Genomic DNA, 184,144 nt, shown 5'->3' on the forward strand with positions numbered 1-184,144 from the left:
GACCTACCTCTTCGTCGCGGTGTTCCTGTCCGTGGGGGTGAAGTTTCTGGGCGGCGACGTGCCCAAGTTCGTGAAGTCGTTCACCGTCATCTTTTTCATCAGCGTGGCCTGCTATGCCGCGGGCCACTACGCCGTCATCGCCGCCACCCCCAACCAGGTGGCCAAGCTGGGCATTCCGTGGGCCATGGGCCTGACCGGCGAGGCGGGCTTCATCATCGCGCTGGTGCTGGGCATCGTCATCGGCAACTTCACGCCCGGCCTTGCGTCCGAGCTGAAGGAAGCCCTGCGCCCGGAAATGTACATCAAGATCGCCATCGTCATCCTGGGCGCGGAACTGGGCGTGAAGGCCGTGGACGCCCTTGGGCTGGCCTCTTCGGTCATCTTCCGAGGCCTGTGCGCCATCGTCGAAGCCTACCTGATCTACTGGGCGCTGGTGTACTACGTGTCGCGCAAGTACTTCAAATTCAGCCGTGAATGGGCCGCCCCGCTGGCCTCCGGCATTTCCATCTGCGGCGTGTCGGCGGCCATCGCCACCGGCGGCGCCACCCGCGCCCGCCCCGTGGTGCCCATCATGGTGTCGTCGCTGGTCGTGGTGTTCACCTGCATCGAAATGCTCATCCTGCCCTTCGTGGCGCAATGGGGCCTGTCGTCCGAACCCATGGTGGCCGGGGCCTGGATGGGCCTGGCCGTCAAGAGCGACGGCGGCGCCATCGCTTCCGGCGCCATCACCGACGCCCTGATCCGCGCCAAGCTGGTGGCCGATACCGGCATCCAGTACCAGGAAGGCTGGATCACCATGGCCGCCACCACCATCAAGATCTTCATCGACGTGTTCATCGGCGTGTGGGCGTTCATCCTGGCCATGGTCTGGAGCGCCTTCATCGAACGCAAGGAAGGCGAACGCATGAAGATCGGCGACGTGCTCGACCGCTTCCCGCGTTTCGTGCTGGGCTACGTGATCACCTTCCTGATCATGCTGGCCCTGTGCGCCAGCGGGCCGGAACTGCTGAAGTTCGGCAAGGCCACCATCGCGGGCACCAACACCTTCCGCGGCCTGTTCTTCCTGATGACCTTCTTCACCATCGGCCTCGTGTCCAACTTCAAGAAGCTGTGGGCAGAAGGCATCGGCCGCCTGGCCGCCGTGTACGTGGTGTGCCTGTTCGGGTTCATCATCTGGATCGGCCTGTTCATCTCGTGGCTGTTCTTCCATGGCGTCATGCCGCCCGTGGTGTCCTAGGGCTTTTCCAAATGGTCCTTTCGCCCGTTGGCTTCCGACCCGAAGGGCGCGAAGCGTGGCCGTTGGGCGAGCTTGCGAGCCCTACGGACATCATGCGCAACGCGGTCAAACTTCGCCGCCATGTCGGTCAAATACGAGAAGAGCGCGATGCGGTCGCCATCCGTAATGCTCGAAAACTCGCATAACGGCTGCCGCATATTCCCTCATGGCAGGCTGGTTTTCCTCGCCAACGAACGAAAATCCTCATTTAGAAGCAGCCCCTGACACTGCCTGAACGAACAATTCCGAACCGTTGGGCCGCGCCCGCGCGGCATACGCACAAGGAGCTTGACCATGCAGCTTGAAGAAAACAAGATCGCCGAGGAAATGCAGAAGATGGAGTACGAGCCGCTTCTGCCCGTGGAAAAGAAGCTTGTCGCCTGGAGCCTGGCCATCGGGGTGATTTCCCTGGTGGTGCTCTACTGGGTGAGCGCCGTCTTCTTCCCCGCCGCTCACGGCGCCGCCTAACCGCCATCCCCCCCTCCCGCCGCGTTCCGCGTCCGTCTGTCAGAGAGTCGGGCAGACGGACAGGAACGCGGCGGGAGCATCGGAATACCGCATGTCGCACCCTCTCCACGGCAAGATTCAGCACAAGTTCCTTCTGGGCCTTGCGTGCATCTTCCTGCTGCTGGGGGGGGTGTTCCTTTTTTCGCTCAACCTGCACCTGCGCGAGATGCTGCACATCGAGGCCGAGGCCAAGGCGGAACTGGTGTTCTCGCATGTTTCGTCCCTGCAGCAGTACGTGCGCGACACCCTGCGCCCCTCGGTGCGCGGGCACATCCCGGACGAGGACTTTCTGCTGGAGGCCATGAGCACCTCCTTTGTCACCCGCAAGGTGTTCGTGGACCTGAACGCAGAGCGCGACCAGTATCTGTACCGCCGGGTATCCGTGACGCCGCGCAATCCCGCCTCGCAGGCCAACGAGCTGGAACGGCAGCTCATCACCGGCTTCCGCAACGACGGCGACCTCAAGACCCTGCGCGGCTACCGGGTCATCGACGGGGTGGAGCACTACATCATGGCCCGGCCCGTGTATTTCGATGCCGACTGCATGTACTGCCACGGCGACCCCGTGAACGCCCCCCGCGTGCTCATTGAGCGGTATGGCGCCGTGCGCGGCTTTGGCCACAAGACCGGCGACCTTGCGGGCATGGATTTCGTGGGCATGCCCGTGGACAAGAGCGTGCAGCAGGTGCGCGAGGCCATCACCCTGTTCGGCAGTTCGTTCTACGCTGCCGCCGCCGGGGTGTTCCTGCTGATCATCATCTTTTTCAACCGGCTGGTGGTGGCCAACCTGCGCAGGCTGACCGCCATTTTCCGCCAGAACTTCCAGAGCCCCGGCGACCGCAACATCCTGAACCGGCTGGACGAGGGCGACGAGATCAACTCGCTCATGGAGGCCTTTGGCGCGTTTGCCGCGCACCTGCGCGAGGCCCGCGTGAAGCTGGAGGACTATGCCGCCAACCTGGAGGACAAGGTGCGCGAGCGCACCGAGGACCTCAGCCTGGAAGCCTCGGAACACCGCACCGACGTGGAGCTGTTCGTGGACCTGCTGGGCGACCTGAACAGCAGCCAGAGCCACGCCGAACTGCTGAAGGGCGCGCTGCCGCGCATCGCCGCCCGCTTCGGGGCCAGCCGGGCCACCTACCTGTGCGCGCCCATGGGCCGCGAGCAGTATGCCTGGCCCACCCCTCCCGGCCCCGACGACGCCACCCGCATGCCGGAGGACTGGTTGAGCGTGGTCAACGCCCGCCAGGTGCGGGTGGAGCCGGGCCGGGTGCTGGTGCCGGTGAGCACGTCCGACTTCAGCCGGGGGCTGATGGCCCTGTACTGGGAGGGCGGAGGCACGCCGGACCTGACGCCGGAAGTACTGCTGGCCCTTGGGCAGCAGCTCGGCATCGCCATCGAGAACCTGGACGCCATCGACGCGCTGCTGCGCCAGAACCGCCTGCTGGAACTCATCTTCGAGGGCATTTCCGACCCGGTGCTGCTGGTGGAGGAAGGCGGCACGGTGGTGCTGGCCAACACCTCGGCCCGGGCGCTGGCCGACGGGGTGCGCCCCGGCGCGCGCATCGGCACGTGGCTGGGCTCCATTTCGGAAAAAGCCCTGGCCGACGGCGACCTTGCGGCGGCCATTGCCGGGCGCGACCCCTCGAACCTGGAACTGGAACTGCCGGGGCCGCGCGTCATGGCCGTGAGCGTGTACCCCCTGCGCGACGGCGGCGACATGGGCCGGGCCGTGGTCTACCTGCGCGACACCACGCTGGAGCGGCGCGTGCGCGCCCAGATGCAGCAGAGCGAGAAGCTGGCCGCGCTGGGCCAGCTGGCGGCTGGCCTTGCCCACGAAATCAACAACCCCCTCGGGGTCATCAACTGCTATGCCCAGCTGCTGCAGAAGACCCAGCAGGACCCGCAGGCTCAGGAAGACCTGGAGGTCATCGTGCAGCACACCCAGAAGGCCCGTCTGGTGTTGCAGGACCTGCTGGGGCTGGCCCGCGCCAACCGCACCCTGACCGGGCCGTCTGACCTCAACGCCGTGCTGCGCGACATGGCCCAGATATTCCGGGTGCAACTGGAAAGCGCGGGTGCGGACATCGAACTGGACCTTGCGCACGGGCTGCCCCGCGTGGCGGCGGATGCCACATCGCTGGAGCAGATTCTGACCAACCTGCTGGTCAACGCCATCGACGCCATGCCCCAGGGCAAGGGGCACATCCGGGTGCGCACCGAACTGGTGCGAGCCACGGAAGCAGGGTCGGAGGGCGTGAGCGGGACAGGCGGAAGTGGCGGGACAGGCGGAACTGGCGGAAGTGGCGGAACTGGCGGAGCAGGGGGCTACGTGCGTCTGACCGTGACCGACAACGGCCCCGGCATCCCGCCGGAGAACATGACCCAGATTTTCGACCCGTTCTTCACCACCAAGGAGATCGGCAAGGGCACCGGCCTTGGCCTGACCGTGGTGCACGAACTGCTGCGCGATCTGGGCGGCATGGTGGAAGTGACGGGCGAGGGCGGGGCTACCTTCGTTATCACCCTGCCCGTGGCGCCCGAGGTGCCCGAGATGCCCGAGACACCAGAACCTCAGGGCGCGGACGGTGGAGACGACGCCAGGTGCGCCAATCGGACCACGCTTGAAGGAGACCGCGCATGAGCCCCGCATCAACCCCGTGCTGCGGCAGCGTGCTGGTGGTGGACGACGAGCGCGTGTTCGCCGTGGGCCTGGCGCGCCTGCTTTCCACCCAGTTTCCGGACTGGACCTTTGACGTGCGGTGCAGCGGCGAGGAAGCCCTTTCCGCGCTTGTCCACGGCGAGTATTCCGTGCTGGTGACCGACCTGCGCATGCCCGGCCTGTCCGGCCAGACCCTGATGCAAGAAGCCCTGGCCAAGGACCCCGCCCTGACGGTGATCATGCTCACCGCCTTCGGCTCGGTGGAAACGGCGGTGGCCGCGCTGAAGCAGGGTGCCTACGACTTTCTGACCAAGCCCATCGACCAGGAGCATCTGTTCCGGGTGGTGGGCAAGGCCATGGAACGCGGCGTGTTGCTGCGCGAAAACAGCCGCCTGCGCCAGAAGGCCGCCGACGGCGACCTTGGGCCCATGCTCATCGGCAAGAGCCCGGCCATGCAGCGGCTGCGCAAGTCCATCGCGGCGGTGGCCGCGTCGGACTACACGGTGCTCGTCCGGGGCGAATCGGGCACCGGCAAGGAACTGGTGGCCCGCGCCGTGCAGTCGCTCAGCCAGCGGGCCGACGGCCCGTTCATCATGGTCAACTGCCCGGCCATTCCCGACGCGCTGCTGGAAAGCGAGCTGTTCGGCCACGTGAAGGGGGCCTTCACCGGCGCGGACAGGAACCGCAAGGGCCTGTTCATGGCGGCGGACAAGGGCACCATCCTGCTGGACGAAATCGGGGACATTCCGGCCCTGGTGCAGAGCAAGCTCTTGCGGGTGATCCAGGAGGGCGAGGTGCGCCCCGTGGGCACCAACGAGGCCCAGCGGGTCAACGTGCGCATCGTTGCCTCCACCAATCGCAATCTGGAAGCCAAGATCGCGGACGGCAGCTTTCGTGAGGACCTGTACTTTCGCCTCAACGTGCTGACCATCACCGTGCCCCCGCTGCGCGACCGCATCGAGGACATTCCCCACATCGCCTCCCATTTCCTGTTCCGGGTGTGCAACGAGCTGGGCGTGCCGGAAAAGGAATTTTCCAACGAGGCGCTGTCCTACCTTTCGTGCCGTCAGTGGCCGGGCAACGTGCGCGAACTGCTGAACCTGGTGCGGCGCATGGCCGTGTTCTGCCCCGGCGAACGCATCGAGGGAGCCTTCGTGCACCGCATGGAGCACGGCGCGGACGCGGACCCGGAGTGCGGCGCGGGCTTTTCGCCCTACAAGGACGCCAAGCAGGTGGCCGTGGACGAATTTACCCGCAGCTACGTGCACCGGCTGCTGGAGCATACCCACGGCAACATTTCCGAGGCCGCGCGCCTCAGCGGGGTGGAACGGTTCACCCTGCAGAAGATCCTGAAACGCATGCACATCGACACGGCGGACTACCGCAGGGGGTAGCGCCATGGGAGAACACGACATGGAAACCGTAATCACCCCTCAAGCCACCGTGGCCAGCGGCGACATCGTTCCCAACCCGGAACTGGACCGCGTGCTGGACGGCCTGCTGGCCATGCTGCGCGAGGGCGAGCGCGACCGCCTGCGCGCCCGCATCGAGGCCGCCGTGGCCGCAGAGGCGCGCGGCGATGCCGGAGACGCGGCCCGCCAGCTGCGCTACGTGCAGGACCTGGACATTCTGGTGCACGTGCACGGCCCGCAGTTCATGTATTCGCGCGGCATCGCCGAAACCCTGCGCGTGGGCGAGGACATCGTGGAGTTGGCGTACGACCTTCAGAAGGCGCTGAAGTAACTCCGAATGGTCTTTTCGCCCGTTGGCGTCCGACCCGAAGGGCGCGAAGCGTGCCCGTTAGGTGAGCTTGCGAACCTTACGGGCATCGTGCGCAACGCGGTCAAACTTCGCCCGCCAAAGCGCTGCTGTCCCCATCCGTACGGCTCGCAAGCTCGCCAACGGCTGGGGCTCGGTCGAATACGATAAGAGTACGCGTTGCGGTCGCCATCCGTAAGGTTCGCTTCGCTCACCCAACGGCTGGGGCACTCCCTCATGGCGGGCTTGTTTTCCTCGCCAACGAACGAAAATCCTCATTCGGATCAATCGCTCGTGGCAACATTGCCCGTCGGGATGCTGCACCCGCGCGGCGCGTATCTGTCGGCCCTTGCCGGGATGCGCGCCGCGTTTTTGGCCGCACGTGATGGTTCCCGAAATGATACTATCTACCCTCACGGACAGTTCTTGCCTTTTCCCCACCAGCAGGCATCATGGCTCTTTCGCAACCCGCAACCGCCCGCCGGGCAGGAGCGCCATGAACATCATCGCCATCAACGGCAGCCCGCGCAAGAAATGGAACACCGCCACCCTGCTCCAGAACGCCCTTGAGGGCGCGGCGGAACACGCCGCGCAGGCGGGACGCACCCCCAGCACCGAGCTGGTGCACCTGTACGAGCACGACTACAAGGGCTGCATCAGCTGCTTCGCCTGCAAGAAGATCGGCGGCAAGAGCTACGGCCATTGCGCCGTGAAGGACGGCCTGACCCCCATCCTGGAGCGCGTGGCCAAGGCGGACGTGCTGCTGCTGGGTTCGCCCATCTACTTCTATGCGGAAACCGGCGAGATGCGCTCGTTCCTGGAGCGGCTGCTGTTCCCCTACCTGTCCTACACGCCGGGCTACCAGCCGCTGTTCCCGCGCCAGTTGCCCACGGGGTTGGTGTACACCATGAACATCCCCGAGGATAAGATGCCCGACTACCAGCAGGACCGGGCGGTAAAGGCCACCTGGGCGGTTACCCGCAGGATCTTCGGCAAGTGCGAACTGTTCCTGTGCACGGACACCTACCAGTTCGACGACTATTCCAAGTACGTTTCCACCAGCTGGGATCCGGTGGCCAAGGCCAGGCGGCGCGAAGAAGTCTTTCCGCAGGACTGTGCCCGCGCGCGTGATCTGGGCGCGTTGCTCATCGAGCAGGCGGAACAGGTGGAACAAGCCATGGCCGCCGGTGACAGCGGTGCTGCCGCCGGGGTGGACACCGACGCGGCCCGGTCGTAGGTACTGATTTCCACCCCGCATCGTTCCGTTGCGTCGCGTTCCGCCACGCGGAGACGCAACGCGATGTCGTCTGTCCCCGCATCGCCCGCCTTGCGCCGTGCGGGCACGGGCGGTGCGGGCCATCGTTTTTCCGCGAGGTATCGCAATGCAGTTCACGCCGGTACGGCTGGGAGATGCCGGTTCGCCGCGCATGGTGCTGGCCACCGTGTGCATCGCCCAGTTCATGGTGCCGTTCATGCTTACCGCCGTGGGGGTGGCCCTGCCCTCGCTGGGGCGCGACCTTGGCGCGTCTGCCGTGCAACTGGGCCTTGTGGAGCAACTCTACGCCCTGGCCCTGGCCATGAGCATGCTGGCCTGCGGCCGCCTTGGCGACATCGTGGGGCAACGCCGGGTGCTGCTGCCCGGCCTTGCCGTGTTCACCAGCCTCACCCTGTTGCTGGGCCTTGTGCCGTCCGTTGAACTGGTCATGGCCCTGCGCTTCGGCCAGGGGATCGGGGCGGCCATGATGCTGTCCGGCAGCCTGGCGCTGGTGGCGGTGGCCTACCCGCCGGAACTGCGGGGCAGGGTCATCGGCATCGTGTCCGCATTCACCTATGCCGGGCTGTCCATCGGCCCGGTGCTGGGCGGTTACACCACCGACCACTTCGGCTGGCGTAGCGTGTTCCTGATGGTGGTGCCCCCCGGCCTTGGGGCCACGGCCATGTGCCTGTGGCGCATGCGCCCGCAGCCCGGCGCGGACAAGGGCGCGCACATGGACTGGCCCGGAAGCCTCGTCTACGCGGTGTCGGTGTGCATGGTCATGACCGGGGCGGCCCGCGCCATGTCCGTGCCGCTGGGGCCGGTGCTGATGGTGGCGGGCCTGGCGGGCCTTGTGCTGTTCCTGCGGGTGGAGGCGCGCAGCAAAAGCCCCCTGCTGGACGTGAACCTGCTGCTGCACAACCGGTTCTTTTCGCTGAGCTGCCTTGCCGCCTTCGGCAACTACGCCGCGGTGTTCGGCGTCACCTTCCTGTTCAGCCTGTTCCTGCAATACGCCAAGGGCCTGCCCCCGCGCGAGGCCGGGCTGATCCTGCTCATCCAGCCGGTGATGCAGGTGCTTACCGCGCCGCTGTCCGGTCGTCTGTCGGACAGGATCGACCCCGGTCGCGTGGCCACGGTGGGCATGCTGTGCAGCGCCGCCGGGCTGCTGCTGGCCATGGCCACCATCTCGCCGGGCATGCCCGTGTGGCTGCTGGCCGCGGAACTGGTGTGCATCGGCATCGGGTTCGGCATCTTCGTTACCGCCAACTCCGTGGCCATCATGAGCAGCGTGGACAAGGCCCACTTCGGCGTGGCCTCGGGCATGGTGGGGGCCATGCGCACCCTGGGCATGGCGTGCAGCATGACCGCCGTCTCGCTCATTTTCGCCCTGCACCTGGGAGAGGCCGCCATCACCCCCGCCGTGTTGCCCGAATTCCTGTCCGCCACCCGCACCGGCCTTGCCGTGGCCGCCGTGTTCTCGTGCCTGGGCGTGCTGGTTTCCGTGGGGCGCGGGCGCAAGCGGGATTGAGAGGCTGGCTGACGGATTGGCGAGCTGACGGACTGGCGAGCCGCCGGGGCTTGCCAGAAAACTTATTTTTACTTATTAAAAACTCATGGTGCGCATCGAGTGGGCAGTGAGGGCGGTGAAGCAGTTGCGCAAGCTGCCGCAAGGGGATCAGGTGAAGGTGCATGCCGCCGTGGGCGGGCTTGCGCAATGGCCTGACGTGCGGAACGTCAAGGCACTGGTCAACAGGGTCGACTACCGCCTGCGCGTGGGCAGCTACCGCGTCCTGTTCCACGTGCTGCCCGACGGTTCGGTGACCGTCATCAACATCGACGAGGTGAGGAAGCGCGATGAACATACCTACTGAACATCAGGTCATCCGGCACAACGGGCAGCCCGTGGCCGTCGTGGTGCCCTATGCGGAGTATGTTCGCACCTTCGGCGGACAGGACGTGCCGGACCCCACGGTGCCGCACGACGTTGTGGGCCGGGTTGTCGGTGATGGGGCCTCCCCTTGCCGGGCCTGGCGCGAACACCTTGGGCTGACCCAGGCCGAGGTTGCCAGCCGCATGGGCATCACCCAGTCCGCCTATGCCCAGATGGAGGCACCGGATGCCCGGCTGCGACCGGCCACGCGCCGCAGGATAGCCGCCGCGCTGGGCATTGCGGTGGAGCAACTCGACCTGTAGGCAGTGGACTTTCTGCCATGTCGCCCGATGCGGCATGCGTCAGTTTTCGAAAACAAAAGGCGTCGCAACCTGCTGGTTGCGACGCCTTGCGTTTCGGTGCGTATCCGGAGCGCGCCTACAGCACGGGCAGGTAGCGTTGCAACTCGAACTCGGAGACGTGGGTGCGGTAGTCGTCCCACTCGATGAGCTTGTTGCCCACCAGGTTGGCGTGGGTGTGTTCGCCCAGCACGTCCTGCATCAGGGAGCTGCCCTTCAGTTCCATGGCCGCCTCGTACAGCGAACCGGGCAGGGACCCGATGCCGTGCTTGGTCAGGTCTTCCTCGCCCATGTGGAAGATGTTGGCTTCCACGGCCTTGGGCAGTTCGTAGCTCTTTTCGATGCCTTCCAGCCCGGCGGCCAGCATCACCGCAAAGGCCAGGTACGGGTTGCAGGCCGGGTCGGGGCTGCGCAGTTCGATGCGGGTGGCCGCTTCCTTGCCGGGCTTGTACATGGGCACGCGGATGAGGGCCGAACGGTTGCGCTGCGCCCAGGCCAGGTACACCGGGGCCTCGTAGCCGGGCACCAGGCGCTTGTACGAGTTGATCCACTGGTTGGTGACGCAGCAGAACTCGCGCGCGTGCTTCAGCAGGCCTGCGATGTACGAGCGGCATTCGCCCGAAAGGTGGTGCGGGTCGTTGGGGTCGAAGAAGGCGTTGCGACCGTTGCGGAACAGCGACTGGTGCACGTGCATGCCGCTGCCGTTCTGGCCGAAGATGGGCTTGGGCATGAAGGTGGCGTACACCCCGTGCTTGCGGGCCATCTCCTTCACCACGACCTTGTAGGTCATGACGATGTCGGCCATCTTCATGGCCTCGTTGTAGCGCAGGTCGATCTCGTGCTGCGAGGGGGCCACCTCGTGGTGCGAATACTCCACGGCAATGCCCATGCGCTGCAACGCGAAGATGATGTCGCGCCGCACGTCGTTGCCCAGGTCCAGCGGGGGCGCGTCGAAGTAGCCGCCCGCATCGATGGGCTGCGGGCACTGCGAACTGGCGAACAGGAAGAATTCCAGTTCCGGGCCCACATAGTAGGTGTACCCCTTCTGCGCGGCCTTTTCGGTCAGCTTGCGCAGGATGTAGCGGGGGTCGCCCTCGTAGGGGGTGCCGTCGGGGTTGCGCACGTCGCAGAACATGCGCGCCACTGGGCGCTCCATGGGCCGCCAGGCGCAGATCTGGAAGGTGGTGGCGTCGGGAAAGGCCACCATGTCGCTTTCCTCGATGCGGGTGAAGCCCAGGATGGACGAGCCGTCAAAGCCCATGCCTTCCTCGAAGGCGGCTTCCAGTTCGCTGGGGGTTACCTGAAAGCTTTTCAGGTTGCCCAGAATGTCCACGAACCAGAACTGGATGAAGCTGACGTTGTATTCCTTGACCGCCCTGATGACATCATCGCCGTTCTTGCAATTGAAAACGGGAAAGTCCATGTGCACCTCCTGCAATTGGTGCTTCGCGCCCGGGTCGCGGCCCGGCCGGCCCCGCAAGGCCGTGGAGTGTCTGTAAGTGCCGCGTCGGGTGGCGCGTGTGAAGCCGGACGAATATCCGGCAGGAAACAGGTCGGGGCAATGCTAGCCATAGCAGATACGCGGGGGGGGTCAATGAAAAGCCCCCGGCTTGACATCATTGTAAAACATCGTGGGGATGCAGGCGGGGCGGGGTGTTGCGGGGGGGGGGCGAGAAACGTGCGGGAGGGCAGAGCCCGATACGGGGCCACGCGGGTTGGGGGAAGCGGGGCGTGCGGGGTCGCACGTCAGGTCGCACGTCAGGGCGCACGTTGGGTCGCACGTTGGGGCGTAGTGGGCAGGTGTCGCATTAGATAGGTATAGCTACCTTCTTGGCACATGAAAAAATATGTATTACTATCTTTCAAAGTCAAAAAAGATAGGAATAGCTACTTATGAGCGTCAGGGATACGGTTCGTTCACAGCAGGTCCGGCTGGTGGATATGGCGGCTGGCAAGGTTTCCGGGGTGCTCGTGCCCAAGGGGGGCTGGATTGCGGCGGTACGCAAGGCGCTGGGCATGTCGGGGGCGCAACTGGCCCGACGGCTTGGGGTGACCAATGCCGCCGTGTACCAGCACGAACGCAATGAGCCGGAAGGCGCAATCACTCTGCGGCAGATGGAAAGGATGGCCAAGGCCCTGGGCTGCCGCTTCGTCTACGCCATCGTGCCGAATGCACAGGTGGAAGGCACGCAGGCGGAAAACGCACATGGGGGAAACGGGCGGGTCGAGGATGTCCTTCGGCGACAGGCCCGCGCAAAGGCCGAGGCGCTGGTGCTGCGGGCCAGCGGGCACATGGCGCTGGAACAGCAGGCGCTGCCGCCCGAGCGGGTGCAGGAGGAAATCGCGCGCATGACCGAAGACCTGCTCCGCAACCCGCCCCCGGACTTCTGGGAGGAACGCTGATGCTTCCCAACCCGCCAAACTCAGGTGATCCCGAAGGCGCGACGCCCCTCGATCCTGACGAGGCGCGCGGGTTGAAGCACAGGCACGTCGCCACGCGCAGCCAACTGGACGAACTGGAGCAGGCCAACATCCAGCAGGGCCTTGCGTGGTTGGCGCGCACGCGCAACCGCGACATCCTGACACGGAACGTTCTCTGCCTGCTGCACGACAAGTTGTTCGGCGACGTGTGGCGCTGGGCGGGCCGGTTCAGGTTGACCGAAAAGAACATCGGCGTGGCCCCGTCGCAGGTGGCCGTGCAGTTGCAGGCGCTGTGCGACGATGCCCGCTTCTGGGCGGAAAACGCCACCTGGTCCCCCAGGGAGGCCGCCGCCCGCTTTCACCACCGCCTGGTGCAGATTCACCCTTTTCCCAACGGCAATGGCCGCCACGCCCGCATCGCGGCGGACGAGTATCTGAAGCAATATTTCGCTGCGCCCCCCATCGACTGGGCCACCGGCGTGAACCTGCAAGCCGACTCGGCGCGGCGTACCGCCTATATCGCGGCACTGCGCGCCGCCGACGGCGGCGACTATGCGCCGTTGCTGGCGTTTGTGGGCGCGTAGGAGCAGCCTTCCGCCGGAAATCTTTACGCGTACCCCTAATATCCTGCCCGGTGCTGCCGAAGAGATGACCAGCGGGGTGTGCCACGCCCCCGGGAGCACCACATGAGCCTGAACCTGACCCTTGGCGTGTTGCGCGCGCAGAACGGCCTTTCTCCGTACGGAGAAGGGCTGGGCGCGCTGCTGGGCACGTCTGTCGGGTCGGGCACCAGCACGGGGTCGGGTACGCGGGCTTCGGGCCTTTCGCCCGACAAGACCGCCGACGTGTTCGGCGCGGACATCGTGCGTCGGGCATCGGTGGCGCCTGCCGCAACCGATACGACGGGCACGACCACGAATGCCGCGACGGACGCGGCTTCCACCGCGCCAACCGACGCCGAGCGCGATGCCCTTTCCGGCGCGCTGTCCGGCAGCGTGCGCTGGGTGGCCGACAAGTTCGGCGATGCGGCGGCCACCGCCGTCATGGGCATCGTGTACAAGAGCATCGGCGACGGCCCTGTCACCGAAGATTCGCTGGGCGAAGGTCTGCTGAACGCCTTGCGCTTCGTGGACCGCCAGTTCGGCACGACATCGGGCGATGCGTTCATGGCGCAGCTCAATGGCGGCGGCCTCAACGACGCGCTCAACGACTACTTCGACAACGGCCTTTCCGAGCGGTTCATGGTGGCGGGCGCGGGCAACCTGGCCGACGACGCGGTGCAGGGGGCCGAGGCGGCCAAGGCCACGCTGGTGCAGCAGGCGGCGGAAGAAGATGGCGACGGCGGCACCGACGCCATGCAGTCGCTGCTGGACACGTTGCGCAAGATGGGCGTGGAGGACGCCACGGAACCGGGTGGGGCTGCCGGTTCGAACGGTGCGAACGGTGCCGCTTCAGGCAGCCAGGCCGCCGGGACCAGCGCCGCCGATACCATGTCTGGGCTGCTGTCCGGCGCGTTGTCTTCCCTCTCCGGATTCTTGGGACAGGCCGGATTTTCAGGCCAGGCCGGCAGCCGCGCGGGCGGCCTGGCCGCCGGGTACGGGCCCACCGGCGCGGCGGCGCAGGCCCCGGATGCCCTTGCCCCCGGCCTGCTGCTGCAAGCCAGCGTCTAGCCGTTCATGCGCCTGCGGGCGCCTTGCGCGGCAATCCGCCGCACCTCCTCACCGGGCACCGCCTGGTGTTTTCGTTTCGGAAGCCCTGCCGCGCAAGGGCTCCCCTGCCTGCTTGCCATGGTCAGGCAGAGGCGTATACCGGACTCCCCGTCTGCTCAATGAAGCGGCGACGACCGGCTCCCCAACCCGGTTCGCGACCTTCCCCGACTGGCCTTTCCCCACGGCATGTCCTGCATGCCCGGCTTCTACACACTCCGCCACCTTCGGGTTCCTTCATGCCCACACCCAACTCCGCTTCGCCGTCCCAGGATAGCCCCGCGTCTTCACCGCCCGGCCCGACTGGCCCGACTGGCCCGTCTGAACCGACTGACTCGACAGGCCCCCAAGGCGGCAGTTCGTTGCGTGAGGTAACCCGCATCCCCTCGCTGCCGCGCTTCTGGATCAGCCAGTGCGGTTCGTACCTGGCCTACAACATGCTGGCCGTGGTCATCGGCTGGCAGATCTACGCCATGACCGGCAGCGCCCTGCACCTCGGCCTGGTGGGGCTGGCCCAGTTCACCCCGCAATTGCTGCTTACCCTGGTGGTGGGCGGCGTGGCCGACCGCTTCGACCGGCGGCGCATCGCCTTCTGCTGCCAGTTGGCCGAAGGGCTGATGGCCGTGGCCCTGGCCGTGGGCAGCGCCACGGGCACCCTGACCCCTGCCGGGGTATTCGCCGGGGCCTTTCTGACCGGCGCGGCCCGTGCCTTCGAGCAACCCGCCATGAGCGCCCTGCTGCCCGGCCTGGTGCCGGTGCAGGTGCTGCCCCGCGTGCTGGCCTTTGGCGCCGGGCTGCGTCAGGCGTCCATCATTGCAGGCCCGGCGCTGGGCGGCTTTCTGTGCGCCGCCGGTGCCCAGGTGGGCTACGGGGTGTGCGGCGCGGCGTTTCTGATCGCGTGCGTGGCCATCCTGCTGGTGCGCCGACCGGACACGGCGGCAAAACGCGAGCCCATGACCCTGCGTTCGCTGTTCGGGGGCATCGACTACGTGCGGCGCAACCCGGTCATCCTGGGGGCCATCTCGCTGGACCTCTTTTCGGTGCTGCTGGGCGGGGCCACGGCCCTGCTGCCCATCTACGCCAGCGACATCCTGCACACGGGGCCGTGGGGCCTCGGCCTGTTGCGCGCCTCCCCGGCCGTGGGCGCGCTGTGCATGTCGGTGTACCTGGCCCGCGTGCCCATGCGGCGGCGGGTGGGCAGGCGGCTGTTCGCCGGGGTGGTGGGCTTCGGCGTGGCCACCGTCACCTTCGGGCTGTCGCGCAGCTTCCCGCTGTCCATGGCCGCCCTGGCCATGCTGGGCTCGTGCGACATGATCAGCGTGGTGGTGCGCCAGACCCTGGTGCAGCTGGAAACGCCGGACGCCATGCGCGGCCGCGTGGGCGCGGTGAATTCGGTGTTCATCGGCACTTCCAACCAGCTTGGCGAATTCGAGTCCGGGGTTACCGCCGCGTGGTTCGGCGCCACCGGTTCGGTGGTGCTGGGGGGCGTGGGCACCATTCTCGTGGCCCTGCTGTGGATGCGCCTGTTCCCGGCCCTGCTGCACCGCGACCAACTGGTGAGCACGCCCGCCGCAGCCCCCGATACGGAGCCGGACGCGGAACCCGACGCGACGCAGGACGCGAAACCCGACCCGGAACCGGAATCGGCGCGGGCATCCGGTTAGTTCTTCTCTTTCCGCTCCGCACGCGCAAGGGCCGCACGGCGGGCGTTTGCTGCCCGGCCATGCGGCCTTTGCCGCGCCTGCCTCGTGGCGTTGGCAGGGGGTTTCCCGAAGGAAGTCCTATCGCCGCAACCTGTCCCGCACGGCCACGTAGACCGGGATGCGCGAACTGGCCACCACCTCTTCGGCCACGCTGCCCAGCAGCAGCCGGGCCAGCCCCCCCTTGCCGTGCGAGGCGATGAACAGGCATTCCGCGCCCAGCCGTCCGGCCGTGGCCAAGATGCGCTCCGCCGCCTCGCCCTGGGCCACGTGGCCGCGCGCCCGCACCCCTTCCTGCGCGGCCCGCGCCGCGATGGCCTCCACCACGGCCCGGCCGTGCTCCACCTCCATGTCCGCCGCCAGCTGCCCTTCCGCCGAGTCGGGAAAGGCCCAGTCGGTCAAGTCGGCCACGTACAGCACATGCAGGTCCGCATCATGCTCGCGCGCCAGTTGCAACGCGGTGACGGCGGCATAGGTGCAGTAGCGCGAACCGTCCGTGGCCAGCAGGATGGAGTCGAAGCCCAGCACCGCGCCCTGCGGCACCAGCAGCACGTCGCGCTCGCTGTGGCCGATGGTGCGCAGCGGCACGTTGCCGCGCACCAGCCGCCCCAGGGCGGACCGGTCGGCCACGCCCATGGCGATGAGGTCGGCCTTCAGCCTGCGGGCGGTGTCCACGATGACCTCGAAGGGCTCGCCTTCCTCGCACAGGCAGTCGATGTCCATGCCGCGCGCGTTGGCCATCTCCAGCGCGCGGGCCAGGGCCATCTCGCTGGGCTGGCGCAGCAGCCGCTTCAGGTCCGCCAGGGCGCTGGAACCAAGATCGCCGGTGTAGGGCGGCACCACGGAGAGTACCGCCACCCGGCACTTGCGGGTGGCGGCAAACTCCAGAATCTGGTCCAGCGCGTACAGGGAATGCTCATCGCCGGTGACGGGCACCAGCAGACGCTCAAGCCTGCCCATGCGCCTCCTCCCTCGCGGCCATGCGACCCTTCCACATGCTGCCGAGGATGATCACCGCGCCGGTCAGCAGGGCCAGACACATGGACCCGAAGCTGATCTTGCCCAGCACGTCGAGCACTTCGGGCGACATGTCCATAAAGCCCAGCTTCACCAGGTAGCGCGGCAGGGCAATGCCACGGCTCACGGCCACGATGAGCATGATCACGGCCATGACCATCTTGATCATGTGCTCGCGCACGTAGGTGGTGCCGATGGCCCCCAGCTGCACGCCCAGCAGCGAACCGCCAAGAATGATCAGCACCAGGCGGATGTCCACCATGCCGTGCATGGCCCAGTTGATGGACCCGCCAAGGCCCATGACGAAGGCGATGACCAGTTCGGTGGCCGAAGCCATCAGCCCGGGCACGCCCATGACGTAGATCATGCCGGGCACGCCGACGAACCCGCCCACGGCGATGGTGGCGGCCAGCATGCCGGTGGCGAAGCCCACGGGCAGGGTGAACCACAGCGAAATGCGGATGCCGGAGCGGCGGAAGGTGATCATGGGCGGCAGTTCGATGGCCTGCAGGCGCAGGGCCAGGGGCGCGGTGGTTTCCACGCCGCCGCAGCGGGCGCAGCGCAGCGCGTCACGCATGACGTAGCCGCCCACCAGCACCAGCACCGCCACGAAGGACAGGCTGACGTACAGGTCGGACCCGACCTGGCCCCACTTTTCCAGAATGATCTGCTGGATGCGGATGCCGATCTGCACGCCCACGGCGGCGGACGCCGCCATGACCAGGCCCAGCTTCACGTCCACCTGGCCGTAGCGGAAGCGCTTGATGGCCCCCACCAGCGCCTTGGGGAACTTGTGGCACATGTTGCTGGCCACGGCCACGGTGCCGGGCACGCCCAGGCTCATCATGCCGGGGGTGAGCACGAAGGCCCCGCCCGAGCCGATGAACCCGCTGACCAGCCCGCCGATGAAGCCGACGAGGAACAGGAAGCAGACGCCCGATGCGGTAAGGTCGATGAACTTTGTGGGGTCCAGTGCAAGGATATCCATGATGCGTCTCCTGAAGGGCGCCGCTAGGCGTTCAGCGTGGCGCGGCGCGCGGCCGGGCGGACGGTGGCGGGCTGGCCGACAGTGGCCGTGGTCGTTTCCGTCTTGCGGGCGGTCTTGCGGGTGGCTTCTATGCCCAGCACGCTCCACAGGCTGCCGGTGAACTCACCGTGCACGTACGAGAACAGGAATACCGTGGCGATGGGCCCGGCGGCCCAGTACGAACCCTGGGCGAAATGGGCGGCGATGGTGTCCGCGAAGGCGAACACCCCTGCGTACAGGGCGGCGGACAGGATGCCGAAGACGATCATCTTGCCCCAGGGCTTGCGTGCGGTTTGCGTTGCCATTGCTAACTCCCGTGTGGTGGCGCCGCCTGCGTGACGGCCCGTTGTCCCCGTAGGCGGGGGTTGTCGAGGGCGGTCGCCCTCATTCCACCGTGAACAGCGCAAGGCCGGTGCGGCCCCGCATCAGTTCGCTCTCTTCCGGTTCGCTCAGGATCAACTCGACGCGGCCATGAGCGCGCGCCGCTTCTTCCACTGCGTGGTCCGGCCTTCCGGCCGGGGAGAAGCGCACCTCGTGCAGGGCGGCCATGCCCCGCGCCCGCGCCGCTTCCACCCATTCAAGGGCCCCCGCCCGCGCCTGCCGTTCGAAGGCTGCGCGGCGGTAGGCGTCGTGGGACGCATCGCCCACGTGCAGGAACAGAAGGCCGCTGCCCATGCGTCCGGCCAGGCTCAGGGCGTAGCCCGCAAGGCGCGAGGACAGGCCGCAGCCGTGTCCCAGCACCAGGATGCGACGCACCTGGGCCTCGCCCCGGCGGATGACCGCCCCGGCAAGCAACTGCTCGCCCGCCTCGGCCAGGGCCAGGGCCTCTGCGTAGTCGGCCAGGCGTTCCTCCATCCGCACGGCGGCGGTGGAACGCATGCGGATGTCGCCCTGCCCGGCGTCACCGCCAAGGGCGGCATGGCGAAACCATCTACCGGGCATGGGCGACCTCCACGAAAAAGATGCGGGCGGATGAGTGGCAGACTGCGCGCAGGGAACGGGCCGCCCGTGAACGATGGAACAAAGGCATGCTACTCGGCTCTCAGCACCGGGCGCTGACGTTGCCCGGCGGTTGCGGTGCGGGACTGCGCACCCGTTGCGGGGGACGCGGGGGACGCGGAAGGCTGGGTCGCCTCCGTGTGGTGGGCTTGCCCGGTCTGGCGGACGGCATCGTCACCGCCCCGCAGCTGCCACACGGCCTCGTCCGGCCGGTTCCGTTCCGCAAAGGCCACAGCGACAAATGCCGACTCGATCGATTCGCGGATGGTTCCCATTTTGCTTCCTCACGGTTTGTGTGTGCTTACGCATAAACAAGTGTCGTGCCAGCGCATGTAGATTTTAGTAATTGTCTGTATTTCAAGACTATTTGTGTTATTTGCGGAGGGCGGGCCAAAAACGCAGGCCGTTGCAAAGTGCAACGCCAACTGCTACCAGTCCGCATAACAGGTCGGTTTTGCGCGGGTTCGTGAAAAAAGGCACAGCGTTGCAGAACGCAACGGTGCTTCACTCCGCAACAGTGCTGCCGACCGGGCCCAGAGAGAATGCGAGGAGGCACGCATGATCTTCTTTCGGCGGCAGGGCGGGGACACCCCGACAGAATCATCCGACGCGGCGGGCCAGGCAGGCCAGGCGGGCCAGGCAGGGCAGACGAGCGCCCAATCCGCGCCAGCAGACCCCACCGGCCTGCGGGCCAGATGCGCGGCGGCGGACCTGCCCGATGCGGTGCGCGAGGTGCTGGACGCGGAAATAGGCCGCATGGAAAAGACCGACGCGGCAGCGCCGGAAAACGCCATTGCCCTCAATTATGTGGAATGCCTGCTGGACCTGCCGTGGAACGGGTTGACCCGCGACAGTCTGGACCTTGCACGCGCGGCGGCGGTGTTCGACGCCAGCCACGCGGGCCTTGGCCAGGTGCGCGAACGGGTGCTGGAGCACCTGGCCGCGCGCGTGCTGTGCGCCACCCAGCCCGCCGCCGTGCTGGTGGTGGACGATGAAACCATCGCCCGCGACAACGTGGCCCACGTGCTGGCGCGCGAAGGGTACACGGTGGACACGGCGGCCAACGGCGAAGAGGCGTTGGCCCGTCTGGCGCAGCGCAGCTACGACTGCATCGTCACCGACCTGAAGATGGACCGCATGGACGGCATGCAGCTGATGGAGGCGGCGCGGCGGATGGCCCCGGACACGCGCATCGTGGTGGTGACCGGCTACGCCACGGTGGACACCGCCGTGCAGGCCCTGAAGACCGGCGCGGTGCAGTACCTGTCCAAGCCCATCGACATCGCGGAACTGCGGGCCACGGTGCGCGAAGCCCTGGCAGGCCGCGCGCAGGGGCTGTCGTCGCGCGCGCCGGTGCTGTGCTTCACCGGGCCACCCGGCGTGGGCAAGACCTCCGTGGGCCGGGCGCTGGCCGAGGCGTTGGGGCGGCGCTTCTACCGCATGTCGCTGGCCGACCTGCGCGACGAGGCGGAACTGCGCGGCCACCGGCGCACCTACGTGGGGGCCATGCCGGGTCGGATCATCCAGGCCCTGCGCGCCACGGGGGTGCGCAACCCGGTGTTCATGCTGGACGAGATCGACAAGGTGGGACAGGACGCCAAGGGCGACCCGGCCATGGCCTTGCTGGAAGTGCTGGACCCGGAGCAGAACGCCCGCTTCGTGGACCGCTATCTGGAAATCCCCTTCGACCTTTCGCAGGTGTTGTTCATCGCCACGGCCAACGGGGTGGAGCGGCTGCGCGGCCCCCTGCTGGACCGCATGGAGGTGGTGGAATTCCACGGCTACGCAGAGGCGGACAAGCTGGACATCGCCACCCGCTTCCTGCTGCCCCGCCAACTGCGCGAACACGGGCTGACCGCGCCCTATCCGCAGGTGACGCAGGGCGCCCTTGCGCGGGTCATCAACGACTACACCAGCGAGGCGGGCGTGCGCGGGCTGGAGCGCGAACTGGCCCGGCTGTGCCGCAAGCTGGCCCGGCTGCGGCTGGAGGCTGGCGGGCATGCGGGCGGGGCGGGCGCGCCATCAGGCGTCGCCCCCGGCACGCCTGCGCCGGGCGCTTTGTCGTCAGACGCCAGGCAGGAAGACGCCCCGCTTTCCAACACGCTGCTGGTGGACGATGCCGTTGCCGCCGCCCTGCTGGGGCCGCCGCGTTACCGGCACGACGCGGCCCACGGCGTACCCCGCGTGGGCACGGCCACCGGGCTGGTGTGGTCCGAGGCGGGCGGCGAGATCGTGTTCGTGGAGGCGGCCCGCATGGCCGGTTCCGGCCAGCTCATCCTTACCGGCTCGCTGGGCGAGGTGCTGAAGGAATCGGCGCGCATCGCGCTCAGCCACATCCGGGCAGAGGCGGAGCATCTGGGCGTGTCCGGTCTCTCCGGTCAGGCGGACGAGGGGCACTCAGGCCAGCCCGGCCAGGGCGACACCCCCGCGCAGGACATTCACATCCACATTCCCGCCGGGGGCATCGCCAAGGATGGCCCCTCTGCCGGGCTGACCATCTGCGTGGCCCTTGTCTCGCTGCTGTCGGGCCGTCCGGCGCGGGCCGACGTGGCTCTTTCGGGCGAACTTTCGCTGTCCGGGCGGGTCCTGCCGGTAAGCGGCGTGCGCGAAAAACTGCTGGCCGCAGCGCGGGCCGGGGCGCGCACCGTGGTGCTGCCCGCCGACAACGAACCGGAGGCGCGCAGCCTGCTGGCGGAATTTGCCGCGCGCGGGTCCGGCGGCCTGCCGCAGGTGGCCTTTGCCGCGCGGGTGCAGGACGCGCTGGCCGTGGCCCTGCTGCCTGCCAAACCCGGAGGCGGCGCCGAGGACGGTCCGGCTGGCAACGAGGGGGGCGCACCGTGCAGTTCCTGATTCGCCGACTGGCCTCGGGCAACATCCGGCAACTGGTGCTGTTCGGCATCTCGGTGTCCATTCTCGGCTTCTCGCTGCTGGGCGGGCTGTCGTACAACTACCTGTTGCAGATCGAGGACGCCCTGGCACTGGCCGAGGTGGTGGACGACCTGAGCAACGACATCCTGGAAATCCGCCGCTACGAGAAGAACTACCTGCTCTACGCCATGGAGGAGGACCACGCCGAGAACCTGGTGTTCATCGGTCGGGCGCTGGACGTTATCGAGCGCATCGAACCGGGCGGCGGCCAATCGGGCCAATCGGGTCAATCGGGCCAGACTGGCCAGCCGGGCCAGCCGGGCCAGCCGGGCCCATCCGGACTGTCGGGCACCGATCTGCGGGGCAGCGACGGGCTGCGTGCCCTGCGTCGCGACCTGCACGGCTACCGCGACACCTTCAGCCGACTGGGCGAGGTGCAACTGGCCGGGCAGATGCGCGAGCGCGAGCGGGGAGCCCTGCGCGAGGACCTGCGCGAGCAGGGCAAGGCGCTGGTGGCGCAGGCCCGTCAGATCGTCACTTACCAGCGCGAGCGCATCCTGGGCATCGTGGGGTCGCTGAAGCATCAGCTGCTGCTGTCCATCGGGGCCATGGTGGGGCTGGCGGCGTTCTTTTCGTGGCTTATCGGGCGGCGCATTCTGGGCGCACTGTCGGTCATCGAGCGATCGGCCCGGCAGATCGTGCAGGGCAGCCTGGAACGGTTGCCCCTGCCCGCCACCAGCGACGAGACGCGCGGCGTGGTGGAGGCCTTCAACCACATGCTGGTGGAGCTGGAACACCGCCAGAACCAGCTGGTGCAGGAAAAGAAGCTGGCCTCGCTGGGGGTGCTGACATCGGGCATCGCGCACCAGCTGAACAACCCGCTGAACAACATTTCCACCTCGTGCCAGATACTGCGCGAGGAGCTGCGGTACGCCGCTGGCGAGGCCGACGGATCGGGCGGGCAGGGCGGATCGGGTGGACAGGATGGACCGGGAGGACAGGCGGGACCGGGCGGACCGGGTGGATCGGGCGGATTGGGCGGTCCCGGTGGTGCAGGCGCCCTCGACCCGGTCTTTGCCGGGCGCATGCTGGAGAACATCCACCAGGAAGTGCGCCGCTCGCGCGACATCGTGAAGGGCCTGCTGGACTTCTCGCGCGAGACGGAGTTTTCGCTGAAACCCGTGGCCCTGCGCGACGTGGTGGGGCGCAGCGTGGCGCTTGTGGCCAGCGAGGTGCCCGCGTGCATCGCCATCGACGCCGATGTGCCCGACGACATCGTGCTGCCGCTGGACGTGCAGCGGTTTCAGGAAGTGCTGCTGAACCTGCTCATCAACGCCATCCAGGCGGTGCAGGCCATTCAGGCGGTGCAGGAGCGGGACTGCGACGCACCGGAAGGGGGAACGCCCAGCGCCGGGGCCATCACCGTCACCGCCACGCGCGACGTGGCGACGCGGCAGGTGGTGCTGCGCGTGACCGATACGGGCATCGGCATCGGGGCGGAACATCTGGGCCGCATCTTCGACCCGTTTTTCACCCTGAAGGAAGTGGGCAAGGGCACCGGCCTCGGGCTGTCCGTGGCCTTCGGCATCATTCGCAAGCACGGCGGCACCATAGGGGTGGAAAGCACCCCCGGCGCGGGCACATGCTTCACCATCCGGCTGCCGCTGGGCGCGCCGGAACCCACGGGAGACGCGGCATGAACGACGCACCCGGACGGACGACGACAGCCGTCCCGCCTTCCAGAACGCCCCAAGCCCCCCCATCGCCGCAGCCTTCGGCCACACCCGGCCCGGCCCGCATCCTGGTTGTGGATGACGAAGCCATCGCCCGCGACAATCTGGCGCTGGCGCTGGGAAGGCAGGGGCACGAGACGTTCACCGCCGCCAACGGGACAGAGGCGCTGGAACTGCTGGCCGGGGCGGACTTCGATCTGGTGCTCACCGACCTGATGATGCAGGGCATGGACGGGCTGGACCTGTTGCGCGCCGTGCGGCTGCGCCACCCCGACACCGAGGTGGTGGTGGTCACCGGCTACCCCACGGTGAAGACGGCGGTGGAGGCCATGCACGCCGGGGCCTACCACTACCTGCCCAAACCCTACGACCTGGACGAGGCGCGGGCGCTGGTGCAGAAGGCGCTGGAAAAGCGCCGCCTGAAGCAGGAGGTAGCCCGCCTGCGCGAACAACTGCGCGAACGCTCGCTGCCCGTGCCCCTGCTGGGTGCTGCCCCGTGCATGCAGGCGCTGAAGCGCACCATCGCCCAGGTGGCGCCGTCGGACGTCACCGTGCTGATCCTGGGCGAGACGGGCACCGGCAAGGAACTGGCCGCGCGCATGGTGCACCTGTTCAGCCGCCGGTCCGAATCGCGCTTTCTGGCCATCAACTGCGGGGCGTTCAACGAGGAACTGCTGGAAAGCGAGCTGTTCGGGCACGAGCAGGGGGCCTTTTCCGGCGCGGTACGCCAGCGCAAGGGGCTGTTCGAGGCGGCGGAAGGCGGCACGCTGTTCCTCGACGAGGTGGGCGAAATGTCGCTGCCCATGCAGGTCAAGCTGCTGCGCGCGGTGCAGGAACGCACCATCCGCCGGGTGGGCGGCACGGCGGACATTCCCGTGGACGTGCGCCTGCTGGCTGCCACCAACAAGGATCTGGCGGCAGAGGCGGCGGCCGGGCGCTTCCGGCACGACCTGTACTACCGCCTGAACGTGGTGGTGCTGCGCATGCCCCCGCTGGCCGAACGCATGGAAGACGTGCCCCTGCTGGCCCAGTATTTTGCGGAAAAGGCCGCGCGCGACACGGGCAGGCCCGCCCCGCACATCGCGCCGGAAACCCTGGGCGTGCTGGCACGCTATCCCTTTCCGGGCAACGTGCGCGAACTGCACAACATCATCGAGCGGGCCGCCGTGCTCTGTTCGGGCGATACCATCACCCCGGCGGATCTGCCGCGCGACCTGCGGGCATTGGCCGGGATCGGGGCAGGGCCCGGCGCGGGCGGCGGCGCGGCAGGACCGGCGCTGGTGCTGCGCGCCGACGAGGGGGCCCGCATGACCGGCGGGACGGGTGAAGGCATGACCCCCGATGGCCGCCCCATGACCCTGGACGAGAACGAGCGGGCGCACATCGAATGGGTGCTGGAGCTGGCAGGCGGCAACCGGACGCAGGCCGCAAAGGTGCTGAACATCGACCGTGCCTCGCTGTGGCGCAAGCTGAAACGCTACGGGTTGTAGCCGGGCGCGTGACCTGGGCGGCGAGAAAGGCTGCGGCCACGGGCGCGAACAGGCGCGAACGGGCGCGAACCGTCTGGACGCGCCACCCCGCCCCATGCCATTCTCGCGGCGGCCCGGCATGTGCCCGTCACGTCCTCCATTTCGAGACACAGGAGATTCGCCATAGCACCGCTTCTGGAACTGCGCGGCCTTGGCCGCCACTTCACCGTGCGCCGGGGCATGTTCGACCCCACGCCCGCCGTGTTGCGCGCCGTGGACGGCGTGTCGCTGACCCTGGACCGGGGCCGCACCCTGGGCCTGGTGGGCGAAAGCGGCTGCGGCAAGTCCACCCTGGCCCGCATGGTGGTGGGGCTGCTGCCCCCCAGCGCGGGGCAGGTGCTGCTGGATGGCCGCCTGTTCGCGGGGGCGGCCAGCGACGCTGCGAATGGCGGCGTGACCGGACATGCCGTCGGCCCGGCCATTGCGCGCGCCGAGGCCGCACAACTGGTGCAGATGGTCTTTCAGGACCCCTTCTCGTCGCTGAACCCGCGCCGTACAGTGGGGGCCTCCATCGGCGAGGCGCTGGCCGTGGCCGGGGCGCCCGGCGCGGAACGGCGAGCCAAAGTGGCGGACATGCTGCAACTGGTGGGCCTGCGACCGGAACACGCCGACCGCTACCCGCACGAATTTTCCGGCGGCCAGCGCCAGCGCGTGGCCGTGGCCCGCGCCCTGATCACCCACCCGGCGCTGGTGGTGTGCGACGAACCGGTGTCCTCGCTGGATGCATCCGTGCAGGCGCAGGTGCTGAACCTGCTGCGCGAGTTGCAGGAACAGATGGGCCTTGCCTACCTGTTCATTTCGCACGACCTTGGCGTGGTGGGCCACATGAGCGACCACGTGGCCGTGATGTACCTTGGCAAGGTGGTGGAGGAAGCCCCGCGCGACGTGCTGTTCGCCGCGCCCGCCCACCCGTACACCCGTGCCCTGCTGGCATCGGTGCCCGTGCGCGACCCGGCCCGGCGCGCCGAACACCCGGCGCTGTCCGGCGACCTGCCCAGCCCCATTGCCCCGCCGCCCGGCTGCCCCTTTCACCCGCGTTGTCCGCAGGTCATGGACGTATGCCGCCGCGTTGTGCCCGGCTGGCATGCCGTTGCCGAAGGGCAGCATGCGCGCTGCCACCTGCATGCCTAGGGGACTGCTTCTAACTTGTCTTTTCGCCCGTTGGCTGCGTCAAACTTCGCCCGCCATGGCTTTGCTGTCCTTATCCGTAAGACTCGCGCTACGCGCTCGCCTAACGGCTAAGGCTCGGTCGAATACGATAAGAGTATGCGCTGCGGTCGCCATCCGTAAGGCTCGCAGACTCGCCTGACGGCTGCCGCACTCCCTCATGGCAGGCTCGTTTTCCTTGCCAACGAGCGAAAATCCTACGTTAGGCGCGCTCGCTGAAAGCGTGTTTCGTTTTTGGGTGCTTCCATGTAGCTTGTGAAAAAACGTACTTGACGAGCGGCCTTGCCGTCACCATAGTGCGGGTGCCCCGCCGCGCGCCGCGTCACGACGCGATTCCGTACGGCAGGGGCCATCGAAGACCACGAACCTCCGGCCCCGGCAACTCCGGCGGCGGGGGTGAACACGCCAAGGAGTGTCCATGTCCGCGGAATTCGTCAACGCCATCCATGCCGTCAGCGAAGTGCTGATGTTCGAAAACTGGCTGCGCTTCTATTTCATCACCGAAGAAGGCGACAAGCTGTTCATCCGCGTGCCGGAAACGGCGGAGAAACGCATCCGCGAGGAGTATCCCCACCTGTTCGGCCTGCTGGAGCTGCTGAACAACAAGGAGATCACCTACGAAACCTCGCGCGACGCGGTGTGCAGCTTCGTGGCGTCCGACGTGGACGGTTCGCGCATGAAGGCGGGCAGTTCCGAGAAGGTCTTCGACAGCAGCCTGTTCCAGTTCGAGATGCAGCTGTTCAACATCTGGGTGCAGTCGCACGAGGAACAGCTGGACAAGGGCTTCATGGACCTGCGCAAGTGGCAGGAACTGTACGCGGAATGGAAGCGCTCGGACAAAGTCAAGGAATACATGGCCGAACTGAAGGACGCCTCCACCCGCACCGCGCCCGACTGCGATTCCGTGCAGTAGGTCGACAATCCCTTCCTCCGTGGCGGGGGGCTGGCATGCAATGAAGACGGGAATGATGACGGGGAGAATGCTGCAGGCATCCTCCCCGTTTCTTGTTGTACGCTGTCGTATCCTGCCGCGCGGCTACACGCCCAGCGTGTCCAGCGCCGCCTCGATTTCAGGCCGCGCGACCAGCGGGGCCAGCCAGCGTTCGGGCATCCAGCCAAGGCCGTGCCGCGCGCCGAACAGCATACCCAGGGCCAGGCCGCGCGCGCATGAATCGCCCCCGGCCATGACGTTGTCCACAAGTCCGGTTTCCGGGGCGGCCTCGTGCTTCAGGGCCGTGTGCACCACCCCCAGAAAGGCCCCCTGCATGCCGCACGACTGCCCGAAGCGGGCGATGGCGGCGGGGGTTTCCTCGGTCAGGGACATGTCGGCAAAGGCCAGCCAGTCTTCGGCGGGCAGGGCCGCGTAGCGGGCCGTGGCGGCATGGTCGAAGGCGGCGCGCATGTCCGTTCCGCGCAGCAGGGCGGCGGCGGCCCGCGCCATGAATTCCGCGCCGTCGGCAATGACCGGGCTGCCGTGGGTCATCAGGGTCTGGGCGCGCGCGGCGTTGACCAGCCCTTCCTCGTCTTTGGGGTCTGAGCCCAGAACGGCCAGCAGCGGGGCCATGCGGGCCGCTCCGGCAAAGTCGTTGGTGGCGGCGCCGGTCTGTTCCGGGGCGCGTCCGGCGGCGAAGTTGGCCAGGGCCTCGCGGCTGGCCTTGTCCATGTAGCCGGTGTAGCCGCCCTCCATCAGGCCGCGCCAGCGCGCGGCAAAATCGGCCAGGTCGAACGTACCCTTGCCCGCCACCGAGCGCAGCAGCAGCAGGGTCTGGTCGCCGTAGTGCGACTGGGCTCCCGCGCCCTTGCCGCTATGGTAGTCGTTGAGGGTGGGTGGCAGCAAATCGGTCACCCGGCCCAACTGGCGCGCGATGCGCCCCTGATCGTATTCCCAGTGCGCCCCCAGCGACAGTGCATCCGCCGCCAGCGACGCCAGAATGGCGCTGCGTATCCTGCTCATGTTCCACCTCGGGGGTTGCGGCCCGCGGCGGCGGACCGGTGAGCGACACCTCGCCCAACTATACGACACGATGCGCGCCGGGGCCAGAGGCGGCGGCAAACGAACGCGGCGGGAGCGCCGGGGCCTGCCGGGGCCTGCCGGGGAATGCCGGGGACAGGCGGGCAGATGCGGCTGCCGTGGCCGCGTGCGTGCGGGGGAGGATACGGCGAAAAACACGAAACGCACGGGGTGCACCGTGCGTTCATTGGTCTGCGTCTTGGAGGTGGATGCGTGTTTGTCAGAGGAGGGGCCGGGGAGGCCCTTTCGGGCCTCCCCGGTGCCGGAAACCGCTCGCCCGGTTTGCCGGCGGGGGCAGAGGAGGTCAGCTAGCTGAAGCTGACGGGGGGAGTGTCCAGGATGGACGGGGATGCCGGGGATATGCGCTGCGCTTCCCGCCAGAGGGCCGCCAGGGCCACGACGGCTTCCCTGTCTTCTTCGGGAAGGGCATCGATAAGGGCATCCAGGGGAGGAGGGGTTGCCACTGCGTTGCGGCAAGTTTCTGGAGTGTGCATGTCTGTTGCGGCTCCTTGTTCCGTTACGCCACAAGGTTAGCAGGGACCGTGCCAAACATGTTTTATTTGTATAATCAGTATATTATGAGGATACAGCCGCTACGGGCACGCTGGCGGATGTGCAAGCGGCGACACAGATGTGGTGCAGCGCGTTGCACATGTGCACAAGCTCGCGCCTGACTGCGTGGGTGTCCGGGCCGGGTGCTTGTCGTCGGGGGGGCGGGTGGCGTACCACGGTGCCGGAGGTACGCATGACCCGCTTCGGTTCCGATGATGCCGCCTGCCCCGGCCCGTGCATGGAGCTGTTCGGCTGTTCTGGCGGCGATGGACTGCCTGCCCTGCGCGACCTGTCGCAGCAGGCGGTGGCCCATGCGCTGGCGCGTGCGCTGACATACGTACCGACCCATGCCCCGGCCGATGCTCCGACAGGTACCGTGAAGGACGGGGCGTCGGGCGCGATGACAGGTGATGTCCCGTGGCCCGTGGCTGTGGACGGCACGGCGGGCAACGGTCATGACACGCTGTTTCTGGCCCGGCTGGTGGGCTCGCGCGGGCTTGTACACGCCTTCGACGTGCAGCCCAGGGCGCTGGCCCGCACGGCGGAACGCCTGGCGGAAGCGGGGTTGGAGGAGCGGGTGGTGCTGCATGGTCGGGGGCACGAGGAGCTGGCGGCGGCGCTGGCTGCGCCCCTGTCCGAATCCCTGTCCGAATCCCTGTCCGTGTCGACGGATGGGGCGGCATGGCCGCCCCGCATCATGGCGGCCATGTTCAACCTGGGCTTTCTGCCTGGCAGCGACCGCAGCGTGACCACCCGCTCGGAGACCACCCTGACGGCGCTGGAGGCCCTGTTGCCGCTGATGGTGCCGGGCGGGGTGATTTCTCTGCACGTCTACGCCGGGCACCCCGGCGGCGCGGACGAGGCCGCCGCGCTGGAAGAACGATTTGCCACGCTGGACTGGAACTGCTGGCGGGTGGCCCGCTACGAGTTCGCCAACAAGCCCCGCAACCCGGAGCGGCTGTTGTTGCTGTTGCGGCTGCCCGGCCCGGTGTAGTCCTTCGTCATTCCGAAACCTGCACCGCACGCCGTCCATGCCGACCGCATTCCAGGTCGCCGGGGCGCACGGTGCACAAACATACCCCGTGAGCAGGTTGCCATGACCACCGATGCTTCCGTGTTTCCCGATCCTTCCGACGACGACCTGTGGATGGCCGTGCGCGCCGACCTGGAAACCCGCTTTCCCGGTCGCTACGACGAGGCTGCCGTGCGCCGCGCCTTTGAGGCGGTGTGCGCGGGCGAGGACGACTACCTGCCCCTGCGCGCCCTGCTCAAGAAGGTGCGCATGGCCTGCATGTGGACCCGGCCCAGCCTGGATGGCCGGGCCGAAGGGGCGGAATAGCCCTGCAGGACCGCACCGTTCCGGGTGCTGACGCAGCGCGCATGCATGAGGGACGAACACTGCGGAAATACGGGCCTGTGCCAGCCTGCCCCATTCCCCCCTGCCTGTACTCAGGGCAGCAGAGGATGGCGGAACAGCGGGTGCGCGGCGTGGCGCTCCAGCAGCCCGGCCAGACGGTCCCGCTGGGCCGGAGACAGCCCGGCGTGAAATTCCACGAAGGCGTCGCGCGCATGGGCATAGGCCTGCTCGGCAAGCTGGCGCTTGTCCGCAAACAGCCGGTCCAGTGCATCCGGGGCCATGGTTTCGTCGCGGATGGCCGCGTGCAGGCGCTGGCGCAAGTCCGCGTTGTGGCGGCGCAACCCGTCCAGGTTGCGTTCGTGGGCGTCCAGACGCCGGGCCAACTGCCGCGCGTCGTCCGGCGACAGATCCAGTTCGCGGGCCACGGTGCGCGCCACGCGGCGCATGTCCACCCCGGCCAGGCGCGCCGCAATGCGCCGCCTGTTGTACCACAGCACGCAGAGCACGGTGGCCTTGACCGCCCCCACCCCCACGGCGAATTCCCAACTCATGCGGTGTCTCCGGATATGTTCGTGGCGGCATCGCACCGGACAAGGCCCGCCTCTCCGCTCAGGGGCCGGCCCAGCCGCCACCGGGTTTCGTGGTGCCAGATCGTGTCCGGTCATGTCCATCCGGCATGCACGAAAAAGGGGGAAGGGCCAAGGTCCCTCCCCCTTCCAGGTTGTTGACAAAGCCTTTTTTTGTACGCCTCCGGCGGCCAAGGGGCTGCCGCCCCTTGGAACCCCATGTTTTATGCTTTCCTAATGTCCAGGAAACACAAATGAAAGTTTTGGGGGGAGGGGGTGCGGGGGAGGAGACCCTTTTCCAAAAGGGTCCCTCCCCCGCAAGAGTTTGGGTTTGTCAGCAGTCTGAAAGGGGGAAGGGCCAAGGCCCCTCCCCCTTCGTCATTCTTCGCGTGATCCGTGCTCCCCTGCCCGCCCTATGGCCAATGAAGCCAACTAAACCAATTGGACCAACGGGCGAAAGGACAATTCAGAAACAGCCCCTAGCGGTGGGCTTCCAGATCCTTCAGGAACTCCGGACGCACCTCGAAGCCGCAGGCAGCGGCCTGATCGGCAAACTGCACGGCCTGGACGAATTCGCCCCGCTCGAAGTGGGCCAGCGCCAGGTTGTTGTAGGCCGGGCCAAAGCCGGGTTCGCGCTTGATGGCCTCGCGGCTGATCTGGATGGAGGACTCGTAGTCGCCCTGCATGTAGTAGGCGGCGCCCATGGTGGCCATGGCCTGGATGAAGTCCGGGTCCCACTTCAGGGCTTTTTTCAGGGCCTTGATGGCTTCTTCCGGTTCGCCACGCTGCAGGTGCACGAAGCCGATGTTGCTCCACGGCACCGGGAACTTGGCGCGGCACTGGGCCGCTTCCTCGTTGTAGCGCAGGCAGCCTTCCAGGTCGCCGCGCTGCAGGCAGATGCCGCCCAGCTGCACGTAGGCTTCGGCCAGGCGGGGCGAGTTGCGCACCGCGCTCAGGAACGACTCTTCCGCCGCCACGAAGTCGCGCTTGTGCAGCAGGGCCACGCCAAGGTTGTAGTGATGGTTGGCGCAGTTCTCGCTCTTTTCTATTTCGGCCCGCAGGTCGGCGATGTACTCGTCAATGTCATCGTACTTATCCTTCATCGACGTGACCCTCCTTGATCAGAATATTGTAGTACCACACGCAGAAATCGAACACGCCGCGGTACTTTTCGTCCTTGTTGACGATGCCGAGGGCGGTTTCAAGCGCGCCGCGGCCGTATTCGTTGGTGTAGTCCTTCTTGTTGGCGGTCTGCAGAAATTCGCGCACGAGTTGCTGGGTGGTGCGCTTGGTGATGTCCTGACGCGTGTCCAGCGGGTCGTTGGGCTTCTGGAAGGGGTCCCAGTTTTCGTAGCCGACGCGCTCCACGTACTTGCGCCGCCGGGGGGACATGGCGTCCCAGATGGCGCGCTTCTGGACTTCCTCGTCCGGTGTCAGTTCCCGCGTGGTGCTGTCGCGGAACATGGAGCCCGAGATGTTGACCATGCTCAGTCCTCCTTCTTCACCGGGCCGATGCCAAGATAGGCGTTGTCGTATCTGGTGATCAGCGCCATGGACACCGGCACGTAGACCTGATCCAACTCGCGGTAGCGCGACTGCACGGCCACCAGGATTTCGTGGCTGAGGGCCGCCAGCCGTTCGTGGATCTTGTCCAGGGCCACGGTGGGATAACGCCCGCCGGGGGCGAAGCCGGTGCGGCCACAGGTGTGGGCCACGCCGCCAATGGCGGTGGGGATGCCGTACAGACGGCAGGTGATGGGCCGGTGGGCGTACATGGCGCAGGTGTCGTCGTCGCCCAGCAGGGGGCAGCGGATGCGTTCGCGCGCCACTTCGGCCAGCAGTTCGGCAGAATCGCGGCCGGTCAGCGATTCCTTGTACAGGCGGCGCTTCAGGCGCACGGCCTGGCGGTCTGCCGCGTCGGCCCGCTCGAGAATGGCGGAACGTTCCGCCCCGAACCCGAACGCTTCGGCGAAGCGCTGGTTCAGGTACATGGCCTCCACCAGGCCGAGGTCGAACAGGGCGTGGCAGCAATCGCTGCAGCCAAGGCCGCAGGTCACGCAGTCGGCGTGCTGCGAACGCACGCGCTCGAACAGCGCATCGGCTTCTGCCACCAGTCGTTCATATTTGGCGAAGATTTCCGTCAGGTCCACGGTCATCCATTCTGCTCCTTGGGGGCCGCGCGTGCGCGACCGTCATGCGATGGCCCGACAGGTTGGCGTATCGGGCGCTGGGCGGACTCGGTCGTTCTGTGGCCGGAATGCACACCCCAAGGTTGCCGCCGTCGGTTGCCGTGCGGCACGGTCTGCTGGTCGGCGTGCGGACGGAGGTTCGCGCGGCTCCCGCGCGGGCGTGCGGATGTGCGGGAATACGCGGTGCGGGCGGGCGACACGCCACGGAAAGGCAACCCCCGTTTCCGTTGTGGCGTGGGGCGCGGGGCAGGGCATGGCCCCTGTCCCCTGACGGCCATGCGGGCCGCGTGCAACGCTGCCCCCCGATGGTTTCCGAAATCTGGCTCGAAGTCTGGCCCAGGCGTCTGTTGCCGACGTCAGGCCCCGGAATCAGGCCCCGAAATCAGGCCCTGACGTGTGCTTCTGATGCGGCAAATGCCGCCGGACGGCGCAAACGTCGTCCGGCGGCATGACGAGCAAATCCGGAAAGGCGGCGACTAGTTCTCTTCGACGGTGATCGCGCCGGCTTCGCAGACTTCCACGCAGGATTCACAGCCAAGGCATTCTTCTTCGTTCACGGGAACAGCCTTGCCGTCCTGCAGTTCGTAAACTTCGACGGGGCACACGTCCACGCATTCGCCGTCGCCGGTACACTTATCGGTGTCAACAGTAACAGTCCAACCCATGTCATCCTCCAGGCGTGTTTTTCGGCCGACGACGTAGTCGGCTTTTGGGGAACAATCTCCTGTCGTGATTGCATAAAAACCGCGTCACGACAGGGTTTGACGGCTTACCATCGAAATTGCAGATAGCTGGCGGCAACCGGGGTGTCAAGCTTTGACGCAAATTCTCATCATTGCGAGACGCGGGAATTTCGGCGCCGCAAAAATCGCGCCCCCTAGGGCTGTCCCACCTTTGGGATTTTTGCCCGGCGCCGGGGCTACCCCGTACCGCCGCGCACAACTCCCCGCGGCAGCGCCTACAACGCCAGCGATACGTAGTACCCCTTGCCGCCGCGCTGGATGAGCAGGGTCACCTTGCCCGCCAGCCGGTAGCGGGCAAAAGCCTGGGCAAAGTCGCGGGTGTTGCCCACGCGCACGCTGCCCACTTGGCGCACCACGTCGCCCGGGGCCAACCCCAGCCGCGCGGCCGGGCTGGAGGGCAGCACGGCGTTGATGCGTACGCCTCCGGTTCGTTGATCCTGCGCTTCCTGCACGCGCAGCCCCCAGCGCCGCTCGGACAGCCGTTCCGCCATGTCCTGCGTGAACACGGCCGGGGTCATGCGCAGGGTGGTCGTTCTGCCTTCGCGCAGCAGGCCCACCTCCAGCGTGTCGCGGTGGGTGTAGTTGCGCAGCAGCATGATGTAGGCGTCCTTGTCTTCCACGGGGTTGCCGTTGAGGGAGACCAGCACGTCGCCCGCGCGCAGCCCGGCCTTTGCCGCCGGGGTGTCCTGCTGCACTTCGGTCACCAGCATGCCCGAGGCGCGCTTCAGCCCCAGCCAGGCCGCCGTGCGCTGGTCGATGTCCTGCCCCAGCACGCCCAGCCACACCGGGTCCACCCGGCCCTGGCCCAGCAGTTCCTCGACCACGCGGCGGGCCTTGTCCACGGGAATGGCGAAGCCGATGCCCTCGCCCTTGGCGTAGACCGCCGTGTTGATGCCGATGAGCTCGCCCATGATGTTCAGCAGCGGCCCGCCGCTGTTACCGGGGTTGATGGCGGCGTCGGTCTGGATGAGGTCGGTGATCATGCCCTGTTCCACCTTGATGGACCGGCCAAGGGCCGAGACCACCCCGGTGGTCACCGTGTGCGCGAAGCCGAAGGGGTTGCCGATGGCGATGACCGTTTCGCCGGGCATCAGGTCGGACGAGGTGGCCATCTTCACGGCGGGCAGGTTCTGCGCGCCGGGCACGCGCAGCACGGCGATGTCGAAATCGGTGTCCGCCCCCAGCAGTTCCGCATCCAGCGAGCGGCCATCCAGCAGGTGCACGGCGATGCCCGTGGCCCCGGCGATGACGTGGGCGTTGGTCAGCACGATGCCGGTGTGCCCGCCGTCGGGGTTGATGATCACCCCGGAACCCAGACTGCGCCGGGTCTGGCGCTGGGTGGGCAGGCTGGGGAACATTTCGCGCGCGGCCTCGTCGTCCATCAGGCCGGGGAAGGGGTTGAAGTTGCGTTCCACCACCCGCGCGGTGGTGATGTTGACCACGGCGGGGGCCACGGCGCTGACCGCGCGCACCACCGGGGTGAGGCGCGGGCTGTTGTCCGGAATGCCGGGTGGCAGGGAGGGCGAACGCGGCGTGGGCACGGTGATGGCCGCGCGGCCCGGCTGCGAGGATACCGGCTGATCCGCCTGCAACGGCGCGGGCCGGGATTCCACCGCCAGCGCGGGCCGGGGCGAAAGCGGGAACGCGTGGGGCAGCGGGGCGAAGGCGATGGCTACCGCCAGGGCGGTCAGGGCCAGGGTCGCGCGTCCGGCGATCCGGGCGATCAGGACAAGGCAACCGGCGTGGGCGGCACGGCGGGGCGTTGCGGTACGGCGGGACAACAATCCATGCATGAACATCGTGGGTGCTCCCCTGAGGTTCTCGATTTTTGCACGCATCACTATGCGACCTGCGGCGGGCAACGGCAAGGGGCAGGGGCGCAGAAGCCCTGTGTCCCGGCCCGTTTCGTCCGGCTTGCCTTGCCCGGCCCGTGGCGCTACCGTGCGCCGGTTCCTGTTCCACACCGACACTCCGGGGGTTCCCATGCCGTCTCCGTCTCCGCAGCTTCTCGACCTCATCGCCGCCATCGACCCCGTGGACCACGGCCACGACCCGGCCGGGCAGGCCCATCTGGACAACCTGACCAAGCCGCGCGGCAGCCTGGGCCGTCTGGAAGACCTGGCCCTGCAACTGCACCACATTCAGGGCGGCGCGCGCCCCCTGGCTGCCGATCCTGCGCGCATTTTCACCATTGCGGGCGACCACGGCGTGGCCGCGGAGGGCGTCTCGTTGTTTCCGCAGGAAGTGACCCGCCAGATGGTGCTCAATTTCCTGAACGGCGGCGCGGGCATCAACGTGCTGTGCGCCACGGCGGGCATCGACCTGCGCGTGGTGGACGCCGGGTGCCTGGGCGACGACTTTGACCCGCACCCGCAGCTGATTCGCCGCAAGGTGGCCCCCGGCACCGCCAACATGACCCATGGCCCGGCCATGACCCGCGAACAGTGCGAGGCTGCCCTGCTGCTGGGCGCCGAACTTGCCGCGCAGGCCGCCGCCGACGGCTGCCGCTGCGTGGGCACCGGCGACATGGGCATAGCCAACACCACGCCGTCCACCGCCCTGTACTGCGCGTACCTTGGCCTTGAACCCGAAGCCGTCACCGGCCCCGGCACCGGTCTGGATGCCCACGGCGTGGCGCACAAGGCCCAGGTCATCCGCGCCGCCCTGGCCGCCAACCGCCGCACCGTCGAATCCGGCGACCCCGTGGATATTCTGGCCGCCGTGGGGGGCCTCGAAATCGCCGCGTTGGCCGGACTCATCCTTGGCGCGGCCCGCCACCGCATGGTGGCCGTCATCGACGGGTTCATTTCCACCGCCGCCTACACCGCCGCGTGGAAAATCGCCCCCGCCGTGGCCGGGTACTGCGTGTTCAGCCACGCCTCCGCCGAGCAGGGCCACAAGGCCATCCTGCACAAGCTGGACATCCGCCCCCTGCTCGACCTTGGCCTGCGCCTCGGCGAAGGCACCGGCGGCGCGCTGTCCATCTTCCTGCTGCGCAGCGCCGCCGATATCTTCGAAAAGATGGCCACCTTCGGCGATGCCGGGGTGGATGCCGGGAAGTAGAAGAAGGCTTGATAAAGGCGAACCGGGGGAAGGGAACTTTTGAAAAAGTTCCCTTCCCCCGGACCCCCATCCCTCAAAACTTTCTGTATGGGGTGGCGCGGTGGGCATTTCCGTGGCCCTTTCCCTTTCGCCAAGTGGGCAGGGCCACGCCCAGAGATAAGAATTTTCATACCCCATAGGCATTGCACCTCGGAAGTTGTGCCGCAATCGCTCACCGGACCAATTAAAAAGTTTGGGAGGATGGGGGGCTCGGGGGGAAGGAACCTTTTTTAAAAGGTTCCTTCCCCCCGATTCATTTCATGGATTGTCTTCGCCTATTCCTGCGCCAGCACTTGGTGGGCGTGGCTGACCACATGCTGGGTCAGGGCATCGAGCAGGCGGGTGCGCAGTCCCCAGCAGTGCCAGTAGAGGCGGATGGGCACGGCGTGGCCGGGGGCGAGGTCGACCAGACGACCTTCGGCAAGGTGCTGGCGGGCCTGGGGCAGGGGGATCATGCCGTAGGCAAGGCCCTGGGCCACCACATCCACGAAGCGTTCGGACGAGGGGATGTAGTGCAGGGGCAGGCTGCGGGCGATGCGGTCGAAGGACGCGGTGCTGGGCAGCAGGCCGCGCAGGAACTGGTGGTGTACTTCATCGGCGCGGTTGAAGATCACGGCGGGCGCGCGGCACAGGGCGGCTTCGGTCAGCCCGGCGGGGAACCACTGCGCGGCGAAGTCGGGCGCGGCCAGGCACAGGTAGTCCACCCGGCCCAGCGGAAGGCAGCGGCAACCCTGAACTGCGGCGGCGCGGGTAGACACGGCGGCGGCCACGTGGCCGTCGCGCAGCAGCAGATGGGTGCGCTCCTGATCGTCCACGGAAAGGTCCAGCAGGGCGCGCTCGGCCCGCAGAAACGGGGCCACGGCATCGGGAAACCATGTGGCCAGACTGTCCGCATTCACGGCCACGGGCAGGGTGGTCCATGGAACATGCGGGATGTCGGGGATGTCCGCGTCCGGCGAATCGGAACCGCCCTCGGGCCGCAGCGCGGCGGCAAGGTCGGTTTCCAGCAGCCCCACCTTGTCGCAATGGGCCAGCAGGCGGCGGCCCTCGCCGGTGGCGCGGGCCGGGGTGGCGCGCACCACCAGCACGGTGCCAAGCTGGTCCTCCAGCGCCTTGACCCGCTGCGACACGGCGGACTGCGTCAGGTGCAGCACCCGCGCGGCCCGTTCGAAGCCCCCTTCACGGATGACGGCGGCCACGGCTTCCACAAGTCGATAGTCGAGCATGGCCGATCATTACGTTTGCTTATGTAACAGCACAACAAGTAATTTCACGCATGACGCGGAACGGGGTAGAGCAGGGGCGTCACGGCGGATCGCCGCCCGTACGGTACGAATCCCGGAGATATCCGCTCAGGAGTCTCCCCTTTGGACGACGTGTGCCGACGGACGACGGGCGGCGTCTGCCGGGCATTCATTTCTGCTTCCGGAGTTGTGCCATGCAGCTTGCCCCGTATCTTCAGGGCCTCGGCATCGGGGCCAGCCTGATCATCGCCATTGGCGCGCAGAACGCCTTCGTGCTGACCCAGAGCCTGCGCCGCAACCACCACATGACCGTGGCCGCGCTGTGCGCGCTCATCGACGTGGTATTGATCACCGCCGGGGTGGCCGGGGTGGGCACGGCGGTTGCTGCAAGCCCGCTGCTGCGGCAGGGCGCCGCCGTGGGCGGGGCGGTGTTTCTGGCGTGGTTCGGGTTCGGGGCGCTGCGCGCGGCCCTGCGGCCCGGCATTCTGGAAGCCGACCGGGCGGTGGGGGACGGCGGGCGTACCAGCCTGCGCCGGGTGCTGGGGGCCACGCTGGCCGTGTCCCTGCTGAACCCGCACGTGTACCTCGATACCGTGGTCATGCTGGGCGGCATCAGCGGGCACTACCCGGCCCCGGAGCGCCTTTCGTTCGGCGCGGGCGCGGCCACGGCCTCGTGCCTGTGGTTTTTTGCCCTTGGCGGCTGCGGCAGGGTGCTGGCCCCGCTGTTCCGCAAGCCCGTGGCCTGGCGCGTGCTGGATGGCAGCGTGTGCCTGGTGGTGTGGGGCGTGGCCGTGTCGCTGGCCCGGCAGGCCTGGGCGGGGTAGGGAAACATTTGAGAACAGACTGCTGCCCCCCCAAAGGGATCCAAGGGGCGGCAGTCGCTCTGCAATCGCCATCCGTAAGGCTCGCAACCTCGCCTAACGGCTGCCGTCCTTGGCCGCCGGAGGCGTACAAAAACAGACGCTGCCAACAAAACAGAAGGGAGGACACGTTACCGTGCCCTCCCTTTTCATTGTCCTTGCGGCTGCGCCACCTATTCCCGGTCGCGCGGGGTCGCGGGCTCCACCCCAAGGCGGAAGCCCCGGATCTGGTTGCCGTTCATCACAGAGATGACTTCCTGCGCGTACTCGGCGGGCACTTCCACGAACGACACGCGGTCGCGGATGTCGATGGCCCCGATCATGCGACCGGGAATGCCCGTCTCGCCCGCGATGGCCCCCACGATGTCACGCGCGGTGACGCGCATCTTGCGGCCCACGTTCAGGAACAGGCGCACCATGCCGGGTTCTGCGCCGGTGCCTGCCGGGGTCTTTTCACCACCGGGCACGGCGTCGCCCAGTTCGCGGCGCATCAGCAGCTTGAGCAGCGCGGCGGCCATGTCCACGGTGGTCACGTCCTCGTCAAGGAACGATTCGATGATGTCGGTGAACTTTTCCAGTTCACCCGCCTCGATGTGGCGGCGCACTTCGGCCAGCAACTGGTTGGTCTTCACCGTGGCCACGTCGCTGGACGTGGGCACCTGGTGCTGCACGATGTGCGCCTTGGTGAACTTCTTGATGTCGCGCAGCTTGTAGAAGTCGCGCCCGGAAACAAAGGTGAACGCGCGGCCCGAACGCCCGGCGCGGCCCGTGCGGCCGATGCGGTGCACGTAGTGTTCGACGGCGTTGGGGATGTCGTAGTTGACCACGGCTTCCACGTCGTCCACGTCGATGCCGCGCGCGGCCACGTCGGTGGCGACCAGGATTTCGATGCCGTTGCTGCGGAAGCGCGCCATCACCCGGTCGCGCTGCGACTGGTTGAGGTTGCCGTGCAGGCCGTCGGCCTGGTAGCCGCGCCCCTGCAGGTGCTGGGTCAGTTCATCCACGCCGCGCTTGGTCGAGCAGAACACGATGGCGCGCTTGGGGTTGTACAGGTCCAGCACCCGGCACAGCGCCTCCAGCTTCTGGAAGGGACGCACCTCGTAGTAGATCTGTTCGATGCTGGGCACGGTGACCTGCTTCTGGGTCACCTTGAGGAATTCGGGCGTCTTCAGGAAGCGCTGGGCCATTTCGAGAATGGCCGGGGGCATGGTGGCGGAGAAGAAGACGGTCTGCGCTTCCTTGGGCACCTGGCCCAGGATGTGTTCGATGTCGTCGCGAAAGCCCATGTCGAGCATTTCGTCCGCTTCATCCAGCACGGCCATGCGCACCGTGGAAAGGTTGATGGTGCCGCGTTCCATGTGATCCATGACGCGGCCCGGGGTGCCCACCACCACCTGCGCGCCGCGGCGCAGGGCCTTGAACTGGCGGTCGATGGGCTGCCCGCCGTACACGGGCAGCACGTACAGCCCGCGCTTGCGCGAGGCAAGCTGGGTAAGTTCTTCCGCCACCTGGATGGCCAGTTCGCGCGTGGGGCACAGGATGATGCCCTGGATGTCCTTTTCGCGCGGGTCGATGCGTTCCAGCAGGGGGATGCCGAAGGCGGCCGTCTTGCCGGTGCCGGTCTGGGCCTGGCCGATGACGTCGCGGCCTTCGAGGATGTGCGGGATGGCCAGCGCCTGGATGGGCGAGGCTTCTTCGAAGCCCATCTCTTCGATGGCCTTCAGGATTTCCTTTGAAAGGGTCAGTTCTTCAAAGCGTAAGGTTTCCATTCTCATTCCTTCGTGCGCGGGGCGCTCGGCGGCGCCGCGACGGGAAGTGCGTTGGCGTAACGTGCCAGTGCTTCCTGCTTCCTGTCGGGGGGCAGCCGTTTGACGTGATGCTCGGCCTTCTGTGCGGTGCTGCGGTCAGGGAACGGGGCGGTGGCGACCAGCGTGACCGGGCGGCGCGAACGCGTGTAGCGTGCGCCCCTGCCCCGGTTGTGCTCGCCAAGGCGCCGTTCCATGTCCGTTGTGACGCCGCAGTACAGCGTCCCGTCGGCACAGCGCACCAGATAGACAACCCATTTGTATGTTACCGCCGCGTGTTCCATGGAGGTACCGAACCGAGGCACACACCCCGTTCGCTCCGGACCTCCCGCGCACGATGCCAGCCGCACGCGAAACCGGAGGCGATGCCTTGCGTCCGTGGGCCGGAATCCGCATTCCGGCGCGTTGCGCGCAAGGCGTGTTGCAGTGTTGATGATGCGGGTCCGTTGCCGCGAGCGCGCGGCTGGTGCCCGGTTCTTTCCAAAATACCCGTAGTGAGCGTTGGCGCGCGAGTATTACTTGCGCACTGGCGGGGCAGCCCGCCAGCGGCAAAAAAGACCGCGTGCGATCAACAGTACGCGCAGCCCCGGCCGTCCTCGCCCATGTCCAGGGTGATGGCGTCGCCGGGCTTCATGTCGAACAGCCGACAGTCCGGGGCATGGTTGCGCAACTGCTCGCGAAAGCGCTCGGTGTTCTGTTCCAGCACCGGAAAGGTGCCCCAGTGCATGGGCACCACCGAGCGGGTGCGCAGCATGGCGCTGGCCATGGCCGCCTGCCGCGCGTCCATGGTGAAGGTGCCGCCGATGGGCAGCATGGCCAGGTCGATGGAATGCAGCCGTCCCCACAGTTCCATCGACGAGAAGATGCCCGTGTCACCGGCATGGTAGAAGGTGAATCCGCCCGGCATGGTCACGATGTACCCCACGGGCGCGCCCGATTCGGACGAGTGAAAGGCCTGGGTCATGGTGACGCTGATGTCCTTGTGGGTCACCGTGCCGCCGATGTTGAAGCCGATGGAATTCAGCAGCAGGCCGGGGCGCAGCCCCTCTTCCAGCAGGCGCTGGGCCGTGCCCACGATGCAGCCCAGCAGGGCGCCGGTGGTGTTGCAGATCTGCACTGCCTGGCCCACGTGGTCTCCGTGGTCGTGGGTGACCAGCACGAGGTCCGGCGGGGCGATGTCGCTCCACGGGGTGGACGCCGAGGGGTTGCCCTCGAAAAACGGGTCCACGAGCACGTTGGCCCCGTCGCAGGAAATCTGGAAATTGGCGTGGCCGTGCCATGTGAGGCTGTACTGCATGGTCTGATCCTGCCTTTCCGCAAAAAAGGTTTCCGCTTCGCCGTGGCCTGTCCCCGTGCAATCCGCGCACGGGGGGACCGGTTGGCGATGCGGCGGGGGGAGCGTTGTTCCGGCTTCTTCCGGTATCGACGCAATACCGGGGGAACCGGCGTTCCCGTTCTGTGCCGCGCGGCGGCCGCATGCCGCGGATGTCCGGTGTGCAATCCGGGCGCGACCCTGCGCCCGACCCTGGCCGGTCATCCATCGCAAGCGCCGTGGCGCGGCTATTCCGTGTCGGCGGCCTCGCCCCAGCGGGCGGCAAGGGCGTTGGGCACGCCGATCTGGTCCAGAATGCGCCCGGCAAGGTGGTCCAGGATGTCCTGTACACTGGCAGGCCGGGTGTAGAAGCCGGGGCAGGGCGGCATGATCACCGCGCCCGCCTCTGCGGCGGCCAGCATGTTGCGCAGGTGCACCCGGCTTACGGGCGTTTCGCGTACCACCAGCACTAGCGGGCGGCGTTCCTTCAGGGTGACGTCGGCGGCGCGGTGCAGCAGGTTGCTGCCGGTGCCGTGGGCGATGGCGGCCAGCGTGCTCATGGAGCAGGGGCAGACCACCATGCCGTCGTGCTGCCACGACCCGCTGGACGGCGGCGCGCCAAAGTCGCGCGCATCGTGGACCACGTCGGCCAGGGCCAGCAGGTCTTCCGCGCGCAGGTCCGATTCCAGCGCCAGCACCTGCCGGGCCGCCTCGGACACCACAAGGTGCACCTGGATACCACCGGGCAGGGCGCGTGCGGCATCGCGCAGCCCGCGCAGCAGGGTGACGGCCAGGGGCATGCCGCTGGCGCCGGATATGCCGACCACGAAGCGTTTCATGAAATCTCCGGATTCATGCCCGTTTCCATGGCGCTGCGCGGCGCTGCCGCGTTGTGCGCAGGCAACCTGCGCACAATCTGCGCGAAGCCGGTGCGCGCCTGTGTCCGCGGGTCGTGGGCATCCTGCGGTGCGGACCGGGCCGATGCCGTGTCAGCCGGAGTGGAAAAACGGACGGACAGCGGTCGGGCGGGAGGGGCGACGCAATGGAGGTGGGGTGGGGATGTTTTTATCGAAAATGTGCACGACGCGCCATGCCTGCAAGGCCGTCCGACACGATTTTTTTCAAGACCGTCACACATTGGCGGCCATTTGCGCGTGCACGGAGCGCGTGGCGGCGAAAATCCGGAGCCAGAAAGTCATGTTTGCGTCTGGCAGTGGGGCGCGCCCTGGGCGGTTGGCGTCTGGTGCGCGCCGGAATCACATATGTCTTGACAGTGCCGGTGGGCAAGCGATAGTTGTCCCGTTTCGCGGGCAATTAGCTCAGATGGATAGAGCGTTGGCCTCCGGAGCCAAAGGCCACAGGTTCGAATCCTGTATTGCCCACCACGCGACCCTTGGGGGCGTCTTCGCACACGGCGAAGACGCCCCTTTTGCGTGCCCCCCGTTCTTGACGGCACTCGCCGTCGTCGTCCCGCCGCGTAATTTTGCGCCGCCACTCCCTTTGCGGCCCGGTTTTGCAAAAAAATAATGCCTCGTGCCAAAAAAATTTATCCGATTTTTCGGACGCCAATGACTTGGCACGTCTCTGTCCGGGGGTGACGCATCGTTATGAAATAGCGAGCAGGCACGTCATGTATTGCCGTGTGGGGTGTGCCCGGGCGCGGCATCATGTCCGCAAGTCGCCACGGCGCAAGGCAAACGGAGGGAGGGGGTTTTGCCGCACGGCGCAGCCGCGTCGTTCGCTCGTTCGCTGTGAGCGCCGACATGTTCGGAGCACGCAGCACGCCCGTTTTTGCAGTCTGGAAAAGGTGTGCTGGGGGTGGGTATGGATGCGGACAACGTCATGCCAATAAGAAATTACGTCTTGAAAAGCATATCATGGCAGGTATTATGCATTAGTACGGCATGCAAGATATTGCCAAGAGTTTAATAATCAATTTAGATATGGTTGTATGAAAACATATCAATTGTCATGAGTGTGCATAGCATCATTGTGTTATGATATTGTCTGCACTGAATGAGTTTGTTTTTGATGATATTTAGTGTCTATGAAAACTAATAAAGATATTGTTTGTATGAACAATTTGGATTTTTGTGTGTACTGAAAAAGATTGAGCATGATTTTTTACCTAAATCATACGTCAAGTCTGAAAAAAAAGATTCTTCTCCCTTCTTGAAGTCGTGTTTTCCATGCGCTAATGCGACCATCAAGAGCAAGCCCATGGGCTGGGGCCGGTGCAGGCCCTCATCATAAATCCGTAAGGGAGGAGTTTCATGAACTGGGTGCAGAACTACGATCCGCTCTCGAACATCCTTTTGTCGGCACTGGTCGCAGCCGTGCCGTTGTACGTTCTTTTCTACATGCTGGCCGTGCGCCGCGCGAAGGGGCACTTCGCCGCCGCCCTCGGCACCACTGCGGCCGTGCTGCTCGCCATCCTGGTGTGGGGCATGCCCGTCGGCCTGGCCGTCAATGCAACCCTGTACGGTGCAGCGTACGGGTTGTTCCCCATCGTCTGGATCGTCATCACGGCGGTGTGGATCTACAACATGACCGTTGAGTCCGGCGAATTCGAAATCATCAAGGATTCGCTGGCACGCCTTACCGACGACCGCCGCTTGCAGGCCATCTTCATCGCCTTCGCGTTCGGTTCGTTCATCGAAGGCACCGCCGGTTTCGGCACGCCCGTGGCCATCACCGCCGCCATGCTGGTGGGCCTGGGCTTCAACCCGCTGTATGCCGCGGGTATCTGCCTTATCGCCAACACCGCCCCGGTGGCCTTCGGCGCCATCGGCATTCCGGTCATCGTCGCCGGTCAGGTGTCCGGCCTCGATACCATGCACATCAGCCAGATCGTGGGCCGTCAGCTGCCCTTCCTGTCGATCCTGGTGCCCCTGTGGCTGTGCGTGACCATGTGCGGCTTCAAGCGTTCGCTCGAAGTGCTGCCCGCCGTTCTCGTGGCCGGTGTGTGCTTCGCCGGTTCGCAGTACGCCTTCTCGAACTTCCACGGCCCGACCCTGCCCGACATCATGTCGGCCATCATCACCATCATCGGCCTCGTGCTGCTGCTGCGCGTGTGGAAGCCCGCCACCACCTGGCACTTCCCCGACGAAACCCCCTCGACCGTCACCGGACCCTCGCCCTACTCCTTCGGCGAAATCATTCGCGCCTGGATGCCCTACATCATCCTGGCCGTCATGGTGTTCTTCTGGGGCCTGCCGGAAATCAAGCCCTTCCTCGACGGCGCCCTGGGCGCTGGCTACACCCCGCTGGCCGCCAAGGGCTTTGCCTGGCCGGGCCTGCACAACGCCATCGAAAAGACCACGCCCATCGTGGCCGCCAACGCTCCGTACGGCGCCATGTTCAAGCTGAACATCATCTCCGCCGCCGGTACCGCCATCCTGTTCACCGGCCTTGCCGCGGTGCCCATGATGCCCAAGTACGGCTACGGCCAGGCCATTCCCTGCCTGTTCCGCACCATGCATCAGCTGCGCTTCCCCATCGTGACCATCGCCATGATCCTCGGCCTTGCCCAGATCATGAACTACTCCGGCATGAGCTCGACCATGGGCCTCGCCTTCACCAAGACCGGCTGGCTGTTCCCGTTCTTCTCGCCGCTGCTGGGCTGGCTGGGCGTGTTCCTGACCGGTTCGGACACCTCGTCCAACGCGCTGTTCAGCGGCCTGCAGCGCACCACCGCCACCAGCGTGGGCATGGACCCGCACCTGGCCGTTGCCGCCAACTCTTCGGGCGGCGTCACCGGCAAGATGATCTCGCCCCAGTCCATCTCGGTCGCCACCGCGGCCACCAAGATGGTCGGCCAGGAAGGCCAGCTGTTCCGCTTCACCCTGTGGCACTCCTTGGCCATGACCGGGTTCATCTGCCTGCTCACCATGCTGCAGGCCTACCCGCTGAAGTGGATGCTGCCTTAGCGTGACAGGACTTTCGTCCGAAAGCGCGGGGCGGGCATGCATGCTCCCGCCCGCCCCGCGCCCCGCGTGCACCCGCCGGGCGAAAACAAGCACCCCCTGGACCTGGTCCGGGGGGTGTCCCTTTTTTTGGGGGGCGGGCACAGCAAGGGCCCCCTGCGAAAGCATGCCGCCGTCACCAGCGGCACGGCGGGACCAACGCGGAACAGAACAGCCCGGCAGTGGTGCCCGCAGCCGTCGACGATACAGAGCAGAACGCAAACGGGCCGGTCCATGTGGACCGGCCCGCCGTCGCAGTTTCGGGTCTTGCCGGGGCGGGTTACTTGCCGCCCTTGAGCTCACGGATGATGCCCCCGATCAGGGCCATCTGTTCCGACAGCTCGCGCACCGCATCGGAGGTGCGGGCCACGCCGTGGGCGGTGTCTGCCGTGATGCGGTTGATTTCGTCGATGGACCGGTTGATCTCGTCGCTGGTGGCCGACTGCTGTTCGGCGGCGGTGGCGATGCCCCGGATCTGGTCGGCGGATGTTTCCACCTCGCGCACGATCTCGTCCAGCACCTGGCCGGAGGTGCCTGTCAGTTCCACCACCTGCGCCATGTCCTGCACCGCGCCTTCCACGGCCTGCATGTTCTGGCGCGCCTCGGCCTGGATGGCCCGGATGGAATCGCCCACCTGCTTGGTGGCCCCCATGGTCTTTTCGGCCAGCTTGCGTACCTCGTCGGCCACCACGGCAAAGCCGCGCCCGGCGTCGCCTGCGCGCGCCGCCTCGATGGCGGCGTTCAGCGCCAGCAGGTTGGTCTGGTCCGCGATGTCCTCGATGACGGTCATGATGGTGCCGATGGACTCTGCCTGGCGGCCCAGGTTGTCCATGTTGGCCTTCAGCCCCATGGTACGGTCGCGGGTGCCCCGCATGGCTTCGATGGAGCGCTGCACGGTGCGTTCACCGTCCACGGCCTTGTCCCTGGCGGCGGAACTTTCCGTGGCGGCCTTGCCCGCGTTGCGGGCCACTTCCAGCACGGTGGCGTTCATTTCTTCCATGGCGGTGGCCGTTTCGGCAATGCGCTGGCCCTGCACCACGGCACCATGGCGGATTTCCTCGGTCTGACGGGCGATTTCTGCAGAAGCGGCGGTAACGTGGGCCACCACGTCCTCCAGCCGCAGCGCGGCGGCCTGCATGCCCTCGCGCTGAGCCACCTCGGCCATGGCGCAGGCGGCCTCTGCCCGGCCAGACGCCTCCTGGGCGTCTCGGGCCCGGAGTTCGGCCTCTTTGGTCTTACGGGTGATTTCGGCGATGTTGCCTTCCAGCGTGGCGGCCATGTCGTCCAACGCGGTGTAGATCTGGCCGATCTCGTCGCGCCGGGCAAGGCCGATGCGCGCCGCGTAGTTGCCCTGCGAGATGCCCCGCAGGAACGCGGTGACCCGCAGCAGCCCGCGCACCACCAGGCGGTCCATGAACAGCCCCAGCGCCGCCAGGATCACCGCCACGGACACGGCCATGATCACGCCGATCTGCAGCAGCAGGTCGTTGGCCCCCGCCAGCACCTCGGCCCTGTCGATGATGCCGATGAACCTCCAGCCCAGTTTGGGCGAGGTGAACACCTCGGCCAGGCACGGGGTGCCGCCGATGGTCACCTGCGTCGAGCCGGAGCCGTGATCGAACAGGGTCTTGAAGGCCGGGTCGCCCGCGTCGGCGATGTTCTTGAAATTCATGGTCTTGTCGCGCGGGTTGGCGATGACGGTGCCGTCGCCCTGCACCAGCATCACGTAGCCGCTCTTGCCCAGACGGATGGTGGCCATGGCGTCGGAAAGCTCGTTCAGGGTCAGGTCGATGGCGGCCACGGCCACGGCCTCGCCGCTGCGCACGTAGGCCTTGGCCACGCTGATCATGGCATCACCGGTGGTGCCCTTGTAGGCGGCGGTGACCTGCGGCTGCGAGGTGTCCTTCAGCGCCACCTGCCACCACACCCGGGAGCGTGGGTCGTAGCTCTTGCGGGTGCCCTGCACGTTGCTGAGCACGTTGCCGCCCCAGCGGGTGCCTATGTACACGCTGTCGTAGCTGGGGTGGGTGGTCTTGATCCACTGCAACAGCGGGCTCATCTGCTGGCCGTAGGCATCGTCGTCGGCGGGGGTGCGGGGCTTTTCCTCGGGGCCGAGGTAGCTGGTCACCCGTTCGTCGATCAGTCCGTTCAGGGGGCTGGCGGCGATCATGGCCGCGTTGCGCCGGGCGTCGTCCAGCAGAAAGCCCATGGCCCGGTCCACCTGGGTGATCTCGTTGCGGGTGGCCGTGGAGAAGGCCGCCACGGCCTGGTCGCTGACCCGCGAATGGATGATGGAATAGATGGCTACGAAGGGCACGATGACGGCAAGGCAAAGGCCCACGAGCAGGGTGAGCTTGATGGAGCGCATGGGGGTCTCCTGTGTGCGGGGCAACGGTATGCCCGAACGGGTGCGCGGGGCGACACTGCCGCCCGGGACGCGGACGGCAATCAGTGCGGGCAGTGTATGGGGACGCCGGGTGTGCGGAAAGTATACCCCGCGACAACCCGGAGATGCGTGACGGATTTCCGACCGCCGACAGACGGTCGGGTGAATGCGCCTGGAGTTGGTGGCAAGGGGAGGGCTGCCGGGAGCGGGAGCGTGAGGACAACGGTGCGCGAAGCGCCCCATTCCACGAACTGGGCGCACAGTCAAGTGGAGAGGAGGGGGGTGGAAGCGCCGTGGCTGACGGGGTGTCTGGCTGGGAGAAGCGCGGCGAAAGGCGGGCGCCCGTACTGCCCTACCAGATGCCCAGGCCGCGCCTGGTGTCGATCCTGCGCAGTTCGGCGTATTCCGGGCTGGCGGTCTGCTTCAGGATTTCGCAGGCAAAGCGGATGTAGCGCCCCGCGTGCAGGGCCTTTTCGCGCTCGCCCAGTTTGTCCAGCACGTAGAAGCGCTGGTAGTGCGAACGCACGGAGGGCTCATGGCGCAGCAGGTTGTCGGCCTCGGCCAGGGCCATGTCCTTGCGGCGCAAGGACAGCCAGGCCAGCATGGTCAGCCAGCCCGCGCTCCAGCAGTAGCCGTGGGTGTTGCGGTACAGTACGGCGTGCAGCAGGGCCGCGCGGGGCCGCCCGCGGGCCAGGTGGTCCTGCACCGTGGCATACAACTGGGCCTCGTCGGCGCAGGCGGCGTTTACGTCCAGATGCGCATCGTCACGGTAGGGCTGACCGGTATCCACGGCCTGGCGCAATCGCAGCGAACGCTGGTGCGACAGGGGCCGCCACGCCGCCGTGGGGCGGGTGGCCTGGCGCCAGAACCCCTCCAGCTTGCGCAGGTCGCCGAGTTCGTGGTTGTCGGCCCGGCCCCGGCGCATCTTGGCCTCGTAATCCTGCTGCGATTTGAACAGGTAGTGGTTCAGCTGCACGATGTCCGCCGTGAAGGGGGCAAAGGCGCTGGTCACCGGGCTGCCGTGCTCGTCCACGCAACCGTGGCCGGGAGTGAAGAGGAACTGGTGCGGGTCGCGCGCTCTCTCGGTACGGGCGGGCTGCACGATGCTCTTCACGTGCAGGTTGTCGGGCAGATTGTCGGTGAAGAATTCCGTGTAATTGTCCAGCACGAGTCCGCCAGGCCTGCCCAGATGCCCGGCAGAACCGTGGGTGACCCAGTGCACGGCCAGACCCGCGTGGGCCTCATACTCGAACAGCAGCAGGCGCACGTCGGCATGGCGCTTGAGGATCAGGAATTCGTCCGCGTCGATGAAGGCGATCCAGCGCGCCTTGTGGCGGTAATCCTGGATGCACTGGGTGTAGCAGGGCATCTGCATGCTTTTGCCCACCACCCGGTACACATCGGCAATGCCGCGCGCCACGTATTCCTTCAGGGTTTCGCGCACGGGGATGGCGCTTTCGTTGTCGTAGAAGATGAACTTCTCGAAGCCGATGGCGTGGTGGTAGGCAACGAACTCCGGCAGGGCGAGGTGTTCGTCCTTCACGATGGCGCAGAGGGCGGCGTAGTACGGGCATCCCATGCTGTCGACTCCGATGGCAGGGGGTGGGGCACCGGCGCGATATCCGGGGGTGTGCTTCCGATGTGCAGGATGCGGGCGCGGGGCGTCAAGCGGTGGGGGCAAAATAGCTCAACTTCACCTGCTGCATTCCGGTGCTGCACCCCGTTTGTCCTGTCTGGCCCTCGTTTCACCCTGTCACGGCCGAAATCGCTCCGGTTCGATGCGTCCCGATGTCGCCTGATGTGTTCTGGTGCGCGACAGCTCAGATGTTCCCTGCCATGCCGGTGTGCAACGGTGCGTCACGATTGCCATCCTCGCTCCTCTTATCCCGGCATCAGGTGCGTCTACGCCCTGCCGCCCAGATATTCGCAGGCAAACCCCACCATTGAACTGGCCGCGCCAAAGCCGCATACCCCGGCCCAGCCGAAGTGCGCGTATGCCTGTGCGCCAATGGCGGTGCCCAGTGCGCCGCCGATGAACATCATGGTCATGTACACGGTGTTCAGGCGGCTGCGCGCCCCGGCGTCCAGCGCATAGACCCGCGCCTGATTGGCGACCATGGACGCCTGCAACCCCGCGTCCATCAGGATGATGCCCGCCACCAGCGCGGCCATGGACGCACGCCCCGCCCAGAACAGCGCGAACGAGGCGGCCACGGCGGCAGCCCCCAGCACGATGATGCGCCGGTTGCCGTCCTGCCCGCGCCACTTGTCGGCCAGCCGTCCTGCCAGCGGCGCGATCATGACCCCGACGATGCCGATGACACCCAGCGCCCCGGCCACGGCGCTGCCCATGCGGAACGGGGGCTGCTCCAGAAAGAAGGCCAGGCTGGCCCAGAACGACACGAAGCCCGCGAACAGCAGCCCCTGCACCAGGCCGGAACGGCGCAGCAGGCCGTGCGTGCGAAACAGTTGCAGCAGCGAGAGCAGCAGCCGGGGGTAGCTGATGGTGGTGGCGGGCCGGACAATGGGCAGGCGTGCGGCCAGTACCGCCGCCAGCACCGCGCATACCCCACCCGCCGCCCAGAAGAGCAGACGCCAGCTGGCGTATTCCGAAACCAGCCCGCTGACCGTACGCGACAGCAGGATGCCGGACAGCAGCCCCGCCATGACCAGACCCACCACGCGGCCCTTCTGGTTGTCCGGGGCCAGTTGCGCGGCCATGGGGATGATCTGCTGGGCCACGGTGGCCAGTGCGCCCACGGCCAGGCTGGCGGCGGCCAGCGTCCACAACCCCTGCGTGAAGCCGGACAGCACCAGCGCCGCGGCCAGGGCGGACACGCTCCAGACGATGAGCCCGCGCCGTTCCAGCCGGTCGCCCAGGGGCGTGAGCAGCAGCAGCCCGGCGGCATAGCCCGCCTGCGTCAGGATGGGGACGAGCGAGATTTCGTCCTGCCCGGCATGAAAGGCGCGGGCCAGAATGCCCAGCATGGGCTGGTTGTAGTAGATGCTTGCTACGCACAGGCCCGCGGCGGCGGCCATGAGCAGCACCAGCGCGCCGCTCAGCTCGCGGCCTTGTCCGTGCCCGGACATCCTGTCCGGTTGGGCATCCGGTTCGGTGGTGGCGGCGCGGGGTGCAGTGGCGGCCTGGGAATAATCCGGCGAGGCAGGGGAAGGCATGGAGGAAACGATGGGGGACATGCTGCGGGCTCCTTTTAATAGAAACGATACGGACCGTATTTAAAATTAGAATGAGGCGGCGTCAAGTGGCGAAGTGTGAGGAACGCAAAAAAACTCCGGCGCGGCATGCGGCGGAGGTTCTGGCATGGAAACGAGGGGGCAGGGGGGGCAGGCATGGCCGTGGGGCCAAGCCGAATCAGTCGGGGCCAGTCAGGACCAGTCGGGGGGCAGTCAGGACCAGCCATGATCGGGTCAGGATCGGGCCATGATCGGCCATGATCGGGTCAGGATCGGCCATGATCGGTCGGAGGCTGAGGGGCTTACCGGGGCAGCACCACGGAGGCGAACGCCGTGGCGGCGACGGCGCGGATGAACGCATCGTCCAGCGGCCCGTGCTGCAACAGCAGGCGGTGGAAAATGGGCGCGTACAGCGCGTCCACCAGCAGATCGAGATCGATGTCCGGGCGCAGTTCGCCCTGGGCGATGCCGCGCCGCAACGTGTCCTTGGCCGCCGCGCGGCGCGGCAGCAGGTAGCTTTCCACGAAGGCGGCCAGGGTTTGCGGATCGCCCTGGCCAAGTCCGATGAGTTCGCGCACCAGCCGTCCGGTAACGCCGCGATAGGCGGCGGCCAGCAGATGCATCTGGGCGGTCACGTCGGCCACGGCGGAGTCGGTGTGGGGAAAGTCGATGCGCGGGTTGGTGGCGTCCATGAACGCCTCCATGGCCACGGCCCCCTTGCCCGGCCACCAACGGTACAGGGTGGCCTTGCTGACCCCGGCGCGCGCGGCAATGCCCTCCATGGTCAGGCGGGCGTAGCCGACTTCCTCGAGCAGGGCGTTGGTGGCCTCCAGGATCTGCGTGCGCGAGGCGTCGCAGCGGGGGCGGCCACGGGGGCGTTTCTTGGGGGCGGGTGTGTCCATGGTGCTCGGGAATGCCGTGCGGGTGGCGTTGCGTGTTGACTCGGAATCGTCAGAACCCGGTATGCCGGGTGTGCAGGATGCGCCGCCCCGCGTCAAGTTGGGCACTGCGGGGGATACGCAGCGCTGTCCTAGGAGTTGTTTCTGATTGAGGAGTTTCGTTCGTTGGCAAGGAAAACGAGTTTGCCATGAGGGAGTGCCCTAGCCGTTAGGTGAGCGAAGCGAACCTTACGGATAGGGACCGCAACGCGCGGCAGCCGTTATGCGAGTCTTCGAGCGTTACGGATGGCGACCGCAACGCGCGGATAAGGACAGCAAAGCCATGGCGGACGAGGTTTGACCTCTCTGCGCTCGATGCCCGTAAAGCTCGCAAGCTCGCTTAACGGACACACTCCGTGCCCTTCGGGTCGATCAGCCAACGGACGAAAGGACCATTTAGAAGCAACTCCTACCGTCTGCTGACCGCCAGCATCCCCGCCGCGCCGAACAGGATGGCCGCCGTGGTCTTGTGCTGGAGGTGCTCCAGCGACCGGCGCCGCAGCCAGCGGAACACCCGCGCCCCGAACAGGGCGTACGACACCGCGCTGCTGCCCTGAATGACAAAGAAGCTGCCCGCAAGAATGCAGAAGTGCGCGGTGTAGTGGGCGGGCTCGATGAACTGCGGAAACAGCACGGTGAACACCAGAATGGACTTGGGGTTGGACATGCCTGTGGCAAAGCCCAGGCAGAACTGCCTGCGCGGGGCCGGAGCGGGCCGGGCGTCCTCTTCGTCACTGGCCATGGGCACGGCGCGCCAGTTCTTCACGGCCAGCGCCACCAGGTAGGCCACGCCCACCCACTTGATGCAGTTGAACACCACCACCGAGCCCTGCACGATGGCCCCCAGGCCGAAATACACCACCACCATCTGCACGCAGTAGGCGCACGAGCCGCCCAGAATGGCGGGCACGGTGCGCGCGAAGCCGTTGCGCACGCTGGTGGACATGGAGAACATGGTCATGGGCCCCGGCGTGTACGCAATGGCCGTCATGAGCAGAAAATAGGTGAACCATGTGCCGAATGCCATGCTGCCCTCCCCGGTGTGGCGTGTGGGACGCAAAAAGGCGCAGGGGTTACCCTTTCGGATAACCCCTGCGAAATTCTGGTGGAGCTGAGGAGAATTGAACTCCTGACCTCTTGAATGCCATTCAAGCGCTCTCCCAACTGAGCTACAGCCCCAAGCGGAAGTAAGTTCTTGCCCGAAACCCTGCGGGTTGTCAACAGTCTTGTGTGTGATTCGTGCGGATTGGCCGGATTCGTGGAATTCATGGGGTGCGCCGGGGCGTACGGTAAGGGCGGGGGAGTGCGAACGCGTGACGGCTGCCGATCGGGTGGGAACTGCCGGCGTGCTCCTTCCGCCAGGCGTTGTGGCGGTTTTCTGCCCGTGTGATGGCGGTTCCGCTTCCCCGCACGCCCGGCATTGACGGAAGCGGACACTGGTCGTACCACAGCGTCGGGTGTTTGCCCCCCGTGCGCGGCCTGCGCCGTCCGCTTTGCCAGGCGTCGCCGCCCCACCCCTTTCCGCAACCCAAGCATCACCGGGAGTCCCGATGCTCGCATATCCCCGCATAGATCCCGTGGCCGTTTCCATCGGCCCGTTGCAGTTCCGCTGGTACGGGCTGATGTACCTGTTCGGTTTCGTCTCCGGCTGGTGGCTGGGCCGACGCCGCGCCGCGCAGCCCGGCAGCGACTGGCACCCGCAGCAGGTGGACGACATGGTCACCTGGGCCATCTTCGGCGTGGTGCTGGGGGGGCGGCTGGGCTACATCCTGTTCTACGACCTGGCCTATTACGTCAGCCAGCCCGCCGCCATCTTTCAGATATGGAACGGGGGCATGTCCTTCCACGGCGGATTGCTGGGGGTGCTGTTCGCGGTGTGGCTGTACGCCCGGCGTGCAGGGCGCGAGTTCCTGTCCGTAGTGGACTTCGTGGCGCCGCTGATTCCGCCGGGGCTGTTCTTTGGCCGCATCGGCAACTTCATCAACGGCGAGTTGTGGGGCGCGCCCACCACGCTGCCGTGGGCCATGGTGTTTCCCGATGGCGGCCCCTTCCCCCGCCACCCTTCGCAATTGTACGAGGCCACGCTGGAAGGCGTGGTGCTGTTTGCCGCCGTATGGTGGTTTTCCGGCCGCAAGCGCCCGGTGGGTGCAGTGTCCGGCCTGTTCGGCCTGCTGTACGCGGTCTTCCGCTTTGCCGTGGAATTCGTGCGCGAGCCCGATCCGCAGCTGGGCTATCTGGCCTTCGGCTGGCTGACCATGGGGCAGGTGCTGTGCCTGCCGCTGTTTGGCGTGGGGCTGTGGCTGCTGCTGCGCAGCCGTAGGACGGCGCAAGGGCCTGCCGCGCGATAGAAGGCGGGTCACCCCGCCATGGTCGGCCTCCGATAGCCGTTGCCCGTTCATGCCCTGCCCGTTCATGCCCTGCCGTTCCACGCGCAATGGGCCGCCGGAGCACAGTGGAAACACAGCATCCGGTTCCGCAGTCCGAAACGGGGCGCGAACCCTTGTGCGGCGCGGTTTTGTTGACAAAACCGGCGTTATGTGAAATGGCGATGCAGTTGTTTTGCCCCGCCCGCACGGGGTGCGAGAGAACGAGACGGAGGAACCATGGCAAAGGAAGATGCCATCGAGGTTGACGGCGTTGTGCAGGAAGCCCTGCCCAACGCGATGTTTCGTGTGGAACTCGAGAACGGCCACGAAGTGCTGGCCCACATCTCCGGCAAGATGCGCAAGTTCTACATCCGCATCCTGCCCGGCGACCGTGTGAAGGTAGAGCTTTCGCCGTACGACCTGACGCGTGGCCGCATCACCTACCGCATGAAATAGCCTCCGTCCCACGCCGCGTTTCGCGGCCTCGGTTCTTCCCCTCGCCTCGGCGTGTGTCGCATGCCGGGCGGAAGTGCGTCCCCCTTCGGCCTTCGGGGCCAGTCATCTTGCCCGCCGTCTTCGCGCCCGCGCGAACGTGGCGGGCTTGTTGCGTCCGGCGTCCGGTGCGCCTGCGATGGTGCGGCGCAATGCCGCGCCGGTGGGCACGGGCTGCGCCATCCTGCCCCTGTTTCCGCCCCGGCCCCGCGTTTCCGCGCCCGGCTCGCAAAACGCCCCACGCGCCACAACGTACGAGGGACGCCGTGCGGCGTCCCCCCCCCCCCATGGTCCGGCCATAATCCGGCCATACTCCGGCCATGGCCCGGCCATGCCGGGATACCATCCGTTGTCATTCAAGGAGAGGGCACCGCAGACTGAAAGAGCCGCAGCGCGCGCGAATCCGCCACGCCTCTCTTCTGTTGCCATCGCCCGCGCGTTGTCTTCGCACTTTCCTGCGGCGAAGTCCGGTGAAGGCGGCCAAAGGCCATCAGCGGAACGGTGCGGACTGAATCCGGGGAATGGTGCGGGCCGAATCCGGCGATCACGCCCGGGGTGACGGGTCGGGCGGGCCGCCTGCCCCGTCATTTTCCGGCGTATTCGAATCGTCGGCCGCGGCGTCCATTTCCGTGGCCGCAGCGGCATGCAGCATTGCCGAGGTGTCCGGGGTGTCCGGGGTAATCGGGGTAGCCGGGGCGCTGTCCATTCCGCCACCGTCCATTCCGTCATCATCCGGCCCGTTTTCGTCCAGCCCTTCGTCCTCGGGCCGGGGGGCGAACAGCATCACGAAGAACGCGGCCCCGGTGCGGGTGACGGCATCCAGCGGGCTTTCCACCCAGATGTCCCCGCCGTGGCTCATGACGATGCGGCGGCAGATGGCCAGGCCCAGGCCCGCGCTGCCGTTCTTGGCGCCGTCGCCGTCGCGGTCCAGGCGGTAGAAACGTTCGAAGATGCGGTCGCGGCTCTTTTCCGGAATGCCCGGTCCCTGGTCGCTCACGCACAGGGTCACCCTGCCGTCGGCGGCGGTGGCGGACACGGCCACCCGCGTCTGCGGGGGGCTGTACTTGATGGCGTTGTCCAGCAGGTTGCGGAACACCTCCACCAGTCCGTCGCGGTCGGCCAGCACCGCCAGGGGGCCCGCCCCCACGCCGTTTTCCAGCGTGATGTCCTTGCGCGTGGCCACCGGCTCCAGTTCGCGCACGGTCTGGCGCAGCACCTCCGCGGCGTCCACGCCGGTCAGGGCCACCTTGTCGCCCTTGTGCTCCGAACGGGCCAGCACCAGCAGGCTGTTGACCATCTTGGTCATATGGTTGGCATTCTTGAGGATGGTGCGCAAAAAGGCGGACATCTGGTCGCGCGAGGCGGGCGGCCCTTCCAGCAGCGTTTCGGCATAGCCCTTGATGCTGGTAAGCGGGGTCTTGAGCTCGTGCGAAACGTTGGCCACGAAGTCGCGGCGGATGTGCTCCAGCTTTTCGCGCTCGCTGATGTCGTGGAACACCAGCACCATGCGCTGGCCCGAGGCATCGCGGAAGGGCACCAGCGAAATCTCGAAGGCGCGTCCCTCGCCCAGGTCGGCCTGCATGCTGGTGCCGCGCGCGTTGGGCGAAACCAGCATTTCATCCACCATGCGCTGCAGTTCCGGTTTCATGGTGGCTTCCAGCGGGGTGGCCCCCAGCTTGTTGCCGATGCCCGTGAACATGGCGGTAAGCGCGCGGTTCATGGACTCGATGCGCCCGGCGGCGTCCAGCACCATGACCCCCTCGTGCATGCCGTTGAACACGGCCTCCAGCCGCCCCTTCTGTTCGTTCAACTGGTGCAGGTGCTGCTCGATGTTGTGGGCCATGCCGTTGATGGCGTGGGCCAGGGGCCTCAGCTCGCGGCCCGGTATGTCGCGGATGCGGCGTCCGTATTCGCCCTGGCCGATGGCCTGGGCCGCCATGGCCATGGTTTCCATGCCGCGCAGCAGGGGCCGCGTGACCAGAAGGCCCAGCGCGCCGCTGGCCATGAGCGAGAACAGGAAGGCCCACACCAGCCCCTTTTCCATGCGGTCCAGCCGGTCGTGCACCACCGACAGGGGCAGGGCCAGGCGCAGGGTGCCGGGGTCCAGCCCGGCGATGCCGTCCACCTTGCGGGCGGCGTAGATCAGATCCTTGCCCAGGGTGGCGCTGAAGCGCACGTCGGTGCCCAGCGCGCCGGTGCGGGCCGCCACCACCTCGGGCCGGGTGGCGTGGTCCTCCAGCGTGGACAGGCGCTCGTACGGCACGTCGGAATCGGCCATGACGTGGCCGTCCACGATGTAGGTGATGCGGGTGCCGGTGCGGCGGGAGAATTCCGTGACCCAGGCGTTGAGATGCCGGTACGAGGGAAAGCGCGGGTGCTCGCGCAGCAGCCAGTAGGTGGTGTCCACGTCCTCGGCGGCGCGGGCCTTGGCCTCCAGCAGCACGTCGCGGCGCAGGGTCTTGTCGAAATAGAGATAGGGCGGCAGCAGCGCCACGATCAGCAGCAGCCAGGTGCCCACGACGAGCCGTTTGCGCAGGGAGTACTGTTTCATCATCCTTGTCTCGCGCGGGTCCGTGTCGCGCCCGTCACATGGATGTTACAATTCGTCGAACGTGTGTCGGCCCGCGTGTCGATCAGGGTGCCGGGGGCGTGCCGTTGCGCGTCGCCGCCCGTGGGGAACATGCCTGATTCCGTCCGCTCTTCCGGGGGGGAAATCCGTCACGCGGACTCGCTGTCGTGGAACACGACGCAGCATTTCCCGGCGCGCTTGGCCGCGTACAGGGCGGTGTCCGCAAGGCGCAGCACCTCGTGGACGTCTTCCGCGTCCAGGGGCCATACCGCCGCGCCCACCGAGCAGCCAGCGTGCACCAGTTCCCCGGCGATGGCGAACGGCCTGCCCAGGGCCTGGACGACACGGTCGGCCACCAGCAGGGCGCCGTCGCGGGGGTGGTCTTCCGCACTGGGCAGTACCATGACGAACTCGTCGCCGCCAAGCCGGGCCACCACGTCGCCTTCGCGCAGGCAGTCGCGCAGCCGCTCGGCCACCTGCCGCAGCAGTGCGTCGCCCACCTGATGCCCCAGGGTGTCGTTGACCGCCTTGAATCCGTCAAGATCCATGAACAGCAGGGTCAGCGCCCTACCGCCCCGGCGCGACTGGCCCACGGCGCGGGCAAGGTGTTGTTCCAGGGCGCGGCGGTTGGGCAGCCCGGTAAGCTTGTCGTTAAGGGCCATGGCTTCCATGTGGTCCAGGGCGTGCTGCTTGTGGGTCAGGGCGTCCACCATGCCCCGCAGCGAGGCGGACAGCACTTCGATTTCGGGCACGCCGCGCAGTTCGGGAATTTCCTGGTGCCCGCCGTTGCGCAACCGGTCGGCGGCCCGGGTCAGAAGGCGCAGGGGCCGGGCCACGGACCCGGCCACGAACCAGCCGATGACGGCGAACAGCAGGCCCATGAGCAGGCCCGCGACCAGCACGTCGTGTTCCAGCGCCCGCACGGGCGCGTGGGCGCTGGCCAGGGGCTGGCGGGCCAGCACCGTCCAGCCGAGGCCCCTGTAATCCTCGAAGCCCGCGCCCGTGGCGTAGCCGGTCAGATAGTCCTGGCCGTCGGGCCAGCGTTCCACGCTCCACCCCACGGCGCCCGTGCGGGCGCTGGCCACGACATCGAGCGGCAGCGGGGTGCCCGGCGCGGGCGAGGTGCCCAGCAGTACGGTGTCGTCGGCGGCCACCACGAACACCTCGATGCTCTGGTCTATCCGCTGTGAACGAAAAATGGTGCGCTCGATCTGGTGTGCCCATTCCCAGCTCAGGTGGGCGGCCAGCACCCCGGCCAGACTGCCGTCGGGCGCGGCCACGGGCACGCTGATGTCCACGAACTTCATGGGTTCGCCCGAGGGATTGGGCAGCAGTCTGGCCAGCAGCACGGCATCGTGCACGTCGCCCACGAAGGGGGCTTTCGAACCTTTGGCGAACACCGGCCGCGCGGAAATGTCCACGCCTTCCAGAACGCCCCCGGTGGCCGCCAGCACGCGGCCCGAGGCATCGGTGAAGCCCACCCACGAAAAGATGGGCAGGGCGTGTTGCAACTGGTCGAGCAGGGCGCGCACCGACCGGGTATCGTCGGGTTTGCGCAGGGCGTCCAGTGTCGCCAGCATGTTGATTTCGCCGCTCCGCGCCCACATGGAGCGGTCGAGCTTGTCGGCCATCTGGTAGGCCGTTTCGGACAGCATGCTGCCGATCCGGGCGCGGACCAGCTGGCCGGACCGGTGCCCCACCAACAGGCCGAGGCAGACGGACAGGACAAGGATGAGCCCCGCGAAGGTCAGGGCGAAGCGTGCCCGCAGGCTGAGAGAAGGGAGTTTCATGGGCTTTTGTCGTGCGGGCATGGCCGCGTGGCGTATTGCGTGGAAGGCGCCTTGCGGGCCTGGGCATGATGCGGCGGGCGCCCGCGCGCCCGCCAGGTCCATGCGCGATATCCCGTTGCGATGCAAGACGTGAAGGCGTGCTTACCGGAATACGCCGGAGCAGGCGGCGCAGTTCGCGCCGCCTGGGCGTGTTGCCGACATGGGGGCGGCGGCAGGCCCTAGCCCTGCACCGCGCGCAGGAAGCCGTAGATTTCGGTGGGGTGGCTTTCCACGCCGTTGGCCACGTAGCGGCGCACCACGGCCACCTGGTTGCCGCGCGGGGTAACCGATTCGTCCACCAGCAGCACCACGTCGTACGGGGTTTCGGCCTGCGGCTGCTCCAGGGTCAGCCACCAACCGCCGTCCTCGGCGGGTTCGCTGCGCAGGACGTAATTGTCCGGCGGCTGGAAGGCGAAGGCCAGCATGGCCTTCAGGTCGTTGATGCAGAAGCGGCCACGGGCCCGCCCGGCCACGCCCAGGAATTCGCCCTGGGGCGACTGCACCACCAGCGGCAGGGCCAGCAGGTGGCGCGGTGGATCCTGCGGCGCGGGAAAGGCGGCGTCCAGAGAGGTGGGGCCGTTGGGGACGTCGGACGCCGGGACGGCCATGCCGCCGGGGAAGGGCACCACCCGGCCGCCGGAAAGGGCAGAGGGGGCGGAGGACGCGAGAGCGGCGTCGGCCTCGGCGTCGGTTGCTTCGCCGCCAGGTGTCGCGGGGGCGGGGTTCTCCGGCGTTGCGGGGGCGGAGGACGGGGCGCGGGGCGCAGCCACGGATGCGGGGTGCCCCGCGTCAGCGCCCTCGGGACCGGCCACGGCGCCCAGCAGGGCCTCGAACCGCGCGGCCAGCGCCTGCGCCTCGTCCAGCCAGGCGGGGCGGCCCTGCAAGCCGGTCGCGCCCGGTGTGCCAGTTTCGCCAGTCGCGCCCGGTACGCTTCCATCACCGGACACGGGGGCCAGCGCGGTGATCAGGGTCTCGATGTGCTGCACCCGCTTGAGGATGGCGTTCTGCTGCTGGGTCAGCCCCACCATGCTCTTGGCCAGGTTGCTCACGGCCAGGGTGAAGTCCTGCGGCAGTTCCACCCGCGCGGGCTGGGCCGAGGTGGCAGGTGCGGCGGGTTCGGCGGATTCCGCATCGTCCCGGTCGTCACTGGCAGGGGCTTCCGGCGTTATCCACACGAACTCGGCGGCCAGGCGGGCGCGCACCTCTTCCACCGACATGCCCATCTCGAACAGGTCGCGGATGCGCAGGGACACCGCCGCCGCCTCCGCCGTGAAGCGGATGGGCTTGCCCTGGCTGGCCACGGGGATGCAGTCCGGGAACTTGCGGCGGTAGCTTTTGACCGTGGTTTCGGAAACGCCCAGCAGGCGGGCGAGGTCGCGGTGGGTCAGGTTGCCTTCGGTCATGGAAATCCTTTTGGTGTGTCGCGGCAGGTGCGATGCGTGGTGCGCCGTGCGGGCAGGGTGGGCGGTGGGGCGGGCCCCGCTGTGGGGGCCCTTGTGCGCTGCCGCGTTCCGTGTCCGCTGAGCCCGCCGCACCCGCCGTACCCGCCGTACGGGCGCGGGTGCGCGTTGCGGCGTTGTGTGCTAGGCTGCGCCCATTGCAATGTCCGGCGTGACTGACCAGGCAGGCAGTGGTCAGGCAGACAGTGGTCAGGCAGACAGTGGCCGGGCCGGGTGGCCGGACGGCCAGCGGGGCGCGACGGGGGTTGAACCCTGCCGTGCGAGCGGCTATGGTGCGCGCCCCCGCAGGTCTGGCAGCGGCCTGGAGACAGCCCGACGACCATCTGTGTGTGGGGCCCGCCGAGGAGCGCCTTTCCCGCAGGGTGAATATCGCATGCTTATCATACGGCTATCGGTATTTCAACCTGTGACGGCATGGTATTCCCGCTGCGGCATCGTGCGCTTTCCGCAGGGTTTCCGATGCGGGGCCGCGGTTTTTCCGCCGTGCCCCCGCCGCCGATTTTTCCCTTCCGCCACCTTCTGAGGACTGCCATGCATCGTTTCCTTCGCACGCTCCGTTTCCTCCATGCCCTTCGTCCGCAAATGACTGCCCTGTCCTGCTGCCGCCGGGGACGCCCCCTTGCCGCGTCCCTTGGGCTGGCCCTGGCCTGCCTGGCGGCCATCCTGCCTGGCTGGCCCCGCCCCGCCTGCGCCGCGCCCACGGAACTGACCCTGGCCGTGGTGACCACCCCCGGTTCGGCCCAGCACGTCTGCGCCGAACGGTTCCGGCAGTTGCTCGAAGAACGCTCGCACGGGGCCTACCGGGTGGTGGTGCACCATTCCGGCACCTTGGGCACCGAGACGGAAATCCTGCAGCAGTTGCAATTGGGCGGCGTGCAGCTGGCCATCATCACCCTGGGCGTGCTGGACCCGTTCGTGCCCGAGGTGAAGGTGCTGGACTACCCCTTCCTGTTCCGCGATGCGGCAGAAGCGGACCGCGTGCTGGACGGGCCGGTGGGAAGGTCGCTGCTTGATGCGCTGGAGCGGGTGGGCCTGAAGGGGCTGCACTTTTCCGAGAACGGCTTTCGGCATCTGACCAACAACGTGCGCCCGGTGCGCAACGCGGACGACGTGCGCGGCCTGAAGATCCGCGTGCTGGAATCCACCCTGCACCGCGAACTGTGGCGTACCCTTGGCGCCAATCCCACGCCCATGGGCTGGCCCATCTATGCGGAATTGCAGCAGGGCACCATCGACGGGCAGGAAAACCCCCTGTGGGTCATCGCGGAATACCGCATGCCCGAGGTGCAGAAATACCTTTCGCTGACCGGGCACGTGTATTCCGCCCACGCGGACCTGGCCAACCTGGCCTGGTTCAACGGGCTGCCCGAGGCGGACCGGGCGCTGGTCATGCAGTGCATGGCCGACGCCGCCGTGTACCAGCGGGACTACAACCGCCGGAAGGACGCCGATTATCTGCGCCAACTGCGCGAAGCAGGCATGCAGGTGGTGGATGCGCCGGACCTGGATTCGTTCCAGACCCGTGCCGACGCGTTGCGCCAGAGCCCCATGTTCACCCAGCCGGGCACCCGCGACATGCTGGCCCGCGTGCTGGCGGCGGTGGGGCGTCAGGGGGCGGAATGACGGCGGGAGGCACTGCCGCATCGCCCGCGCCGGGCACCCTTGAAGCCGCGTCCCCGCGCAGTGGGACCGGGAGCGACGTGTCCGGGAGCGACGTGTCCGGGAACGACGTTTTCGGGGACAACGTGACCGGAACCAACGGGGCAGGGGGCAATGGCGGGGGCCGTGGCCCCGGCCCTGCCGCCACCCGGGCGCTGCTGTCCGTGTCCGCGCGCTGCGACGCCGTGGCCCGCGTCTGGCTGATCGGCGCAACACTGGTCATGGCCGGGCTGCTCATCGCGCAGGTGGTGTTTCGCTACGCCTTCAACAATTCGCTGTTCTGGTCGGAGGAACTGGGCCGCGCCCTGCTGGTGCAACTGACCTTCATCGGCGCTTCGGTGGCCTGGCGGGGGCGGGCGCACATCGGCATGGACGCGCTGGTGGCGCGTTTTTCGCCGGAGTGGGCATGGCGGGCGCGGCTGCTGGTGTTGTGCCTGTGCGTGGCCTTTTTCGCCGCCGTGGCCTGGCATGGCGCACGGTTTACCCTGTTTCTGCTGCCGCAGCAGACGGCGGCGCTTGGCGTGTCGCGGGCCGTGGTCTTTGTGGCCGTGCCTGTGGGCGGGGCGTTGCTGACCCTGCACGGACTGGCGGACCTGCTGGCCCACCTGTGGCCCTTTGCTGCCGGTGGTGCAGGTCGTGCCGGTGGTGCCGGGCAGGGCATGGGCGACGCCTCGCTGCCGTGCGGCATGACGGGCCCTGATATGGATCGTGACGCGGATCGTGATGTGGACCGTGACGCGGGACGAGACGCTGCCGCCCCGCCGTCTTCCGCAACCATGAAGGCCCCTGCCCCGGAGGGCCGCTGACATGGTGGCCCTGATCCTGTTCGGCGGCATGGTGCTGCTGTTCGCGCTGAACGCCCCGGTGGCCGTGGCCCTGGGCGGTGCGGCCTTTGCCGCCGTGCTGGCCAAGGGGCTGACCATGCCCGGCGGGCTGGAACCCATGCTGGCCGTGCAGCGGCTGTATGCCGGAGCCGATTCCTTTCCCCTGCTGGCCGTGCCGCTGTTCATGCTGGCGGGCGAACTGATGTCCGCCGGGGGCATTTCGCGGCGCATCGTGGCCCTGGCCGATGCGCTGGTGGGCCATCTGCCGGGCGGTCTGGCGGCTGTTTCGGTGGTGTCGGCCATGTTCTTTGCCGGGGTGTCCGGCTCTGCCGCCGCCGATACGGCTGCCGTGGGGTCCATCCTTATTCCGGCCATGATCCGGCGCGGCTACCCGGCCCCGCTGGCGGGCGCGGTGCAGGCCGCGGGGGGATGCATCGGGGTGATCATTCCACCCAGCATCCCCATGATCGTGTTCGGTGCGCTGACCGGGGCCTCCATCGGGCGGCTGTTTGCGGGCGGGCTGTTGCCGGGGCTGCTCATGGGCATGTCGCTGGTGGTCCTGTGCGTGGTGGAGGCGCGGCGCACGGGCCGGGTGCCGGAACGGCGCTTCGACGCGCGCGCCCTGTGGCCCGCCGTCCGCTCCGGGGCATGGGCGCTGGGTGCGCCCGCCATCATCCTGGGGACCATCATCGGCGGGGTGGCTACCGCCACCGAATCGGCGGCCATGGCCGTGGCCTACGCCCTGCTGGTGGGGCTGTACGTCCACCGCGAACTGCGCTGGCGCGATCTGCCGCGTCTGGCCCTGTGCGCCGGGGTGACGTCCGCCGTGGTCATGCTGATCATCGCCGCCGCATCACTGTTCGGATGGGTGATGGCGCTGGAACGGCTGCCGCAGGCCATTGCGGGTGGCCTGCTGTCCCTGACCGGAGACCGGGTGGCGCTGTTGCTGCTGGTGAACCTGCTGCTGCTGGTGGTGGGCGCGTTTCTGGAAACCACCGCCGCCATACTGCTGTTCGTGCCGGTGCTGGTGCCGCTGCTGCCCGCATTGGGCATCGACCTGGTGCACCTGGGGGTCATCGTGGTGGTGAACCTGGCCATCGGCATGCTGACCCCGCCGCTGGGGGTGTGCCTGGTGGTGTCGTGTTCCATCGCCCGTACGCCGCTGTCGGCCATCAGCCGGGCCATAATGCCCCTGCTGGCGGTGCTGCTGGCCGACCTTTTGCTGGTGACCTTCTGGCCGCCGCTGGTGCTCTGGCTGGGCGGATAGGTCGCACCATCCGCAGGGAGGCGGGGCGGATTCGCGCGCCACTGCGGCTCTTTCAGTCTGCGGCACCATCCCCTTCCGTGTCTTCTCGGTCCGTACCATTCGAATGCCCCGTGAACGGCGGTACGGTGTCATCGTCTGCTGATTCGCCGGCGTTGTCTTGCCCGCTGAATTTTCCCACCACGTCCAGAAAGCCGCGCAGCAGGGCGTCGTCGCGTCCGGCGCGCCATACCAGATCCAGACGGATATCGGGCAGGCCGGGCCGGATGTCCGGCAGACCGGGTGCATCGCCCGTACCCCCATTGCCTGCGGCCACGTCGCGGTACACCACGCCCTCGCGCGGTTCGCTGCGGGCGGATGCGGGCACGATGGCCGCGCCCACCCCCGCCGCCACCAGCGCGCGCTGGGTATTAAGCCCCACTGCTTCCTGCGGCACCCGGGGCGAAAAGCCCGCCGCCCTGCATGCGGCGATGATGGCGTCGTACGCCGCCGGAAACACCCGGCGCGGGTAGAGGATCAGCGGCACCCCGGCCAGTGCGGCCAGCGGCACCACCTGAAGCCCGGCCAGGGGATGCTGCGCGGGCAGGGCCACCACCTGCGGCTCGTGCAGGAACGGCGCGTGGTCGAAGCCCTCCGGCAGGCCGTCCAGATTGCGCAGCAGGCCCACGTCCAGATCCCCGGATTCGATGCGCCGCAGTTGCAGCAGGGTGCCCATTTCGCGCAGTTCCAGCCGCACGTCTGGGCAGCGTTCCCGATAGGCGGCAACCGCCTGCGGAAAGCGCGTGGCTGCCGCGCTGACCACGAATCCCAGTCGCAGCCGCCCCCGCTCGCCCCGCGCCGTGCCGCGCGCCCGCTCCACCGCCGCGTCCAGTCCGGCCAGCAGGTCGCGCACGTCGTCGCGCAGGGCCTCGCCCGCCGGGGTGGCCCGCACCGTGCGGCTGGTGCGGTCGAACAGGCGTACCCCCAGTTCCTCTTCCAGCGCCTGAATCTGCTGGCTGAGCGGCGGCTGCGAAACATGCATGCGCCGGGCGGCCCGCCCGAAGTGCAGTTCTTCGGCCACGGCCAGAAAGTAGCGCAATTGGCGCAGCTCCATTATCAATATCTCCTGCATATCAATTTATAAGAAAATTCGAATTGGACATATCATTCGGCGCGCCGTAGCGTCCAGACCATGCACTCGGCCCCTGTGGCCGGTTGGTGCGTACGGACAGGTGGAGCACGACAGGCGGTTCGGGAAGGTCCCGACCGCCCGCTCCATCCCTCCGCAACCTTACGGAGCATGTCATGTTTGCCCTTGCCCTTATTCAGCCCCGCCCAGACCGACGCCCGCCCGTGCTGGTGCGTCTGGCCCTGGCCGTGCTGATGGGTGCGGTGCTGGGCGTGGCCATGGGCCTTGGCCCCTCGCTGGTACCGTAACGTTCACCCCATTCGACCGCCACGCGCCTACGGGTCCGCCTGAAGCCCGGACGCGCGAAACAGGACGCCCCCTACCTGCCGGAGGGGGCGTCTTTTGTTGCGTGCGATGAGCAGCGGCGCAGAATGCGTGGGGGAATCCGCAGTATCAGATGGGGGCGTGTGGCGGCGGTCATTACACGCACCAAAAAGTGCCTGCTTGACCATGATGCCCGGCGCGGTATGTAGGGAATAGTGACCAAACCGCGCCCGACATCCGGCAGCCTGTTTCTGCGGGCGGGCGCACAGCTTAGCGAGGTTGCCATGAACGTGCTGATCATCAATGGGCACGAGCCCTATCCCCATTCGCCCGGCGGGCTGAACCGCCACCTGATGGAACTGGCACGCACCACGCTGGAAGGGCTGGGCCACGCCGTGCAGGTGACCGAAACCGCGAAACCCTATGATGTGGCGGCGGAAATCGACCGCCACCTGTGGGCGGACAGGATCATCGTGCAGTCGCCGGTGAACTGGATGGGCTTTGCGTGGAGCTGCAAGAAGTACATGGACCTGGTCTATTCCACGGGCACCGATGGCAGGCTGTGCAAGGGGGATGGCCGCAGCCGCTCCGCGCCGGAGTTGCAGTACGGTTCGGGCGGGTCGCTGCACGGCAAGCAGTATATGCTTTCGCTGACCTTCAACGCGCCCGCCGAGGCCTTCGGCGATGCCGGTCAGTACCTGTTCGGCGGCAAGACCGTGGATGACCTGTTCTTTCCCGCGCACATGAATTTCCGGTTTTTCGGCATGACGCCGCTGCAAACCTTCTGCTGCCACGACGTGATCAAGAATCCGCGCATCGAGGAAGATTGCGAACGGTACAGGGCGCATCTGGCGCGGCTGTTCGGGTAAGTACGGATGCAGCATGAGGGCGGAAGGTCGTATACCTTCCGCCCTCATTGTCTAATGGCGGGCTAGGGCTTCTTCAATGCAGGCAGGACTGCCAAATCGGAGATTTCGTTCGTTGGCGAGGAAAACGCCGCCTGCCATGAGGGAGTATACTCTTATCGTATTCGACCGAAATGGGAGGCGGCGTTTGACGACGCCAACGGGCGGAAGCTCCGATTTGGCTACAGCAGCGGAATGTCCCAGTTGAAAGGACTGGTCCGCCGAGGTTCGGGCACGGTCAGGGGCGGGTGCTCGTCGATGCGCACGAACAGGGTGTACCCGGCGGCTTCCAGTTGGCCTCGGCGGTCCTCGATATCCAGCGGCCAGCCGGGGTATATCCAGGTGTTCTGGCCGTAGCGGCGCGCCCAGAACACCTCGTTCTTGGGGCTGTTGAACGGTTCGCCCGGCTTCAGCCCCTCCAGATGGTGGCGGGTGACGCCCATGGGCCAGTAGCCGGACAGCACCACGCCCAGCGGCAGACAGCTTTGGCGCGGCAGGGCCAGGATGTCTTCACCGGGCAGTTCGGGGCTGACGATGGCGGCGGCAAAGCCCAGCTTGCGCAGCACGGCCAGCGCCGCCGGGTTCGACGTGTTGCAGAACGGACCGGCGGTCAGCACCAGGTCGCGCCGGGCGTGCGCATCCCCGAACAGGCCGACCTGCCACGGGGCGTTCAGCACGAAGTGGCGTGCGCCGTCGCGGGTGGCTTCGCGGACCATGCGCAGCCACTGGGCTTCCTCGTCCGGCCAGATCACCGGCGGCAGCCACCACGAGATGCGCGGGTACAGCGTGCGCGATACCTCGCGCAGGGCTTTCGGCGACAGCCACAGGCCCATCACCGTGCCGGGACGTACCCCGGCCTTGCCCTCGCGGCCATGCGGCAGCGAACCGCGCAGGATCACGTCCAGCGGGCGGGCAGGCTTGCCGGGGGCGGGGTAGCTGGGCGTGAAGTCCACCGCGCCGCCTTCGCCGCCGCCCCTGCGGTGGCGTTCCAGCTTGGCCTGCCAACTGCGCACTTCGCGCGTCAGTTCCGGCTCGCGGCGGTCGATGAGGAACACCGGCGTGCCCAACTTGGGCGTCTTGTGGCGCGGCAGGCGCAGGTTGAAGGTGCCCGCCTTGGGGATGTGGCGGGCCACCGGCAGGGTGGTGTGCCACGATTCGTCCTCGTACCCGATGCGCAGCAGGTCCTGCGGCAGCAGTTCGAAGCGCGGCTTGAAGAAGATGCCCCCTTCCGGCGTCTGGCCCACCTTGCCCGCCAGCAGGCCGGAACTGGTCTGCTCGCCGGGGGCAGTGGGGTCGTCGCCGCGCTGGGGGAGAAAGCGCGAATGGGTGCCGGGGCGGCCCAGCGCCATTTCAAGGATGTCCTCGGCCTGCTTGCGGGCCTTGGGGTCGTCCGGGTTGTCGCGCAGCAGGCGGTAGGCCGACACCGCGTAGTACACGTAGTGCGGCCCCTTCTTGCGGCCCTCGATCTTCCACGAGGCCATGTGCGGTATGGACAGCAGCGTTTTTGCCAGCACGTCCAGCGAAAGATCCAGACACGAGAAGAAACGGCCCTCGCGGCCCTTCTGGCGGTACACCCGGCGGCACGGCTGCACGCAGCGGCCCCGCAGGCCGCTTTTGCCGCCCATGTAGCTGGACCAGTAGCAGCGGCCCGACACGCAGTAGCACAGCGCCCCGTGCACGAAGAATTCCAGGTCCAGATCGTCCGGGCAGGCGTTTCCGCAGGCGCGGATTTCGTCGATGTTCAGTTCGCGCGGCAGGATCACCCGGCTGGCGCCCAGGTCGCGCGCCACGGTGAGCGCGGCGGGGTGGGTGATGTTGGCCAGCGTGGACAGGTGCAGTTCACCCGTAAACCCGGCCTGCCGGGCGATGTCCAGCATGCCGAGGTCCTGCACGATGAGCGCGTCGGGCCGCACGTCACGGGCAAGGCGCGCCACCAGGCGGCCTGCCGCGCCGGGATCGCCGGGCTTCAGCATGGAGTTCATGGCCACGTAGATGCGGCGGCCCTCGGAATGGGCCAGGTCCGTCAGCGCGGCCAACTCGCCGGTGGAGAAGTTTTCTGCCTGCATGCGGGCCGAAAAGTGCTTCAGGCCCAGGTACACGGCGTCGGCCCCGGCGGCGAATGCGGCCAGCGCGGCCTGCATGTCGCCCGCAGGGGCAAGGATTTCGGGCGTGCGCAGGCTGGCCGCCGGAGCGGGCGCGGCGCTGCCGGATGCGTCAGCCCCGGCGGTGACGCTGGGGGGCAGCAGTTCCGCCAGTTCCGCATCGCTCAGGCGGGTGCGGTGATGTTCGCGTTCCGGGGCGCGGTTGTCCACGAATTCGTCGGCCTTGCCTGCCGATTGAGCCGGACGGGTCGGATGTGCGGGGCGGGCAGAGCGATCAGGGCGGGCACCGGAGCGGTCGTCTTTCCGGTCTTCACGGCGGCTGTCATGACGGTCGCCGCCACGAGGATCAGTGGTCCAGTCGTCGTTGTCCCGCTTGCCCGTGCGTTTGTCGGGCTTTCGGCCAGACGGCTTGCCCTGCTGCCCGCCCTGAGGCGCAGCGGGGCGCTTGCCGCCGCGCGGGCCGGTGGGCTTGGGGGCGTCCTGTCCGTCTTCCCGGCGCGGGCGGCGGGGGCGGTCTTCGCGTTCGGTCTGTGCGTCGTTGCCCTTACGGGCCGGGCGGGCCGGGCGGTCGTCACGCCCGCGCGAACGGGGGGCGTCGCCCGTATCGGGCTTGCCGGATTTTTTCTGACCTGCCGGGCGCTTGCCCGTGGCGGCACCACCCTTGGGGCCGGATGCAGGGCGTGAAGGCTTGCTGGGCATGTATGATTCTCCGCAAGGGGGATGAAATATGCGTGGGGGTTGCCCGCCGGGCGCAAAGGCCGGGTATGGCCGCGAAAGGGGCTGGCCAGCTGATGCAGATGATCCGGCTGACCGGGGGCAACATGGCGGCGGGGACGGATGGCGTCGCGGTGGCCGCACGGGGAGCAGTGCATCTAACCATAGAACGCCCGCATGGCAACTGCAATGGCCTGTGCGGTTTTCCGGCGATGGGCGCAGGGCGCGCTGACGGCAGCGCGGAGCCCGCTCCCCCCCCTCGCCCCGAAATTGCGCATCCGCGCCACCTGCGCGGCCCCGCACCACTTCGCACCGCTTGACCCCGCCCGCGCCGCCGACTACACCCGTATGCACGGGGGGCACGCGCGGTTCCCGTCCGGCCCGTCTGGGGGGTGCGCCCGTACCCCGGCTGCCTACGACGCGGCCACATTTTTTTCGAGGACACCATCATCGCCATGAACACACCCGCCTGCACCGACCTCAAGGTGCTCGACCTCGTTCCCTTCGGCCAGACCGGAGGCGAGGCCCGCTTTTTCGCCCTGCGTCTGGAACGCCCCGAGTGGGCCGACTGGAAGCCCGGCCAGTTCGTCATGCTGCGCCCCGCCGGATGGGCGCTGGACATGCTGTGGGCACGTCCCTTCTCCATCTGCCGCATCAGCGCGCGCGACCTGGTCATCTTCTTCCAGGTGGTGGGGCGCGGCACTGCCCGTCTTGCCCAACTGCGCTCCGGCGACATGGTGCACGTGTGGGGGCCGCTGGGCAACGCCTTTGCCATGGAGCCGGACACCCCCACCCTGATGCTGGCCGGGGGCATCGGCATTGCGCCGTTCATCGGCTATGCCCACACCCACCCCAAGCCGTGGAACCTGTGGATGGACTTCGGCCACCGCATGCCGCTGGGGTGCTACCCCTTCGAGAGCATCAACGAAAAGATCATGGCCGACAGCCACCACGAGGAAGGCCCCGAGGACCTTTCGCGGTTCATCGAGACCATGGGCCGCCGGATGCGCGAATTCCGCGACCAGAACGGGCTGGTGCTGGCCTGCGGGCCCACCCCCTTCCTGCGCACGGTGCGCTCGTTCGCGCTGGAATACGGCGTGCGCACCCAGCTTTCGCTGGAAACGCGCATGGCCTGCGGCGTGGGCGCGTGCCTGGGCTGCGTGTGCCGCACCACCGAGCAGTGGCCCGACCCGGCCAAGGCGGGCGGCAACGTGCAGACCTGCACCCAGGGCCCGGTGTTCTGGGCGGAGCAGATCACCTTCGACGACGAAACCGCCGCCCCGCCCACGGCTGCCGATGCGCCCGTGCAGGCGTGTGAGCGCTAACGAACATCCTGATTTGGAATCCGTCCCCGGGATCCGGGACATAGGATCAGAAAAGTCATGATCGACATGCACGTTACCCTTCCCGGCGGGCTGCACCCGCTGACCCTGAACAACCCGGTCATGACCGCCTCGGGCACCTTCGGGTACGGGGTGGAGTTCACCCCCTACGGCGACCTGACCAAGCTTGGCGGCATCGTGGTCAAGGGGCTGTCGCTGGCCCCGCGCCGGGGCAACCCCATGCCCCGCGTGGCCGAAACGCCCTGCGGCATGCTGAACGCCGTGGGCCTGCAGAATGACGGCGCCGAATACTTCGTGCGCACCACCCTGCCCAAGCTCCCGTGGCGCGAGGTGCCCATCGTGGCCAACCTGTACGCCTGCGACCCCGGCGAATTCGGCGAACTGGCCAGCGTGCTGGCCGCCGAAGAAGGCGTGGCCGCGCTGGAAGTGAACATCTCGTGCCCCAACGTGAAGGAAGGCGGCGTGATCTTCGGCCAGGACCCGCGTCAGGCCGCCAAGGTGACCGAAGCGGTGAAGATGCACGCGGGCAGCAAGCCGGTCATCGTCAAGCTGTCACCCAACGTCACCGACATCGCCCACATGGCCCGCGCCGTGGAAGACGCCGGGGCCGACGTGCTGTCCTGCATCAACACCCTGACCGGCATGGGCGTGGACATCAACACCCGCAAGCCCCTGCTGGCCAACGTGGTGGGCGGCCTGTCCGGTCCGGCCATCAAGCCCGTGGCCCTGCGCTGCGTGTGGCAGGTGGCGAAAGCCGTGTCCATTCCGGTCATCGGCATCGGCGGCATCACCAGCGCAGAGGACGTGCTGGAATTCATGCTCGTCGGCGCGCACGCCGTGCAGGTGGGCACCGCCAACTTCATCCGCCCCGACTTCGTGTTCCGGCTGGTGGACGAACTGGCCGCCCTGTGCGAGCGCATGGGCATCGAGCAGTGGGATGATTTTCGGGGCACGCTGAAGGTGTAGCGCGGCGCGCTGCGTTCTTTCGCCCTCCGGCTGCGTCAGATTCGTTTTTTACTCCGGTCACGTACGACAAAAGTACGCTCCCTTCGTAAAAAACGAATCTTCCTTGCCGGAGAACGAAATTTCCGCAGCGCGAGCTGGTGTGAATCCCTGTTCAAAAGAAACGGCACGGCTGTAATACGCCGTGCCGTTCTATTGTGGGTTCTCCGGGCGGAAGGTGTGGGGAATGTTCCCCTCTCTCGGTTCCTCACGCAATGGACTGAAATTAAACGGGCCGCGCACCATGCAGTGCGCGGCCCTTGTTGTTTGGTTCGTCCTGATTCGTTGGCGTATCCGTCCGGTGTCGGGTCTACCCGATCCAGTCGTCGTCTTCCTCGATGGGGGCAAAGCCCCGGCGCATGGTGTTTTCGGTCACGCAGCGCGGGTCCATGAACTGCAGCAGGTAGTCGGGGCCGCCGGTCTTGGAGCCTACGCCGGACATCTTGAACCCGCCGAAGGGCTGGCGTTCCACCATGGCCCCGGTGGAGCCGCGGTTCAGGTACAGGTTGCCCACGCGGAAGTCGCGGCGGGCCTTGGCCAGGTTTTCGGGGCTGCGCGAGAACACGCCGCCGGTCAGGGCAAAGCGGGTGCCGTTGGCGATGGTCAGCGCCTCGTCAAAGCTGCCCGCGCGCATCACGGCCAGCACCGGGCCGAAGATTTCCTCCTGCGCAATGCGGTGATGCGGCTTGATGCCTTCCACGATGGTCAGCGGCACGTAGCAGCCCTCTGCGGGGATGTCGGTGCGCTTCACCAGCACCTTGCCTTCCTGCTCGGCCACCTTCACGTATTCCAGTATGTTTTTTTGCAGGGACGCATCGGCCACCGGGCCCATGTAGTTGGCCGGGTCTTCCGACGGGCCGATCTTGATGGCCTGCGCCGCCTTGACGAGGCGCTCCACGAAGCGGTCGTAGATGGGGTCCAGCACGATGACCCGCGAGCAGGCCGAGCACTTCTGCCCCTGAAAGCCGAACGCGGAATACAGCACCTGCAGCACGGCCTCGTCGAGGTCGGCGTCGTCGTCGATGATGATGGCGTTCTTGCCGCCCATTTCCGCGATGACCCGCTTGCACTGCATCTGTCCGGGCTGCACCTTTGCCGCCTTTTCCTGAATGCGCAGGCCCACTTCCATGGATCCGGTGAAGCAGATCATGCTCACCTGCGGGTGTTCCACCAGGTAGTCGCCCATGACCGAGCTGCGGCCCGGCACGTAGTTGAACACGCCCTCTGGCAGGCCCGCCTCGCGGAAGATTTCCGCAAGGTTGTACCCGATGCGCGAGGCGATGGACGACGGCTTGAAGATCACCGGGTTGCCGGTGACGATGGCGGCAGAGGCCATGCCGATGGCGATGGCGAAGGGGAAGTTCCACGGCGCGATGACTGCGGCAATGCCCTTCGGCTGGTAGAACAGGTGGTTCAGCTCGCCGGGGGCGCGGCCCATGCGGCGCGGCGCGCCAAGGCGCAGCATTTCGTGGGCGTAGTAGTCCAGAAAGTCGATGCCTTCGCCCACGTCATGGAAGGCCTGGTCCCACTGCTTGCCCACTTCCAGCACCTGCCAGGCGGACAGTTCGAACATGCGGCGGCGGGCGATGTCCGCCGCGCGATGCAGGAACATGGCCCGGTCTGCCGGGGATGTGTCGCGCCAGGCCGGGAAGGCCTTTTCGGCGGCCTCGATGGCGGCGTCCACCTCCGGCTTGCCGCCCTGGCAGACCCTGGCGATGACTTCCGCCGGGTTGGCCGGGTTGGTGGAGGCGATGGTGTCTTCCGTGGTTACGTCCTTGCCGCCGATGAACAGCGGAATCACCCCGCCCGCCTTGCCGCGCACGTCCGCAATGGCGTTCACGAAGCCCGCGCGGTTGGCCGGTATGGTCAGGTCCAGCATGCTTTCGTTGACGAACGGGGGCAGGCCGTCGGGGCCGGGCTGGGCCAATGGGGCGGGGCGCGGCGGCGGGGCGGCGGCCAGTTCGCGCTCCAGCGTGGCCTGCGGGTTTTCCAGCAACCGTTCCAGTTCCGCGCCGTCCACGAAGCTCTGGCGCAGGAAGGATTCGTTGGCGGTGTTTTCCAGCAGGCGGCGCACCAGGTAGGCCATGCCGGGGATCAGTTCGCCGTAGGGGCAGTACAGGCGCACGCGCCCGGCCACGTTCTTCAGCCCCTTCCGCACCGGCTCGGCCATGCCGTACAGCACCTGGAACTCGTAGCGGTGGGCGGGCACGTTGAGCGCGCGGGCCGTTTCCATCACCGTGGCGATGGTGCGCACGTTGTGCGAGGCGCAGGCGAAGTAGACGAGGTCGTTGTTTTCAAGGATGCGGCGGGCCAGCTTTTCGTAGCAGATGTCCGATTCCGGCTTGCGGGTCCACACGGGAATCTCCCAGCCGTTCTGCTTGGCCATCACCGTTTCGTAGTCCCAGTACGCGCCCTTCACCAGGCGGATGCCGAAGGTCAGCTTTTCGGCGCGGCCCCATGCCAGCAGGTCGTCCAGGTCGTGTTCCGTGCAGCGCAGGTAGGCCTGCAGCACGATGGACAGGTGCGGGTAGCTGCGGAATTCCGGCATGGTGCGCAGCCGCTTGAACAGTTCCAGCGTCATTTCGCGGTACTTCAGCTGCTCCATGTCGATGCACAGGAAGCCGCCCATCTCCACGATCTTGCGGTAGATGGGCACCAGGCGCGACAGGATGCCCTGCACCGACCCTTCAACGTCGCCGGGCTTGGCCTGCGAGTAGAGGGCGGAAGGCTTGATGGACACATTGACCTTGGGGGTGTGGCCCCAGTCTTGCGAGGCATCGGGGCCGCCAGAGCCCCCCGCGGTCGTGCCGCTGGAATTGGTCGAATCGGCCAGCGGCGCCCACCTGGCGTGTTCCTTGGCAATGGCGTCCAGCACTTCCAGGTAGCCGTCGCGGTAGGCGTCGGCTTCTTCCTCGCTCACCGTGGCCTCGCCCAGCAGGTCCACGGTGAAGGCAAAGCCTTCCTTGCGCAGCTTGGCCAGGCCCTTGATGGCTTCCTTGGTGTTTTCGCCGATGATGAAGGTGCGGGCCATGCCTTCGATGTTGGACCGGATGAACTTGCCCATGAGCATGCCGGTGAAGGCCCCGCCGAAACCGGCTGCGCCCGCGCCCCACTTGAGCACGGGGGGCACGTCCGCGCCATCGGCGGAAAAGTATTCGCGGATGTGGCGGGTGAGCGCCTCGGAGGTGTTCAGGTAGGGCAGGACGTCCACGAAGCGGAACAGCTGGACCTTGAAGCCCTCGTTCTGCATGGCCCAGTCCATGACCTTGCCTGTCCAGAAGCCCTTGTTGAAAATGGACGGGGCTTCGCCGCTGATGCTCTTGAAAAATTCCTTGCCGCGCTCGACGATGCGGGCATCAAGATGCTGTTCCATGCGGTTCCTCCTGGGCGTCGCGCGGGGGTGGTCCCGGCGGGTGCGGTGTGGGTGCGAGTCTTGCGGTGTGGTGAAAAGGCTCCTGCTGTGTCGCGCGGCGGCGGGGCGGGCGGTCCGCTTTCCGTACCGTCGTGAGGCATGATTTTTCGATATTCGGAATGGTTGTAGGCGCTGGAATGCCAGAAATCAAGCCCGCGCCGGGTCGGAGTGGAGCGGTCGCTCTTGCGTCCAGACGGGCCGGGGCCTGGCGGGCTATGGGCTGTTTTCGGGGACGGATGCCGGGCCGGGAGAACTGCGGCAGGTAATAGGAACAACGCGGTCAAACCGGACAAACCGACCAGACCAGAGAAGTCAGACAGGCCAGAAAAGCCGCATGAGCCGGGCTGGCGAACAGAACGGAAAAGGGCCGTCCGTGTCGTGCGACGCGGGCGGCCCTCTGCTTCAGTCATGCGGGGCGCGGAGGCGGGAAGGCGGGAAGTCCTCTGTGAAGGGTGAAGGCTGATCAATGCGCCCCGAAGGTTTCGTCCTTGTCCGGGCTACTGGTTGGCCTGGGGCATCACGCCGTCATGCATGGGGCCGTGGCCCATGCCCTGGCCGCCCATCATGCCACCCTGGCCGCCCATTCCGCCCATTCCGCCATGACCCATGCCGTGGCCACCCATCATGCCGCCGCCCATGCCCATGTGGCCCATGCGGCCGTAACCGGGGTTGACGCCCACTTCCTTTTCCAGGCGGGTGTCGAGAGCGGTGTATTCGTTGCGGATCTGGGTGCGCAGGTCGGACAGTTCGCCCGTCAGCTTGGTGATGGCTTCAGGCTTGGTGTTGGGGTTGCCGGACAGGGCGTTCAGTTCGGTGCGCTTGGCCCAGGCCTTGTCCTTCAGCGGCTGGATGCGGGCGTCCGCTTCCTTGTAGATGGCGTCGTACTTGGCCTGCTTTTCCGGGGTCAGGGCGTTGTACACCGCGCCGGTGGCGCAACGACCGCCCATGCCCATGCCGCCCATGCGGGCAAAGGCGCTGTCGGTGATGCCGGTGAAGGCGAGCAGGCCCGCAAGGGCGACGGTGCCGAGGACGAGATGCTTGGTCTTCATGATGTGTGCTCCTGTACGGTTGGTTGATTCGTTGCCGCATTCCAAATGATCTTTTCGCCCGTTGGCTGCGTCAAACTTCACCAGCCACTTCGGTCAAATACGATTAGAGTATGCTCCCTCGTGGCAGGCTCGTTTTCCTTGCCAACGAACGAAAATCCTCATTTGGAAACAGCCCCTGATGTCTTCGCTGCATGCACCATGTACTGTGGTGCGGGGCTGGTGCGCTTGTTGCTTGACCCGGTAAAAGCAACCGGCGTGCCAAGGTACATGAATCGTATACAATATGCTGTAATTGCAGGTGAAATTTGTTTTTGTTCCATCCCGAAATGCCGGCAGCAGTCTGCACGAAAACCATGCACATGTATAAAAACTATACGCAGCCGCGCGGGTAGCGTATGAAAATCGAACAGGCGTCGCGGTATCGTACAGCCTAGCCCCTGGGCGGACACCGCACACCGCAAGGAACTCCCATGCGTATCAACAAGGCGGCCAACGCGCCGCTGCCTTCGCCGTGGCTGATCATCGGGGCAACGGCGGCCCTGGCCCTGGTGCTGGCCGTGCTGACCGTGCTGAACCACGATGGCGAGCAGGAATCCATGCGGCGCATCCTTTCCGAAAAGGGTGCTTCGCTGATCCGGGCCTTCGAGGCCGGTGCGCGCACCGGGCTGCGCGGGCGCGCCGGAGGCGAGCTGCGTTTGCAGATATTGCTGGAGGAAATGGCCGACCAGCCGGACATCCAGTTCATCGCCGTCACCGACAGGCAGGGCGTGGTGCTGGCCCACAGCGATCCGCAGTGGATCGGCCGTCCCCTGGTCGACCCGGCCACCATGGCGGCCTTGGCGGTGCCCCCGCCGCCCGCTCCTTTGGGGCGTGACGGGAATCAGCAGCCGCGCGACGAGGTCGGCTGGCGGCTGATGGAGGCGGGCGGCCAGCGCGCCTTTCTGGTGTACCGTACCTTCATTCCCTTGCAGCGCACAGCCCGGCACATGGATCTGGGGAGCATGGGCGGCCACATGATGGGGCACGGCATGCGTGACCGCGGGCATGGCGGTCAGCCGGGGGGCCAAATTGGCGGCATGTCGGGCGGCATGATGATGGGGGGCATGCCCGGCTGGCTGCGCCGCGAGATGGAGGCGGACTCCCAGGCTGACCGCGATGCCCCGCCCCCGGTGATCATCGTGGCGCTGGACACGGCCCCCTTCGACGCGGCCCAGGCGTCCGACCGCCAGCATACCCTGATCATGCTGTCCATCCTGGCCCTGCTGGGCGGGGCCGGTGCGCTTTCGCTGTTGTGGTCGCGCCATGCCCGCGCCTCGCGGCGGCTGGTGCGGCAGGCCCAGTCCTTTGCCCTGCACGTGGTCACCAGCCTGCCCGACGGGCTGGTGGTGCTGGACGGCGCGGGCCGCGTGGCCACCTGCAACGCGGCGGCGCGCGACCTGCTGCGTCTGGGCGATGGCGTGACCGCCGGGGCCGCGCCGGAAGCGGTGCTGCCCCCCCCGCTGGCGGAACTGGCCGGGCGGTTGACCCGCGGAACGCCTGGCGATGGAGATGCCGATGCCGCTCCGTCCTTCGGAACGGAAGTGACCCTGGATTGCCCCGTGGCGGGCGGCCCGCCCGTGCCCATGAGCGTGCGCGGGGTGCGCATTGCCGCCGGAGACGCCGCCGACGCCGGGGCCATCCTGATCCTGCGCGACCTGCGCGAGGTGCGCCGCCTGCAGGACGAGGTGCGCCGCCGCGAAAAGCTGGCCGCCATCGGCAGCCTGGCCGCCGGGGTGGCCCACGAACTGCGCAACCCGCTCAGCTCCATCAAGGGCTATGCCACCTATTTCGGCAGCCGCTTCGCCGAGGGCAGCGAAGACCGCGAGGCCGCACGGGTGATGGTGCAGGAGGTGGAGCGGCTGAACCGGGTCATCTCCGATCTCATCGGCTTGTCCCGACCTTCGGACATTGCTCCCCGTCCGGTGGACGCCGGATTTCTGGTGCACCACGTGCTGCGGCTGGTGCGGCAGGACGCCGCCCATCGGGGCGTGGCCGTGCGGGTGGAGACGCCGGCCGGCATGCCAGACGGGATGCCAGACGGGCTGCGCGCTGGAGCGGAAGGCGGTGTGCCCGGCGCCCTGCCCCGGGTCATGCTGGACCCGGACCGTTTTTCGCAGGCGCTGCTCAACGTGTTCCTGAACGCGCTGGAAGCCATGCCCCACGGCGGCGAACTGGCCGTGCGCTTGGCCGCCGCGCCGGGCAACCGCATTGCGGTTTCGGTGCGCGACACGGGCACCGGCATTGCGCCGGAGCACCTGGCCACCATCTTCGACCCCTATTTCACCACCAAGAGCCAGGGCACTGGCCTGGGCCTTGCCATCGTGCACAAGATCGTGGAGGCCCACGGCGGCGAGATGTCGCTGCGCTCAACCCTTGGCCAGGGCACGGAGATCACCTTCCTGCTGCCCGCCGAACCGGTGCAGGGGCAGGAGCACGCGCGGGACGCGGCTGGCTCCGGCGCTGACGAGGTCGCTCCGGTTGCCGCTTCCGCCACGGCCCCGGCTGCAGGTCCGGCGGTATTCACCGCCGTTTCCTCCTCACGATTCGAATCTGCCGAATCTGGCGCGTCTGGCGAATCTGGCACATCTGCCGAATCTGGCGCAGCCGTCATATCCGGACGATCCGGCACTACCACAAAGGACGACACGCCATGAGCACCGCCACCATCCTCATCGTGGACGACGATATGGCGCACCGCTCCATGCTGCGCACCATGCTGCGCGGTTGGGGCTACGCCACGGAAGAAGCCGACGACGGCGAAACCGCCGTGGAAAAGGTACGCCAGCGCGCCTGGGACGCCGTGCTCATGGACGTGCGCATGGCCCGCATGGACGGCATTGCGGCGTTGCATCACATCCTGGACTGGAACCCGGCCACGCCGGTGCTGATCATGACGGCCTTCTCGTCGGTGGATACCGCCGTGGAGGCCCTGCGCACCGGGGCCTACGATTATCTGACCAAGCCGCTGGACTTCGACGTGCTGCGCCACACCCTGGAACGGGCGCTGGACCACACCCGCCTGGCCAGCGAAAACCGCGAACTGCGCGAGCGACTGTCGTCACAGGGGGGGCAGGGGGCAGCGGGAGCGCCGTACGGCATCATCGGACGCAGCGCGCCCATGCACGAACTGGTGGAGATGATCGCCACCGTGGCCCCCTCCGAGGCCACCGTGCTGATTACCGGCGAATCGGGCACCGGCAAGGAACTGGTGGCCCGGGCCCTGCACTCCGCCAGTCATCGGGCCACGAAGCCGCTGGTCACCGTGAACTGCGCCGCACTGACCGAAACCCTGCTGGAATCGGAACTGTTCGGCCACGAGCGCGGGGCCTTTACCGGGGCCGACCGGCGGCGAGAGGGGCGTTTCGTGCAGGCCGACGGCGGCACCCTGTTCCTGGACGAGATAGGCGAGATGCCCCTGACGTTGCAGGCAAAACTGCTGCGCGCCCTGCAACAGGGCGAGGTGCAGCGGGTGGGCAGCGACACCCCGCTCACCGTGGATGTGCGGGTCATTGCCGCCACCAACCGCGACCTGCGCGAAGAGGCGGCGGCGGGGCGGTTCAGGGAAGACCTGTACTACCGGCTCAACGTCATCGCCGTGCACGTGCCCGCCCTGCGCGAGCGCGCGGGTGACGTGCCCCTGCTGGCCGCGTTCTTTCTGGACCGCTATACCGAAAAGAACCGCAAGCACCTCAAGGGGTTCACCCCGCAGGCCATGGACCTGCTGTTGCGCCACGACTGGCCGGGCAACGTGCGCGAACTGGAGAACGCCATCGAGCGCGCCGTGATCCTGGCCACCGGCGACTACGTGACCGGGCGCGAACTGCCGCTGCATTTCGGAAACGGGAGCGGCGGGACAGCCGGGGACGGCGGCAACGGTGGCAGCGGCGGCAGCGGCGATGCAGGCGCGGGGAATGGCACCGCCGACGGCGACGGACTGGCCCCCTACGCCGGGCTGTCGCTGGAAGATCTGGAACGCCGGGCCATCATCGCCACCCTGCGCGAAACCGGCGACAACAAGAGCGAGGCCGCGCGTCGCCTGGGCATCACCCGCGCCACCCTGCACAACAAGCTGAAGAAGTACGATCTGGAGTAGGCAGAGAAAAGCTGGAAACAGTACGCGGGGGAAGGAACCTTTCGCTCTGCGGTCGCCATCCGCGCGTTGCGGTCCCTATCCGTATGGCGCGCAAGCTCGCCTAACGGCTAGGGCAAGACTCGCGCGTCATGCACCATATCCGTGGGTTCGCGAGGTGACCGAACGGTCACGCATTGTGTCTTTCGAGTCGGCCTTCGCGCTCGCCTGACGGCTGCCGCAAAAGGTTCCTTCCCCCGCACCCCCAGCGCTGCTGTCGCCATCCGTAATGTTCGCGCTATGCGCTCACATAACGGCTGCCGCTCCTCCCAAACTTTTCATTTGGTCCGTTGTGTAGGGAAGGTGGACGTGTGACGGTGGGATTCCTTGCCGAAACGAAAGGTGCAAAGGAAGAAGGAAGATTGCCCGCTACAGCCCCACGCGGGAGAAAATCTCCCCCGCCCGTGCCGCGCCCATGCGGGCCACGAACAGTTCGCGCAGGGTGCGGATGTCGGCGGCACGGGGAATGATTCCCCGCGTGAACGGCACCGCCCACGGCTCGCCGCGCAGCAGAGCCCGCGCCCAGGCCCGTACCTCGGACTCGAAGAAGGCCGGGTTGTCGCGCACGATGCGCGCCTTGGCCCTGCCGTCGTCGGCGCGGGCCGCGTGCGAGTAGTTGGCGTCGTGGAAGACGTAGTGCAGCAGCGGCCGGGCCACGCGCACCACGCCGAAACCCGCCATGGCTGCCTGCACCCAGAAGTCCCAGTCCTCGTAGGCCGTTGCGGCGCGAAAGCCCCGGCTGGCCAGCCATACCTCGCGCCGCATCAGCGAGGTGGTGTGGATGAGGTTCTGGGTGCGCAGCAGATCCGGATGAAAGTCCGGCACCTGCACCACCCGCGCTCCCGTGGGCGATTCCTCGAAGTAGTCGGTGCAGGCGATGTGGGCGCGGATGGCACCGTGCGGTGGCATGCCGCCGGGCTGGCTTTCGACCCTGTTTCCAGGGAGGTCGCCGGGCGCAAGGCCGCCTTCGACACCGGCAGCTTGCAGGGCCGCGCGGGCAAGATCGCGCAGGGCACGCGTGCCGGGGGCGGTGCCGGTGATGCCGGGCGCTTCACCCGATGTGCGCGCTCCGTCCGCCGGAGCGGCGAGGCCGGGTTTGCCAGGCGCGCCCGTGTCGACATATCCGCCTGCGGACTCCGTTTTGCCTGACACCCCCCGTTCGCCCAACCGTTCCTGTCCGGACTGCCCGCTGGGCATCGTCAGGGCCGCGTGGGTGCGGTGCAGAAAGTCCGGGGCCAGGTAGTCGTCCGGGTCGCAGAACAGCAGGAAGGGACCGCGCGCCGCCTGTGCCCCGGCGTTGCGCACCGGACCGGGCCTGCCCACGCGCGGCAGGGCCAGCACGCGGAACGCCGTCCATGGGCCATCGGCCTGCCAGCGGCGGGCGCGCTCGCGCGAATCGTCGCTGCTGGCGTCATCCACGAAGACCACTTCCACCGCGTCGGGCGGAAAGGTCTGCGCGGCCAGCGCGCCGAAGAAGCGGTCGAGAAAGCGCCCGTAGTTGTGGTTGGCCACCACCACGGATATGCGCGGCGCGTGCATGACGCTGCCCCCCGGGTTCTCCGGCGTTCTCCCGGTTTCCCCCTGTATCCCTTGCCGCCTGTCATCGCCGTGTGAAGGGCGTGGCGCGCAAGGCGTCCGCTGGTCTTTTCGGTGTGACGGCGCAAAGGTTTAGCGCCCCCGGCGGAAAAACCGGGGGCGCTGAAGCGGCGGGCACGCCGCCGGGGCAGGAATCGAGTCGGGAACGCGACTGTAGGGCCGAGGCGTGCCGCAGGCGAATGCGGCAGGAATGCCGTGCGCCGGGTGGCGCATGCAGGCCGGGTCAGCGGGTGGCGATGGCCGCGCCCGTGCCCACCATCACCGCGCCCGCGCCGCGATGCAGCAGCCGGGTGGCGCGCGGGGTGGACAGCATGCGCCGGGCGCGCGCGGCCATCACCGCGTAGCCGCCCAGCACGCAGCCCACCACGCCCACCGTGGTGGCGGCCACCAGCGCGGCACCGGTGGCGTCCAGGGTGCGCAGGTCCACGAAGGTGGGCAGAAAGCCCACATAGAACACGATGACCTTGGGGTTGCCAAGGGTCAGGGCCAGGCCGCCGCAGAGGGTGCGCAGCAGGCGCAGTGGGGCCGCCCAGGGCTGCGGCGCGGTGCCGGTTTGGTCCTTCCCGCCTCCGCACGCCGAATTTCCTGACGCAGCGCCTTCGGACGCCGTTAACGGCTTGGCGGTGGCCGCGCCGCGCCACAGGCCGATGCCCAGCCAGATCAGGTAAGCCGCGCCGCCAAGGCGCACCATCAGGAACAGTTCACCCATGCTTTCCGCCAGCACGGTCAGCCCGGCCATGGCCAGCAGCAGAAAGATCAGGTCGCCGCAGATGATGCCCGCCGTGAGGGCCAGCGCGGTGGGCAGGCCGCGCCCCAGGGCGGCGGACAGCACGGCGAACACGCCGGGGCCGGGGGTGATGGCCAGGATGAACAGGGCAACGGCTAAGGCGGCAAGGGAATGGGCGGTCATGGAATCCTCCGGGCAGGCCCCCGCCCCCGAGGGCAAGAGGCGGCGTGGCGCGATCCGTGGCGGGGCAGGCGCAGGGGGGGCGAATCCGCCAGACGCGCATTCCCGCCCGCCGCGTCTGTCCGCCGTATTCGGCGGACGCGTTTATACATTTATGGATGCGGCAGGGTGGAGTGACGCCGCGCGAGCACACCTTCCGCCAACTGCCCGTCCTGCATAGCCCCGCGTGGTGCGGCAGGCAAGTGGTGCGCGGTGCGGCACCCCCCGCCGAGGCTCCGTTGCCCCTCGACAAGGTGGGGGTCCTGCCGCTACGGTGCGCCTTGCCGCCCGGCATTTTCACGCTTTCGTGAACCGGCCCGATTCGCGCATGCCTGCATGCGCTCGTGCCTGTCCCGACCACCGTCGCTCCGTCCACGCAGTTGCGCGCACCCCGCGCGGAGACGCCATGTCAGCTACGCCGCCCGCCTCCCCTTCCGCCGGTTTGCCTGTTCCAGGTGACGACATGGAACACGTCCGCCGGTTCATCGCCGAGCGCGACATGTTCGCCAGGCATCTGGGCATCGAAATCACCGAGGCCGCGCGCGGCTACGCCCGCGCCGTCATGCCCCTGGACGCGCACCACCGCAACGGCGTGGGCATGGCCCACGGCGGGGCCATCTTTGCCGTGGCCGACCTGGCCTTTGCCGTGGCCTGCAACACGCGCGGCAGGGTCAGCGTGAACCTGAACACCTCCATTTCGTTCCTGGCGCCCGGCAAGCGCGGGCCGCTGACGGCGGAGGCGCGCGAGATCAGCGCCGCCCGGCGGGTGGCCACCTACGATATCCGCATCACCGACGGCGAGGGCACGCTCATCGCCATCTGCCAGGCCACCGCCTACAGCAAGGACCAGCCGGTGCCCGGCATGGACTCCGCCGGGAAACCCCGGAGCGCGGACTAGCCGCAGCATCCATAACAGGGAAGCCGCCACGCCCACCCGTACCGGAAGACGCACGCATGAAACTACGAATGGAATGCATCTTTCGCGACAGGGTGGGCATCGTGTCCGACCTTTCCTCGCTGCTGGCCGGACAGGCGCTGTCCATCGTCTCCATGGAAGTGGAGCGCCGTCCCGGTGGTGCTGCGGCCCCGCTCGCCAGCGGTTCGACCCCCGACCCCGCTCCCGCCCCTGCGTCCGCCTCCATCCCCGGCATGGACCGCGCCTTTGTGTATCTGGAGGCCGACAGCCCCAGCGACGTGGACCGCGCCGCCCTGTTCGAGACGCTGGGCCGCATCCCCGACCTGCTGGAATTCCGCATCGTGGACACCCTGCCCGCGGAGGAGCGCGCCAACCGCTTTCTGGTGCTGCTGGACAACCTGCGCGACGGGGTGCTGTCCATCGACGCGCAGGGGCGGGTGACCTCCATCAACAAGGTGGCCCGCGAGGCCTACGGGTGTACGGGCGGGGCTGTCGAATCTGGCACGTCGGGCGTGACAGGCAAGCCGGGCACGCCGGGGAGCGCACCCGCCGCAGACCTGTCCGGCCTGCCCCTGGACGCGCTGGGTCTGCCCGACCGGGGCATCCTGGACTGCCTGTCCGGGCGCGAACTGGTGGACGCCAAGCGCGAGGTGGCGACCCCAAGCGGCGGGCGGCTGCAATTCTTCGTCACCCGCAGGCCCATCCGCGACGGTGAGGGGCGCATCATCGGCGCGGTGGAAGTGGCCCGCGACATGCGCGAAATCCGCAAGCTGGCCCGCTCCATCACCGAGCCCGTGCAGGTGACCTTCGGCGACATCGTGGGCCAGCACCCGGCCATCGGCTTTGCCATTTCCTTTGCCCGGCGCGTGGCCGCCACCGATTCCATCATCGCCATCCGGGGAGAGAGCGGCACCGGCAAGGAACTGTTCGCGCGGGCCATCCACACCGCCAGCGGGCGGCAGGGGCCGTTCGTGCCGGTGAACTGCGCGGCCCTGCCGGAACAGCTGCTGGAAAGCGAACTGTTCGGCTACGAGGCCGGGGCATTCACCGGCGGGCGGCGCGAGGGCAAGCCCGGCCTGTTCGAGACGGCGCGCGGCGGCACGGTGCTGCTGGACGAGATAGGCGACATGCCGCTGGCCTCGCAGGCCAAGATGCTGCGGGTGATGCAGGAGGGCAGCGTGCGCCGGGTGGGCGGCACGGCGGAGGTGCCCGTGGACGTGCGCATCATCACCGCCACCAACCGCACCCTGGAACGGCTGGTGGAGGAGGGGCGCTTCCGGCAGGACCTGTACTACCGCATCAACGTGCTGCCCATTCACATTCCGCCCTTGAAGGAACGGCCAGAGGACATCGCCGTGCTGGCCGAGCATTTTCTGCTGGGGCTGGCCGCCCGGCTGGGCGGGCCGGTGCGCAGCCTGTCGCCGGGGGCGCTGGCGCGCCTGGCCGGTCACCACTGGCCGGGCAACGTGCGCGAACTGAAGAACGTGGTGGAGCGCGCGGCCATCCTGTGCCCGGACGAGGTAGTGGGGGCGCGGTTCATCCTCTTTGCGCACGAGCTGGAAGGCGGGCTGTTCGGCGAGTCGGCCCGGCTGGCTGACGGCGTGGCCGATACCGTGGCCGACGCGGCGGCCCTGGCCTCTGGCCACGAGCATCATGGTGACGGTGAAGGACGGCTCAAGGACATGATTGCCGTTTTTGAAAAACGGATCATCGCCGATGCCGTGGCTGCCGCAGGAAGTGTGCGCAAGGCTGCACGAAAGCTGGGAATTTCCCATACGGCCTTGCTCGACAAGCTGCGGCGGCACGGGCTGAGGGCGGTCTGAAAACTTTCCAGCGGTCTGAAAACATTCCATTCCCGCTGCGGCATTATTTCGGGTTTTCTGCACTGTTTAACTGAACAGTGGTCTGATTTATTTCCACTTTGGGTGTGGCGCCCTGCCGTGGCGCTTCCATTCCCCGCTGGTCCCCTTTCCTGCTCCCCTTCTTTTTGCGTTCGCAACTCACTGGTCCGATTTGCGTTTTTGTGACTCTTCCGGAAATTGCGGCGTTTCGCCCGATTTTCCGGCAAGTTGGCAAGGTGTTTGCTGTAGGCATGTCGCGCCCGCGCGGGCGCGCCCTGTCCGGGGTTTTCGCAGCGCACCGAAACGCATCGCAACACGCCGCACCACCGGCGTATCTGGAGGCTCAGATGATCGTTGGCATCCTGAAGGAGATCAAGAAGGAAGAAAACCGCGTCGCCATGACCCCCGCCGGGGTCGAGGTGATGGTGCATGCCGGGCACACCCTGCTGGTGGAAAAGAACGCCGGCGCGGGCAGCGGCTTTGCCGACGAAGCCTACGTGGAAGCGGGCGCGACCATCGCGGCCACCCCGGCCGAAATTTACGCCAAGTCCGACATGGTCATGCACGTCAAGGAGCCGCAGGCGTCCGAATACGGCATGATCCGTCCCGGCCAGATCGTGTTCACCTACCTGCACCTGGCCGCCGACGAACCGCAGACCCAGGCCCTGATCAAGAGCGGCGCGGTGTGCATCGCCTACGAAACCATCCAGAAGGCCGACGGCAGCCTGCCCCTGCTCACCCCCATGAGCGAAGTGGCCGGCCGCATGGCCATCCAGCAGGGCGCCAAGTATCTGGAAATGGCGCAGGGCGGTAACGGCGTGCTGCTGGGCGGCGTGCCCGGCGTCGATCCCGGCACCGTGGTGGTCATCGGCGGCGGCGTGGTGGGCACCCATGCGGCCCGCATGGCCTGCGGCCTGGGCGCCAAGGTGTACATCCTGGACATGAGCCTGGACCGCCTGCGCCACCTCAGCGAAGTGATGCCCTCCAACTGCTTCCCGCTCATGTCGTCCCCGGCCACCGTGCGCAAGCTGGTGCGCGAGGCCGACGTGGTGGTGGGCGCGGTGCTGGTTACCGGTGCCAAGGCCCCCAAGCTGGTCACCCGCGACATGCTGAAGACCATGAAAAAGGGCGCGGTGATGGTGGACGTGGCCATCGACCAGGGCGGCTGCTTCGAAACCTCGAAGGCCACCACCCACACCGACCCCACCTTCGTGGTGGACGGCGTGGTCCACTACTGCGTGGCCAACATGCCCGGCGCAGTGGCCAAGACCTCTACCCTGGCCCTGACCAACGCCACCCTGCCCTACGCGCTGACCATCGCCAACAAGGGCTGGAAGCGCGCCATGCAGGACAACTGCGAAATCGCCAAGGGCGCCAACGTCATCGACGGCAAGATCACCTTCAAGGGCGTGGCCGAGGCCTTTGGCCTGGACTACGTTGCCGTGGATACCTTCCTGAATTAGTCCCCCCTTCTGGGCGGATTGCATCCTGCACCTCCGCGCGGGGTCGGGCGGACCGCCCGCCGCCCGGCCCGCGCACCTGCATTTTCCCGATCCCCGCCTTTGCATTCCCGGCCCCCGCGCATGTTCGTCGCATTCGCGGTAAAGGTCCGCCCTACGGGGGGCGGGCCTTTTTTCATTGGACCGGACCGGGAATTCTCATTGCGTTATATAGCACCTACGATAGTGCTGGGTTTGCGGACGTTGTCCGCCATTCCGCCATTCGGCGGCAATGTCCACAGCCCGCCCTCTGCGGTTCCGTATGGAGGCTCCATGCCCGGCGCATACGCCCATCTCAACATGGTGATGTACAACACGGATGCGGACAACCTGGCCGCCAGCGGTCTGCCGGACGCGGCGGCGGGCCTTGTGCTGCAACACCCCGCCTATGCCGAACTGGGGGCCATTTCGCCCGACATGCCGTATCTGGCCCATTTCGGGCTGAGCAACGCCGCCAATCGCTGGGCGGATCGGATGCATCATGCCCGCACCGGGGCGCGGCTGCGAGCTGGCGCCGACGCGGTGCATCGGCTGGGGGCCAGCCCGGCCCAGGCAAAGGCCTTCGCCTGGCTGCTGGGGTTTGCCTCGCACGTGGTCTTCGACGTGACCATGCATCCGGTGGTCAACGCGCGGGTGGGCGGGGCCTATGGCCCAGACACCAGGGCGGAACACCAGAAGTGCGAGATGCATCAGGATGCGTACATCATCCAGGAGTTCCATGGGTTGGATGATCCCGTCAGCGCCCACATCGTCAGCACGGGGCTAAAAAAGCTGTTTCGCCCCGGCGACCCGGACAGGCTCGACCCGGCCATTGCCACCGTATGGCGGAAGATGCTGGAAGACACTGGAGATATTACGGACATGGGCGACGATCCGGACATCGACGACTGGTTCGACGGCTTCACCGACGTCATGCACAGGATCGAGACGGAACGGCTGCTGCTGGCGCTGGGGCGGCACGTAGCGCCCGGAAAGGTCTATCCGAAGGCGCAGGACGTGGACGCATCGTACCTTGCGCAGCTTGCAACTCCGGCTGGCCCCATGGCGTACCGCGACATCTACGAGAAAGCGGCGGCCAGCGTGCGGGAAATGTGGGGAAGTGTGCACCGCGCAGCTCTGCTGGGTGAAGCTGTGGCACTTGCCCATGTGGGCGCATGGAATCTCGATACGGGGCTGAACGATGACGGCTCCGGCAAGCACGTGTTCTGGGGGTGATGCATGCATGTATGGAATATGAAGAAATGGCGTGTTGCGCGGCGGTTTGGCAGTGCGGCGTTGGTGGCCGTGCTGGGTGTGGGCATGCTGCTTTCGGCTTGCGCCAGGTGCAACGGCAACATGGATCAGGCGAACATGGGGCCGTTGTCCACGGTGGTGTCGCGCCTGGCCAAACAGGCCCAGGGCATGCTGCTGTCGGGCGAGGCGGACCCCGCCCGGCCCGAGGTGCTGCCTGCCCAGGTGTTGGCGGGGGACGATGAGGCCCGCGAGATGTTCGCTAACTACCAACTGCGGGCCGCCATCCTGCATGACAAGAGCGGAAGGCCTCGCCCGGTGTTGCTGTTGTGCACCAAGGATGGAGTCCATGCGCTCATCGAGCAGATGGACTGTCTGAACAGCGTGCGCAAGGGCCAGCATTGGCAGACCGAGGCGTTGCCCCCGTGCCGTGTCACCTTCCGCGATCCGACCGTGGCCTGCGCCCCCAACTGAGCAAGCCGGGCGCTCTGTCCATCCCGTCGCAAGGCACGCCCGTGCACCACGCAAAACCGCCCGGACCTTGCGGTCCGGGCGGTGTCGTTTGCGTCAGGCTGGCGGATCAGGTCCGCCGCCGGGTGGCTTTCCGGCTGGGTGGCGCTAGGCCACCGGGTTGCCGGTGCGGATGCGCAGCCCCTTGGCCACGTCCATCACGAAGACCACGCCGTCGCCTTCCTTGCCGGTGCGGGCGCCTTCGGTGACCGCTTCCAGGGCGGCTGCTTCCAGCTCATCCTTCACGCCGATCTCGATGCGCACTTTCTTCAGCAGGTTCACTTCACTGACCACGCCGCGGTAGGTTTCGGTGTAGCCCTTCTGACGGCCGGCACCCAGGATGTTGGTGACCGACATGCTGTAGATCTGCCGGGCGTACAGGGCCTGTTTCACGGCGGTCAGGCGTTCCGGCCGGACGTATGCGATGATGAGTTTCATTGTGATATCCCCCTGCCCTTACTCGTTGGAGAAGATCTGGAAGCCGCTGTAGGCTTCGGAACCGTGCTCGGTGACGTCGAGGCCCTTCAGTTCCTCTTCGGCGGGCACACGCACACCCACGATCATCTTGAGCACGCTGAACAGGATGAACCCGGTGCCGAAGGCCCATGCGAAGGCCGCGCCCACGCCGATGGCCTGGGTGACCAGCTGACCGGCGCCGCCGCCGTAGAACAGGCCGGTGATGGTGCCGTAGCCGGGAGCGGCGAACAGGCCCACCATCAGCGTGCCGTACGCGCCGCACACGCCGTGGACCGAAATGGCGCCCACGGGATCGTCGATCTTCAGCACCTGGTCGATGAACAGGACGGACAGCACCACCAGCACGCCAGCGCCGAAGCCGATGATCAGCGAGCCGATGGGCGACACTTCGAAACAACCGGCGGTGATGGCCACCAGGCCCGCGAGGCAGCCGTTCATGCTCATGGAGACGTCGGGCTTGCCGTACTTCAGCCAGATGGTGATCATGGCGCCCAGCATGCCGGTGCAGGCCGCGAGGCAGGTGTTGGCCGCGATGTAGCCGATGGTGCCGTTGGCGGCGGTGGTGGAACCGGGGTTGAACCCGAACCAGCCGAACCACAGGATGAACACGCCAAGGGCGGCCAGGGGCAGGCTGTGGCCCTGGATGGAGCGGGCCTTGCCGTCGGAAGAGTACTTGCCAAGGCGCGGACCGACCACGATGGCGCCCGCAAGGGCCACCCAGCCGCCCACCGAGTGGACCACGGTGGACCCGGCGAAGTCGGTAAAGCCCATGGCAGCCAGCCAGCCGCCTTCGTTGCCGAACAGGTTGCCCCAGGCCCAGTGCCCGGTGACCGGGTAGATCAGGCCCGTCACCACCATGCTCATGATGATGTACGCGCCGAACTTGGTGCGCTCGGCGATGGCGCCGGACACGATGGTGGCGGCGGTGGCGGCGAACACGGCCTGGAAGAACCAGAAGGTCAGCGCCCACATGCCTTCAGGCGTGGTGGAGTCGAACGACAGCAGCGCGAAGTCCGAGCTGCCGATGAAGCCGCTGACGGACTTGCCGAACATCAGCCCGAAGCCGACCAGGAAGAAGATCGGGGCTCCGGCGGCGAAGTCCAGAAAGTTCTTCATGATGATGTTGCCCGCGTTCTTGGCGCGGGTCAGGCCCGCTTCGACAAACGCGAAGCCAGCCTGCATGAACATGACCAGGATGGCGGCGATCAGCGTCCAGAGCGTGTTGGCGTCGGACTGCGACAGGAACTGCGGCGCGTCCTCGGCATGGGCGGGCAGCGGTGCGAGCGCGGCCAGACCCAGCACGGTGCACCCGATGGCCAGAGACAGCAGGGAGCGTTTGCCCGTGGGCGATACGGTGATCATTGGTTCCTCCTTCGACCCCTTTGATCGAAAACCCCTTTCGAAGGGTGCGGTGATGATGTGGAACCGTATGAGCAATCTCTGGTCCAAGCGTGAAAAGTGTTGAAATTATCGAGGTTAGCGAAAGCATGTCTGAAAAGAGCGACGGTATTTTTCTGTATTTTTACAAAAACTGAGCAAAAAACACAGAATTAAACTCCATAATTGTAAAAATCGAATAAAGCGTAGTGGCTTGGCGCAGGAGCAGGGGGGGGAGTCGGGCGCTGCGCGCGCGGAGGCAGGCCGTTGCGGGGGCAGGCTTCACTGCGCATCGCACATAGCTGGGAACGGGTTTTTGAAGGAGCGGAGAGATACGGGTGACGCAGAGTATGGCGCAGGGCGCGTCATTCAATGAAATGGGGGTGGGAGGGCGCGTCGGCTGGTTTGCGGAGGGCTGACCCGGTGACAAAAAAGAGGGAACAGACACAATTGTAGCGTTGATTCCGCTGTGGGCGGGGAAGATGGGGTTCTTTTATACAAAAACCGCAATTCTGCCCATGGTGCTACTGGATGCGATGCCGGAACAGCCACCCTGCGGCGACCATGCATACCGCCCCGATGAGCGCCAGCGGCCACAACTGCGGGGCCAGCAGGTTCAGGTCCGCCCCTTCCAGAAATACGCCGCGCACAACGATGAGCACGTAGCGCATGGGGTTCACCAGGGTCAGCCACTGCACCGGTTCGGCCATGTTGGCGATGGGCGTTGCAAACCCGGACAGGATGGCGGCGGGCATGGTGAACAGGAACATGCCCAGCAGACCCTGCTGCATGGTCACGGACAGGGACGAGATCATCAGGCCGATGCCCACCACCGAAAACAGGAACAGCACCAGCCCTGCGTACAGGGTCAGCAGGCTGCCGCGCAGCGGTACGCCGAACCAGAACACCGCCATGGCCACGATGAGCGAGGCCTCGAACAGTCCCACCAGAAAGCCGGGGGCGGCCTTGCCGATCAGCAGTTCCGTGGGGCGGTAGGGGGTGACCAGCATCTGGTCGAAGGTGCCCTGCTCTCGCTCGCGGGCCACGGACAGGGCGGTGATGATCAGCGTGACCACCATGGTCACCATGACCACGATGCCCGGCACGAAAAACCACCGGCTGAGCAGGTTGGGGTTGTGCCACGCCCGCGTCAGCAGCACGGAGGGGCGGGACTGCCCCCCGTGGGCGGCCACGTACCGCGCGCCGAAGTCGTCCACGATGGAGGCCATGTAATTGAGGGCAAGCCCGGCGGTATTGGAATTGCGCCCGTCGGCGATGGCCTGGATGACGGCCTGCGAGGGCGCGGGGGATACGCTGGGGGCATTGCGGCCGTCCGTATCCGCAGTGGTCGGTTGCCCCACTCCGCCGCGCAGGGTCAGGGCGCGCTCGAAGCCTTGTCCGATGCGCAGCACCAGCCGTACTTTTCCGGCGTCGAGCAGCCGGGCCATGTCGGCATCGCGGTGCAGGTATTCCACCACCCGGAAGGTGGGCGACCCGGACACCCGTGCGGCAAGTTCGTGCGAGGCGGCGCTGTGGTCCTCGTCGTAGATGGCGCAGGGCACGTCCACCAGATCGAAGGTGGCGGCGTACCCGAAGATGATGGTCTGGAGCAGTGGCGGCAGGATGACCACCGTGCGGCTCTTGGGGTCCTTCAGCAGGGTCAGGAATTCCTTGGCGACGAGCGCCAGCAGGCGATGCAGCAGGGCCAGCGGGCCCCTGAGAGGAGAGGGCGCAGGTGCGGATACTCGGGAGAAAGGAGATGCGTCTGTGCGGTCGTGCATAGCGTGCCCCTAGTCCAGCCGTTTGCGACACCGCAGCCTGGCCACGGTAAGAAAGAAGAAGGCCAGCGCGGCCAGGGCCAGCGCGTTGGGCACGATGACCTCCCACACCTCTCCCGCCAGAAAGATGGTTTTCAGCAGGGTGGCGAAGTAGCGCGCGGCGATGATGTACGACACGGCCTGCACGAATGCGGGGGTGCTTTCCAGGTCGAAAATGAACCCGGACAGGAACAGCGCGGGCAGAAAGGTGGCCAGCAGCGCGGCCTGCCCGGCGATGAACTGGTTGCGGGCCAGCACCGAGATGAACAACCCCATGCCCAGCGCCGCCGTGAGGAACAGTGACGAGGCCCCGGCCAGCACCGCCAGCGAGCCGCGCAGGGGCACCCCGAACAGGTACAGGGCCATGATCACGGTCAGCACCATGCCCCCCATGCCCAGCACGAAATAGGGCAGCAGCTTGCCGGTCAGCAGTTCGCCCATGCGCACCGGGGTTACCAGCAGGGCCTCCATGGTGCCGCGCTCCCACTCGCGGGCCATGACCATGGCGGTCAGCAGGGCGCCGGTCAGGGTCATGATCAGCACCATCAGCCCCGGCACCAGAAAGTGGCGGCTGTCCGACGTGGGGTTGAACCACATGCGCGTGGCCAGGCGTACCGCCGGAACCTGCCCTGCGGCGGCCACCCGCCCGGACAGCCAGCCTTGCCACACGCTGGTGACATAGCCGGACACGGTGCGGGCATTGTTGGGGTCCACCCCGTTGACGATGAGTTGCACCGGCACGGTGCCTGCGTCCCCTGCCGGGGGACCGCCGTCCGGGCGTGCCGTGCCGCCCGCGCCCCCGCCAGTCGCATCCGACAGGCGGCGGGCGAAGTCCGATTGCAGATGCACGATGGCGTCCACCCGCCCGGCGCGCAGATCCTGTTCTGCCCGGCGCATGTCGGTGACCACGCGCGGGCGGAAGGTATCGGCCAGCAGCAGCCGCGCGGCGAATTCCATGGCCTCCGGCCCCAGGTCGTCGGCCACGATGGCCACGGGCACGTCGCGGGCGTCCAGACTGATGCCGTAGCCGAACAGGAACAGCAGCACCACCGGCATGACCAGCGCGATGGCGATGGCGCTGGGGTCGCGCACCACTTGCAGCCACTCCTTGCGCAGCAGGCCGCGCATGCGCAGCAGCAACCCGCGCAGGGCGGTGGGGCGGATGTCCTGCGCTTGTCCGGCGGGCAGGGGGGAGCCGGAGTCCGGGGCGCCGGAGAGGGGACGCGTGCCGGGGGCGGAGGACGGGCCAGTATCGCCAGTCTGATCGGTCGTGCCAGTCTGATCGGTCGTGCCAGTCAGATCGGTCGTGCCCGGCGTCGTCGGTGCGTTGGCCCTGTGCCGTTCCGCCAGCGCGATGAAGGCCCGCTCTATGGTGGCAGGGGCGGAGGCGTGAACCGGCGCACCCTGCGGGCCGTCGCCTGTCTGGACCTCTTCGCGCGGCCCGCCCTTTTCTTCGTCCGCCGCTGGCGCCATGGCCCGGATTTCCGCCGGGGTGCCCAGGGCCAGCACCTCGCCGCCCACCAGAATGGCCATGCGGTCGCAGTATTCCGCCTCGTCCAGGAAATGGGTGGTGACGATGACCGTGACGCCGGATTCCGCCAGCGCGGTGATGCGCCGCCAGAATTCGCGCCGGGCCAGCGGGTCCACGCCCGAGGTCGCCTCGTCCAGGAACAGGATGTCCGGCTCGTGCATCAGGGCGCAGGCCATGGCCAGCCGCTGGCGGTACCCCAGCGAAAGGTCTCCGCTCTGGGCATCGGCCACGTCGGTCAGGTCGAGGTCGCGCAGGGCCCAGGCCATGCGGGCATCGCGCGCCGCGCCGGACAGGCCGTAGGCGCTGGCGAAGAAGCGCAGGTTTTCTAGCACCGAAAGCTGGCTGTACAGCGAGAATTTCTGGGCCACGTAGCCCACCCGGCGGCGGGCGGCGGCGGGTGCGCGGCGCAGATCCACCCCGGCCACGCGCAGGTTGCCGCCCGTGGGCGGCAGCAGGCCGCAGAGCATGCGGAAGATGGTGGACTTGCCCGCGCCGTTGGGCCCCAGCAGGCCGAAGATTTCGCCGCGCCGCACGTCGAAGCTGGCCCCCTTCACGGCCATGAACGTGCCGAAGCGGCGTTCCAGGCCGCGTACCTCGATCACGGGCGGAGCGTCCGGAACGTCGGGGGCGTCGGGCGGGGCGTGCGAAATATCGGGCGCGTCGGGCGCAGTGGACGCGGGTGCGGGGGCCGGATGGGGCATGCCCTGATGGGTTTCGGGCGGGGGCGTGGCCAAGGCATTGGCTGGCGCTGCGGCGGGCGCGGCATGTTCCTCGTCCGCCGCGCCATCTTGTGGGCCTGGTTCGTGCGGCAGGGTGGCGAACAGGGCCAGAAAGCCGTCCTCGAAGGCGGGGGTGCGGGGGTGCAGGACGCCGATGGCGCGGATCGTACCGGGCACGCGTTGCGCGGAGCCTGTCGGCCCGCCGCTTTGCATCAGGTCGGCACCCGTCATGGATGCCCGTTCCGTCAGCAGTCCGCTCTCCACCAGCGCCTGTGCCGCCTGCGGGGTGTCCGTCAGCAAACGCACCCCGCCCGCGTGCAGCACGGCATCGGTCACGCCGGGGGCCGCGGACAGCAGGGTCTGGGCCGCGCGGGCGCGCATGACGGGGGTGACGAACCACGTCCGGCCCACGAGTGGCCGGGTGAAGTCGCCGGGGGCGCCGTCGCCCACCAGCCGCCCGTGGTGCATGATGGCCACCCGGTCGCAGTGTTCCGCCTCGTCCAGATACGCGGTGCTGACCAGCACGGTGATGCCGTGTTCGCGCACCAGCGAGAACACGATATTCCACAGTTCGCGTCGGGACAGCGGGTCCACGCCCACGGTGGGCTCGTCCAGCAGCAGCAGCCGGGGCGAGCGTACCAGGGTGCAGGCCAGCCCCAGCTTCTGCTTCATGCCGCCGGAAAGCCGCCCGGCCAGCCGGTCGAGGAACGGCGCAAGGCCGGTCATGCGCATCAGCGCGGGCCAGCGCTCGGCCTTTTGCGCGGCGGATACCCCGTGCAGGTCGGCGTACAGGGACAGGTTTTCGGCCACGGAAAGGTCTTCGTACAGGCCGAAGCGCTGGGGCATGTACCCGATGGCCGACTGCACGGCCTGCGCCTGGGTCACGGTGTCGTGGCCAAGCACGGTCAGGCTGCCCGCGTCGGGCAGCAGCAGTCCGGCGGCCAGGCGCAGCAGGGTGGTCTTGCCCGCGCCGTCCGGCCCCAGCAGGCCGTTGATGGTGCCGGGAGCGAGGTCCAGGGTCACCCCGTCCACGGCCCGGACGACCGAAGCCTTGTTGCCCGGGGCGGGAAAGGTCCGGCACAGCCCGCGTGCGGCAAACACGGGCGAGGGGGCTGTCATTGCGCGGCTCCGGCCCGGTCAGCTGGGGCGGCGGGTGCGGTCCCGTTCACGGTGTTTCCCCGTTGCGCCCGGGGCGGGGCATCCGTCCGGGCGTCTCCCTGACCGGCGGTCTGCACGGGCACCACATGGCCCTCGCGCAGGGTGACCGTGGCGGGCATGCCCAGGCGCAGCACATCGCCGGGATCGTGCACGAACACGCGGGCCTCGTACACCAGCGAGGTGCGCAACTCCGGCGTTTCCACGTTGCGGGGGGTGAATTCCGCCGTGGGTGAGATGAACCCCAGCCAACCCTCCAGCGGATGTCCGGGGCGGGCATCGATGGTCACCTCGGCGGGCATGCCTTCGCGCACCCGGCCAAGCTGGGTTTCCGTCAGGTAGGCGCGCACCCACTTGGGGTCGGTGATGGCCACGGTGCACACCGGGCGCTGGGCAGATGCCATGTCGCCGGGTTCCAGCAGGCGCGCGCGCACCACGCCGGATGACGGGGCACGCAGTTCACTGTCGGAGCGGCGCTGCTCCAGCACGGCCAGGTCGGCCCGCTGGGCGGCCAGCGCGGCGCGGGCTTCTTCGATGTCCTCGCGCCGGGGGCCTTCCTCCACCAGGGCCAGTTGGGCCTGGGCCACGCGCAGGCGGGCGGCGGCCCTGTCGTGTGCGGCCCGGGCGTCGTCCACGTCCTGTTCGCGCGCGGCCCCGGTGCCCGAAAGGGCGCGCAGCCGGTCATAGGTGCGCCGGGCGTTGTCCAGTTCCACGGCGGCGGCGTCGGCATCGGCGCGGGCGCGGCGCTTTTCCTGCGGGCGCGAACCGTTCTCCAGCCGGGCCAGGGCGGCGGCCTGCGCGGCCACGCGGGCCCTGGCGCGGGTGATTTCGCGGTCCAGGCGGTCCGTTTCCAGCACGGCCACCAGCGCGCCGGGGGCCAGCCGGTCGCCTTCGCGGGCCAGCACGCGGGCCACCCGTTCGGCGTCCTTGAAGGCCAGGGAAACCTGGCGCAGGTCCACGTTGCCATACAGCACCACCGGGCCTGGGTCGGGCACGGGGCGCAGGGCCCGCCAGGCCAGCACGCCGCCGACCATGCACAGCGCCAGCATGGCGAGGACGAGTATGCGTTTCTTCATGCGCTGCTCCGTGGAAACGTGGAGGGGGCACGCGTGGTTCGCGTGGTGCAGGTTCCGTGTGATGGAACCAGCCTAGTGGGGCAATCGGGAAAAGTCAAATTCAAATTTAAATTTTGAATTTGACACCAGCCCCATGCCCATCCTATAGCATGTGCATGAAGAAGTCGCCCGATCAGAACGCCAGCCGGAACGCCGACCAGACCGGCAGCCGCGAGCAGGGCCGCGAATCCACCCGCCAGCGCCTGCTGGAGGCGGCAGGCATGGTCTTTGCCGAGCACGGCTACGACCGGGCCACCGGCAAGGAAATCTGCGAGCGGGCCGGGGCCAACCCCGCGGCCATCAACTACCATTTCGGCGGCAAGGACAAGCTGTATGCCGCCGCCCTGCACGAGGCGCACCGCCGCTTTCTCACCGCCGAGGACATTCGGGTCGCGCTGCCGCCGGGCACGCCCCCGGCGGAGCGGGTGGGCATCATCATCCGCGACCTGTTGTCCAATCTGCTCACGACGGACCCATCCGCCTGGCAGCTCAAGCTGATGACCCAGGAAATGATGCGTCCCACTCCCTTTCTGGACGAACTGGTGCGCGCCGAGATAGCGCCCAAGTCCATGTTCCTGCGCGGCGCGGTGGCCGAACTGCTGGGCCGCCCGGACAGCCATCCGTCCGTCCAGCTTTCGTGCATGAACATCATTTCCTTGTGCCTCAGCCAGTACCTGAACCGCGAAATTTTCCGCCGGGTGTTCCCCGACCTCGTCCTTTCGGCGGACGGGCTGGAATTGCTCACCGCGCACACCCTGTCCTTCGTCACCGGCGGGCTGCGGCAGGTGGCCGCCACATTGCCGGGGGCGCCATTGCCGCAGGAGAAGCCATGAACACGCACCACGTACCGGCGCGACGCCCCCGTCATTTTCGGAAGATGATTCCGACGCCGGCGCAGCCCCTCCCTTTCGCCGCCCTGCCTGGCGTGCTCGCGCGGCCCGTGCTGCCCGTGCTGCCCGTGTTGCTGATCCTGGCTCTGGCGGGCTGCGCCGTGGGGCCGGACTACGACCGCCCCGCTCCGCCCGCCGCGCCCACGGAATGGAGCGCGGCCACGACCCGCCTTGAAATTGCCCTCAAGGTTTCCGGGAGCGCAGACAAGAACGGCACCGCGCCCAAAGATTCGGATGCACCCCGCGCCGCCGTAAGCGCCGCCACCCCGGACGGGCAGTGGTGGGAGCGCATGGGTGATCCGCTGCTGTCGGAACTGGTGGCCATGGCCGTGGGGCACAACAACGACGCCCTCATCGCCGCCGCCAACCTGCGCGAGGCCCGCGCCGTGGTGGGCGTGGCCCGTGGCGCGCTGCTGCCCGAGGCGGCGGCGGGCGGCAGCTTCGAGCGCAGCCGGGTGAGCACCAACACCCTTACCGGGCAATCGCTGGAAATGGCCCACATGCCGGTGGAAAGCGACCTGTATCAGGCCGGGTTCGACGCGCGCTGGGAAATCGACATCTTCGGCGGCGCCCGGCGCGGCGTGGAAGCGGCCCGCGCCCGGCAACAGGCGGCGGAGGCCGGTTTGTCCGACGTGCTGCTTTCGGTGGCGGCGGAAACGGCCCGCGCCTACGTGGAACTGCGCGGCGCGCAGGCCCGGCTGGACGTGGCCGAACGCAACGCCGAAGCCCAGCGCCATACCCTGGAACTGGTGCGGCTGCGCCGCGACGTGGGCGTGGCCAGCGACATGAACGTGCTGCAGGCCGAGGCCCAGTTGCAGCGCACCGAGGCCCTGGTGCCCCCCGCTGCGCGCGGCCATGGACGGCTCCATCAACCGGCTGGGCGTGCTGTGCGGACAGGCTCCGGCGGCCCTGCGCGACCGGCTGGCCCCGCGCGCGCCATTGCCCGCCGTGCCCGACCTTGTGCCCGTGGGCCTGCCCTCGGACCTGTTGCTGCGCCGCCCGGACATCCGCCGGGTGGAGCATGAACTGCACGCGGCCACGGCGGACATCGGCCAGCGCGAGGCGGATCTGTTCCCCAAGTTTTCGCTCACCGGCTCGTACGGGCTGAACAGCATCCATTTTTCCGACCTGTTCCGCGACGATAGTCGCGCCTGGAGCATCATGCCCGGCGTGCGCTGGGCCATCTTCGAGGGGGGGCGCACCCGCGCCGCCGTTGCCGCGCTGGAAGCCCGGCGCGAGGCCACTCTGGAGCGCTGGCGCAAGACCGTGCTGGTTGCCTTCGAAGAGGTGGAAACCTCGCTGTCCCGCTATGCCGAATCCTTTGTGGAGCGCGAACGGCTGACCCGTTCGCTGCAAGCGCAGGCCGAGGCAACCCGGCTGGCCAAGGTGCGCTACGCGGAAGGCGTGGACGACCTGCTGACCGTGCTGGATGCGGAACGCCGCCAGCTGGAAGTGGAAGAGGCCCTGGCGCGCAGCCGTTCCGGCGTGCTGCTGTATCTGGTGGCGCTGTACAAATCCCTGGGAGGCGGCTGGACTGAAGGTGCCGGGGGGGCGGGAGGCGCCGGACCCGGGTCGGCTGCGGTTTCGGCCACGCCAGCCGTGGCGCAGGCAGCGGGACAGGCGGGGGAAGCATCCGCCGAGCCAGCGGGCAAATAATCTGGAGATTGTCCCGGCGGTGACATCGGCCCGGCGGAAGGGCAAATCGCCCGGACGTCGAGGTTGGCCCGGCAGACCTTCGTCGCTGTGCACACCATACCATGCGGGCGCACCGCCCGACGTCAGGCACCTGAACGCAGGTTTGCCGACCGCGCCCGGATTGCATCCGGACCGCACCCGCAGAGCCTGGAACAGAGGGTTCCAAAGGAGGCCCCATGTCGGTCATCCCCATGATCCTGACCGTGCTTGGCGCGTGGCTGTGGTACCAGGCGTTCGTGGCGTGGAGACGCCACAAGGCCGGTGATCCCAAGGCCAGGGCCGTGGCCATCGTCTGCGTGGTGGGTGCGACCGTCGCCATGGTCGGCGGCGTGCTGGGCGGACTGCCCAGATAAGGGGATCTCGGGCCGCGCCGGAGCTTTACGGCATGTGGAGGGGCGGCGGACCAGGCCCCGTTGCCCGCAAGCGTGCATGACGAACAGGACGGCCCGGCATTTCCCATGGGAAATGCCGGGCCGTCCTGTTCGTCATTGTCTGTGCAGGAGAGGTGCGGGCTGGCGTGCCCCGCGTATTCTCTGCTCCGTTACGCCGTCACGGCTGTGTTGGTGTGCTCGTGAGCGTGCATGTCTGTCTTCACGCCATGTCTTTCCTGAAAAATTTGCGGTGCAGCAGTGTCTTTGCCGCGACAAGCGTGCAGCTTGTGGCCAGGCAGAGTATGAATGTCACTGGCGTGGTAAAGAAAATGCTTCCGAGAAGTCCTTTCATGTTGACCATGGGGAAGGCCAGAAACGAAAATGGTTTCAGAAAGAAATCTATATGCAGGAGGTATATGTTGAATGTATGTTTTGAGAGAAATGATATGATGGTATTATACGATGTGATGTGCGATTTGAAGATTAAAAATACCAATGATGTATTTATGAATATGAGCATGGAATTCGCAGTAAGGAATTTTGCGGTATAGGTTGTGTCGCCATGCGATGATAACGTGGCGAAGGCATATGTTATGACGGACATGGCGGCCAGAATCTTGAGGAGCAATTTGGGGTCGAATTGCTTCTTCATTACAGCAAGATGGTTCCCAGCAATGAAATAAAATCCGTAGACCGTAAACAAGACATTTGTGACAGGAAAACGAATTTCGAAGGCACTGGAAAGCAGAGGCACGATGAACGTGTAGATGAATCCGACATAGAAAAACACGGTGCGTGCGCCATCATCCTTTGCAATGGCGGCAAGTGCAGGCATGACGAGCATATATCCTATGTATACCCACATGAACCACAGGTGAAACCCTGGGTTTCGTTCAATGCTGTAAAACACACCTTCAAAAAATGTCGTATGGCCGAGCAGAACTACACCAAGGATTTTGTAAAAAACAAGGCATGCAATTGTTGGGAGAATATACCTGATAAGAACTTTTTTGTAGTGCTCACGAAGGACGATAGTGCGTTGCGGTATCACGGCGCCTGCAAGCATGAAGAACATCGGTACGGCAAGGTGTGTGAATATTGCATCCAGCATCGCGATGAACCAGAGGGGGGTGCCGAGGAAATTCGTAACCCACGGCGATGTGCAATGCAGGTTTATGACGGCTATGCACGCGACAACTTTTAAAAAATCAATGTAGGGAAGGCGTTCGCCCATGACAACGTCTCCAGGAACTGTACGCGATATCCACGCAACGGCTTGCGAATCAAGGCGTTGCCTTCATGAGAACCGTCTGTCGGTGGCTGGGCATTAGCATTCGCACACGCATCCTGTACAGCAAGGGAATGGCCCGGTTTCTACCATGGAAAACCGGGCCATTGCAGTTTCGGGAGATAGTCGTGCCCCTTACCGGGAGCCTTTGGTCAGTCTGTGGTGTCGGGGCGACAGGGTTCGCATTCCGCTTCGCCCCCATTCAGGGCATTCAGCTTGTCCAGCAGACGCAGCATTACTGCGTGGGCGATGGTCAGATGCTCCTCGGGGATGTCGTGCAGCAACTCGTCCCGCAGGGCAAAGCCGATGTCCAGCATGGCGTCGTAGACTGGCCGGGCCTGGTCGGTCAGGGCCACCAGTTTCACCCGGCGGTCCGTATCCGACGGCTGGCGGCGCACCCAGCCTTCCTTTTCCATGCGGTCCAGCAGGCGCACCAGGGTGGGGCCTTCCACGCCCAGCAGTTCGGCCACGCGGCCCTGCGGCAGCGTGCCGTGTTCGGACAGCAGCCAGATGACAACCCAGCTGGTGTCGGAGAGGCCCATGGGGCGAAAGCGCCGGTCGAACTCGGCCCGCCAGGCGCGGGCCAGTTCCTTTACGGTGTGACCGAAGCCGTGCGCGCCATGGCGCTCGGCACGGTCGACACGGCAACGACGGCAGTCGCTCATTGCGCGGCCGCCACCGGCTTTTCGGCCTGAGCCGTGGCGTTGGGAGCTTCTTCAGACTGCCGGGCAATGCCACCCCAGCCGCCGCCCAGGGCACGGTACACGTCCACCACCGCCGTCAGCTGGTCGCGCCGGGCGGATGCCAGCGAAACCTCGGCCTGGAACAGGCTGCGTTCGGCGTCCAGCACCTCGAGATAGCTGGAATAGCCGTTGTCGTAGCGCAGTTTGGCCAGGCGTAGCGAGCGGCGCAGCGCTTCCACCTGCGTGGTCTGCGCGTCCACCACCTCGCGGGCCTTGCGGTTGGCCACAAGGGCGTTCTGCGCCTCGCGGAAGGCATCCTGCACGGCCTTTTCGTATCCGGCCAGCGCGGCGCGCTGGCGCGCTTCCGCCGCTTCCACCCCGGCCTTGATCCGGCCAAAGTCGAAGATGGGCATGGTCACGCTGCCCGCATACCGCCACGTACCCGACGGGCCGGTAAACAGCTGGGTCAGGTCGCTGCTTTCATAGCCCAGCAGGCCGGTAAGCGAGATGGACGGGAAGTAGGCTGCCTTGGCCACGCCGATGCGCGCGCTGGCGGCGGCCAGTTGTTGTTCCGCCTGCACCAGGTCCGGGCGGCGTTCCAGCAGGGCCGAAGGCAGCCCGGCGGGCACGCTGGGGGGCACGGGTGCGGCGTCCACGGCCAGGCCGCGTTGCACGGTTCCGTCCACGATGTCGCGCGGGCTTCTGCCGGTCAGCACGGCCAGCGCCGTTTCCGTGGCGGATACGCTGTTTTCCAGCGAATGCACGCTGGACCGGGCGGACGCGGCCTCCGCCTCGGCCTGGCGGTAGTCCAGTTCGCTGGTCAGGCCCAGTTCGTGGCGCACCTTGCGCAGTTCCTGCGTGGATTCGCGCGAGGCCAGCGTGTTGCGGGCGATCTGGAGCTGCTGGTCGTAGGCGCGCAGGTCGAAGTAGGTGCGCGCCACCTCGGAGACCAGGGACAGGCGCACGGTGTCGCGCGCGGCCACGGTGGACAGCAGGTCGGCCCGTGCCGCCTCGCTGGCGCGCCGGTAGCGGCCCCACAGGTCCACTTCGTACGACAGGGTGCCGCCCGCGTTGTGCAGATCCTGCACGCGGGTGGATTCATCGAACGAGTTGAAGCTGTTCAGCGAATAGCGCTCGCGTTGCGATGCGCCCTGCGCGTCCAGCCGGGGCATCTGGTTGGCCCGGGCAAGGCCCAGCTGGGCGCGGGCCTCGTCCACGTTGGCGATGGCTTTGGCCAGGTCGCGGTTGTGGTCCAGCGCGGCGGTGACCAGGGCATCCAGTGCCGGGTCGTCGAAGCCCTTCCACCAGCCGTCCTGCACGGTGCCCGCGTCGGCCGTGCCCGCGCGCCAGGCGTCGGGCATATCCATGGCGGGCCGGGCGTGGTCGGGGCCGAAGGAGCATCCGGCCAGCGTGGTAGCCAGCAGAACCGCCGCCAGCGTCCTCGCCAGCGTTTTCACCAGCAGCGGGGGCGTGGTCCGCCGCGTCCGGGTATATGCGAAGACCTGAAGGCTAGTCATGGCGCTTCTCCTTGTTGCAGGCGTCGTCACCCGCTCCTGCCTCGCCGTCCGGCGGCAGGTTTTCGAAGGCCGAGTGGCGTTCTTCCTCGCAGTACTTGCCCACGGCCATGGTGCGCATGGCCTCGGTGCCGCGCATGCGTTCGCTCACGCCCATGATCAGCCGGTAGAACATGGGGATGAAGAAGGTGGCGATGAAGGTCGCCGCCAGCATCCCGCCGATGACGCCGGTGCCGATGGAGTGACGGCTGGCCGCGCCGGCGCCGGTGCTGATGGCCAGCGGCACGCAGCCCAGCACGAAGGCCAGCGAGGTCATGATGATGGGCCGGAAGCGCAGGCGGGCGGCCTCGATGGCCGATTCCACCAGCGAAAGCCCCTCGTGCCGCTTGATCACCGCGAATTCCACGATGAGGATGGCGTTCTTGGCCGCAAGGCCGATGAGCGTGACCAGCGAGATCTGCAGGTACACGTCGTTGGCAAGGTCGCGCAGCCACACCGCGGTGATGGCGCCGAACAGGGCGAACGGCACGGCCATGATGACCGCCAGCGGCAGCGACCACTTTTCGTACTGCGCCGCCAGGATCAGGAAGACCATGACCAGACCCAGCACGAACACCAGCGAAGAGGAGCCGCCGGTCTGCTTTTCCTGATAGGCGGAACCGGACCAGGCCAGGGTGTATTCCGGGGTCATGACCTCCGCCGCCACCTGTTCGACGGCCGCGATGGCCTGGCCAGAGCTGTACCCGGCGGCGGGGCCGCCCACCACCTTGGCGGCAGGGAACACGTTGAAGCGTTCCACCACTTCGGGGCCGGTCACTTCCTGCACGTCCACCAGCGAGGTGAGGGGAATCATCTCGCCGGAGTTCGCGCGCACGAACACGTTGGCCACGTCCGACGGGCGGGCGCGGAAGTCGGCCTCCGACTGCAACTGCACCTTGAAGGTGCGTCCGAACTTGTTGAAGTCGTTGATGTAGCTGGCGCCGAATGTGGCCTGCATGGTGTCGAAGATGGTGTTCACCGGCACGCCCAGGGCTTTCGCCTTGTTGCGGTCCAGGTTGATGAACAGTTGCGGCGCGTTGGCGCTGAAGGTGGTCTGCACGCCCGCCAGTTCCGGCCGCTTGGCGGCGGCGGCGATGAGCTTGCCGACCATGGCGGCCAGGGCCTTGCTGTCGCCTTCGCCGCGGTTCTGCACGTACAGTTCGAAGCCGCCGGTGTTGCTCATGCCCGAGATGGGCGGCGGGTTGAAGGCCAGCACGATGCCTTCGGGCACGCCCATGCCCACGCCGAACACCTTGCGGGCGTAGTCGAACGACGACTGTCCCGCGCCCTTGCGCTCGTCCCACGGCTTCAGCGGCACGAACGAGGTGACGAAGTTGGGCTTGGGCACCCCGGACAGCAGGTCGTAGCCGGTCAGGGTGATCAGGTTGGCCACGCGGGGGTCTTCCATGTGGCTCTTGTCGATCAGGTCGGCCACCACGCGGGTGCGTTGCAGGCTGGCGCCGTCGGGCAGGATGGACAGGCCGATGATGTAGCCCTGGTCTTCGTCCGGGGCAAGGCCGCCGGGCACCACCTGGAAGAGATGCCAGGTGGCGCCGCCCAGGCAGGCGAACAGCACCAGGGCAAGGCCCGCGCGGCGGATGAGGAAGGCCACCCCGCCGGTGTAGCGGTGGGTGACGCGTTCGAACCAGGTGTTGAACCAGCGGAAGAACGCGGGCGGCTCATGATGGCCGGGCTTCAGCATCAGCGCGCACAGGGCGGGCGTCAGCGTCAGGGCCACCAGGCCGGAGATGACCACCGACACCGCGATGGTGATGGCGAACTGCTTGTACATCTGCCCGGCAAGGCCGCCCATGAAGGCCACGGGAACGAACACCGAGCACAGCACCAGCACGATGGCGATGACCGGCCCGGTCACTTCCTCCATGGCCTTGATGGTGGCCTTGCGCGGCGTCAGCCGCTCGGAGGACATGATGCGTTCCACGTTTTCCAGCACCACGATGGCGTCGTCCACCACGATGCCGATGGCCAGCACCAGGCCGAACAGGGTCAGCGTGTTGATGGAGAAGCCCAGCGCGTACATGCCCGCGAAGGTGCCCACGATGGACACCGGCACCGCAAGGCAGGGAATGAGCGTGGCCCGCCAGTTCTGCAGGAACAGGAACACCACCAGGAACACCAGCACCATGGCTTCCACCAGGGTGTGCACCACCTCGTTGATGGAAATGCGCACGAACTTGGTGGTGTCGTAGGGGATGGAGAAGCTGATGCCGTCGGGGAAGCGCTGCGACAGCTCCTGCATCTTGGCGGCCACGCGGTCTGCCGTTTCCAGCGCGTTGGCGCCGGGCGTCAGGAATACGCCGACAGCCACGGTGGGCTTGCCGTTGAGCTGGGTGCGGACGTCGTAGTCCTTGGCGCCCAGTTCCACGCGGGCCACGTGCTTGAGCAGCAGGGTGGAGCCGTCCGACTCCGCCCGCAGGATGATGTTTTCGAATTCCTCGGGGGTGGTCAGGCGGCCCTTGGTGGTGACCAGGTAGTTCAGTTCCAGCGGGCTGCTGGACGGTTCCTGCCCGATGCGCCCCGCCGCGAACTGGGCGTTCTGCTCGCGGATGGCCTGCGCCACGTCGCCGGGGGTCAGCTTGAGCTGGGCCAGCTTGTCCGGGTGCAGCCAGATGCGCATGGAATAGTCCTTGGCGCCGAAGATGGAGGCGTCGCCCACGCCCGGAAGGCGCTTGAGTTCGTCCACCACGTTCACCAGGACGTAGTTGCTGATGTAGACCGAATCGTAGCGCCCGTCGGGCGAGAAGGTGTTCACCACCTGCAGGATCGAGGGTGACCGCTTGGTCACGGTGACGCCCTGGCGGCGCACTTCTTCCGGCAGCGAGGCGGTGGCGGCCTGCACGCGGTTGTTGACGTTGATGGTGGCCTGGTCGGGGTCGGTGCCCACGGCGAAGGACACGGAAATGGTCATCTGGCCGTTACCGGCGCTGACCGAGTTCATGTACAGCATGCCGTCAACGCCGTTGATCTGCTGTTCCAGCGGCGAGGCCACCGTGGCCGCGATGACCTCGGGGCTGGCGCCGGGATACGTGGCGGAGACGATGACCTGCGGCGGAACGATTTCCGGATACTGCGCGATGGGCAGCGCACGCATGGCCATGAACCCCGCCAGCATGATCACGATGGAGATCACGCACGCGAAGATGGGGCGGTGGATGAAGAAACGCGATATCATGGCAAATCCTGCTGAGGGCGCGGGCTAGGAACCCTGGTTTGCGGCCTTGGTCGCGTTTCCGGCGGGGGCCTGCCCATTCTGACCGGGCTGGGCTTCTCGCGGCTGGCCGATGGTCACCGGCTGGCCGGGGCGCACCTTCAGCAGGCCTTCGACCACGATGCGTTCACCGGGGGTCAGACCCTTTTCCACGATGTACTGGTTGTCGATGGGCAGGCTGATTTCCACGGGGCGCGGCTGGGCGACGTCGCCTTCGCCGATCACCCAGACCATGGGGCCCTGCTGGGTTTGCAGCACGGCGCGCTGGGGAATGGCCAGGGCGTTGTTGTAGATGGCGCCGCTCATCACCACGCGCACGAACTGCCCGGGCAGCACTTCCGCCTCGGGGTTGGGGAATTCGGCGCGCACGCGGATGGTGCCGGTCAGCGGGTCCACCAGCGGGTCGATGAAGTTCACCGTGCCGGTGCGCTTGTAGGTGGAACCGTCGATGAGCCGCACGACCACGTCGTACCCCTTCTTGGGCAGGGTGATCCTGCCTTCCTCGCGCATGCGGCGCAGCCGGAACAGGTCCACGCTGGGGGTGGAGAAGTTCACGTACACCGGGTCCACCTTGGAGATGGTGGTCAGCAGGCTGCCCTCGGCGGTGGTGGTGACCAGGCTGCCCTCGGAGCGGGTTTCCTTGCTGGTCATGCCCGAGATGGGGGCCTCGACGCGGGTGTAGCCAAGGTTGATGCGCGCGGTCTTCACGCGGGCGCGCGCTTCTTCCAGCGCGGCCCTGGCCGAATCGAACTCGGCCACGGCGTCGTCGCGGTCCTTCTGGCTGACGGCGTTCTCGCGGTACAGGGGCAGCACGCGGTCGCGGTTGCTCTGGGCGCTTTGCAGGCGCGCCTCGGCCTGGGCCTGCTGGCCCAGCGCCTGATCCAGGTCCGCCTTGAACGGCTCGGGATCGATCTCGAACATCAGCTCGCCCTTCTTCACCGGGCGGCCTTCCGCGTAGGCGCGGCGCAGCAGGATGCCGCCCACGCGGGCACGCACCTCGACCTCGCGCGAGCCGGCGGTCTGGCCCACGTATTCGTAGGTCAGGGGCAGGTCGCGCGGCTGCACCTGTTGCACCACCACCAGCGGGGCGGGCGCGGCATTGGGCGCGGCGGATTCGTCCTTGCACCCGGTCAGTACGGCCGAAAGGGCCAGAACCAGGGCGAGCAGCCCCATGTGCAGGGCGGGCAGGGGGCGCGCCATGGCGGTTGCACCGGCGCGGGCGCGGGGAGACGGAGTGGGAAAGCGGTGTTGCATGGGGTGGTTCCTCCTCGGCGTGGCGCGGGATGCGACCGGTGCGCCGACATGCGGAGCGGTTTGGGTGTGTCTGTCGGTATTTCGGCTGGTCGTGCCCGCCTGCGTCGCGACGGTGCGGGCGGGGAACGGCGGAAACCCGGTAGTGTGCTATTAGGTAGCGAGCTATCGAAGTGTCGCGTTCTACATGGGGGCAAGATGGTCGTCAACCCCGTGGCGCGTCACTGGCCGGGGCGGGCGCCGTCCCGCGGGGTGATGCGCCGGGGCCGCCGCGGGCCCGCGGGCGGCATGGCGTCCTTCGGGAAAGCCCCTTGCCCGTGTCAGGCCGTGGGCGGCCCGGTTGCATGGCAGGCGGCGGTGCCGGACATGGCCATGATGCCCCCCAGGGTGAAGCGGGTCACCCCCTGGGCGATGCGGTGCAGCGCCTCCGGGGTCAGTTCCTCGTGCCCGTAGAAATGGGCGATGGCGGCGCGGCCGCTGTAGTGGAACGAAATATGCCCGAAAATGGCCAGCAGGCAGGTGCGCAGCACGTCCGGGTCGTCTGCCGCCGGGCCCAGCAGCCCGCGCAGGATGTCGGCCAGCAGATCGTTGACCGGGGCGATGTGCTCGCGCAGCAGTTCACCGCAGGCCGGTGTGGGGTCGATGAGTTCCAGCGACACCAGCTTGCCGTGCGCTTCGCTGACCGGGTCGTCGCCGCCGCCCAGGATGCGCTGCACCAGCCCGCGCACGAAGGCGTGCAGGCGTTCCCTGGGCGGAGAGCCGGGGGTCACCCCCACGTCCAGCGGAAAGGTGGCCTGGCAGGTGCGCATGTAGTGGTCCAGCATGGCGGCGTACAGCTTGTCCTTGCCGCCGAAATGGTAGTTGACGGCGGCCACGTTGGCCTCGGCCCGGCGACAGATTTCGCGCACCGTGGCGGACTTGTAGCCGTGCTCGGCAAACACCTCTGCCGCGGCGGCCAGCAGCCGTTCGCGCGTGCCCTGGTCCTGCCTGCCGGGCTGCTCCGGTTCGCCGGGCAGGGGGGTGCACTGGCGGTGGTCCTGCCGTCCGTTCATGCGACCATGATCGCGCATTGCCCGCCCCCTTGTCGTTTCACAGCTTGCCAACATAGTTTCAAATTCAAAATTCAAGCATTGTTTGAAGCGTGAATATGCCTCCGGGACATCCCTGTCAATCCCCGCTCCTGCGCCTTTTCGCGGGGATGCGGCTGGCTCTGCCTTGGCCATGCGGGCGGATGGGCATGACCGGCAGGGGGCGGGAAGGGGAACGCCATGGTGTCCTGAGGTCATGGTGCCATGTCGCGGACAGGGGTGAATGATTTTCCGGGGTGCAGGACCGGCGGCGCACGGCAAGGGATCCGTTTCCGTCCGTGCGCCACCCTGAAGACAACGGATCAGTCCGCCGTACCCTCTCCCCAGGCCCGCATGCTCCTGGCCGCCTTCTTGCGCACGCCCTGCCAGGTATGGCGGGTGAGCGCGGAATGCTCCATGGCGTCCAGCATCTTGCGGTACATGGGCAGGGGGGCGGCAAAACTCATTTCGTCGGTCTTCATGAACTTGCGGGCCGAAAGGTCGAACCCGCCCAGCACGGCGCGCTCCTCGCCGCGCTGCTGGCAGGCCAGCGGCCAGCCGATGAGGGCGCCGCACCCTGCGCTGAAGGGCGAGACCACGGCATTGTGGTTGCCCGTGGCGTAGCAGGCCAGCGAGAACAGGCCGTTGAGCGCTTCCGGTCGGACGAAAAAGGCCACCACCAGCGGCTCTTCGCCGCCGTCGAACTGGCCCAGCGGCTTCAGCACACAGTATTTGGCCGGGGCTTCCGGGGGCATGGTGTCGTCCATGAAGGCGCGCATGGACGGATGGTCGGGCAGGTAGTGCTCGCCTTCCATGGGCGTGCCGGGAATGCCCGTGGTCACGTAGCAGATGTTGGTTTCCAGGTACGGGCGGTACAGGCCGGAGTAGAAACCGCCGCCCATGCAGCCGCACGCCTCGTGGCTGATCCACGCCGCCCGCTTCTTCTTGCGGGCCAGCCAGACATTGCCGAGCAGGCAGGAAAAGTCGTTGGCGAAGGCCTTGTGCCAGTCGATCTGCCCGGCGGCCTCGCGGTCGCGGGTAAAGATTTCGCCGGGCTTGGGGCCAAAGCCGTCCACGGGCTTTTCGTCGGTGTAGTGCACGCCGAAGGGTTCTTCGTCGTGGCCCAGCAGTTCCAGCAGGCGTTGGGTGCGTTCGATGATGGTCTGCATGGTGTTCCTCCCGTGTTGGTGGGGAATGGCAGGGCCGCGCGGCGGCCCGGTTTTCCATGTGGCGGACGCTCTGGCGGGTGTGCCCCGCTCCGGCCAGGCGGTTTGGCCAGGCGGTCTGGCCCGACGGTCTGGCCCGACGGTCTGGTTCGACTGTCCGGCTCAGCGGTCTGGCTCAGGGGGCCAGGTCGCGCAGGGTATCCTTTACCGTGGCCAGCACCCGCATGCAGGTGGCGTGGTCCTGCGGGCTGACGTCCCGCAGCAGCAGGACCAGGGCTTCTTCGGCCACGGCGCGGCTGCGCTCCTTCAGGGCGTCGCCCGCCCGCGTGGCGGTGACGACCCTGCGCCGGGCATCGTCCGGGTCGGGGCTGCGGGTGACCAGCCCCTTGTCTTCCATGGTGGCCAGCAGGCGGCTCATGCCTGTCTTGTCCATGCACAGGGCGTGGGTCAGTTCGTCCTGCCCGATGGTCCCCCGGTTCCAGACGAAGACCATGACGCCCCACTGCTCGCCGGTCAGGTCGATGCCAACCTGGGCCATGCGGCGGCGCAGGAAGGACGACATGAGGCGGTTGGTGGTGAAGGTCATGAAGCCGAGGGAAGATTCCGGGTCGAAAAAAAAGTTGTTCATGTCAACCATCGTAGACCAATGGTTGATGGTGTCAACTATTCGGGCGCGGCAAACGCGCGGGGCGGGGCAGCCTGATGGACCTGACGGAGAGGCCTGACGGAGAGGCGTGGCGGAGATGGCTGGCGGGCGTGCGGGATGGGCCGCGCGCGGCAAGCATGCATGACAAGGCGCGCGCGGCACACTCCGCGATGGCGGATGGACGGAACGGGACGACGGGCGGCGGCCCGGCGGGGCTTAGTGCGCCCCGGCGTGCGCCGTGGCAGCCACGGGACGGCCCGTCTGGGTTTCCTGTTCCATCTGGCAATGCACGCACAACCGGGTGGTGGGGCGGGCCAGCAGGCGGGGCAGGGGAATGTCGTCGCCGCAGGCGTCGCACACGCCGTAGTCGTGGCGGTCCATGGCGCGCAGCACCCCTTCGATTTCGCGGATGCGCCGTCCGGCGCGGTCCAGAAGGGTCATGCTGAGGGCAAGCTCGCTGACGCGCGAGGCGAATTCGTTTTCGTCGGCGCAGGCTTCCACGCCGCCCTCCACCAGCAACTGGCGGCGCAGGTGGGTCAGTTCGGCTTCGAGGCGGCGGCGGATTTCGGCATGGTGACGGTCGGTCATGGCGCGTTCCTTCCGTGGCGCGGCTCCGGGCATGCGGTCCGCGCGGGCTGCGGGGCATCCAGTGGGCCAGCCGACCAGTCAGCCAGTCAGCCAGTCGGCCAGTCGGCCAGTCAGCCAGTCACGTGGACGTCCCCGGTTTCCGGACACTGCCCCTTCTGCACCACGGGCGGGATCGCTGGGCGACGGCGCGGCGACGGGCCGCAGACAATCGGGTGACGCCCGCGCCGCACACCCCCCGCCCTGCTCCCCTTCACGCAATGTTCACCGACCGGTCATGGCTTCTCCACGTGGCGCGTCTATCCATGCATGCGACAGGACTCCATTTCGCGGAACAGGCACGCAGCCGCCACCGGACGGAAACCGCCCCCGCCGTCTGCTGCCGCCGGGCTCGGTGAGCGCGCGCGAAGCGCTCCGGTGCCCTCCGCGCCACCAGTCTCCGGCCAGTTGGCCGCCCAGGAGGACGCATGGACATGCTCCGCCCCCGCACCCCCGCCGATGCCGCCCCTCTTCATCATATAATGGATACGCCGTCGGCCACGAGGCCGCTGCCGGTTTCCACGCCAGTCGCCGTCCCGTCCCGCGCGGATGCGGTCACGCCGCATTCCGTGCATTCCCGCTCGCTGGTGCCCGCCGCGGCCCGGCGCATCCCCGCGCCGCTGCGCATCCCGCTGCTGCACCTGCTGGGCGTGGGCCGCATCGACGCGCTGTACCGGGGCATGCCGCAGGGCGGAACGCCGCTGGACTTCGCCCGTCTGGCCCTGGACGTGCTGGGCGTGTCCGTGCGGGCAGAGGCCGAGGGTTTCGGGGGGGTGCCCGCCACCGGTCCCCTGATCATGGTGGCCAATCATCCCTTCGGTGCGCTGGAGGGACTGGTGCTGGCGCAAGCCCTGCTGCCGGTGCGGCCCGACCTGCGCTTTCTGGCCAACTACATGCTGGCGGCGGTGCCGGAACTGCGCGAGCTGATCTTTTCCGTGGATCCCTTCGGCGGTGACGGCGCGCAGCGTCGCAACATGGCGGGCCTGCGCCAGGCCATCCGCCACGTGGCCGAGGGCGGCGCGCTGGTGGTGTTTCCCTCGGGCACGGTGTCGCACCTGCAACCCTCGCGGCGCGAGATCACCGACCCCACGTGGCAGTCCACGGTGGGCCGGCTGGTGCGCCGCACCGGGGCCGACGCCCTGCCCCTGTACTTTCACGGGCGCAATTCCATGCTTTTCAACCTGATGGGGCTGCTGCACCCCGCGGCGCGCACGGCCCTGCTGCCCAAGGAACTGCTGCGCAAGCGCAACACCACGGTCACCCTCAGCGTGGGGCGGCCCGTGGCCGCCGCCACCCTGAACGAACTGCCCGACGACGAGGCGCGCACCGCCTACCTGCGCATGCGCTGCTATGCCCTGAAGCCCAAGCCGCGGCGGGTGCTGTCCCTGCCGTTGCCGATGCTGAAGAAGGGGGGAGGCGTGCCTGGCGCCACGGAGGCCGCCACCGCGTCCGATGGCCCCGTCGCTGCGGTCGGCCAGTCGGCGCGGCGCATGCGGCCCATCGCCGCCGCCCGTCCGCTGGAACTGCTGGAGGCGGAACTGGCCGCCATACCGCCCACCGACGTGCTGCTGCGCGAGGGACCGTGGACCATCGTGGAGACTGCGGCGGACCGCTCGCCTGAATTGATCCGCGAGATCGGCCGCCTGCGCGAGGTGACCTTTCGCGCGGTGGGCGAGGGCAGCGGCGCGCCGCTGGATCTCGACGCCTTTGACGCCACCTATCGGCATCTGATCCTGTGGCACGAGGGCGACCGCGCCCTGGCCGGGGCCTACCGCCTGGGCGAGGTGGACGCACTGCTCACCGCCCAGGGGCAGCGCGGGCTGTATTCCTCGTCGCTGTTCCGGTTCCGCCCGGAATTTTTCGGCGGCGCGCCCGCGCTGGAACTGGGCCGAGCCTTCGTGTCGGCGGACTATCAGCGCGACTATGCCCCCCTGCTGCTGTTGTGGAAGGGCATCGGCCAGTTCATCCTCAAGCGCCCCGGCGTGCGCCGCCTGTTCGGCCCGGTAAGCGTGAGCCTGGACTATACCCCGTATTCGCTGAACGCCATCATGGACTACCTGACCCGCCACCACGGCTGCCCCGCCACGGCCCGTCTGGTGCGGGGCCGCGCCGCGCCCTCGCTGCGCCAGCCCGGCTGCCTGCGGCGCATCGAGCCGGAAGGCCTGGACTGGAACGCGCTGTGCGCCCTGGTGCGCGACATGGAAGGCGGGCGCACCATCCCCATCCTGTTCAAGCACTACCTGAAGCTGGGCGGGCGCATCGCCACCTTTCACGTGGACCGCGCCTTCGGCTCGCTGGATGCCTTTCTGATCATCGACCTGCTGGAATCGCCGCCCCGCATGCTGCAACGGTTCATGGGCGCGGAAGGGCTGGAATGCTACTACGCCCAGACCCCGCGCGATGCCGGAGAGGGCGGGGCCGGGGATGCGTTGGCGGATGCCGCCGTGGCGGGCAGGGGGTAACCCGCGCGGGCGCAAATCGACCTGCCCGGATGATGTTTTTCGCGTGCCCGGTAGTCAGGCCGCCGGGGAGGTGCTATGCCGGTATCGACCCCGGCTGGCGTGTTCACGGGAACGTGCCGGTCGCCATGCATTCCGGCATGGGACACCGTTGTCCGCCCGACCTTCCGCGCACAAGGAGCATCAGGTGAACGAGCAGCAGTTCGACCGCATCCGAAACGGCAAGGGATTCATCGCGGCCCTGGACCAGAGTGGGGGCAGCACCCCCAAGGCCCTGCGCCTGTATGGCATCGGCGAGGATCGCTATGCCTCGGACGCCGAGATGCTGGCCCTCGTGCACGCCATGCGCACGCGCATCATGCGCAGCCCGTCCTTCGGCGCGCAGTGGATACTGGGGGCCATCCTGTTCGAGGATACCCTGTACCGAGCCGTGGATGGTTCGCCCACTGCCGACTACCTGTGGGAAAAGAAGGGAGTGGCGCCGTTCCTCAAGGTGGACAAGGGACTGGCGGAGCCGCGCGACGGCGTGCAGTTGATGCGGCCCATCGGCAACCTGGAGGCTCTGCTGCGCGAGGCCGCGGCCCGCAACGTGTTCGGCACCAAGATGCGCTCGGTGATCAAGGAAGCCGACGAGCGCGGCATCGCCGACGTGGTGGAGCAGCAGTTCGACGTGGCCGGAACGATCATGGCGCACGGGCTGGTGCCGATCATCGAGCCCGAGGTGGACATTCACAGCCCGGTGCAGCATGAATGCGAAGTGATCCTGCTGCGCGAGGTGCGGCGGCAACTGGCAAGGCTGCCTTCCGAGGCCAGGGTGATGTTCAAGTTTTCCCTGCCCGCCCGGGACGACTTTTACCGGGAACTCATGGACGACCCGCACGTGGTGCGCATCGTGGCCCTGTCGGGCGGGTACAGCCGGGACGAGGCCAACGCCCGGCTGGCGCGCAACCACGGCCTCATCGCCAGTTTTTCGCGGGCGCTGACCGAAGGGCTGGACGACCGGCAGAGCGATGCGGAATTCGACGCGGCGCTGGCACATGCCGTACGGTCCATCCACGAGGCGTCCCTTACGTAAGCCATCCGGTGCGACGGATACATCGGGGGCGCCGGATACATTCGGGGCGGCCGCACCCGCCGTGCGGTTGCCGGAAACGGAGATGCCCATGATCTATGTGGTCAGCGCCTGTCTTGCGGGCGTTGCCTGCCGCTTCGACGGAGAGGCCAACCCCCGCGAAGGGGTCATCGAACTGGTGCGGCAGGGGCTGGCCCTGCCGGTCTGTCCCGAACAGCTGGGCGGTTTGTCCACGCCGCGTCCGCCGTGCGAACTGCGCGACGGCAGGGTGCTGTGCCGCGAGGCCGACGGCGCCCTGTCCGATGCCACGGACGCCTTTGTCAAAGGAGCCGAGGAAGGCGTGCGCCTGGCCCTGCTGGCGGGCTGCACCGAGGCCATCCTGAAGGCGCGCTCGCCCTCGTGCGGGTGCGGGCGCATCTATGACGGCACCTTTTCCCGTACGCTGATGGCGGGTGACGGCCTGTTCGCCGCTGCCCTGCGCAAGGCGGGCATTACGGTACGCTGCGACGAATAGTCCGCTAGGGGCTGTTTCTAAATTGTCCTTTCGCCCGTTGGCATCGTCAAACTTCACCCGCCATAGCTTTGCTGTCCTTATCCGTAAGGTTCGCTTCACTCACCTAACGGCTAAGGCTCGGTCAAATACGATAAGAGTACGCTCTGCGGTCGCCATCCGTAATGCTCGAAGACTCGCATAACGGCTGCCGCACTCCCTCATGGCGGGCTTGTTTTTCTTGCCAACGAACGAAAAACCTAATTTAGAAACAGCCCCTGGTCCGCCCTGCGCATGGCGCCGGAACGGGCAACGCGCGGCCTGCCAAGCCAGTCAGGTCGGCCAGGCGAGACGGGTCAGTCAGGAGACACGGGTCAGCCAAGTCAGTCAATCCAGACGGGTTCGGCGCGACAAGGTCTGGAATTTCCGAGGCCGGAAGGGGAGCGGTTCCCTTTCCGGCTTCGTGCGTTCCGGCGGGGAGGCGGAGGGGGGACCGCCGGGGGGATGGCATGTGCGGATACCGCATGCCCGATGCGTGGGGAAGACATGAGCCCATGCATGCCTTCGTGCCAGTGGCGTATGCAAGTGGCGCGTGCCGAAAGGGCGATGCACTCGATCGCATCCGGTGTGCTGCCCTGCTTGCTGCGGGTATGGCGGGTGTCTTGCTTTTGCACACGTGCAGCCCTTTTGTGCAAAACTGATGTGCATCGTGTTGCACAAATGGAGTCTGCACATTTCCTCGAAAAATATTAACATGCTGAAAATAAACATTTTCAATGTTTGGCACGCCCTGTGCTAATTCTCTGTCAGCGCATGACAACGCTGCCCTTCGCAGAGTGCAAGAGCCTGATCCCCCTGCTTCCCTGACCGCCGCGACCCGCCGGTCGCGGCGGCCCCCCCTCCCCGGCACCACGGTGGAAGGGCGGAACAGGAACCGGAAAGGGACGAGGCGCCCGAAGGCAACCCACGTGCGGCCCGGCACGTTCCGGGCGGCAGGGGAACTCCGCGAGACCTTCGCGGATACGGTGGACGTGTGGCGTCCCGTTCCCCCACCGCTCCTGGCCTCTCTCCGGTTCCCCCTTGCGGAGAAAGGCACGGGCAATGAATTCGCGGCAACGGCAGCCGGGCCAAGGCGACGGCCCGGACGACCGAAGCGATACGGGAGCACCGGCAGACAGCCGCACTGCACCCGCACTGTGCCGGACCGACCTCCTCCTGTCCGCACGGTATCTCCAGCCGGGGGCTCGGAGCCCCCGGAAGCGACCAGCGGCCGCCACGGCGACCGACGACATAGTGCCCAAAGCACACGAGACAGCGACCAGCCCAAACTCCTCCTTCGTTGATGCAGTGACCGCAGGGGCGGCGGGACAGCCCACCCGCCGCCCCCCCCTGGAAACCCTCCTTGCTCCCCCTTGCACTCTTGGACATCCGACCCCCTTGCGGAACCCCGGCCACCCTGGCCGGGGTTCTGTTTTGGCGCGACGGGCACGGAACACCGCAGGGAAAAGAGGCGGCGGTCGGCAATCAATCCATTACCCGATCACGCGCATCGCCCCCTCCGCGCTCCGTACGTTGACACCGTTCGCCCCGCGCGACTACCATCACGCGGAGTTCCGGGGCGTTCGCGCGCTGCCGGAGTTCCCCCACCCTTGCAATCCCCCAGCCCCAGAAGGACAGGCATGGACAGCTACATCGTTCGCGGCATCCTCATCGGCGGTTCCCTCGGCGTGTTCGCTGCGCTGCTGGGCCTTAGCGACAGCATTCCCCGCGCCTTCGGCGTGGGCATGATCGGCGGGTTTCTGGCGGGCATCACCCTGGAACGCCGCCGTCGCCGGAAGTAGCCGCACCCCGCCGCTCCCTTCCGTTTTCAGCGCAACGCCATTTTCCGCCTGCACCGCATGGTGCACGCGCCAATGCAAACGGGCCGCCCCGGCAATGCCGGAGCGGCCCGTGTCGCGTCGTGCGCGGTGCGGCCTGCTACTTCTTGGCTTTTGCCGCCGCCTCCAGCGCCATGTCCACGGCGTCGGAGAACAGGTCCAGCGGCAGCGAACCGCGAATGACCAGGTCGTTGACCAGAAAATACGGGGTGCCCTGCACGTTCAGCGCGCGGGCCTCGGCCATGTCTTCCTCTATGGATTCCTTGACCTTCTTGCCCTTGATGTCCTGGGCCAGGCGCTTCATGTCCAGCCCCGCCTCGGCAGCGGCCTTCTTGAGGAAGGGTTCGCCCTCGGCCACCAGCTTTTCGCGGTCGCGGAACACGGTTTCGTAGAACGCCCATGCTTTTTTGCCGTCCTGCATGCCCGCGGCCACGTGGTACTCGGCGGCGAGACGCGCGTTGTCGTGGCTGTCCAGCGGCATGTGCTTGAAGACGTAGCGCACCTTGTCCTTGTAGTTGGCCAGCAGCAGTTCCATGGTGCCGGCGGCCTGCTGGCAGTAGGGACAGGTGAAGTCGGAGTAGGCCACGATGGTGACCGGCGCGTTGGCCGGGCCGCGCATGGGGCGGCCTTCCAGGTTGGCCTTCTTGGGCTGGGTCTGGTCCACCTGCCACTGGGCGAGCAGCGCCTTCTTGCGGCGCACGTTGGAGCCCTGCTGGGCGATTTCCAGCACGGTTTCGCTGTTGTCGCGCAACACCTGCATGATCAGTTCGGGGTTTTCCTTCAGCAGGTCGCGCAGGGCGGCCTTCAGTTCCTCGTTGGAGGCGGCCTGCGCGGGCGCGGGAACCACAGCGGTGGCGGCAAGGGCAAGCGCCAGCAGCAGGGCAATGGACAGGGTGCGAAGCATGCGTCTTCTCCCGGAAAAGGGGGGATGGAGGGCGGGGCAGGCGCCGCCGGAAGGCATGTCCGGAGTGGGCGAAAGCCGGGCGGACGGGACGGCGGGCGGCGTGCGACGGTACCCGCCCCTTCTACACGCCCGCGATTGCGGGGGCAAGTTCGCGAGTGTCCGCCAACGCTGGCGGGCGCGGTGTGCAAGGGTGTGCGGGCGGGGGCGAAGGGTGCGGGATGGCGGGATGGGAATGAAGTCGGGCGGCGGCGACGACGCGGCAAGGAGGTGTCCGCATCGCCGCCGCACGCCCGGTCTACCGTCGGAGTGTGGGCGGGTCAGGGAGAGATGCTGTTGACGGCGGGGCTTGGGCAGCCCTAGGCCATGCCGAAAAACCGGGCGCACGCCACGGCGGCCATGCCCACGGCAATGGTGCCGAAGAAGCTGCCCGTGCGCCACGCCAGCAGCGTGGCGGGCACGGCGGCCAGCAGGTACAGGTTGTCGGCGGCCACGTGCACCGCGCCCTGCTTCATGATCAGGTCCGGGGCCAGCAGGGCGGCCAGCACCGCAGGCGGCACAAAGGACAGCCAGCGGGTGATGACGGGGTTCAGCTCGCGCTGCGACAGCAGTTGCAGGGGCACGGCGCGGGGGATGTAGGTGACGGCAAGCATGCCGCACAGCATCAGGAAGAAGGTGGTGGTCATGTCCGGTCTCATTGCGGTGCGCGGCTACAGGGTGGGGGCGCGGCCCGGCTCGCCGAGGCCCGCAAGATCATCCATGGCATCGGGGGCGACGACAGTGCCCCGCTCACCAGTCGCGCCAGTCGCGCCAGTCGCGCCAGTCGCGCTGGCGGCGTGCTGCGCGGCGTGCTGCGCGGCACCTGCCCGCGCGGGCAGCAGGGTGCACAGGGTGGCCGAGCATACCGTGGCGATGATCACGTTCCACTGCCCGGCCCCGGCCAGCGCCAGCAGCACGGACAGCACCCCGGCCAGCACGGCGGCCAGCGCAAAGCGCCGGGCCTTGCGGCAGTATGGCAGCAGCAGGGCGATGAACATGGCGGGCAGGGCGTAGTCCAGCCCCAGCGGGCGCACGTCTGCCACCAGTTCGCTGCCGAACACGCCGATGATGGTGCCGATGACCCACGCGGACTGCGCGGTCATGTTCAGGGCCAGGGTTTCGGCGCGGGGCGGTTCGGGGCGCGCATCGCCGGGGGCCGAGGGCAGGCGGCTGACGTGCAGGGCAAAGGTTTCGTCCGTAAGCTGGAAGGCGAACAAGGCTTGCAGCGCGCGCGGCCAGCGGCGCAGGGCCGGGGCCAGCGCGGCGGACATGAGCAGGTGGCGCAGGTTGACCACGAAGGTGGTCAGCACCACCGTGGCCGGGGATGCCCCGCCCGCCAGCAGGCTGACCGAAATGAGCTGGGCGGACCCGGCGAATACCATCAGCGACATGCACACTGCGCCGGATGCGGGGATGCCGGTCTTGCGGGCCAGCACGCCAAAGGCGAAGGCCACCGGCACGTAGCCAAGCACGATGGGCAGGGCCTGGCGCATGCCGGACAGCACGGCGGCCATGCGGGGCGCGGGGGTGATGCCCCCGACAGGGGGTGATGACGGCGAGTGTCCCTTGCCGGGCGACGAAGCGGTATCCATGGTGCAACCTCCGGGTTGCACATGACCATGAAATCTGTCACCTGAACAGATACAGTCAAACAGAAAAACAAGCATAACAGATGGCGTGGTTGCTGGATTCCGGCTGAACAGCCGCGCCGCTTCGCGTATTCCCCTAGCGCATCCCCTGCCCACCGCACCCGCACGGAGGCCCCATGCCCCCCCGCCCCTTAGCCGCGTCAGCCCACGGTATCGATCTGGTCCCCCTTGTCGCTGAGGACGCCGGTTTCGATGCATCCGCCGCCGACTCCGCCGCCTTCCACTACCACCGCGTTGAGCGGCATGTGGCGGACATGATCCAGTCCGGCAGGTTCCGCCCCGGCGACCGGCTGCCCTCGCTGCGCGGGCTGGCCACCTCCATGGGGCTGTCCATCGCCACCGTGGGCCACGCCTATCTGGAACTGGAGCGCAAGGGCATCATCGAGGCGCGGCCCCGGTCCGGCTATTTCGTGCGCCAGGGCATGCGCGGCCTGCCCGTGCCGCAGGCCCGCCCGGCCCCGCCCACCGGCCCGCGCGAGGTGAACCGCGCCCGGCTCATCTCCACCGTGCTTGAAGCCGTGGGCAACCGCGATCTGGTGCCCTTTGGCGTGCTGTGCCCGGACGAAACGCTGCTGCCGGGCCGGGCGCTGGGGCGCATATTGTCCGAGGTGATGCGTTCGCGCGCGGGCGAGGCCGCCGCCTACGCCACCATTCCCGGCGACCTGGAACTGCGCCGCCAGATTGCCTGGCGGCACCGCGAATGCGGCGTGGGCGCGGGGCCGGACGACATCCTGATTACCAACGGCGCGGTGGAGGCGCTGTACATCGCCCTGCGCTGTCTGACCCGGCCCGGCGACATCGTGATGATCCAGTCGCCCACCTACTACTGTTTCCTGCAACTCATCGAATCGCTGGGGCTGCGGGCCATCGAGGTGCCCAGCACGCCGGAGGCGGGCGTGGACCCGCGCGACGTGCGGCACATTCTGGACCGGCACCGGGTGGCGGCGTGCGCCTTTTCGCCCAACTTCAACAATCCGGACGGCAGCCTGACCCCGGACGACGCCAAGCGCGAGATACTGGCCATGCTGGCCGAGCGGGGCATCCATCTCATAGAAGATGACGTGTCCACGGACCTGCACTACGGCCCCTCGCGCCCGTCCACCTTTCTGCAATGGGACGTGCACGGACTGGTCACGCTGTGCTCGTCGTTCTCCAAGACCGTGGCGCCGGGCTTTCGCATGGGCTGGATGGTCACCGGGCGCATCGGCGAGCGCGCGCGGGAGATAAAGGCCACCACCAACGTCTGCGGGGCCACCCTGACCCAGTTCGCCATGGCCGAATACCTGCGCCAGGGGCTGTTCGAACGGCAACTGCGCCGTCTGCGCACGGCCTTTTCGCGCCAGATGCAGGCCATGCGCATGCACTTGGCCGACTGCTTTCCGCCCGGCACCGGGGTGACCCGGCCCGAAGGCGGTGGGGTGCTGTGGGTGGAACTGCCGCCCGGCACCGACGGTGTGGAGCTGTTCTTTCGCGCGCGGCAGGCGGGCATATCCGTTGCGCCGGGGGCCGTGTTCAGCACGCAGGAAAAGTTCGCCAACTACCTGCGCCTTGGCTGCAACGGCCTGTGGAACGAGCGCATGGCCGAAGGGCTGCGTACCCTGGGGCGGCTGGCCGGGGAGTGCCGGACGGGAACGGGGGCGGAGTAGGAAGGGGGCAGGGTGAAGGCCGGGCGGGATTGGACTGGACTGGGGCAGGCAGCTACCGCAAAGGATATGGCAGGCATGACACGGGCCGGAGGAGTGATCCTCCGGCCCGTTGTGTTTTTATTGAGAATGGGGACCGGGGGGCTGATGAGGGGCAGGGTGGAGTAAAGAGCGGAATGGGGGGCCGGGCGGCATTGTCGTGTTCCCGGAGGTTCTCCGGTTTTTTGCGTCATGGCGGGGCACCCTTGGGACCGCTCCGCAACCCCCTTCCGATCCCCCTGTGGCCGGATGTGCCCGCAAGGCATGGGATACGCTGGCTCCGCGCCATTGGGGCGTGCATTTCCTCTGGCGGCGGGGCGCCTGCAACCCGCCCCGCCGCTTTGCCTGCGCCATATCGGCATGCCGCATGGCGTCCGAAGCTTCACACCCATCTATACATGGAGGCGCGTATGACCTACGGCTTGTTCACGTCCGGACTGAAGAACGCCGATGACCCTCGCCGCCGCAAGTTGGCGGGTTCGCTGGAAGGCGTTGTGGGCCGCGCCCGTTCGGCGCGCACCATGCAGGATTGGTATGGAGAACTGGTGCAGGGCATCCGCACCATCGACGCCTTTGGCCACGACGGGCAGGGCATGTTGCCCGATGACGAGGACAAGGACTGGCGGCAGCGCTTCCAGCGCAGCATGTTCGACGACACTGGCGTTCACGAACTGCAAGATTATGCCGGGTTCCGGCAACCCCGCGACCGGGGGTACGACGTGTTGCAGGAAGAACGCATGCGCGACATTTTCGAACGCAGGAACGTCCCGCAGTTGGCACGGCAGATTCCGGAGACCGAAAAGGAGAGACGGTTTCCCAGGCTCCGCGAGGTGACAGGTGAAGAGCGCACCTTGCCAGGCGCTGCCGAAACCAGGGGCGAGTTGGTTCCGCTTTCGCACAACGCCGGAAGCGACTCCGTCCCCGAACGTAACAACGCGCCGGGCACGCGTTGGTGGGAACGCGCCATGGAGGCGGCCTTTCCGCAGGACGTGCACCCCTGGCAGCGGCGTACGCCTTCCGCCGGGCGGGAGCGTTCACCCCGCGTTGACGCAATGTTGCGGCAATGGCCCGGCGCACCGGATGCGACGAGCGACGACGATCTGGCGCTGCGCGGCGGCACGGTCCCGACGCGGGAAACGCAGGATGATCCCTTTGCGGGCACCCTGATGGCGGCCAACCGCAACGGCAGCGCCCGGCAGAACCGCAGCGCCATGGATGCGGGGGGCGGCGCAGGACGCGGATCAGCAGGCGGCAAGGCCACGCCGGGCCGCCGTACCCCGCCATTGGAGGATTTCGCCGACCCTTCGAAGAACATCCTGCGGCCGGACAAGATACTGGACTACTACCGCAAGCCCGGCGACATCACCGCCTTGCACGAAACCACGGCCAAGGGATTGGAAACCGTATCCCAATCGGGGTCGTGCGGGCCGTACCAGTTGACCGGGGGGACGCTGGGAGATTTCATGAAAAGCCGTGAAGCGGCGAACCTGCCGGAAGAATACCGAGCACTGAAGGACGACCCCAAGGCCATTGCCGCCGCATGGCCGGAAATGGCCCGCAAGCATCCTGACGCGTTGGCCGCCGCCAACGAGGCGTTTATTCAGAGGACGCATTACCAACCGACACTGAAAGCCTTTGAAAAAGCAGGGCTTGATACTGGATCGGAGGTCATTCAAAATGCGGCGTACTCCATGGGGGTACTCAGAGGGCCGAACGCATTTTCGAAAAACGTGGTGAAGCATCTTCCGGATAGCGACACACTGAGGAAGATGGGTGTGGAAGAGCAGTTGGATGTATTGGGTAAGGCGTTCAAGACGGGGTATAAGGGGGATACTGAAGTTGAGAAAAGAGTTGACTACGAGTTTAATGGGAATTTGAAAAATCTCCAGCAAGCATTGGAACCCAAAGCGGAGGCTTCAGGTGGTGAGGAGTAGGATTGCACATTTTGCAATGCTTGTTTTTTTTCTCTTCTATGCACAAGGCGATGCATCATGTGAGGAAGGACATGTTTCCCGCACAGGAATAGTGGGCAGGGGATCGATATATTACTCTGGGACAAGCTCCGGGCTGGGGATTGACCCACGAGTTACGCGTAGTATCCATGCAGTCTGCGCATTCGGTGATCTGTGCCGTATAGTGGGTGTAGAAAAAAAAATAGAGCGCCTTGGCAACGAGTTTGTCCTTGTCAGTTCGGTGCGGCGTCTTGTGGCAGCAACACCTGGGGATTTCGACGTAACAGGCGTTCTTGGCAGGCAGACGGATGGCTATCTGTTTTTGAGCTCCCCGCAGGTCACGGAGGACAATCTGGTAATTCCCGAAGGTTTTCCTCTGGAAAGCAAGGTGCGGGCCGTGTGTGCGGAAGGTGACGTATGCCGGGTCCGAGGCAAAGGCACGCGAGACCCCTCATGGTGGCAGATGGTCATGCCCTCGGAATTGCACGAGGTGGAACTGGTGCGGCGCGCCCGTCTGGTGACAGTGGAAATGACGGGTGTCTATTCCGGCGGCAGCATGGGCAATTTCGATATCGTCGGGGACGAGGAGGACCAGTTTCTCGACGGGTTGGAGCGGTTCGCGCATACCCCCGTGGGGCGCACCATGCCTTCCTGCGAGCGGTACCGGGTGGTCGCGCTGGTACGGGATACCGATCCCCACCGCGTGGTGGACCTGCTGGCCGTGGGCTGTGCCCGTCCGGACAAGGATGCCATTCCGGCGGCGGTGGAGGGTGGGCTGCAATAAGCCAGGTGTGCCAGGCGCGGGTGGACGGATGCGCGAAAGGGTGCCGCCAGACGTCCGGCACGGGTCGCGGGCGGCTGTGGGGTGGGCTTAACATAAGTATATTGTTGGCCATTCTAGGAGCCCGTGGACACTGGGGCTTTCATGAAAAGCCCCGAAGCGGCGAACCTGCCGGAAGAATACCGCGCACTGAAGGACGACCCCAAGGCCATTGCCGCCGCATGGCCGGAAATGGCTCGCAAGCACCCTGACGCGTTGGCCGCCGCCAACGAGGCATATATCCAGAGGACGCATTACCAGCCGACACTGGACGCCTTTGAAAGGGCTGGCCTTGATACGGGGTCGGAAGCCATTAAAAGCGCGGCGTTTTCCATGGGGGTGCATACAGGAGGTGGGGGATTTGCAAAGCACTTTGAAAATTTGATGCCAAGCAAGGGAGAGTTGGAGAAGATGGATGTCAAAGGTCAACTGGATGCTCTTTCAAATGCTGTGCATCAACGATTTGGCGAGGAAAGCGAAATTGGAAGGCGCGTTTCTTCAGAGTACGTAAATTTAAAGAACTTGCATGATGCACTGGTTTCTCAGGGAGAGCAAAATGGCGAGGAATAAGTGGCCGTTAATCATTTTAATGCTGGTCTTTGTTGCTTGGGCAATGCTTGGCACGGCGCAAGCCGAGGTAGTCGAAGGCATTGTGGGTTCCTCTTATATTCGCACCAGTCAGGGAGACGTTGCGTACCGCGACGAGGGTGACCCATTTCCCGCAAGGATACACGAGGTGTGCGCGTTCGGCGACTTGTGCCGCATAACCGGAACAGTGGGACCCACGTTGCGCATCGGACCCGCGTTCATGCGCATCGAAGGCGTACGGCGGTTGTCCGCAGCGCCACGCGTGCCCTTCGACGTCACGGGCAGGGTACGCAAGACGAGCAAGGGATACTGGACCGTTTGGGCATCGGGGGGCACTCCGGCACTTTATTTCATGGGGACGTCGCAGGCTGCCCGGCGGATTGCGGCGACATGCGCCGACGGGGATATCTGCCGGGTGCGCGGCTTGGGGACCTCGGACGAGGAAGACAGGCGCAGGGTCATGCCCGCCGTGGTGCAGGGCGTTGAGCTGGTTCGGCGCGCACGGCTGTTGACCGTGGAGATTGTCGGCACAAGGGGGTGCGGCAGCCTGCCCGTATGCTATGTGATGGGTGATGGGGACGAATACCTGGAAGGGCTTGAGAATTTCTGGGGTACGCCCGTGGACAGGAAAGCCCCCACATGCGAGCGGAACCGGGTTATTGCTCTGGTACACGATACCGACCCGGAGCTGGCCGTTGACCTGCTGGCCGTGGGCTGCGCCCGTCCGTACCCGGATGACATTCCGGCGGCGGTGGAGGGTGGGCCGCAGTGAGTCGGGTGTGCCAGGCGCGGGTGGACGGACGCGGGAAATGATGCCGCCGGGCAACCGGCACAGGTCGCGTGCGGCTGGGGGGAGGGACTGAAAACAGAGGGCAAAACCACGCAACCGGGCCGAAGGAGTGATCCTTCGGCCCGTGGTATTTGCGGGAGATGGGGTGACGTGGACGCGCAGGCCGGGGCGCGGGCTACCGCGCCAGCGGGTCTGTGTCGCTTTCCGGCGCGAAGAAGAAGGCGGTGTCGAAGGGGCCGAAGCTGCCGGTGTCGGCCATGATGGTGAAGAATTCCACCCGGCCGTAGCGGCGCAGGCGCTCTTCGGTCACGCCGTTGCGGGCGTAGTAGTCTGCGCGGGGCTGCGGGTTGCGGGTTTCCGTCAGGTCGTACACGGCCTCGTCGGTTTCGCCCCAGGCGTGCAGCACCCATTTGCCGTGCAGGTGCAGCCAGGCGTGCACCACGCGGCAGTCCTCGCATTCGCTGGCCACTTCCAGCGCGGCGTCGAAGCAGGACGGGCGGTGCGCCCCGGCGGCGCACTGGCAGTCGTGGTCATGGTCGTGGCCGCAGCCGCAGGCGTCGGCTTTGGGGGGCTGGAAAGGATCGTGGCTGTGCATGGGGTATCCTTGCGCGCCGCGTTGCGGCGGTGGTGCGTGGCGATGGTTGCGCGGGTGTCGGCAGGGTGCGCTGCGCGCGGTGGCGCGGATGTCTGCAACGCACAGGTCCGCCGCCCGAACCCGCCCGGACCTGGTCTGGCCCGGCCCGGTGACGGTGCGCTGAAAGGGCGGTGCGCGTCAAGATGCCGGGATGGGCTGCTTTCGTACCGCAGTCACTCCCCGGCGGCATCCCCTTCGCCCAGCGCCAGCAGGGCCGCGCCCAGGGCGTTGCCCACGTCGTAGCGGGCCGGAAAGGTTACCGTGGTGGACAGCGCCCGCGCGACGGCGGGCAGCAGGTGGCGCGACGCCGCGCCAATGCCCACCATGGGCACCCCCAGCGCCACGTTGACCCGCAGCAGTGCATGGCGGTGCCGTTGGGCCAGGTACGCTGCGAAGTTGCCGCCCACCTCGCGCCGGGCCACGTGCTGGACCACGGCATCCTCGATGCGCTGGCTGGCGGCGGCCAGCACGGCGCGGGCCGCGTCCTGCGGGGTATTGGGTGGGGTATTGGGCGGGGTGTCGGGCGAGGTGGCGGGCACATCGGAAACGGTATCTGCCCCGGCGACAACCCCGGCCCCGGTATTCTCCCGTGCCCCTTCGTCCTTTGCAACGGGCGGCAGCAGTGCGGCCAGCGCCCGCGCACCGGCCAGCGCGGCGGCGGTGTTGCCCGTTCCGGGCGGCAGATCAGGCACATCGGAAAGATCCAGCAGGCCCAGCACATGCAGGGCATCGGTGGGGGTGAATCCGGCCACCTGCACCACGCGCTGGCGCACCAGCCTGTCGATGGCCCGCTCCAGCGTGCTTTCCGGCAGGCGCAGCGCGCGCAGCAGGTCGCCTGCCGGGGTGGGGCCATGGGCGTTCAGGTGGTCCAATACCGCGCGCTCGGCGGCGTCAGCGGATTGGGGGGATGGGCCGGATGGGCCAGACAGGGCGGACAGGCCGGACGGGGCAGGCCCCGCCTTTTCATCGCATGCATCCTCACGGCGCACGGGACAGATGCACCGCGCCTGGCCCCCGGCGCGCAGCCACTCTGCCGGGTCCGGCAGGGGACCGGCCATGCACAGCGGCACCACCCGCAGCGGCCCCACGGACAGCGTGCCGTCCGCATCCGGCCGGACAAGGCTGTCGCCGCCCACGCCCACGGTGAACATTTCCACGGCTTCCACGTGGGTTTCCCAGTCGCCTACCACCATGCCGTCGGCCTGGATGACCGGGCGGCCCCGGCGCAGCAGGGTGACGTCGGTGGTGGTGCCGCCCACGTCCACGATCAGGGCGTCCGGCGGAGGCGGGGCGGCGCTGCCTGCTGTTGCGGATGGCGACGCATCCGGCGCTGTGCCCGCAGCCTTGGCATGCGCTGCCATATCGCCCGCGTTCCCGGCGTCTTCATTTTCACTGGGCAGCCTGCCAGCTGCATGCGCCGCACCGTACCCGGCCATGGCGGCAGGGCCGCTGGCCACGGTGGCCGATGCGTTGCGCAGGGCCGCATCCATGGGCATGGCCGTGGCGTCGCCACGCACCACCACCACGGGGGCGGCAATGCCCAGACCCGCGAGCGCGGTGCGCACCCCGTCCAGAAAGCGCCGCATTACCGGCAGCAGGCGGGCGTTGAGCACCGCCGTGGCCGCGCGCTCCTTCATGCCCGCGCGCGAACTGGCCAGGTGCGAGCAGAACACCGGCTTGGGGTCCACCATGCCGATGGCCCGTTCCGCCACCAGTTCGTGGGCCGGATTCACGAAGCTCATCATGCCGCACACGGCGTAGGCGTCCACCCGGTTCTGCATCAGGCGGATGGCGTCCACCAGCCGGTTCAGGGCCAGCGGCTCCTCTTCCGACCCGTCCAGCTTGTGGCCGCCGGGGATGGCATCCATGGAGGCGCAGGGCACGGTGATGCGCCCGGCGTAGCCGATGATGAACAGCCCCACCTCGGCCCCCTGCCCTTCCACCACGGCGTTGGTGGCGAGGGTGGTGGACACGGAGACGAGATCAACGGCGCTGGCGGGCAGGCCGGACGCGGCCAGCGCGGCGGCCATGGCCCCGGCCATGCCCCGGCCAAGGTCGTGGTGGGTGGTGGGCCGCTTGGCCGATGCCACCACCCGGCGGGTGGCGGCGTCCACCAGAACGGCGTCGGTGCAGGTGCCGCCGGTGTCCACGCCCATGACGTAGCGGATGGGGCGCGTGGGCTGGGCGGATTGGTCAGGCTGGTCGGCTGCGTTGCTGGCGGCGAAGGTGTCGGCTTGGCTGGTCATGGAAAAACCTTGGAATGCATGGGGATGATGTCGAAAATCCGTTGGGCGCAAGGGCAACCGGAAAGTCCGGTCCGGGACAGCTTCAGGCCAGTTTCAGGCCATTCTCGACAGGTCGCTCCGGCACGGCCAGCACCACGCTGCCGTCTGCCTGCGCAAAGCCGGTGACCAGAAATTCCGAGCGGAACGGCCCGATCTGCCGGGGCGGAAAGTTCACCACGCCGATGATCTGGCGGCCCAGCAGGTCGTCCGCCGTGTACAGGTGGGTGATGCGCGCGCTGGACTTCAGCACGCCGATGCCCGGCCCGAAGTCGGCCCACACCTTCCACGCAGGGCTGCGGGCCTCGGGAAACGGCTCCACCTGCACGATGGTGCCGGTGCGCAGTTCCACCTTCTCGAAATCGTCCCAGGTGATGGCGGGCAGGCCGGAAGCGGCGGCGGGGGTGGTCATGTGCGTTTCTCCCGTTATGCATAGTGATGCGTGGCGTCTGCGGCATGCTGTCGCATGCGGCCAGCTGTTGCCCGTGGACTGGCCATGAACGGGCCATGTACTCACCCGGACGCGCAGGTTGCGGCGCACGGCAGTGCGGACCGGATCATTCGCCTCTGGTGGCGGCGAACAGCATCCCTTCGGTGACGGACGAGCTGCGGTAGCCGGTGCGGCCCAGGCAGGCCGCATCGTGAAATCCCGCCTCGCGGAGCATGGCCAGGAACTCCGTTCCCGGTACGGCGCCGCCTTGTCAGCGAAACCAGCTGGACACCACGTCCGCGCCCTGCGGGGCGGGGCCGTCCAGCATCTGGTCGGCCAGGCGCAGGCGGCCACCGGGCCGCAACACCCTGTGGATTTCGCGCAATGCGGCGGGCTTGTCCACTATCAGGCTGAACACCCCGTTGGAAATGACCACGTCGAAGCTGCCGGAGGCAAAGGGCAGGCTCTCCGCACCGGTCTCCACGAAGCGAATCCGGGCGGACTGGCGGTCTGGCCCGAACGGGTCCGGTCCAGACACGTCCGGTTTCGACACATCCGGTCCAGACACGTCCGGTCCAGGCGGGTCTGGGACGCGCTCCATCGAGGACGCGGCTGTATTCGTTACGGTACCCATGGCGGCCAGATTGGCGCGGGCGCGGTCCAGCATGTGCGGGCTGGCGTCGGCCCCGGTCACCGCGCCGTCCGGCCCGGCCAGCAGGGCGGCGCACAGGGTGTCCACCCCGGCACCGCAGCCCACGTCCAGCACGGCATCGCCGGGGCGCACCGGGCAGGCGGCCAGTTCCGGCGGCAGGCAGCGGTCGCGGGGGGCGGCGGGGCCGTCGCCTGTCTCGTCGCCAAAGCGCACCGGGGCATCCAGTTCCGCGTCCGGCATGTCGCAAAAGATGTCGCCGGGCACGCCGCTGCCCGAAGCGGACGGATACCCGGCAGGCGGCGACGGCGGCAGCAGGCACACCGGCGGCCACACGCAGGCGTCCACCGTGGCGAAGGGGTTGCCCACTCCGCAGAAATGGGCGCGCACCGCGGCGGGCAGGCGACCTGTGAGCGCAGCGTCATAGCCAAGGCCAGCCAGCCCGGCATCGCCCACCGGGTAGCGGAACTTGCCCTCCGGCCCCTGAGACACGGAAATGAAACGGTCGCGCACGGCGCGGGCCACCAGCGCCCGTTCCGCCGGGCCGAGCGCGGCAGGGCCTTTCGCGCCGGGTGTGCATCCGGACTGCGACAGGGTCGGTGGCAGGAGCGGTGACAGCGAGGCGGGAGCGAAAGCGGCGGCCCCACCCGGGGCCTGCGGCGGCGCTCAGGCCCCGGTGGCGCAGGAATCGCCCGCAAGGGGCGGCGTGCGGCGGTGCATGGGTTCCTCGTGGTGGAGGTTGCGATGGGGGCGCGGGCCGGTTTGCCCATTGTGTGCGGTCCGCCCGGTGCACCCGGTGTGGGGTGGGCCGCGTGGTATGCGGCCTGCCTGTGGCCGTCATAGGGGGCGGCGCGGCGTGCCGTCAATCAGGGCGGGGAGAGCGGCGAGCGCGGCAGGTCAGATGCGCCGGTGCGCGTGGCACGAAAACGGGGCGCAGGTGTCCCCGCACAACATCACACAAAAGAGGGGCGCGGGGCTTTGTTTCCCCGCGCCCCATGGCGTTATGCATCCTGCCGTGGCGTTTGGCTATTCCCCGGCGGCCTCGGCCAACTGGCGGCCCAGGGCGCGGCAGCGTTCCAGCCCTTCATCGTCGGGGTTCCAGGCCTCGCGGGCGGGGTCGCCCACCTGCGAGAAGCCGCACCTGGCCAGCCGTTCGGCCAGCACCTTGGGCGATTCGCCGCTCCAGCCATACGAGCCGAAGGCGGCGGCCTTCTTGCCCCGGAACTTCAGCCCCTCCACCTCTTCCAGCAGGCCCGCAACAGAGGTCAGCACGCCCCGGTTCACCGTGGGCGAACCCACGGCCAGCACCTTGGACCGGAAGATCTGGGTGATGATGTCGTTCTTGTCCACCAGCCCGGAATTGAACAGCTTCACCGTCAGCGTGGGGTCGGCCTGCACGGCCCCGGCGGCGATGGCCTCGGCCATGCGCCGGGTGGAATTCCACATGGTGTCGTACACCACGGTCAGCTGGTGCTCGGCGTAGTTGGCCGCCCATTGCTGGTAGCGCTGCACGATCTGCAGCGGATCCTTGCGCCAGATCACCCCATGGCTGGGGCAGATCATGTCCACGGCCAGGCCCAGGGCCAGCACCTCGTCGATCTTTTTCGTCACCAGCGGGCTGAACGGGGTAAGGATGTTGGCGTAGTACTTGATGGCTTCCGCCCACAGTTCGCACTCGTCCACCAGGTCGGCGAACATCAGCTCCGAGGCGTAGTGCTGGCCGAAGGCGTCATTGCTGAACAGCACGTTCTCGCCGGTCAGGTAGCACATCATGGAATCGGGCCAGTGGAGCATGGGCATTTCCACGAACACCAGCTCGCAGCTGCCCAGCGACAGTGTGTCGCCGGTGCGCATCACCCGGAAGTCCCAGTCCACGTGGTACTGGCCCTTCAGCGATTTTACCCCGTTGGCCGAGCAGTACACCGGCGTCCTGGGGATGTGGCGCATCAGTTCCGGCAGGGCGCCGCTGTGGTCCGGCTCGCCGTGGTTGGCCACCACGTAGTCGATGGACGCAAGGTCCACCACCCGCGCCAGATTCTCCACGAATTCGCGCGCGTATGGCCCCCACACCGTTTCGATGAGCGCGGTGCGTCCACCGGGGTCGCGCACCAGGTAGGCGTTGTAGCTGGAGCCCTTGTGGGTGGAATATTCCTGCCCGTGAAAGGTGCGCAGTTCCCAGTCGATCTTGCCCACCCAGTGGACGCGGTCGGTCAGTTGCATGTCCTGCCCTCCGTGCGGCGCGTGTGGCACACCCGTCGGGTCGCGCCGCGTGACCCGATGGATGGAAGGGACGGGTGAAAAAAGAGGAATGCCTATGCTTGCAGGCTGGCAGGTTGCGCGTCCGGTGTCAACAGACCGGAATGCGGGCCGGGCCGGGGTTTCCCGGTGGGCAAGGGATGGGAGGGGCGGACGGACGAGGGGGACAGGCGACTGCGGGCACGGAAAACGGCGGAGGGGAAAACCCTCCGCCGTTGGTGTGGTGAATGCCCCCGATGCCCCGGCGGGAACCCATGGAAGGGATTCCGTGAATCCGGGGCGGTTCGGGTTGCGGACCGCCGGGTGCCAGTGCGCCCGGCGGATGGTGCGCGACATGCGCGCGTGCGGTGCGGTTGCCAACGGGCGCGGTCCGGGCCAGCCCTGCCCGTTCGTCCGCCTGCCTGTTCTCCGCCTGCCGGGCATGGCCAGCCCTGTCTGGCTTGCCAGTCCGGCTTGCGAGACCCGGGTCTGCCTGTGCAGGCGTGGACCTGTTCGGGCTCAGGCGTGGCATCCGGCGCGCGGTTCTTCACCGGGCACCCACACGCATTCTTCGGACGAGGCGCGGGGGATGCTGACGGTCAGCACCCCGTCGTTGACCGAGGCGGAAAGGCCCTCGGCCACCGCGTCGTCCGGCAGCACCAGGATGCGCCGGAAGCTGCCGGGTTGCCGTTCCATGCGGTGCCATCCCAGCCCCTTGTCGCGCGAGGAGGACCGCGTGCGGCCCGTGATGGACAGCCGGTTGCCCTCGGTCTTCACGTGCAGGTCGGCGGCGTTGCCGTCGCCCATGCCGTTGTCCTCTACGCGCGAGAGGCCGGGCACGTCGGCCACGACCACGTAGGTGTCGTTTTCCACCGCGATGTCCACGTCCAGGCGGCGGGTGTCGTCAAAGCCGCATTCGGGCGCCTGGCTGGGCAGAACCTCGTACATCAGCTCCTCTGCACCGGCCAGTTGCATCAGTCTGCGCAGCTTTTCCTCCTCGCTGGCGCATTCCACGTCGAAGGGAATGGGCGCCACGAGGCTGCCGTCGTCACGCCGGTCGGAACCGGCGTCGTCGCGTTCGGCACCCTTGCGGAACCAGTTCCGGGGGTGCAGTGCGTCCAGTTTCATGGCGTTCCTCCGTTGTCTTCACCGGCGGGCATGCGTTCTCCCGCCGGAAGTCCCCATGCCGGTTGCCGGGCGCAAGGCCCTGCCGGGGCCAACTGCCGACACTTTCGGCCAGTGGCGGCAAGTTCCGCCAGTACGGATTCGTTCTTGCCAGCCTTGAAAGGTCGGGCGCATACGGCCGCGGCAAGTGGGGCAAGTGGGGTGGGCCAGGCGGCGTGCGCCGGGCCATACTTGAAAATAATTATCATCAGCAAAAAGGCAACGGCATGCACCGTGATTTTGCCTTTGCAGACGCTCCGGTGCGGAACCCGGCGGAAGCGGGGGGGCGTTGCAATGGGCGGCCTGGCCGGGTATGTCCTGAAAATGGGGACCGAGCCCGCGTTGCCGCGCGCGGCTCCTCATCCGGGCAGCAGATATGGCGGGTCATGCCCCGTTTTGCCTGCCTTCAGCGGTTCACTTCGCGTATCGCCGTTTCCGGCCCGTATCGTCCGCCAACATACAGGAGCACAACATGACGCAGCGCGTTCAGGTGGGTGGCTTGCAGATCGCAGCGCCGCTGTATGACGTCATAGTCCGCGACATCGCGCCGGGCACCGGCGTGGACCCCGACAGGTTCTGGACGGCCCTCGAGAACATGGTGGAAACCATGGCCGACAAGAATCGCGCCCTGCTGGCAAAGCGGGCGGAATTGCAGGATGCCATCGACGCCTGGCACCGCGAGCGGCGGGGCACGCCGCACGATGGGGCCGCCTACGAGGCCTTTCTGCGTTCCATCGGCTATCTGGTGGCCGAAGGGCCGGACTTTGCCATCACCACCGAAGGGGTGGACCCGGAAATCGCCCTGGTGGCCGGGCCGCAGCTGGTGGTGCCCATCACCAACGCCCGCTATGCCCTGAACGCCGCCAATGCCCGCTGGGGCAGCCTGTATGACGCCCTGTACGGCACCGACGTGATTTCCGAAGACCCGGCGCAGGGCGGCGCGCCGCGCGGCAACGCCTACAATCCCGCACGCGGGGCGCTGGTGGTGGCGCGGGCCGCCGCCTTCCTGGACGAGGCCTTTCCGCTGGCCAGCGGGAGCCATGCCGACGCAACCCGCTACGACGTGCGCGACGGCAAGCTGGTGGTCACCCTGAAGAACGGCGCGGCAACGGGCCTTGCCGACCCCGCCCGTTTCGCCGGGCATGCGGGCGCGCCTGCCGAGGGCAACGGCGCGGTGCTGCTGCGCAACCACGGCCTGCACGCGGAAATCCGCATCGACCGCGAACACGCCATCGGCCGCGAGCACGCCGCCGGGGTGCGCGACGTGGTGATGGAAGCGGCCATGACCACCATCCTTGACTGCGAGGATTCGGTGGCCGTGGTGGACGGCGCGGACAAGGCCCTGGCTTACCGCAACATGCTGGGCCTGTTCCGGGGTGACCTTTCGGCGGAATTTCCCAAGGGCGGGCGCAGCGTGCTGCGCATCCTGAACCCCGACCGCGAGTACACCGGGCCGGACGGCGCCGCGTTCACGCTGCCGGGCCGCAGCCTGATGCTGGTGCGCACCGTGGGCCACCTGATGACCACCGACGCGGTGCTTACCCGGTCCGGCGAAGAAATTCCCGAAGGCATGCTGGACACCATGGCCACGGCCTACATCGCCCTGCACGACCTGCGCGGCACGTCCAGCTTCCGCAACAGCCGCACTGGCGGGGTGTACATCGTCAAGCCCAAGCAGCACGGGCCGGAAGAGGTGGCCTTTACCGCAGAGCTGTTCCGCATGGCGGAAGACGCCCTGGGCATGCCGCGCAACACGATGAAGATCGGCATCATGGACGAGGAACGCCGTACCACGGTGAACCTGAAGGAATGCATCCGCGCGGCGGCGGAGCGGGTCATCTTCATCAATACCGGCTTTCTGGACCGCACCGGCGACGAAATCCACACCTGCATGGAGGCGGGGCCGGTGGTGCGCAAGAACGCCATGCGCGGCGAACGCTGGATCATCGCCTACGAGGACTGGAACGTGGACACGGGCCTGGCCTGCGGCCTTGCCGGGCGTGCCCAGGTGGGCAAGGGCATGTGGGCCAAGCCCGACATGATGCGCGAAATGGTGGAAACCAAGATCGGCCACCCCAGGGCGGGCGCCAACTGCGCGTGGGTGCCCTCGCCCACTGCCGCCACCCTGCACGCCATGCACTACCATGCCGTGGACGTGGCAGCCGTGCAGAAGACCCTGGCGGGCAAGCGCCGCGCCACCCTGGCCGACCTGCTGACCCTGCCCCTGATGTCTCCCGCGTCCCGCCCCACCCAGCAAGAGGTGGACGAGGAACTGGCCAACAACGCCCAGTCCATTCTGGGCTATGTGGTACGCTGGGTGGATCAGGGCATCGGGTGTTCCAAGGTGCCGGACATCACCGACGTGGGGCTGATGGAAGACCGCGCCACCCTGCGTATTTCCAGCCAGCACATCGCCAACTGGCTGCACCACGGCGTCTGCACCCGCGAGCAGGTGGTGGCGGTGCTCAAGCGCATGGCCGCCGTGGTGGACCGCCAGAACGAAGGGGATCCGGCCTACCGGCCCATGAGCGCCGACTTTGACGCCAGCGTGGCCTTTCAGGCCGCGTGCGACCTGGTGCTGCTGGGGCGCGAGCAACCTTCGGGCTATACGGAACCCATCCTGCATGCCCGCAGGCAGGAGGCCAAGGCCAGGTTCGGTCTGGCGTAAGCGGGATGGCGCACACAGCGCCCGATGCCTGTACTCGATGAACGACGCCCCCGCCGGAAGACAACTTCCGGCGGGGGTTTTGCGTTGGCTGGCGGAAGAGGCTGGCTGCGGGGCCATGTGGCGGCGGGCCATGCGGCTGCGGACGGGCCGGGCCGATGGCCTTGCGCCAGCGGAAAATAATGGCGTGGAGCCGGTGCTGCGGTATGGCGCGAACAGGGGAAGACACCACGCGAACGGGGGAAGGCGTATGGGAGCCGGGCCGCGCCCGGCGGGAGGGACCGCCATGTCCGATGACAACATTTGCGGCAAGGATACCAAGATCCTGCAACAGTTCCGCACCACCCTGTCGGCCCAGGCCGGGCTGCTGGCCCGGGGGCCGTTCAAGGGAACGGACGTGCACGCCGCCGTGACGGCCCGTCTGGAAAAGCCCGATTTCTCGTGGGACGACGCCTACTTCGTGGAGCAGAGCCTTGCCCCGTTCCATACCGACGAACGCGTGCTCATCGAGATAGAGCGGCTGTTGTCGCAGGCCCGCAGCATCATGGACCCGGACACGGCGGGCTTTTATGCCGAGGTGGACCCCAAGGCCATGTCATCCCAGTGCCGCCGGGAACTGTTCGCGCGCATCCTTGTGGACCTGCAACTGGAGTCGCAGAAGCGCGAGCGGCGCAAGTGGCTGTTGGAACGCACCTGCAAGTATCTCGTGTGGCTCATGCTGGGGGCCTTCGCGGTGATGTTGTTCCATGCCGAACTGTCCGCCATGGCTGCCGCCGTGTTCTGGCTGGTGGCCGGGTGGCTGGTCAGTTGGATGCCGGGCGGCATGGGGCCTGCCGGGGTGCCGTGGCGTGGGCCGGGCATCGGCCAGGTGATGCTGCTGGCGCTGGCGGGCGGCTGCGCGGGGGCACTGGTGACCGTGGCCCTGCGCATGAACAACTATTTCAAGAGTTCGCGGTTGCGCGAGGTGGAGGCGTACGCGTCGGTCTGGTACATCGGCAACCGCATGCTCATCGGGGCGGTTGGGGCGCTGGCGGGGTGCTACCTGGTCAACGCCAAGATCATCTCGCTGTTCAACATCAACGAACTGTTCCTGCCGTTGGACAGGGCGGGCGGCATGCAGGGCGGGGTCACCGCGTACAGCATCGACGTGCTGAAGACCGTGGTGGTGAGCATCGCCTTCGGTTGTTCGGAATATTTCATTCCCGCCACGTTCGGAAAGCTGCCCGGCCCGAAGACCGAGGCGGGCGGGACCACGGGGGCAGCCGCCGGGGCAAGCGTTTCGCAGGCGGGGGTGGGCACTGCGCCGTATCCGTATTTTGCGCAGGCCCCCCGTTCCGGCAAGGCCGCCGGAGCGGACCGGAATGCCGCATTTGTGGAACAGCCGTCAGCGCCCCCGCCAGAGCCGCCAGACCCTCTGGACTTGCTGGACCGGCTGAATCTGGACGAACGGCTGGAAGCGGAAGGTGCGCAGGGGGCGGACACGCCGGATATGTTGGACACGTCGGATGCGTTGGACACTGCCCGCCCGGTTCCTCACCCCGCCCTCAGCCCTGACAAGGGACCGGCAGGCTCCGGCGGCAGTGCCGGAAGCGGAGCCTGACGCCGGGACGAGATACTCATCGGATTGGCAGGCGGGCACCGCTTCGCCCGTGCATGACGCCGTCGCCACATCACGTGGTGGCGGCGTTCGCATGTCCGGTCATTGGCAGCACGTGGGCAGCATGGGGGCAGCACACGGACAGCTCGGGGCCTGGACCCGGACAGCACGTGGGCAGCACATCTTGCTCCCCCGACGGCCTGCCGCCCGTCTTTCCCCTTGCTCCCTCCCCCGGCGTTCACTATGTTGGGATAATGGACGATCCGCCCCGCCGTTTCTGGATGTCAGTCTGGCGGCGCGCTGCACGTCCCGGAATTTTCCGCATTGGCCACGGCTGGCCGCATGCCGCCGTCAGATAGGGAGGTTGCCATGAAGGTGTTGATGATCGTCACGTCCAACGACAGGCTGGGCGATACCGGCCACAAGACCGGGCTGTGGCTGGAAGAACTGGCCGCGCCCTATTACGTGTTCACGGATGCCGGGGCGCGGGTCACCCTGGCCTCGCCCAAGGGCGGCGCCGCGCCCGTGGACCCCCGCAGCGAGACGGAAGAGGCCCAGAACAAGACTACCCGCCGCTTCACCGCAGACCCGGCGGCCATGGCCGCCCTGCAGGACACCGTGCCTCTGGCCGAAGTGCGACCAGAGGACTACGACGTACTGTTCTACCCCGGCGGGCACGGCCCCCTGTGGGACCTGGTGGACGACGCGCGCTCGCTGGCCATCATCGAGAACATGCACCGCGCGGGCAAGCCCGTGGCGGCGGTGTGCCACGGCCCCGCCGTGCTGGTGCGGGCCACCACGCCCGACGGCAAGCCGTTGGTGGCTCGGCGCAACATGACCGGGTTCTCCAACGCCGAAGAGGACGTGGTGGGGCTTTCGCAGGTGGTGCCCTTCCTGTTGCAGGACGAGCTGACCCGCCTTGGCGCCAAGTACGAGCGCGGCCCGCTGTGGGAACCGCATGTGGTGGCGGACGGGCTGCTGGTCACCGGGCAGAACCCTGCCTCGTCCGAGCGCACCGCCAAGGCGGTGCTGGAAGTGCTGGCCCGCTCATGCGGCTGCGCGCCGTATCCGGGCGAACCCATCAGGGAACCCGGTGAGCCGGGGAAACAAGGGGCGTAGCCAGAAGACGATGAGCGGCGGGTGTCCCCGTGACGGGCGGCAGGCACGTCGAGCCGATACCATGAAACGAGCAAGGGCGGGTGGTCGATGCGACCGCCTGCCCTTTGTCGTGTCATGGCGTGCGGGTGGGGGAGAAGAACAGGAGGCGGCGGGAGGATGCCGGATACGGGGGCTGGTGCCCCGGATTCGGGTGGACTGCCTGTTGCTGCCGCTCCGTTACTTGTTGTCCCCGCCGTTGCCGCCATTGCCGTTCGTCGTGGGCCGCAGCAGGCAGGCGATGGCGTGGAACACGGTCTGCACGTAGCGGCCAGACAGCACTTCCGGCAGGGGGAAGCAGGGGGGATCCTCGGACGGTTCGCATCCGGCCAGCGCGGTGAAGGTGCGGCGCGACAGTTCTTCCAGCGGCTGTTCCAGCATTTCAATCCACAAGCGCTCGCCCTCGCTGGGGCCATTCTCGGAAAGGTTGGTGCCGGGCAGCGTATGGGTGGGGGAAGGAATGTCCGACAGGCGGCAACGCAACGGGCGGCGGGCAAAGAGCATGCAGCGCCCGGCGGGTTCCGGTTCGCCGGATTCACTGAATGTACCCGGTGCATCAGGCGCGCCCGCATCCGCGCCCGGTGTCGTCCGGACCAGCAGCGGGCAAGAGGTGCCGCGCACGGTGTTGTGGTCCTGTGCCCCACGGTCGGCCCCGCTGCGGTGCGCCCGGCAGGCCTCCTGCACGGCCCCGCGCTGGGCGGCGGTCAGCAGGGTGTCGGCACTGCGGGCCAGGGCCGCGGCCTCCACCAGCGTCACCACCGGGGGCACGCGGCAGCAGCGGGCGTGGTCGCGCCCGCACTGCGGGGCATCGGCCATATGGGGCATGGCGCGCAGGGCCGCGTCCAGCCGGGCGGCCAGGGCCTCGTATTCGGCCAGCACGGGCAAAAGGTCATCGTGGCGGGCAGGTTCGGGCGCGGGCTCGCGCAGGGTCAGGGCGCGGTTGCGGCGTCCGTAGCGGCGCAGGGCGCTCCACTGGCGGTAATTGGCGGGCTTGGAACGCAGGCGGCGCATCAGCCGTTCCGTCCGGCGCTGGCCCAGCCCCCGGCGCAGCAGGTAGGCGTTCAGCACCGTGCCGGTGCGGCCTATGCCGTAGCGGCAGTGGATGTACACCCGGCGGCCCAGGTACACGGCCTCGTCCAGCCAGTCCAGGGCCTGTTCCAGTGCGGCCTCGTCCGGGGCGTGTTCGTCCTCTATGGGCAGGTAGAACACGTCGAAGCCCTGTTCCTGCTCCAGGTCGGCCAGCACGCACAGCTCTTCGCACAGGTTCAGGATGGCCTGGATGCCCTGTTCGCGCAGGGCGTCCAGATGTTCGCGCGTTACCGGCGCGGGACCGGCGGCGATGTGCGGGGTGACCCAGGTGACCGGAAACGTGGGATGGCCGGACGGGGCCTGGGTGGTCAGGGCGTTGCGCAGGAAGGCCGCCACCCCCTGCGCGGCGCGTTGCAGCAGCCCCCCCTTGCGGGACGAGCCGCCGTCCTGTCCTTCGGGTGTCGGGGCCAGCGACGGCTCGCGCGCGGGGCCGCCCGGCGGCGGGGCATCCGACGGAGGCGTACCCGGCGGCGATGCGGCTGGCGGGGCGGACGGGGGCTGCGCGGGCGCGGTCATGGCGCGTTACCGCCCGCCGTGTCCAGCCGGGCCAGGAAGTCGTCGGCCATGGCCTCGGCCTCGTCGGCATCGCCCAGGCGTACGTCCAGCAGGCGCGTTTCCGCCAGCAGCATGCCCAGCATGGCCAGCCGCTTCTGGATCACCGCCTCGGCGTCCGGGCCGTGCCGGGCATCCAGCAGGTCGCCGCGCGTCTTCACGGCAAAGCCCTGCCGGGCCAGCACCCGTTCCAGCACGCGGATGCGCAGTTCGCGCCCTTCCGCCGCCGCGCCGCCGCCCTTGAAGCGGAACTGGATGTAGTTGGTGCGGTCTTCTGGCGAGCACAGGGTGTCCACCAGCGCGAAATGGTAGCCGAAGCGCATCATCAGGTGCGCGTAGTGGGCGGAGATCACCGCGTAGCTGGCCAGTTGGGGCGCATCGCGCCGGAATATGCCCGCGCTGATGCGGTCCAGCTCGTTCCAGTCCGCCGCCGGGGGCATGTTGGCCCACAGCTCGCGCGCGGCGGACAGGCCGAACCACAGCGCCCACATGGGCGTGGAGCGGAAGTCGTCGGGGCCGATTTCTTCCTTGCCCGCCGCCGTGGGGAACAGCCCGTCCTCGATGTTCAGCACGTACATGATCATGGGGACGTCGGTGCGCAGCTTCTTGGCGCCGCCAAGGCCGCGCCCGCCGCGCCCCACCAGCGAGAACATCTCGGCCACGCCGCGTTCGTGGGCAAAGCGCACCAGGTCGTGCATGGACCGGCAGTTTTCGGGCGCGAAGTCGCTGGAGGCCGGGTCCGTCAGGTTGAGCCTGGCGATGTGCTGCATGGCCCGGGCCAGACGGCGCATGCCGCCGTGCCGCTCGCGGACCGCCGCCGCAGCCTTGCGCCGGGCGCGGAGCTGCGTGCCATTCCCCTTGTCCCGGGGGGGCCTGCCCGCGTGCACCCGGCCCGTGGCCCCGTCCACGGTGACCATGGTTCCATCGGGAATGGCCGAGAACGGATCGGCGATGCCGGTAACCACCGGCAGCCCGAATTCGCGCGCCACCGAGGCGAAATGGCAGGCCCGGCTGCCGGTCTGGGCCACCACGGCCTCCAGCCGGTCGATGATCCGGGTCAACGAAGGACCGAGGGTGGTGGTGACCAGCACTGTCCCCTGGGGCATGTCGCCGATTTCGCAGCAGATGGCCGCGTGGCGGGCCGTGCCGCTGCCCACCCCGGCGGAAACAGGTTCGCTGCCTTCGGCCAGCAGGGGCAGGGTGTCATGCGAAGCGGGGGATGCGAGGGATGCGACAGACGCAGGGGCGGCGCCGTCCGCTTCATTCCGGCCATCCTGACCGTCACGGGCCCCGGCGGCCTGCTCCGGAACGATGCCGTGTTCCGTGCCGCCGGGCACCGGGCGCGACTGCACGATGAAGATGCGCCCCGTCGTATCCAGCACCCACTCCACGTCCTGCGGCTCGCCGAACAGGTTTTCCAGTTCGCGGCCATAGCGGGCCAGCCGCTTGAGGTCCTCGGTGGTCAGCAGGGGCGTTGTCGGCACCGGATGCGCAAGGGTGGTCCCCCCGGCTTCCGGCCGCTCCAGAATGCGGCTGCGCGGGCGGCGCGACAGCCACGCGGATTGCGCGGGCGTGTCGCCGCTGACCAGCACGTCGCCAGTGCCCGCCACGGCGTGCACGGCGGTGACGCCCTCGGCCAGTTCCTCCGCGGGCAGGCGGCGCGGCGGGTCCGGGTCGCGGGTGTAGATGACCCCGGCGCAGGCCGCGTCCAGCATGGGCATGAGCAGCGCGGCCATGGGGGTTTCCGCGTCGGCAAGGCCATGCAGGATGCGGTAGGACAGGGCGCGCGGCTGGTATTTGGAGGCCACCACCCGTTTCCAGGCCATGCCCGCGAGGCCCGGCTCCACCCCCAGCACGCTGGCATACTGCCCGGCGAAGGACACCGGGCCGTCTTCCGCCACGGCGCTGCTGCGCACCGCCAGCGGGGCGCGCTGGGGGCTCATGGCGTAGGCGGCGGTAAGGATGTCCTCTTCCAGTCGGGGCGGCAATTCCGCCTCCAGGATCATGGCCCGCAGTTCCTCGGAAATGGCGGCCAGTTCGTCCGGGCGCGACAGGCGCAGGCGGCGCAGGCGCGCGTCGATGGGTTCGCGCAGTTCGTTGTGCTCGATGAAATAGTGGTAGGCGGCGGCGGTGACCACCGTGGCGTCGGGCACGGGCAGCATGGACTGGTCGCGCACGGCGGCCAGGCGCGCGGCCTTGCCGCCCGCGCGGTCCGGGCGCTGGTGCGCCTCGGCCAGGGGAATGACGTAGGGCGGCGCCAGGTCCGGCTCGGGCACGCTGACCGCCATGCGCATGTAGAAGGCGATCTTGTTGCAGTAGTCGGCCAGGCCCATGTACCGGGCGGGGTTCATCTCCATCAGCTGGCCCAGCATGGCGCGCACGGCGTCGTCCAGCTGGTCGGCCAGCTCGACCACGCGCGACCAGTCCACCTTCTCGTTGCCGTAGTGGATGTCCTCCAGTTCTGCGATGAACTCGAGGCTGCGCGAATCGTACCGCAGCAGTTCGCGGAACGCATTGTACTTGCGCCGCAGCAGGGTGCCGGGCGCGAAGACCTGGTAGGTCCAGTGACGGAACAGTTCGCCGATGGCCATTGCGCTCCCTTGGGAAAGTCGTGATGGCGGAGATGGGGTGTCAGACCCGGCAGGGCTGCGTTGGCGCGCCCGTCCCCTGCCGACCGCCGTTTCCGTGACCGCACGGGTGTTACCCGCCCCTATCGCCCGGGCGTTACCCGCCCAGCACCTCTGCCACCTTGCTTTCCAGTTCGTCCTTGTCGATGGGCTTCACGCAGTACTCGTTGGCGCCCAGGCGCAGCGATTCGCGCGCCGTTTCCAGGGTGGGGTAGCCGGTCAGCATGATCACCCGGATGTCCGGGCGCAGCTTTTTCAGCTCTTCCAGCACCTCCACTCCGGTCATGCGCCGCAGCTTCATGTCCAGGATGGCCAGGTCCGCGCCCTTGCCGCGCACGTGGGCAATGGCCTCTTCCTCGTCCGTGAACACCGAGACCGCGTGGCCCTTGCGCTCCAGGATGCGCTTGATCAGCACCCCCGCGTCGATGACGTCGTCCAGCACGATGATATCCGCCATGGGCTTCCTTCCTTATGATTTCTGCTTGCAGCAGGGCGGAGGCGTTTTTTTACGCCTCCGGCGGGCAGGGGGCCCCTGCCCCCTGCACCCCCGAGTTGGGGACAGATTGTGAGCGCAGGGTTCAGGTTATATTTTTGATGACACGTACCCTCTCCGTTCCCTTTAACGGGGGATCTCCCCCCAAATAAAAAGTTTAGGGGGGAGGGGGCCGGGGAGGGAGACCCTTTTCAAAGGGTCCCCTCCCCGGTTTGGTCATTTTGGGGATATTCCTGCGGTTCCTCTTCCTGCACCTTGGCCCGGGGGTCGGTATCGGGCAGGTCGGCTGCGCCCTGGGGTTCCAGAGGCAGGACCACGCGGAACACGGTGCCGGGGCCGCGCGTTGCGCCCTGGGGCATGTCTTCGTCGATGAATCCCTGCGGCAGGGGGCTGTGCGCTTCGATGAAACCTTCGTGGTCTTCGATGATGCCGAAGGACACGGACAGGCCGAGGCCGGTGCCCTTGCCCACCGGCTTGGTGGAAAAGAACGGGTCGAAGATCTTTTGCAGATTGGCTTCGGGAATGCCGATGCCGGTATCGGCGAACCACACGGTGACGGTCATGTTCATGATGTCCAGCCGGGTGCGCACCTTGATCAGCCCGCCGTCGGGCATGGCGCCGGAGGCGTTGTGCAGAAGGTTCATCCACACCTGCTTCAGCTTTTCGGGCGCGCCGTAGATGACCGGCAGCCGGTCGTCCAGATCGGCGAGGATGGTCACGTTTTCCAGCGAGAAGGTGTGACGCACCAGCGAGACCACTTCCATGATGGAGTTGTTGAAGCACATCTCCTTTTTCTGGCTCTGGGTCTGGCGCGAAAAGCCCAGCAGGTCGGAGACGATCTTGCGGCAGAACTTGGCCTGCTTCTCGATGATCTGCAGGTCCTGGTGCATCTGGGCGTCCGGGGGCACGTCCTCTTGCAGCAGTTGCGCGTAGCCCAGGATGATGCCGAGGGGAGTGTTGATTTCGTGCGCCACGCCCCCGGCCAGCTTGCCGACCGATTCCATCTTCTGCGACTGGATGAGCTGGTCCTGATAGCTGCGGATGGCGGTGATGTCGCGCGCGGTGGACAGCACGCCGATGATGCGGCCGGTCTCGTCGGACACGGGCACCTTGACCAGGTGGAACCATTCGTCGCGGCCATGGCCGAAGTCGGAGGCGGGATCGTTGCCCCCTGCTGCCGAACCGGCGTCGCGGCGGTCCTGCGCCTCTCGGTACACGGGCAGGCCGCCGGTGAGGATGGCGCGGTTCTCGGCCACGCGCAGTTCGGCCTTGTCGCGCGGAAAGATGTCGAAGTCGCTCTTGCCGATGATTTCCGACGGGGGCAGGCCCAGCGAATCGGCAAAGGCCTTGTTTACGGAAAGGTAGCGCAGATGTTCGTCCAGCAGGGCCAGCCGGTCTGGGGTCACTTCCAGGATGGTGCGCATGATGCCCTGCTGGCGCGTCAGGTCGCGCTCGGTCTCGCGCAGTTCGGCAATGTGGGCGCGCAGGGCGTGGGCCATGACGTCGAAGGTGTCGGCCAGTTCTTCTATCTCGTCACCGGCAAAGGTTTCGTACACCTCGCACTGGCGGCACTGGGCGAGTTTTGCGGGGTAGGCCCTGCCGTCGCAGCCCGCGCAGGCGGTGCCCTTGACGTACCAGCAGCGGCGTTCGGTGTCGCCGTAGGCGGGGCAGTCGGTACGGCCGCACAGCCGCTGTTCCCAGCAGTTGCGCCGGGCGGAGGTGGTGGCGGGCAATTGCAGGTTGCCGCGCACGATTTCCTCGGCGTGTACCTTCAGCGCGCCGATGCGGGCGGTGATGCGCTTGGCGAAGTGGGCGCTGATGACCACGGCCACCAGCAGCGCCACGACGGAAAGCCCGCTGATGGCGAAGATCATGCCGTTGACCACGTCCAGCACCTTGGTGCGCGAAAGCCCGATGCGGATGGCGCCGAACTCGCGCCCGCCCACCATCACCGGCGCGGCAAAGTCGTAGATGCGTTCGCGCCCGGTATCCAGCAGGTGCACGGCAAGGTGGCCGTCCACGGCCTTGTTGGCTTCCAGCAGATCCAGCGGAAAGGTGCGGCCAAAGGTGTGGGCCAGCACCTGGTCGCGGTCGTCCACGATGAAGGCGTAGACGATGTCGCTGTCCACGTTCAGCAGTTCGTCCACCAGGTTGCGCAGGCGCAGGAAGTCGGTGGACAGCATGGGGTCGGCCGCGCGCAGGGCCAGGTTGGTGGCCAGCACGGCGCCGCGCCGCTTGCTTTCCTCTATGAGTGCGTTGGCCGCGATGCGGGTGACGAACACGGCCAGCAGCGCGGCCACGAACAGCACGATGAGCGTGATGCCGAGGTTGAGCTTGCGGCGAAAGTTCAGGCGGCGCAGCGGGTTCATTCCAGCCCCACCTTGGAAGGGTCGAGCCGCAGCTTGGAGAACAGTTCGCGGCAGGGGTCGTAGTCGCGGTCGGTGGTGGGGATGATGCCGCGCATGCCCGCGGCGGCCAGGATGCGCTCGTGCTCGGGATCGTTTTCCGAAAGCGCGAACAGGGCGCTGGCGATGCGCTGCACGATGTCCGGGTCCAGCCCCTTGCGCGCGGCATAGACCCAGCTGGGGTATTCGCGGGTGTTGGCCACCACCTTCAGGGCGGAAAGGTCCACCTTGCCTTCCAGGATGCCCAGGGTGCCTTCGCGGATGGAGGCGATGTCGTAGCGGCCCGCGTACACGCCCAGCACGGCCTTTTCCTGCTTGCCGCCGGGGCCGGGGGCAAAGGCGATTTCGGCGAAGTCGCTTTCCGACAGGCCCTTGTCGCGAAAATGCCCCAGCACGAACAGATAGCCCCCGGCGGAATAGGGGTCCACGGCGATCCAGCGCTTGCCCTGGCAGTCCTGTTCGTTCTGGATGGCGGTGTTGTCGGCGCGGGCGATGATCTGCCCCCGGAAGGTGGCCCGGCCCGAGGGCTCGACGATGCCCGCGAAGGCCCGCGCGCCGCTTTGCGCCAGCAGCACGTAGGTCATGGGGTTGGAGAAGGAGATGTCGATTTCGCCGCGCTCCACCATGCGGCGGTGCGCCTCGAAGGTGTCGGGAAACACCTGGCGGATGGCGAGGCCCGTGGCCTTTTGCAGGTATTCCACCAGGGCGCGGTGGCGCAGGTACGAGGTGGAGTGCGAATACTGCGGCAGATAGGCGTAGGTGATGGCGGGCACCGCTTCCGGGGCCTTCACCTCGGCCCGGCGGGTCATGTCCACCGGGGTCACGGGCTCGTTGTCCCACCACAACTGGACGGCGGCGGCAAAGACCATGACGAGGGCGGCTATGGCGAGAAAGCGTGTGCGCACCGTGCGGCTCCGGGAGGAAAAGGGGGCCTAGCCGCCCCGACCGTTCTGGGTGGCCCCGCTGGCCTGGCAGGCGGAATCATCGGCAGCGCCAGAAGGGGCAGGGCCGGAAGAGGCGGGGGCTTCGGAGGCCGCGTCGGGGATGGTGCCGGGTGGCGGCGTGGCGGCCCAGGCCTGCAGGCGGGTGAACCACCCTGTTCGGGACATGACGTTGGCATAGGTGATGCGCAACGGAATGTACAGAAGCAGGAACCAGAACACGATGGAGGGCTGCTGCCCGATGAGCGGGGCGTCCCACGGCAGTTCCGGCGTGGCCCCGGCAAAGCGCATGTCCATCCAGGCCAGGGCGAAGGGCAGGGGAATGATGGACACGCAGAACATGGCCCCGCCCAGCGAGAAATAGTGGCCGAAGGCATCGTGGGCCTGGCTGTTGACGGCCTTGTAGCTTTCCTTGTCACCGGCGCGCAGGGCCGCTTCCGATAATTTGTGATGATGCTCCATGCCGTGGCGCAACTCGGCCAGGCGGCGGCGGTTGATGCGCGTGGCGCACAGCGACAGCGCGCTGCCGAGGGCGATGCACCACAGGGCCAGCACGGCGGTGCCCAGCACGAAGCCGACCACGGCGTTGCCGGGCAGCCGGTAGGGCGCGATGAACAGGGGATCCAGCCAGGCGAGGGCGGCGTGCAGGGTATCCATGATGCGTCAGGTTGCCTTCGTTTTCGGGAAAAGGAAAGGGGGGCGGGACCGTGGCCCCGCCCCCCGGCGAATGGCGGTGCAGTTTCGGCTAGCCGAAGATGCGGTAGTTGAAGAAGCCGCGCAGCACGTAGTCGATGCCGACGTACAGGGCCAGCACGATGAACAGGCGCTTCAGCCACATGTCGGAGAAGTACTTGGAGGTGCGGGGGCCGATGATGGAGCCCAGGAAGATGCCCACCAGTTCGGTGCCGATCATGGTCCAGTCGAGCGGGGTGCCCTTGCTGACCAGGGTGGCGATGGAGGTGACCATGGACACCAGCACGGCGAGGGCCGAGGTGCCGGCGGCCAGGTACATGGGCAGCTGCGAGATGCTGGTCAGGAAGGGCACCAGCAGGAAGCCGCCGCCAACGCCCAGGAACGCGGCGATGGCGGAGATGATCACGCCGCCCACCACGGGCAGGATGGGGTTGAACGAAAATTCCACGCCCGAGAAGGTGAACACGCACTTGGTCAGGCTGGTGGAGATGACGTGCACGCCGATGGCCTTTTCATCGACCTGTTCGCCGCTCTTGATCTTTTTCACGGCTTCTTCGAAAGCCTTGGCGGCTTCCTTGGCCTTCTTCTTGGAGGCCTGGCCGGCGGGAGAGGTTTCCCAGAACAGGTACAGGCCCAGCACCAGCACGAACAGGCCGAAGTAGCCCTGGTACTGCGAGAAGGAAACCTTGCCCGCGAAGATGGAGGCCGAACCCCAGGCGCCCAGCAGCGAACCCGCGCCAAGGGCCAGGGCCAGCGGCAGCACGAGGCGGCCCATCTTGTAGTAGTTGAACGAGGAGATGAGGGCCGAAAAGCCCACCAGCCACTGGTTCGAGGCGCGGATGGAGTCGGTGGCCACCTTGTTCAGGGGCAGGTCCTTGCCCAGCGACTTCACGTAGCCGCCAAGGCCGAACACCGACATGTGGCCCACACCGGCCATGACGCCGCCGAACGCGCCCACGGTGGAGAAGATCCAGCCCACCCACACGGCCCAGGCAAAGGACAGGATGGGGCTGACATGGGGGGCGCCGGGAATGCCGAGGAAGCCGGCGGGGGCGTCGGCCTTGACCTTGCCGGCCTGCACGGCGCCGTCAATGGCGTCGGACAGCTTGTCGGCCCAGGCGGGCTCGAACCACAGAAGGCTTACGGCAACGACGGCCGCGAGCAGCAGCAGGTGTTTGGTGTGCTTGGACACGGTCTCTCTCCTTGGGATGGTGTTTCGGTGCGCTTCCAAAATGGGAACGGGGGCCGCCGCATACGGGGGGCGACAGGGCGGCGGCCCCCGTCGTGCCTACTTTTCTTTCTTGAAGATGATCAGCGGACAGTTCTTGCAGATGTCCGCACCGGGGAAATTGTCGCCGGGGCGGGTGATGGCGCCGCTGCCCAGGTTGCGCTTGCGTTCCAGCAGGCGTTCCACGGTAAGGCCCATGTGTTCGCCGGGGATCACGAAGTTGATTTCGCCGCGCTCGGTCTTGCCCGCGTTGTAGCTGCCGGAGCAGGCGGGCAGCATGTTGGCGGTCTTTTCCTGGTACGAGTACACCGTGCCGCCGCAGGCGGACGAGTTCATGGTCACGTTGGTCTTCAGCGGGTGCTGGTCGGTGGCGGCCATGTAGTCCACGGCCAGGTGGTAGGCCTGCATGTTGTCACAGTAGAAGTGAACCACCGAAGGATCGACCACGGCGTCGCCCAGCGGACCCACGGCAATGGCCTTCAGGCCTTCGGGCAGGCGCGGCTTGGAGCGCACGAAGCGTTCGGCCTGGGCCAGGTCGCGCACGTACTTGGCGTGGCTCTTGATTTCGTTGTCGTCGATTTCCTTCCAGCCGAAGGACACCAGGGCGTTGGAGCAGCCCAGGCCCTCGGGGCCGGACAGCACGGTCTGGCCCTTCATGCGGGCGGCGATTTCCCACTGGCAGAAGGTCATGGGCTTCACGGGCAGGTAGAATTCGGCCTTGTCCTTGAAGGTTTCCAGCTCCGCTTCGTCGAAGAAGAACTTGACGGCGATGGGGTAGTGGTACAGGCGCAGTTCGTCCATCAGGACCTGCTGCATTTCCTTGTAGCTCAGCGACATGTGCGATCTCCTCGGGCGCGCGGCCCGTGTTGCGTGTCGTGCCTGCCTGGGCGCGGCGTGGCCGCGCGGCCTGGGGCGGGTAGCGCCGCCGTCCTTTTCTCCCCCCGGTCGTTCCCCGGTCGTTCACTGACCGTTTCGGGGCCATCACCGGTCATCCCGTGGTCCTCCCCCGCAGTCCGCACAGGCGGAGGGTGATGCCGGGTTGCCTTCGGCGAAGGGGATGCCGCCTTCGCGGCGCGCCTGTGGTGCGCATCCGGCGGTTCTGCCTGGGCCTGCCAGCCGGGGCAGCCGGATACGGAACGGCGGCGTGTCGGTAGGCCGCCCCTACCAGCGGTGAAAAAACCGGGCAATGGAAAACGGGAATGCGAAAAAATGTACTTTTCGCACAAGCACAAGGCTGTTGCTTGGTGTATTTTTGAGAGGTTTATGTGAAATAAATAATGAAAATATATTTTAGATTATTACATGTGAAATGGTGCAGGTGTTCAGGCGGGGAGGGGTGGAGGCGCGAGGGATTTCGTTGTCTTCATACCATGCCCGGTGTGGAATGAACATATGAAACAGATGTAAAATCAATACGCCCCCGGCGCTCTCTTCGGAGGGGAACAAGGTGCTGGCCGGACAGGCCGCAAGGGGTGCGGCGGAGCCGGATGCAACCCGGTTGCATTTGCGTGCGGCGCAAGGTATGCGGGCGTTGCGGCCACGGATACCGGCGCCGTTCCGTCGCATCGGCCATTCCGGCCATTGGCCGCCGCCATTGCTCCCCGCGCACCAGCCTTTCCTTCCCCCTCACATCATCCCCGGCACATCATTTCATGGACGCACGCCTCATCCATCTCGCCCAGACCGCCCTTGCCGTGTTTCTCGAAGCCCTGCCCTTCCTGGTGCTGGGATCGCTGGTGTCCGCCTGCATGGAGGTCTTCGTGCCCCGGGCCTGGGTGGAGCGGCGGGTGCCCAAATCGCTGCCGGGGGCGCTGGCCTTTGGCGTGGCGCTGGGCACGGTGCTGCCCACCTGCGAATGCGGGGTGGTGCCCGTGGTGCGGCGCATGATGGGCAAGGGGGTGCCCGTACCCGCGGCGGTGGCCTACATGCTGGCCGCGCCCGTGGTGAACCCGGTGGTCATGGTGTCCACCTGGGTGGCCTTTCGCGGCGACGCGCTGATGACCGGGCTGCGCGCGGCGGTGGTGGCCGCAACGGCGGTGGCGGTGGGCATTTCGGTGCGCCGCATGGCCGTGGACGAGGCCTTGCGGTCCAATGTGGCCGGAACGCAGGATTCCTGCGGGTGCGGCTGCGGGCATGATCACGACGCGTGCGGGCATGACCATGTCCATGCCGACCCCGTCAGCACACAGGCCCCGCTGCTGCCGCAGTTCCGCACGGTGCAGGGGGCCATGGCGACGACGCCTGCCATGGCCTCTGCGGCGAACGGCGCGGCGTCCCCCGCCGTTGCCCCGCCTGCCGCCGCCGTATCCCGCGTGGCGCAACTGCACGGGGTGGCCCGGCACATGACCGCCGACCTGCTGGACGCCTGCGCCTGGCTGCTGCCGGGCGCGCTGGCCGCCGCCGCGTTCCGCACCTTTGCCCCGCCCGAGGCGCTGTTCCTGTTCATGGATACCCCGGCCCTGGCCATTCCGGCCCTGATGGGGCTGGCCGTGCTGCTCAGCGTGTGCTCCGAGGCCGACGCCTTCGTGGCCGCCTCGTTCGTGGGCTTTCCCGCCTCGGCCCGGCTGGCCTTCGTGGCGCTGGGCCCCATGCTGGACCTGAAGCTGATGGCCATGTACGGCGCGGCCTTTCGGCGCGGACTGGTGCTGCGGCTGGTGGTGCTGCCTACCCTTTGCGTGTGGGCGGCGTGCATGCTGCTTGCCGGGTTGGGGGTGCTGGAATGAGCGCCGTCCGTCGTTCATTGCGCCTGCCCCCCGCCGTCGTCCTTGTCGACGTGGCCCTGCTGTGGGGCACGGCGCTGGTCATCGCCTGGCTGGGCTGGTCGGGCGCTTATTCCATGCTTTTGAACCCGCGTTTCCTGTGGCTGACCCTGCTCACCGGAGCGGCGCTGGCCGTGCTGGGCGGGGCGCTGCTGCTGCGCGGCATGACGGGCGCGGCATCCATAACGACCTCGGGGGCAGGGGCCGTCGCACGCCCCGTGCCGTTGCGCCGGGCCTTGTTGCTGGGGTTGCTGCTGGGGGTGAGCCTGACGGCCACGGTGGACTGGTGGAGCGCGGGCGCGCCGTCGAGCGCTCCGGGCGGCGTGGTAACGGGGCGGCTTGGCAGCGGGCCGACGGATGCACCGGTATCCGCGAATCCAGCCAGCCAGGCTGTTCCGGCCCGGTCCGTGCCTCTCGGCACCGCCGTGGGGCCGGACATGCAGTCCGGTGCGCGGCCCGATGCGAAGTATGACGATCCGGATGCCTTTGCCGGGCCGTCAGATGGTTGGGAGACACCCGGAAAGCCCGGTTCCCGTCCCGGTCCGTTCCCCGGTCCATTCGATGACGCGCCGGTTTCTGATGGGGGCGACGACGAGTTGGGTCCGCGCGCCACGTACGCGGACAAGGAGTACGTGCGTATCAACCTGGCGGAACTGTTCCTGCTGGAGCAGCGCGACAGGCCGGAGGAACTGGCCGGACGCTACGTGTTTCGTGGCGCGGTGACCCGGCATCCCACCCTGGATGCCCAGGGCGCGGTGGCCGTGTTCCGGGTGAACCTGTACTGCTGCCTGGCCGATGCCACGGCGGGGGGCTTTGCGGTTCGATCCGGCGTGCAGGGTGATGACCGCGCGCCCCAGCCCGCCCCTGCCCCTGTCACCTCACCGCCCGCACCCGGCGCAGCCCCCGCGCTGCCGTTGCCGGCATCGCGCGGCGTGCTGGCCGGGCTGCGCGACGGCCAGTGGGTGGAAGTGTACGGCCACCTGACCCGCGAAAAACTGCCCGCCAGGCTGGCCCGCCTTGCCCCGCGCGACGTGTTTTCCGGGTCGCTGAACCCCGGCTGGGTGTTCACGGCGGACGCGGTCCGGCTCATTCCGCCGCCGGGCGATCCGTTCATCTTCCAGTGGCGCGAGGCCGAACCTTATTTGTGGTAAGGGCGCGCCGTCGGCGCATCATCAATCCCGCCCCATTCGCCTTCACCTTTTCGCAACGCGTACATGACAAGACCGGGAGCGGCCCTGCGGCCACTCCCGGTTGTTTTGTTCATGCGTCGGCAGATGCGGAACGCTTCGCACCCGTCAGGCGAATGCCAACGGGCGAAAAGACAATGTGAAGCCCCTACGCCGTCTTCGGCGTGGTCACCTCATCCACCAGATACAGGATGTTGCGGTACGGAATCTTGCCGTGCAGCGACAGGCCGATTTCGCAGGTGCGGCTGGTGGAGTAGCCTTCCTCGCAGATTTCCACCTGCCGCCGCAGTTCCTTCAGCGCGCCCGTGTTCAGTTCCGGGAAGCTGAAGCCACGGTCGCCCGCAAAGCCGCAGCAGAACACGTCTTCCGGCACGATGACCTGCTCGGCGCACAGATCGGCCAGTTGCTTGAACTTGCCGGGCAGGCCCAGCTTCACCGCCGTGCAGGTGGAGTGGATGGCGATGGTGCGTTCCGCCTTGCGGAAGTCCAGCGCCTTTGTCAGGTGCTCCAGTGCGAATTCGATGGGTTCGTACAGCTTCAGGCGCTTATCCAGCGTTTCCTTCATGCGGTACAGGCAGGGGCTGGTGTCGCACAGCACGGGAATGGCGCCGTTGTCGCTGACCTTCAGCAGGGCCTCGGACAGTTCCTTGGCCTTCATGTCGGCCTGGGCCTTGAAGCCCTTGCTCTCGAAGGGCTGGCCGCAGCACAGGTCGCCCAGCTTTTCCGGGAACAGCACGTGATAGCCCGCCTTCAGCAGCAGGCCGATGGTCTTGGCGGGCAGCGGGTCGCGCTGTTCGTCGTCGCGGGCCGGACCCATGGAGCGGGCGATGCAGCTGGGGAAGTAGACCACCTTGCGGTCGGACACCGGGCCGCGCGGGGCATGGGCTGGGGCGGATGCGCCGGTGGGCATGGCGCGCGTCCACAGCGGGGCCTTTTTCAGCGAGACCACACGCAGGAACTGCGCGCCCTTGTCCATGACGTCGGTGCCCAGCACCCGGTGCAGCAGGTCCGCCCCGGTCAGTGCCACGGACACGGTGCGGCACACCCCGCCGTAGTGGCGGGCCACCCAGTCCGCCGCCTTTTGCGCGCGGGGGCTCACCTTGTCGGCGCGCAGTTCCTTGATGAACGCGCCGGTGTTGATGCCCACCGGGCAGCGCGTGGCGCACAGGCCGTCGGTGGCGCAGGTGTTGTCGCCCAGATAGTCGTAGCCCGAGAACAATTGTTTGAGCAGGCTGCTTTTCTCGTCCCCCGCCTTCATGCGCGAGATTTCGCGCCAGCCCACGATGCGCTGGCGCGGGGTGAAGGTCACGTCCTTGGACGGGCAGATGGGTTCGCAGAAGCCGCATTCGATACACTTGTCGATGATGGTGTGCGCGGCGGGCAGCGGCTTCAGATTGCGGATGTGGGCTTCCGCGTCCGGGTTGATGATCACGCCGGGGTTCAGCAGCCCGTGCGGGTCGAACAGGTTCTTCAGTTCGCGCATCAGCAGGAAGGCGTCGCGCCCCCATTCCAGTTCCACGAACGGGGCCATGTTGCGCCCGGTGCCGTGCTCCGCCTTGAGCGAGCCGGAGTAGGTGCCGACAACCATGGTCGTCACGTCGTCCATGAAGGCGCGGTAGCGGTCCACTTCCGACTGGGTGTTGAAGTCCTGCGTGAACACGAAGTGCAGGTTACCTTCCAGGGCGTGGCCGAAAATGATGGCTTCGCTGTAGCCGTGCCTGGCGAACAGGGTTTGCAGTTCCAGCGTGGCGTCGGCCAGCGAGGCGATGGGGAAGGCCACGTCCTCGATGATGACCGTGGTGCCCACCTTGCGCACCGCGCCCACGGCGGGGAACAGGCCCTTGCGCACGTTCCACAGCACGCCGAATTCGGCGGGCACGTCGGTGAAGGCCACCGGGCGGATCTTCGGGATGGCTTCGATGGACGCGGTGATGCGGGAAATCTGGTCGTCCAGGGTGGTCTTGTCGCCCGCGCGGGTTTCCACCAGCAGGGCGGCGGCGTCAGCAGGAAGGCCCTGCAATCCGTCGGGCATGCCGGGCTTGTCCTCGACGGAGCGCAGGGAGGCGCGGTCCATCATTTCCACGGCGGACACGGGCTGCTGGCGCAGGATGATGGTGGCCTCGCACGCGTCGCGGATGGTGGGGAAGATGACCAGCGCCGAGGCCTTGTGGGCGTGCTCTGTCACCGTGTGGTAGGTCACCTCGCTGATGAAGCCGAGGGTGCCTTCCGAACCCACCATGAGGTGCTGGATGATGTCGAACGGGTCGGCAAAGTCCACCAGCGCGTTCAGGCTGTAGCCGGTGGTGTTCTTGATCTTGAACTTGCGGGTGATCAGTTCGGCCAGGTCGGGCTTGTCCATGATCTGCGCCCGCAGGGCGGCCACGCCGTTGACTATTTCCGGGTGGGTGCGCTGGAAGGCGGCGCGGCTCTTGGTGTCGGACGTGTCCAGCACGGTGCCGTCGTGGAACACCACGCGCATGTGGCTGAGCGTCTTGTAGCTGTTCTCGGCCACGCCGCAGCACATGCCGCTGGCGTTGTTGGCCACGATGCCGCCGATCTTGCACGTGTCGATGGAGGCCGGATCCGGCCCGATCTTTTTCCCGAACTCGGCCAGCAGGCGGTTGGCGTGGCTGCCGATGATGCCGGGTTGCAGGCGGATTTTGGTGGCGTTGTCGAAGATGGCGTACTTGCGCCAGCCGTCGCCCAGGCGCACCAGAATGGAATCGGTCACGGCCTGGCCGGAAAGGCTGGTGCCCGCCGCGCGAAAGGTCATGGGCAGGCGGTGCCGGTTGGCCAGCTTGATGACACCCACCACCTCGTCCTCGTTGTGGGTATCCACGACGATCTTGGGGATGAGCCGGTAGAAGCTGGCGTCGGTGCCGTAGGCCAGGGTGCGCAAGGGGTCGGTGAACACGTTGCGCCGGGGGATGAATTCCAGAAGTTCCTTCAGAAATGCCTGGTACGCAGCGGGGAGCATGCATGCCTCCTGTTGGGCGGTTGGCGGGCAGCCTTTGGGGCGGAAGTGTGTCTGTTTATGTGGGCGGCCGTGCACATGTCATGGCGACAGGAACAACGCGCGGACAAGTATAACTTGCCGCATTGCCGTGCCCTTTTGGTCTGTCCGGATTGGTCTGGTCCGGACGGGAGCCGGATCGCGGTATACAGGGCATCGGGAATTATCACCCTAGCACGCGGGCACGGACGTGGGAAGGGGTACGGCGTCAAAGGGGTGGGCGCTCACGCGGCGGCGCGTGCCCGGCCACGCCGTGCGGCACTGACAGCTACCCGCGAAACTGGTATATTGCGGCAGCCATAGGAGCCTGCCATGCCGGAACGTTTTGTCCCGAATCTCGACATCCTGCCGGAAGGTCAAAAGACCCTGTGGTACGAACTTGACGCCACGCCGCGCGATTTCGTGATGTATGGGGGCACTGCGTTGGCCTTGCGGCTGGGGCATCGGACCTCGGTGGATTTCGATTTCTTTTCCAACCTGTCGTTCGACCCGGAGGTGCTGTACGCGGCAATTCCGTATCTGCGCGGTGCCGTGGTGCAGCAGATGGCGCCCAATACGTTGACGTGCAGCGTGGACAGGGGCGGGCCGGTGCAGGTGTCGTTTTTCGGCGGGCTTGCCCTGAACCGGGTGGCCGACCCCGACGAAGCCGATGGCGCGGGGATTGCCGTGGCCTCGCTGCTGGATGTGGGCGCGGCCAAGGCCAGGGTGGTTGTGGCGCGCCCGTCATGGAAGGACTACGTGGACATGGACGCCATCCTGAAGGCGGGCGAACCGCTGGCGCGGGTGCTGTGCGCGGCCATTGCCCTGTACGGGCCGCCGTACAGCCCGTTGCTGACGTTGAAGGCGCTGACGTTCTATGACGATTTGGGCGACGAGGTTCGCGAGGATGTGCGAGCGCGGCTGCGCGCCGCCGTGGCGGGGGTGCGGCCTGAAGAACTCCGTGCGCTGCCCGTGGCCGCCGGAGTGAAGGGGGCCGCCGCATGACCCTGTTGCAGGATTCGTGGAGCGCCGAAGAGCGCGCGGCACTGCTGGCCGTGGCCGCGCGGGTGGTGTGGTTTCAGCCGCCGGAAACCACGCTGGCCGACCCTGTGCTGTTCCTGTGCCACGTCATGACCTATGGCACGCTGGAAGACGTGGTGGCGGTGCGTCGCAGCTTCGACGAGGCGGCCTTTCGCCATGCCCTGGGGCGCGCCCCGGCGGGGGTGTTCGACCCGCGCTCGTGGACCTACTGGCACGTGGTGCTGGGCTATGCGGACATTCCGCCGCTGCCGGAACGCTTCGCGGCGTAAGAGGGCGTCGGGGCGGCATACCGCCCCCGTCCGTATGCGCCCGTCAACGGCAATGGGGACCAACCGCTGGCTATCGTGCCGCCAGCCTAATATCCCGCCTCGCGCTGGTGCTTCAGGGCCAGAATATGCACGTCGTTGCCGAGCACCGCGTACACGAAGACGTACCCCGCCCCTCCGAAGGGAATCAGGACTTCCCGATATTCCGGGTCGAAGTCGTCCGCGGGGCGGCCCGCGTCGGGAAACTGCTCCAGTAGCAGCGCCTTTTCCCGGATGGCCTTGATGGCGGCCACGGCGGCTTCTTCGCTGTGGCCGGAGAGAAAGCTGTACGCGCGCTCCAGATCTGCGAGTGCGTTGGCCGTCCAGCGTACTAGATATGGCATTTGGGCAGGGGGGGCTTGTCGCCCTGAATGATCTTGTCCATCCATTCGACGACTTCGGCGTTGGTCAGGTGCAGACCCGTTTGCACGTAGTGCTCGTGGGCAAGCCGCGCCTCCTGACGCAGGGCCTCGCGCTTTTCCTCGCGGTCGAGGTAGCTCTCTATGGCCTGAAGCATCAGGGAATGAGGGGTGCGCCTGCGCGCCTGGGCGAGGGCTTGTATCCTGTCTCGCAGGTTCGGGGGCATTTTCACGCTGGCATTGACATGTGGCTGCATGGGGGCACCTCTGGTCGTAAGTTTTACGACAATGAGGTTTTTCGTCAACCATGGAGGCATACCCGGGCCTGGCCGTGGTGTTTGGCGCATGCCTCAGGCTACCACGCCACCGGCACCCGCACGGCCTGCCCGGCCTTGTTGGTGAACAGCAGATAGCCTTTTTCGCGGCCATGCAGGAACAGGGCGCGGGTGATTTCCACGTCCTTGCGGCAGTATGCGGTGATGAGGTCGAGGCGCTGCTCCTTCCACCACTGCAATGCTTGCAGGCCGTCCGCCGATTTGGGCGTGCCGAAGGTGGCCTGGGCCAGGTTGTCCAGCGAGATGCGGTAGGACAGGCGGTCCTTGACCTTGGTCAGCATGTCCAGGGTGGGCAGGGTGTGCAGGTCGTAGGGGGCGAAGGGCGAAAGCACCGCGTAGTCGAAGCGCGAGATGTTGAAGCCCACCACCAGGTCCGCCGCGCGCAGGCGGTCGAGCATTTCGGGCACGGCGTCCTGCTCGTAGGGGGTGTAGGAATCGTCGGCGGCGTCGTACAGCACGGCCACGCTTACGCCCATGCGGTCGGCCCGGTGCCAGCCGCCCACGTCCGCCGCGGCGCGGCGGGTTTCCACGTCCAGCACCATGTAGCGGCCCACGGGGGCGATGATTCTGCCGTCCGTCTCTGCCGTCGGTGACGCGAAAAGCGGTCCGGCGTTGCGGATGTCCGAGGTATTGTCCGGGGTCATGCCATGCTCCTTGGGGGCGTGTGCCGTGGCGTGGCGTTGGTCTGAATTCAGTCCATTGTCGGCAACGGTTCCGGTGCGTTCCGCGGGCATCGCACGGCGCGGTACTGCCCCTTCTTCCATATACTGGTAGTCGTGGCGCGTTGTCTCGTCCGGGTGATGAGGCCCGCTTCGGGCGTCATTGCCCGGACGCAGAAAGGGGGTTCGGGGGACGGATAGTCCTCCGGCGGGGTCCGGGGCAGCGCCCCGGCTCTTTCCTTCCTCCCCCTCTCTTCCGATAAAAATCCCCCTATCCGGCTTCCCCCCCTGCTCCAGCCCGGGCTGCACCGGGTCGGATTCGGGCGTGCCGCTGGCCATGCGGTCCAGCAGAAACAGCGCGCCCGCCTTGTCGATGGGCCGGTTGCCAGAGCCGCACTTGGGCGAATGCACGCACGAGGGGCAACCGGTTTCGCACGGGCATTCGGCAATGGCGGCGCGGGTGGCGCGGAACAGCGCATCGGCGTCGGCAAAGGCGGCGCGGGTCAGCCCGGCCCCGCCCGGCAGGCCGTCGTAGATGAACACGGCGGGGCGGCCCACCTGCGCGTGCATGGGGGTGGAGATGCCGCCCAGGTCGTTGCGGTCGGTCATGACCAGCAGCGGCAGGATGCCGATGGCGGCGTGCTCCAGCGCGTGGATGGCGCCCATGAAATGCAGCAGCTCGTTTTCGGTGGCGATGCGCGCGGCGTCTGGAATCTCGAACCACAACCCCTCGGTTTCGAAGACGAAGGGCGGCGCGTCCAGCGGCACCACGGACAGCAACCGCTGCCCGGACACGCTGCGCTTCTCGTAGCCGGTGATGGTTTCGGTCACCCGCAGCTTGCCCAGAAACACGCGGGTGCCACAGGCCACGCACTGGTCGTGGATGTCCAGAATTTCCGTGGTCTTGTTGGCGCGCACGCGGGTGAACCACGATACGCGGGCCTGTTCCGCCACCACCTTCTGCGCGCCGGGGTCCAGCCGGGTGATGACCCAACTGCGGCCCCGGTGCAGGTACACCGCGCCGGGGTGGGTTTCGCGGTAGGCGCGGTGGCCGTCCACGCTGCCGATGACGTTGCCGTCGCCGTCCTCGATGGTGAAGGTGTTGCCGCTGCCGCGCAGGTCCACGTGGCGATGGGGCCGCTTGCGCGCGGCCAGCAGGGTTCCGCCGTCGGCGCTGCGCAGCACCAGTCCTTCGGCCTCCAGTTCCGCCAGCGCCGTTGCCGCTCCCGGCGCGGCCAGCCACGGCTCGTCCGCAGGAAGGGGTAGTTCGGCGGCGGCGCATTCGATGTGCCGCTTGGCAATGACCGGGTTGTCCGGGTTGACCACGGCGTGCTCGGCGGGACGGTCGAAGAATTCGTTGGGGTGGCGCACGAAGTACTGGTCCAGCGCGTCTTCCCCGGCCACCAGTATCACCGCGGATTCCTGTTGCGCGCGGCCCACCCGGCCCCCGCGTTGCAGGGTGGACATGACCGTGCCGGGGTAGCCCACCAGTATGCACAGGTCCAGCCCGCCAATGTCGATGCCCAGTTCCAGCGCGCTGGTGGAAATGACCGCCAGCAAATCGCCCCCGGACATGCGCGCCTCGATGTTGCGCCGTTCCTCCGGAAGGAACCCGGCGCGGTAGGCGCTGATGCGGTCGCGGTACGGCCCGGCCTTTTCCGCCGCCCACATGCTGATCAGCTCCGTCATGCGCCGCGACTGGCAGTACACGATGGTGCGCAAGCCCCGCGCCAGGGCCGCGCGCAACAACTGGATGGCCGCCGTGGACGGGCTGTCGTCCGGGTTCACGAACACGAAGTGTCGCAAGCCCTGTGGCGCGCCGCTCTCGGTGATGACGTTGATATCGCAGGGGGCGCTGCCCCCTGCACCCCCGTAAGGGGGCCGCGCTCCCTTGACCCTTTTTACGGAGCCGCTGCGTGCTTCGCCCGCCCCGGCTCCGAGGCTTGCCGATTCGTTCCCCCCTATTGAAAAGTTTGGGGGGATGGGGGTGTGGGGGAAGGAGACCCTTTCCCAAAGGGTCCCTTCCCCCACAAGATTTTTGCTTTCAAAATCTCCGCCCAGCCCCGTGAGATTGGCGGCCAGTTCGCCGGGGTTGCCCACGGTGGCGGAGCAGAACACGAAGGTGGGGTGCGCGCCGTAGCGGGCGCACACACGCAGCAGGCGGCGGAACACCTGGGCCATGTGCGCGCCCAGCACGCCGCGGTAGGTGTGCACCTCGTCCACCACGATAAAGGCCAGCGAGGCCAGCAGGCTGGTCCACTGCTGGTGGTGCGGCAGAATGGCCAGGTGCAGCATTTCCGGGTTGGTCAGCAGCACGGTGGGCGGGTTCTGGCGAATCTTGCGGCGGAAGTGGTCGGTGGTGTCGCCGTCGTAGATGGCGGCGCGGGGCCGCGCGTCGGCGGGCCAGGCGTCGGTAAGGCCGTTGAAGGTGGAAAGCTGGTCCTGCGCCAGCGCCTTCAACGGGAACAGGTACAGGGCGCGGGCGTCCGGGTCGGACAGAAAGCGTTCCAGTACCGGCAGGTTGTATACGTAGGTCTTGCCACTGGCCGTGGGCGTGGCGACGACGACGTGGCGTCCGGCGCGGATGCAATCGGTGGCGTGGGCCTGATGGGTGTAGAGATCGTCGATGCCGTTGCGGGCAAGGATGTCGCGGACGGCCTTGGGCCAGGGGCGGCGGTTGGGGGCGTGGGCGGCTTCGCGCGCGGGCAGGGCGCGGTGATGGGTGACCTGCCGCCCGAAGGGCGAGGCCAGCAGCGCGGTGATGTAGTCGCGCACGGGATTGTCCGCGTCGAAGTGAAAGGAGGCGGGCTGCGCGGCAGAGGGGGCTGGGCGCGAGGACGCTGCGGAAGGCGCGGCGGGGGCGGATTCCTGCTTCGGCGTGTCCGTGAAGTTGGGGCGATCGGGGGGATCGGGCGTACCGGACGTGCCGGGCTGGCTGGAATCTTCAGGGGCGTGGGGCATGGGCTGGGGGTGCGCCCGGCGGGCCGGGAGCGGGTTGCGAACGGAAGCGGAATGCGTGGTCGGCACGGGAGGCCTAGCCCCGACGTAGGGCAGGGTGGCGGGGTTGTCAACGAGGCCAAGCAGGACAGGACGGGATGTGGCGATCAGAACGGGCAGGCCGGTGCGGGCGGAGCAACTGGCCCGCCATCCCCACCCCGTTCCCTGGCAGCGCACTATCACCGCAATATCGTCCTATGCGCGCGCGGTGCGCATGGGGCATGCAGCAGGCAGGATGCCGACATGCCCGCCGGACGGGTGCCATATCTGCACCGGACGTGGCGGCCCTGCGCGACCGCGCTGGGCATGCCGGACATCGGGCATCCAGTCCGCATCGGCCTGTACCGGGAGTTTCGTCATGAGCCTGCTTTCATTGCTGTTGTATTGCGTGGTGGTTACCTTCACGCCGGGGCCCACCAACATCGTCATCCTGTCCATTGCCCAGGGCGAGGGCACACGCCGGGCGCTGATGTTTTCCGCCGGGGCCGCGGTTGCCTTTGCCCTGATGCTGGCGGCATCCGCCGCGCTGAACAGCCTGCTGGCCGAACTGCTGCCGTCCGCCCAGCCAGTGCTGCAACTGGTGGGCGGCGCGTACATGCTGTACCTTGCGTGGAAGGTGTACGGCATGAACGTTGGGCCGAACGTGGGACCAGACGTGGGGGATGCCCCGGCTGGCGGCACGGACGGCGGCACGGTCTCCGACGGCGGACCCGTCCCGCGTTCCGACCGGGCGCTGTTCGTCACCGGGTTCCTGATGCAGTTCGTGAACCCCAAGGTGGTCATGTTCACCCTGACGGTGATGCCCAGCTTCGTAACGCTGGCGCAGGGTTCGCGGGGGGGCGTGGCCGCCGGGGTGGCGGCGGTGTCGGTGATCGGCTGGGCGGCCTTTGCCGCGTGGGTGGGGTTTGGCGCCCTGCTGCGCCGGTTTCTGTCGGCGTACCGGCGGGTGGTCAACGTATTGATGGCCCTGTTTCTGGTGTACTGCGCGGTGGCCATGTCCGGCGTGCAGCAGGTGCTGGCGCGGTAGCGGCGCGAGATTTCGGCGACTGGTGCGGTGAGCGGATGGGACGCGTGAGAACGGAAGGCAACGATCACCCCGGCGATGACGGCAGAGGCCGCCCCGCCCTTTCCGGCGAGCGGTTCGTGTACCGCCGCGCGGCGGGGGTGACGGTGCTGTCCGCCACCATGACCCGCTTTGCCTACAAGCGGCATGCCCACGAGGAATACGCGCTGGGCGTGACGCAGCGGGGCATCCAGCAGTACCGGCTGAACGGCGCGCAACTGGCCTCGCACCGCAGCGGGGTGATGCTGTTTTCTCCGGAGCAGGCCCACGACGGCAACGCGGGCGACAGCAGCGGCATCGACTACGTGATGGTCTACGTGCCGCCCGCCCTGTTTGCCGAGGCCACCGGACGGCCGGAGGTGGTGCGCTTCGATGCGCCCATCGTGTACGACGCGCGGCTGGCGGCGGTGGTGCTGCGGCTGGCGCACGGCGCGCTGCTGGGCCGCGACGAGGCCCTGACCTCGGAACGGCTGCTGCTGGCGGCGGGGCTGGCCACCAGCATGGCCGGGGGGCACGGGACGAAACGGCAGCCGCCCCCGGTGCCGCGGCACGGCGGAGCGGTGCGGCGGGCCATGGAAATGATCCGCGAGGGCATGGGCGCAACGCTGCGGCTGGAGGACCTGTGCCGCGAGGCGGGGCTGTCCAAGTTCCATTTCATCCGGCTGTTCCGCGACGAAACGGGCATGACGCCCTACCAGTACTTCCTGAACTGCAAGGTGGAACACGCCCGTCACCTGCTGGAGGCCGGGGCGGACACCTACGACGCCATGCTGGAATGCGGGTTCTACGACCTGTCGCACCTGAACCGGCACTTCAAGGCCATGTTCGGCACCACGGCCACGGAATACCGGCGGTTGTGGCTGCGCGCGGGCGGCGAGGCGGCCATACCCGGCGGACAGGAGGCGGGGCGCGCCTTCGTCCCCGAGCCGTGACGGCAGCATGAAAAAGGGCAGGCCCCAGTCCTGCCCCAGTCCTGCCCCTGTCCTGTCTTGTCCGTTCGGACAGACGGGGAACTACTCTTTGGTTCCCTTGTCCTTCTTGTCGCTCTTCCCGGACTTGTCCTTTCCGTCCTTCTCGGACTTGTCGGACTTGGACTTCTTCTCCGGCTTGGCGTCCTTGCCGGGCTTGTCCTTCCTTTTGTCCCCGTCGCGCTTCTCGTCCTTGTGGTCCTTGGCCTTGGCGGGGGCCTTTGCGGGCTTCTCAGCCTTCTTCAGGGCCATGTCGAGGTCGATGTCGCCCACTTCTTCCACGTCGGCGCAGCCAAGGGGAGCCAGGTGGTCGCGACCGGGCAGGTTGGCCACTTCTTCGCAGGCGGCCACGGTTTCATCGTCGGGGATGCGCCAGGAAATTTCGATCATGAACTTGCCGCGTCCGTCGCGGACCTTGGCTTCCACGTCCACGTCCACGGCTTCGGGCGGGCTGAGCACCAGCGTCTCGTCGCCCTTCTGGACCTTCAGACAGCGTTCCTTCAGCCCCTCGGCCAGCGCCTCTACGACGCCCGCCGCGTCCGCGCAGAGCAGCCGGGTACTCAGGGATATCTTCTGCTTTTCCATGGGGCACCTCCGTGGTGCGGTTTGTCGTGCGTATCGACTATGCGGCGGGCATGACCACCCGTCAAGGTAGGGAAAACGTGGGAGCGGGGGCGTGTTGCGGGAAGCTTGGGGCGGTGGGGCCGACGGGTTCCAGTGGCGTGGGCTTCACCCACAATTGAAAAGTTTTGGGGGGAGCCTCAGCCGTTATGTGAGTCTTCGAGCATTACGGATGAGGACAGCAACGCGGGGTCCGGGGAGGGAGACCTTTTCACGCTTTGCGGACGCCATCCGTAAGGTTCGCGCTACGCGCTCACCTAACGGCTGCCGCAAAGGGTCCCCTCCCCGGAAGTCTCTCTCAAAAATCCTTAGTGCCCCGTGATATTGTATTTCTTCAGCTTGTACTGCAGCAGGCTCTTGGAGATGGCGAGCAATTCTGCGGCTTTCACCTGCACGAAGTCGGCGCGGACCAGGGCGCGGCGGATGAGGGCGGCTTCGATGCGTTCCAGGGTGTCGGCCAGGTCCAGTTGCACGGGCAGCAGGTCCACGGCGCTTTTCAGCTGGGATTCCTCGTCGCGCAGTTCAGGGGGCAGGTCATCCACGCGGATGGTATCGCCGGAGACGAGCACGAGGCAGCGTTCCACCACGTTCTGGAGCTGGCGGATGTTGCCGGGCCATTCGTAGCCGGTCATGTAGTCCAGGGCTTCGGGCGTGAACGTCTTGGGGGTGACGCCGTTCTCGCGGGCCAGCTTGTCCACGAAGTGGGCCACCAGCAGGGGAATGTCCTCTCGGCGTTCGCGCAGGGGCGGCAGGGCGATATGCACCACGTTCAGGCGGTAGAACAGGTCTTCGCGGAAGTTGCCCTTTTCCACCTCTTCCTGAAGGTTCTTGTTGGTGGCCGCCACGATGCGGATGTCCACCTCTACCTCTTCGGTGCCGCCCACGCGTTCGAAGCGGCGTTCCTGCAGCACGCGCAGCAGCTTTACCTGCAATTCCGGGGTCAGCTCGCCGATTTCATCCAGAAACAGGGTGCCCCCGCCCGCCTGCTCGAAGCGGCCACGGCGCATGGCCACGGCCCCGGTGAACGAGCCCTTTTCGTGGCCGAACAGTTCGCTTTCCAGCACGCCGGGGTTCAGCGCCATGCAGTTGACGGAGACGAACGGCCCCTTGTTGCGGGGCGACGAAAAGTGGATGGCCCGCGCCACCAGTTCCTTGCCGGTGCCCGATTCGCCGGAGATCAGCACCGTGGAGCGGCTGGGCGCGGCGCGGTCGACCATGCCCAGTGTTTCGCGGATGGCCCTGCTTTTGCCGATGATCTGGTGCATGCCGTAGCGTTCTTCCAGATTTTCGCGCAGCACGCGGTACTGGCGGTGCATGCGCGAAAGTTCCGCCGCGTTGTGCACGGACAGCAGCAGTTCGTCGTTGGAGAAGGGCTTGGTGATGTAGTCGAAGGCCCCGTACTTCATGACCTCGACCGCGCTTTCGATGGAGCCGAAGGCGGTCATGATCAGCACGGGGATGTGCGGCCAGTTCTTCTTGACCTGTTCCAGCACCTCGCGCCCGGTGATCTTCGGCATCTTCATGTCGGTGACGATGACGTCGACCTCCGACTCCTCGAGAAAGGCCAGGCCGGTCTCCGGGTCGTTGAGCGCGGTGACGGTGTAGCCCGCGTCGGTCAGCAGGGCCTCGAGCACGAGCAGGTAGTTCTTCTCGTCGTCGAGCACGAGCAGATGCGTCTTTTCGTTCATGATGGATCCGGTTGCGGTGTGCTGGCGCCGGGCGTGCGGGCACGGCGGAGCCAGTGAGGTTCAAGGGACAGAAATAGGGCCGGAAGGCCGCGCGCGCAACCCGTGCGCGGGGCTTTGGCGCGCGTGAACCGGGCGGGACGTGCAAAAAAGACCGGGCGAAGGCCTGCAATGCGCTGATGGGGCGGATGTCCGCGCATTGTCACCCGTTGCCGCGCATTGCTGCCCCTGTCATCCGTCGTCGTCGGTCGTCGCCAGTTGAGGTTGCCGCCGGTTGCGGCGGTCGCCGCGCCGGGCGGCCTGCCGCAAGGCCGGGACTATCCGGCGCGCAAGGGCAGGCGCACGTACACCACGGCCCCGCCTTCCGGCGCGTTGTCGATGCGCAGGCTGCCGCCATGGCTGGTGATGATGGAGTTCACGATGGGCAGCCCAAGGCCGGTGCCGTCATCCTTGGTAGTGAAGAACGGGTCCAGCAGCCGTTCGCGGTTGGCCGGGTCGAAGCCGGGGCCGCTGTCGCGGAAGGCCAGTTCCACGGTGTCGCCGTCGCGGCGGCTGGTGACGGTGACCGTACCGGGGCCGTCCATGGCTTGCAAGGCGTTGACCATGATGTTGTAGAAGGCGCGGTACAGAAGGTCGCCGTCGCCGGAAACGGCGATGCCCGGCTCCGTCTCGCGGGCCACGGCGACCTCGCGGCGGGCCAGTTCGCCTTCCAGAAAGCCCAGCACGCGGTCAAGCACGGCATCGGCCTCCACCGGGTCCTGCCGGGGCTGGCGGGGCCGGGCGTAGTCCAGAAAGTCGTTGACCGTCTGGCTGAGCCGCTTGGCCTCGTCGTAGATGGCTTCAAGGATGCGCGCGGTGACCGGGTCCGAACTGCTGGGGCGCTTCAGCAGCAGTTCCGCGCTGGAGCGGATGATGCCGAGCGGGTTGCGGATTTCGTGGGCGATGCTGGCCACCACGCGGCCCATGCCCGCCAGCTTTTCGTGCTGGTGCAGTTCGCGCTCAAGTCGCTGCTTTTCCTGCATGCGTTCGGCCATTACCCGTTCGGCGCGGCGGATGAACACCAGCAGCATGCCGAACAGCACCAGCGACGAGAGGCTGGCCGTGCCGATGATCAACCACTGGAAGGCGATGATGGACCGGGTGTCGTTGGTGATGTCCTGGGTCATCTCCAGCACGCCCATGATGGGACCGTCGTCGTCATCGTCGATGCGGCCCAGGCGGTTTTCCACGCGCAGGGGATAGGTGGTGCGCAGGATGAAGCTGCCCGGCTCCAGCCGGGGGGTGAACAGGGCCCGCCAGAACGAGACGCCCGCGTCAACGGTGTAGCTGGGGTCTTCGTCGCGCAGGGCCACGGCGACCTCCGGCCCGGCCAGGTCGGTGCGGCCAAGGTCCGCCCGGTCGGTGGAATACGACACGATCTTGCCGTGGTCGTAGATGCGCACCCGCGAAACCTGCAACCCGTGCACCACCGACTGCACCAGTTGATCCAGCCGTTCGTACTGCACCGGCTGACGCAGGGCGATGCGCCCGAAGCCCACCAGGGTGGGCAGGGTGAAGCGCCGGTAGATCTGGTGGTTCAGGTTTTCGGCCAGCAGCGAGGCGAATTCCTGCTGCTTGCGGAACATGGTGTTGCGCGCCGAATCGGTGATGACCACCGACATCACGATGCTGGTGGCCAGAATGAGCACCAGCGACACCCACGACAGGAAGCGGGCGAAGCCGAAGGGCAGCCCCCCCGGCAGTTCGAAACGGCGCGGCACCGGCTAGAACTCCTGCGACTGTTCGGCCCGGCCAAGGAAGGCGGCAAGGTCCGCCTCTTCCGCCGGGTAGCCGGGCGCGCCCAGGCGGGCGTTGGCAAGGCGCTTGCCAAGCTCCACGGCGGGTTGGTCCAGCGGATTGATGTTCATGAGCCAGCCAGTGAACAGGGTGGTCAGCTCCAGCAGGCCCATCAGTCGACCCGCCGCGGCTTCCCCCGTGTCGCCCATGCGCAGTTCCACAAGGGGCGTGCCCTGCTTGGCAAGGGCCATGCGGGTGCCCAAACCCTCGGCGTCCAGCAGTTCGCCAAAGCGGCGGCCCTTCAGGAAGGCCCACTTGTCCGGCAGGTCCGCCGGGAAGGGGCGGCCCTGCGGCAGACCCGGGCAGGTCAGGAACAGGCAGCCCTTGTCGCGCGGGCCGTCCAGAAACATCTGCTGCAGCGAGTGCTGGTCGGTCACGCCCACGGCGGGCAGAGGCATGGTGCCTTTGCCTTCCTTGCCCAGGCTTTCGGCCCACAACTGGGCGAACCACGGGCCGAAGGGAGCCCACAGCGGCACGTAGCAGAAGAAGATGAGTTGCGAATAGTCGGCTTCGGCCAGGGCCATGTTCCACTGGGCCAGCCGCCACGCGGGGTGGCCGGACAGGGCGGCGGCGGGGTCCGCCACAAGGGCGGCTCCGGCCGCCTGCGCGCCGTCCAGCAGGGCGCGCCAGTTCAGGCCCATGAACGCGGCGGGCACGAGGCCCACGGCGGAGAGCACGGAATAGCGGCCGCCCAGATGGTCGGGCACGGGCAGCGAGGGCAGGCCCGCGGACTGCGCTTCCTGCCGCAGGAAGCCCGCCGTTTCGTCGGTGACCACCAGCATGTGCTCGCGCCAGGCGTTGCCCAGCGTTGCACGCAGCCACTCCTTGGCCAGGAAATACTGCGCCAGCGTTTCGATGGTGCCGCCCGACTTGCTGACGGCCACCACGAGGGTCTGCTCCGGCGGCAGGCTGGCGAACCATGCCTCCATGGTGCCCGCGTCCACGTTGTCGGCTATCCACAGCCACGGGCCGTCATGGCCGGGCCGGTCCTGCTGCGGAAAGAACGCCCGTTGCAGCGCCCGCGCGCCCAGCGCGGAACCGCCGATGCCCAGCAGCACCATGTGACGGTAGCGGGAAAGGGTGGGCTGCAACGCGGCAAGGCCCGTTTCCAGCGCCTCGCGGTAGGGCATGTCGATGAACGGCAGGCGTCCGGCGGCCAGTTCCACCTTCAGGCGGTGGGCCAGTTCGGCCTTGTGCAGGTCGTGCCGGGCGGCGGCGTCGGGCGTCAGGCGGCCCAGCGGCGCGGCGGGCCAGGCGTTGGTCCAGTCGAGGCGGTGGGGCTGGGGCATGGTCATGCTCCTTGCGGGCCGGAGAAAAGGCCCATGGCGTGCGTGCCGGTGATGCGCGGCGTGGCCGCGCGGGGCGCGACATGAAATGTGGGGGGACCTTGCCGTCGCGCGGGCAGGGCCAGCGAAGCGGCGGCATGCCCCGGTCGGTCGCGTGCGCGAACCGCGCGGGACATGCCGCCGTCATAGCGTACTTTTCAGCGAAGGGCGAGGCCGGTGCGGCAACGCGGGATGTTATCCAAAAAGAACCTTGGCGACCTTATCCAAGGCAATCATCAGCGTGTCGTCGGACACCGCGTACGAGAAGCGCAGGCAGGCATCGTCGCCAAAGGCCGCGCCCGGCACCAGCGCCACGTTGGCCTGCTCCATGATGTGCGTGCACAGGCTGGCCGAGTCGGGCAGGGCCGGGGTGAACAGGGCGCTCATGTCCGCGAACAGGTAGAACGCGCCGTCGGGCTTGGGGCAGACCACGCCCGGCCACGACGAAACCACCCCGTGGGCCAGGTCGCGCCGACGGCGGAAGGCCTTCTTCATCTCTTCCACCGCGTCGTAGGAGCCGGTAAGGGCGGTCAGCGCCGCCTTCTGGGCCACGGAGCAGATGTTCGAGGTGGACTGGCCCTGGATCTTGGTCATGGCCTTGATCAGGTCGGGGTGCCCAAGGGCGTAACCCACGCGCCAGCCGGTCATGGCAAAGGTCTTGGCCAGACCGTTGACCACGGCCACGTTCTCGGGGTGGCGCTGCCACCAGTCGCACACGCTGACGGCTTCCGCCGGTTCGTACACCAGCCGGTCGTAGATTTCGTCCGACACCACGAACAGGTCGCGGGCGATGGCCCACCCCATGATGGCGTCGGTTTCCGCGCGGCTGTAGCAGGCGCCCGTGGGGTTGGAGGGCGAATTCAGCAGCAGCACGCGGGTTTTGGGGGTGACGGCGCGGTCCAGTTCTTCCGGCGTGACCTTGAAGCCGCGTTCCGCCGGGGACGCCACCGGCACGGGCACGCCGCCCGCCAGTTCCACCAGCGCGGGGTAGCTCACCCAATAGGGGGCGGGCACCAGCACTTCGTCGCCGGGGTTGAGCAGGCACTGGAAAAGATTATACAATGCCTGCTTGCCGCCGTTGGTGACCACCGTGGCTTCCATGGGGGCTTCCACCCCGTAGAAGCGCGCGAAGTAGCCGCACACCGCCTGGCGCAGTTCGGGAATGCCCGGCACCTGCGTGTAGCGGGTGAAGCCTTCGTCGATGGCGGTCTTGGCCGCCTCGCGCACGTGTTCCGGGGTGGGGAAGTCGGGCTCGCCCACGGCAAGGCTGACCACCTGCACGCCCTTGGCCTTGAGCTCCAGCGCCTTGGCGTTGACGGCCAGGGTGGCCGAGGGCTTGATGCGGGTGAGACGGTCGGAGATTCTCATTACGGTGCGTCCTGTTCGCGTGGTATGGTGTGCGCTGCCGCCTGCGTGCCGCGTGCTGCGCAGGGCACGAAAGCACGTGTGGCACGGCGGGCGCGCATGAGAACATCGTGCGGCAGGGCGGCTTTTGGGGCGCTCCTGCTCTCGGCGGCTGGTTACCAGCTTACGGGGCGACTGTAAATTGTGGAAACATCAAAACATACCGGCAGGATGCGCGGGCAGCGGGCCGTGCCGTGGCGCACGGTGCGCACCATGCGCCAACCTGCCGTAAGGAAAGACGATGTCGGGCGACGGAAAGCTTCATGAAAAAGGAAACGCCGCAGGCGCGCAGGCTGGGGGAATGGCCGCGCCGGGTGGTGTGGACGGTGAAGGGGCACGGATGACCTGGGCCACAAGTGAAGTGGGGGCAACATGACGGACGGTTTGCCGATCATGGGCACGACGGGCTACGGCGCGCCGCTGCTTCCCTTTCCGCTTGGCTGCATCGTGGGCCGCTTTGTGCGGCGGGTAAAGCGGTTCAGCGTGGAACTGGAAGTGGATGGCGCGCCCCTGTGGGTGCACAGCAACAATTCCGGGTCCATGCTGGGGCTGATGCGCCCCGGCGCGGCGGTGCTGGCATCCCCCGCTGCCAACCCCGACCGCAAGCTGAAATACACCCAGGAACTGGTGCGCTGCGACGGCGACGGCCCGCGCGGCTTCTGGGTGGGGGTGAACACCTCCGTCCCCAACCGTCTGCTGGAAGCGGCCTTCCACGCCGGGCGGCTGCCGTGGGCCGCCGGGTACACCTCCCTGCGTCGCGAGGCCAAACGCGGCGAAAGCAGGCTGGACGCCCGGCTGGACGGCCCCGGCCTGCCCACCCTGTGGGTGGAGTGCAAGAACGTGACGCTGGTGGAAGACGACGTGGCCGCCTTTCCCGATGCCGCCACAGAGCGCGGGGCCAAGCACCTGCGCGAGATGATGGACATTGTGGCGCGCGGGGAACGCGCCGCCGGGTTCTACCTTATCCAGCGGCCCGACGGCCACTGCTTCGGCCCGGCGGACTACATCGACCCGGCCTATGCCGCACTGTTCCACGAGGCCCGCGCGGCGGGCGTCGAAATTCACCCCCACCGCGCCCTTGTGGGCATGGCGGGGGTGGACATCGGGTGCGAGATGGCGGTGGTGGGTTGTTAAGATGCCCAATTGGGAAGGGCTTCATAATACAGAAGCTCTTCTCTGGTAAGAGGATCAAATATTTCTGCTATTAGGTAGCGAAGGGCTCTCCCTTCCGGGGAGTTTGTGATATCCGTTTGAGGGACATCTAGGCGGTGAAGGTGACGGGCGACAGATGGTTTAGTGTGTACGTGTGTTTTTTCCAAAGTGAATTTAATTAAGTCAGAGTATTTCGCAAAAGACTTCCCATTTAGATATCCATTTAGCATCTCATCTATCGTTTGATGTCGTGATGCATAATTCTTTTCTTTCCCTGTGGCACGACAGATTATAGAAAATATCACTGCGATCAGCAGGGGGTCTGCATCTTGGCAGTGTGAAGGGAGGCTCTCTATAGCTGTTTTAAGCCGCTTATCGCTAAAATCTCTTGGGTTCCACTTGTCCAAAGCGTCAAACCATAGCTGTCTTCGAGCTTTGATTTTTGCTAGGAGAGGTGGGATGATATGATCTTCGTAAAAAGGAATATTTGAAGTAGGGATTGTTAGTTCGTCGTAGCAAACTAATTTTGGACTTCCGAATGTCTCACCATCTCTGACCATGCACTTGAGGACTAACGTTTTTTTGTCACGAGAGGCTTGAAATGCGTCTTCATCAAATATAAAGGCATTGTCTCTGTGTCTGCGGATGACGTCCCTAAAATTTTGCGGAATGTTCCCGGATATTTTGAATTCAGACAGAATCCACAGTAGTGGGATGTTCTCTCTTTCATAGTGAATGCAGCGCTGGGATATTTCCGTTTGGAATGTGTTGGAAAGCTGAAACTCTATGACAAATGGTTTGCATTGATCCCATTCGACGTATAAATCTGGATATCGCCCGTATTCGTTATCTGCCGGTGGAAGATACTCTGCAATTTTGTGAGTTATATACCGTTTGTCGAGTTGTACGACGCTGGCAAGTAGCTTGCACATTTGGGAATGTTCAAAGGATTCTTGTTGGCCATTGTATTGGTTGGCACGAATTCTATTTGGGTCTTCTGTAGGCCCGTGATACCATATGCAATTTTTGTCTCCGCCTCGGTAATGTGAATAGAGGGGGTGTCTTGTGTCGCCGTGTATACTAGTTTTTATGAAAACTCTGCTGTCACAGGCGCAGCAGCGTGCTGTATACCCCGTTTTCCCGTTATTGTGATCGGTAATCCTGTCGCGCAGAAAACCCCAGCGTTCTTCCGGCATGCCCATCAATTCTCTAATGGATATATCACCTATTCCGTTAGAAAAAGTTGCACACAGAATAGTTCGTTGTGGTGTTGCTAAGCTTCTCGCCTCGGCCACAGAGATTACCCTCCGTTGATGCCTGTGCCTTTTCCAAGCCTCTCCAGCGCGGCCTGCTTGCGGGCCTCCCACACCTTCATGCCCACGCGGCGGCCAAGGTCGGACTGGCGGGCGCGCAGCAATGCCTCTGCCGCCTCGCGTTCGCCCTGCTGGTTGAGCATGGCGACCGATTCCAGGTCGCGCAGGTACTTTTCGCATTCGGCAATGATGCCGGAAAGGTCGATGGCCGAAAGTTCTTCCGGCACGCGGACCGATTTGACCTTGCGGGGCATGGCGTTCTCCGTGGGGCGCCAGTGGGCGCGGGCGCAGTGGACAGACAAGCGGAACCGTGCGGATGGCAGGGCGGCAGGCATCACGCGTCAGGTGCGGATGCGACCGGGCCGATGACAGCCCCGCGCGGCGCTTGCCGAAGGCTTGCCGGAACGTGCGCGCCAAGTGGCCGATACACGTTCCGTCGTGCGGTCAGTAATACAGATGGTATCCGGAACGTCAACGGTCTATCGGGGCTGGATTTCCGGTTTTTTTAGAAGGCGTCTCCCACTGCGGGCCAAAAGTGCGGGCGGAGGTGGGCCGTGCGTCCCCTTTTTGTCCCACCCGTGGCATTGTCGGTCCCCCGCTTTCGTCGCCTGTCCGGGCTGGCCGCGCGCCCTTTCTGCGGTTGCTGCGCCTTGACGGGCCGCGCCCAGCCGCGTATGGGGCCTGTTCCGCCATGCCCGGCGAAAATCCGGGGCAGGCCCGTTGTCGCCTGTCGCCGCCCGTAACTGCCCGTTCGTTGATGACGCGGGCAGGGCGTCCGCATCCCCATATTCCTTTGTCACATTCTGTCCGGCCATCGGCCCTGCGTCCTGATCGGAGCAGGTTCGGAGCAAGCCCGGAGCAGGCCCGCGCCCGGCCCGGCGTCCGGTGTGCGACTGGCCCGGCATGGCCGCCGCACCGCGCACATCCGCCCTGTTTTCCCGCCGTTCCTTGACGCACGGCCCGTGCTGTGGAACATGCGGCGGAGAACACGACCTTTTTCCGCAAGGAGCATATATAATGACCAAGACCGAACATCGCTGCGGCTGGGTTGCCCTGCTGGGCCCGCCCAACGCGGGCAAGTCCACGCTGCTCAACTCCGCGCTGGGCCACAAGGTGGCCATCGTCACCCCGCGCGCCCAGACCACCCGCAACCAGATCGTGGGCATCCTGTCCGAGCCGGACGCGCAGGTCATCTTCATGGATACCCCCGGCATCCACCAGCAGCGCGGCCGCATGAACAAGATCCTGTTGCAGACGGCGTGGCAGTCCATGCACAGCGCCGACGTGATCCTGGTCATGCTGGACGCGGACCTGTACATCAAGAAGCCGGACTTTCTGGAAAACGACGTGAAGCCGCTGATGGACGCCGTGGCCGCCGAAGAGCGCCCGGTCATCGTGGCCGTGAACAAGGTGGATCTGTTCCGCGACAAGTCCAAGATGCTGCCCCTGTTCATAGAGTTGCAGAAGCTGTGGCCCAAGGCAGAGGTGTTCCCCGTCTCGGCCCTGACGCGCGACGGCCTGCCCGAACTGGTCAAGCTGCTGAAGTCCAAGCTGCCCGTGGCGCCTGCCATGTACCCGGAAGACCAGCTTTCCACCCTGCCGGTGCGCTTCATGGCGGCGGAAATCGTGCGCGAAAAGCTGTTCCTGGCCCTGCGTCAGGAACTGCCCTATTCCGTGGCCGTGGAAATCGAGAAGTGGGAAGAAGAGGAAGGGCGCGACCTCGTCACCATTCACGCGGTGATCTACGTGGGCCGCCCGTCGCACAAGTCCATGGTCATCGGCAAGGCCGGGGCCACCATCAAGGACCTTGGCACCAAGGCCCGCGTGGATATCCAGACCCTGCTCGAAAAGAAGGTGCACCTTGAACTGTGGGTCAAGGTGCGCGAAGGTTGGACCGAGGACGTGGGCTTTCTGCGTTCGCTGGGTCTGGCCGATGAATAGCGACGCATGACCGGCAGGCAGGCGCCGCATGGCTCCTGCCATGTTCTGTCCTGTCCTGTTCTGTCCTGTCGCCGGTAGCCCTTTTCGCGCCGTCCGTCCGCCGTGTGTCGTGCGGCGGGCGGCGCTTACGCTTTTTGCCATCCGGGATGATGTCATGTCTCACGAGAATGCAGCCGTTTCCGCCTTTTTGCCGCCCGAAGCCGCACAGACCCTGCTGGACCGTTGGGCCGCCGTGCGCGCCCGCGTGGACGGCGCCGCCCGCGCCGCCGGGCGCGACCCCGCCGGGGTAACCCTGGTGGCCGTGTCCAAATACCACCCTGCCGCGTCCGTGGCCGCGCTGGCCGCCGCCGGGCAGCGTGATTTTGGTGAGAATTATGTGCAGGAAGCACTACGGAAACAGGCCGAAGTTGCCGATATGACGGGCATGGGTCCGGATGCGGCCCCGCGCTGGCACTTCATCGGCCACCTGCAAAGCAACAAGGCCAAGGACGTGGTGGGGCGTTTTGCGCTTATCCACACCGTGGATTCGGAAAGCGTGGCCCGCAAGCTGGACCAGCGCCTGTCCACCATGCCCGCGCAGGGGGCCGGGGGCGTTGCGCCCGTGCAGGACATTTTGTTGCAGGTGAACATCGGCGACGAGGAGCAGAAATCCGGGGTGGACCCGGACGACCTGCCCGCCCTGGCGGAAGCGGTGCTGGCCCTGCCGCGCCTGCGCCTGCTGGGGCTGATGTGCATGCCGCCCATTTTCGACGACGGCGAGGTCTCGCGTCCGTACTTTGCCCGGCTGCGCGAACTGCGCGATGCGCTGTCCGCCCGCGTGGGCCTGGCCCTGCCGCATCTTTCCATGGGCATGTCGCACGACGTGGAAGTGGCCGTGGCCGAAGGGGCCACCATCGTGCGGGTGGGGACGGATATCTTTGGCCCGCGTCCTCCGAAGTCGTAGGGGGCAACCGGACAGCGGGTATTCTTGCATGCCTCCGGTGGGCAGGCCCCCTGCCCATCGACTAGTCCGATAACCGCCCGAAACGCCCGGCACACGCGGGGCACGCACCAACCGCCCGCGCACGCAGCAGGGGTACCGCATGGATCTGGCAACCGTACTCGGCATCCTCATCTCGTTCGGGCTCATCGGCACGGCGCTGGCTATGGGCGGTAACCCACTGTTCTTCGTGGATCCGGCGGCCATGCTCATCGTGCTGGGCGGCACCCTGGGGGCCGCGCTGGTGCATTATCCGCTGCCCGTGGCCCTGCGCGTGCTGTCCATCACCCGCAAGGCCTTCGCCACCCGGCTGCACCGCATCGACCTGGTCATCGACCAATTCATGGAATTTGCCCACCGCGCCCGACGCGAGGGCCTGCTGTCGCTGGAACCCGCCGTGCGCAACCTGGACGACCCCTTTCTGCGCAAGGGATTGCAACTGACCATCGACGGACTGGAGCCCGACGCCATCCGCGAGATCATGGAAAGCGAGATCGCCGCGCTGGAGACGCGCCACTCCATGGGAGTGGACATCTTCAACGCGCTGGCCGCGTACGCCCCGGCGCTGGGGCTGGTGGGCACGCTCATCGGCCTGGTGCAGATGCTGCGCGCCATGAACGATCCTTCGTCCATCGGCCCGGCCATGGCGGTGGCGCTCATCACCACCTTCTACGGGGTGGTGCTGGCCAACCTGATATTCCTGCCCCTGGCGGGCAAGCTGCGTCACCGCAGCAAGGAAGAGGTGCAGCTGATGGAGATGCAGCTGGAAGGCATCCTGGCCATTGCCCGGGGCGAGAACCCGCGCATCATCCTGGAAAAGCTGACCTGCTATCAGCCCCCGCGCGAGCGCAGGGCCAGCTAGGTTCCTTACCCCGGAGCATGGACCATGGCGCGCGACAGGCGGAAACCGCAGCCCACGGGCAACACCCAGCCGCCGTGGCTCATCACGTATTCCGACCTGATGACCCTGCTGCTGACCTTTTTCGTGCTGCTGGTGGCCATTTCGGTCATCGACGAGCGCCGCCGGGTCATGGCCGTGGGGTCGGTGGCGGGCAGCTTCGGGCAGGAGCAGGGCACCGCCAGCCTGCGCGAACCGGCGGACGGCCGCCCCGTGCCGGGCATCGTCCCCCTTGGCGACGCCCCCCCGCATGGCCGCGACCTGACCCCCCTGCGCGACATGCTGTGGGAAGATGCCGAGCGCGACATCAACTATCAGGAAAACGGCTACATCCAGATTTTCTCCATCAACGACGAGGTGCTGTTCCGCGCGGGCTCGACGGAACTCAGCGAGCGCGGCGCGGCCCTGCTGGCGCGCGTGGCCCCGGTGCTGCGCGGGGTGGAACACCCGGTGCTGATCGCCGGGCACGCTGCGTCCGCCCGCGACGAAGAGGGCATCCTGTTCCGGCTGCGCGGCGACGACAAGTCGCTGCCTTCGCCGTGGCGGCTCTCGCTGGGTCGGGCCACGGCGGTGTACCGCAAGCTGGCCGACCTTGGCGTGCCGCGTGGCCGCATGCTCATGGAAGCCCACGGCGACACGCGCCCCCGTTTCGACAACCTGACCCCCGACGGGCGGCGCGCCAACCGTCGCGTGGACATCGTGCTCGACAGGCGCAATGCCGAATGGGCGCGGCGCATGGAATCGTTGAAGGAGGGCGCCCCGGTGCGCGAAACCTTCCAGTACAAGGGGTTCCGGTTCGATTTCGCCCTGCCCGGCGGCACGGGATCCGGCATCGGTCCCGATTCCGGCGGCGGTTCCGGCTCTGGCGCCGGTCAGGGTGCCGATCTGGGAGCCGGACAGGGTGCCGGTCAAGGTACTGATCTGGGCGCCAACCAGATTCCCGAGCAGGGCGGGGGAGGAAACTGAAATGTTCGACATCCCGCCTTCCCCCGCGCCTTCCCACACGCACGGCCCCGCGCGCCGTTCGCGCCGTGCACCGGCGGACGACAAGCCACGTCAGCCGTGGCTGCTGACCTATTCCGACCTGGTCACCCTGCTGCTGACCTTTTTCGTGCTGCTGCTGTCCATGTCGTCCATGAACCGGGTGACCCTGTCGCGCATCGGCAGCCATTTCGGAGAGGCGGGCGAACAGGCTGCAGGCGTCACCGGCACGGTGCCGGAGCGCATCCGCCTGCTGGAACCGCTGCTGGCGAGGCCCGCGCAGGTGTACGCCCACCAGCGCGAGATCAAGGAACTGCTGTTCCCCGGCGCCGAGTTGCCCCCCGGCATCGACCGAAGTACACTGGACAAGAACCTGCGGATACTGGAACATCCGGAGGGGGTCGTGCTGGCCCTGTCCGACGACCTGCTGTTCGCCCCCGGTCAGTGGCAGCTGCGCGAGGCATCGCGCCCCCTGCTGGGCATGCTGGCCGAGGTGCTGGAATACGTTATCGCCGATGTGGCCATTGCCGGGCACAGCGACCCGCGCACCGAAGGCGTGTCCGCATTGGAGCAGGCCTCCGGAACGGGGGGCGGGGCTGGAATCGTAACGGGCAACGCCATCGGGTACGAACTGGCTGGCCGGAGGGCGTTGACGGTTTTGGAATATTTCGTGCAAAGAAAACTTGACCCGGCCCGGTTTTCCGTCGCGGGGTATGGCCCTGACCGGCCATCCCTTGAGGACCGGCCATCCCTTGCGGGGCAGCCTCCCGCGCCCGTTGATGCGGGTGTGCCGGGCATGCCGGGTGTGCCGAGTATGTCGGACCAGGCTGGCGACGGCCAGAGGGCCGATGGCGGCACGGGCGCGGGTGCGGGTTCCGGCGATCCCGACCGCAACCGCCGGGTGGAAATTCTGGTAAAGACCACGCCGAGACTCGGCGGATACTAGCAGGGACCGCAGTGCGCGGCCCGGCGGAGGGCCTGGCCCGCCCGCCCAGTCCCGAGATGTCCAGCCGTCCCAAGGAGCGAATACCGTGGCCGAAGAAGCCGCACCCCCAAAGAAGAAATCCGGCAAGCTGAAGTGGGTCATTCTCATCCTGTTGCTGCTGTTGCTGGCTGGCGGCGGCGGTGGCGGGGCGTACTGGTGGTTCGTCATGCGGCCCGCCGCGCAGAATGCCGAGGGTGCGCCCGAACCGGCCAAGGCCGAGGGCAAGGCCGATGCCAAGGGCGGCGAGGTGTCTCCCCGCAACGCCAAGGTGGCCAAGCTGCCGACCTTCCTGGTGAACCTGGCAGACCCCACGGGCCGCCGCTACCTCAAGCTGACCATGGAGGTCGAGGTGGGTTCCGACGCCACGGTCAAGGAACTGGATGCCCAGTCGGCCAAGGTGCGCGATGCGGTCATTCTGCTGCTGTCCAGCAAGTCGTACGCGGACCTCGCGCCCATCGAAAGCAAGTTGCAGCTCAAGAACGAGGTGGCCGAACGCCTGAACCAGATTCTGGGCGGCCCCAAGGTGCTGCGGGTGTACATAACCGAAATGGTCATCCAGTAGGCGCGAATCGCGCAAAAGGAATACCCATGAGTGACGGCAAGGATGTCGATCAGGATCTGCTGGCGGCCCAGTGGGCTGCCGCCCTTGGCGGAGAGGACGACGAGGGTGACGAGGGCGGCGGTGAAAAGGCCGCGCCCGCTGCCGCCGCCGGTGGCGGCGAGGACGACGCCCGCCTGGCCGAGGAATGGGCCAAGGCCCTGGCCAGCGAAGAGCAGACCCAGCTGAAGAAGGAAAAGGAACAGGGCTTCTTCGCCTCTGCCGCGCGCGAGGCCAAGTTCAAGGATTTGACGGAAGAGGCCAAGTCGCCCCGGCCCGACAGCGGGCGGCGCGAACTGGACTTCATCCTGGACATTCCGCTGGACGTATCGGCGGAACTGGGCCGTACCCGCCTGCTGATCAACGAACTGCTCCAGTTGGGGCAGGGTTCGGTCATCGAACTGAACAAGCTGGCCGGCGAACCGCTGGAAGTGTACGTCAACGGCAAGCTGGTGGCGCGCGGCGAGGCCGTGGTCATCAACGAAAAGTTCGGCGTGCGCCTGACCGACATCATCAGCCCCATCGAACGGGTGAAGCAGCTTGCTTAACGCCACCGAATCCGCAGTGAACGCCACCCTCACCGGTCCCGCCGCCAACGTCATCACCGACATGGCCGCCCAGGCTCCGGCCCAGGCGGAGGGCGCCGTGCGCGCCGCCATTTCCGCCAACGCCACCATGGGCGACGCCGCCCAGGCCCTGCCCCATGCCGCGGGACAGGTGGCGGCCAGTGCCGCCGACGCGGTGAACGCCACCATGGCCCATGCCAACGCCACCGTGGGGCTGGGCGCGTCCGACGGCCTTGCTGCCGCCGCCGTGCCCGCCTTTTCGTGGAGCGGGTACATCCAGGCCGTGGGCGTGCTGTTCCTGCTAGTGGGGCTGCTGTGGCTGGCCCTGTGGGCCGTGCGCCGCCACGGCGGGCTGTTCCGCGCCGTGCCCGGCGCGGGCGGCTTTTCGCGCGACGACCTGCGCCTGGAGGCGCAGTTGCCCGTTGGCCCGCGCAAGGGGCTTATGGTGGTACGCTTCTTGAACAAGCGATTGCTGCTGGGCGTCACCGACCAGCAGATAACGCTACTCACGGAGCAGGACCTTGACCAAGAGCACGGCAGCGACGACGCAACTTCCGATGCCGGAAGCACCCCGAACCAGCCCGGCGGGCGCGGTTCCGGCGGCTTTTCCTCGGTGCTGGGGCGTGCCCTCGGCAAGGGGCGCGCATCTTCCTGAAACTGACGCAACCGTCGTCAGTTGCGCCCCGGCATCTGTCCGCCGGGGCGTCACCGGCCTGACGGCGAACCCCGTTCAGGCCACCGCGCCCGAAAGCATCCGGCAGGACACCACCCGGCAGGACAACGCCAGTCTGGCAGCCGTTCGCCCCCTTTCCCCGGCCCCCTGCGACCTGTCCGTGGGCCACACGATGCTGCCCGGCAGTCCCCTGCTTCCCGGCGCCACCCGTCCCGCCTCCGCCTGCCGTCTGCTTTCCCTGGCCCTAGCGCTGCTGCTGCCCCTGTCGCTTCTGTCGCTGCTGGGTGGCAGCCCGGCCCATGCCGCGCAGGACCTGGTCATGCCCACCATGCAGCTTACCCTTGGCGCGGGCCAGACCGAGCCGGAAAAGGTCTCGCTGCTGCTCGAAATCCTGTTCATGCTCACGGTGCTTTCGCTGGCCCCGGCCATCATGCTTACCGTGACCAGCTTCACCCGCATCATCATCGTGTTCCACTTCGCCCGCCAGGCGCTGGGGGTGCAGCAGCTGCCGCCCTCGCAGGTGCTGGCCAGCCTTGCCATTTTCATGACGGTGGTGATCATGATGCCCGTGGGCAAGCAGATCAACGACACCGCCCTGCAACCCTACCTCGAGGAGCGCATCGGCTTCACCGAGGCGCTGGACAAGGCCCAGGCCCCGCTGCGCTCGTTCATGTTCAAGCACACCCGCGAGAAGGACCTGTCGATCTTCTACGCCATCACCAAGATGGAGCAGCCGCGCACCAAGGAAGAGGTGCCCACGGTGATGCTGGCCGCCGCCTACGTCATCAGCGAACTGAAGACCGGGTTCACCATCGGCTTCCTGATCTACATTCCGTTCCTGGTGCTGGACATGGTGGTGTCCAGCATCCTGCTGGCCATGGGCATGATGATGCTGCCGCCCATGATGGTTTCCATGCCCTTCAAGCTGTTGCTCTTCGTCATGGTGGACGGGTGGGCGCTGCTGGTGGGGTCGTTGGTCAACAGTTTCGCGGTCTGAAGAGGTACATCGCATGACGCCGGAAATGGTCATTGCCTTCGCGCGCCAGTCCATCGAAATCGCCCTGCTCATCTCCCTGCCCATGCTGGGCGTGGGGCTGGTGGTGGGCGTTGTGGTCAGCATCATCCAGGCCGCCACGCAGATTCAGGAAATGACGCTGTCGTTCATTCCCAAGATCGTCTCCATCTTTCTTGCGCTGCTCATCTCGTTTCCGTGGATCATGGACAAGATGATCACCTACACGCGAGAGGTGTTCCTGAGCATTCCCAACTACATCAGGTAGCTTGGCCCCGCGCCGCCTCTCCCTGTCTGACTTGTTCGGACGGTCCGGCCTGTTCGGGCGCTCCGCCGGACGGCAGTCGCGGCGCAACGAAAAGGCTCCCGCCCTTCCGATTGGAGGGGCGGGAGCCTTTGCATGACGGTACAGGGGGTGATGCGCGCGGTGACGCGCGAAGGCTACCCCTTGTGGCGGCGCGCGGCGAAGCACCCCACCAGAATGGCCCCGGCCTGGGCCACGTTCAGCGAATCGAAGTCGCGGGCCATGGGGATGGACAGGGTGAAGTGGCAACGCTTGGCCACGTTGGGCCGGATGCCGCTGTCCTCGTTGCCCAGCACCAGCACGGCGGGGGTGCGCAACGGTTCGGTGAACGGGTTGCGCGGGCCGCTGCCCGGCTTGCCGTCCGCGTCCGGCGCGGCGCCGCCAGCGGCATATATGGTGTAGCCAGCTTCGTCCGCTTCATCCAGGGCGCGGGCCAGGTTGGTGACCTTGGCAACGGGCAGCTTTTCCAGCGCGCCAGCGGCGGCGCGGGCGGCGGCCCCGCCCAGGGCGGCCCCGCCGTGGCGCACCACCACCAGACCCGCCGCGCCCAGCGCGTACAGGGTGCGGGCCAGGGTGCCCACGTTGCCGGGGTCCTGCACCTGGTCCAGGGCCACGATGAGCGGCAGCGGGGCGTCGGGGGCGTCGCGCAGGATGTCGCCGAATTCGGCGAACCCGGCGTCGAACACCCGCGCGATGACACCCTGATGTGAAGAGTGCGAGGCCTGGGGGGCGCGTCCGGTCCGTGCCGCGTGGTTGTCGTCAGTGGCGGCGTCAGTGGCGGCGTCGTCGGTGGCGCGCGCCGCGCCGCGGCCTTCCAGAATGTCCCAGGCCTCGTCGTCATCGGCGAAAAGGTCGTCGGCGGCCTGATTCCCGACCATGTCCGGTTCGGTCGTGTCCGGTTCGGCCATGCTGCTGGCAGACTGCGCGATGGCCTTGCCCGACGCGAACAGCCGGTCCAGGGCGTGCGCCTCGGCGAAGATGAAGCGTACCCGCGCCTCGCGGCACAGTTCCACGATGCGGTCCACCTCGCGCCCGCGCTTGCCCTTGCGGATAAGCACCGTCTCCACGCGGCTGGGGTCCGATTCCAGCAGTTCCAGCACCGGTTTCACGCCGGGCAGGATGGAGCACGGGGATTCGGGGACATCGGGCAGGATGTCGCGGACGTCATGTCGGGATTCAGGGCGCGCGCCGGGGCGGGCATCGGATCGGGCGTCGCGCCGTCCGTCGGCGGGTTTGCCCCGGTGTGGCGGGTGGCCGGGCCGTTCCGGCCTGCCGTTCCGGTCGTCACGGCTTCCGCCGGGGCGGGAATCCCGCCGCTCGCCGGGCTTGCCCGCGTGGCCGCGCGGGGCATCGCCTCGTCCGTCCTCGCGTTTGCCCTCGCGTTTGTCGGTCCGGCCCGTGGGGGGGCCATCCTGGCGGTTACGGTTGGCGGAACGGGAACGGTTGTCACGCGTATCGTCGCTACGGGCATCGCGCGGCGCGTCGTCGCGCACGTCGGTGCCCCAAAGGGGGTGCTTCTTGGACATGTGTCGCTTTCGCCCGGAAGGGCGCGGGTAGACGGGTTGCGTTGGATGGGCGGCATGAGGTAGGGTCGGGATGCCGCATACACCGCAGGTACCCTTGAACGTGCTTCCACGCAAGGGGCCACGGTGCCGAACCCGCCGGGCCGACAGGCGCCGGGGCCAGCCGGAACGCGGCAGATGACCCGACGCACGCTCCTTCTCGCGGCCTTCTTCCGCCGCTCCCTACACATCCGGAACATTCATGCAGCGAACCAGACTCCTGTCCTCCGCCCTGCGCGCGCGTCGTGCCATCCGGCACGTGCTGGTGCTGTTGGCGCTGGCGTTGTTGGCCGCCGGCTGCGCGCCCAAGAAGAATATCCCCCCCGTCCAGCCCGCAGAGGCTTGTCCGGTGCCGCCCACCGCCACCGCCCCCGCCGCCGAACCCGAAGAGGTGGTGGAACTGCCCATCCCGCCCGCCGACGACGGCGTGCCCATTACCCCCCAGGAATGGGCGGCCCTCAACTCCACCGGCGAGCTGGACAAGGACCTCACCCCGGAAGCCCGGCGTGACGTCGAACTGCACTTCAAGTACTTCACCCACCGCGCGCGGGGCACCTTCGAACGCTACCTGAAACGTTCGCAGAACTACCTGCCGCATATCCGCGAAGTGTTCCGGCAGCAGGGC

General features: G+C 67.3%; 148 protein-coding genes and 2 tRNA genes (2 of these 150 only partly in view). 74 read left to right on the forward strand and 76 right to left on the reverse strand.

What is annotated here, in order from left to right:
• From DESTE_RS10960 to DESTE_RS11000, 9 genes are all read left to right on the forward strand, one after another.
• A protein-coding gene (locus tag DESTE_RS10960) for a putative sulfate exporter family transporter (RefSeq protein ID WP_035067614.1) crosses the window boundary here: on the forward strand, window positions 1–1,237 show its 3' portion. Its footprint begins 203 nt before the window's first position; the window shows 1,237 of its 1,440 coding nt (coding positions 204–1,440); its start codon lies beyond the left edge, outside the window; its stop codon occupies window positions 1,235–1,237.
• A 333-nt stretch (window positions 1,238–1,570) separates the two neighbouring features.
• Complete coding sequence (locus tag DESTE_RS18240) at window positions 1,571–1,744, forward strand: hypothetical protein (RefSeq protein ID WP_198015354.1); 174 nt, start codon at window positions 1,571–1,573, stop codon at window positions 1,742–1,744.
• A 91-nt stretch (window positions 1,745–1,835) separates the two neighbouring features.
• A complete protein-coding gene (locus DESTE_RS10970) occupies window positions 1,836–4,427 on the forward strand; it encodes a c-type heme family protein (RefSeq protein ID WP_035067618.1) in 2,592 nt (863 codons plus the stop codon).
• Window positions 4,424–5,839, forward strand: a complete 1,416-nt coding sequence (locus DESTE_RS10975) for a sigma-54-dependent transcriptional regulator (protein ID WP_035067621.1) — start codon at window positions 4,424–4,426, stop codon at window positions 5,837–5,839. Before DESTE_RS10970 ends, DESTE_RS10975 begins: the two co-directional genes overlap by 4 nt.
• Before the next feature lie 19 nt (window positions 5,840–5,858).
• Entirely contained in the window at window positions 5,859–6,188 is a 330-nt protein-coding gene (locus DESTE_RS10980) for a hypothetical protein (protein WP_245590815.1), read from the forward strand.
• A 511-nt stretch (window positions 6,189–6,699) separates the two neighbouring features.
• Window positions 6,700–7,440 (forward strand): flavodoxin family protein, encoded by a 741-nt coding sequence (locus tag DESTE_RS10985; protein ID WP_035067624.1) that lies wholly within the window; start codon window positions 6,700–6,702, stop codon window positions 7,438–7,440.
• Window positions 7,441–7,585: 145 nt separating this feature from the next.
• A complete protein-coding gene (locus DESTE_RS10990; protein WP_035067626.1) occupies window positions 7,586–8,986 on the forward strand; it encodes an MFS transporter in 1,401 nt (466 codons plus the stop codon).
• 106 nt (window positions 8,987–9,092) lie between these two features.
• Entirely contained in the window at window positions 9,093–9,329 is a 237-nt protein-coding gene (locus DESTE_RS10995) for a type II toxin-antitoxin system RelE family toxin (protein ID WP_245590816.1), read from the forward strand.
• Entirely contained in the window at window positions 9,313–9,651 is a 339-nt protein-coding gene (locus tag DESTE_RS11000) for a helix-turn-helix domain-containing protein (protein ID WP_035067631.1), read from the forward strand. Before DESTE_RS10995 ends, DESTE_RS11000 begins: the two co-directional genes overlap by 17 nt.
• A 115-nt stretch (window positions 9,652–9,766) precedes the next feature.
• Here the strand turns inward: DESTE_RS11000 and DESTE_RS11005 are convergent, their stop codons facing one another.
• Complete coding sequence (locus DESTE_RS11005) at window positions 9,767–11,110, reverse strand: glutamine synthetase family protein (RefSeq protein ID WP_035067633.1); 1,344 nt, start codon at window positions 11,108–11,110, stop codon at window positions 9,767–9,769.
• Window positions 11,111–11,580: 470 nt separating this feature from the next.
• Here DESTE_RS11005 and DESTE_RS11010 point away from each other — a divergent pair, with 470 nt between their 5' ends.
• The 4 genes from DESTE_RS11010 to DESTE_RS11025 all read left to right on the forward strand — a co-directional run bounded on the left by DESTE_RS11010 (window position 11,581) and on the right by DESTE_RS11025 (window position 15,478).
• Window positions 11,581–12,090, forward strand: coding sequence for a helix-turn-helix domain-containing protein (locus tag DESTE_RS11010; RefSeq protein WP_035067635.1), 510 nt, complete (start codon window positions 11,581–11,583; stop codon window positions 12,088–12,090).
• The gene (locus tag DESTE_RS11015; RefSeq protein WP_035067637.1) at window positions 12,090–12,692 is read left to right on the forward strand and encodes a mobile mystery protein B; all 603 of its coding nucleotides are present in this window, start codon (window positions 12,090–12,092) and stop codon (window positions 12,690–12,692) included. The genes DESTE_RS11010 and DESTE_RS11015 overlap by 1 nt, the downstream gene beginning before the upstream one ends.
• Before the next feature lie 102 nt (window positions 12,693–12,794).
• Window positions 12,795–13,778 carry a hypothetical protein gene (locus tag DESTE_RS11020; RefSeq protein WP_035067639.1) on the forward strand — a complete coding sequence of 328 codons (984 nt, stop codon included), beginning with the start codon at window positions 12,795–12,797 and terminating at the stop codon, window positions 13,776–13,778.
• Between the two features lie 398 nt (window positions 13,779–14,176).
• Window positions 14,177–15,478, forward strand: a complete 1,302-nt coding sequence (locus DESTE_RS11025) for an MFS transporter (protein WP_245590817.1) — start codon at window positions 14,177–14,179, stop codon at window positions 15,476–15,478.
• 117 nt (window positions 15,479–15,595) lie between these two features.
• Here DESTE_RS11025 and DESTE_RS11030 read toward each other — a convergent pair whose 3' ends face one another.
• The 4 genes from DESTE_RS11030 to DESTE_RS11045 all read right to left on the reverse strand — a co-directional run bounded on the left by DESTE_RS11030 (window position 15,596) and on the right by DESTE_RS11045 (window position 18,500).
• Window positions 15,596–16,474 carry a universal stress protein gene (locus DESTE_RS11030; RefSeq protein WP_035067641.1) on the reverse strand — a complete coding sequence of 293 codons (879 nt, stop codon included), beginning with the start codon at window positions 16,472–16,474 and terminating at the stop codon, window positions 15,596–15,598.
• A complete protein-coding gene (locus DESTE_RS11035; protein ID WP_035067643.1) occupies window positions 16,461–17,519 on the reverse strand; it encodes a sulfite exporter TauE/SafE family protein in 1,059 nt (352 codons plus the stop codon). Before DESTE_RS11035 ends, DESTE_RS11030 begins: the two co-directional genes overlap by 14 nt.
• Before the next feature lie 23 nt (window positions 17,520–17,542).
• Window positions 17,543–17,863 (reverse strand): hypothetical protein, encoded by a 321-nt coding sequence (locus DESTE_RS11040; RefSeq protein WP_035067644.1) that lies wholly within the window; start codon window positions 17,861–17,863, stop codon window positions 17,543–17,545.
• A gap of 79 nt (window positions 17,864–17,942) precedes the next feature.
• Window positions 17,943–18,500, reverse strand: a complete 558-nt coding sequence (locus DESTE_RS11045) for a hypothetical protein (RefSeq protein WP_035067645.1) — start codon at window positions 18,498–18,500, stop codon at window positions 17,943–17,945.
• Window positions 18,501–19,115: 615 nt separating this feature from the next.
• Between DESTE_RS11045 and DESTE_RS11055 the strand changes: the two genes are divergently transcribed.
• The 5 genes from DESTE_RS11055 (at window position 19,116) to DESTE_RS11075 (ending at window position 26,767) form a co-directional block, all read left to right on the forward strand.
• Window positions 19,116–21,407, forward strand: a complete 2,292-nt coding sequence (locus tag DESTE_RS11055) for a S16 family serine protease (RefSeq protein WP_035067647.1) — start codon at window positions 19,116–19,118, stop codon at window positions 21,405–21,407.
• Window positions 21,395–23,125 carry a sensor histidine kinase gene (locus DESTE_RS11060; RefSeq protein ID WP_035067648.1) on the forward strand — a complete coding sequence of 577 codons (1,731 nt, stop codon included), beginning with the start codon at window positions 21,395–21,397 and terminating at the stop codon, window positions 23,123–23,125. The genes DESTE_RS11055 and DESTE_RS11060 overlap by 13 nt, the downstream gene beginning before the upstream one ends.
• Window positions 23,122–24,648, forward strand: a complete 1,527-nt coding sequence (locus DESTE_RS11065) for a sigma-54-dependent transcriptional regulator (protein WP_156925328.1) — start codon at window positions 23,122–23,124, stop codon at window positions 24,646–24,648. Before DESTE_RS11060 ends, DESTE_RS11065 begins: the two co-directional genes overlap by 4 nt.
• A 219-nt stretch (window positions 24,649–24,867) precedes the next feature.
• On the forward strand, window positions 24,868–25,818 hold the full coding sequence (locus tag DESTE_RS11070) for an ABC transporter ATP-binding protein (RefSeq protein WP_245590911.1): 951 nt from the start codon (window positions 24,868–24,870) through the stop codon (window positions 25,816–25,818).
• A gap of 454 nt (window positions 25,819–26,272) precedes the next feature.
• Complete coding sequence (locus DESTE_RS11075; protein WP_035067650.1) at window positions 26,273–26,767, forward strand: hypothetical protein; 495 nt, start codon at window positions 26,273–26,275, stop codon at window positions 26,765–26,767.
• Between the two features lie 123 nt (window positions 26,768–26,890).
• On the opposite strand, the gene DESTE_RS11080 is transcribed toward DESTE_RS11075, so the two are convergent.
• Both DESTE_RS11080 and DESTE_RS11085 read right to left on the reverse strand, forming a co-directional pair.
• Window positions 26,891–27,808: an ADP-ribosylglycohydrolase family protein gene (locus DESTE_RS11080; RefSeq protein WP_035067652.1), complete on the reverse strand. Its 918-nt coding sequence runs from the start codon at window positions 27,806–27,808 to the stop codon at window positions 26,891–26,893.
• A 365-nt stretch (window positions 27,809–28,173) separates the two neighbouring features.
• On the reverse strand, window positions 28,174–28,359 hold the full coding sequence (locus tag DESTE_RS11085; RefSeq protein ID WP_035067654.1) for a hypothetical protein: 186 nt from the start codon (window positions 28,357–28,359) through the stop codon (window positions 28,174–28,176).
• A 251-nt stretch (window positions 28,360–28,610) separates the two neighbouring features.
• On the opposite strand from DESTE_RS11085, the gene mnmM reads away from it, so the two are divergent.
• Both mnmM and DESTE_RS11095 read left to right on the forward strand, forming a co-directional pair.
• Window positions 28,611–29,411, forward strand: coding sequence for a tRNA 5-(aminomethyl)-2-thiouridylate-methyltransferase MnmM (gene mnmM, locus DESTE_RS11090; RefSeq protein ID WP_035067656.1), 801 nt, complete (start codon window positions 28,611–28,613; stop codon window positions 29,409–29,411).
• A 102-nt stretch (window positions 29,412–29,513) separates the two neighbouring features.
• Window positions 29,514–29,756, forward strand: coding sequence for a hypothetical protein (locus DESTE_RS11095; RefSeq protein ID WP_035067658.1), 243 nt, complete (start codon window positions 29,514–29,516; stop codon window positions 29,754–29,756).
• 110 nt (window positions 29,757–29,866) lie between these two features.
• Here DESTE_RS11095 and DESTE_RS11100 read toward each other — a convergent pair whose 3' ends face one another.
• The 6 genes from DESTE_RS11100 to DESTE_RS11125 form a co-directional block, all read right to left on the reverse strand.
• On the reverse strand, window positions 29,867–30,325 hold the full coding sequence (locus DESTE_RS11100; protein ID WP_035067660.1) for a periplasmic heavy metal sensor: 459 nt from the start codon (window positions 30,323–30,325) through the stop codon (window positions 29,867–29,869).
• Window positions 30,326–30,819: 494 nt separating this feature from the next.
• Complete coding sequence (locus DESTE_RS11105; RefSeq protein WP_035067662.1) at window positions 30,820–31,443, reverse strand: tetratricopeptide repeat protein; 624 nt, start codon at window positions 31,441–31,443, stop codon at window positions 30,820–30,822.
• The gene (locus DESTE_RS11110) at window positions 31,433–31,825 is read right to left on the reverse strand and encodes a hypothetical protein (protein WP_035067663.1); all 393 of its coding nucleotides are present in this window, start codon (window positions 31,823–31,825) and stop codon (window positions 31,433–31,435) included. Before DESTE_RS11110 ends, DESTE_RS11105 begins: the two co-directional genes overlap by 11 nt.
• 2 nt (window positions 31,826–31,827) lie before the next feature.
• Window positions 31,828–32,496: a YkgJ family cysteine cluster protein gene (locus DESTE_RS11115; protein WP_035067665.1), complete on the reverse strand. Its 669-nt coding sequence runs from the start codon at window positions 32,494–32,496 to the stop codon at window positions 31,828–31,830.
• A 509-nt stretch (window positions 32,497–33,005) separates the two neighbouring features.
• Window positions 33,006–33,194 (reverse strand): ferredoxin, encoded by a 189-nt coding sequence (locus DESTE_RS11120; RefSeq protein WP_007525515.1) that lies wholly within the window; start codon window positions 33,192–33,194, stop codon window positions 33,006–33,008.
• Between the two features lie 293 nt (window positions 33,195–33,487).
• A complete protein-coding gene (locus DESTE_RS11125; RefSeq protein WP_245590818.1) occupies window positions 33,488–35,071 on the reverse strand; it encodes a trypsin-like peptidase domain-containing protein in 1,584 nt (527 codons plus the stop codon).
• A 184-nt stretch (window positions 35,072–35,255) separates the two neighbouring features.
• On the opposite strand from DESTE_RS11125, the gene cobT reads away from it, so the two are divergent.
• Window positions 35,256–36,335 carry a nicotinate-nucleotide--dimethylbenzimidazole phosphoribosyltransferase gene (gene cobT, locus DESTE_RS11130; protein WP_035067668.1) on the forward strand — a complete coding sequence of 360 codons (1,080 nt, stop codon included), beginning with the start codon at window positions 35,256–35,258 and terminating at the stop codon, window positions 36,333–36,335.
• Window positions 36,336–36,649: 314 nt separating this feature from the next.
• Here cobT and DESTE_RS11135 read toward each other — a convergent pair whose 3' ends face one another.
• Window positions 36,650–37,600 carry a LysR family transcriptional regulator ArgP gene (locus DESTE_RS11135; protein ID WP_035067670.1) on the reverse strand — a complete coding sequence of 317 codons (951 nt, stop codon included), beginning with the start codon at window positions 37,598–37,600 and terminating at the stop codon, window positions 36,650–36,652.
• Between the two features lie 212 nt (window positions 37,601–37,812).
• On the opposite strand from DESTE_RS11135, the gene DESTE_RS11140 reads away from it, so the two are divergent.
• Window positions 37,813–38,442: a LysE/ArgO family amino acid transporter gene (locus DESTE_RS11140; RefSeq protein ID WP_035067672.1), complete on the forward strand. Its 630-nt coding sequence runs from the start codon at window positions 37,813–37,815 to the stop codon at window positions 38,440–38,442.
• Window positions 38,443–38,651: 209 nt separating this feature from the next.
• Here the strand turns inward: DESTE_RS11140 and DESTE_RS11145 are convergent, their stop codons facing one another.
• From DESTE_RS11145 to DESTE_RS11160, 4 genes are all read right to left on the reverse strand, one after another.
• A complete protein-coding gene (locus tag DESTE_RS11145) occupies window positions 38,652–40,247 on the reverse strand; it encodes a DEAD/DEAH box helicase (protein ID WP_035067674.1) in 1,596 nt (531 codons plus the stop codon).
• A gap of 2 nt (window positions 40,248–40,249) precedes the next feature.
• A complete protein-coding gene (locus tag DESTE_RS11150; protein ID WP_035067676.1) occupies window positions 40,250–40,567 on the reverse strand; it encodes a GIY-YIG nuclease family protein in 318 nt (105 codons plus the stop codon).
• A gap of 284 nt (window positions 40,568–40,851) precedes the next feature.
• On the reverse strand, window positions 40,852–41,580 hold the full coding sequence (locus DESTE_RS11155) for a metal-dependent hydrolase (RefSeq protein ID WP_035067680.1): 729 nt from the start codon (window positions 41,578–41,580) through the stop codon (window positions 40,852–40,854).
• A gap of 263 nt (window positions 41,581–41,843) precedes the next feature.
• Window positions 41,844–42,434, reverse strand: coding sequence for a UbiX family flavin prenyltransferase (locus DESTE_RS11160; RefSeq protein ID WP_035067682.1), 591 nt, complete (start codon window positions 42,432–42,434; stop codon window positions 41,844–41,846).
• A 469-nt stretch (window positions 42,435–42,903) separates the two neighbouring features.
• Between DESTE_RS11160 and DESTE_RS11165 the strand changes: the two genes are divergently transcribed.
• Together DESTE_RS11165 and DESTE_RS11170 are read left to right on the forward strand one after the other, a co-directional pair.
• A tRNA-Arg gene (locus tag DESTE_RS11165) sits at window positions 42,904–42,980 on the forward strand.
• 888 nt (window positions 42,981–43,868) lie between these two features.
• Window positions 43,869–45,524: an L-lactate permease gene (locus tag DESTE_RS11170; protein ID WP_035067684.1), complete on the forward strand. Its 1,656-nt coding sequence runs from the start codon at window positions 43,869–43,871 to the stop codon at window positions 45,522–45,524.
• A gap of 316 nt (window positions 45,525–45,840) precedes the next feature.
• Here DESTE_RS11170 and DESTE_RS11175 read toward each other — a convergent pair whose 3' ends face one another.
• The 6 genes from DESTE_RS11175 to DESTE_RS11200 form a co-directional block, all read right to left on the reverse strand.
• Window positions 45,841–47,928, reverse strand: a complete 2,088-nt coding sequence (locus DESTE_RS11175) for a methyl-accepting chemotaxis protein (RefSeq protein WP_035067686.1) — start codon at window positions 47,926–47,928, stop codon at window positions 45,841–45,843.
• Window positions 47,929–48,298: 370 nt separating this feature from the next.
• Window positions 48,299–49,525, reverse strand: coding sequence for a glycosyltransferase family 2 protein (locus DESTE_RS17250; protein WP_051384427.1), 1,227 nt, complete (start codon window positions 49,523–49,525; stop codon window positions 48,299–48,301).
• A 323-nt stretch (window positions 49,526–49,848) separates the two neighbouring features.
• A complete protein-coding gene (locus DESTE_RS11185; protein WP_051384428.1) occupies window positions 49,849–51,144 on the reverse strand; it encodes an MFS transporter in 1,296 nt (431 codons plus the stop codon).
• 299 nt (window positions 51,145–51,443) lie between these two features.
• Window positions 51,444–52,043 (reverse strand): TetR/AcrR family transcriptional regulator, encoded by a 600-nt coding sequence (locus DESTE_RS11190; RefSeq protein WP_035067688.1) that lies wholly within the window; start codon window positions 52,041–52,043, stop codon window positions 51,444–51,446.
• Between the two features lie 445 nt (window positions 52,044–52,488).
• Window positions 52,489–53,106 (reverse strand): LysE family translocator, encoded by a 618-nt coding sequence (locus DESTE_RS11195; protein WP_035067689.1) that lies wholly within the window; start codon window positions 53,104–53,106, stop codon window positions 52,489–52,491.
• A gap of 76 nt (window positions 53,107–53,182) precedes the next feature.
• Window positions 53,183–53,258: transfer RNA gene (locus DESTE_RS11200), tRNA-Ala, on the reverse strand.
• Window positions 53,259–53,629: 371 nt separating this feature from the next.
• On the opposite strand from DESTE_RS11200, the gene lgt reads away from it, so the two are divergent.
• Both lgt and infA read left to right on the forward strand, forming a co-directional pair.
• Complete coding sequence (lgt, locus tag DESTE_RS11205; RefSeq protein WP_035067690.1) at window positions 53,630–54,427, forward strand: prolipoprotein diacylglyceryl transferase; 798 nt, start codon at window positions 53,630–53,632, stop codon at window positions 54,425–54,427.
• Window positions 54,428–54,682: 255 nt separating this feature from the next.
• Complete coding sequence (gene infA / locus DESTE_RS11210; RefSeq protein ID WP_007525542.1) at window positions 54,683–54,901, forward strand: translation initiation factor IF-1; 219 nt, start codon at window positions 54,683–54,685, stop codon at window positions 54,899–54,901.
• 580 nt (window positions 54,902–55,481) lie between these two features.
• Here the strand turns inward: infA and DESTE_RS11215 are convergent.
• From DESTE_RS11215 to DESTE_RS11225, 3 genes are all read right to left on the reverse strand, one after another.
• Window positions 55,482–57,488, reverse strand: coding sequence for a sensor histidine kinase (locus DESTE_RS11215; protein ID WP_245590819.1), 2,007 nt, complete (start codon window positions 57,486–57,488; stop codon window positions 55,482–55,484).
• A gap of 167 nt (window positions 57,489–57,655) precedes the next feature.
• Entirely contained in the window at window positions 57,656–59,296 is a 1,641-nt protein-coding gene (locus DESTE_RS11220) for a sensor domain-containing diguanylate cyclase (protein ID WP_035067692.1), read from the reverse strand.
• A gap of 218 nt (window positions 59,297–59,514) precedes the next feature.
• The gene (locus DESTE_RS11225) at window positions 59,515–60,738 is read right to left on the reverse strand and encodes a MerR family transcriptional regulator (RefSeq protein ID WP_051384429.1); all 1,224 of its coding nucleotides are present in this window, start codon (window positions 60,736–60,738) and stop codon (window positions 59,515–59,517) included.
• Between the two features lie 639 nt (window positions 60,739–61,377).
• On the opposite strand from DESTE_RS11225, the gene DESTE_RS11230 reads away from it, so the two are divergent.
• The 3 genes from DESTE_RS11230 to DESTE_RS11240 all read left to right on the forward strand — a co-directional run bounded on the left by DESTE_RS11230 (window position 61,378) and on the right by DESTE_RS11240 (window position 64,545).
• A complete protein-coding gene (locus DESTE_RS11230; protein WP_051384430.1) occupies window positions 61,378–62,418 on the forward strand; it encodes a TRAP transporter substrate-binding protein in 1,041 nt (346 codons plus the stop codon).
• A 122-nt stretch (window positions 62,419–62,540) separates the two neighbouring features.
• Window positions 62,541–63,260, forward strand: coding sequence for a TRAP transporter small permease (locus DESTE_RS11235; protein WP_245590820.1), 720 nt, complete (start codon window positions 62,541–62,543; stop codon window positions 63,258–63,260).
• Window position 63,261: 1 nt separating this feature from the next.
• Entirely contained in the window at window positions 63,262–64,545 is a 1,284-nt protein-coding gene (locus DESTE_RS11240) for a TRAP transporter large permease (RefSeq protein WP_035067693.1), read from the forward strand.
• Window positions 64,546–64,597: 52 nt separating this feature from the next.
• Here DESTE_RS11240 and DESTE_RS11245 read toward each other — a convergent pair whose 3' ends face one another.
• Window positions 64,598–65,635, reverse strand: coding sequence for a LysR substrate-binding domain-containing protein (locus DESTE_RS11245; protein ID WP_035067695.1), 1,038 nt, complete (start codon window positions 65,633–65,635; stop codon window positions 64,598–64,600).
• 191 nt (window positions 65,636–65,826) lie between these two features.
• Here DESTE_RS11245 and DESTE_RS18575 point away from each other — a divergent pair, with 191 nt between their 5' ends.
• Together DESTE_RS18575 and DESTE_RS11250 are read left to right on the forward strand one after the other, a co-directional pair.
• On the forward strand, window positions 65,827–65,958 hold the full coding sequence (locus DESTE_RS18575) for a hypothetical protein (protein ID WP_281172054.1): 132 nt from the start codon (window positions 65,827–65,829) through the stop codon (window positions 65,956–65,958).
• A 231-nt stretch (window positions 65,959–66,189) separates the two neighbouring features.
• Window positions 66,190–66,843 carry an NAD(P)H-dependent oxidoreductase gene (locus DESTE_RS11250; RefSeq protein WP_245590821.1) on the forward strand — a complete coding sequence of 218 codons (654 nt, stop codon included), beginning with the start codon at window positions 66,190–66,192 and terminating at the stop codon, window positions 66,841–66,843.
• Window positions 66,844–67,061: 218 nt separating this feature from the next.
• On the opposite strand, the gene DESTE_RS11255 is transcribed toward DESTE_RS11250, so the two are convergent.
• Entirely contained in the window at window positions 67,062–69,191 is a 2,130-nt protein-coding gene (locus tag DESTE_RS11255) for a peptidase U32 family protein (RefSeq protein WP_156925443.1), read from the reverse strand.
• 959 nt (window positions 69,192–70,150) lie between these two features.
• Between DESTE_RS11255 and DESTE_RS11265 the strand changes: the two genes are divergently transcribed.
• Together DESTE_RS11265 and DESTE_RS11270 are read left to right on the forward strand one after the other, a co-directional pair.
• Complete coding sequence (locus DESTE_RS11265) at window positions 70,151–71,020, forward strand: dihydroorotate dehydrogenase electron transfer subunit (RefSeq protein WP_035070203.1); 870 nt, start codon at window positions 70,151–70,153, stop codon at window positions 71,018–71,020.
• A gap of 57 nt (window positions 71,021–71,077) precedes the next feature.
• Window positions 71,078–72,004 carry a dihydroorotate dehydrogenase gene (locus tag DESTE_RS11270; protein WP_035067702.1) on the forward strand — a complete coding sequence of 309 codons (927 nt, stop codon included), beginning with the start codon at window positions 71,078–71,080 and terminating at the stop codon, window positions 72,002–72,004.
• Between the two features lie 346 nt (window positions 72,005–72,350).
• Here the strand turns inward: DESTE_RS11270 and pruA are convergent, their stop codons facing one another.
• Both pruA and DESTE_RS11280 read right to left on the reverse strand, forming a co-directional pair.
• Window positions 72,351–75,413 carry an L-glutamate gamma-semialdehyde dehydrogenase gene (pruA, locus tag DESTE_RS11275; protein WP_035067704.1) on the reverse strand — a complete coding sequence of 1,021 codons (3,063 nt, stop codon included), beginning with the start codon at window positions 75,411–75,413 and terminating at the stop codon, window positions 72,351–72,353.
• Window positions 75,414–75,949: 536 nt separating this feature from the next.
• Window positions 75,950–76,501, reverse strand: coding sequence for a periplasmic heavy metal sensor (locus DESTE_RS11280; RefSeq protein WP_035067706.1), 552 nt, complete (start codon window positions 76,499–76,501; stop codon window positions 75,950–75,952).
• A 470-nt stretch (window positions 76,502–76,971) separates the two neighbouring features.
• Here DESTE_RS11280 and DESTE_RS11285 point away from each other — a divergent pair, with 470 nt between their 5' ends.
• Both DESTE_RS11285 and DESTE_RS11290 read left to right on the forward strand, forming a co-directional pair.
• Entirely contained in the window at window positions 76,972–79,194 is a 2,223-nt protein-coding gene (locus DESTE_RS11285) for an ATP-binding protein (RefSeq protein WP_084559439.1), read from the forward strand.
• Window positions 79,191–80,633, forward strand: a complete 1,443-nt coding sequence (locus tag DESTE_RS11290; protein WP_035067708.1) for a sigma-54-dependent transcriptional regulator — start codon at window positions 79,191–79,193, stop codon at window positions 80,631–80,633. The genes DESTE_RS11285 and DESTE_RS11290 overlap by 4 nt, the downstream gene beginning before the upstream one ends.
• A gap of 405 nt (window positions 80,634–81,038) precedes the next feature.
• Here DESTE_RS11290 and DESTE_RS11295 read toward each other — a convergent pair whose 3' ends face one another.
• Window positions 81,039–82,208, reverse strand: a complete 1,170-nt coding sequence (locus DESTE_RS11295) for a glycosyltransferase family 2 protein (RefSeq protein WP_035067709.1) — start codon at window positions 82,206–82,208, stop codon at window positions 81,039–81,041.
• A 280-nt stretch (window positions 82,209–82,488) separates the two neighbouring features.
• Window positions 82,489–83,175 carry a LysE family translocator gene (locus DESTE_RS11300; protein ID WP_035067710.1) on the reverse strand — a complete coding sequence of 229 codons (687 nt, stop codon included), beginning with the start codon at window positions 83,173–83,175 and terminating at the stop codon, window positions 82,489–82,491.
• A 499-nt stretch (window positions 83,176–83,674) separates the two neighbouring features.
• Here DESTE_RS11300 and DESTE_RS11305 point away from each other — a divergent pair, with 499 nt between their 5' ends.
• The 5 genes from DESTE_RS11305 to DESTE_RS11325 all read left to right on the forward strand — a co-directional run bounded on the left by DESTE_RS11305 (window position 83,675) and on the right by DESTE_RS11325 (window position 89,171).
• Complete coding sequence (locus DESTE_RS11305; protein ID WP_035067711.1) at window positions 83,675–84,109, forward strand: PaaI family thioesterase; 435 nt, start codon at window positions 83,675–83,677, stop codon at window positions 84,107–84,109.
• Window positions 84,110–84,165: 56 nt separating this feature from the next.
• Window positions 84,166–85,950 carry a sigma-54 interaction domain-containing protein gene (locus DESTE_RS11310; protein ID WP_035067712.1) on the forward strand — a complete coding sequence of 595 codons (1,785 nt, stop codon included), beginning with the start codon at window positions 84,166–84,168 and terminating at the stop codon, window positions 85,948–85,950.
• A gap of 365 nt (window positions 85,951–86,315) precedes the next feature.
• Window positions 86,316–87,431 (forward strand): alanine dehydrogenase, encoded by a 1,116-nt coding sequence (gene ald / locus DESTE_RS11315; protein ID WP_035067714.1) that lies wholly within the window; start codon window positions 86,316–86,318, stop codon window positions 87,429–87,431.
• 309 nt (window positions 87,432–87,740) lie between these two features.
• Window positions 87,741–88,682: a zinc dependent phospholipase C family protein gene (locus tag DESTE_RS11320; RefSeq protein WP_035067716.1), complete on the forward strand. Its 942-nt coding sequence runs from the start codon at window positions 87,741–87,743 to the stop codon at window positions 88,680–88,682.
• Window positions 88,683–88,802: 120 nt separating this feature from the next.
• The gene (locus tag DESTE_RS11325; RefSeq protein ID WP_156925329.1) at window positions 88,803–89,171 is read left to right on the forward strand and encodes a hypothetical protein; all 369 of its coding nucleotides are present in this window, start codon (window positions 88,803–88,805) and stop codon (window positions 89,169–89,171) included.
• 144 nt (window positions 89,172–89,315) lie between these two features.
• Here the strand turns inward: DESTE_RS11325 and DESTE_RS11330 are convergent, their stop codons facing one another.
• The 5 genes from DESTE_RS11330 to DESTE_RS11350 all read right to left on the reverse strand — a co-directional run bounded on the left by DESTE_RS11330 (window position 89,316) and on the right by DESTE_RS11350 (window position 97,359).
• Window positions 89,316–89,645, reverse strand: coding sequence for a P-II family nitrogen regulator (locus DESTE_RS11330; protein WP_035067719.1), 330 nt, complete (start codon window positions 89,643–89,645; stop codon window positions 89,316–89,318).
• An 18-nt stretch (window positions 89,646–89,663) separates the two neighbouring features.
• Window positions 89,664–91,046 carry an ammonium transporter gene (locus DESTE_RS11335; protein WP_035067720.1) on the reverse strand — a complete coding sequence of 461 codons (1,383 nt, stop codon included), beginning with the start codon at window positions 91,044–91,046 and terminating at the stop codon, window positions 89,664–89,666.
• Window positions 91,047–91,585: 539 nt separating this feature from the next.
• Entirely contained in the window at window positions 91,586–92,842 is a 1,257-nt protein-coding gene (locus tag DESTE_RS11340; RefSeq protein WP_156925330.1) for an ABC transporter permease, read from the reverse strand.
• 9 nt (window positions 92,843–92,851) lie between these two features.
• Window positions 92,852–96,247, reverse strand: a complete 3,396-nt coding sequence (locus DESTE_RS11345) for an ATP-binding cassette domain-containing protein (RefSeq protein ID WP_035067723.1) — start codon at window positions 96,245–96,247, stop codon at window positions 92,852–92,854.
• Entirely contained in the window at window positions 96,244–97,359 is a 1,116-nt protein-coding gene (locus DESTE_RS11350; RefSeq protein ID WP_035067725.1) for an HlyD family secretion protein, read from the reverse strand. The genes DESTE_RS11345 and DESTE_RS11350 overlap by 4 nt, the downstream gene beginning before the upstream one ends.
• Window positions 97,360–97,514: 155 nt before the next feature.
• Here DESTE_RS11350 and DESTE_RS11355 point away from each other — a divergent pair, with 155 nt between their 5' ends.
• The 4 genes from DESTE_RS11355 to DESTE_RS18245 all read left to right on the forward strand — a co-directional run bounded on the left by DESTE_RS11355 (window position 97,515) and on the right by DESTE_RS18245 (window position 100,336).
• The gene (locus tag DESTE_RS11355; RefSeq protein ID WP_245590822.1) at window positions 97,515–98,231 is read left to right on the forward strand and encodes a TetR/AcrR family transcriptional regulator; all 717 of its coding nucleotides are present in this window, start codon (window positions 97,515–97,517) and stop codon (window positions 98,229–98,231) included.
• Between the two features lie 44 nt (window positions 98,232–98,275).
• Window positions 98,276–99,313: a TolC family protein gene (locus tag DESTE_RS17645; protein WP_245590823.1), complete on the forward strand. Its 1,038-nt coding sequence runs from the start codon at window positions 98,276–98,278 to the stop codon at window positions 99,311–99,313.
• Window positions 99,237–99,944: a TolC family protein gene (locus tag DESTE_RS18440; protein WP_245590824.1), complete on the forward strand. Its 708-nt coding sequence runs from the start codon at window positions 99,237–99,239 to the stop codon at window positions 99,942–99,944. Before DESTE_RS17645 ends, DESTE_RS18440 begins: the two co-directional genes overlap by 77 nt.
• A gap of 215 nt (window positions 99,945–100,159) precedes the next feature.
• On the forward strand, window positions 100,160–100,336 hold the full coding sequence (locus tag DESTE_RS18245; protein WP_035067728.1) for a hypothetical protein: 177 nt from the start codon (window positions 100,160–100,162) through the stop codon (window positions 100,334–100,336).
• A 238-nt stretch (window positions 100,337–100,574) separates the two neighbouring features.
• Here DESTE_RS18245 and DESTE_RS11370 read toward each other — a convergent pair whose 3' ends face one another.
• The 9 genes from DESTE_RS11370 to DESTE_RS11410 form a co-directional block, all read right to left on the reverse strand.
• Window positions 100,575–101,588: an acyltransferase gene (locus tag DESTE_RS11370; protein WP_035067729.1), complete on the reverse strand. Its 1,014-nt coding sequence runs from the start codon at window positions 101,586–101,588 to the stop codon at window positions 100,575–100,577.
• 206 nt (window positions 101,589–101,794) lie between these two features.
• Complete coding sequence (locus tag DESTE_RS11375; protein ID WP_035067731.1) at window positions 101,795–102,307, reverse strand: MarR family winged helix-turn-helix transcriptional regulator; 513 nt, start codon at window positions 102,305–102,307, stop codon at window positions 101,795–101,797.
• Window positions 102,304–103,842, reverse strand: coding sequence for an efflux transporter outer membrane subunit (locus DESTE_RS11380; RefSeq protein ID WP_156925331.1), 1,539 nt, complete (start codon window positions 103,840–103,842; stop codon window positions 102,304–102,306). The genes DESTE_RS11375 and DESTE_RS11380 overlap by 4 nt, the downstream gene beginning before the upstream one ends.
• On the reverse strand, window positions 103,835–107,071 hold the full coding sequence (locus DESTE_RS11385) for an efflux RND transporter permease subunit (protein WP_035067733.1): 3,237 nt from the start codon (window positions 107,069–107,071) through the stop codon (window positions 103,835–103,837). Before DESTE_RS11385 ends, DESTE_RS11380 begins: the two co-directional genes overlap by 8 nt.
• Window positions 107,072–107,095: 24 nt before the next feature.
• Complete coding sequence (locus DESTE_RS11390) at window positions 107,096–108,307, reverse strand: efflux RND transporter periplasmic adaptor subunit (RefSeq protein WP_051384636.1); 1,212 nt, start codon at window positions 108,305–108,307, stop codon at window positions 107,096–107,098.
• A gap of 371 nt (window positions 108,308–108,678) precedes the next feature.
• Entirely contained in the window at window positions 108,679–109,428 is a 750-nt protein-coding gene (locus DESTE_RS11395) for a TetR/AcrR family transcriptional regulator (RefSeq protein WP_084559441.1), read from the reverse strand.
• A gap of 320 nt (window positions 109,429–109,748) precedes the next feature.
• The gene (locus tag DESTE_RS11400; RefSeq protein ID WP_035067734.1) at window positions 109,749–110,594 is read right to left on the reverse strand and encodes a DUF169 domain-containing protein; all 846 of its coding nucleotides are present in this window, start codon (window positions 110,592–110,594) and stop codon (window positions 109,749–109,751) included.
• A 172-nt stretch (window positions 110,595–110,766) separates the two neighbouring features.
• On the reverse strand, window positions 110,767–111,219 hold the full coding sequence (locus DESTE_RS11405) for a MarR family winged helix-turn-helix transcriptional regulator (RefSeq protein ID WP_245590826.1): 453 nt from the start codon (window positions 111,217–111,219) through the stop codon (window positions 110,767–110,769).
• A gap of 234 nt (window positions 111,220–111,453) precedes the next feature.
• Complete coding sequence (locus DESTE_RS11410) at window positions 111,454–111,825, reverse strand: TraR/DksA family transcriptional regulator (RefSeq protein ID WP_035067738.1); 372 nt, start codon at window positions 111,823–111,825, stop codon at window positions 111,454–111,456.
• Window positions 111,826–112,289: 464 nt separating this feature from the next.
• On the opposite strand from DESTE_RS11410, the gene DESTE_RS11415 reads away from it, so the two are divergent.
• The 4 genes from DESTE_RS11415 (at window position 112,290) to DESTE_RS18000 (ending at window position 117,723) form a co-directional block, all read left to right on the forward strand.
• Window positions 112,290–114,323 (forward strand): bifunctional lysophospholipid acyltransferase family protein/GNAT family N-acetyltransferase, encoded by a 2,034-nt coding sequence (locus DESTE_RS11415; RefSeq protein ID WP_035067739.1) that lies wholly within the window; start codon window positions 112,290–112,292, stop codon window positions 114,321–114,323.
• 184 nt (window positions 114,324–114,507) lie between these two features.
• Window positions 114,508–115,395: a fructose bisphosphate aldolase gene (locus DESTE_RS11420; RefSeq protein WP_035067740.1), complete on the forward strand. Its 888-nt coding sequence runs from the start codon at window positions 114,508–114,510 to the stop codon at window positions 115,393–115,395.
• Between the two features lie 88 nt (window positions 115,396–115,483).
• The gene (locus DESTE_RS11425; RefSeq protein ID WP_035067742.1) at window positions 115,484–115,906 is read left to right on the forward strand and encodes a 2-thiouracil desulfurase family protein; all 423 of its coding nucleotides are present in this window, start codon (window positions 115,484–115,486) and stop codon (window positions 115,904–115,906) included.
• 1,655 nt (window positions 115,907–117,561) lie between these two features.
• Window positions 117,562–117,723 carry a hypothetical protein gene (locus DESTE_RS18000; protein ID WP_035067744.1) on the forward strand — a complete coding sequence of 54 codons (162 nt, stop codon included), beginning with the start codon at window positions 117,562–117,564 and terminating at the stop codon, window positions 117,721–117,723.
• A gap of 136 nt (window positions 117,724–117,859) precedes the next feature.
• On the opposite strand, the gene DESTE_RS11435 is transcribed toward DESTE_RS18000, so the two are convergent.
• The 3 genes from DESTE_RS11435 to DESTE_RS11445 form a co-directional block, all read right to left on the reverse strand.
• The gene (locus tag DESTE_RS11435; RefSeq protein ID WP_035067746.1) at window positions 117,860–118,663 is read right to left on the reverse strand and encodes a DsbA family protein; all 804 of its coding nucleotides are present in this window, start codon (window positions 118,661–118,663) and stop codon (window positions 117,860–117,862) included.
• 356 nt (window positions 118,664–119,019) lie between these two features.
• Window positions 119,020–119,346, reverse strand: coding sequence for an AzlD domain-containing protein (locus tag DESTE_RS11440; RefSeq protein WP_035067748.1), 327 nt, complete (start codon window positions 119,344–119,346; stop codon window positions 119,020–119,022).
• Window positions 119,347–119,370: 24 nt separating this feature from the next.
• On the reverse strand, window positions 119,371–120,291 hold the full coding sequence (locus DESTE_RS11445) for an AzlC family ABC transporter permease (RefSeq protein ID WP_035067750.1): 921 nt from the start codon (window positions 120,289–120,291) through the stop codon (window positions 119,371–119,373).
• A gap of 173 nt (window positions 120,292–120,464) precedes the next feature.
• Between DESTE_RS11445 and DESTE_RS11450 the strand changes: the two genes are divergently transcribed.
• The 5 genes from DESTE_RS11450 (at window position 120,465) to DESTE_RS11470 (ending at window position 126,162) form a co-directional block, all read left to right on the forward strand.
• The gene (locus DESTE_RS11450) at window positions 120,465–121,994 is read left to right on the forward strand and encodes an aminotransferase-like domain-containing protein (protein WP_035067751.1); all 1,530 of its coding nucleotides are present in this window, start codon (window positions 120,465–120,467) and stop codon (window positions 121,992–121,994) included.
• A gap of 446 nt (window positions 121,995–122,440) precedes the next feature.
• A complete protein-coding gene (locus tag DESTE_RS11455; RefSeq protein WP_035067752.1) occupies window positions 122,441–123,964 on the forward strand; it encodes a VgrG-related protein in 1,524 nt (507 codons plus the stop codon).
• 487 nt (window positions 123,965–124,451) lie between these two features.
• Entirely contained in the window at window positions 124,452–124,766 is a 315-nt protein-coding gene (locus DESTE_RS11460) for a hypothetical protein (RefSeq protein WP_156925332.1), read from the forward strand.
• Window positions 124,767–124,907: 141 nt separating this feature from the next.
• Entirely contained in the window at window positions 124,908–125,372 is a 465-nt protein-coding gene (locus DESTE_RS11465) for a VgrG-related protein (protein WP_156925333.1), read from the forward strand.
• Window positions 125,329–126,162 carry a hypothetical protein gene (locus DESTE_RS11470; protein WP_156925334.1) on the forward strand — a complete coding sequence of 278 codons (834 nt, stop codon included), beginning with the start codon at window positions 125,329–125,331 and terminating at the stop codon, window positions 126,160–126,162. Before DESTE_RS11465 ends, DESTE_RS11470 begins: the two co-directional genes overlap by 44 nt.
• 193 nt (window positions 126,163–126,355) lie before the next feature.
• Here the strand turns inward: DESTE_RS11470 and DESTE_RS11475 are convergent, their stop codons facing one another.
• From DESTE_RS11475 to DESTE_RS11500, 6 genes are all read right to left on the reverse strand, one after another.
• Window positions 126,356–126,775 carry a hypothetical protein gene (locus DESTE_RS11475; RefSeq protein WP_035067756.1) on the reverse strand — a complete coding sequence of 140 codons (420 nt, stop codon included), beginning with the start codon at window positions 126,773–126,775 and terminating at the stop codon, window positions 126,356–126,358.
• A 212-nt stretch (window positions 126,776–126,987) separates the two neighbouring features.
• The gene (locus tag DESTE_RS11480; protein ID WP_245590827.1) at window positions 126,988–129,060 is read right to left on the reverse strand and encodes a hydantoinase/oxoprolinase family protein; all 2,073 of its coding nucleotides are present in this window, start codon (window positions 129,058–129,060) and stop codon (window positions 126,988–126,990) included.
• Between the two features lie 82 nt (window positions 129,061–129,142).
• Window positions 129,143–129,508 (reverse strand): tRNA-binding protein, encoded by a 366-nt coding sequence (locus tag DESTE_RS11485; protein ID WP_035067757.1) that lies wholly within the window; start codon window positions 129,506–129,508, stop codon window positions 129,143–129,145.
• Between the two features lie 289 nt (window positions 129,509–129,797).
• The gene (locus DESTE_RS11490) at window positions 129,798–130,688 is read right to left on the reverse strand and encodes a class I SAM-dependent methyltransferase (RefSeq protein ID WP_245590828.1); all 891 of its coding nucleotides are present in this window, start codon (window positions 130,686–130,688) and stop codon (window positions 129,798–129,800) included.
• Between the two features lie 513 nt (window positions 130,689–131,201).
• Window positions 131,202–132,395, reverse strand: coding sequence for an anaerobic nitric oxide reductase flavorubredoxin (locus DESTE_RS11495; RefSeq protein WP_035067760.1), 1,194 nt, complete (start codon window positions 132,393–132,395; stop codon window positions 131,202–131,204).
• Between the two features lie 534 nt (window positions 132,396–132,929).
• Window positions 132,930–133,538 carry an Hsp20/alpha crystallin family protein gene (locus DESTE_RS11500; protein WP_035067762.1) on the reverse strand — a complete coding sequence of 203 codons (609 nt, stop codon included), beginning with the start codon at window positions 133,536–133,538 and terminating at the stop codon, window positions 132,930–132,932.
• A 508-nt stretch (window positions 133,539–134,046) separates the two neighbouring features.
• Between DESTE_RS11500 and DESTE_RS11505 the strand changes: the two genes are divergently transcribed.
• From DESTE_RS11505 to DESTE_RS11515, 3 genes are all read left to right on the forward strand, one after another.
• Window positions 134,047–136,242: a malate synthase G gene (locus DESTE_RS11505; protein WP_035067764.1), complete on the forward strand. Its 2,196-nt coding sequence runs from the start codon at window positions 134,047–134,049 to the stop codon at window positions 136,240–136,242.
• 283 nt (window positions 136,243–136,525) lie between these two features.
• Entirely contained in the window at window positions 136,526–137,839 is a 1,314-nt protein-coding gene (locus DESTE_RS11510) for a hypothetical protein (protein ID WP_035067765.1), read from the forward strand.
• A 366-nt stretch (window positions 137,840–138,205) separates the two neighbouring features.
• On the forward strand, window positions 138,206–138,955 hold the full coding sequence (locus DESTE_RS11515; RefSeq protein WP_035067767.1) for a type 1 glutamine amidotransferase domain-containing protein: 750 nt from the start codon (window positions 138,206–138,208) through the stop codon (window positions 138,953–138,955).
• 216 nt (window positions 138,956–139,171) lie between these two features.
• On the opposite strand, the gene DESTE_RS11520 is transcribed toward DESTE_RS11515, so the two are convergent.
• The 8 genes from DESTE_RS11520 to DESTE_RS11555 form a co-directional block, all read right to left on the reverse strand.
• Entirely contained in the window at window positions 139,172–140,596 is a 1,425-nt protein-coding gene (locus DESTE_RS11520; protein WP_084559442.1) for a protein-tyrosine phosphatase family protein, read from the reverse strand.
• On the reverse strand, window positions 140,593–143,223 hold the full coding sequence (locus DESTE_RS11525; protein ID WP_035067769.1) for a PEP/pyruvate-binding domain-containing protein: 2,631 nt from the start codon (window positions 143,221–143,223) through the stop codon (window positions 140,593–140,595). The genes DESTE_RS11520 and DESTE_RS11525 overlap by 4 nt, the downstream gene beginning before the upstream one ends.
• A 133-nt stretch (window positions 143,224–143,356) precedes the next feature.
• Entirely contained in the window at window positions 143,357–143,716 is a 360-nt protein-coding gene (locus DESTE_RS11530; protein ID WP_035067771.1) for a response regulator, read from the reverse strand.
• 227 nt (window positions 143,717–143,943) lie between these two features.
• The gene (locus tag DESTE_RS11535; protein ID WP_035067773.1) at window positions 143,944–146,121 is read right to left on the reverse strand and encodes an ATP-binding protein; all 2,178 of its coding nucleotides are present in this window, start codon (window positions 146,119–146,121) and stop codon (window positions 143,944–143,946) included.
• Complete coding sequence (locus DESTE_RS11540; RefSeq protein WP_035067775.1) at window positions 146,118–147,062, reverse strand: phosphate/phosphite/phosphonate ABC transporter substrate-binding protein; 945 nt, start codon at window positions 147,060–147,062, stop codon at window positions 146,118–146,120. The genes DESTE_RS11535 and DESTE_RS11540 overlap by 4 nt, the downstream gene beginning before the upstream one ends.
• A 27-nt stretch (window positions 147,063–147,089) precedes the next feature.
• Window positions 147,090–147,755 (reverse strand): hypothetical protein, encoded by a 666-nt coding sequence (locus DESTE_RS11545; RefSeq protein WP_035067777.1) that lies wholly within the window; start codon window positions 147,753–147,755, stop codon window positions 147,090–147,092.
• 88 nt (window positions 147,756–147,843) lie between these two features.
• Window positions 147,844–148,983, reverse strand: a complete 1,140-nt coding sequence (locus DESTE_RS11550) for a sulfite exporter TauE/SafE family protein (RefSeq protein ID WP_035067779.1) — start codon at window positions 148,981–148,983, stop codon at window positions 147,844–147,846.
• Between the two features lie 96 nt (window positions 148,984–149,079).
• A complete protein-coding gene (locus DESTE_RS11555; protein WP_035067782.1) occupies window positions 149,080–149,856 on the reverse strand; it encodes a DUF169 domain-containing protein in 777 nt (258 codons plus the stop codon).
• Between the two features lie 815 nt (window positions 149,857–150,671).
• On the opposite strand from DESTE_RS11555, the gene DESTE_RS11560 reads away from it, so the two are divergent.
• Together DESTE_RS11560 and DESTE_RS11565 are read left to right on the forward strand one after the other, a co-directional pair.
• A complete protein-coding gene (locus DESTE_RS11560) occupies window positions 150,672–151,742 on the forward strand; it encodes a permease (RefSeq protein ID WP_035067784.1) in 1,071 nt (356 codons plus the stop codon).
• Entirely contained in the window at window positions 151,739–152,929 is a 1,191-nt protein-coding gene (locus tag DESTE_RS11565; RefSeq protein WP_035067786.1) for a hypothetical protein, read from the forward strand. The genes DESTE_RS11560 and DESTE_RS11565 overlap by 4 nt, the downstream gene beginning before the upstream one ends.
• 184 nt (window positions 152,930–153,113) lie before the next feature.
• On the opposite strand, the gene DESTE_RS11570 is transcribed toward DESTE_RS11565, so the two are convergent.
• Window positions 153,114–155,942, reverse strand: coding sequence for an FAD-binding and (Fe-S)-binding domain-containing protein (locus DESTE_RS11570; protein WP_035067788.1), 2,829 nt, complete (start codon window positions 155,940–155,942; stop codon window positions 153,114–153,116).
• Window positions 155,943–156,290: 348 nt separating this feature from the next.
• Here DESTE_RS11570 and DESTE_RS11575 point away from each other — a divergent pair, with 348 nt between their 5' ends.
• Complete coding sequence (locus tag DESTE_RS11575) at window positions 156,291–156,962, forward strand: nucleotidyl transferase AbiEii/AbiGii toxin family protein (RefSeq protein ID WP_035067789.1); 672 nt, start codon at window positions 156,291–156,293, stop codon at window positions 156,960–156,962.
• Window positions 156,959–157,267, forward strand: a complete 309-nt coding sequence (locus DESTE_RS11580; RefSeq protein ID WP_051384433.1) for a hypothetical protein — start codon at window positions 156,959–156,961, stop codon at window positions 157,265–157,267. Before DESTE_RS11575 ends, DESTE_RS11580 begins: the two co-directional genes overlap by 4 nt.
• 86 nt (window positions 157,268–157,353) lie before the next feature.
• Here DESTE_RS11580 and DESTE_RS11585 read toward each other — a convergent pair whose 3' ends face one another.
• From DESTE_RS11585 to DESTE_RS11595, 3 genes are all read right to left on the reverse strand, one after another.
• On the reverse strand, window positions 157,354–157,647 hold the full coding sequence (locus tag DESTE_RS11585; protein WP_035067792.1) for a type II toxin-antitoxin system RelE/ParE family toxin: 294 nt from the start codon (window positions 157,645–157,647) through the stop codon (window positions 157,354–157,356).
• Window positions 157,635–157,919 (reverse strand): CopG family ribbon-helix-helix protein, encoded by a 285-nt coding sequence (locus DESTE_RS11590; RefSeq protein ID WP_035067793.1) that lies wholly within the window; start codon window positions 157,917–157,919, stop codon window positions 157,635–157,637. The genes DESTE_RS11585 and DESTE_RS11590 overlap by 13 nt, the downstream gene beginning before the upstream one ends.
• A 98-nt stretch (window positions 157,920–158,017) precedes the next feature.
• Entirely contained in the window at window positions 158,018–161,617 is a 3,600-nt protein-coding gene (locus tag DESTE_RS11595) for a DEAD/DEAH box helicase (RefSeq protein ID WP_245590829.1), read from the reverse strand.
• Window positions 161,618–162,011: 394 nt separating this feature from the next.
• Here DESTE_RS11595 and DESTE_RS11600 point away from each other — a divergent pair, with 394 nt between their 5' ends.
• Window positions 162,012–162,680, forward strand: a complete 669-nt coding sequence (locus DESTE_RS11600; RefSeq protein ID WP_035067794.1) for a LysE family translocator — start codon at window positions 162,012–162,014, stop codon at window positions 162,678–162,680.
• 44 nt (window positions 162,681–162,724) lie between these two features.
• Window positions 162,725–163,648, forward strand: a complete 924-nt coding sequence (locus tag DESTE_RS11605; RefSeq protein ID WP_245590830.1) for an AraC family transcriptional regulator — start codon at window positions 162,725–162,727, stop codon at window positions 163,646–163,648.
• Window positions 163,649–163,729: 81 nt separating this feature from the next.
• On the opposite strand, the gene DESTE_RS11610 is transcribed toward DESTE_RS11605, so the two are convergent.
• The 5 genes from DESTE_RS11610 to DESTE_RS11630 form a co-directional block, all read right to left on the reverse strand.
• Window positions 163,730–164,269 carry an amphi-Trp domain-containing protein gene (locus DESTE_RS11610; protein ID WP_035067796.1) on the reverse strand — a complete coding sequence of 180 codons (540 nt, stop codon included), beginning with the start codon at window positions 164,267–164,269 and terminating at the stop codon, window positions 163,730–163,732.
• Window positions 164,270–164,613: 344 nt separating this feature from the next.
• Window positions 164,614–165,993, reverse strand: coding sequence for a sigma-54-dependent transcriptional regulator (locus DESTE_RS11615; RefSeq protein WP_035067797.1), 1,380 nt, complete (start codon window positions 165,991–165,993; stop codon window positions 164,614–164,616).
• A 314-nt stretch (window positions 165,994–166,307) separates the two neighbouring features.
• The gene (locus tag DESTE_RS11620) at window positions 166,308–167,750 is read right to left on the reverse strand and encodes a sensor histidine kinase (RefSeq protein WP_051384435.1); all 1,443 of its coding nucleotides are present in this window, start codon (window positions 167,748–167,750) and stop codon (window positions 166,308–166,310) included.
• 3 nt (window positions 167,751–167,753) lie between these two features.
• Window positions 167,754–169,115 carry a hypothetical protein gene (locus DESTE_RS11625; protein WP_035067798.1) on the reverse strand — a complete coding sequence of 454 codons (1,362 nt, stop codon included), beginning with the start codon at window positions 169,113–169,115 and terminating at the stop codon, window positions 167,754–167,756.
• Window positions 169,116–169,346: 231 nt separating this feature from the next.
• A complete protein-coding gene (locus DESTE_RS11630) occupies window positions 169,347–170,519 on the reverse strand; it encodes a pyridoxal phosphate-dependent aminotransferase (protein ID WP_035067801.1) in 1,173 nt (390 codons plus the stop codon).
• A gap of 408 nt (window positions 170,520–170,927) precedes the next feature.
• Between DESTE_RS11630 and sfsA the strand changes: the two genes are divergently transcribed.
• Window positions 170,928–171,689: a DNA/RNA nuclease SfsA gene (sfsA, locus tag DESTE_RS11635; protein WP_198015355.1), complete on the forward strand. Its 762-nt coding sequence runs from the start codon at window positions 170,928–170,930 to the stop codon at window positions 171,687–171,689.
• On the opposite strand, the gene DESTE_RS18005 is transcribed toward sfsA, so the two are convergent.
• Window positions 171,686–173,002: a competence protein CoiA family protein gene (locus DESTE_RS18005; protein ID WP_156925335.1), complete on the reverse strand. Its 1,317-nt coding sequence runs from the start codon at window positions 173,000–173,002 to the stop codon at window positions 171,686–171,688. The two genes, sfsA and DESTE_RS18005, sit on opposite strands and share 4 nt — an antisense overlap.
• Before the next feature lie 5 nt (window positions 173,003–173,007).
• Window positions 173,008–173,274, reverse strand: a complete 267-nt coding sequence (locus tag DESTE_RS11640; protein WP_035067803.1) for a hypothetical protein — start codon at window positions 173,272–173,274, stop codon at window positions 173,008–173,010.
• A 763-nt stretch (window positions 173,275–174,037) separates the two neighbouring features.
• Between DESTE_RS11640 and era the strand changes: the two genes are divergently transcribed.
• The 10 genes from era (at window position 174,038) to fliQ (ending at window position 181,921) form a co-directional block, all read left to right on the forward strand.
• Window positions 174,038–174,961 carry a GTPase Era gene (gene era, locus DESTE_RS11645; RefSeq protein ID WP_035067804.1) on the forward strand — a complete coding sequence of 308 codons (924 nt, stop codon included), beginning with the start codon at window positions 174,038–174,040 and terminating at the stop codon, window positions 174,959–174,961.
• 154 nt (window positions 174,962–175,115) lie between these two features.
• Window positions 175,116–175,904: a YggS family pyridoxal phosphate-dependent enzyme gene (locus DESTE_RS11650; RefSeq protein WP_051384436.1), complete on the forward strand. Its 789-nt coding sequence runs from the start codon at window positions 175,116–175,118 to the stop codon at window positions 175,902–175,904.
• 139 nt (window positions 175,905–176,043) lie between these two features.
• A complete protein-coding gene (locus DESTE_RS11655; RefSeq protein ID WP_035067806.1) occupies window positions 176,044–176,802 on the forward strand; it encodes a motility protein A in 759 nt (252 codons plus the stop codon).
• 24 nt (window positions 176,803–176,826) lie between these two features.
• Window positions 176,827–177,804, forward strand: a complete 978-nt coding sequence (locus DESTE_RS11660) for an OmpA/MotB family protein (protein WP_245590831.1) — start codon at window positions 176,827–176,829, stop codon at window positions 177,802–177,804.
• 1 nt (window position 177,805) lies between these two features.
• Complete coding sequence (locus tag DESTE_RS11665) at window positions 177,806–178,765, forward strand: OmpA/MotB family protein (protein WP_051384437.1); 960 nt, start codon at window positions 177,806–177,808, stop codon at window positions 178,763–178,765.
• An 85-nt stretch (window positions 178,766–178,850) separates the two neighbouring features.
• Complete coding sequence (locus DESTE_RS11670; RefSeq protein ID WP_035067808.1) at window positions 178,851–179,366, forward strand: flagellar basal body-associated FliL family protein; 516 nt, start codon at window positions 178,851–178,853, stop codon at window positions 179,364–179,366.
• Window positions 179,367–179,392: 26 nt separating this feature from the next.
• Entirely contained in the window at window positions 179,393–179,950 is a 558-nt protein-coding gene (gene fliN / locus DESTE_RS11675) for a flagellar motor switch protein FliN (RefSeq protein ID WP_035067809.1), read from the forward strand.
• Window positions 179,943–180,623: a flagellar biosynthetic protein FliO gene (fliO, locus tag DESTE_RS11680; protein WP_281172055.1), complete on the forward strand. Its 681-nt coding sequence runs from the start codon at window positions 179,943–179,945 to the stop codon at window positions 180,621–180,623. Before fliN ends, fliO begins: the two co-directional genes overlap by 8 nt.
• A gap of 337 nt (window positions 180,624–180,960) precedes the next feature.
• Window positions 180,961–181,638, forward strand: coding sequence for a flagellar type III secretion system pore protein FliP (gene fliP, locus DESTE_RS11685; protein WP_156925446.1), 678 nt, complete (start codon window positions 180,961–180,963; stop codon window positions 181,636–181,638).
• Window positions 181,639–181,651: 13 nt separating this feature from the next.
• Window positions 181,652–181,921, forward strand: a complete 270-nt coding sequence (gene fliQ / locus DESTE_RS11690; RefSeq protein ID WP_035067811.1) for a flagellar biosynthesis protein FliQ — start codon at window positions 181,652–181,654, stop codon at window positions 181,919–181,921.
• 173 nt (window positions 181,922–182,094) lie between these two features.
• Here fliQ and DESTE_RS18690 read toward each other — a convergent pair whose 3' ends face one another.
• Window positions 182,095–183,483 (reverse strand): TrmH family RNA methyltransferase, encoded by a 1,389-nt coding sequence (locus tag DESTE_RS18690; protein WP_051384438.1) that lies wholly within the window; start codon window positions 183,481–183,483, stop codon window positions 182,095–182,097.
• A 238-nt stretch (window positions 183,484–183,721) separates the two neighbouring features.
• Here DESTE_RS18690 and DESTE_RS11700 point away from each other — a divergent pair, with 238 nt between their 5' ends.
• A protein-coding gene (locus tag DESTE_RS11700; protein ID WP_035067812.1) for a LysM peptidoglycan-binding domain-containing protein crosses the window boundary here: on the forward strand, window positions 183,722–184,144 show its start. It continues 1,428 nt past the right edge of the window; only the first 423 of its 1,851 coding nucleotides appear in the window; its start codon is at window positions 183,722–183,724; the stop codon falls past the right edge of the window.

The sequence above is a fragment of the Nitratidesulfovibrio termitidis HI1 genome, from assembly GCF_000504305.1.
In the GTDB taxonomy this organism is placed as follows: Bacteria; Desulfobacterota; Desulfovibrionia; order Desulfovibrionales; family Desulfovibrionaceae; genus Cupidesulfovibrio; species Cupidesulfovibrio termitidis.

Coding starts and splice junctions, on each gene's coding strand:
- DESTE_RS18240 (WP_198015354.1), top strand. CDS start 1,571: ATGCAGCTTGAAGAAAACAAGATCGCCGAGGAAATGCAGAAGATGGAG.
- DESTE_RS10970 (WP_035067618.1), top strand. CDS start 1,836: ATGTCGCACCCTCTCCACGGCAAGATTCAGCACAAGTTCCTTCTGGGC.
- DESTE_RS10975 (WP_035067621.1), top strand. CDS start 4,424: ATGAGCCCCGCATCAACCCCGTGCTGCGGCAGCGTGCTGGTGGTGGAC.
- DESTE_RS10980 (WP_245590815.1), top strand. CDS start 5,859: ATGGAAACCGTAATCACCCCTCAAGCCACCGTGGCCAGCGGCGACATC.
- DESTE_RS10985 (WP_035067624.1), top strand. CDS start 6,700: ATGAACATCATCGCCATCAACGGCAGCCCGCGCAAGAAATGGAACACC.
- DESTE_RS10990 (WP_035067626.1), top strand. CDS start 7,586: ATGCAGTTCACGCCGGTACGGCTGGGAGATGCCGGTTCGCCGCGCATG.
- DESTE_RS11000 (WP_035067631.1), top strand. CDS start 9,313: ATGAACATACCTACTGAACATCAGGTCATCCGGCACAACGGGCAGCCC.
- DESTE_RS11005 (WP_035067633.1), bottom strand. CDS start 11,110: ATGGACTTTCCCGTTTTCAATTGCAAGAACGGCGATGATGTCATCAGG.
- DESTE_RS11010 (WP_035067635.1), top strand. CDS start 11,581: ATGAGCGTCAGGGATACGGTTCGTTCACAGCAGGTCCGGCTGGTGGAT.
- DESTE_RS11015 (WP_035067637.1), top strand. CDS start 12,090: ATGCTTCCCAACCCGCCAAACTCAGGTGATCCCGAAGGCGCGACGCCC.
- DESTE_RS11020 (WP_035067639.1), top strand. CDS start 12,795: ATGAGCCTGAACCTGACCCTTGGCGTGTTGCGCGCGCAGAACGGCCTT.
- DESTE_RS11030 (WP_035067641.1), bottom strand. CDS start 16,474: ATGGGCAGGCTTGAGCGTCTGCTGGTGCCCGTCACCGGCGATGAGCAT.
- DESTE_RS11035 (WP_035067643.1), bottom strand. CDS start 17,519: ATGGATATCCTTGCACTGGACCCCACAAAGTTCATCGACCTTACCGCA.
- DESTE_RS11040 (WP_035067644.1), bottom strand. CDS start 17,863: ATGGCAACGCAAACCGCACGCAAGCCCTGGGGCAAGATGATCGTCTTC.
- DESTE_RS11045 (WP_035067645.1), bottom strand. CDS start 18,500: ATGCCCGGTAGATGGTTTCGCCATGCCGCCCTTGGCGGTGACGCCGGG.
- DESTE_RS11055 (WP_035067647.1), top strand. CDS start 19,116: ATGATCTTCTTTCGGCGGCAGGGCGGGGACACCCCGACAGAATCATCC.
- DESTE_RS11065 (WP_156925328.1), top strand. CDS start 23,122: ATGAACGACGCACCCGGACGGACGACGACAGCCGTCCCGCCTTCCAGA.
- DESTE_RS11070 (WP_245590911.1), top strand. CDS start 24,868: ATGTTCGACCCCACGCCCGCCGTGTTGCGCGCCGTGGACGGCGTGTCG.
- DESTE_RS11075 (WP_035067650.1), top strand. CDS start 26,273: ATGTCCGCGGAATTCGTCAACGCCATCCATGCCGTCAGCGAAGTGCTG.
- DESTE_RS11080 (WP_035067652.1), bottom strand. CDS start 27,808: ATGAGCAGGATACGCAGCGCCATTCTGGCGTCGCTGGCGGCGGATGCA.
- DESTE_RS11085 (WP_035067654.1), bottom strand. CDS start 28,359: ATGCACACTCCAGAAACTTGCCGCAACGCAGTGGCAACCCCTCCTCCC.
- mnmM (WP_035067656.1), top strand. CDS start 28,611: ATGACCCGCTTCGGTTCCGATGATGCCGCCTGCCCCGGCCCGTGCATG.
- DESTE_RS11095 (WP_035067658.1), top strand. CDS start 29,514: ATGACCACCGATGCTTCCGTGTTTCCCGATCCTTCCGACGACGACCTG.
- DESTE_RS11100 (WP_035067660.1), bottom strand. CDS start 30,325: ATGAGTTGGGAATTCGCCGTGGGGGTGGGGGCGGTCAAGGCCACCGTG.
- DESTE_RS11105 (WP_035067662.1), bottom strand. CDS start 31,443: ATGAAGGATAAGTACGATGACATTGACGAGTACATCGCCGACCTGCGG.
- DESTE_RS11110 (WP_035067663.1), bottom strand. CDS start 31,825: ATGGTCAACATCTCGGGCTCCATGTTCCGCGACAGCACCACGCGGGAA.
- DESTE_RS11115 (WP_035067665.1), bottom strand. CDS start 32,496: ATGACCGTGGACCTGACGGAAATCTTCGCCAAATATGAACGACTGGTG.
- DESTE_RS11120 (WP_007525515.1), bottom strand. CDS start 33,194: ATGGGTTGGACTGTTACTGTTGACACCGATAAGTGTACCGGCGACGGC.
- DESTE_RS11125 (WP_245590818.1), bottom strand. CDS start 35,071: ATGTTCATGCATGGATTGTTGTCCCGCCGTACCGCAACGCCCCGCCGT.
- cobT (WP_035067668.1), top strand. CDS start 35,256: ATGCCGTCTCCGTCTCCGCAGCTTCTCGACCTCATCGCCGCCATCGAC.
- DESTE_RS11135 (WP_035067670.1), bottom strand. CDS start 37,600: ATGCTCGACTATCGACTTGTGGAAGCCGTGGCCGCCGTCATCCGTGAA.
- DESTE_RS11140 (WP_035067672.1), top strand. CDS start 37,813: ATGCAGCTTGCCCCGTATCTTCAGGGCCTCGGCATCGGGGCCAGCCTG.
- DESTE_RS11145 (WP_035067674.1), bottom strand. CDS start 40,247: ATGGAAACCTTACGCTTTGAAGAACTGACCCTTTCAAAGGAAATCCTG.
- DESTE_RS11150 (WP_035067676.1), bottom strand. CDS start 40,567: ATGGAACACGCGGCGGTAACATACAAATGGGTTGTCTATCTGGTGCGC.
- DESTE_RS11155 (WP_035067680.1), bottom strand. CDS start 41,580: ATGCAGTACAGCCTCACATGGCACGGCCACGCCAATTTCCAGATTTCC.
- DESTE_RS11160 (WP_035067682.1), bottom strand. CDS start 42,434: ATGAAACGCTTCGTGGTCGGCATATCCGGCGCCAGCGGCATGCCCCTG.
- DESTE_RS11170 (WP_035067684.1), top strand. CDS start 43,869: ATGAACTGGGTGCAGAACTACGATCCGCTCTCGAACATCCTTTTGTCG.
- DESTE_RS11175 (WP_035067686.1), bottom strand. CDS start 47,928: ATGCGCTCCATCAAGCTCACCCTGCTCGTGGGCCTTTGCCTTGCCGTC.
- DESTE_RS17250 (WP_051384427.1), bottom strand. CDS start 49,525: ATGGGATGCCCGTACTACGCCGCCCTCTGCGCCATCGTGAAGGACGAA.
- DESTE_RS11185 (WP_051384428.1), bottom strand. CDS start 51,144: ATGTCCCCCATCGTTTCCTCCATGCCTTCCCCTGCCTCGCCGGATTAT.
- DESTE_RS11190 (WP_035067688.1), bottom strand. CDS start 52,043: ATGGACACACCCGCCCCCAAGAAACGCCCCCGTGGCCGCCCCCGCTGC.
- DESTE_RS11195 (WP_035067689.1), bottom strand. CDS start 53,106: ATGGCATTCGGCACATGGTTCACCTATTTTCTGCTCATGACGGCCATT.
- lgt (WP_035067690.1), top strand. CDS start 53,630: ATGCTCGCATATCCCCGCATAGATCCCGTGGCCGTTTCCATCGGCCCG.
- infA (WP_007525542.1), top strand. CDS start 54,683: ATGGCAAAGGAAGATGCCATCGAGGTTGACGGCGTTGTGCAGGAAGCC.
- DESTE_RS11215 (WP_245590819.1), bottom strand. CDS start 57,488: ATGAAACAGTACTCCCTGCGCAAACGGCTCGTCGTGGGCACCTGGCTG.
- DESTE_RS11220 (WP_035067692.1), bottom strand. CDS start 59,296: ATGAAACTCCCTTCTCTCAGCCTGCGGGCACGCTTCGCCCTGACCTTC.
- DESTE_RS11225 (WP_051384429.1), bottom strand. CDS start 60,738: ATGACCGAAGGCAACCTGACCCACCGCGACCTCGCCCGCCTGCTGGGC.
- DESTE_RS11230 (WP_051384430.1), top strand. CDS start 61,378: ATGACTGCCCTGTCCTGCTGCCGCCGGGGACGCCCCCTTGCCGCGTCC.
- DESTE_RS11240 (WP_035067693.1), top strand. CDS start 63,262: ATGGTGGCCCTGATCCTGTTCGGCGGCATGGTGCTGCTGTTCGCGCTG.
- DESTE_RS11245 (WP_035067695.1), bottom strand. CDS start 65,635: ATGGAGCTGCGCCAATTGCGCTACTTTCTGGCCGTGGCCGAAGAACTG.
- DESTE_RS18575 (WP_281172054.1), top strand. CDS start 65,827: ATGTTTGCCCTTGCCCTTATTCAGCCCCGCCCAGACCGACGCCCGCCC.
- DESTE_RS11265 (WP_035070203.1), top strand. CDS start 70,151: ATGAACACACCCGCCTGCACCGACCTCAAGGTGCTCGACCTCGTTCCC.
- DESTE_RS11270 (WP_035067702.1), top strand. CDS start 71,078: ATGATCGACATGCACGTTACCCTTCCCGGCGGGCTGCACCCGCTGACC.
- pruA (WP_035067704.1), bottom strand. CDS start 75,413: ATGGAACAGCATCTTGATGCCCGCATCGTCGAGCGCGGCAAGGAATTT.
- DESTE_RS11280 (WP_035067706.1), bottom strand. CDS start 76,501: ATGAAGACCAAGCATCTCGTCCTCGGCACCGTCGCCCTTGCGGGCCTG.
- DESTE_RS11285 (WP_084559439.1), top strand. CDS start 76,972: ATGCGTATCAACAAGGCGGCCAACGCGCCGCTGCCTTCGCCGTGGCTG.
- DESTE_RS11290 (WP_035067708.1), top strand. CDS start 79,191: ATGAGCACCGCCACCATCCTCATCGTGGACGACGATATGGCGCACCGC.
- DESTE_RS11295 (WP_035067709.1), bottom strand. CDS start 82,208: ATGCACGCGCCGCGCATATCCGTGGTGGTGGCCAACCACAACTACGGG.
- DESTE_RS11300 (WP_035067710.1), bottom strand. CDS start 83,175: ATGACCGCCCATTCCCTTGCCGCCTTAGCCGTTGCCCTGTTCATCCTG.
- DESTE_RS11305 (WP_035067711.1), top strand. CDS start 83,675: ATGGAACACGTCCGCCGGTTCATCGCCGAGCGCGACATGTTCGCCAGG.
- DESTE_RS11310 (WP_035067712.1), top strand. CDS start 84,166: ATGAAACTACGAATGGAATGCATCTTTCGCGACAGGGTGGGCATCGTG.
- ald (WP_035067714.1), top strand. CDS start 86,316: ATGATCGTTGGCATCCTGAAGGAGATCAAGAAGGAAGAAAACCGCGTC.
- DESTE_RS11320 (WP_035067716.1), top strand. CDS start 87,741: ATGCCCGGCGCATACGCCCATCTCAACATGGTGATGTACAACACGGAT.
- DESTE_RS11325 (WP_156925329.1), top strand. CDS start 88,803: ATGGATCAGGCGAACATGGGGCCGTTGTCCACGGTGGTGTCGCGCCTG.
- DESTE_RS11330 (WP_035067719.1), bottom strand. CDS start 89,645: ATGAAACTCATCATCGCATACGTCCGGCCGGAACGCCTGACCGCCGTG.
- DESTE_RS11335 (WP_035067720.1), bottom strand. CDS start 91,046: ATGATCACCGTATCGCCCACGGGCAAACGCTCCCTGCTGTCTCTGGCC.
- DESTE_RS11340 (WP_156925330.1), bottom strand. CDS start 92,842: ATGCACGACCGCACAGACGCATCTCCTTTCTCCCGAGTATCCGCACCT.
- DESTE_RS11345 (WP_035067723.1), bottom strand. CDS start 96,247: ATGACAGCCCCCTCGCCCGTGTTTGCCGCACGCGGGCTGTGCCGGACC.
- DESTE_RS11350 (WP_035067725.1), bottom strand. CDS start 97,359: ATGAAGAAACGCATACTCGTCCTCGCCATGCTGGCGCTGTGCATGGTC.
- DESTE_RS11355 (WP_245590822.1), top strand. CDS start 97,515: ATGAAGAAGTCGCCCGATCAGAACGCCAGCCGGAACGCCGACCAGACC.
- DESTE_RS17645 (WP_245590823.1), top strand. CDS start 98,276: ATGATTCCGACGCCGGCGCAGCCCCTCCCTTTCGCCGCCCTGCCTGGC.
- DESTE_RS18245 (WP_035067728.1), top strand. CDS start 100,160: ATGTCGGTCATCCCCATGATCCTGACCGTGCTTGGCGCGTGGCTGTGG.
- DESTE_RS11370 (WP_035067729.1), bottom strand. CDS start 101,588: ATGGGCGAACGCCTTCCCTACATTGATTTTTTAAAAGTTGTCGCGTGC.
- DESTE_RS11375 (WP_035067731.1), bottom strand. CDS start 102,307: ATGAGCGACTGCCGTCGTTGCCGTGTCGACCGTGCCGAGCGCCATGGC.
- DESTE_RS11380 (WP_156925331.1), bottom strand. CDS start 103,842: ATGACTAGCCTTCAGGTCTTCGCATATACCCGGACGCGGCGGACCACG.
- DESTE_RS11385 (WP_035067733.1), bottom strand. CDS start 107,071: ATGATATCGCGTTTCTTCATCCACCGCCCCATCTTCGCGTGCGTGATC.
- DESTE_RS11390 (WP_051384636.1), bottom strand. CDS start 108,307: ATGGCGCGCCCCCTGCCCGCCCTGCACATGGGGCTGCTCGCCCTGGTT.
- DESTE_RS11395 (WP_084559441.1), bottom strand. CDS start 109,428: ATGCGCGATCATGGTCGCATGAACGGACGGCAGGACCACCGCCAGTGC.
- DESTE_RS11400 (WP_035067734.1), bottom strand. CDS start 110,594: ATGCAGACCATCATCGAACGCACCCAACGCCTGCTGGAACTGCTGGGC.
- DESTE_RS11405 (WP_245590826.1), bottom strand. CDS start 111,219: ATGAACAACTTTTTTTTCGACCCGGAATCTTCCCTCGGCTTCATGACC.
- DESTE_RS11410 (WP_035067738.1), bottom strand. CDS start 111,825: ATGACCGACCGTCACCATGCCGAAATCCGCCGCCGCCTCGAAGCCGAA.
- DESTE_RS11415 (WP_035067739.1), top strand. CDS start 112,290: ATGGACATGCTCCGCCCCCGCACCCCCGCCGATGCCGCCCCTCTTCAT.
- DESTE_RS11425 (WP_035067742.1), top strand. CDS start 115,484: ATGATCTATGTGGTCAGCGCCTGTCTTGCGGGCGTTGCCTGCCGCTTC.
- DESTE_RS18000 (WP_035067744.1), top strand. CDS start 117,562: ATGGACAGCTACATCGTTCGCGGCATCCTCATCGGCGGTTCCCTCGGC.
- DESTE_RS11435 (WP_035067746.1), bottom strand. CDS start 118,663: ATGCTTCGCACCCTGTCCATTGCCCTGCTGCTGGCGCTTGCCCTTGCC.
- DESTE_RS11440 (WP_035067748.1), bottom strand. CDS start 119,346: ATGACCACCACCTTCTTCCTGATGCTGTGCGGCATGCTTGCCGTCACC.
- DESTE_RS11445 (WP_035067750.1), bottom strand. CDS start 120,291: ATGGATACCGCTTCGTCGCCCGGCAAGGGACACTCGCCGTCATCACCC.
- DESTE_RS11450 (WP_035067751.1), top strand. CDS start 120,465: ATGCCCCCCCGCCCCTTAGCCGCGTCAGCCCACGGTATCGATCTGGTC.
- DESTE_RS11455 (WP_035067752.1), top strand. CDS start 122,441: ATGACCTACGGCTTGTTCACGTCCGGACTGAAGAACGCCGATGACCCT.
- DESTE_RS11460 (WP_156925332.1), top strand. CDS start 124,452: ATGCCCTCGGAATTGCACGAGGTGGAACTGGTGCGGCGCGCCCGTCTG.
- DESTE_RS11465 (WP_156925333.1), top strand. CDS start 124,908: ATGAAAAGCCCCGAAGCGGCGAACCTGCCGGAAGAATACCGCGCACTG.
- DESTE_RS11470 (WP_156925334.1), top strand. CDS start 125,329: ATGATGCACTGGTTTCTCAGGGAGAGCAAAATGGCGAGGAATAAGTGG.
- DESTE_RS11475 (WP_035067756.1), bottom strand. CDS start 126,775: ATGCACAGCCACGATCCTTTCCAGCCCCCCAAAGCCGACGCCTGCGGC.
- DESTE_RS11480 (WP_245590827.1), bottom strand. CDS start 129,060: ATGACCAGCCAAGCCGACACCTTCGCCGCCAGCAACGCAGCCGACCAG.
- DESTE_RS11485 (WP_035067757.1), bottom strand. CDS start 129,508: ATGACCACCCCCGCCGCCGCTTCCGGCCTGCCCGCCATCACCTGGGAC.
- DESTE_RS11495 (WP_035067760.1), bottom strand. CDS start 132,395: ATGCAACTGACCGACCGCGTCCACTGGGTGGGCAAGATCGACTGGGAA.
- DESTE_RS11500 (WP_035067762.1), bottom strand. CDS start 133,538: ATGAAACTGGACGCACTGCACCCCCGGAACTGGTTCCGCAAGGGTGCC.
- DESTE_RS11505 (WP_035067764.1), top strand. CDS start 134,047: ATGACGCAGCGCGTTCAGGTGGGTGGCTTGCAGATCGCAGCGCCGCTG.
- DESTE_RS11510 (WP_035067765.1), top strand. CDS start 136,526: ATGTCCGATGACAACATTTGCGGCAAGGATACCAAGATCCTGCAACAG.
- DESTE_RS11515 (WP_035067767.1), top strand. CDS start 138,206: ATGAAGGTGTTGATGATCGTCACGTCCAACGACAGGCTGGGCGATACC.
- DESTE_RS11520 (WP_084559442.1), bottom strand. CDS start 140,596: ATGACCGCGCCCGCGCAGCCCCCGTCCGCCCCGCCAGCCGCATCGCCG.
- DESTE_RS11525 (WP_035067769.1), bottom strand. CDS start 143,223: ATGGCCATCGGCGAACTGTTCCGTCACTGGACCTACCAGGTCTTCGCG.
- DESTE_RS11530 (WP_035067771.1), bottom strand. CDS start 143,716: ATGGCGGATATCATCGTGCTGGACGACGTCATCGACGCGGGGGTGCTG.
- DESTE_RS11535 (WP_035067773.1), bottom strand. CDS start 146,121: ATGAACCCGCTGCGCCGCCTGAACTTTCGCCGCAAGCTCAACCTCGGC.
- DESTE_RS11545 (WP_035067777.1), bottom strand. CDS start 147,755: ATGGATACCCTGCACGCCGCCCTCGCCTGGCTGGATCCCCTGTTCATC.
- DESTE_RS11555 (WP_035067782.1), bottom strand. CDS start 149,856: ATGTCGCTGAGCTACAAGGAAATGCAGCAGGTCCTGATGGACGAACTG.
- DESTE_RS11560 (WP_035067784.1), top strand. CDS start 150,672: ATGGACGCACGCCTCATCCATCTCGCCCAGACCGCCCTTGCCGTGTTT.
- DESTE_RS11565 (WP_035067786.1), top strand. CDS start 151,739: ATGAGCGCCGTCCGTCGTTCATTGCGCCTGCCCCCCGCCGTCGTCCTT.
- DESTE_RS11570 (WP_035067788.1), bottom strand. CDS start 155,942: ATGCTCCCCGCTGCGTACCAGGCATTTCTGAAGGAACTTCTGGAATTC.
- DESTE_RS11575 (WP_035067789.1), top strand. CDS start 156,291: ATGCCGGAACGTTTTGTCCCGAATCTCGACATCCTGCCGGAAGGTCAA.
- DESTE_RS11580 (WP_051384433.1), top strand. CDS start 156,959: ATGACCCTGTTGCAGGATTCGTGGAGCGCCGAAGAGCGCGCGGCACTG.
- DESTE_RS11585 (WP_035067792.1), bottom strand. CDS start 157,647: ATGCCATATCTAGTACGCTGGACGGCCAACGCACTCGCAGATCTGGAG.
- DESTE_RS11590 (WP_035067793.1), bottom strand. CDS start 157,919: ATGCAGCCACATGTCAATGCCAGCGTGAAAATGCCCCCGAACCTGCGA.
- DESTE_RS11595 (WP_245590829.1), bottom strand. CDS start 161,617: ATGCCCCACGCCCCTGAAGATTCCAGCCAGCCCGGCACGTCCGGTACG.
- DESTE_RS11600 (WP_035067794.1), top strand. CDS start 162,012: ATGAGCCTGCTTTCATTGCTGTTGTATTGCGTGGTGGTTACCTTCACG.
- DESTE_RS11610 (WP_035067796.1), bottom strand. CDS start 164,269: ATGGAAAAGCAGAAGATATCCCTGAGTACCCGGCTGCTCTGCGCGGAC.
- DESTE_RS11615 (WP_035067797.1), bottom strand. CDS start 165,993: ATGAACGAAAAGACGCATCTGCTCGTGCTCGACGACGAGAAGAACTAC.
- DESTE_RS11625 (WP_035067798.1), bottom strand. CDS start 169,115: ATGCCCCAGCCCCACCGCCTCGACTGGACCAACGCCTGGCCCGCCGCG.
- DESTE_RS11630 (WP_035067801.1), bottom strand. CDS start 170,519: ATGAGAATCTCCGACCGTCTCACCCGCATCAAGCCCTCGGCCACCCTG.
- sfsA (WP_198015355.1), top strand. CDS start 170,928: ATGACGGACGGTTTGCCGATCATGGGCACGACGGGCTACGGCGCGCCG.
- DESTE_RS11640 (WP_035067803.1), bottom strand. CDS start 173,274: ATGCCCCGCAAGGTCAAATCGGTCCGCGTGCCGGAAGAACTTTCGGCC.
- era (WP_035067804.1), top strand. CDS start 174,038: ATGACCAAGACCGAACATCGCTGCGGCTGGGTTGCCCTGCTGGGCCCG.
- DESTE_RS11650 (WP_051384436.1), top strand. CDS start 175,116: ATGTCTCACGAGAATGCAGCCGTTTCCGCCTTTTTGCCGCCCGAAGCC.
- DESTE_RS11655 (WP_035067806.1), top strand. CDS start 176,044: ATGGATCTGGCAACCGTACTCGGCATCCTCATCTCGTTCGGGCTCATC.
- DESTE_RS11660 (WP_245590831.1), top strand. CDS start 176,827: ATGGCGCGCGACAGGCGGAAACCGCAGCCCACGGGCAACACCCAGCCG.
- DESTE_RS11665 (WP_051384437.1), top strand. CDS start 177,806: ATGTTCGACATCCCGCCTTCCCCCGCGCCTTCCCACACGCACGGCCCC.
- fliN (WP_035067809.1), top strand. CDS start 179,393: ATGAGTGACGGCAAGGATGTCGATCAGGATCTGCTGGCGGCCCAGTGG.
- fliP (WP_156925446.1), top strand. CDS start 180,961: ATGCCCACCATGCAGCTTACCCTTGGCGCGGGCCAGACCGAGCCGGAA.
- fliQ (WP_035067811.1), top strand. CDS start 181,652: ATGACGCCGGAAATGGTCATTGCCTTCGCGCGCCAGTCCATCGAAATC.
- DESTE_RS18690 (WP_051384438.1), bottom strand. CDS start 183,483: ATGTCCAAGAAGCACCCCCTTTGGGGCACCGACGTGCGCGACGACGCG.